The following is a 230686-nucleotide window of genomic DNA, read 5'->3' on the forward strand; positions in this document are numbered from 1 at the left end:
GAGTAGGTAGCCGCCTTCCTTGAAAGCCCTTCACTTTAGTGAGGGGCTTTTTTTGTTTTTATGCGCTATCTTTTATTATGAGATTTTCTTTAGAATCTAAATAAAAAACTCTCCACAGAAATGAATCCATGGAGAGTTCCCATAAGAATGGTTTGGTTGGGTATTTACTCTTTATACTCTTGGTAGATCTCCATCACCTTTAAGCGGCAAATCGGATTTTCCCATTAAATACGTGTCTACATGGTGTGCAGCCTGTCTCCCTTCAGAAATGGCCCATACAATCAGGGATTGACCTCTTCTTTGATCACCGGCTACAAAAACACCAGGTACATTTGTTTTATAATCTGCTGCTGATGCCTTGATATTGGTTCTTGGATCCATTTCCAATCCCAATTGGTCAGAAATTGAGGTTTCTGAACCTGTAAATCCAAGAGCCAACAGAGCCAAATCGCATTCCCATTCTTTCTCAGTCCCTTCAACTTCTTTTAAAACTGGACGTTGGCCAGGAGCTGTTTCCCAGAAAACTTCAGAAGTGATCAAACCTTTAAGGTTGCCCTTGTCATCACCCACAAATTTTTTGGTGGAAATGCTAAAAACACGCTCAGCACCTTCTTTGTGTGAAGAACTGGTACGCAATCGCATCGGCCAAAAAGGCCATGGCTGTCCTTCAGGACGTTCTGGTGTTCCTTTAGGCATAATCTCAAAATTGGTCACCGAAACTGCACCTTGTCTAATTGAGGTTCCAATACAGTCAGAACCGGTATCCCCACCACCAATAACAATCACTTTCTTTCCTTTAGCAGAGATGTCTTCGCCCTTAAAGGGAATACCATCTACCTTACGGTTGTTTTGCGGCAAGAAGTCCATGGCTTGTGTTACTCCTTTTAAATCTGCCCCTGGAATGGGCAAATTTCTTCTAACTGTAGCCCCTCCACATAGCACAAGGGCATCAAATTCATTTTGCAAATCTTTTGCACTGACATCAACTCCAATGTGAACTCCAGTTTTGAATTGAATGCCTTCTTTTTCCATCACCTCTATACGTCTATCGATGACGTTTTTTTCCATCTTAAAATCAGGAATGCCATACCGCAAAAGACCACCGACTTTTTCATCGCGCTCAAAAACGGTAACTTCATGTCCAGCTCTGTTAAGCTGCTGGGCAGCTGCCAAACCGGCGGGTCCTGAACCAATAACGGCAACTGTTTTTCCCGTTCTTTGTGTTGGAGGTTCTGGCTTGATCCATCCATTTTTGAAAGCAGTCTCGGCAATTTGCTTTTCAATGTTCTCTATGGTAACAGGGGGTTCGTTTATGCCCAATACGCAAGCTTCTTCGCAGGGAGCAGGGCACAATCGACCTGTAAACTCAGGGAAATTGTTGGTGGCGTGCAATATTTTGGCCGCCTTTTCCCATTTTCCTTGATATACGGCATCGTTAAAATCCGGAATTAAATTGCCCAATGGGCAACCACTGTGGCAAAAAGGAATACCACAGTCCATGCAGCGGGCTCCTTGGTTTTTTAATTCTGCCTCTTTAAGAGGTTTAGTAAACTCCTTATAGTTTTTGATACGTTCTTTGACAGGGGTGTAAGCTTCGTCCTTTCTGTCAAATTCCAAAAATCCTGTAATCTTTCCCATTTCTCAAATTATAAGGTTTCCATTTTTTCTTGTTCCAATCGGATGAGTGCTTGACGATATTCTTCTGGAAATACTTTGATGAATTTTGGAAGGTATTCTTCCCATTTTTCCAAAATTTCCTGCGCCAATGGACTTAATGTAGCGTTGTAATGGTTTTCGATGAGTTCTTTGAGTTGCTTTACATCATTATCTTCTTCAACAGGGAGCAAATTCAAATCCTCCCCGTTACAACGTTTCTCAAAAGAACCATCCTTGTTTAGCACATAGGCAATACCACCGCTCATTCCGGCACCAAAGTTTCTTCCTACACCGCCTAAAATAACGGCCACACCACCCGTCATATATTCACAACCGTGGTCTCCGATACCTTCAACAACAGCTTTAGCTCCTGAATTTCGAACGCAGAAACGCTCACCGGCTTTACCATTGATGTATGCTTCACCAGAAGTAGCTCCATAAAGTGCAACATTACCAATGATGATGTTTTCTTCGGGTTTAAAGGTTGATTTAAACGGTACTTTTATCACCAATTTTGCTCCAGATAGTCCTTTGCCCAAATAATCGTTGGTGTTTCCGTTCACGATCATGGTTAGTCCTTTAGTGGCAAATGCCCCAAAACTCTGTCCGGCCGAACCTGTAAAATTCAATTTAAGTGTATTGTCCGGAAGGCCTTCTGCACCATAAATCTTTGAAATCTCGTTACTGATGATGGCTCCCACAGATCTATCTGTATTGCGAATTGGGAAATCCAAGGAGGTCTTTTCTTTTCTGAACAACGCCGGGTGTGCCTTGGCTATGATTTCAAACTCGATGGATTTATCAACGTCGTGTTGTTGCTTTACCGTATTATAGAATTTGGTTCCTTCAGGGACATCTATTTGATATAAAATGGGGCTTAAATCAATACCAGCAGCCTTGTAGTGCTCAATGGCCTTGTTTCTATCCAGTTTTTGCACTTGACCCACCATTTCGTTGATGGTTCTAAAGCCAAGTTTTGCCATGATTTCACGAAGTTCTTGGGCTACAAAGTACATGTAGTTGACCACGTGTTCCGGTTTTCCCTGGAATTTTTTGCGCAACTCTGGGTTTTGTGTCGCAATACCCACAGGGCATGTGTTTAAGTGACAGACACGCATCATAATGCAGCCTGAAGCAACTAATGGTGCAGTGGCAAACCCAAATTCTTCGGCCCCTAGCAAGCAAGCTACGGCCACATCTCTTCCTGTTTTTAATTGTCCATCACATTCCAATACCACCCGGTTTCTCAAATCGTTGAGCACCAAAGTCTGTTGAGCCTCTGCGATTCCCAACTCCCATGGAAGTCCGGCGTGTTTCAAAGAGGTGAGAGGTGATGCTCCCGTTCCGCCATCAAAACCAGAGATTAGGATAACATCCGCTTTTGCTTTGGATACCCCGGCAGCAACGGTTCCTACCCCTACTTCTGAAACTAGTTTTACATTCACCCGCGCCTCTCTATTGGCTGACTTCAAGTCGTAGATCAACTGGGATAAATCCTCAATGGAGTAAATATCGTGGTGGGGCGGAGGGGAAATCAAACCTACATAAGGGGTTGAATTTCTGGTCTTTGCAATGGCTGGGTTCACTTTAGGTCCAGGCAATTGTCCACCTTCCCCGGGTTTGGCACCCTGAGCCATTTTTATTTGTATTTCTTGGGCATTGGTTAGGTAATTGGAAGTAACCCCAAATCTACCTGATGCCACCTGTTTGATGGCACTGTTTTTCCAATCACCTGTCTGGCTTCTATAAAAACGAACCGGATCCTCACCTCCTTCACCTGAATTGCTCTTTCCTCCAATTCGGTTCATGGCAATCGCTAGATTTTCATGTGCCTCCTTACTGATACTACCGTAGGACATGGCGCCCGTCTTGAACCGTTTTACGATTTCGGTCCAAGGCTCAACTTCTTCAAGTGGAATGGGGTCATAGTTCGAAAATTCGAACAATCCACGGATTGTCATTAAGTTTTTAGACTGCTCATTAACCAATTGGGAATACTCCTTATAAGTATCCGGCTCGTTATTGCGTACCGATTTTTGAAGTTTGGCAATACTTAATGGATTGAACATGTGCTTTTCGCCATTTCTTCTCCAACGATACTCACCACCAATCTCAATATCCAGATTGGCTGCTAATTCCTGGGTTGTGAATGCTTTTTTGTGACGCTTGGCTATTTCCTTCTCAATTTCGTACAAGCCAATTCCCTGAATACGTGTTGGTGTATTGGGGAAATATGTGTCCACTACTTTGGTGTTGATGCCAATGCATTCGAATAGTTGAGATCCCCGGTATGAGTTCAAAGTGGAAATCCCAATTTTGTTCATCACTTTTAGGATGCCCTTGCCAATGGCCTTGTTGTAATTTTTTATGGCTTCCTCAAAAGTGTATTCTGTAATGTTGTTCTCTTTTATCTGCTCCCCGATGATTTCATTCACCAAATAGGGATTGATGGCGCTTGCGCCAAATCCAAACAATAAGGCGAAATGGTGTACTTCGCGTGGTTCGGCAGATTCAATGATGATGCTCAATTTTGAACGTTTCCCCATCTTGCGCAAACCACTGTTCACATAGGAACAGGCCAACAAGGCGGGTATTGCGGCCATTTCGGTGCTCACCATTCTGTCTGAAAGGATAATAATATTGGCTCCCTCATCAATCGCATCAAACGCTTGTTGAAGAATGGAGTCTAAAGCCTCCTCCAGTCCATTGTGTCCTTTTCCTACTTCATATAACATGGAAATGGAGACTACTTTGTAATCGGGGCTGGAATCGTAATTCTTGATTTTATCCAAATCCTCTTTGGAAATTACCGGATTTTGAATCTTTAGCTTTCTACAATGAAGCTCATTGATATCAAAAATGTTTTGGTCGCTCCCAAGGGTTAGGCTAATATCGGTAATCAACTCTTCACGGATACCATCCAACGGTGGATTGGTTACCTGAGCGAACAGTTGTTTAAAGTAATTGTATATAAGTTGAGGACGTTCAGATAATACTGCAATTGGTGTGTCTGACCCCATGGAACCGATAGGTTCTTTACCTTTTTCGGCCATGGGCATGATAATGGTATTGATGTCTTCCAAGGTATACCCAAAAGCTGCCCTTCGGGTGTCTAGTGGAAATTCACCATAGAAAACAGGGCAATCATTATAAGGTATATCACGAAGGTGTACCAAGTTATCCTTCAACCATTTCTGATACGGATGTTTTTTGGCGATGGCCTCTTTGATTTCTTCATCATTAATGATTCGGCCTTCCTCCATGTTCACCAAGAACATTTTTCCGGGCTCCAATCGCCCGTGGAATTCAATATCTTCAGGATCAAGCTCCAAAACCCCGGTTTCAGAAGACATGATCACATACCCTTTTTTGGTCACTGAGTATCTTGATGGACGCAGTCCGTTTCGGTCTAATACGGCACCAATGTAATTTCCATCGGTAAACGGAATGGAAGCTGGACCATCCCAAGGTTCCATTAAACAAGAGTTATATTCGTAGAATGCCTTCTTGGATTCAGACATTTCTTCATTCTTTTCCCAAGCTTCAGGAACCAGCATCATCATTATCTCTGGTAGTGAACGGCCGGTCATCAACAACAATTCCACAACCATGTCCATACTGGCGGAATCGGATTTCCCTGGCAGTACTACGGGCAATATTTTTTTAATATCCTCCCCAAACCAGTCACTTTCCATAAGTTCTTCGCGAGAGCGCATACGGGAAACATTTCCCCGTAAGGTGTTAATTTCCCCATTGTGGCACATGTACCTGAACGGTTGGGCCAAATCCCAGGTAGGGAAGGTATTGGTGGAAAACCTTTGGTGCACCAAAGACAATCGGGTAACTACCCTAGGGTCCAAAAGGTCCTCGTAATATCTGCTGATATCCTTTGGCATCAACAGACCTTTAAAAATGATGATCTTGGTGGAAAGACTAGGTAAATAGAAAAATTTACTTTGGGACAGCTTACTATTTATGATGGTATGCTCTGTAATTTTTCTAGCGATGAAAAGTTTTAGGTTGAACTGGAAGTCGTCCAAAGACTCACCCTTGGCAATAAAAACCTGTTTTACGTAGGGTTCGGTTTGCGCTGCAATACTTCCCGGCACGGAACGATTTACAGGAACATCTCGCCAACCCAGAAGCTGAAGTCCTTGTTTGGCAATATTTTCTTCGAGAACGGAGATACAAAAATCCCTTTGGTTTTCTTTTTGGGGAAGAAATACATTTCCCACCGCATAGTCACCGGCTTCGGGCAAGGTAAATTTGCAGACTTCCACAAAAAAGTTATGGGGGATATCAATCAAAATACCGGCACCATCACCTGTTTTACCATCTGCACTTACGGCTCCACGATGTTCCAACTTATCCAAAATCTCGAGGGCTTTGTGGATAATATCATTGGATTTTTTTCCTTTTAGGCTGCAAATGAAGCCTGCACCACAGTTATCGTGCTCAAACTCGGGTAGATATAAACCTTGCTTTTCCAATTTCATCATTATGGTATTTCTTCAAAAATATCAAATCTGATGAATAAAATACAGGGTTTTTAGGCAATGTCCAATAAAAAATCAACGTAATGATTGAAGGGTTAAAAAATATGCAATATCAGAATTTCACCAATGTTAAATTATGATTATCTCAAAGTGAAGTTATAAATATGTTGTAACCCATCCCAAAAGAAGGGGTGCTGCTAAAATAGTTTTCTTTGAGATAAAAATAACATAGTATTTTGGGGATTAATCCGAAAAAAGTTTAATAAATGTAACTTAAACCCCCTTTTTTAGGGGGTTGTGTCGGAGTGTGAATTTTTAGTCTTTCAAAACACTTCTAGAAATAACAATTTTTTGAATCTCTGAAGTGCCTTCATAAATCTGTGTGATTTTGGCATCGCGCATTAACCGCTCTACATGATAGTCTTTTACAAATCCATTTCCACCATGTATTTGAACTGCTTCAACACTGGTCTCCATAGCCACTTCTGAGGCGTATAATTTAGCCATTGCACCAGAAAGCGTATAGTCCTTGCCTGAATCTTTATCGCACGCCGCTTGGTATACTAAATTTCGTGCAGCTTGTATTTTGGTATGCATATCGGCTAATTTAAAGGCAATGGCCTGGTGGTTGGCTATTTCGGTTCCAAATGTCTTTCGTTCTTTGGAATATTTTAAGGAGAGCTCATAGGCTCCGGCAGCAATTCCGAGGGCTTGTGCAGCAATCCCAATTCTACCTCCTGCCAAGGTTTTCATGGCGAATTTAAATCCAAAACCGTCTTCTCCGATGCGGTTTTCCTTTGGAACTTTTACATCATTGAAAATTAGAGAGTGGGTGTCGCTTCCACGAATGCCCAGCTTGTTTTCCTTGGGTCCCACCTCAAAACCATCCATCCCTTTTTCCACAATAAGGGCGTTTATGCCCTTATGTCCTTTTTCTATATCGGTTTGGGCAATGACCAAATAGACTTCCGCGCTACTGCCGTTGGTTATCCAATTCTTGGTTCCATTCAAGATGTAATGGTCGCCTTTGTCTAGGGCAGTTGTCTTTTGGGAGGTTGCGTCACTACCCGCTTCTGGTTCGGAGAGACAAAACGCCCCAATGATTTCACCGGTTGCCAAGCGAGTCAGGTATTTTTCTTTCTGGGCTTCTGTTCCAAAAGTTTGCAGTCCCCAACATACCAATGAGTTGTTCACAGAGACCATAACCGAAGCGGATGCATCGACTTTGGAGAGCTCTTCCATGGCCAATACATAAGAAAGGGTATCCAATCCACTGCCGTTATATTTTTCGCTTACCATCATGCCCATAAAGCCGAGCTCCCCCATTTTTTTGACCAATTCAAAGGGGAATTTTTGGGTTTCATCCCGTTCAATTACTCCGGGTAGTAGTTCGTTATTGGCAAAATCCCTTGCCGCCTGTTGAATCATTAATTGCTCTTCGGAAAGTGTGAAATCCATAAAACTGAAAAATAACCAAAAATATAGCGCAAATATAGTGTTATAATGCCAATTTTACATAAAAGTATACTGATGAATGAGAATGATTCAATATTTTTTGAAGGCCTTATGAGGCAACTTTACTTTTTCACAATAATTTATTAACTGAAGATTATGCGGAAAAACTCATTTTGAATATCTTTAGCGCAATTGAGAACTACTTCAAAATTTTTACAAAAATAAACCAAGCTTAACATGGAGACCCTTCTGATTGTCATTTTTGTCATTGGATATTTGGCAATAACACTCGAACATAATCTAAAAATAGATAAACTTATTCCCGCACTGGCCATGATGGCCATTATGTGGGCATTAATGGCCTTTGGAATTGATGGTTTCACCACATGGTTTGATTCGGGTGCACATGCGCTTTTAGATAATTTTGGTGCCTTAGGACATGAAGAGAAATCACACCTTCTAGAAGAGACCTTACTTCACCATCTGGGGAAGACCTCTGAGATTCTGGTTTTTCTTCTGGGAGCCATGACCATCGTAGAGATCATTGATTATTTTGATGGTTTTGCTACCATAAAGACCTTTATAAAGACGCGGAGCAAGAAGAAAATCCTTTGGATTTTTTCTTTTTTAGCTTTCATTCTTTCTGCAATCATAGATAACCTTACCGCAACAATCGTTTTGATTTCCATCCTTCAGAAAATTGTAAAGGACAGGGATACAAGACTTTGGTATGCAGGTTTGATCATTATTGCGGCAAACGCGGGGGGCGCTTGGTCACCTATTGGAGATGTGACCACTACCATGCTTTGGATTGGCAATAAAGTTTCCACGGCCATGCTTATAGAGCATCTATTGGTCCCATCTTTGGTATGTATGGTAATTCCATCCTTCATTGCATCTTTCCTTCCGGCCTTTAAGGGAGAGATAGATGTAGAGGATGAAGAGCAGCCAAAATCCAAATTTGGTCCCACCATGTTGTATTTAGGCCTTGGGGCCATCGTATTTGTTCCTGTTTTTAAAACAGTAACCCATTTGCCGCCTTATGTTGGAATGATGCTTTCTTTGGCAATAGTCGCCACCTTTGCCGAAATATACAGTAACTCCAAGATTGCTATATCCTCTGTTGATCAAGAAAGTGATGAGGCAGCTCATCACAGCCCTGTGCACAGTGCTTTGACCAAGATAGAATTACCAAGTATCCTTTTTTTCCTTGGAATTTTAATGGCTGTAGCGGCTTTGGAATCTTTGGGATTGCTTTTCAACTTCGCCGAAGGACTTAAGCAGGGAATGCCGTTAATGGGCACTGAAATGCCAGGCACGCAAATCTCAGACCTAGTGGTGCTTTTATTGGGTGTAGGATCCGCGGTTATTGATAATGTTCCTTTGGTTGCAGCCAGTTTGGGGATGTTCTCCGAACCTATGGATGATCAGCTATGGCACTTTATCGCATACTCGGCTGGTACTGGCGGAAGTATGCTGATTATTGGTTCTGCCGCTGGAGTTGTTGCCATGGGAATGGAGAAGATAGACTTTTTCTGGTACCTTAGAAAGATAGGTTGGTTGGCTTTCATCGGGTTCCTTTCTGGAGCTATTTGTTACATGATGATGCGATATTTGTTCTAAAAAATACTTTAGCTCAAAAATCTCCGTTATTATTGCATAATAAATTGGGGATTTTATATGAATATTTTTCAAGAAGTAGCTGAAGGTGTTGAGGCAGGAGCCTCTATTTCAGAAGAAAAGACACTTTCCGTAATAGACCTTATCGTTAATGGAGGTACAGGGAGCATCGTAATAATCTTGGTGCTTTTTGTCCTTTTGTTTGTAGCACTCTACATTTATTTTGAACGGATTTTTGCCATTAAGGCAGCTTCAAAAATCGACAAAAACTTCATGAACCAGATTCGTGATCACATCATGAACGGCAAGTTGGACGCGGCCAAAATCCTCTGTGCCCAAACAGATTCACCCGTAGCTCGATTGACCGAAAAAGGAGTGTCGAGAATTGGGAAACCTTTGGATGACATCACCACGGCCATTGAGAACGCAGGAACATTGGAAGTTTACAAACTGGAGAAAAATGTCAGTGTCCTGGCCACTGTGGCCGGCGCTGCTCCCATGATTGGTTTCTTGGGAACCGTAATTGGTATGATTTTGGCTTTCCATCAAATGGCAAGTAGTGGTGGGCAAGCTGAAATGGGGTTGTTGGCATCTGGTATTTATACTGCCATGACCACAACGGTAGCCGGTTTGGTGGTAGGTATTATTGCCTACATCGGATACAACCACTTAGTGAATAGAACCGATAAGGTGGTCCACAAAATGGAAGCCAACGCCGTTGAGTTTTTGGATTTGTTGAACGAACCTATATAGAGGTCCCAATATGAAATTGAAAGGAAGAAATAAGGTCAGTCCAGAATTCAGTATGTCGTCCATGACGGATATTGTATTTCTGTTGCTGGTGTTTTTCATGTTGACATCCAATGCGCCCAACGCCCTGGATTTGCTATTGCCAAAGGCAAAGGGCAAGTCTACCAATACGCAGAATGTTTCGGTTACCATCAACAAGGACCTTAACTATTTTGTGAACAACGAGCAGATTAACAAGGAATACATTGAAATTGAATTAAAAAAGGCACTTGAAGGTCAAGACAAGCCGACTATTATCCTACGTGCGGAAGAAAGCGTTGCCATAAAAGAAGCGGTCAACGTTATGGATATCGCCAATAGGAACAACTACAAGGTCATCTTGGCTGTGCGGCCAAAATAATGGCGTTTTTAGATACGAGACACAAGAAAAAATCATTCACGCTCACTACTCTTCTCTTGAGCGTATTGCTCCTATTGCTTTTTTATATAGGACTCACTTATATGGACCCACCCATAGAAAACGGTATTGCGGTTAACTTTGGCACCATGGACTTTGGTAGTGGCGAAGTTCAACCCAAGGAAAAGGTACGATCAGAGCCCCAAAAAGTGGAGTCAGAACCCGTTGAAGAAGTTCAACAAGTAGAGCCAGAGCCACAGGAAGAAACGGTTCAAGAAGAACCTGAACCTGTGGAAAAAGTACTGACCAGTGACAATGAGGAATCCATCCGAATAAAACAGCAACAAGAAGCCAAACGCAAAGCAGATGAAGCGGCCAAGAAAGCCAAAGAAGAAGCAGAGCGCATTGAGCGTGAAAAAAGAGAGGCTGAAGAGAAAAAACGTCAGGAACAAGAGGCGAAAAAGAAAAACTTGGACGCACTTATCGGTGGAATTGGTCAGTCTGATGGAACAACCACTGGTAGCGAAGGCGATGATAACAGGGCAGGAGATAAGGGGCAACCCGATGGTGATCCTTATGCCACAAGCTATTATGGAGCTCCTGGAAGTGGGAGTGGAGGAGGTGGTTATGGCCTCAATGGTAGGTCTTTGGTCAATAGTAATGCGGTGCGCCAAGAATGTAATGAAGAAGGTCGTGTTGTGGTCAGGATAACAGTAGATAGGTCTGGGAAAGTCATAAAAGCAGAACCCGGTGTCAAAGGAACGACGAATACAGCTCCATGTCTTTTGGACCCCGCACGGAAAACAGCACTTAGCCATCGATGGAATACAGATTCCAATGCACCCGCACAACAGATAGGTTTTGTGGTAGTCAACTTTAAACTGGGGCAATAGTGACCTACAAGGAGACCCTGGAGTGGATGTTCTCGCAACTTCCCATGTACCAGCAAAAGGGTATTGTGGCCCTGAACGCCAAGATGGATAATATCATCGAGTTCTGTAGTTTGCTGGAAAATCCCGAAAGGAAATTTAAAACTATTCATGTTGCAGGAACCAATGGAAAGGGTTCATGCAGTCATATGCTCGCTTCAATACTACAAGAAGCGGGGTACAAAGTGGGACTATACACCTCTCCTCATTTAAAGGATTTTCGGGAACGGATTAAAATCAATGGTCAAATGGCCAGTGAAAAGTTTGTGATTGATTTTATCTCCAAACACAAATCCTTTTTGGAATATAAGAAATTGTCATTTTTTGAAATGACTGTCGGGATGGCCTTTTCCTATTTTGCTGAAGAAAAGGTAGACATAGCTATCATAGAAGTGGGTCTGGGTGGACGACTCGATTCTACAAACATTATTATTCCTGAAGTTTCCCTTATTACTAATATTGGATTGGACCATACCCATATTTTGGGTGACACCATAGAGAAAATAGCCTTGGAAAAGGCGGGAATCATTAAACCAAGGGTTCCTGTGGTCATCAGTGAGCGCCAGCCGGAAACGGAAATGATCTTCACTTTGATTGCCCATCAACTTCAATCAGAGATAATTTTTGCAGACACACTGCAGGAGCGCAACTATAAAACTGATTTGCTTGGTGAATACCAAAAGCAGAATGTTAGAGGGGTTGTTGCCGCAATTCAACAGTTAGGGGCTTTTAATGTCACTGAAAAGGCAATTACAGAGGGATTGCAAAAAGTAATTTCAAATACAGGCTTGATGGGCAGATGGCAGGTTTTACAAGAAAAACCAATGGTGGTATGTGACACGGCCCACAATAAAGAGGGATTACACTATGTGTTGAAGCAAATCGCCAAGCAAAGGTATGAGCAGCTTCACATGGTGTTGGGTTTTGTAAATGACAAAGATGTAAAGGGTGTTTTGGAACTATTTCCAAAAGAAGCCAACTATTACTTTGTAAAGCCCAATATTCCCAGGGGAATGGATGTGGGGAAACTATCGGAATTAGCTAAATCACAGGGAATCGAGGGTGAAAATTTCACCTCGGTGGATGCGGGATTAAAAGCAGCTTTGGCCAATGCTAAGAACAATGATTTTGTCTATGTTGGGGGCAGCACATTTGTTGTGGCAGAAATAGTGTGATTTTTTTCGATTTTTTCTTTTTTGTATCAGAAAAAGGATGCTATATTTGCACTCCATTTGAGAAAATGGAATAGGGCGCGTAGCTCAGTTGGTTCAGAGCACCTGGTTTACACCCAGGGGGTCAGGGGTTCGAATCCCTTCGCGCCCACGACACTCACAACTAGTTTGTGATTTTAAGATTTAAAAACCCATCAAGTTTACTTGAATGGGTTTTGTTTTTTTAAAGCACCGTTTTATTGAACTTTCAATCTTAAACAAGTTCACTGATTCTAAAGAGTTTACTTTTTCCGTACACTTAAAAAGTTTACCATATATACCCTTTTTCACCCCCATTTTGAAGTTAAATTCATATGGCCCGATTGACTGTTTTACTCCCCTTTCACTGAAAACCCAATTTTTGAGAAATAGAAATTTACTACATTTAAAAAAGTTCAAATAAGCGATAGTAATGCACTAAAGGAAAAACAAAATTTATAATGTGGTTTAACATAGTAAACGTCTTTACAATTTCTATTGATTTAATTTTACTTTTCATACTTTTTTCACTTCCAGCAAAAAGAACAGAGAAAAATAAATCTTTAATACTTCTACTTAACGCCTTACTCATACATCTTTTGGCTGAGCAATTGCTAATCAAAAGTTTAATTTCAGTTTACACATTTTCAATAGTTACAGTTTCTATGGTCATAATATATGGTCCTTCTTTATATTCCTATACAATGAATCTTTACGGATTAAAAACAAAAGGCGTAGGTTACCATATTTTTTTATATGAACTGATATTGCTTTTTATATGGTATATGAATCTATATTCAGATTATATTTTTCCTCAATGGGCATATAGTCTTTATTACACCAGTATATTAATAGTATATTTTTTATTTAGTCTTTCAGTAATTGAAAACAATAAAAAAGAATTTGATAGGAATAATTCATGGTCTATATGTTTAGGTGTTGGTTTTGGAGTACTGGTGTTGTTACAAATTATGGAATCATTATGGATAAATTTCAATCGGGTTTCAGCAATTGAAACTGCTTATTTGTTTACCATGTTGCAAAACGTTTCTTGTTGTCTTTTTATGTTAATGACCATTAAGCAAATCGTTACAAATCCTCAATTATTCTCTGGAGTACAAATTCGGATTTTAAATTCATCTAAAGCGGGCATTAATATCCAAGAACTAAATCTAATCTTGGAATTTGTCAAAACAAAAAAGGCCTATAAGGACCCTAAACTTAATCGTCACATTATTTCTGATGCTACTGGACTAAACACTAACTTAATTTCAAAAATTATCAATTCAGCTTTCGGTAAAAATTTAAATGTGTGGATCAATGATTTTAGAATTGAGGAGGCAAAAATTTTTCTTAAAGAGACTTCATTAAGTATAAAGGAGATATATTTTGAGGTTGGTTTTAATTCTAAATCTGCTTTCAATAATTCTTTTAAAAAGAAAGAAGGCCAAACACCTTCTGAATATCGATTAAGGCACAGTTAACTATTTCGTGAATGCTTAATGCATTTTTTGGTTCTGAATTACACTTCAAAACCATTACTGCCATTTTATTGGTTTTTTTTGAACTTCAAAAATTAAGTTAGCTGCCATGAAATTCAAACTAAGCTAATTATTTACGTTAACACCATTAATTGATGCTTGCATACCAATTTAACCACCAAGTGTATAAGTTGTAACAATTGCCACTCTTAATGCTCTTGGAGGTTTAGCCTTAGATTAATCCGAAACCTTGCAACTAAGAAGTAGTAGAAAAACACTCCGAGGGGTGCAATTAATGAGGAAATAGGTTTAATGACATTGAGTGAAAAAAACAGTGTACTCCGTGGTTATGTGAAGAAATCGCGGCCGTTACAATTGAATAGAACTAATCCATGCATTGTAAAAAGAATATGAGTATTAAAGTCAGTGATTTTTTAAGAGTAACAAGCATATTAACCATGTTGGGTTTAATCTTGACTTCTATTGGATGCAATAAAGATGATAACCCACAATCGTCCATTGATGATCAACCATCTAATTCAGAAAATTCTTCTTATAACTATTCTATTCCTGAAGAAAAACAAGATGGTTGGTCAATTGCAAGTGTTGAAGATGTTGCAATCGATAAGATTTTGTTAGAGGAAGCTATCTCAAAAATCGTTGATGGCAACTTCGTGAAAATTTCTTCCGTTTTAGTATCTCGTGATGGTAAGTTAATCGTTGATGAACTATTTCGAACAACTTTGGATAATAATGATGCTGCAGTACGCAACACGAACTTGAACATCCATACAATGCAATCAGCTACAAAAAGTTTTACTTCAGCACTTATGGGCATTGCAATTGACAAGGGCTATATAAACTCAATTGAGACAGGTTTTTACACCTTATTCCCTGAATACGGTAGTTTTGAAAACTGGAGTGATAGTAAAAATGATATCACCTTAGAAAATGTCTTAACCATGCAACATGGTTGGCAATATAACGAGTGGGACTATCCGATAGAAAGTGATCAAAACACCCTATTTTTTATATACCGTAATTACTCAGATTTTGTAAAAGGCCTGTTAGACTTGCCCATGTCTTCAGAGCCTGGTAATACTTTTGTTTATTCTACCATGGCTTCTCATGCCCTGGGAGCCGCTATTAGTAGTAAATCCAGTAAAAGTATTCCAGACTTTGCACAAGAATACCTTTTTGGACCTATGCAATTTGGTACAACTTACTGGCTTTTTAGTCCAGCTAATAGGGCAATGACCGGATGTTGTTTATTTATTTCAGGAAGAGATATGACAAAACTTGGCCAGCTCTATTTAGATGAAGGTAGATGGAATGGAAAACAACTAATATCATCCGATTGGATTGAAAAATCTATAACCAGTGCTGTCCATTTAGATTTAGGGTTTACGGATGGATATGGTTATCAATGGTGGATGAAAGAATTTAAAGTAAACGGACAATCTATGGACAGCTTTTTTGCGGCGGGTAATGGTGGTCAATTCATTTATGTATTTCCAAGTTTAAATGCTGTAATTTCTTTTACCGGAGAAAATTACGGTTCTCAAACTATGTATCAAGTCACATCCTTACTCGAAGACTACCTTTTAAAGGCATTTAAGTAAACCTATCGGAAATAGATAAAAGTTAACAACAAGTAAAGATTTGAGATGAATAAAGTAAAAGATAATGTCTTGGTAAATATCTATGGGTATTTTGGACTTACAATTTTAATTTCATGGAGTCTTTGGAGCCCTTTGTATATCTCGGAAGAGATAAATGAATTTTGGGTCCTTCCCGGTGCTTGGGGACCAACCATTGCAGCAATCCTGTTAACATTGGTAAATTCAGGGAAGGTTGGGCTAAAGAAGCTGCTTAAAAAATTACTCATCTGGAGAGTGAATGTTAAATATTACCTATTCGCAATTTTTGGACTTCTAATCATAGGATTGGTTTCTGTCAATGTTTATGTTATTCTAGGAGGTAATTTACTTGATATTGCAGTGGTTTTAGAAGGAATGGGAATAGATAATGGGGATTTTGGTTTAGCACTGTTGTTACTTCCTGTTTTCTATTTGATCAATACCTTGCTAGGTGGTCCAATTGCTGAGGAACTGGGATGGAGAGGTTACGCTCAAGAATTACTACAGAATAAATACAGTCCCAATGTCTCTGGTCTCATAATTGGATTTATATGGAGCATATGGCATTTGCCCCTATTCATTTTTTTACCTAAAGCGGTAGGCTCAATGCCCATTTGGTTTTACATTCCTTTGATGACTTCAATGGGATTGGTATTCTCTTGGTTATACAATAAAACCAATGGAAGTGTTCTCTTGGCCATTTTACTTCATGGAGGAATGAATTTCACACATGGCTTTCTTGGGGCAGATGTTTTTAAAGATTTGAAACTGCTTTCAATTCAAGTTTTATTAATAATCATTTTGACTATTGTACTCTCAAGAAGAAATACCAAAATACATCAGTATAAGGCGGGTGAAAGTCTGTGAGCTTGTAAAATTCGAGTTAGCAAGTCCTATTATGCCAAATCAATGATTAAAACAATCGAAATGGTAAAATTATTAATGTTAATATGATTAAAAAACAACTACCCTTAACCATCTTAAATCTGATCTTCATATTATTTATTTTCAAGTATGATAAGGTTAATGCACAAGAAAATTACAGAACAATGCCATTTACGCATTCGCCTCTGCATGCTATGAAAGGTGCTTTGAAAATTTCTGATGCAAACGATTCTATTGCTATATATAGTTTTAAAACAGAAAATAAAAAGTTAAAAAGTATTATTTATCAATTAAACGGAGAACCAAAACCTTTTTACGAAAATTACACCTCGAGCGCTTTTGTTTTTGCATCAATAAATGAGTTCGAATACAGAGAAAATGAAATTATTGTTAGGCATTTTGACCACCTACTAAGACCTTATAAAGATAAACCAGCCATCTCTAAATACAAATTAGATGGTAAAGGGAGGGTTATTCATCTAGCTTACTTTGATAATGATGGAAATGCAACAGAATTAAATGGAATCCACAACTATAACTGGAAGTATTTAAAAGACAAAATAGGTGAGGTTAGATACAACAATGACGGGACAATTCAGCCTATTAATAGTTGGTTTCCTTATGAATGGGTTCTTCTGGAATTTGATAAGGATGCTAATCTCATCTCGATCATAGAAACAGATGAAAACTGGAACGCTAAAGACGATTCAGTTATGATTCAATTTAGCATCGAAAGCAATGAAATTACAAAGTGGGTAGCAATTAATACAAAAACTAATCAAAAAACAAGTAATACTGGCTCAGGTGCAAGTGAAACACGTCATGATTATGACTCCAATGGCTATTTAATTAGAACTAGATTCTTTGACACGAAAGGTAATAGAATTAGATCTAAATGGGGGCATATGGGGTTCGTTAGGAAGTATAACAATTATGGTAATCGACTGAGTTATAATTTTATTGGCATGAATGACAAAAAAATAGTATCGGCTAGAAAATACAGTGGGCAAAAGTTTGTTTGGGATTCAAAAGGTCGATATAGAATACTCACATATTATATAGATACAGAAGGAGAGCCAATGGTGAGACCAGCTGTTGGGTACTCCCAAATTGAATATATTTATGATACTGATGGTGTAGAAATAGGTAAAGTGTTTAAAGACATTGAAGGAAACATTTTTTGCAAAGAAAATATGAAATCATTTATACTTTTAAAAAATCACGACAAGAAATTCCAAAAAATAAACATCTGTAGTTAGTTGCGACAATATAATTATTTAAAAAACCAAGTAGATAAACAAGCGATGTTCTTGTGCTATTCTGCAAGCATAGCATCATATTTCTTAAACTCTTTTGTAACGGCAGATATTATTATCTTCCTAAATTGCATATTAAATGATTCTGGTAAAACAATAAGGTTGGAAGGCATCTATCATACTGAAATTCTATTTTTTTATCACAGTAATTCTATTTTTTCTGCAAAAGATATTAAGGAAGTTCAAATAAACCATTAATCAATGGGATCAACCGAGAGAGAATTAGGGATACTTATAGAGTCATTTGCTGATTTTCTTGAAAGACTATTTGAGGGCAACGGAAATATTGAACCCAGTGAGAAGGAATTGGAGAAATTATTGATATATCAAGGCAACCTTTCTCTTAATGAAACATTGGAACTCTCCTTCTCAAAATTGTTGATTAAACTAAAAAATATAAATACTAAGGAACTGGATAGACTTGCCGTATTTCTCTATGGCAAAATGATCAATGATAAAACCAATTCGGTTGAAAGATTAAAGAGGACCATTATACAGCTAATGAATTACCTTGATGATGAAAGGGATGAGTTTTCACTGGAAAGGAACAATATTAATAATTCATTACTTCATAACAAGTAAACAAAGTTCAAATAAACAATTCCCTGGCGGACACAAAGAAGCTAACACAATTTCGTTGGAAACCGTAATTGGTGTTTATGAAAATTTCATTTTATATCATTTTAATCTTATGTATTGCAATTAGTTGCATTGGTCAGACTTCAAAACTGGAAACAAACGATAAGTTGATCATGAACAAGTTAATTGATGCGCTTGCCTATCCAACTCTGCCACCACCATCCTTGGATTCTAATGATACGATAATGCCCCAGAGAATTGTAGATTCCCTTCTTAATGTAAAAATGGACGTCGGAATACATCCTAACATGTATGGTGATTTCGACTCATCAACCATAAATCTTCTCCCAGACACATATAAGGAGTTAATGAATTCCAATAAAACCGATGCTAAAATTATCACTGACCTTAAAGGGGTTGAAAGTCTAAGGGGTCATCATATCGAACTGGTAGACACGACCCAAACGGATGAGTTGACCGGTTTCTATAATGTTGACATACTTTTTCACTTTTCAGCCATTACATATAATTCTGATAAAACAAAAGCAGTTCTAGAATTGGGGACAAGTAAAGGAATATTAAATGGCAGTTCAGGGATTCTTTGCATGGAGAAACGGAATGATGAATGGACCATAGTAGAATCATTTGGTACAAGCATATGGTAAAGAATGAATTTTTTCAAGTCTAATCTTGTAATATTGATGCTCTCATAGATATAAATTCATATAGCGAACTACAATCCGTATAGCGATTTCCAATTGCATAATTATGCCCATCCCACAAAAACACCATAATCGTCTTTAAACAAAGGTGTTGGCTCTCTTATAAAAAAATATTGCATCAGTCATTTAAAATAAGTCTAAATTAATTTGCCAATCAAATGGCTGGAGAATATATTTGCCGCAACAAACTATTTACATTTAATCTAAATAAAATTAAAATGGTAAAGAGATTCTTTGTGTTGGGTATGACTGTAGGTCTTTTGGCTTCTTGTTCCAACGATGATTCTGACGATGTTGACCCAATAATCGCCATTGACAACCCTACTACTTATATTTTTGAAAGAAATGGTGAAAGTTCGGTGAGTTTTAGTGGACAGACCACCCGTATTTTAATGGCGGAGGAGATTATTTCCAAACTTCAGGATGAAACCACCACCGAGCAGATATTAAATGACATGTTCGCACACGTGGAAGGTGCCAGCGATTTTTCCGATGCTGATTTGAATGCATCCGATAAAAGTGTGCGAAGCAAAACAGCGGCTTCATTCGATTATTTTTCTGGGAATGCTACCAACCAGGCGCTAATCCGTGCCGATTTTGAGAATTGGATCAAGATACAAGTAGACGAGGTGTACCCAAATTGGAACACTGCTGCGGCAGCTGGCACCGCCGGTCAGATTGCGGACGGTTCCTCAACAAGATACGTTACCGCAGAAGGATTGGAAATGAACCAAGTTTTCAATAAGTCTTTAATTGGCGCCTTAATGGTAGACCAAATTCTGAACAACTATATCAGTTCAAATGTGCTGGATCCATTTGAGGAAGCCAATGACGCCGGAACTTTGGTCGAAGGCAAGAATTACACCGATATGGAGCATGATTGGGACGAAGCCTATGGCTATGCCTTTGGTACAGCTCAAAACTTAGCAGACCCAAGACCAACCATTGGTGAGGATGATAGTTTTTTAAACAAGTACATTGGTCGTGTTGAAGGTGATACGGATTTTGCAGGCATCACCGAAGACATTTACCAAGCCTTTAAATTGGGACGTGCTGCCATCGTTGCCAAAAATTATACGGTTCGCAACGAACAAGCAGAGATTTTACGGGAACTGATTTCCGAAATAATCGGAATAAGGGCCGTGTATTATTTGCAACAAGCCAAGAACGCGATTGACCAAGAGACACCCGATTATGGTGGGGCCTTTCATGATTTGTCTGAAGGGTATGGCTTTATCTACAGCTTACAGTTTACACGCAAACCCGGTACAAACGATCCTTATTTCACCAAAACCGAAGTGGATGCCTTCTTGGCCGACTTAATGGATGATGGCGCCAATGGACTTTGGGATGTAACACCGGCCACTCTTGATGCCATTTCCGAAGCCATTGCGGATGAGTTTGATTTTACGGTAGCACAAGCCGGAAGCTAGTACGCAACGAATTCCTTAAAAGTGACAAACAAAAAGAGGTGGTCTTGTTTCAATTCCACCTCTTTTGCTATCTTTGACTCCTGTTTAATTGGAATAAATAAAAATAAAAGCGATGAGGAAATATTGGTGGGCTTCAATTGTGGTTGCTTTGGTTGTTTGGGCCTGTTCATCGGATGGTTCTACTGACCCAGTAGGAGGGACAGACGATGATGATGTAACGGTGACCTTTGATAGAGGTGCTATGTTGGTCAACTGGGCAGATAACATTATACTTCCATCGTATAAAGCATTTGAAACCGAGCTTTCCAGTCTAAATTCAGCCTATGAAGCCTTTTCTCAAGATAGAACGGTTGACAATCTGGTCGCTTTTAGAAGTGCATGGGTCGATGCCTACACCGCATGGCAGACCGTATCCATGTTTGAAATCGGTCCTGCGGAATCCATTGGATATCGATTACAGATGAACACCTATCCTGCGGATACAGATTTGATAGATTCCCATATTTCTTCAGGCAACTACGACCTTGCCCTTCCAGCCAACCGAGATTCCAAAGGTTTTCCTGCCTTGGATTATCTTTTAAATGGATTGGAAGCTGATGATATTAGTTTGGTGGCGCGCTGGGAAAGCGGTGTTGAAGCCGACAATACGATGGAGTATATTGGGGATTTGTTGGAGGATATGACAGCGCTGACCACTGACGTAGTCTCAGGATGGGAAGGTTCCTATCGCAATACTTTTGTCAATAGTGATGGCTCCTCAGCAACGGCCTCCGTAGACCGGTATGTAAATGATTTTATCTTCTACTACGAAAAGTTTTTACGGGCCGGTAAAATGGGAATTCCATTGGGGGTCTTTTCTGGAACTCCTGCACCCAACACCATTGAGGTCTACCATAAACCGGATTTGAGCAAAGCCATGTTTCTGGCAGGCTTGAAGGCTGTACAGGATTTCTTTAACGGGAAGCACTTTGGTAGTGCCACAACAGGCGAAAGTTTGGCTTCCTACCTGGATGAATTGAATACAGTAAAGGAAGGGGATGATCTTGCCCAATTGATAAATGATCAATTCAACGAAGCACGTAACATGGTTACGGCATTGGGCACTTTTAAAGATGAAATTGAGAACAATTCTCCGCCCACCAATATGTTACTGGCCTATGATGAGGTACAACGAGTGGTTCCTATGTTAAAAGTGGACATGGTATCGGCTATGAGCATAAGTATTGATTTTGTGGATGCCGATGGCGACTAGATGGAGCTGACCCTTAATAAATACCTGCAAAAAAATGTTGAGGCCGCCCCTTTGGCGGTCTTTCGTATTTTTTTTGGGATTATGATGTTGGGGAGCATTATTCGGTTTTGGGCGTATGGATGGATTGAAAAACTTTATCTGGAGCCCCAATTTCATTTTTCATACTATGGTTTTGAATGGGTGAAGCCATTGGGAATGGCAACATACGTTCTTTTTGTGCTCTGTGGGCTATCCGCCCTTGGAATTGCTTTGGGGTATAAGTATCGGATTTCTGCGGTGGTCTTCTTTCTCTCTTTCACTTATATCGAATTAATGGACAAGACCACCTACCTGAACCATTACTACTTTATAAGTGCCGTTGCCTTTCTCCTTATTTTTTTACCAGCCAACACGTATTTTTCATGGGATGCAAAAAAAAATAAGGCACTTGCTTTTCAATATGTACCCAAATGGAGTATCGATTCCATAAAACTGATGTTGGGAATTGTGTACTGCTACGCAGGTTTGGCCAAATTGAATTCCGATTGGTTGCTCAGGGCCATGCCCTTGAAAATATGGTTGCCGTCCAAGTTCCATATCCCGCTTATCGGAGATTTAATGACCAAGGAATGGGTGCACTATGCATTCAGTTGGGGTGGAGCTGCCTATGATTTGGCAATTCCGTTTCTCCTTCTTTGGAGCAAGACCCGATATGTAGGTTTCTTTTTGGTGGTAATCTTTCATGTGTTAACCAGGGTGTTGTTTCCCATCGGTATGTTTCCGTACATCATGATCGTATCTGCCCTTATCTTTTTTGATGCCGGGTTTCACCATAAAATATTGGAATTTATTTCCAAAGCATTCAAATTCAACAAAAAACTGTTTGATAACGGAAAGGCCCTCATCATCAATAAAAAGCCGGTCAACCAACTAAGGTATGGCGTTCTTTTGCTGTTTTTCGCAGTACAACTCCTTTTTCCATGGCGTTATCTGTTGTATCCTGGAGAATTGTTTTGGACAGAGGAAGGGTATCGTTTTTCATGGCGTGTCATGCTTGTGGAAAAATCAGGCTATGCGCAATTTAAGATTGTGGACAAGGCCACTGGAAAATGGTTCTATGTGGACAATACCGATTTTTTAACTCCATTTCAGGAAAAACAGATGGCGTTTCAGCCTGACTTTATTTTGGAGTATGCCCACTATCTTGCACAGCATTTTGAAAAGGACGGCCACAAAAATATAGGGGTGTATGTGGAGTGTTATGTAGCCTTGAACGGCAGACTGAGCCAGCCCTACATTGACCCCAAGGTGGATTTGACCCAAGAACAGGATTCATTTAAACACAAAACGTGGATAGTACCATTTAAAGATGATATCAAAGGAATTTAAGAGTACATTTTTTCTTTTTTTATTGGTTTCCATAGCATGGGGACAACAAAGTATTACAGGTGTTGTAACCGATTTGGAAGGGAAACCGTTGGCCCAGGCCGAAGTCTATATCAAGGAGCTTCAACAATTGCAGACTACCTCGGAAACAGGTAGTTTTCAATTCATTGATGTTCCCTCCGGGCGATACAGCATCGTGGTTTTCACCTTTGGTTTTCAGGTGTATGAAAGGGCCTTGAACCTCAATGAAGAGGTGACGCTGAACATCGCGCTACAGCCTATAGGAGAACAACTATCCGAAGTGATTTTGACCAAAGAACGGGAAAAGGTCTTTGCCCTGCAACAACTAAAAAGGGTGGAGGGCACGGCCATTTACGCCGGAAAAAAGAGCGAAGTGGTCTTGGTGGATAATCTTACGGGAAACTTGGCGGCCAACAATGCACGGCAGATTTACGGGCAGGTTGTGGGATTGAACATTTATGAAAATGGCGATGCAGGACTACAGCTAAATATTGGGGGAAGGGGATTGGATCCAAACAGAACGGCAAATTTTAATGTGCGGCAAAATGGGTATGATATCAGTGCAGATGCTTTGGGATATCCAGAAAGCTATTATACCCCTCCGGCTGAGGCGTTGGGCGAGATTCAGGTGGTACGGGGAGCGGCCTCCTTGCAATATGGTCCCCAATTTGGTGGATTGGTGAATTTTAAGTTCAAAAAACCCAATCCCACCAAAGAATTGGAGTTGGTATCCCGTCAAACCGTGGGCTCTTACGATCTCTTTACCAGTTTTAATAGTTTGGGCGGTACCGTTGGCGAGTTCAGCTATTACACCTATTTTAACTACAAACAGGGCAATGGATTTCGACCCAATACCAATTTTAACAGCAGAAACTTTTTTGGTCATTTTGGATATCAATTATCCGATAAAACAAAGTTGACCGCTGAGGCGACCTTGTTCAATTACCTTACCAAGCAACCTGGAGGATTAACGGATGCGCAATTTTTGGAGGACCCTTCGTTCAGTAACCGAGACAGAAACTGGTTCAATGTGGATTGGAAGCTTTTTTCGCTCCGACTCGATCATCAATTTTCTTCAAAAACCGATTTTAGCTTAAACCTGTTTACGCTTGATGCTACCCGAAACGCTTTGGGATTCAGGACCAACCGGGTTTCGCAGCCCGATGACCCCAATGAACCCAGAGAGCTTTTGCAAGACAATTTTCGGAATTGGGGTGCAGAGGCTAGACTGTTGACGCGGTATAAAATCAAAGAAAAAGATGCTGTGCTTTTATTGGGTTCAAAATATTACCAATCCTACAACGAGCAAAGACAGGGGCCGGGGAGTACTTCCAGTGCTCCGGAATTTGTTTTTGAGGATGATGAATTCCCGAATTATGAAAGACAGTCGCAATTTGATTTTCCGAATTTGAACGTAGCGGTATTTGGAGAAAATATCTTCAATATTTCAGACCGATTCTCCTTAACCCCCGGCTTTCGTTTTGAATACATAAAAACCGAAAGTGAGGGCAGTTACAGGAATATTGTGTTGGACTTGGCCGGCAACCCATTGTTGAACGAAGAAATCCCGGACAATAGGACTTTTGAAAGAAGTTTTGTGCTTCTTGGCCTTGGGGCAGGGTATAAGATTTCACCACAAGCAGAGCTATACGGGAATTTTTCACAAAATTATCGTTCAGTGACCTTTAATGATATTCGGGTTGTAAACCCCTCATTCCAAGTTGATGAGAATATTTCGGATGAGGATGGATTCACCGCCGATTTGGGTGCGCGTGGCCGAGTGGGGGACTTGCTCAATTATGACGTAAGCGTATTTGGTCTGTTATATGATGATCGGTTGGGGGAGGTTTTGAAAATTGAAACGAGGACCAACGCCCAGGGGGAGCTTGTGGAAACAGGCAGAATAGTTCGTTTTAGGGGAAACATTGGAACGGCATTTATGTATGGTTTGGAGGGTTTTGCCGATTTAAATCTTAAAGAACTGTTCCCAATTGAAGATGATCGATTAAAATTGAACTACTTTGTGAATATGGCCCTGACAGAATCTGAATACCTGTCCTCAGAGGAAAATAATGTAGAGGGCAATCAGGTGGAATTTATTCCCAAGGTAAATGTAAAGACAGGACTGAATTTTGGATACGGCAATTTCTTGGGAAGTCTACAATATACCTACCTCTCCGAACAGTTTACGGATGCCACAAATGCTCCGCAGGATGTCAATGACAACCAAAGGGGCATCGAGGGTTCCATACCCGCCTATGACATTCTAGATTTTTCATTGTCCTATACCTACAAAAACTTTAAATTGGAGACCGGAATCAATAACCTTTTGAACAATTCATATTTTACCCGAAGGGCAACGGGATATCCGGGTCCGGGAATACTACCAGCAGAACCAAGAACCTTTTATACAACCTTGCAAATAAAGATTTAAACCATTTACAATTATGAAAATCATTAAAAAAATACTCGTCGCTTTATTGGTCTTATTGGTGATTATCCAATTTTTTCGGCCAGAAAAAAACATTTCTACCGAACCTGTAGCCACAAATTTTGAAAGTGAAACCCGACCCGATACGGAAATAGTTGCCATTTTGGAGAGCAAGTGCTATGATTGTCATAGTAATAATACAGAATATCCCTGGTATGCCGAAGTTGCTCCCGTTTCCTTCTGGATTGATGGTCATATTGAGGAAGGAAAAGAGCATTTCAATGTTTCGGATTGGGCCTCGTTCAATGCCAAAAAGAAAGCCCATAAAATGGAAGAATTGGCGGAAGAGGTTGAAGAAGGAAAAATGCCGGAAGACTCCTATACATGGATGCATGGGAATCTAACGGAGGAAGAAAAGGAGAAACTGATTGAATGGGCAAAAAAAGTCCAGAAAAATCTAGAAGAGACGGAATAAAAATATAAGCGGAACAACCATTTGTGTATCCCTCACAAGGGATTTCAGGCATCAATTGAACGTTAATTTAATATTTGTTAATTGTAAAATTAATGTAAAATGATTTATTTTTGCAGAAAGGAATACTGTGAAAATCGTTTGGAAATCCAACAAAGAGAATACTAAAATCACCCCGTTACGGCTGCTTAACTTGGAATATGCCGTACAATTGCAGGTTATCAAGATATTGATCAAAAAAGTTGAGCATTTAATGGATTACCAATCATTGATCGTAGTGGAGGTTGACCCGCAAAATGGCGCCGTTTGCATTAACAAAGAAACACCCGAACCGTTGTATTCCATTCTTCAAAGAAACTTTCATGGGTTTGACTCCAAAATGGAGAAAACTTTTTCAATCCGGGAAAAAGTCGAACATCCTTCTTTTATGTCCGTGTAATACTGTTTGCTCCATACCGTAGAATTTTTTCGCTTTTCAACAAAAATTCAATTGTTCCGTTCACCGCGTTTTATGCCAATTCAAGGCCATTTTTAAAGAGGAAAGTTTACAATATCATAATATCCATCCGTACGAATTTTTATGAAATTTGTGCTGATGAGAGAAGGCTATACCCATAAGGTTTCTCTGGAGAGGCTCGCCAGGCAAATACGCAAATCGGACAGGAATGCATTCAATACCCTGTTTGAATTGTTATGGGAACCCATGTATACCTATGCCGCGGCCCTTATTATGGATGATTCCATTGCCAAGGATTTGGTCCAAGAGGTTTGGATTGATTATTGGCAACGTCGCGAGCTGTTGGACATTCAAAAGATACGGCCTTACCTCTACAAGGCCATTCGCTATAAGTGTTACAACACCTTACGCGATACAAAATTCAATGAGACCCAAATAGAGGCGGCCAATTCCATTTATATCCCTTCGGAAGTTGAGATGGAAGAAGACTTGGATGAACTTTCAAGCCGAATACACCATATTATTGGAGGTCTTCCATCAAGATGCCAAGAAGTTTTTAAACTGAGTCGCATCAACAATGTCAATAATCGGGAGATTGCCGAAAAGTTGAACATTTCACAGCGTTCCGTGGAAAATCAAATATCCTTTGCCCTCAGAAAACTTAGAAAGGACCTTTCCATTGTTAAGTTTTTTACCTTCTAAACCCCATCAGCTTTATCTAAAGGTTAACTACATTAAGTAATCATCATCTTCACTTTTTTTGATGTGCGTGTGTGTGTGCTTTCGGTACTCTATGGTGAAACGAGAACACAATGACCGAACAGGACATTAAAAGATTGATGGAAAAATACCTCAACGGTACCCTTACCAAAAGAGAGGAGTCACTTTTGGAAAAGTTTGACAGCAATCTTTTGACAAAAAACGAGAATCACGTATTCCACAACAAAACCCAAAAAGAGTACATAAAGCGCAAGCTTTCCAAAGGAATACATCAAAAACCGAAAAGCCCAATGCCAAAATGGATGGCTACGGCAGCGTCATTGGCATTGTTGTTAGCCCTCGGGTATTTTGCGTATTCAAAATTTCATAAAAAACCAACTCCCCTGGCTATTGCGGAAGTGGTGAAAACCACGGAATGGGGCAAAAAAATGAACATTACCCTTCCCGATGGTACCGAAGTGCGGTTAAACTCAGGGAGTACCATCACATTTCCAGATAGGTTTGAGGAAAATATCCGTGAAGTGGAACTCAGCGGGGAAGCGTTTTTTGATGTGACCCGCAATCCAGATAAACCCTTCATCATAAAATCAGGAGAGGTAAGTACCGAGGTCTTGGGAACTTCGTTCAATGTAAACACTTACCCTGAAAACCAACAAATAGCCGTAACGGTAGCCACGGGTAAGGTGAAAGTGGCTTCAAAAGATGCGGAAGTCCTATTAGGACCCAATGAACAGGGTGTTTTCGATAGAAGCACTAAAACCATCTCAAAAGAACAAATCGATATAGCCACTTTTCTGCAGTGGAAAAATGGTGTGCTCCACTTTGAGGATGTCACTTTAGGCAAAGTCATGGAATCCTTGGAACGATGGTATGGTGTAACCTTTGTTTTTGAAAATGAAAATTTTGGGGATTGTCATCTTACCGCCAGTTATGATAACGAAATATTGTCCGCAGTGCTGGAGAGCATTATGTATACCAAAAAGGGGCTGGACTATGAATATGTGGCGGACAAAACAATAATGATCAAAGGAAAATGCACTGACTAATTCATAAACCAACTTAAAAGAAGTAAAGCGTATGAAATAAAAACCAAAAAAAGCAGTCTGCAACACTTTGGCGAGCGGAAACAGACTGCCGGCAGTTCAACAATTACAAATTCTTATAACCATTAAACATTATGTGAAATTATGAATTCACTGACTATTAAACAATTTATCAAATTGACTTTCCAAACTTTTTGCTTGCTGATTGTCCTAGCGCTGTTGAATCCAGTGCTTGCTGCTGATGCCAGAGGGCAAAAATTGGACAATTTTAAAGTAAACCTCTCCGTGGACGATGCCACGGTCATTGAGGTGTTGCGACAAATAGAGGAACAAACTGAGTTTAAGTTTGTGTATGACCGAAAAGTTCGAAGGTTGAACAAGACCTACGACATTGCTTACAATGGGGTGTCCCTTCGTTCCATTTTGGAATTAATGGCAAAAGATGCCAATCTTACGTTTAGAAGAATAAACCATACCATTTCCATTGATGTAAAGCCAGAGGCGCCCAAAAGAGTGGTTGAAGTGGCTTTTGTTACCGTTACAGGTACCGTTACCGATGAATATGGTGTGCCATTGGCAGGTGCTTCGGTGGCCGAAAAAGGAACCGCAAACGGTACTATCACGGATTTTGATGGCAATTTTTCCATTGATGTGGAGGAAGATGCCGTGCTGGAAGTATCCTATTTAGGATATCAACCGCAAGAAGTGGCAGTAAATGGCCGTACTACCATCAATATTCAATTGGTACAAGATGCGACACTTTTAGATGATGTGGTGGTGGTAGGTTATGGAACCCAAAGAAAATCGGATGTTACCGGAGCCATTGGATCTTTGAAGAGTGAAAGTTTTAACCAAGGGGTGGTTGCCAACCCTGGACAGCTTTTGCAGGGTAAGATAGCCGGTGTAAATGTTACCAGTGTGAGCGGTGAGCCCGGGGCCGCGCAAAATATAATCATTAGGGGTGTGGGAAGCCTTAGGTCAGGAACAACACCACTTTTTGTTGTGGATGGTTTTGTCATTGACAATAGTCCTACTGGGGTGGCTTCCAATCCACTAAATTTCATCAACCCACAGGATATAGCCTCAATCGATGTCCTAAAGGATGCTTCATCAGCAGCTATATATGGGGCTAGGGCCGCCAATGGGGTAATCGTGATTACCACCAAGAAGGGTAGGACTGGCAGAACGGAAATGAACCTGTCCATGTCCACTGCAATGTCCACACTTGCCAATGAAATGGACGTTTTCAGTGCTAGTGAATTCAGAGAACAAGTGCCCGCTGTTGGAGGTACTCTTTCTGATGCAGGAGCCAACACCGACTGGCAGGATGAATTGACAAGGACTGGAATTTCAAAGAATGTCAATTTTTCTTTAAGTGGTAGTTCCAGTGATTCCTTCTCCTATTATGTGTCCACTGGTCTGGATGATCAGGAAGGTATTTTTAATAATAGCTCCCTTAAGAGATACTCAGGTCGGGTAAATTTGACCCAGAAAGCCATCGATGGACGTTTTAATGTCGATTTAAACCTTACTGCTTCCAGAACGGTAAATGAGAGACCAGATACGGGAGCATTGGTTACAGACATGTTACAATTGAATCCCACTTTACCGGTTTATACTAATGGTGCACCAACATTGTTGGATGAACGGCTGAACCCAATTGTCCGCAATCGGATTTATCTCGATGAAGCGAACAACAATCGAATTTTAGCCAACATTGCACCTTCATTGGAAATTGTAAAAGGGTTGACATATAAATTGAACTTAGGTGTTGATTACTCCACAACCAACCGTGACGTACAATTTATCCCCTACGCTTTGCTGGAAGGTTTTGAGGATGGATCACTGAACACTTCCACAACCACCAATACAAATACATTGGTTGAGAATACACTTACCTACACCTATGCCGAAGGCGATCACAATTTTACTTTGTTGGCGGGTCATTCCTACCAAGAAACCAAGTTTGAGCAAAAGGTGTTTGAACTGGATGGTTTTGCCGACAATGGAATAGAGCCACGCTACCAGGATCAGATTAGTACCGAAGTGCTGCCCACCACCGTAAACTCAGTTGCCTTTGTCAATGAGCAACAGTCCTTTTTTGGTAGGGTGAACTATGCCTATATGGATAAGTATCTAGTTACGGCAACTATGCGGGCCGACGGTTCCTCGAAGTTTGGAGCCAATAACAAATACGGGTACTTTCCTTCTGTTGCCTTGGGATGGAACATCATCAGGGAAGATTTCATGGCAGATAATACTCTGTTCAGCAATTTAAAACTAAGGGCAAGTTGGGGCCAAACAGGAAACCAAGACGGTATTCCTAGTAAAGTGAGTTTGGCGAGTTATGTGGACTCCAAGGTTGAAAATGATACCTATCCTTTGAATGGCACTGAAGTCACTTTGGATGATTATCCTTTTGGCACTGTTCCGGTTCGTACAGCTTATCCCGATCTTAAATGGGAAGTTTCCACACAAACCAATATTGGTGTGGATTTTGGCCTGTTCAACGGAAGTTTTACAGGTACCTTGGATTATTTCAACAAGGTTGCCAGTGATGTGGTGTTGTTTTCCAACAGGATAGACCCCATTCAACCTACAGAAAAGGTATGGACCAATATCCCAGACTTGGAAATCAAAAACTCAGGGGTTGAACTCACTTTGGATTACAGAGGGAATTTCAGTGAGGATTTTACCTATAACGTAGGAGGTAATATTTCATTTACAGATAATAAAGTGGTCAATTCCCAATTTGAGGTCATTACCACAGGTGCTGCCCAAGGCGCAGGTCAAACAGGTGCCACAATCAATGGTTATATCAATGATGAACCCATTGGCACCTTCTATATGAAAGAATTCATCGGTATCGGTGATGATGGCCTAAACCAATTCACGGATGTTGTACCTGATGGGCAATCCTTGGATAATGACCGTACAGCGGTAGGCAGTGCATTGCCAGATATTCTGTACGCGTTCTATATGAACTTCAACTATAAGAATTTTGATCTTGGCTTGAATTTCAACGGTGTTGCCGGCAATAAAATTTACAACCACACGGCAATGTCTCTGTTTACAAAGGGCCAGCTCAGTAGAAATTTGAACACAACAGATTTTGCAGTTCAATTTCCCAATGAGGACAATAGCAACTCCAACGAAGTTTCTACCAGGTATTTGGAAGATGGAAGCTTTTTGAGATTGAACAATGCCACTTTGGGATACAACCTTAGTCCGCAAAGCATTGGATTGGGGGATTGGATGAACAATATTCGGTTTACCCTTACAGGCCAGAACCTGTTTGTGATCACAGATTATTCCGGCTTTGACCCCGAAGTGAATACGGGTAGCACCTTGGACGGAATTCAAACGTTCGGAATAGATCGTTTTACCTATCCAACACCAAGAACACTATTGGTTGGCTTGAATGTATCTTTTTAATAAAAAAATTGTTTCTAAAATGAAAAACAGAATAATAATCACAATAGTGGCGTTTTGTGCCATGTTAAATTGGAACTGTACCGATTTAGAAGAAGAAAGGCTGGACGAATCGGAATTTGGAGGGCAGGCAGAAACCATTAGTGGGGCCATTGCTCCAGCGTATGGCTATGTCTCTTGGACATGGAGACACACCAATTACTATGGACTTCAACTTATCCCATCGGATGAGGCGATGTTGCCCTACCGCGGCGGAACAGATTGGTTCGATGGGGGTAAATTTCTTGCGGCACATGCCCATACCATAACCCCTTCCAACGATTTGGTAGGTGATGCTTGGAACGAACTTACCACCAATATCTCCAGAACTCTGGCCGCAATTGAAGTGTTAACGCCCTTGGCAGATGAAGGAAATCAAGAAGCTCTTGGGGCCCTTTACGAAATGAAAGCATTGAGAGGATATTTAAATATGCTGATGTTGGATAGTTGGGGCGTTGTGCTTAGAAAGGAATCCTCGGATGAGCTTTCCGAAGTGCTCAGGGGCCAAGAAGCCATTGATTATATTGAGAGTGAATTGACTTCGGTAGTTGATGTCATCAATACCGATAGAGGCCCTGGGAGAATTACCCAAGCAGCGGTTTGGGGCTTTTTGGCCAGATTGCACCTGAACGCAGCTGTATATCGCGATCCGTATGGAACACCAAGTTTCACCAGAGAGGATATGGACAGCGTGATTGAGTACACGGACAACATTATTAACTCTGGTAATTTTTCATTATCTCCGGAATACTTTGCATTATTCAATGATGACAATAATTCCAATCCCGAGCTGATTTTTGCTTTGGATCAACGAGGAGTGCTCAATAGGGAACATAGTCGTTGGGCGTATTGGTCCATCGCAGGCTCCATGTTTCCAAGGCCAGAATTTACAAGTGCTGATGGAACTGACGGGCCTGCCATAACATCAGATTTTTACCAAACTTGGGTAGATGCCTACGGTGATGTGGATCCTGCTGAGGCCGATGCAAGGTTCTATCAACAGAATACCATAATTCCCGATGCGCAACTTCAAGATTTTGAGGGTCGCGCGCAAGAAGTTGCAACAGAGACCGAAGACAGTTATTATTGTATTGCACCTAACGAGTTTGAGATGGACCGAGGTATATTAAGGGGCGTCCAATGGGGACCTAGAAAAGGTGATGATGGCGCATTTTTGACCTGCGATGGTGGCGTTAGGATTTATCCCGTTCAACAAAGAAAAGGAAATGGCCCGGATAGGGATGTGGGATATGTGAACCATACCTTGGATGTTAATTTCACCAATGAGGGCTCATTGCACAATACCGGTTACAGGGTATCCAAATACCAGTTCAGTAGAACTTCACCCAACGGCAACAATTTTAGCAGTGTAGATCTTGTATTGATGCGTTTGGCCGAAATTTATTTGATGCGTGCAGAAGCTAAATTGAGAAACGGTGATACAGGTGGGGCATTGGCTGATGTGAACACAGTGAGGACCTCAAGAACGGCACGTCCGGAACAAACTCCCGAAGCATTGGAATCCATTGATTTGGATGTTATGTTACGTGAACGCGGTTTTGAATTATACTGGGAAGGTTTTAGACGTGGAGATCAAATCCGCTTTGGTACCTATGAGGACACTTGGACAGATAAAACTGATTCGGACATCTTTCACAGATTGTTTCCTATTCCACAAAGTGCTGTGGATGCCGCTTCCGGCATTGACGGTTTCCTCAATCAGAATGAAGGCTATTAATCAGGTGTATTTTGCAGAGAATGCGGCAAGACGGTTTTACCTCTTGCCGCTCTCGTTTTTAATTCATTCTTAAAAATTGAACAAATGAGATTTTCATTTCAAAAATTCATGGCATTAGGTATATTGATCGGTATGTCTGGTTGTTCCATCAAACAAAACAAAGAAAAATCAGCCCAAGAAGAACCCTTGAACATCATTTTAATGATTGGCGACGGCATGGGGGTTCCGCAGGTATCCACAGCCTATTACTTTGGGGAGGGTATCCCTAATTTTTCAAGGTTCAAACATATAGGATTTCATAAAACATCGGATAAAAGCCATAGAATTACAGACTCAGCTGCGGGAGCCACCGCCTTTTCAATAGGTGAAAAAACCTATAAACGAGCCATTGGCGTTTCTGTGGATACCATTCCTCAAGAGACCATTTTGGAACATCTTCAAAAGCAAGGCTACCAAACCGGACTGATAAGCCTTACCACAGTTACCCATGCCACTCCGGCCAGTTTTTATGCTCATGTTAAAAATCGGGATTTGCACGAAGATATTGCGGCACAACTGGCAACGGCCAAAGTGGATTTTATTGCCGGTGGGGGCAGGAACTATTTTAGGAATAGGACCGATGGTAAAAACATTTTTACTGATTTTATTCAGCAAGGATACCATCTGGATACCCTTCAACTGTCAGAACCTGTCTTGGACCAACCCAATGCGTATATTTTGGCTGATGAAGGGATTCCATCCAAAATTGACGGTCGTGGGGACTTTTTGAGCAAAGCCACTTCAAAAGCATTGAACTATTTCAATCAGAATGATAAGCCATTTTTTATGATGGTAGAGGGTTCGTACATTGATTGGGGCGGGCATGCCGAAGATGCCGAAATGATGATTTCCGAGGTGCTTGATTTTGATAAAACGTTAGGTGTGGTTTTGGATTTTGTGGAAGAACACCCCAATACACTGTTGGTAGTGACTGCAGACCATGAAACTGGCGGTGTCAGCATTGGAAAATATTATGATGTGGATGAAAGCACTGGCGATAAGAAAGAAGTTCCCGAAAAGGTTGCTGTATATTTTAATACAGACCAGCACAGTGGGGAACTCATTCCCGTTTTTGCCAAAGGAAAAGGTGCCGAAAATTTTCAGGGAATTTATGAAAATAATGAAATATACCACAAGATGCGCATTGCGTTGAATCCTAAACCTGTTGAAAATGAATAAAAGAATTCTACTTATCCTCGTTGCTTTATTGGTATTGCTGGGCGTTGGGGTACTGCGCGCCCAAGTGTATAAAGTGCACTCGCACAACGATTACGCACAAAAACTGCCCTTTTGGTATGCCTACAGCAATGGAGCAGCCTCCATTGAATCTGATATTTTTTTAAAGGACGATGTGTTGTATGTCACCCACAGCGAGAATGAGATCATTCGTGAACATACGCTTTCAAAGATGTATTTGGATAGGTTGTTAAGTTTACATCAATCTGGAGAACTTCGAGAATTGCAATTGCTCATCGATGTGAAATCTGGAGCGGAAAAGACACTTAGAAAACTTGTTGAGGTGTTAAAGGGCTATCCCGCGTTGGTGGAATCTGATAAAGTTAAATTTGTGATTTCAGGAAACCGACCTACGCCGGAGGAGTATAAAAACTACCCTGATTTCATTTGGTTCGACCATCAGAATTTGGACGAGTTGGATGCCATTTCGCTGGAAAAAGTGGCCTTGGTCAGTGTTAGTTATAAGGACTATTCCGGATGGAACGGCTACGGACGACTGACCGCTCCAGACATGGAAAAAGTGCAAACCGCAATTGAAAAAGCCAAAAAGGCGGGTAAGCCTTTCCGTTTTTGGGCCACACCCGATACCAAGACGGCTTGGGCGCGTTTGGCAAAACTGGGCGTGGATTACATCAACACGGATGAACCTGCCTTGGCCAAGCAATATTTGGACAATTTGGATAAAAACACCTTCAAAAAGGAAAGTCCAGTCCCCGTATACCGGCCCAAATATGGATACAAAGCCAATGCAGCCCCTAAAAATGTCATTTTAATGATTGGTGATGGCAATGGACTGGCCCAAATAGCTGCAGCGATGATTGCCAACCAAGGAGATTTGACCGTGGCGGGAATCAAAACTATTGGTTTGGTAAAAACCGCTTCTTCAGACGACTTAATTACGGATTCCGCTGCGGGTGCTACCGCCATGGCCACGGGATTCAAAACCAACAATAGGGCCATTGGGGTAGATTCTAATGGAAAAGCGTTGACCAACTTGGTGGATATAACCAGTGATTATGGATTCAATACAGCCATTGTGACCACCGATGCCATTTATGGGGCGACCCCTTCATCATTTTATGCACATAGAGTGGAACGCGATGACACCGAAGGTCTTGTGGAGGATTTAAAGCAGAGCAAGCTCGATTTTTTCATCTCGGGAGGACAAAATCAGGAGCGCTCGATTAAAACAGCCTTTACAACCCAAAGTATGGAGTCGTTTGATTCGTTTCAGCAACCAACCGCCATTTATCTGGGAGAGAACAAGGTGCCATCAGTCCAAAATGGACGAAAAGATGCTTTTCCAAATGCAGTAAAAAGGGCTCTTGAAGTCTTAAGTACCAATGAGAATCCCTTTTTCTTGATGGTGGAAGCTGCCCAAATTGACAATGGTGGACATTCAAACAGTACCAGTGGTATTGTAGAAGAAATGCTCTATTTTGACCAGGCCATTGCTGAAGCGTTGCAATTTGCCGATGCACATGGGAACACTTTGGTAGTGATTACGGCAGATCACGAAACCTCGGGTTTTGGAATAGTAGGGGGAAATAGTAGCGAAGGGGTTGTACAGGGCGATTTTTTAACCATGGATCACACAGGAATCCTTGTGCCTTTATTTGCATATGGACCCCAATCCCAAAATTTTGGTGGGGTGTACGAGAACACCGAGATTTTTCAAAAGATAATGAAGGCCATCCGTAAGTAAGGGTGGCCCTTCGCGTATGGCGGGGACAGAATATCTGTCGATTTTTTCGTGGGGTCATTTTGTAAAAAGTATCTTTGCAAAAAGTTTGCTTTAATGATTGCCACCATTTGTAGAAAAGCTCATTTTAATGCAGCGCATAGGCTTCATAACCCCAATTGGAGCCAAGAAAAGAATATTGCCGTTTTTGGAAAGTGCAACAGTCCCAATTATCATGGGCATAACTTTGACTTAGAAGTGCGGATAAGGGGCGAAGTAGACCCCAATACTGGTTTTGTGATGGATTTGGCAGTACTAGGCGATTTGATAAAGGATGAGGTTGAAGAACGCTTTGATCACAAAAACTTGAATGAGGATTGCCCTGAGTTCGCGGATATCCTCCCAACTACGGAATATTTTGTGAAAGTCATCTATGATATCCTAAAACCTAAGCTAAAAAAGGGCCAATTATTGCACATTACCCTGCACGAAACACAAAAGAATTCGGCAGAGTATGGAGATTGGTGACAAATCTCGAGCATTACAATTTCTTTTTTGATGTTAAACTAGTATATTGGATTGTTGGTTGGGTTGAAGTCGCCATACTTTTTTAATGCCTTACCCTTTGCGAAACCATGACCCTTAAGTTATGTGTCTTTTCTTGCTGAGATTTTGATTTCTGACCATAATCGGTGATTAGCAATACCCTTTCATTTTTTCATCCATCAATTCATCAGGGGCATTCATCAATTGGTATACCCTCTTTCTGTGCATAGCTATTAGTTTACCAACTATAGTTTTGAAAGGATAATGGCTGATTTACCATGAAGGATATATTTCAAATTTTTTTGCCAAATCGAAACATTCGGTTTTCTGAGGATGAGAATGGGTCTGCCCAGAAGTATGAAAAATCCGGCCTGACTATGGAGCAGGCACTAAGAATCAAAGAAAAGGTTGAAATGGCCCTTAGGGTTGATAAACTTTACAGGAACAATGCCTTGGGACTCAATGACCTTTCCTATCATATAGAAGAGGACAGGTATAAGGTCTCTCAGGTTTTGAACGAACACTTTGAGAAAAATTTTTATTCATTGTTGAACCATTACAGGATTCGTGAGGCAAAGGATCTGTTATTGGGACAATCCTCTTTAAGTGTAAAGGCTGTAATGTATGAAGTTGGGTTTAACAGTAAAACCAGTTTCTACAGCGCGTTCAAAAAAGAAACAGGAGTAACGCCAAACGACTTTAGGAGTATAAAGGAATTCGTTTCATAAACTATTTTGACTTACTATTTCAGCTTTCCCCCTCCATCTAACTTCTAATTAATTCATTGAAGACTTTCTTGTATAACTTTCCTAGGTCTATACATGCTTTTATTGGGGCAAGCCAAAAATGATAAATAAGCACAGATAAAATTCTGTTAAAAAAAGTTCCTGCTGTTGGGCAATTACTTTTTTAAGGTTTACCCCGTTTTAAAAGAACTGTTTCTAAAAAATCATACAGTTGTTTTGTCCCTGCAATTGTAAAGGTAAGGTGGTGAGATACCTTACTACTTTATTAAAAAACTTTCCATTAAGTTTTGTTTTCGTACTAAGGATATTATTTGAATTAGCTATCAAAACATTCTCCCACCTGCCTTTCTCAGTTGCACTAACTCAAAATTTACTAACAAAACTGTTAACTCTATGAAAGTAACAAAACTGTTTGGGACATTGGCATTTCTTATAGTGTTCATGACATCGGCATGGTCCCAAGAAAAAACAATTACAGGTACTATAGTTGATCAGGGTGGATTACCGCTTCCAGGGGTCAATATTGTAGTTGAAAACACTGCCAATGGTACCCAATCTGACTTTGATGGTAACTATACTATTAATGCCAGCGCAGGTCAGACACTCATATTCACGTATCTGGGACAAAGAACTGAAAGACGTAAAATTGGTGCACAAAATGTGATTAATGTCCAAATGGAAGAGGATACCCAAGCTCTTGAAGAGGTAGTTATTACTGCCCAAGGTATTCGAAAAGAAAAGAAGGCCCTCGGTTATGCAGTAACCAACTTAGGTTCTGAAAAGGTTGAAAACAGGCCTGAAGCGGACCTTGCAAGGGTATTAACTGGTAAAGCATCCGGGGTAAACGTTATTGGAACGGGTGGTTTGGCCGGTAGTGGGACAAACATTAGAATTAGGGGTAATGTTTCCATTACGGGTAACAACCAACCCTTATTTGTCGTAAATGGTGTCCCTTTTAATACTAGCACCAATGCAGAGAGCAATGTTACCACAGGAAATGGCTCGGTATCTGCTTCTAGTAGGTTTTTGGATCTTGACCCAAACAATATTGAGGATATCAGTATCCTTAAAGGACTGAGCGCAACGGTACTTTACGGTAACCTTGGTAGGAACGGGGTTATATTGATCACAACAAAAACAGGCGCTTCCGAAACTGTCAACAAAGGCTTCGAGGTTAGTGTAAACCAATCTGTATTTGTTAATGAAATTGCCAACTTACCTGATTATCAAAATATTTACGGTCAAGGAGGCGACAATACCACAAACTTTACATTCGTTGGTAACTGGGGAGGAAGATTTGATGCTGGAGAAACTGTAAATCACCATTATAATCAACCACAATTTGCAGAAGCCTTTCCGGAGTTTCAAGGGGTGACTGTGCCATACAAGGCATTTAAGAATAATGTTCAGGATTTCTTTAGGAAGGGCTTGGGAAGGACCACATCCATCAATGCATCAAAAAGTACGGAAAATATAACCTACAATGTTAATTTGGGGCATACAGATGAAGATGGGTTTGTTCCCGGAAACAATATCAACCGGACCAACTTTGGTTTGGGAGGCTCCATTAAGCTGAGCAATAAGTTCAGAATCAATGGGTCCTTTAACTTCTCTACCAGCAACTTTACAACACCTCCAGTATCTGCTGGTAATGGTACAGGGAATTTTTCAGTATTTTTTAGAACACTGTTTATTCCAAGAAATTTGGATTTGAACGGTCTTCCATTCCAGAATCCGTTGGATGGATCTAACATCTATTATAGGCCAGATCAAGAGAATCCAAGATGGTTGGTAGCCAACTCGCAAGAACAAATAAAGACCAATCGCTTTTATAATTCAATAAGCACAAGTTATGATTTTAGCGATCAGGTTGCACTTACCTATAGGATAGGATTAGATACGTACACTGAAAATCAACAGTTCTATGTTAACAGAGGTGGAGTTTCGAGTCTGTTGGCACAGCAAGGGTTCTTGAAAACTACTTCTGGAGTTAACACCATATGGGATCATAGCTTAATTCTGAATGTTAATAGTGTTCAGTTGGCGGAAAATTTAGGGTTTACCAGTTCACTGGGATTCAATGCCTATTCTGAATCGTATGAAAAATTTGGTCAAGTAAGTACCGATCAGGTTGTATTTGGTTTTATTGACCATACTAACTTTGCCACACAGAGCAATGCAGATCCTTTAGGCTCCAATCTTGACTTTAGGCAAACGGTAAATACGCTTGGACTCTATGGTTCCTTAGGTTTTGATTATTCCAACTTCCTGTATCTTACTTTGGCGGGAAGGAATGATTGGTCCTCAACGGTGGAACAAGCCAATAGATCCTTGTTTTATCCCAGTGCATCCATGTCTTTTGTGCCAACCTCAGCTATTCCCGAGCTCAAAGGCAATTTTTTGAATTTTTTAAAATTTAGGTTTGGATATGGAACGTCAGCAGGTTTCCCTGGACCATACAACACTAGGCCGACTTTAGCGTTGGGTACGGCACAATTCACTACGCGAAGTGGTTCTTTGATCAATGTGAATTCAAGTGGAGGTTTGGGAACAGGTTTGGATGTTTTTCCAAATCCTGACTTAAAGCCTGAACTCCACAGAGAATTTGAAGCGGGAGTAGAAGCCAACTTTTGGGATAGTAGAATTAATCTCGAAGTCAGTGTATATAAGAGAGATTCCAAAGACCAGATTCTTGGGAAGATTTTGGATCCTTCAACAGGTTTTGATAGAACAACTATCAACGCCGGTCAAATCAATACAGAAGGTATTGAGGTGGACTTTGGTATAGACGTATTTAGAAATGAGGATGGATTCCAATGGAATACCAACTTTAATTTTACTGCAGATCAAAATGAGGTGGTCGACCTTCCTGGTGGGGATGATGTGTTCATCTCAGGTTTTTCCAATTTGGGGAACTATGCCATAGAGGGACAACCTTTGGGTGTTATTCGAGGAAGTTATGCCGTTAGGGATGATCAAGGTAATTTTTTGATAAATCCGTTGGATGGCAACATTATAGATAGTGATGCCCTCGGTTTGGATAATGAGGTCATTGGAGACCCAAATCCAGATTGGAGGTTGGTTACTAGCAATACATTTGCATATAAAACCTTGAGCCTGTCTGCTCAGGTAGAATATACCCATGGTGGGGATTTTAGTTCTGCAACCATTGGAAACCTTCTGCGTAGAGGGGTTACAACCGATACCCAAGATAGGGAAGGGTCATTTATCATCCCGGGTGTACTTGCAAACCCGAATACCGGTCAAGTTTTGCTGGATCAATCGGGAAATCCAATTCCAAATACCATACAACAAGGTACAAATGAAATTTACTTCTTGAATTATCTTGATCCCAGTGGACAAGGTATTTATGATGGATCTGTAGTAAGATTAAGAGAGGTGTCGTTAACCTATGCTTTACCAAGAAAATTTTTGGACAAAACGCCGTTTGGCTCACTCTCTTTCTCAGTATTGGGCCAGAATATGTGGTATTGGGCTCCAAACGTCCCTTCAGGAACCAATTTTGATCCAGAAGTAATCAGTACGGGTGTTGGTAATGGCATGGGGCTTGATTTCCTCACAACCCCTACATCCAAGAAATATGGATTTAGTATCAAGGCAACATTCTAACAAGCGAAAAAGAAAAAATTAGGACAATGAAAAACTATAATAAAATAAATATCATTGGCGTACTACTGCTGATGTTCAGTATAGGTTGTGAAACTGTAGACTTGAATCATTTAAACGATCCAAGCGAGTTAACACCATCAAGTGCTGATCCGGAGCTGTTGTTGAACAACGTTCAGCTAAGATTTGTAAATGCTATCGCTTACAATGAAGATAATGAAGATGGCATCAACGTTAGAGCGGCCGAGTTTGTTAGAATGCAACATCTGTTCGGTGCATACGTGGGCCCCTTTTCCATGAGTGCTGGAAACTTAGACAACCTGTGGACAGATTTATATAGGGAGTCACTACAGGATATCAACGTTCTTATTCCACTAGCCGAGGAAAGGGAACTGGAAGGGTATATTGGTGTTGCTAAATTGATTCAAGCATACATCTATGTCACCTTGGTGGATATGTTTGGTGATGTCCCTTTTACCGAAGCACTCCAAGGGAATGATACCCCGAACCCAAATGTTGATGATGGTGAATCCATTTATAATACAATGTTCACAGTTATTGATGAAGGAATCGCAGCCATAAATGCTCCAGGATCTGTAATGCCGAACGATCTTTTTTATGGAGGAAATAAAGCGCAATGGATAAAGATGGCGAATACGCTAAAGTTTAAAATGTACTTGCAAATGCGTTTGGTAGGTGATTTTAGCAGTGAGATCAATAGTTTGATCAATCAAGGTCTCATAACTTCAGCCATTGATGATTTTGAGTTTAAATACTCAGCCACAGCTAGTACAACAGGTGAGAGTAGACACCCGTATTATGCACTCAATTATGATGCTGATGGTGCTGATGACTACTTAGTGAGCTATTATGTGAACCTGTTGAAAGACGATAAGGGCTTCGAGGATCCAAGATTACGTTATTATTTCTACAGGCAAATTGCGGAAACACCTACTGGGGATGATTTGCCCTGTGAGGATAATTCGGTGGTAAACTTCTGCCACTTGGGTGATTTCTATTGGACCCGTGATCACGGAGATGATGATGGGGTTCCTGCAGATGGATTGAAAAGATCAACCTATGGCTTGTATCCAATTGGGGGAGCATTTGATGCGGATAAATTTTTACCTGTCAATGAAAATCCTGGAGCTGGTGGAGTGGGGATATTTCCGTTTATGCTGTCTTCGTACGTCAATTTTATGCAGGCAGAGTCTGCATTGATGTCTGGAACTACTGGAAACCCGAGAACTTTACTGGAAGATGGTATAAGAGCTTCCATGAACAAGGTTTTAAATTTTAACCTTGGGCAAGTAGACGACGCATTTGCTGCTACTACGGCAGATGTAGATAATTATGTGGACTTTGTTTTGAGCGAATATGATGCAGCAGCAGATGATGTGGCTAGGCTTGACATCATTATGAAGGAGTACTACATCGCACTTTGGGGCAATGGAATAGAAGCTTATAATAATTATAGAAGAACTGGATTGCCAAGTGATTTTTCAAATCATGTTGGAACTCCAGGGGCGTTTCCCAGAACTTTCCTATACCCAGCAACTGTGATCAATACAAACTCCAATATAAGTCAAAAGGAGATTTCTGTAAAAACATTCTGGGATGCCAATACCGCAAACTTGGATTAATTCTAAAAGAGATAAAAATGAAAATTCTAAATAAGATATATTCAAATATGATGATGGCTCTTACATTGGCCATACTGATAGTTACAGCAACTTCTTTAACCTCTTGCGAGGATGAGGACAAAAATAACCTCGACGACTTTCTGGTTACAGGGGGTTTTGTAAGATTTGCAGACCAAAACCCACCAACGGAAATAGGTGTATCTGAGATTTCTGATTTAAGCTACTCTTTTGAAATTGAGGATGCCAATGGAACCGCAGCTTCATACGACTTAAAGATTTATGCGGATTTAAGCGGGGTTAGAACGGATACGTTGCCTGTCTCTGTCGTTACCACCTTTCCATCAACATTTTCATTTACCGCTGACGAGCTGGCAAGTCTGGTTGGTGTCACCGTTGATGAAATTAGTTTTGGTGATAGTTTTTTCTTTACGGCTGAAGTTACTACGGTTACTGGTGTAAAGTATGGAGGAGCCGATAGATTGGATTTCCTTGAGGTTTTCCCTCAACTTGACGGAACATACTTGGATGAAGATGAAGATTTAGTTACCGTTGGCCCAAATGATAACATATATACCACAGCCGAGGGAGATACTTTTTTGGTTGGTGGACAAAACATGTCAGATGATTTCCTTGATGAGGCAGGTTACCGACAAGCCTATGAATTTGGATTTATCATTTTATGTCCTAATGTGGATATGGCTTCTCTGCCAGGAGTGTATAATGTAGTTTATCATGAGTTTGATGCCTTTTTTGGCCCTCAAGGAGATACTAGAACGGTGGTGGCAGGACCGGAGGCAAATCAAATTACAATTCTAGGAGGAGCCGTACCACTTGATGGTGCCGATGATTTAATTTTGACCATAGACACTACAAACAGTATGGTTTCCTATGGAGGTGTAGATGATGAAGACAATCCGGCCAATATTCACTTTAATACCTTTGGACCTGGCACATATGATGGTGTAACCGGATTAGTGTTTACCTGTATAGGTAAGATTGATATACAAATTAATTCTGGCGGATTTATACCAAACTTCCTTACACTACAGAAATAGGAGTTGGTAAAGACGAAGTTCAGTCTTTGGAACCAAGACTGACTATTAAATAAACATACTAAAGCCATCCATAAAGGGTGGCTTTTTCATTTAGGAACAATAATTTGCATAGTTGCCCCTGTAAAGCGCAAAATAAAAAAAGAATATAATGTCACGCATAATTCTGCTTGAGGCTCAAAAAGAATTCGGCAGAGTATGGAGATTGGTGACAAATTTCCGATATTGCACCGCTTTTTAATGGGATATTAGCTCAGTTGGTTTAGAGCGCTGCCTTGACAGGGCAGAGGTCACTGGTTCGAATCCAGTATATCCCACTTCTTTTTTGGATTTTTATAAAATATCCAACACCCGTTCCAAGGCCATTCCGCGACTTCCCTTGATCAACACCATTCCCTTTTCCAATGGATTTTTTCGGATATGTTCTTTTAGAGCATCAAAGGAGTGAAACTTTTTGAGTCTAGTCTTTGTGCCAAAAAAGTTCTCGCCCACCAAAAAAACAGCATTGAAACTAAGTTCTTTCGCCAAATCGGCAATAGCTTGGTGTTCTTCGGCAGCGGTTGGCCCCAATTCAAACATATCACCAATAATGAGCGTTTTATTTTCAGCCTGCATGGCACTGAAATTTTCCAATGCGGCACGCATGCTGGTGGGGTTGGCATTATAGGCGTCGAGAATGATGTTTAGTCCGTTTTTCTCGATGAGTTGAGAACGGTTGTTCTGGGGTTGGTAGGATGCCAGAGCCGTTTTGATATCTTCCAAAGGCACATTAAAATATTTGCCCATTAAAATAGCCGCACAGCAATTGAAAAAATTGTACTTGCCAATAAGTTGGGTTTCCATGCGCATTCCTTCCACCTCTAGCACCACATACGGATTGGCTTCCAAAAATTTGATGTTGTAATATTGAGAGTCTTTTGTGCTGAATCCTATTTTTTTAATGTACGCACCCAATTTTTCCAACTGAATGGGGTCGTCGGCATTCATAAAGATATGCTTGTCATGGGCCATAAGGTGGTCGTACAATTCACTTTTCCCTTGAATGACGCCTTCCACGCCTCCAAAACCTTCCAAATGGGCCTTTCCAAAGTTGGTGATGTAACCAAAATCAGGCTGGGCAATATTGGACAAAAACTCGATTTCCTTTTTATGATTGGCTCCCATTTCAACAATGGCAATCTCGGTATCCTTTTCTATGGAAAGCAAGGTCAATGGCACCCCGATGTGATTGTTCAGGTTGCCTTTGGTGGCCATGGTCTTGTATTTTTTGGAGAGTACGGCATTGATCAACTCCTTGGTGGTGGTTTTTCCATTACTTCCGGTCAGCGAAATGACCTTTGCATTGGAATTTTTTCTGTGGTAGGTGGACAGTTGTTGCAGGGTTTGCAACACATCGTTACAAAGTATATGCCTCTCCGAGGTTTTATGTTCATCTTCATCAATTATGGCATAGGCCGCGCCTTTTTCCAGGGCATCATTTGCAAATTCGTTGCCATTGAAATTGGGGCCTTTTAAAGCAAAAAAGAGGCAGTTATCCGTTATTTTACGTGTATCCGTAGAGATGGTAGGGTGCTCTAAAAAGAGCGCATGAAGCTGTTCCATTGTCATAAATCGAAGATAAAAAAAAGCCCCGACCAAATGACGGGGCTTTTAAGAATTTATACGCTGAAATTATCTTGCTTTTTTATGTCGCACGGTCTTGTTCTTGGTTTTGGATTTTGATCCAACCCTAGACATGGCACATCTAAATCCAATGTCATCCGTAGCCATATATTGTGGTAGATATCTACGCTGTGCAGGATCTAACCAATAGGCTCTGTCTCTCCAAGATCCACCTTTGTACACACGAACTTCATCATTGATCAAAGAGGTTCTGTAATTAGAAGTGTCATACTTTCTCACAAGTTGTCCTGTGGAGTCACGCTCAGCTTCAAACTGGGGAGAATCGTACATTTTTCTGTTGTCCTCCTCATCACTGAATCTGCTAAAGAATCTTGAAGAACCTGGGTCTCCATCTCTATAGCCTCGGTTGTCACTCTTGTCAAAATTGGTTCTTAGATACGTTTCTTCTTCGCCTACGGGAACTTCTTTAATTTCACCAGGAAGGTTCATGGCAACAATTTTTCCGTTTGGCAATGTATCGTAGACAATTTTGTCTTCCAATATTTCAACTTTACCATCTTCGCCAATGGCTTTTTTCATGAAAACGTTTCCACGGTAGTAGTTGAAATCACTGATTTCATCATCTACAATAGGTCGGTATACATCCGCTACCCACTCGCTTACGTTTCCGGCCATGTCATATAGACCAAAATCGTTGGGCTTGTAAGATTTCACCTGAGCGGTGATATCGGCACCATCATCAGACCATCCAGCGATTCCGCCGTAATCTCCTTTACCTTGTTTAAAGTTGGCCAACTGGTCACCACGACCTACGCGTTGTCCGTTACGGGTGTAATCACCTTCCCAAGGATATTTTTTTCTACCTCTGTAGTTATTATATTCCCTAGATCCAACAAGTGCTTCTGCAGCATACTCCCATTCTGTTTCGGTGGGAAGTCTGTATTCTGGCATAATAACGCCACTGCTTCTTTTGGCAAAAGCATTGATGGAATCACGTTTTTGCTTTCCCTGTAGTGAATCAATTTCACCACCGTATACTGATTCTGGATTATTTAGGTAGGCCTCAGTACTAAAGGTACCGGCAACCTCACCATTCATGACTTTGTATTTGGTGTCGTCGGCTAGAAAGCCTTCTCTTTCCAACATCAATTCGTTTACCCTGTCAGTTCTCCATTCCGCATACTGCGTGGCCTGCACCCAATTAACACCGACTACGGGATATTCTGCATAGGCGGGGTGTCTTAGGTAGTTGTTGGTCATGGTCTCGTTAAAGCCCAATCGGTTTCTCCATACCAAGGTATCGGGCAATGCGCCTTTGTAAATATTGGCATAGTTTGGGTTTTCAGGTGGATAGACTTCTTTTAGGTAATCCAAGTACTCTAGGTACATAACATTGGTCACCTCGGTCTCATCCATGTAGAACGATTGTACGTGCTGCTGAGTAGGTGTGTTGTTCCAATCGTGCATTACATCGTCCTGAACCTTTCCTTTTGTAAAGGTTCCACCTTCAACAAATACGGTTCCTGGAGGTGTTTCTTGCTCTTTGAAATCTGAATTGTATTGAAATCCACCCTCTTTTGCATTAATTTTCCATCCCGTGGCTCTAGAGACGTTTTTTGAGGAGGATGAGGAGTTTTTACAACTTGAAAAACTTCCCACTACAATGGCGCAAGAAAGTACAACTTTGATAAAGTGCTTTTTCATAATTTGGGCTTGAGTACTTTAAAACTCAGGGCGTTATGCCCTCAGTAACTTCAATTTGTTTTGATTTTTTAAATCCTTCAATGGCATTAAAACGATGTTTTGGCCATTATATTTTGTGCTCATGAAATAATTGTAACATTGTATTTTCAACAATTGCCACACTTCTGTAACGCATCTGGTTTTAAATTAGTATGGACTGAGCTTGATTTAACGGTTTTAGGGATGCAAATAAGGAGTTGTCAAAAACTCGAACCCAATACATTATATTACATTCGTTAAAAAAAGTACACCTTATTACAAGAATTTGCACAAAAGTCCGTTAACATGTAAACGTCTAAGACTGTTTTTGGACCTAGAACTTTACTAAACGCTAAAAACTTAAAATGAAAAAGTTACTGATATTGGTAGTGCTTCTGGCCGTAGCCCCTCGGTTAAGCGCTCAGCAAGAAAGAGTAATTACTACAGCTGTTCCTTTTTTGACCATTGCGGCGGATGCTAGGGCGTCGGGTATGGGGGATATGGGTGTGGCTACTTCTTTTGACGCGTATTCGCAACAGTGGAACCCGGCAAAATATGCTTTTGCTACCCAAAAAATGGGTGTAGGCGCCAGTTATACGCCTTATTTGGAAACCATTGTCAACGATGTTTCTCTTTTGAACGCCAATTTTTATAACAAGCTTAATGATCGAAGTGCTTTTGCATTTGGTCTTCGCTATTTTGGTTTGGGTGAAATAGAATTACGCCAGACCATAGATGAGGATGCCACCTTGGTAAAGCCAAATGAATTTGCAATTGATGGGTCCTACTCCTTGAAATTGAGCCAGAGTTTTTCCATGGCCGTTGCAGGACGATTTATCAGTTCCAATTTAAGATTTCAGGATGGAACACAAGATTCCCAAGCTGCCAACGCTTTTGCCGTAGATATTGCTGGATTTTTCCGTTCCAGGGAGATTGCATACAATAATTATGATGGCCGCTGGAGAGCCGGTTTTAATATTTCCAATATTGGAGGCTCCCTTCAATATGATGAAGGAGGTCAAGAAAACTTTTTACCGACCAACTTGAAATTTGGTGGAGGATTTGATTTTATTTTCGACCAAGACAATATTTTGGCACTGAACACCGAGTTCAACAAGTTGTTGGTACCCACCCCAAGGGATTTTGATGGTGATGGGGTAATTGGCCCAGAAGATAATGACCAATACCAGAACATTAGCTTCTTTAAAGGTATTTTTGAATCTTTTGGAGATGCGCCCGACGGGTTCAGTGAAGAATTAAAGGAAATTACATGGGCGCTTGGGGCCGAGTATCGATTTAGGGAAGCCTTTATGCTTAGGAGCGGATACTTTAATGAAAACCAGGATAAAGGTTCCAGAAAATTCTTTACCCTAGGAGCAGGTTTTAAGTTTAAGTCCGCACAGATAGATCTTTCCTACCTGTTCTCAACTTCACAAGTAAAGAACCCATTGGAGAATACATTGCGTTTTTCACTTACCTTTAATTTTGGTGAGGAATTTTACAACGATTAGAACATCCACAAAATAGTATTGTGAAAAGCCTGTCCGCGGACAGGCTTTTCTTATTTTTGGTAAAGACCAAGCTGATATGGAAAAAAAGCAGATTAGTTTTGAGCTTTCCATTTTTGAAAATGCAGGAGAGCTTTCACAAAGTGAACAAAAATTGTTACAAGCTGCTGAGCAAGCCCGTGAAAATGCATATGCGCCCTATTCCCGCTTTAACGTTGGTGCCGCACTTTTGTTGGAAAATGGGGAGATTGTCATTGGGAGTAATCAAGAGAATGCTTCATACCCCTCAGGCCTTTGCGCAGAGCGTGTAGCCGTGTTTCAGGCAGGGGCTAGATTTCCGGGAGTGGCCATTAAAATCTTGGTTATAAGCGTGTTTTCCAGAGACCATGTGGTTGATGAACCTGCCGCACCTTGCGGTAATTGCAGACAGTCCATTATGGAGTATGAGCAAAATCAAAAATCGCCCATAAGCATCATACTCAAGGCTGAAAAAGGGCCCATATACAAATGCAATTCCATGGCAGACATTTTACCTCTGGCTTTCAACAGTTCATTTTTGGGGGATTCTTAAACCAATTCTTTTTCCAAAAGAGATATATATGTATTTTTGCTCTCCCCATCACAGGGGAATTTCACACTAATAGTATCGTTGATGAAAAAAATCACTAAAGAAGTTTACCTAAAATGGTATGAGGACATGTTGTTCTGGAGAAAGTTCGAGGACAAATTGGCCGCTGTATATATTCAACAAAAAGTGAGAGGCTTCCTCCATTTGTACAATGGACAGGAAGCTGTTCTGGCAGGTGCGTTGCATGCCATGGACCTTACCAAGGATCGTATGATAACCGCTTACCGAAACCATGTTCAGCCTATTGGTATGGGTGTTGACCCAAAACGTGTGATGGCCGAACTTTTTGGCAAGGTCACAGGTACTTCTAAAGGTATGGGGGGCTCCATGCACATTTTTTCCAAGGAACACCGCTTCTATGGTGGCCATGGAATTGTGGGGGGTCAAATTCCATTAGGTGCAGGATTGGCCTTTGCCGATAAATACTTCAAAAGAGATTCAGTAACGCTTTGTTATATGGGTGATGGTGCGGTGAGACAGGGATCACTGCACGAAACCTTCAATTTGGCCATGTTGTGGCAATTGCCTGTGGTGTTCATTTGTGAAAATAATGGCTACGCCATGGGGACTTCAGTGGCTCGTACGGCACACTCCACAGACATTTGGAAATTGGGATTGGGCTATGAAATGCCCTGTGGACCAGTTGATGGCATGGATCCAGCCATTGTGGCCAAAGAAATGGACAAGGCCATTGAACGTGCCAGAACAGGTGGAGGGCCAACCTTCTTGGAAATGAAGACCTATCGCTATAGAGGGCATTCCATGAGTGATGCGCAGCATTACCGAACCAAGGAAGAAGTTGAGGAATACAAAAAGATTGATCCCATAACCCAGGTAAAAGATATTATTCTTGAAAAGGGATATGCTTCTGAAGAAGACATTAAGAAAATTGATAAGAGGGTGAAAGATTTGGTAAGCGAATGCGAGAAATTTGCAGAAGAATCCGATTTTCCACCAATTGAACAATTGTACGATACCGTGTACGAACAAGAAGACTATCCATTTTTACAACATAAATTATAAGTAGATGGCAGAAGTAATCAACATGCCCAGATTGAGCGATACCATGGAAGAAGGTACCGTGGCAAAATGGCTCAAAAAAGTAGGCGATAAAGTGGAAGAGGGCGATATTTTGGCCGAAATCGAAACGGATAAGGCCACCATGGAGTTTGAATCATTTCATGAGGGAACCCTGCTTCATATCGGAATAGAAGAAGGTGATGGAGCTCCCGTTGATTCACTTTTGGCCATTATCGGTGAAGAAGGAGAAGATATCTCCGCTTTGCTTAATGGAAGCGGTACAACCGAGTCCAAAGAAGAAACTACCGAGGATGCTGAGACTAAAGCCGAAGAAAGTTCTGCTTCTGAATCAAGCAGTGAACCTGCTGATATTCCCGAAGGCGTTGAAATTATCACCATGCCCCGTTTGAGCGACACCATGGAAGAAGGAACCGTGGCCAGTTGGTTGAAAAAAGTTGGGGATACGGTTGAAGAAGGTGATATTTTGGCCGAGATCGAAACGGATAAGGCCACTATGGAATTTGAGTCCTTTTACTCAGGAACTTTATTGCATATTGGAATTCAAGAAGGCGAAGGTGCTCCGGTTGATTCACTTTTGGCTGTGATAGGTCCAGAAGGAACCGATGTTGATGCCGTTTTAAAAGCGCAAGCCGGTGGAGGCTCCTCTTCCAGTAAACCAAAAGAAGACGCTGAACCTGCCAAAGAATCCAAAAAGGAAGAAGCACCTAAAACAGAAACTACGGCAACCCAAGATGGAAGTCGCATTTTTGCTTCACCCTTGGCCAAAAAGATTGCAGAGGAAAAAGGCATCAACCTGTCAAATGTAAAAGGTTCAGGCGATAATGGAAGAATTGTAAAGCGTGATGTTGAAAATTATCAACCTTCACAAACTACTGCGCCTACTGCTGAAAAAACTGCAGATGTCTCAGCTCCTGTAGCTCCGATAAGCTTGCCGGTTGGTGAAGAGAGTGTGGAAGAAGTGAAAAACTCTACCATGCGTAAAGTCATTGCTAAGCGTTTGGGTGAGTCTAAATTCACAGCGCCGCACTACTACCTTACTATTGAGGTGGATATGAGCAATGCAATGGCTTCTAGATTACAAATCAATAATTTACCCGATACCAAAGTATCGTTCAATGATATGGTATTGAAGGCCTGTGCCATGGCCCTTAAAAAACATCCTCAGGTGAACACCTCTTGGAATGGTGACACTACGGTCTATAAGCACCATGTGCATATGGGTGTGGCCGTTGCAGTAGATGAGGGACTTGTAGTTCCCGTAATCAAGTTTGCCGATCAGCTTAGTCTAACACAAATTGGTTCAGCCGTTAAAGATTTGGCGGGCAGGGCGCGAGGCAAGAAAATAAAACCCGACGAAATGGAAGGTAGCACCTTTACCGTTTCCAATTTGGGAATGTTCGGAATCCAAGAGTTTACCTCAATTATCAACCAGCCCAACTCGGCTATTCTATCCGTTGGGGCCATTGTAGAAAAACCGGTGGTCAAGGATGGACAGATTGTGGTTGGAAATACCATGAAAGTAACCTTGGCATGTGATCACAGAACCGTGGATGGTGCCACTGGCGCACAATTTCTACAGACCTTAAGGGCCTATTTGGAAAACCCAGTGACCATGTTGGCATAGTATTGTCCCTTTCGACTCCGCTCAAGGGACGGTAGACACCTTATGAATTAGAAGCATCCTTTTAGGATGCTTTTTTTATCTTTAGAAAAGTCAAAAAACGAAAAACATGAAAATACTTGCATATACTTTTAGTTTGATGGTAATGATGAACTGTGGTTCGTCAAAAATGGTTCAAACTCCTTCGCAAAGTGGAGAGCAGAAGGTAACGAATAATACAGCAAAGAGTGATGAAGACTCCTTTACCAACTCGGAACGAATTGCTGAAATCATGAATTATCTAGCCTCAGATGAATTAAAAGGACGTGATTCTGGGAGTGAAGGCATTGAAATGGCCGCACAATACATCGAAAATCATTTTAAATCGTACGGGGTAAATCCCTATTTTGAATCGTATCGCGACACGCTTTCCAACTATAAAAAGACTTCCTATAACATCGTTGGAATTGTGGAAGGAAACGACCCTGCTTTAAAGGATGAGTATATTTTAATAGGAGCGCATTATGATCATATTGGCACCATTGCTCCTGAAAATGGGGACTACATTGCCAACGGAGCCAACGACAACGCCTCTGGAACTACCTCGGTCATGGAAATAGCACGGTATTTTGGCACGCAAAAGACCAATAAGCGTAGCTTGATTTTTGCCCTATTTAGCGCAGAGGAAAAAGGATTGTTGGGATCGGAACATTTGGCCAAAAAATTAAAAGAGCAAGATTTGAACCTGTATACCATGCTCAATTTTGAAATGACGGGCGTTCCATTGAATAAAAAGGATTATGTAGTGTACATTACTGGGTATGAACGTTCCAATTTAGCCGAAATCAGCAATAGATATGCTGGTGAAAATTTAGTGGGGTTTTTGCCTACAGCTAAAGAATTTAATCTTTTTCAACGTTCGGATAACTACCCTTTTCACAAGGAATTTGGAGTGCCATCGCACACCTTGTGCACATTTGATTTCACCAATTTTGCCTTCTACCATAAAGTAGGGGATGAGATAGATGTAATGGATTTTGAGCATATGGCTACCCTGGTGAATAAAGTATTGCCCGTTATAGAGGGCATAGCCAATGGCCCTGAGAATGAAATTCAACTTAAGTAAGTATTTCTGTCATTTCGAATCCCTTTGTTTAAAGGGTGAGAAATCTTTTTAGTGCAATATGGTATGAATAGTGAGATAGTAGAGCTCTTATTGTTAGCATTTTCATAGCTATTGGTGAAATTCGTATCACGTGAAATAAGATTGAAATACAAGAAAATATCCCTTTGAGTGGACTTTAGGGGTGTATGGATTCCCGCCTTCCTGCCTGCCGCAGGCGGGCGCGGGAATGACAAATTAAAATTTAAAATGGCAAACATTATTATTACTGGAACAAGCAGAGGAATAGGATTTGAGTTGGTACAACTTTTTGCTCAAGAAGGGCATAATGTGCTCGCCTTATCCAGAAATGCCCATCCAATTGCCAACTTAAAATTACCCAATGTGCATTCCCATTCGTTTGATTTGGCCAGCCCAACGGATTTTAAAAAGGTAACCGATTTTTTGGAGCAGGAGCAATGGCACATTGTGGATGTGCTCATCAACAATGCAGGAAGTCTGCTCAATAAACCTTTTTCGGAAACAACAGCAACCGAATTTGAAGCGGTTTACAAAGTAAATGTCTTTGGTGTGGCTGAATTGACCAAAACTGTGCTGCCCAAGATGGGCCAAGGAGGCCACGTGGTTACTATTAGCTCTATGGGTGGGGTGCAGGGCAGTATGAAGTTTCCGGGATTGTCCGCCTACAGTTCCAGTAAAGGGGCAGTAATCACGCTGACCGAACTTTTGGCCGAGGAACACAAGGAAACCGGACCCAGTTTTAATGTGTTGGCCTTGGGTGCCGTACAGACTGAAATGCTGGAAGAAGCTTTTCCGGGTTACCAAGCGCCAGTAACTGCTTTGGAAATGGCCACCTATATCAAAGATTTTGCTTTGACAGGGCAAAAACTCTATAATGGAAAATTGTTGCAAGTGAGCAATAGTACACCGTAGTTTTAATACGAAACTTCAACCTTCGCCCCATCAGATTCAATCCAAACTTCATTTTCTAAAGCAGATTGCGTTCCTTCCAAGATTTGCAATTGGTTCAACTGACTTTTTGGAATCTTCAATTTCATTTTCCACTCAGCATTGGTCTGCTCAATTCTGATGGTGGTCTTTCCATCTTTTTTGGAATAAAACATAGATATTTCATTGGCGCCATCGCCAAGGATTACATTTTCCAAAGAGCACTCATCCCACGTATCGGGCATTAATGGCGAAATCAATACTTGTTTTTGTGCAGCGCGGGGTTGTATGCCAAAAAATTGATGGATAATAGGGTAGGCGTAGCTATAAATGTTCCAAGCTTGGGTAATCATTCCATAATCTGGGGAAACCTCATACATACTACCCGGCAACGCGTAGCTAAAGGTGCGCGTCATCCGTTCTAAATAATTGAGGGCCTCATCCGGTCTACCATAATTGTTCTCAGCTCGTGCCTGGACCCCCGTGGGCAAGGTCATTACAGCTCCCGTATAGGAGAAAATTTTAGACCCTTTAAATGAACCATCATCGGAGCCTGCAGATTGGTCACGGTCAATTCCTGTAACAAAAACCCCGAAGGGGTTTACAAATTGTTCAGCCGTTTTCAAGGCTTTCAAGGCTTTTGTTGTATCGGCAATTCCCATTTCCATGGGAGTGTTCACCACCCAATTGTGGTGCATCACAAAGGGTCTTGGTTTGTTGGAAGGATGGGTTTTAATGTATTTTCTTGTGGCTTCCAGCTCTTCAATGGCCCAAGGTTTGTTCAAGGTGTCTGCCCGAACAATGGCATCCTCGATAAGATGCAGGGCCTGGGCATCTGTTCCAATAAAATCTGCGTAGGAATTGAAATTTTCTGACCAAAACTCAGTATTGATTTTTTGCTTGAGTTGGTCTGCAATCTCTTGATATTCTGCCGCTAGTGAATCTTTACCCAATTCCGTCGCCATTTTCGAAGCATCGGCAAAAGCTTTTTGGGAATAGGCGGCTACATCGATCATTTCACTGTCCAATCCATGAATTTCCATCATACCAAAACCTTCAGGGAACCCATTGCCGTCCAGATCATTTTCTTCCATCAACCATGAAAGGCCTTTTTCTATGGTAGGGAAGTATTTTTCCAGAAAAGACAGGTTGCCGTTCCATTGGTAAATGCTCCAAATCAATGAAGCAAATTGAGGCGTTTCATTGATATTTCCTTTATTGAAAACAGCCCCGTTCGTGGACATTTCATGGATGATTTTTCCATTGCCATTCACCCTGTTCGACACACTGTCCAGCAAGGCTATGGTGTTGTAGACGGCCTCAGTTTGTCCTATGGCCATATACCCTTGAAGCGCATACTCACTGTCCACCCCAAACCACCAAGGATAATCTGGAATGCCTGCGGTGATGCCTGAGCCGATTTCAGGAACGGTACGCACCAACCAATCGCAGTTGTATTTTAACCATTCAAAAGCCTGTTGCATTTTTTTGTCTGGGATGGTCAATTGGGTTTGATGGGCCAATTGTTGATACCGTTGCTTTTTGTCTTCCAACAGATTAGGCCAAGCCGACTTTATGTTGTTGAACGTAGAAATGGCATGCTCTTTTGAGGTATACGACCCTGAAATGATAAAATTGATGGTTTTGGTCTCATTGGGTTCAATCGCCATGGAATAGGTCAACTGATTGGAAGCTCCTAAGCCTTGGTAGGTGTTTTTTGCTTCAGATTTTTGATTGGGAGCAGTATCACCGGCATAACAAACAAACCAAGGATTACCCCGGTCTTTTGTAATCCATCCCTGAATAGCTTCCTCAAAAACAGCTTCATCTTGAGTGTCGTTCATATTGGTGCGCTCTCCCAACCACGTAGGCCGCAAATCCGAATGGCCGGTAAAGATTAAATCAAATGTGGTAGCTTTTGAAGCGTTGTTGGTCAACTCAACCTGAACCAAAAGTCCTTCCGTATCATCGGGAACGAATTGCCAGCGTTTCACCACAAGATTTTTTGAAGGAAGCGAAAACTGATGCCTATTGGCAAACGGATAGTTGGTGAACGTATCGGCTTTGTTCAGCATGAAGGATTCATCACCCCAATGAAGTTCAATTTCAAATCCATCCATCAATTTAATGGGATGATTCCAAATACCGCCCATTTCCCCTTTTATGTGCCATCCAATCTCAGGAAATGAGCCATCTTGATGCCCAACGATATATACCCTGTTTCCCGCGGATACAAATGGGGATGACAAATATTCGGTTTTTCCATTGATGTGGGTGCTGTTTTCCAGCAGGTTGGAAAACGTAGTGGGCTTTTCAATCTCTGCACAGTTCCAGAAAAGAACTCCCAACAGGGTTATTTTATAAATGGACCATTTCATAAAGACAAATTTTGATAAAAATACACAGATAAATTTTCTGGATTCCTATGAGATTGATTTCTACCATGTAACTTCGTATTCAGAAGAACAACTTTGAATTGAACAGCACCTTACAAAAATATCTACCAGAACGCGCCGTGACCCCATGCTTTGAGTTGATACAAGCTCATGGCGTTCATTTAAAGATTGTAAACCACAGGGTTACCAGGCATGGTGATTATCGGAGATTGCCCAACGGAATGCATCAAATTACTGTGAACGCTTCGCTCAACAAATACCGATTCTTGATTACACTCGTCCACGAAATAGCGCATCTGGTCGCATTTGAACGGTATGGTCGCCGAATAAAACCCCACGGTATGGAATGGAAGCGTACCTTTCAACACTTAATGGTTCCTTTTATAAGGCCGGAGGTTTTTCCATCGCAATTATTGCCCATTATTGCGAATCATTTTAAAAACCCCAAGGCCAGTAGTAGTACGGATGCTAGATTGTCGATAGCGCTGAAAACTTTTGATGTTGAAGAACGAACACAAAGTTATGTCTATGAGTTGCCTGAAGGAAGTACGTTTAGGTTATACAACGGCAAGCTGTTCAAAAAAGGGAAGAAAAAGGTAAAACGATACGAATGTGTGGAATTGTCAACGGGCAGATTATATTTGTTCCAACCAAATGCTGAAGTGGAACAGGTAAGCGACAAACTCATTGAACCACCGTTCTAAACGAAAACGAATGTCATGAACAAGAATTATTACGCAGTTTTGATGGCCGGAGGAGTCGGTTCCCGATTTTGGCCTGTGAGCACTACCGATAACCCCAAACAGTTTCACGATATGCTGGGGAGTGGTAAAACCCTTATTCAGAAAACTTTTGATCGGTTGAACAGGTTTATTCCAACAGAGAATATTCTTATTTTGACCAATGAGCGATATAACGATTTGGTACTGGAACAATTACCTAAAGTAAAGCCTGAACAGGTGGTTTTGGAGCCCGCTATGCGCAACACAGCCCCCTGTATTCTGTATGCATCATTGAAAATTCAAAAAATGAACCCAAACGCGGTAATGATTGTCGCGCCTAGCGACCATTGGATTGAGGATGAAGAGGCTTTTGAAAAAGACGTCGTTGCTTGTTTTGATAAATGTGAAAAAGAGGAGGCATTGTGCACCCTTGGAATTCAGCCCACTTTTCCCAACACAGGGTTTGGTTACATTGAATTTGAAAAAGGAAGTGATCATAAACTAAAAAAAGTGTCCCAGTTTAGGGAAAAACCAGATTATGAAACCGCAAAAGAGTTTTTGGCCCAAGGAAACTTTCTTTGGAATGCAGGGATATTTATGTGGAGTGTAAAGACGATAGTGGATGCCTTTAAAAAGTATCAACCGAGCCAGTATGATTTGTTTGGAAAAGGAATCTCTTGCTACAACACAAATGAGGAAAATGCATTTATTCAAGAAAATTACCCTAAGGCGGAAAACATATCCATAGATTATGCTATCTTGGAACAATCCAAATCCATTTATACTTTACCGGCCACATTTGATTGGAACGACCTTGGCACTTGGGGAGCGCTATATGATAAGTTGGACAAAGACGAATCAAACAATGCTGTAGTCAACAGTAAAGTGCTTTTGGAAAATGCCAGTGGCAATATGATCCGTTCCCCAAAGGGGAAAATTGTTGTAGTGGACGGATTGGAGGACTATATTATTGTGGACAAGGAAGAAGTATTGTTGATTTACCCCAAATCCAAGCAACAAGATATTAAAAAAGTATTGGGTCAGGTCAAGGAGAATTTTGGCGATCAGTTTGCATAACATATGAGTGAAAATCAATTAAGTGGGGGGAGTACATCTAACCATGATAGTGGAGACGATGTAAAAAAGGATTTCAAAGGTCTTTTGGGGAGTATGCGCAAGTTTTTGTCCGAATTGTTGGAAATTCGGACCAATACGGATGCCGCGGCCACCAAGGAATCCATTATAGCGGATATTCCTTTTAAAGGGCACACCTCTTGGATTTTGGTCTGTTCCATTTTTATTGCGTCCATTGGGCTCAATGCCAATTCAACCGCTGTTGTGATTGGAGCCATGTTAATTTCCCCGCTAATGGGCCCTATTTTGGGTATGGGGATGTCCTTGGCCATTAATGATATTGACACTTTACGCCGATCACTTAAAAACTTTACGGTAATGGTGGTCTTGAGCGTAATCACTGCTTTTTTGTTTTTCTATCTTTTCCCACTTCGTGATGAATCTTCTGAACTGTTGGCACGCACAAAACCGGATATTCGAGATGTATTGATTGCATTTTTTGGTGGACTCGCTTTAGTTATTGCTAGGGCTAAAAAAGGAACCATTGCCAGTGTTATTTTTGGTGTAGCCATTGCAACCGCGTTGATGCCACCTTTGTGTACCGTTGGTTTTGGGTTGGCCATTGGCAAGCCATGGTATGCAGCTGGAGCCATGTATTTGTTTACCATCAACACCATTTTTATTGGATTGGCGACATTCTTGGTCATCAAGTTCCTTCGATTTCCCATGGTGCGGTATGCCAACTCGCACCGAAGAAGACTTATTGCACGGTTGGCGTCAATTACTGGTATTTTGGTGATGATTCCAGCTGGATTTACGTTTTATCAGGTTTTTCAAGAATCATTGTTTAAAAAGCAGGCACAGGAATTTTTAAGGGATACCATTGAAGTTTATCAATTTGATGGAGCAGGGCGGTATGTGGACAATTTAACCAAGATTGAGTACACCGATGATGGAACTTCGCTTATTGAAATTGTCTGTATGGGCGATGAGCTTATTCCTGAAAACGTAATCAATACATGGAGAACCCAGAAGAATCAATATTCTAGGCTCAAGGATGCAGAACTCCACATTATCCAAGGAGGTAAGGATGATTCGGAAGAAAAATTTACCTATGTAAGTGAACTTTATGAGAAGAACAAGGCCGAACTTTTGAATAAGGATGAACAAATACGACTCTTAGAGGAAGAATTGGCGACTTTGACCAAGAATGCTGGAAGGCAAATTCCTTTCGGGGATATTAGTGCAGAGGCGAAGGCCAATTATGAAAATTTAGCAGCCCTGGGCTTTTCCTATCAAATACAAACTGATTTTAATAAATTGGATACCGTTCCGGTTTTTGAAATAAAATGGAAGAATGGTGTTGGCAACAATCAAAAACAGGCTGATGCCAAAAAGATGTTAAGTTGGTTGAAACTGAGGCTGCAGGATTCAACTTTGGTAATCAAAGAGGTGGAGTGATTTTGTAGTTTTAGACCCAAGACTGGAATTAGTTCCGTTCCTCAATATACATTTGCCTCACTTTTTTGAAAAGTTCTGAGGAGTAGACAAAATCGGTTACCGCTTGATTGTCCGTTTTAAAGATTTCCTTGTTGGTGCCTTCCCATTCTTTGTACCCATTTTTCAAGAAAATAATTTTTTCCCCAATTTCCATTACCGAGTTCATGTCATGGGTATTGATTATTGTGGTGATATCGTATTCTTGGGTAATCTCATGAATCAAATTGTCAATCAAAATGGCCGTTTTGGGATCAAGACCCGAATTGGGCTCATCGCAGAAGAGATATTTTGGGTGCATCACAATGGCACGGGCAATGGCGACCCGCTTTTGCATCCCACCAGAAATTTCCGCAGGGTATTTTTTGTGGGCATCAATAAGGTTTACACGCTCCAGCACAAAGTCGACTCGGTCTTGCATCTCACCTTTGGATTGTTTGGTAAACATATCCAATGGAAACATCACATTGCCTTCCACTGTCATGGAATCGAATAGGGCGCTTCCTTGGAAAACCATGCCCATTTCTTGCCGAAGATCTCGGCGTTCCTTTGTGGAAAGTTCGGAATAATACTGCCCGTTATAACAAATTTGACCCTCCTCAGGCTCAAAAAGCCCTAATAGGCATTTTAAGAAAACCGTCTTTCCTGAACCACTTTGTCCAATGATAAGATTGGTCTTTCCCTTTTCAAAGGTGGTTGATATGCCCTTGAGCACATGAGTATCCCCAAATGATTTGTGTATGTCTTCCACTTCAATCATTAGCCAAGCAGTAATTGGGTTAATATGTAGTTCACGATAATTATAACAACACTGGTCCATACGAACGCCGTGGTGCTGGCCTTTCCAACTTCCAAGGCGCCACCTTTCATATAAAAACCATGGAACGAGGGTACGGTGGCTATAACAAATGCAAAAACAACCGATTTTATAAAAGCATAGGTCACGTGGAATGAGTCAAAATCCATTTGAAGTCCTTTGATGAATTCCCCGCTGGGTGCATACCCTCCGAAAACAGCGGCAATCCATCCTCCCAAAATACCAACAAACATGGAAATGGCCACAGCAAAAGGGTAAATCATGGTGGCAACGATTTTTGGGAAAACCAAATAGTTCAAGGAATTTATGCCCATTACCTCTAAAGCATCAATCTGCTCTGTTACCCGCATGGTTCCGATACTCGATGTTATGTAAGACCCAACCTTTCCGGCCATGATAATCGAGGTAAAAGTTGGTGCAAACTCTAAAATCACCGATTGTCTTGTGGCGAACCCGATAAGGCTTTTCGGTAAAAGGGGGCTGTTTAAATTCAATGCAGTTTGAATGGTAACAACGCCACCAATGAAAAACGAGATAAATATGATAATGCCCATAGCTCCATAAATGAGATCATCGATTTCCTTTAAGATCAAGGATTTCATGATGGGCCATTTAGTAGGCTTTTTAAATACTTCCCATATCATGATGAAGTACTTTCCAATCGCTTCAAGATATTTCATGCGCTTAAATTGGACTTGCGGGCATAAAAATAAGAATATTGTTACGCTTTTAACCTTCATTTAAAATTTTAAACAACTTAAATGAATAGCTTTGCTTTCGTTTTTGTAAATCCAACCCATGAAAAAAAGCACCTTTGTTTTACTATCACTGGCTTTAAGTGTGGCTGTTTTCACCTATGGCCAGCGAAGAAAAAAGAACGTTGAAGAGAAGACCCCTGTAGAAATTGCCCAGTCTCCAAAATTGGTTGTGGGTATTGTAGTGGACCAGATGCGCTACGATTATCTTACCCGTTTTTGGAATCACTATGGGGAAGGTGGGTTCAAACGATTGGTTAATGATGGATTCAATTGCAAGAACAACCATTTTAACTATGCCCCTACGAGCACCGGGCCCGGACATGCATCAGTATATTCAGGAACCACACCAGCTACGCATGGAATTATCGGAAATAATTGGTACGACAAGGAATCTGGGGAAGAGGTGTACTGTGCTGGAGATGATGGTTATGAATCTGTAGGTACAACATCTGATGCCGGTAAAATGTCTCCCCACCGGATGCTTACCACTACCATTACCGATCAGTTGCGCTTGCATACACAACAAAGGGGAAAAGTTATCGCTATGTCTATAAAAGATAGGGGAGCTGTTTTACCAGGCGGGCATACAGCCAATGCTGCCTATTGGTTTGAAGGGGCGGAAACGGGTAACTGGATCACCAGTTCCTATTATATGGATGCTTTGCCCCAATGGGTGAATGATTTTAATGCTTCTGATGCTGCCGAGGGTTATAAAAAACCTTGGACAACCTTAAAGCCAATAAACACCTATGTGGAAAGTGGCTTGGATGCCAACGTTTACGAAGGCATATTTAATGGTGCAACCACAACCGCATTTCCGCATGACCTTCCAAGTATATGGGATGCCAACAATCAGTTTGAATTGCTTCGTAAAACACCCTTTGGTAACAGTATTTTAGCAGACTTTGCTTTGGCTGCCTTGGAAGGAGAAGATTTGGGGGCCGATACCATAACTGATTTCTTGGCGATCAGCTTTTCGAGCACGGATTATGTGGGTCACTTTTTTGGTGTGAATTCAAAAGAAATTCAGGATACCTATTTGCGGTTAGACCAAGACTTGGCCAGAATTTTTACCGCATTGGACGAAAAGGTGGGTAGGGGAGAATACACCGTATTTTTAACGGCGGACCATGCAGCTATTAACGTCCCTGCTTATTTGGCTGACCAAAAAATTCCAGCAGGCTATTTGGATATGGGAGGGATGCAACAAGAATTTAATGAATTTTTGCAGTACAAATATGGTACAACAGATGTAGTTAAAAATATATCCAATAACCAAGTATTCTTGGACCACAAAATTTTGACCAATTTAGATATTGATTTGGATGATGCTGAGGACGATATTGCCAAAGAGTTGCTTACGTATGAAGCCATAAACCAAGTATATACAGGGCATCAGATGTGGACGAATGAATATACCGAGGGAATGCCCTACATTTTGCAGAACGGTTATAACCAAAAACGCTCCGGGGACATTTTGTTTGTACAAAGACCGGGTTTTATCTTCTCTTCTGGAAGAACGGGTTCTACCCATGGCTCTCCCATGATCTATGATACGCACGCCCCGTTATTATTTTACGGCAAAGGTATAAGACAAGGTAGCACAGTTAACCGTACTGAGATTCCTGATATTGTACCGACCCTGGCAACCTTGCTGGGGATTGCCTTTCCAAATGGTGCCACAGGAAAGCCCATTGGGGAAGTATTTAAGTAGTCTTGATTGTTGTAGATGCTCAATTTCAGAATAATTTTTCAAACCTGATTGTGATATTTTACAATAAGCACGAAATTTTATCACTGTATTTAGAAAAATCGGGGTCGTTTAAAATGTGGTGTCCTATATTTAGTTGTTTTGGTGCTAAGGATATGGTTTTGGAAACTGCATCAAGCATTGCTTTCTCATTGTTAAGACCTGAGTAAATACAGGCTAAGTTATAATAGCCTTCAAAATCGTTGGGATTTAATTCTATTGCTTTTTCAATATAGGCTAACGCTTCTTCAAGGTTTCCCGAATGAATTAGGGTACATCCTTTTCCTTGATACCCTTTTGCTTCATTTGGATCTATTGAAATGGCCTTATCATAAAAGTCCAGCGCAGCATCATACCTTTTTTCCGTATCTGCTATGTAAGCAATATTATAACAAGCTTGATAATCATATTCATTCAGCTCGTAGGCTTTTATAAAATGTACTTTCGCCTTGGTAACATCGTTTGTTTGTAGGAATGATAAACCCAATTCACTGTGTATTTTAGAAAGTAAATCAATATTTATTTGTTCCGATTCCACCTTTTCCAATAATTCTATTAGAATTTCTTGGGATTTATGGGGAGAACCTATTCTGTTGTAAGCGTATGCGATTCCAAAAAGTGGATTGATTTCATTGGGCATAATAGAAATTGCAGCTTCAAATACTCGTACTGCCTCATGGTACTTGTGAATTTTGCAAAGCAAATTCCCCCAATTGAACCAAGCGATACCATAATCAGGCTTTATTGAGGTGGCTTTTTCATAACACTCAAGAGCCGCCCCTATTTTATTAATCTCTTTAAGGAGATTTCCTTTGTTGTAATACGCTTTGTGTAAATTTTCGCCATTCAGTTCAATTGCTTCGCTATATAGTTTTTCAGATTTAACATGATTTCCAGCGTTTTTTTGTGCGATGGCTTCGGTAATCAATTTAGCATCTTTAGTGCTCATTTTGAGTTAAATTTTGGAAGTAAAATACAAGCGTTTTTTAAGCAACAAACATGGGATTTGACAGATGTCCATTTTAAATTGATGGATTCTTCAAGAATTGATGACCTACTTATTTATGAGCTCAAACTTTTTTGTGGTCAGCATAGTTTTGACCAAATTCCCTGCCAACGAAGTTTTCGGATAAATTTCCCCTCTGTTTTGGTTACATATTGGGGTTGTTGTTGAAAAAAAGCCTTGCAATACCCAAAAACTGCCTGAAAGTATAGGCGGATACTCTTAGCCTGCCAAGCCATCTTAAGCGCAGCAATCTTGGTGAGCACAAGGCTATAACGCATTTTGTACATAGCTTCTCCTTTGGCTTTATAATTTTTTGAACTGTACCCATGCCCAGTTGGCCGGAGGTGTTTAACCTGTAGTTCGGGAAGGGTTTCGGTCTCAAAATGGTGGTATTGGGCCAAAAGTACATCGACAGTGTCCCACCCCACCCCAGGGCGTAATGCACCAATTTTATCAAAACAAGCTTTATGATATAGTTTTATGGGGCCACGGATATGGGCCTTGTCTGCAATGTTCTCATACACCCACTCATTATCCTCTTTGACGTAAAGTAATCCAGAGCACATGCCCAATTTCCAGTTGGACTGAAAACGGTTTAAAATTGCTTCAAAATAGTTGGGTGGTAGGATAATGTCCGCATCAAACTTGCCAATTAAATTATAGTCTGAGGTATGTTGAAGCCCAAAATTAAATGCATCCACCACTTTTTTTCCAGGGATATGGGCATCGGTGGATTTGCGTTTAAGCACTTTTATCCACCCGTGTTTTTTTGAAAAATCTGAGGCAATTTGAAAAGTATCATCGGTGGAATTATCGTCTACAATGATAACTTCATCCGGTCTGTGGGTTTGGGCCACAAAAGAATCCAAACAATCCTTGAGGTGGGTTGCTTCGTTATGGGCAGGAATGACGATGCTGATTCGCATGTGCTAAAATTCCAAAAAACAATTCATAAAACCCAAATTACTTTAATGGTTTCTGTCATTCTGAAGGAGCATAGCGACTGAAGAATATCCTTAGATATTAGTATTGAAAGGCCATCTTCAGATTTCTCGACTGCCTGCCTGACGCTGGCAGGAATGTGAGAAATCTAAAGAAACTAAGGCGAGATTTCTCAATCGTCCCGAAGGCTTTCGGGACTCATTTCGAAATGACGGTCAATTCTTTCGTTCTGCGTAAACAATATAGTATCGGTTCGTAAAAAGACGTAGTAGCGGCCTTAAACCAATTTTTTTGGTGGGATTGGTCCATTTGGCAGAGTCCTTTATTGTCCAGCCCGCCTTTTCCAACAACCAATCGAACTGCCAATCCTCAAACTCGTGATAATGGCGGTCCCATGGGTCCGTTTTGCTTCGGTAGGCTGATGAAAACCATAACCGCATGGGAATACTGGCCACCAATTTTTTGGCCTTCACTTCCTTAAGCACATTATATGGTGCCACCAAATGTTCAAAAATTTCAAAAGCGGTTACCACTTCCGCATGTGATTGGGTGACCACATCAAAATCCACATCCAAATCCTCACCTTTGGTGTTTTCCACGTGGTATCCTTGAGCTTTCATGATTTCAGAAAAAGGATTTTCTACGCCTAAATCCAAAATAGGTTCTGAGGTATCAATGTGTTTTTGAAGAAACGCCAGCGTATGTCGGTAGCGCTTATTGGGAAAATTGTTTTCGTACATGGGCTAAAATTCCAAAAAACAATTCACAAAACCCAAAGAAGTTTTCATCTTGTTGAGATAGGGCATAGGCCTTATTGTTTGTTCTTGATTCTTGAACTTGCTCCTTGAACTTGAAATTTAGTACCTGTAAACCATGGCATTGACGTTCATTCCAGCTCCAACGCTGGCAAAAATAACAACATCCCCCTTTTTCAATTGGTGCTCCGGCATTTCTCCCTTGGTGACCAAATCAAAAAGGGTGGGCACCGTGGCTACCGAACTGTTGCCCAATTTGTGGATGCTCATGGGCATGACGTTTTCGGGGACCTCTTTTTGATACAATCTGTAAAACCGTTTTACAATGGCTTCATCCATTTTTTCATTGGCTTGATGGATAAATATCTTTTTAACGGCATCTATTCCCACACCACTTTTATCCAAACATTCCTTCATGGCATGAGGTACGTGGGTACAGGCAAATTCATAGATTTTGCGCCCGTTCATTTTAATGTACCGGGTATCCGCACAAGCATCATCATCGTTTGATTTGTCAAAATAGAGGTAATAGGCCTCCTCATTGGCATAAGTGACAGAGGCATGGGCCAAAACCGCTCCCGATTTGGGGTTTGCTTCAAAAATGGCCGCTCCTGCACCATCTGAAAAAATCATACTGTCCCGGTCATGTTTGTCAACAACCCTTGAAAGGGTTTCTCCACCAATGACCAAGCACTTTTTTGCCATGCCACTTTTGATGAAAGCTATAGCTTGGATAGCACTTTCTATCCATCCGGGGCATCCAAAAATCATATCGTATGCCACACAATTTGGATTTTTAATACGTAAGAGATGTTTCACCCGTGTGGCAAGACTGGGCAGCGTGTCCCCTTGAATTTTACCTGGGATAAGGTCACCAAAATTATGGGCAAAGATGATATAGTCAAGCTCTTCCGGGTCTATGCCTGAGTCTTCAATAGCCTTTTGTGCTGCCAAAAACCCTAAATCTGATGTTTTTAGGTTGGGCGGCGCATATCTCCGTTCAGCAATTCCTGTTATGGACTTGAATTTTTCAATAATTATCGTGTTATCCTGCGGAAAGCTTGAACCATCATTCTCTAAAAAAGTATGATTCAAAAAATCTTCGTTTTTAGTGATAATGGGTGGAATATAGCTTCCAATACCTGTTATGCCGATTTCCATGGTGGAGGTTTTAACCGAGAAGATAGTGATCAAATATTTAAGTGCTATGCACGCATAATAGTTTTTACACTATTCAAGATGAAGTAAAATTTAATCTTACATAAAAAAAGCCTTGATTGTATTTTCAAATCAAGGCTTTTCCCCAGTACTGTCGTGGTTTTTCTATGCTTCCGCGTATGCTTCAATTGGGGCACAAGTACATATTAAATTACGATCCCCAAACGCTTCATCGGTTCTTCGGATGGAAGGCCAAAACTTATTTTCAGCTACATAGGGCAGTGGAAATGCTGCCTGCTGTCTGCTGTACGGGAACTGCCAATCGTCATTCGTGACCATTTCCAATGTATGTGGTGCATTTTTGAGTACATTATTGGGTTCTTCTGCACTCGCTTCATCAATTTCCTTTCGAATGGACAACAATGCGTCACAAAACCTATCCAACTCTGCAAGGCTTTCACTCTCTGTAGGCTCAATCATTAAAGTTCCAGCTACCGGAAAGGATACTGTGGGAGCGTGAAAACCGTAATCAATAAGTCGTTTGGCAATATCGGTCACCTCAATGCCATTTACTTTGAAGGGTCTACAGTCGATAATCATTTCGTGGGCGGCCCTGCCCCTTTCTCCAGCGTACAATACATCAAATTTTCCCTTTAATCGGTCTTTGATATAGTTGGCGTTAAGGATTGCAGCCTTTGTAGCGTTCGTAAGTCCTTCAGCCCCCAACATTTTTATGTATCCGTACGATATCAAACAAACCAAAGAACTACCCCACGGCGCAGCGGAAATGGCTGTAATGGCTTCTTTACCTCCTGTTTTTACTACGGGATTTGTGGGCAAAAAGGGTTTCAACTGTTCGGCAACACAAATTGGGCCTACACCGGGACCTCCACCGCCATGCGGAATGGAAAAAGTCTTGTGCAGGTTGAGGTGGCATACATCAGCACCAATGGTTGCCGGATTGGTAAGACCAACCTGGGCATTCATGTTGGCGCCATCCATGTAAACCTGACCTCCGTTATCATGAATTAATTTTGTGATTTGCTTAATGGAGGACTCAAATACCCCGTGTGTGGATGGGTACGTGACCATCAATGCGGCAAGATTCTCGGAATGTAATTTTGCTTTTTCCTCCAAATCGGCCATATCAATATTTCCTTTTTCATCGGTTTTGGTCACCACCACTTTCATTCCAGCCATTACCGCTGATGCAGGATTGGTTCCATGTGCCGAAGCGGGAATCAAACAGATATTTCTGTGGCCTTCGCCTCTGGATTCGTGATACGCACGAATAACCATAAGTCCTGCATATTCCCCTTGGGCACCCGAGTTGGGTTGCAGTGAGGTTGCAGCAAATCCTGTGATCACATTCAATTGCTGCTCCAAGGTTTTCAACATTTCTTGGTATCCTTCAGCCTGATTCAATGGTACAAAGGGATGGATGTTGCCCCAATGCGCCCAACTCAACGGAAGCATTTCTGAGGCAGCATTCAATTTCATGGTGCAACTTCCCAAGGAAATCATGGAATGGTTCAGCGCCAAATCTTTTCGCTCCAATTTTTTGATGTAACGCATCAACTCGGTCTCAGAGTGGTACGAATTAAACACTTCGTGTTCCAAATACGGAGCTTTTCGTTGTAAAGATTCAGGAATGGATTGTTCGGTAGAAGAATCAACGTCAATTTTGACACTTTCCTTAAAATCCACAAATGCTGAAAAGATCTTAATCAACTGTAAAATATCTTTATCTGAAGTTGCTTCATTTAATGATATTGAAATGATATTATTGTCAATATAGTTGAAGTTCACTTCAGAAAACTCTGCTATTTCTTTTAGTCTATCAACCTTGTCGACTTGAATTTTTAGCGTATCAAAGAAGGCTGTATTTAGTTGTTTTATACCCAATTTATCCAAAGTCAATGCAAGGGTTCTAGTCTTGTGATGAACTTTATCGGCGATATATTTTAATCCTTTTGGGCCATGGTACACGGCATACATTCCGGCCATGACCGCCAAAAGTACTTGTGCCGTACAAATGTTGGAGGTGGCTTTGTCCCTTTTTATGTGTTGTTCACGGGTCTGCAGGGCCATACGCAACGCACGATTACCATCAGTGTCTTTGGTAACACCGATAATTCTACCGGGAATACTTCTTTTGTACTCTTCTTTGGTGGCAAAAAAGGCGGCATGTGGGCCTCCGTACCCCAAGGGAATACCAAAACGCTGGGTGGTGCCCACCACGACATCCACGCCCCATTCGCCCGGAGGAGTGAGCAATACCAAACTTAAAATATCAGCAGCGACGGCTACTTTGATTTCATTTGCTTTTGCTTTTTCCACAAAATTGGCATAGTCATGTACTTGCCCAAATTTTCCGGGATATTGTAAAAGGGCTCCATAAAAATCTTCGGAAAAGTCAAAAGTTTCATGGTCGCCCACCACCAATTCTATTCCAAGCGGAACGGCTCTGGTTTTTAGCAGACTTAAGGTTTGTGGTAGGATTTCTTCAGACACAAAAAACTTTACGGTTTCGTCCTTCTTTTGCTGACGTGAACGAAGCTCGAACAACATGGTCATGGCTTCAGCAGCAGCAGTACTTTCATCCAAAAGAGAAGCATTGGCAATTTCCATTCCGGTAAGGTCGCTCACCATGGTCTGAAAATTCAACAACGCTTCCAAACGACCTTGGGCAATCTCAGCTTGGTACGGCGTATAGGCTGTATACCATCCGGGATTTTCCAAAATGTTCCGTTTTATGACGGAAGGAGTGAGGGATTCGTGATATCCCAAACCAATATAGGTTTTAAAAACCTTGTTTTTTTGGGCCAGTTCCTGAATATGGGTCAAGAACTCATGCTCACTTATCCCTTCGGGAAGGTCCAAGGCTTTTTTCAATTTTATATCATCTGGAATGGTCTCATAAATGAGTTGTTCCATATTTTCCACCCCAATGGTCTCAAACATTTGAGGTAGGTCTTTTTCTGCAATGCCAATATGTCTGGCGGCAAACACTTCTGTATTCATCTCAATCCAATAAAGTGCACAAAATTAGGGATTAATTCAATGAAAATAAGCAATTTTGGAGGTCTCTGGACCAAAGTTGTTAACCACAAATTAACCTTTGCGCCTTCCACATAGATTTTGTTTCATGCGCACTTTGAAATCCATTTTTAATTTTTACTTGGATGCCAGTATTCATGTGGCATTAGCGGTCATATCTCTAACTGGGGTAACATTTTATTTGTTGGATGCTTCGTTTGACACAGCCCTTTTGGGATTTATTTTTTTTGGGGTAATCGTATGCTACAATTTTGTTAAATATGGAGTAGAGGCCTATAAATATTTGGTGGTGTCAAATGACTATCACCGAATTATCCAAATGTTCAGTTTTTTATCCTTTGGCTTAGCCTTTTATTTTTTGATACAGTTGGATAGGGAAATTTGGATGGCGATTGGCATTATGACCCTGCTTTCTGCCCTCTATGCGGTTCCGTTGCTTCCCAAGGCCAAGAATCTGAGGAATTTGGGGGGATTCAAGATTTATATTGTAGCCTTGGTCTGGGCCGGATTCACGGTTTTTTTACCGGTATTGGATACCAAAAACCCCTTACAATGGGATATCTGGATTTTGTTCGTACAACGTTTCATTTTGGTAGTGGTGCTCATTCTTCCTTTTGAGATTAGGGATTTGCAGTGGGATGATGCACGATTGAGGACGTTGCCCCAAGTGCTTGGGGTGGAAAAAACTAAAAAGATTGGAGTGGCTTTGACCTTAATTTTCTTTTTCTTGACCTTTTTACGGGATGGTGTAAGTCAATCAGAGGTCCTATTACGATTCATCCTTTGCATGGCAATGATTTATGTGCTTATGGCAAGCAGAAAGATGCAATCCCGATATTTTGCATCATTTTGGGTAGAAGCAATTCCTATTTTGTGGTTGAGCTTATACTGGGCGGTGGAAAACTATTTTTAGAGTTGTTTTTTTAAGTCACGCTTCATGCATTCCTTGTCCTCTTCTGAAAGAGTCGATAGTCCAGCTTTGTCACATAGCGATGTCAACTGCGAATTCTTTTTGGAATATTTCGCACAAGTCTTACAATAAAATATGTGTAAACGAAGCTTTAGGATATCCCAAAAACTTGCTTCGTTATATTGAGATTTGTTGCAGATATGTGATGCCTCGTCGCATGTAATCTTCATAACTAAAACCAATTTTCATTTAAACAACCCATGAGAGCCGCCCTTGCCCGGTGTATCATAACCCAAAGATTGGACGGATTAATTTCAAGTTCATTACAAATATCTTCAGTACTCATGCCTTGGATGGTCTTCATTTTAAAGACCTGAGCCTGTTTTTTGGGTAACTTTTCAATACATTCTTGCAATGCGAACCCCAATTCTTCATTCTCAAGTACGCTATCACCATCTTGACTGAACGGGTCAGCCACCTGTTCTTCAAGCCAGTCTCCATCAGATTCGGTGTCAGTATTGTAATTGATGCGTACTTCGGCCTTGCCTTTTTTTGAATTGATCTTACGGTAATGATCAATCACTTTTCTTTTTAGAATGGCAATGAGCCAAGTTCGCTCTGCCGCATCACCTTTAAAGTTTTTGGCAGAGTTGAGCCCGGCAAAAAAGGTTTCCTGTACCAAATCCTTGGCAATTTCGGCATCACTTACGCGTGCTACTGCATAGTTGAACAGATAGTCGGCGTAAAGATCTACCCAAGTATCAGGATTTAGTTTGTGGTCTGCCATCAGTTAAAAACAAGTAGCAAAAATAATGGTTTTTATGAAATGATTTTCTCGTTATCAAGTCACAAACTACATGGAATGTATCACACAATTATAACCATTGGGTGCTTTTTCAAAAAATTAACATCCTATTTTATGTGTTTATCAACCAGTCGATTTAAGTAATCCTGCCCTTTCCAATAGTGCATCTATTTTGGGCTCCGCCCCTCTAAAACGTTTGTAGAGTTCCATAGGATTTTCGCTTCCTCCTTTGGAGAGCACATGCTCTTTGAACCTATCTGAAATCTCTCTGTTAAAAATACCTCGTTCCTTAAAATAGGCAAATGCATCAGCATCCAAAACTTCTGCCCATTTATAGCTGTAATAGCCAGAGGAATACCCACCTTGAAAAATATGGGAAAACGAAGTGCTCATACACGTTTCTGATGTTTCTGGAAATAACGATGTATTCTCAAAGGCCTGGGTTTCGTAGGCTTTTACATTTTTAATGCCCGATGGGTCGGTGCCATGCCAAGCCATATCCAAAAATCCAAAACTCAATTGGCGAACGGTGGCCATACCTTCTTGGAAAGTAGCTGAATCCTTGATTTTTTCAACATACTCCATGGGAATCAGCTCGCCGGTTTGGTAGTGGTGGGCAAATAGTTCCAAAGCTTCCTTTTCATAACACCAATTCTCCATGATTTGACTGGGTAATTCCACAAAATCCCAGTACACCGATGTCCCCGATAATGAAGGATACGTGGTATCGGCCAACATGCCATGTAAACCGTGCCCAAACTCGTGGAACAAGGTGGTTACTTCATTGAAAGTCAATAACGAAGGTTTTGTACTGGTAGGTTTGGTGAAATTACAAACGTTGGAAATGTGCGGCCTGCTGTTTTTGCCATTTCGGATATATTGAGGTTTGTAAGAAGTCATCCATGCACCGCCCCGTTTTCCGGGCCGGGGATGAAAATCCGCATAAAAAAGCGAAATAAAGTTGTTTGAATCATCGTAGACCTCAAAAGTCTTTACATCGGCGTGGTACTTATCAATCGTAGAGACTTCTTTAAATGTTAGCCCGAAAAGCATTTCAGCAACTTTAAAAACTCCATTAATGACATTTTCAAGCTTAAAATAGGGTTTTAACTTTTCATCATCCAGATTAAAGAGTTTCTGTTTCAATTTTTCTGAATAATAGGCGCTGTCCCATTTTTCCAATCGGTCAATTTGGTCCAGTTCCTTGGCAAAGTCCTCCAACTCTTGGAACTCCCTTTCGGCAGCGGGTTTGGCTTTTTCCAGCAGTTCGTTGAGAAAATCCATTACTTTTTCAGGAGTTTCGGCCATGCGTTCCTCCAAAACAAAATTAGCGTGGGTTGGATAGCCCAACAAGTTGGCCCTTTCATGTCTGAGCGAAACGATTTTTAGGACGTTTTCCTGATTGTCCAGTTTGTCGTTATGGAAACCTTTGCTGCCAAAGGCGATTGACAGTTTTTTACGCAAATCCCTGTTCTTGGCATATTTCATAAAAGGAATGTAGCTGGGATAATCCAGTGTAATCAACCAACCTTCCTTGCCTCTGGATTGCGCCAGTTGTTCGGCAGCTTCTTTTTCTCCTTCTGGAAGACCCTCTACATCTTGTTCATTGGTCAACAGAAGCTCGTATTTGTTGGTTTCTGCCAAGACGTTCTCACCGAAGGTCAATTTTAATTTAGCGAGTTCTGCGTCAATTTTGCGAAGCCGCTTCTTATCCTCCTCTTTTAAGTTCGCGCCATTACGACTAAACTTCTTATAGGTTTTTTCCAATAGGGTTGCCTGTTCAGGAGTAAGATTTAGTTCATCCTTTTGCTCATAAACCGATTTTACACGTTGAAAAAGTCCTTCGTTTAGGATGATATCATTGCCAAATTCAGATAACAAGGGGGAGACTTCTTGAGCTATTTTTTGAATCTCTTCATTGGTCTCCGCGGAATTCAGATTGAAAAAAACGCTGGAAATACGGTCCAATTGCTGTCCTGAAAAATCCAAGGCCTCCAAGGTGTTTTCAAATGTGGGTGCTTCTGGATTAGCAACGATGGCATCGATTTCCGCTCTTGCATCCTCAATGGCCTGAAGAAAGGCTGGTTTAAAATCTTCGTTCTTTATTTTTGAAAATGGAGCTTGGTCAAATGGCTCCAGTAATGGATTGTTCATAGTAGACTCTTGGATTTTTTGATTTTTAACCTTGTTATGATAAGATCGGCCAACAGATACGCGAAAGATATCATACAGGAAAATAAGGCAACTGTGATGACCGCATAATTTCTGGCGGTGTCTTGGGTAACCCTGTTCATGGCTTCTATTGCTTCATCGGAATACTCATTTAAATCGACAAAACCATTATTATTTAGATCAAAACTTTTAGCATGCTCTGTAATAAAATGCCATCTAACCTCAACAATTATAAGGATTACAGCATAAAGAGAGAAAACCAATAGGCCACTTTTCCATAGACTTCTTAGATAGGGGTTGTGGATTTTCTTCCAAGTTAGAAGAATAAAAAGGACAGTAAATATCCCCAATACAATTCCTATTTGGTTGTAGCTCATAAGGTTTTTCGTCTAGCCTTTTTTCTTGACTTCCTCAGCTCCCTTTATCACTTTCTCTTTCAATCCTTGTTTGTAGGTTTCTATCTTATTTAAAACTTCACTGTCTGAACTTCCGATGATCTGTGCAGCAAGAATCCCGGCATTTTTGGCGCCGTTCAGGGCAACAGTGGCCACCGGAACGCCGCCCGGCATTTGCAGAATGGAGAGAACCGAGTCCCAACCGTCAATGGAATTACTGCTTTTTACAGGAACACCAATCACGGGCAAAGGCGATAATGAAGCCACCATTCCTGGAAGATGTGCTGCACCGCCTGCTCCGGCAATAATGACGGAATAACCATTTTTATGGGCGTTTTTGCCAAAATCGAATAGCTTTTCAGGGGTTCGGTGCGCGGAAACGATATCCACATCCACTTCAACCCCAAACTCCTTTAATATGTCAATGGCATCTTGCATAACAGGCAGGTCGCTGGTGCTTCCCATGATCACGGCTACTTTTTTCATAAAATTCCAATCTTTACATGTCAAGAAACAAATTCAAACTTGAACTTGAACTTGGTCTTGAACTTGTACTTGTTATTTATTTGTCTCTACTTTGATGGTCTCTTTCACTTTTTGTGCCACTTCGCGAGCTCGTTTCATATCTTCATCCACAATGGTCACATGCCCCATTTTGCGAAAGGGTCGGGTCTGCTTTTTCCCATAAATGTGTGGAGTAACGCCACCCATATTCAAAATGGTTTCAATATTCCGGTACACCACATCTCCAGTATGGCCTTCGGCGCCTACCAAGTTGACCATTATCCCGGCCACTTTGCTCTCAGTTTTTCCCAAAGGTAAACCTAGAATAGCACGGATATGTTGCTCAAATTGATTGGTATAACTGGCTTCAATGCTGTAATGACCGCTATTATGTGGTCTAGGAGCCACTTCGTTAACTAAGACTTCATCATCTTTTGTTTGGAATAACTCTACGGCCAAAAGCCCTACGTGTTTCATGTGTTCCGAAACTTTCAAGGCCACTGCTTTGGCTTTTTCTGCCACAACATCATCAATCCGGGCAGGACAAATCACATATTCCACCTGGTTGGCCTCAGGATGAAATTCCATCTCAACCACTGGATATGTTTTCACTTCACCTTCGGAACTTCTAGCCACAATAACGGCTAATTCGTTCTTAAAATCCACCAATTTTTCCGCGATGCACTCCACATTGGGAAGCTCCTTGAGGTCATCCATTTTTCGTACCACTTTTACGCCTTGCCCGTCATACCCAAATTGGGCACTTTTCCAAACGAAAGGAAGTTGAAGTCCGCCGTTTGAAATGCTATCCTCAATTTCTGAGGTGTAAGCGAAGCGTGTAAATGGTGAGGTTGGAATCCCATGGTCGGTGTAAAATAATTTTTGGGTGGCCTTATTCTGAATAGTTCTCAGGGTTTTGGTCGGTGGGTACACCGTTATACCTTCGTCCTCCAGTTTTTCCAAGGCATCCACATTCACGTTTTCAATTTCAATGGTGAGGACATCCACGTCTTTTCCAAAATTGTAAACGGAATCAAAATCCATGAGACTTCCTTCCACAAATTCATTACAAGCTATTTTACAAGGTGCTTCGGGAGAGGCATCCATCACCTTGGTATAAATGTCCCATTTTCGGGTTTCGTAGAGCATCATTTTGCCCAGTTGACCACCTCCTAAAATTCCCAGTTTAAAGTCTGAAGAGAAAAATTGCATTTATCGCGAATTGGAATAACAGCAAAAATACGTGAATTCCTTGAAGGGATAAAAGACTAAGGGCAATACCGCCCCCAAAAAATGCTATCTTTGCCAACCTGACTAAAATAATGTTGCCTTGATCAAGCTTCACGACAAGTTTTTTAAACCCTATCTCAAGGAGGAGCAAATTCTTAAAGCCATAGAAAAAATGGCTGCGGAAATTGCCAAGGATTACAAGGATGAGACCCCGCTTTTTGTTGGGGTACTCAATGGGGCCTTTATGTTTGTTGCTGATTTTTTGAAGGCGTACCAGCATCCTTGTGAGGTTTCTTTTGTAAGGCTTAGCTCATACCAGGGCTTAACTTCTACAGGAATCGTGGAAACCCTGCTGGATGTTCCCGAAGAGATTGAGGGCAAGAGTGTCATTATTTTGGAGGATGTGGTGGATACGGGAAGAACACTAAAGCAATTGGTGCACTTGTTCTCCCAGACCAATGCAAAAGAATTTAAGATTGCCACGCTTTTTTATAAATCGGACATGTACAATGGGGAGTATGCCATTGATTACGTTGGTCTTGAAATCCCCAATAATTTTATTGTGGGTTACGGATTGGATTATAAGGAGCAGGGGCGAAATTTAAGAGAAGTATACCAATTAAACCAAGCAGATATGATCAACCTAGTGCTCTTTGGAAAACCAGGCGCAGGAAAAGGAACCCAAGCGGAGTTCCTAAAGGAAAAATACAATTTAAAGCATATTTCAACGGGAGATGTTTTCCGTTATAACATTAAAAATGGAACGGAACTGGGCAAGTTGGCCAAATCATACATTGATAAGGGTGATTTAGTGCCCGATGAGGTCACCATTGATATGTTAAAGGATGAAGTGGAGCAAAATCCAGATGCCGCCGGTTTTATTTTTGACGGATTCCCTAGAACCGATGCCCAAGCCGAAGCCCTAGATAATTTTCTGGAATCCAAAGATATGAAAATAAATGCCACCATTGCCCTAGAAGCTGATGATGATGTATTGGTAGCCAGATTGTTGGAGCGAGGTAAAAGCAGTGGTCGTTCAGATGATCAAGACGAAAGTAAAATCCGTAACCGTTTTGACGAATACAATCAAAAAACAGCCCCTCTGAAAGCCTACTACGAAAAACAGGGCAAGTTTCATTCAATAAATGGAATAGGGGAAATCAATGAGGTCACAGAACGGTTGTGTACCATAATTGACAAACTATAACTATGAAGCATGTTTTTTTCCTTGCCATCCTATTTTTAGGCCTTTCTTGTAACTCAAGATATGAATGGGTGGATGATTTGGATAGTAGGATAAAAGCCTATGACAAGGGCGCACAACTTCAGGAAGAAGAATATCAGGAAGAAGAATATAAGGTGAATTCAGGGACATCCACAGCCATTTATGTAGCGCCTTATAAAGAACAAAATGGAATTCGCAAGACCGTTTTTAGGCACACTCGCGAAGAAACAATGTATTTTGAGCGACATATTTATTTTGAAGGAGAGGATATTGTCTATGAGCATCACGTGGGCATTGCCCCAAGATTGGTGAAAGAGGAAGATAAAGTGTTGAAGACCTCAAAATATATGATTTTCGACAAAAAAAGTTTCTTTAAAAATGATGAAGTGGGAAAACGATTTGGTAGACAAAAGGTCATTGATGAATTTATACCCAAGGATTCTGTTTCATCAGTTTTACAAAACCTGACCATAGAAGAATCTTTCCTTTACAGGGAAAATTATCTTGAGATAAAGAATTATCTTAAGGATATTTTGGCTTTACAACGTGTAAAAGAATGACCGAGGGCAATTTCGTGGATTATGTAAAGGTTTATGTCTCTTCCGGAAACGGAGGGAAGGGCTCTACACATTTACATCGCGAAAAATATGTTGCCAAAGGGGGTCCAGATGGGGGTGATGGGGGTCGTGGTGGCCACGTGATCATCAAAGGGAACAAAAACCTTTGGACCTTATATCATTTTAAATTCCAGAAGCATTTTAAAGCAGGTCATGGGGAACATGGCAGTAAAAATCGCAGTACAGGTGCCGATGGAGCGGACGTTTACATGGAAGTGCCACTGGGAACAGTGGTAAGGGACACGGAGACCAATAAAGTACTGTTTGAGATTACCGAGGACCAAGAGGAAAAGGTTATTTTGGAAGGTGGAATGGGTGGCCGCGGCAACTGGCACTTTAAAAGTTCCACCAATCAGACCCCTAGATATGCCCAACCTGGAATTCCTGGTCAAGAAACCCAAATTACCCTTGAGTTAAAAGTATTGGCCGATGTAGGTCTTGTAGGCTTTCCCAACGCAGGGAAATCCACCCTTCTTTCCGTGATGACCTCGGCAAAACCTAAGATTGCCAATTACGAGTTTACCACGCTAAAACCAAACTTGGGTATTGTGGAATATCGGGATTTTAGGAGTTTTGTAATGGCCGACATTCCCGGTATCATTGAAGGTGCAGCAGAAGGCAAGGGCTTGGGCCACTATTTTTTACGACATATTGAACGAAATGCCATGTTGCTTTTTCTGATTCCAGCAGATAGCAAAGATATTAGTCAAGAATATGCCATTCTACTGGATGAACTTCGGCGTTATAACCCAGAATTGTTGGATAAGGACCGATTGGTGGCTATCTCCAAATGCGATATGCTGGACGAGGAACTCATTGCTGAGATGAGCGAGGAAGTACAAGAGGATTTTAAGGATGTGCCCTATATGTTCATATCTTCGGTGAGCCAGTTGGGTATTCAAGAACTCAAGGATAAGCTCTGGGCGCTGTTGAACGAATAACGGGGATTATTCAACCACAACAGCCAAATATTCATTATTTTTAATGGTAATCCAAATACCTGCCATGCGATATTTGTTATTCATAGCCTTATGCTTTTTGGCATCCTGTGCTTCCATCAGGGTCAACTATGACTACGATAAAGGAACGGATTTTTCTAACTACACCACGTACAACTATTTTTCTGATATGCAGACTGGCCTCAGTCAATTGGATGAGCGCAGACTGATACGTGCCTTGGATTCTACCCTGCAGTTCAAGGGGTATCGGCTTGCCGAAGAGCCTGAATTTTTCATCAATATCCTGAGCAGCGAATACCAAAGTGCTCCTAACAGTTCGGTTGGTATTGGTATGGGCGGAGGTGGACGAAATGTAGGCGGAGGGGTCTCCCTTGGCGTGCCCATTGGCAATACGGGAATTCAACGCCATATACAATTCGACCTTGTAGATGCCCAACGCGATGCTTTGTTCTGGCAAGCTTCCACGGAAAGCGGCTATAGAGACAATGCTTCGCCTAGTGAGAGGGAAAAACGGTTAAGAGCTTTGGTTAAAAAAGTATTTTCAAAGTTTCCTCCGGAGACCAAGTAACCCCATTGGTTAAACCTTCACACACCCAAAAAAATCCTTCTTTCTATGTAAAAGGCTTGATTACAAACCGTTTGCCGTTCGAGCCCTCATTTTTACCATTGCCCATAATTTCCTTTCAAATAGTGGTATATCCCAGTACTTTGGTCCCGTACAAAACCATTAAACCGAAAAATGATGATAGCACTGGCAAAAATTATAATATCCATACTCATGGATATTCTCATGTAAATCAATCATCAAAAATTTTAAAACTAATACAATGAGAAAACTTAGTACTACCCAGAAAGTAATTTTGGGAATGGGAATTGTGGGCACTATAATTGGATTCTATGGCAAGTGGAACGGATGGGCATACGATGACTATTTTGTATTCTTTTATACCGGGATAACCATGACTTGGATAGTGTTTTTACCCTCAAACAAGTCCTGCTGTTTCCCTTTTTGGAAAAAGAAAACCCAAAAACAGTAAGGAAGGTATTCTTAATGTTAATTGTCAAAGAGTATATTTGGATTATCGCTTCTAATATTTTATGGATTTAAGTCGTAAGAAAAACAGTGCTGTTTTTTGGGCACTTCAACTATTGGGTTGGGGGTTCATCAACTCTGTATCCATATTCATAGTAAAAGGATTAAGTCCCCAACTGCTCCTTTACTCGGTAGTGATGGGTACTTTTCTAGGTATTTTTACCACGGCCTTGCTTCGTTGGTACTTAAAACGAAATATACGATTTGAGTCTTTTGGCGGGAAGGATTTTGTCAAAATCATGATAGCTTTTCTGCTCACGGCCACTCTTTTTGGTCTTCTAAATACCCTTTTCGGTTATCTCTATGTAAAACTAGGTCCAACATTGACAGAAGCTGAGCACCAGATATTCAAGAATTATGACAATCTGGGAATTCAAATAATCAACTCTCTTTTCTTGATAGGAGCTTGGACGGTGACCTATTTGGTCATTAAATTATTGTTGAAACTAAATCGAGATCGAATTGAACGTCTGGAACTGAACACCCACTTAAAACAGGCACAATTAAATACTTTGAAAGGGCAGATAAATCCACATTTTATGTTTAACAGCCTTAACAATATTCGAGGGTTGATGTTAGAGGATGTGGAGAAATCCCGTGAAATGTTGACCAAACTTTCCGAGATTTTGCGCTATTCCCTCACCAAGAACAATAGTAATGCCATATCAGTTCGGGAAGAGATAGAAGTGGTGGACAATTACATCGACCTTTCAAAAATACAGTTTGAAGACCGATTAGAGTTCGTTAAAAATGTGGAGGCGAATACCTTGGATATGCAGATTCCGCCCATGATAATACAATTGCTCATTGAGAATGCCATAAAACATGGTATCTCCAATCTAAAGCATGGAGGAACCATTACATTGAATATTAGAAAGGAACATGAAGCTTTGTATATTGAGGTCAAAAATACCGGTAAGCTTCAAATTGCTAAGGATTCCACCCAATTGGGCTTGAAAAATATAGAGCAACGTTTAAAATTGCTCTACACAGATAAGGCCTCTTTTAACCTGAAAGAGATATCCGATGAGGTGGTGGCACACATTAAAATTCCATTGGCATGAAGATAAAAGCTGTTATTGTTGAAGATTCGCGCTTGGCACGCAATGAGCTGAAAGAACTCATCAAAAAGCATGAGGAAATTGAGCTTGTGGGCGAAGCAGAGAATGTGGACAGTGGTTTTGAGCTTATTCAAAATACACGGCCAGACCTCTTGTTTTTAGATATTAACATGCCGGAAAAAGATGGTTTTGAGCTTTTGGAACTATTGGATGAAGTGCCCATTACCGTATTTACCACTGCTTTTGATGAGTACGCCATTAAGTCATTTGAGTACAATGCGCTGGATTATCTCTTAAAACCCGTAAGCGATAAACGGTTTGCCATGGCTATGGACAAGGTAAATGTAAAGTTGGAGAATAAAGAAGGGGAAAAGGCAGGGTATGGCAAAAAGTTGACGGAAAACAGTCAGATTTTTATCAAGGATGGAGAAGCTTGCTGGTTGGTAAAGATTGGGGAAATCATACTGTTTGAAATTGTGGGCAATTATACACGGGTGTTTTTTGAAGATAAAAAACCGCTCCTATACAAATCCCTCAACCAAATAGAGGATAAACTTCCGGAGACTTCTTTTTTTAGGGCAAACCGACAGCAAATTGTCAACACCAACTATATTGAAAACGTAGTTCCATGGTTCAACGGAAAACTAAAACTTTCCCTTAAGAACGGCGAAGAGATTGAAGTTTCTCGGAGACAATCTTATATTTTCAAGGATAAAATGAGTCTTTGACCAAAAATAATAATGTCAGACCGAGTGCACTCGGTCTGACATTTAGGACTTTAAAGGTTTAGGGCCTAAGCAAATCCTTGTACCGATCTTTATATCCAATAAGCACCAATACATTCAATATTAACAAAGCAAGTGCTGGGCCAATACCTTCTGGCAACAATGTAGCATGGAACAGTACCGCGTTTATGGATACACTCATTAAGATTATGGCCATCAATGCACCATATTTATTGAAAATAAAGGATAGGCCCGCCAAGATTTCAACTATCGCCACCAATTTAAGGGTGTAAGAAGATGAAACGGCACCAAAAAATGCAATAACGGAATCTGGCATCTCGCCACCCATTGGAATAAAACTTAAAAACTTGTTCAAGCCAAAAACAAGAACAAAAATTCCCAATAGGATTCGGATTACCATAAAAACTTTTGAATTCATAGTTGTAATTTTTGCTGGTTACTTATTAAATGTATGCAAAAATTACGAATATGTTAATATTTGAGCAGCTTATTTCAGAAAGTAATGGACTAGCTATAAGGATTTTAACAGACCGCCATCAATGGGAATATTGGTTCCAGTGATGTAAGCTGCTTGATCTGATGCCAAAAACGTGGCCAGATAACCGTACTCTGCAGGCTTTCCTATCCGCTTCATAGGTACTTTCTCCTCCATGTCGGAAAGGACTTCTTCAGGGAGTATTCCCATTTTTTCAGCCTTTTTGGTATTAAGTTGGGCAATACGATCCGTATCAAAATAACCCGTCAATACACTGTTTACGGTTATGTTATCTTGGGCGACATCAAAAGACAAGCTTTTGGCCCAGGTTACCACTGCTGCCCTAATGGTGTTGGAAAGTGCCAAATAACTCAAAGGCTCTTTTACCGAAACAGAAGCCACATTGATGATTCGACCCCATTGGTTTCTCTGCATGTATTCCAACGCAAGTTCAGTTGTATATACCACCGATTTGAACAATAAATCGAACGCATTCTGATAATCATCCACATTCTTTTCCAAAGCTCCACCGCCTTCGGGGCCTTGGGTGTTGTTGACCAAAATGTCGATGGTATTATGTTCAAAAAAGGCTGATATAGTGTCTTTGAAGGCACTGAAATCTGAAAAATCAACCACCAAATAGTGATGGCTTTGGCCTTGCGAACTATCCATTTCTTGAACCAGTTTCCTCATTCGTTCCTCATTTCTTGCCATAAGGGTGACACTTGCACCACTTTTGGCCAATTGCCGGGCAATGGCCTCACCAATTCCTTTACTGCTTCCGCCCACAAGGGCTTTTTTTCCTTTTAGTGATATATTCATAGGTTATCGATATTCTTCTCGTACCGGACTAAAAATGTCCATTAATTTACATTTGGTAAGTGCTTTTCCACTATGAGGTGTGTTGGAAGGAATGATCACCACGTCTCCCGGATGGTAGGTATCCGTCTTTCCATCCAGGGTAAATTCAAAAGTACCCTCCACCACATGCATAATTTGCTCATGGACATGGGAATGTTCAGGAACCTCAGCATCTTGGTCCACATCCCAAAATACCCAACTCATGGTTTTGGCATGGACCATTTTGCCATGATAGCCGGGCATGATCTCCTTTGATTTGATTTGTGATAGGTTCATCGGTTTCAATTTTACCCGAAGATAAAGATTAATAAGATGGATTCTTTGTTTGGATTGATTTGGTCATTGGCTATTTTTGAAGGATAAACGCGTTTGATGAACATCCATTTTATTGCCATTGGAGGAAGTGCCATGCACAATCTTGCCCTCGCCTTGGAGCACAAGGGGTACAACATTACAGGAAGCGATGATGTGATTTTTGAACCTTCCAAAAGCAGATTGGAGGCCAAAGGCTTGCTGCCCGAAAGTTTTGGTTGGTTTCCTGAAAAAATCCATGACCAATTGGATGCAATTATTTTAGGGATGCATGCCAAATCTGATAATCCAGAGCTATTGAAGGCTCAGGAAATGGGTTTGAAGATTTATTCCTATCCCGAGTTTTTGTTTGAGCAGGCCAAATACAAGACGCGTGTGGTTATTGGGGGCAGCCACGGTAAGACTACGATCACTTCCATGATTTTGCACGTTTTGGATTACCATGATATTGAAGTTGATTACATGGTTGGTGCCCAATTGGAAGGTTTTGACCGCATGGTACATTTGACCGAAGAAAATGATTTCATTGTCTTGGAAGGTGACGAATATTTGTCTTCTCCCATTGACCGGAGACCCAAGTTCCACCTGTATCAACCTAATATTGCCCTTTTGAGTGGCATTGCGTGGGATCACATAAATGTATTTCCCACGTTTGAAAATTATGTGGAGCAGTTCCAAATTTTTGTGGATGGAATTGTAAGTGGGGGAAGTATCACCTATAATGAGGGGGACCCGGAACTTGTAAAAGTTATTGAAGCCACCGAAAATACCATCCGTAAATTTCCCTACAATACCCCAGAATATCGTGTGGAAGATGGTATTACCTTGCTGAATACGCCAGAAGGAGAAATGCCCATCGAAGTTTTTGGGAAACACAACCTTAACAATTTGGTAGGAGCCAAATGGATTTGTCAGCAAATGGGCGTGGACGAAGCTGATTTTTTTGAAGCCATCTCTACGTTCAAAGGAGCCTCAAAACGATTGGAGAAGATTGCGGAAGCTAATAACAAAGTTGCTTTCAAAGATTTTGCACACTCACCCAGTAAAGTAAAAGCTACCACACAAGCGGTAAAAGAACAGTACCCCGAACGAAAATTGCTTGCTTGTTTGGAACTTCATACCTACAGCAGTTTAAATGCGGGGTTTTTGGAAGAATATCAAGGAGCATTGGACGCAGCAGATGAAGCTGTCGTTTTTTATTCTCCCGATGCCGTAAAAATTAAGGGTCTGGATGAGGTCACGGCAGAACAGATTTTCCAATCATTTCAAAGACAGGATATTCAGATTTTTACCGATGCACGGAGTTTCCAGGACTATCTTTTCGCCCAAGATTTTGAAAATTCCACCTTGTTGTTGATGAGTTCAGGAAATTATGGGGGGCTTGATTTTGAACGGGTAAAATCGTTTTTTGAATAAGATCTATTAAACCCCAAACTGCCGCAGATGATGATCCAAGTGTTTGTATTCCAATTGGCCCCATTGATCGTAGGTTAAATACCCGAAGGCTGGGTGCGGGTCTCTGTCTTTTTTTGTCCTTTCCTCATAAAAGTCATTGATGAGCGCAACCAATTTGTCTTTTTCTTCATTGAAGTCCCTACTATCTTTAACCTTAAACCCAGGAGCGGTGGGTAGATTCTGTTTCCATGGTTTATCATTGTACATACTTTTCTTGAAACCTTTATACAACAATCGCATAAAAATATTGGGTTTTTTTATTGTATGTTTGTTCAAAGCGACCTTCAAAGGAAACTGACAGTGGCGCAGCATTTGTCCAACCTCCATTTTGCCCCACTCCCTTTGTGAGGTTTCAGAAAGATTATCAATCCGATTTAATATTTCAATGTGGGTTTCGGAGTCAAACAGGGATTTCATATACCTTGATTTCTTTACCTCGTAAATTACATAAATTTAATCTCCTATCTTTAAAGCATGCAAGAAAAAGCGGTTTCCTTTTCCATCAAAAACTGGGCAGATGATGACAAACCAAGGGAAAAATTGGTGCAAAAGGGAAGTTTTGTCCTTTCCGATGCAGAACTTATCGCTATTCTTATTGGTTCCGGCAACCGGGATGAAAGCGCAGTTGAACTTTCTAAACGAATTTTGGCCTCGGTAGGCCATAATTTGAATGAATTGGGAAAGCTTACCGTGAATCAATTAAAAAAATTCAAGGGTATTGGCGAGGCCAAAGCCGTTACCATCGCTGCAGCTTTGGAAATGGGTCGGCGGCGTAGAGGAGAGGAGGCCCAAAAAATAACCAAGGTTTCTTGTAGTAGGGATACGTTTGAATTGCTCTATCCTTTGATGGGCGAATTGCAACACGAAGAATTTTGGATTGTTTATTTGAACAATTCCAATAAAGTCATCCATAAATCGCAGTTGAGCAAAGGAGGCATTACAGGCACTTTGGTTGATGTAAGGTTGGTGCTTAAACAAGCTTTGGATTTGGGTGCAGTTGGTATTATACTGGCGCATAACCATCCATCTGGTGCGTTAAAACCAAGTGCTGCTGATAAACAGATTACCCAAAAGTTGAAAAAAGCCTCGGAGGCCTTGGATATTAAAATATTAGATCATATAATTTTGGCCCAACACCATTATTTTAGCTTTGCAGACCAAGGAATACTATAGTTGATTCAATTTTATGCTGTTACTCTTTACCCATAAGGTTACCAATAGACTTACCTATACGGCAAGGCATATTTTTGAGAAAATACTGGGTATTGAAATCGCCTTTACTACCAAGGTGGAAGACTTCATCAAGCATTCGGGGCCAAAAATGACCTACTCAAAGCAACCCTTGCAAAACGAATTTTTTGTTAGGAGTAATGATTTGTTGTTTGAGCAGGGAATTAATGACTTGGATATAAAGGTATCCGATTGGGAAGGTATTCCATGTTTTTTTGCAAGTGGAGAAAAAAGTACGGTTCCGTACGATATTTTTTCAGCTAGTTTCTTTCTTTTAAGTCGATACGAAGAATATTTACCCCATGTTAAGGATAGTGTCGGCCGGTTTCCAGTAAAGGAAAGTATCGCTTATCAAAACAAATTTTTGGAACTTCCCGTGGTTGATTTGTGGGCACATAAGTTGTTGGAGATGCTCAAAGAGCGTTTTCCAGATATAAAGAAAAAAGAACGGGCGTACAGTTTTACCTCCATCATCAACGTAACTACCTCCCATTGCTATGCAATGCGAGGTTTAACCAGGAGTATAGGAGGTTTTCTTTTGGATTTGGGGAATTTTAAATTTAGGAGTGTAGCCGATAGATTTTTGGTGCTTCTGGGTGTTAAACAAGATCCTTATGATAATTTCTATGAACTGGTGGACATCCATAAAAAATTTCCCATAAAGACCATGTTCTTTTTTCAGTTTGCCAAGCATTCTGCACACGATAAGAATATTTCCCCTAACAACAATAAGTTCAGGTATTTAATAAAGTCTGTTGCCGACTACAGCGTGGTTTCTCTGAGTACATCTTTTCTTTCGTCCACGGACAAATCGGTTCTGCAGGAAGAAAAGAAACGTTTGAGCAATCTTATCAACAGGCCCATTAGTTATTCCAGGCTTCGGTATAACCGGGTCAGTGTTCCCACCACATACCGTAATTTGGTGGAAACCGAGTTTACGGACGACTTTTCAATGGGATACACCCACGAGATTGGTTTTAGGGCCGGAACCTGTACACCATTTCATTTTTATGATATCAACATGGAGGTGAAACAACCCCTAAAAGTACATCCTTTTGCCATGCACGACTATGCCTTGGTGAACTATAAAAACAGGGATGAGATTTTTGAAAAAATGGATAGGATGTATCGACTCGTAAAACAGGTCAATGGTGATTTCATCATCATATTTTCCAATGAGCTTTTGGGAAGCAGGCATAGCTTGGACTGGATGGAACTATATCAATCCTTTTTAAAGCGTTACTATGTTTGAGCATCGTGTAACGGACATCTTTTTTGATTTGGACCACACCCTTTGGGATTTTGAAAAGAACTCAGCCCTTACCTTTGAAAAGATTCTTTTTGACCACTCGGTCAAGGTGACTCTGGATGATTTCTTGGGCGTTTATGCCCCCATCAATTTGGAGTATTGGAAATTGTATCGGGAAAACAGGGTAACAAAAGCTGAACTTCGATATCAACGATTACGCAAAACTTTCGATGCAATAGGAGCGGTAGTGTCGGATGACATCATCCATATTTTGGCTCATGAATATATTGAAAACCTTTCCTCGTTTACACACTTAGTGCCCAATGCTCTCGAAATCTTGAAATACCTATCGCCAAAATATCGCCTACATATCATTACCAATGGTTTCCAAGAAGTGCAAGAGAAAAAACTGATTGGGAGCAATATCCACCATTTCTTCGATCAAATTATCAACTCGGAAATGGCGGGCGTAAAGAAACCACACCCTTATATTTTTGAGTTGGCCCTCACCAAGGCCAATGTTGAGCCGAGGAACACCATTATGGTGGGCGACAGTCTAGAGGCCGATATACTTGGAGCAAAGGGTATGGGCATGCAAGTACTTCACTTCAATAGCAATAGGGAACCCGATCATGATCATAGTATTATGATTAACAATTTGATTGAAATAAAACGCATTTTATAGAGTTATAATAGGGTATGGTCCACTTCTACTGTTTGTAAAAAAATGCTTTTGATATATGAAACGGTCGTTCTTCCACGTGCTCGGTGGACTAATCCTTTTTTTTGTGCTACAATCCTGTTCGGAGGAGCAAGATTTTGATCAGTTTGATGATCTATCCATAACCCCCACGGTGGCCTCCAGTATTTTTTATTTGGAGTCTGATGAGGAATCCATCAATGCGGTTAACTCCGGCCCATTTTACTACCAAACCGTAAATTTTGATGCATTTAACGAACAGTTTGTTTCTGAACGGCTTTTGGAAGGAACCATAACTTATGAGATTGAAAATACCACCAGCAAAAACCTACAGGTTTCCATTGAGTTTTTAGATGATAACGATAACGTCTTGGACACCGAATTTTTCGACATAGACCCTAATCTTCCTGAAACCTTTACGAGAGAAGTGGCCTATGGTCCAACAGGGAAAAACTTGGCTATTTTGTCAGCCACAAGTGGTCTAAGGGTCACTGGAAGCAACCTCAGTGATGATACTACTGTTTCCAACAATCCCAATCCCAAAGTAATCTTGCGCTCGGCTGCTGAATTCATATTTCGTCTAAAATGAGAAGAATTCAGACGTTCTTTTATCTCGCATTTCTTGTAAGCGCATCCGTTTGTGCTCAAAACAAGCAATTGCTATACGATTTCTATGAGATTCCTCAATCTTTAATGGTAAACCCAGGGGTTAAGACCTCGGAAAAATGGCACACCGGCATCCCGCTTATTTCTGGATTGGCATTTCAAGCGGGGACCAGTGGCGTAACCGTCAACGATCTCTTTGCCAATGACGGTATAGATTTTACCACAAAGGTGCGGGAACGCGTCTTGGATGCCATGACCCGTAAGGACGATTTTAGCACTACAAGTCAAATAGAAGGATTTAATATAGGATTTAGAGGTCGAAATCGACCAGATGACTATTATACGTTTGGCATGTACGGTGAAACGGATATTATTGTGTACTGGCCCAGGGACTTAGCCATTTTAGCTTTTGAAGGCAATGGAGGAGCCAACATAGGTAGGAGTTTTGATTTAGGAGATCTTAGTCTAAGAGGTGAAATGGTAAACGTATTCCATTTTGGAATCAACCGTAAAATAAGCAATACTCTTACCGTTGGAGGAAGGGCAAAATTATACTCGAGCATCTTTCAGTTTCAATCCACAGGCAATGTAGGGTCGTTTAGAACAACGCAAGGACTGAACAACATTCATGTAACCACATTGTCAGCAGATATGCAATTGCGTACAGCGGGGATAAAGGAATTTTTCGACATTTTGGATGATGATTCTGTTAGTGCAAGAGACGAATTTCCTTCACTTTTTACCAAGCGTGTGCTTCTTGGAGGTAACCTTGGCCTGGGTTTCGATGCTGGTTTCAGTTATAACCTGAATCCGCAGACCACAATTACGGCAAGTATTCTGGACGTTGGGTTTATTTATCAGTCCAAAGACATTCAGAATTATACCCTTAAAGGCTCTGCCAGCACAGAAGGAATTACCGTGTTCATCCCAGAGGACATAGACAATGTTGACAATGACCTATGGCAAGAACTGGTAGATGATATTGAGGAGGCCCTGCCCTATGAAGAGAATGCAGAAGGCTATATTTCTTTCAGGCCTGTCAAAGTTTATGGTTCCATACGGTATGATTTTGGCGAAGGCGGAAACCGTTTTGAAAATTGCGGTTGTGGCATTAATGCAGGCGGTGGAACTAACAGGGATTATTATAGAAACAGTGTGGGTGGGCAACTCTTTATAATGAAACGCCCCCGCGGTATTCAAGCTGCTTTGACTGGATTTTATCAACGGAGATTTGGAAGGGTACTTTCCTTAAAAACTACCTATACGGTTGACAAATATTCTTTGGCAAATGTTGGGTTGGGACTTAATTTGCAAGCAGGACCCATCAATTTTTATGTAATGGGGGATAACCTTTTAAGTTATCGTAATGTGGCCGATAGCCATTACGCCTCTTTATTGTTCGGATTTAATATCATATCTTGGAACAGTAATTGAGGAATCACATTGTATGAAGAAAAGAGTATTGATTTTAGTATTGTTTGCTTTTATGGCAAGCATTACCATGCGAGGGCAGTTGAACGATTATAAATATATCATCGTTCCCAAAAAGTTTGAAACGTTTAAAAAAGAAAACCAATATATGACCAGCACCATGGTCAAATATTTGTTCACCCAAAAGGGTTTTACCCCTGTTTATGATGATGAATTGCCTGAAGATTTGGCCAATAACAGATGTTTGGGTCTTTTGGCAAGCTTATCGGATGATTCTTCCATGTTTTCAACAAAAGTTACCGTTATTTTAAAAAACTGTCAGTCCGTTGAAGTTTACAGGACTCAGGAGGGAAAAAGTAAGATTAAAGAGTTCACGGCTGCCTACAAGGATGCTTTGGAGAAGGCCTTTGTTTCTTTTGATGGGATAAACTATGCCTATTCTCCGAAAAAAGTGGAGGAAAAACAGACCGAGCCACAAACTGTCATCGTCAGTTATAGAAATGATGTGAAGAAACTGGAAGAAAAAACGGAAACCGAAGTCGTAAAACAGGAAGCCACATTGGAAAATCAAAGTTATGAAACCATTGAACCAGAAACTTCCAATTTTACAAAAGCAGTAGAAAAAACTGAGCAGCCAATGATTACTTCCAGTATGCTCTATGCCCAGCCCATAGAAAATGGATATCAATTGGTGGACAGCACCCCTAAGGTGGTGATGAAGCTTGTGTCAACTTCCATTGAGAATGTATTTTTGACCGATTACCAAGGAAACAGTGGTGTGGTATTGCAAAAAGATGGTAAGTGGTTTTTGGAATATACTGAAGATGGAGAAAAGAAATTGAAGGAACTCAACATTAAGTTCTAAAACCCATATTTGTCCTTCCAGCGTTTTTTTAGAAATTCCCGCATGGCGTTTTCCCTGGGATTATTCCCTGGGCGGTAGAAAGCTGTGCCTGAAATCTCTTCGGGCAGAAACTCAAAATCAGCAAAGTTATTTTCGTGGTCATGGGCATATTGATAGCCTTGACCATACCCAATGTCTTTCATCAATTTGGTTGGAGCATTCCTAATTGCCAATGGCACCGATAAATCTCCGGTCAATCGCACTTTTTGTTGCGCTTCGTTAATGGCGGCATAACTGGCATTGCTCTTAGGTGAACTGGCCAAATAGGTGGCACATTGACTTAAAATGATTCGTGCCTCAGGATATCCAACCGCCGTTACCGCCTGAAATGTGGTGTTGGCCAACACGAGTGCTGTTGGGTTGGCATTGCCAATGTCTTCAGAGGCTAAAATGACCATTCTTCGGGCTATGAATTTTACATCCTCACCCCCTTCAATCATTCGTGCCAACCAATATACAGCGGCATTTGGATCACTTCCTCGAACCGATTTTATAAACGCCGAGATAATGTCATAATGCTGCTCTCCTGTTTTGTCATAAAGCACTGTGTTTTTCTGCACCTTGCTCAGGACCAAATCGTTGGTAATGGCAACTTCTTGAGTACTTTCTGAATTTACAATAAGCTCAAAAATGTTCAATAATTTTCTGCCATCTCCACCAGAAAGCCTGAGCAGTGCTTCGGTTTCTTTCAGATTGATTTTTTTGTCTTTCAACAAAGCGTCTGTTTGCATGGCACGGTGCAATAGGGCTTCCAAGTCTTCCTTGTCAAACGGACTAAGAATATAGACCTGACATCTTGATAAAAGTGCTGGAATTACCTCAAAACTTGGGTTTTCTGTAGTGGCACCTATTAAAGTTACCCAGCCCTTTTCCACAGCGCCCAATAACGAATCTTGCTGAGATTTACTGAAGCGATGGATTTCATCAATGAACAAAATGGGATTTTTGGCGGTAAACAGTCCACCGCTCTGTTTGGCCTTTTCAATGACCTCGCGAACATCTTTTACGCCGCTACTAATGGCACTTAGGGTATAAAAAGGGCGTTGGCTTTCACTGGCAATAATATTGGCCAAGGTAGTTTTTCCGGTACCGGGTGGCCCCCAGAAAATCAAGGACGGAATAACACCATTTTTTATTTGGTTGGTCAACGCACCACTGGGTCCCACCAAATGCTGCTGACTGATATAATCCTCCAATGTTTTGGGGCGTATACGTTCTGCCAAGGGTTCATTCATACGTATAAAAATAAGACAATTTTAGAGGTATGAAGACCTTCTGTTCGCAGTCGTTTTCAACAAACCTGACAATTTGTGTAAATTCATGTTCGTGGTCAGATAATTGCTATATGAAGCACATGCAAGCCAATGAGCATTTTAAATTTTCCAATGGGGTTGTTTTAGCCCCCTTATTTGCCATGCTGGCCATTTGGACGGTATTTTGGGTTGAGGTAAAGTTGGGAATCAACTTTAATGACTATGGAATTTACCCAAGAAGGCTGTCTGGATTGAGAGGAGTGGCATTTAGCCCATTTATTCATGGTTCTGTTGAGCATTTATACAATAATACCATTCCTTTGGCCATACTGACAGCGTTTCTTGTCTATTTTTATCAAGCAGCTGCCTTTAGGGTGTATGTTTTCGGTATTCTGATTTCTGGTCTTTTGACCTGGTTGATTGCTCGTCCGTCCTACCATATTGGGGCTAGTGGGGTTATTTACGTTTTGGCAAGCTTTATTTTTTTTAAAGGTGTTTTTGCCAAACATTTTAGGTTGGTAGCGCTGTCCTTGGTGGTTGTGTTTATTTATGGAAGCATGTTATGGTATATTTTTCCTGTAAAAGAAAATATTTCGTGGGAAGGGCATCTGGCAGGTTTTATCACGGGGTTTTTGTTGGCTTTGGCGATAAAAGTGAAGGTCCCCGTTGAAAAAAAGTACGATTGGGAACAAGAAAATTACAATGAGGAGAACGACCCTTTCCTAAAACATTTTGATGAGGATGGCAATTTTATTGAATCCACTGAAGAGGAGCCTGAAAATCACATCCAAATAAAATACCATTTCAAAAAAGGCAGCGAAGCAGACACTTAGGCTTTTCGTTGCCGAACCACTTCATAAAGGAACACTCCACAAGCCACGGAAACATTAAGAGAACCAATACTTCCCAAAAGAGGGAGCTTGGCAGTGTGGTCCAAAATGGAAAGAATGGAAGGGGATATGCCCCGGTCTTCGGAACCCATTACTAAGGCGCAGGGCTGATTAAAATCCACTGTGTAGATTTCATCATCCGTCTTTTCGGTGGCACCTACTACTGTAATTCCCGAGGATTGTAAATAAAATATGGCATCCTTAAGGTGATCTACCTTTGCAATGGGCACATTGAATGCTGCTCCTGCCGATGTTTTTACCGTATCATCCGTAATGGGAGCTGCCCCACTTTTGGGAACAATGATGGCGTGGACTCCACAACATTCCGCAGTACGGATGATTGCGCCAAAATTACGGACATCCGAAACCTGGTCCAGTAACAGGAAAAAAGGTTTTTTTTGTTGCTCCATGATTTTTTCGACTAAAGGTTCAAAATCTTGGAACTGTACTGGTGAAATTTGTGCCACCACCCCTTGGTGGTTATTTCGGGTAAGACGGTTTAACTTTTCAATAGGTACGTAGGAAGCACTCACACCATTTTTACGGATGGTCGACTCCAACTCCTTAAAAAGCTCTCCTTTAAGTCCTCTTTGCAGAAAAATCTTGTTTATCGGCTGGTCGGCCTCTATGGCCTCCAATACCGCCCTAATTCCATAAATCTGGTCACTCATCTCCTTAAATTCAATTGCTTGGGTGCGGCAAAGATATTACGAAGTAACCTTGTGAACACCAACAGGGCCATTATTTGTGGAATTTAAAATGAGGGTTCCGTTATTGGAAGTGGATATCAGCTCCACGCTTTTCACATTTCCGTTCATATAAAGTCCAGAATCTGGGTGGGACACACTGATGTATCCGTCTTTACCGTTAGAAAGCAAAATTACGCCAGATAGAGCATCCAGCCTTGGGGTTTCCACTTCGGTTTCATAGATGTTGCCCACGGCGATGATGTCTTCATATCCATCATTGTTGATGTCCATAACAGTGCAATCCAGTAGGGGAATGGCTTGTGCTGCAACAGGAAGAATATGCCTTTCAAATACAAGATTGCCCTTGTTGATCAATACGATGGACCTTAGTTCGGTAACCGTGCTTTCATACGAAGTTTTCAGTTTTTCGCCATAAATGTCCACCAAACTGGCATTGGCAAATTCGGAGTAGGTTTGAAATTTCTCTTTGATAAAAGGCATTTGTTGCGATGAACATTCACGCCCACGAACGGGAACATAGGTTCCTTGGTACTTTTTGCTCAAAACAATGTCATTGGTACCATTTTCATCAAAATCGGTGGCATAGACCTTGAATGGTTTTTCTTCCGAAGCCTTGAACTTAATGTTGAGACCCACATTTCCAATAACATAATCTTTAAGGCCATCTTTGTTGATATCGGTCTCGGTCACGGAGAACCACCATCCATTTTCACTGAGCATGGAGTCTTCACTACCAATATTTTTGAAGCTGCCCTGCTCATTTACAAAAACACCAATTCCGGTCCATTCCCCCACAGCAATGAAATCGGGCCAACCATCATTGTTCACATCTGTGGTTTGAATGTCATTGACAATACCAAAATCTTTGAATTCTGGGGCAACCTGCTCAGTAACATCTACCAATTCACCGTCCCTGTTTTCCAATAAGGTTGAGGTCTGGGGTTTGGGATATTGTTTGGGAACCACACGGTTGCCTACCAAAATATCGTTGTCGCCATCTTTATCAAAATCTATGATGGCTACGGATTTCCCATTTTTGGGAAGTTTGGACAGTGCATTGCTTTGCAAACGTTCAAACTGCCCTTTGCCATTATTAATATAGATTCGGTCTGCATGGTAGGAAGAGTTTTCAGCAAACTCGTTTCCCCCACTTACCACATAAAGGTCCATATCGCTATCTCCATCAAAATCAAAAAACACGGATTCCATGTCCTCATATTGGGCATCATTGGAAAGGGCAGGGGAGTTCAACTTGGAAAACCCTCTGTTCGATTGTACATAGAATTGCCCAGATTGTCCAGAAGCGCCCCCTACGTGGATATCTTCCAATCCATCACCATTAATGTCACCTTTGGTGATAAATGGCCCTAGATTGGATTGTTTATAAGGGAGAAGTATCTCGGTTTCAAAATCGTCATACACATTTTCTGTATGAACAAAGTCCAACCCCACGGTGTTGACATCAACATCGACAAAATATTTTCCTTTTTCCGAGGTGGAAGGAATGGGTAGGGTAGCCTCGTTTTCGTTGAAAGTAAGTGTGGAGTTGGCCGGAACATTGAATTTTTGTTCCATTTTGCCTGATTTCCAATATACTGACACCGTATCTACGGTTTCTTGATGGGCCAACCCAAAAAAAGCTTTGGTCTCTTGGGCAGAACGGTAACCGCGCACTCGTTTTACCTCAATCATTTGGGAGTTACCACCAGAAGTGATTTTTACCTTGGCAAACTCTTCGGAGGAATCACCCTTGGTGACAACCTTCAGGTAGTTGCCTCGTTCTTCCTCTACCGAAAGGTTTTTGTACACAAATGCGGCTTCATCCATATTGTTGATGATGATGTCCAAATCCCCATCATTATCCAAGTCTCCAGAGGCGGCCCCGTTGCTAAATGAAAAATCACCCAAGCCCCAGTCTTTGGAAACATCATCGTAAATGAGCTCGGAGCTTCTTTTGTACATAATATTGGGGAGTTTTTCTGAGGGCATGGATTCATAGAGTTGTTGTTTTACCTCTAAAGGAACGTTCTGGCCGTATTTTTGTCGGGCTTCAAACACCTTCATTTGTAAATCGTTATCCAGTGCATAACGTCGATACCCGTTGGTAACATGGATTTCCTTATGCCCATCTAGGTCAAAGTCGTTCATAAGCACGGACCAGCTCCAATCGGTATTGGCCACACCGGATAGCTGTGAAATATTACTGAATGTATTCCTACCCATATTTTTTTGTAGGGAATTGTACATGTATTGATAATGGTACCCTGCCTTGTTCACTAAATAATCGAACCGTTTGGTGTTCATGGAAGCCATTAGCGTCTTTGAACGGACATGATCATTGGCCGCCATATCGAGCACAAAGATGTCCTGGAGATTATCGTTGTCCAAGTCGGCAATATCTATCCCCATCCCATAAAATGAGATTTGGTCTGTGGCCTCCTTAATTTGGTCGGTAAATGTTCCGTCTTGATTGTTGATGTACAGAGCATCGGGCAGATAATAATCACTGGCCATGTAGATATCCATCCACCCGTCTTCGTTGATGTCCGAAACGGCAAGACCCAATCCAAAAATGGGTTTATGAAGTCCTGCTGCTTTGGTAATGTCGGTAAAAACCCCACCGTCATTTCTATACAGGTGTGATGAGTTGAAATAAGCGGTCTCTTCATCAGAATTGACATAATGGTTGAAAGTTATGGGATCCATACCATATAGCTCATTTTCATTCATGACGAGACAGTCAAGGTCTCCATCTTTATCCAAATCAAAAAACACGGATTGTGTGCTGATACCCATGTCAGCTAAGCCATATTGCTCTGCTTTTTCGTCAAAAGTTCCATCTTGCTTATTGATGAACAAAAGATTTTTACGTTTATCCCGGGTATTGGGCCCACCTTGGGAGACATAAATGTCCATCCATCCGTCAGCATTCACATCCGCAAAAGTCACCCCGTTGGACCAGACCTTGCCTGTATTAATATTTGCAGTTTCGGAGACATCTTTGAAATAAAGGTCACCCTGGTTAAAGTACAAGGTGTTGTTGACCTGGTTTCCTGAGAAGAAAACATCCAAAAGTCCATCATTGTTCAGGTCTTCCACGCCAACTCCGGCACCATTATAGAAATAATCGTAGTCAAAAAGGTTGTTAAGAGTGGCTACATCGTGGGTAATGGTATTGGCAAACCGTATTCCACTCTGCTGTGGCTCCATCTTTTGGAAGATGGGCTCTGCTTTTGATTCCTCTGAATCCGATTTTGACAACTGCTTTTCTTTAGTTGAATCGGCACAACTTGAAAGTAATGCCAATACCAATATCGTTCGAAAAAAATTCTTCATGTTAAAATGGCATTATAATATAATCTGCTTCAATTTAAGCATGTTTAGCATAAATTGGTTTCTTCTAAAATAAGAAGAAATAAAAGGGGCATCAAAATGATGCCCCTTTGTAGTAAAAAATATTGTGATTTGTTTACTCACATACTAGGAGTTCCACTTCACCTGGTGTTGGGTTTGGACCATCAGATGCAGCAGGATTTCCGTTTGGATCGAATATGGTGTAGACGTGCTCTTCTTCAAAGGCACCAGCCACATAGACAACAGAAAGTGTTGTAGTACCTTCGGGTACTGTAAAAGTAGCGGTTCCTTCTCCACCGTTTTCAAGGGTGAACCCTTGAACATCACCACCATCAATTGACACGTCAAATCTTGCACCGTCCCATCCATCACCAAATGTATCGGTGAAAGATATGGTATATTCACCAGGGAAGGGGCCATCAGCATTCAACTGAACACACTCAAACACATCATACGTAGTATAGTATTCGGTGTCAGCCTCATTGGTTGTTATGATACGCCCATCCGTGGTCAACAGCTCATAACGCAAACGGAACTGGTCGTTTACCAACAGATCTGAAAACTCGATGTTTGGACCGTAGAGTTCATCTTGGGTGAACCCATAGGTTAGGGTCAATACACCATCTTCCTCAGTAAAATCGGTGGCCAGATCATACTCACGGAAAATAGACTCGCCTTCTGATAAATCGTCCTCTGGCTCCTCAATGTTCCTGTCAGAAAAGGAGCGGTAAACGGTCACAGACTCCAAGAAATCCGTTTCAACAAAGTCCTCATCACTCATATCAATGCTGATGGTAATGGAGAAGGGATCGTTGGTTGCACCTTCGGTTATATCCACCACATTTCTATTTTCGTTGATGATCTCAAATTCAACACCATCATCCAAGGTTTCGGTGTACTCAAAGGGAGCAGTGTAGAATGATCCACCTGCAACTGTACCGTTGGCATTGTTGGTGAAAACCCTTCCATCGGTCAACTCCCCTTCCAACCTGAAGAAAAATTGGTCACCTGGAAGGACATCGGCCACAGTGATCCCAGCAGTGGCCAAAGCCTCTGCATAGGTCAGGGAAACTGTTCCGGTCGGTAGTCCAAACTGTCCAGTTCCATCAAAGGAAGAGGCAGGATAGGTGTTTACCAATGTTTCCGTGGAAGAAACATCCTCGGGTTCTGGGTTATTGTCAACAAATGTGAAGTACAGCCTTGCCTCTGAAAGGAAGGCACCATTTTCTTGATCCTGGATTTCCAATTCCACGGACCAAGTACCAGAGGTGTCAAATATGTCAAAGGAGTTGCTATCCGTAAGGGTTCGTAGTACCAACCCTCGTTCCGTGTCTGCAGTGACCTGGTCTACTAGCGTTTCTTCGCTACACGAAAAGGCAATGCAAACGAAAAAAAGCAGTGTTATATGTTTTTTCAAATTTTTCATGATTTTAGTTTTTACGTTCATTGCCAATATTAATTAGAGAATGGAAATCCACTGGCTGGATTTGTATCCCAGAACACAGGCACCGCTTGATTTGGTTTCTGTGTAATGTTGGGGTTACTGGTCACAGCTTGGTTAGGATAGTACATGGAACGGGGAAATGCCCCTGGATCCAATTCCCTGTTGGGTTGCAACGTACTGGGATATCCTGTTCTTCTATAAAAATTATAGGCCTCAATACCATTACCGTAGTGGCTAACCAAATATTGCTCAGCAAGTATGTCCCATTGAGCATCGATGTCCCCGTCGGCATCATTGAAAGCAATGATGGTATTGGTAATAAAATTGTTTACATCAGATTCTGTTGGCTCGAATGATAGGTCGGCATTGAGGTCATTGGAAGCAAAGGATCGAGCTTTGGCAATTTGCTTTGTAAGCGCATTTTGAAAATGTGTTGCAGCTTGTCCTGTTTGGTTGGCTGCCATGGCCATTTCCGCTCTCCAGAAGTCAACCATAAAGGCATTCAGAATTGGCGTGATGCCTGTACCACCAGCTCCAAAAGATGCGGGATCGATATTCTGCGCAATTGCAGAAAAAGAGTCATCATCAAAACGTCCACCAGCAGGGTATACACCTACAGTGGTTCTCAACAATCCATCTGGTGGGATACCTTCATCATCTCCATGGTCTCTACCCCAATATCCATTAGGTAAGGCGCAGAAAGTGAATCCGCCGTTAACATAATGTGCAGGAGGAGTCTGTAAAGAACAAGTCAATAATTCCTCATTTGGCGGGAATCCTGATTGCCCTGGCACGTTGATGGTCTGACGATAGAAGTAGTACCGTAACCTAGGGTCATCTGAATTATCCATTAAGTTGGCCATCCAATTGGATACATACGCCCCAGCACCAGCAGAAGCATAATTAATACCGTAATTTGGGTGTCTTGTATCAGGCTGTGAAGCACTGGTACCTGGCCATCTCCAATCTAAATCATCAGCGGTATCCATAATGTAATTGCCACTTGTGATTATTGAGTTGAAACTTGCAGCAGCTGAAGGGTCCACTAATCGGGTCTGAACGTAGATCTTCAATTTCAGCGTATTTGCCGCTTTTACCCATTTTGTATAATCATTTCCATAGAAATAATCATTGGCAGGGTTTGAAGCCGTTTCATTCGTAAAGTTCACAATCGCCCGATCCAACAAGGATAGAGCGGCCTCATAAACGGAGGCTCCGCTATCCAAAGTTGGGTTCAGGATCTCTGGAGCCTGCAGTGCCTCTGTGTAGGGTACATCTCCAAAGAAATCCACCAAGGTAACAATGGTGTATGCTTCAATGAACTGGGCGATTCCCAAATGTCTGGTCAAACCAGCTTCTTCAGCCAAAGGCTGCATTGAGCGAATGTCAAAGAGAATACCCCTATAGGCATTGTCCCATTCATCATCCACATCGATGTCCTGAAAACCACTTTGGTAGTCACGAGAACTGTACGGAACCAAACGGGTAAGTTCGCCACCCAAAACAGAGAATCCGTCTTCGAAAACGTTACCACCTGAAACAAAGTTATCTTGTGGGTCGCCCGTGGCCTCCCCATCTATTTGTCTTGCAAAATCTTCCTGTATTGCGTTCAGGAAGAAATCCGGGCTAGCCTGTTCGGGCGTCAAAAAGTTGGGGTCCTGTGTAAGGTCCAATTCTGTGGACTCACAAGATACCATCAATGACCCTACGAGCAAGGCTGATGCTATATATGTGCTTATGTTTTTCATTTTTATAACTATTTTTTTCATCTTAGAATGTTGCTTTAACACTGAATCCATATCTTCTAGAGCTAGGTCCGTTCAAGAAATCAAATCCAAAACCGTTACCAACACCAGTACCATTTGTGTTAGGGTCAAAATTGGCACCGTCAGGCGTGTTTATGGCATCGTACCATAGGTTGAATCCTGAGACCGTGAAGGACAATGCACCGAAAGGTGTTTTGTCCAAGAACTTCTTGGGAACTGAATATCCCAAGGAAACTTCTTGAAGTCTAAGAACTGTGGCATCGTATACTTGAAGCTCACTTGGACCGAAAAGAATGTTGTTAAAGAAGTAATCCGAGTTGTTGATCTGAACATCATTTGGCTCACCATTACTTTGTTTTACACCAGGTAGGATATACGTGTTTTCCCTGTCAATGGTTTCAACAATCAAACCTCTACCCAGCAACGTACTGATGGTACTTGAGTAGATATCCCCTCCCTGGGTCCAGTTGAACTGGAAGCCCAAATTGAAGTTCTTGAAGCTCAAATTGTTGATGAAGTTCATCATAAAGTCCGCATTTGGGTCTCCGATAATACCATCTTGAGGATCCTGAACATAGTCACCAGATGAATTAGTGACCAAATTACCAGCGTCATCTCTTAAAACACGTGATCCGTAGAAAACACCAAGAGGTTCACCTTCAATAGCCGCGTTACCAAGGTTACCAAAACCAGAGTAAACGATAAGGTCTGTATCTTGACCCAAGTCTTCCACTGTGGTTTCAGTGGCACTGAAGTTCACGTTGGTTCTCCAGTTGAAACCATCGCTATCGCTTCTGATCAAATTCAATCCAAGATCTATCTCTACTCCTTCACCCTTGATCTCACCTACGTTTGTGGTGGTTCTAAAGTAACCTGAAGCTGGATCCAATGGTTGCGTAACGATCAAATCAGTTGTGGTTCTTTGGTAGACAGAAGCATCAAAAGTAATTCTACCATCCCACCATCTGGACTCAACCCCTAGTTCAATCTCTGATACTTGCTCAGGAAGAAGATTAGGGTTGCCCAATGTTAAAGGAGTAGTATTGGTCACGATATTTCTACCGGTGTTATCTTGAAAATCCTGAGTGTCCAAAGCAAGCCTTGAAGCAATAGGGTAAGAATCTGAGTTCTGGTCAGGGAAACCTGCAGAGGTTCCGTAACCTGCCCTAATCTTAAGATAGTTCAATGCATCACCTTTCAGGCCGTCAAACGCCGTTGTGGGCACAAAGGACAAACTCGCACTAGGATAGAACAAGGCTCTGTTCTCTTTATCCAAGTTTGATACCCAGTCGTTTCTTCCGGCAAGGGTAACGAACACAATGTTGTCATAATCAAATTCCACCTGTCCATACAGACCGATCACGTTACGTTCTGATGTTTGCTGAATCTCGTTCTGGTTCAAGAAGTTGAAGTGGCGGAGCACTCCAAAGACCTGTTGGCCATCACTGGAAACACCATTTTGACTGAAGACTTCCCTTCTTCCGTTGAAACCGATGTTAAATGTACTTCCAACGGTTTCGGTCAGATCAAAGTCACCGTTTAGGGCCAAGTTGTGGTCCCATATGGTATTGGTGTTGTTCCAAGTTTCATAGATACCACTCTGTAATCTGATATCGTTACTGTTACTGTTCACACCACCTTTGTTCTGGTAGTTGGTGTTGTTCTCACTATAGTTGTCAATACCTACCCTATACACCAAGTTAAGGTTTTCACTTAGATCGTATTGGATACCTAGGTTACCGAACACCCTATTGGTTTCTTGTTGTGTACCGGAGTTGTTCACGGTCCACAATGGGTGCTGGATGGAGTTATTCTGACGGTAGTATACGCTACCTCCAGTAATTGGGTCTTGGTATGGTAGACCAAGTACATCCACGGAACGGGGTGTAAAGTACAAATCCCCGAATACTGATGAACCACCACCTGTGGCACCGTTACCTTGAGACAGGGCAACTGGAGGGGAGATGAACTTGGTGCGGGCATAGTTAAGTGCACCGGAAACGGTGAACTTGTTGCTCAATACCGCTCTACCTCCAATACCAAAGTTGTTCCTGTTCAAACTGTTCCCGGGAGTAAATCCTTGATCTTTCAAATAACCATAGTTGGCGTTATAGGAAACCTTTCCATCAGATGATGCACCTGATATGTTAATGGAGGTATTGGCAACTGTACCAATTTTAAAGAAGTTTTCAAAACTCTTATAGGGCCTCCACTCGTAACGAGCTCCTTGAAATTCTGGGAAAGCGGCCTGAATGGCAGCTGTTGATGTAGAATAAGGGTGGGGCAGTGTTCCGTTTGAATCGAAAGCGGCACTATTCCCCCAACCGGCAAGTCCTTCTCTTCTAAAGGCAGGTCCCCAGTTACTGAAGAACCATCCGAAGGCCTGGTCGAAACCGTTACCATACTCATCCTGATATTCTGGTTGTGAAGCAATTTCATTGAAGAACATGGAAGAAGTGACCGTAATCTCGGTCTTCTTTGCTCCTTGTCCTCCTGCTCCCGCTTTGGTGGTGATCAAGATTACACCGTTTCTACCCAAAGATCCATATAATGTAGAGGCTGCAAGACCTTTCAGTACGTTCACGCTCTCAATACTGTTTGGGTCCAAATCCAAGAACCTACTGGAACCGTTGTTACCGTTGATGAAATCCTGACGGCTACCTTGTCTACCAGAAGGGTTGGTATCCCCGTTGAATGGAACACCATCCACAATGAACAAGGGTTGGTTACTCTGGCTAAAGGAGTTGAAACCACGAATGATGATGTTGGTACCTGATCCAGATAGACCACTCTGTTGGGTAATGTTCACCCCAGAGGCCTTACCCATTAGGACACGTCCCAAATCACCTTCGGCTTTTTCCTCAAGTTGTTCAGAGCTTACTTCGGCCACCGCATACCCCAAGGCTTGTTTCTCTCTCTTAATACCAAGGGCTGTAACAACAACCTCCTCAAGAGCTTGGGTGTCTTCTTCCATCTGAACATTGATCACACTTCCTGCACCAACAGGCCTACTAGTAGGTCTTTGCCCTATATACGTAAAAAGTAGTGTTTGACCTTGACTTGCACTGATCGAATAGTTACCATCAAAATCCGTTTGGGTACCGTTGGTGGTCCCTTCGACGACAATGTTGACCCCAGGCAACGGAAGGCCATCGGCATCCGTAACAGTACCTGTAATCGTCTTGTCTTGTGCAAAGGATACATGCACAACAAACGCCAATAACAGCGTTAACAATCCATTAAGTTTTGTTCTCATTTTTAAATTATTTGAATTAGCTAGCCGCTAAAATCATAATTTCATGTTAATAATCCAAACTAATTTTACTAAATTTTTAAGATGATGTTAGCAAATGCAAGAACCATAAAATCAACCTGACTATTTAAAGGACTTGTTAATTTTACCCTATAAAAATTAAGTGTTGTTAAAAAAAAGCTGTATTCCGCGGCGGAACGGGCGTTTTGTAACACGGTCTTTGTGCTTGAAAGAAATTAATTGTGTCGCTGCATGGATATACCTTAATATATAATCCATTCCTAAATTTATTTTTTTGGTGTTTGGTATATTATTTGATTTTAACAATCTTTTGAATATAATTTTTATTTAAAGGAGAATCTAAGATTGCGATTATTTTAGTTGAAAAATTTCAGGCGCTTGTTTGACTTTGTAGGAGAAAGAGACATTTGTGGGATTGATTTTACATTTAACTCCTTTATTTTTATATATTTAGAACTAGTTCTCCCATTTGTCAAATTCAAAAAACAATGTGTTATGAAATGCTTAGTAAAATCTACCTCTTTTTTCACCATATCTTTTGCGATATTGTTGATTACTGTAGCCAGTGCACAAGGTAATTTACATTCGCCTGGAGAGGGAGGGGCGTTTACGCAATCTAGGTTGGCCCAGATAAAAGGTTTTGACGCCGAGAATTCTGACCTTGGCAACAATCCATGGATGATGGACCTTTACAATGACATGCGTACCAAGTTTGGCCGTTTGGGCGAAGAAGTGAACCTTACTTTGGAGGATATCGATGGGACTATTTACCTCAACGAAGATTTTACACTTGGTGCCCTGTATGATGAAGGAGTGGTGTTTAAGAGAATTTATCTCCGCTACGATGCTTACAATGATGAGGTGGAGTTGAAAACTTCACTGGGAGACGATGTGGTGCGTTCTATGGTAAAACATCCAAAGTACTCTTGTTCCATTGATGGTGATAAATTTGTCTATATCGATTATGTAAGAGAAGACGGTGAATTGCAAAGCGGATATTTGCAACCATTGGGTTATGGAGGTGATTACATTCTGTATAAAAAGCAAATTAAGGTGTTTAAAGAGGGAAAACCTGCAAAGACTTCACTGGACAACTCATTCCCACACCGATTTTTAGACAAGACCGAGTATTATGTTTCCACAAATAGAGGAGCCCCTAAATATTTGAAAACCAAAAAATCAGATGTACTTTCCTTGTTTTCGGATGACGATTACAGCGAAATAAAGAAATATGTGAAAGGCAAGCACCTTGATTTTGGTGACAGTAGGGATTTAATGAACCTTTTTGCCTACGCCAATACCTTATAAAACGTAATTTTAATTCAAATAAAAGCTAACAGATGACAATGAAAAAGAAACAGATCTTAGGAGCACTTATCGCTCTTGGAACTTTTGTAACAGTAAGTGCCCAAGGAAGTATCCACGTGCAAGGAGAAGGGGGTGTTTTTACCGCTGATAGACTTGCCCTTTTGAAAAGCGGTGAAGGCGGAGGTTTGGGCAATAACCCTGCGATGATGGATCTTTACAACGATATGCGAATGAAGTTTGGTCGCCTGGGCGAAGAAGTCAAGCTTACCTTGGACGATATTGATGGAAGTATCTACCCAAATGAAAACTTCACTCTTGGTACACTGTATGAAGATGGAGAGGCCTTCAAGAAATTATACATGAGGTATGATGCGTACAACGATGAAGTGGAGCTCAAGGAAGCCAAAGATGATGATGTTGTTCGCGCTATGGTTCAACACCCAAAGTACTCTTGTTCAATGAATGGGGAAGTCTACCAGTTCATAGGGTATAAAAATGAAGACGGCGAATCAAAAAGAGGATATTTAATGCCATTGACGGCTGGTGAGAATTACGCTCTCTTTATGAAGCAAATCAAAGTTTTTAAAGAAGGGAAGCCAGCAAAAACCTCATTGGACAATTCTTTCCCTCATCGTTTTTTGGATAAAACGGAATTTTATGTGTCCAAATCGGGTGATGTGCCCGTTTTTGTAAAGACCCGAAAGTCAAGCATACTGTCCTTGTTTTCCGATGAGGATCAAAAGACTATGAAGAACTACATAAGGGATAAGCGCCCCAATTTAAATGATAAGGATGATTTGCAAAATCTTTTCGCTTATGCCAATGCCTTATAAGAATCAGTCAACAGAATCCAAAAATTACAAATGATGAGAAAGTTGGTTTTTACAGTTGCTCTAGTTGTTTTTATCGCTACAGATTTTTTAGCGCAGAACAAGATTATTCAACCATGGGGGGTGTCTCCCGGTGAGTATACAAAATTGGAGGAGTTTGGAAACAATCCAGCTTCAATGTTTTTCTATAGTGATATGCGAATCAAGTTTGGTCGTTTGGGAGAAGAAGTCAACCTTACCTTGGATGATATTGATGGGACCATATATCTCAATGAAAATTTCACTTTAGGAACCCTTTACGATGAAGGTGAAGCCTTCAAAAAATTGTATATGCGCTACGATGCCTATAATGATGAAGTGGAGCTCAAAGAAAGCTTGGACTCCGATGTGGTGCGTTCCATGCTAAAGCATCCCATATATTCCTGCTCCGTGAACGGAAATGAGTATTATTACAGTACATATATTGATGAGGACGGGAATTCCCAAAAGGGGTACCTGACACCGGTGGTGACCGGGGAGGACTATACCCTTCTTGTAAAACACAGGAAAGTGTTCAAAGAAGGAAAACCCGCTAAAACCTCGTTGGACAACTCTTTTCCACACCGCTTTTTGGATAAAACAGAATATTACGTTTCTCGAAACAGCGAGACGCCTGTTTTTATGAAGACTCGCAAATCTGATGTGCTTTCCATGTTTTCGGAGCAAGATCAGAAAGTGATAAAAGGCTACATGAAGGATAAACGCTCCAATGTGGGTGACCACCAAGATTTATTGAACCTATTTGCATATGGCAATTCGTTGCAATAAGATTGAATTCATGTCAAATTTTGAATGTACTTAAGATTTTTATTGTAACTTATAGGAGAGAGTTTCAATTGCACCGTAGGACGATGACAAAGGTGTAAACGTTTCGCACTGGGCGGACGTAGTTCTGTTAATACACTTAAAACTAAGCAAATGAAAAAGCAACTGATTTCTTGTTTTGTGCTCCTGCTGGGGGTGTCGGCTTTTGGTCAATACCAATTGATGAATCCTGCATTTGCCCCTGGAGGGGATAGGGATGGAAGGGCGGCGCTGGGCCTTTGTTGTACCTCCCAAGCGTCTTTGGGCAATAATCCCTCAGTAATGAACTTTTTCTCTGACCTGAGGAATAAGTTTGGGGATGTCACCTTCACCAAAACAGACGGGTATGCCAAAGTGCAGGGAAGTGCCTATTATGTAAAAGAATTTAAAAAGGCCGCCATCTATGACAAAGGAGAAGAAGTGGCTGAATTTTATGTGCGCTACGATGCATTTAACGATGACTTGGAGGTGAAGCGAAACAAGCATAGTCTCACAAAAGAGTCACTTATAAGGGATAGGGATGTTTCATGTGTGGTGGATGGCCGAGAATATAAATATATGTCGTTCATGGACGATAACGGTGATATGGTAGAGGGGTATGTGGTTACCATTTATTCGGGGAATACCTACACCGTATATGAAAGGTTGCGTAAGACCTATCGTGAGGGAAGATATGCAAAGACCTCCCATGGCACCGATTTTCCACCCCGATTTTCAGACAAAACGGAGTACTACGTGGCAGTAGCCAATGACGCACCGGTTTATGCTAAATTGAACAAGAAAAAAATATTGGACTTCTTCGAGGGCTCTTCAAAGAAAGAACTGGCAAAGTACATTAAGAAAAAAGGTATCGGTTTTAAGGATGCGCAAGATTTAGTATCCGTCTTTAGAAAAGCTGATGCTATGGGCAATACAATAGAAGTGGCCAGTAACTAAAAATGAACAAAAATTATGAGTCAAAGCACCTTCGCGGGTGCTTTTTTTGTTGCAACACATTCGTTTGTTTCTTTTTTCACAGAATCAAATACGGTGTTTGCAAAATAGGGGCCATGCTGGTTTTTCCTTTCCCGATTTAAAAGTACTCTTAAGTGTTTCAATAGTCGTAGATTGAAAATAAAAGATGGTCAAAACTAGCCGTTTCCTGTTTTTCTTGCTTCTTGTTTATGCACTTTTCCATTTGCATCAGGGTTTTGCACAAAGCGAAGGATATTCCAGCACATTGAGGTCTGTTGGCCCCGTTTGGAACAATGCCACGGCCGCGGCCCACATGAATGAGCTTACCAATAGATTTAGGAACTGGGATGGTAAGCCGATTAAGGTATCGGATATTCGCGGTTCAATGTATTTTGATGAAAATTTTGAGCAAGGCAAAGTGTTCTTGGGTGGTCAATATTACGGAAGTTACCTCATGAGGCATAATGCCTATGCGGATGAGATCGAGGCAAAAAGAAGTCGGCAACATGACCCCGAGGTCATTTCAAAGAGCACTCGATTGTCTTTTGTGATCGGTAATGAAAAGTATGTCTTGAAGCGTTTCTTGGATGCCGATAAAAATTTAGTTGAAGGCTATCTCTCTGAACTGGTTTTGGGAAACGCATACAGCCTGTACCATAGAAAAGTCAAATATTTTAAAGAGGGGAAAAAACCTGAAACCTCATTCCATCAACCAGTGCCTCCTCAATTTTTGGATTCCAATACATATTACATTGTGGTGGAGGGTAAAAATCCAAAAAGATTTAAAAAGACCAAAAAGTCCCTAATGAAACATATTCCAAAACAAGATCAAGCACTAGTAAGAAAATTTGTAAAAGACAATGCGATCAATTTTAAGGAAATAAATGACTTGATTAAGTTGGTAGCTTTCATGAACACGCTAAATTGATTCCCAAATCACGCAATACCTAATTATTAAGGAGTTGTCGGTTTCTTGTATTGGGTTTATTTTCGGCCATCATATTTGTGGTGAAAAGCGCCAATACCAAGCTTAACATTCATGTGTATTATCTTCAATTTTCAAAAGCATTCGAATATTATTAGAAAAAAAAGGTTGGGCGTTTGAATTATTCCGAAATATCACTACATTTGCAGCCCTCAAAATGAGGGTTATTTAGTTTTTAATAGAAATTTTAATGCCAACAATTTCACAATTAGTACGAAAAGGAAGGGCCACAATTACCAAGAAGAGTAAATCGGCTGCTTTGGATTCGTGTCCTCAAAGAAGAGGGGTTTGTACGCGGGTTTACACCACTACACCTAAAAAACCAAACTCTGCAATGCGTAAAGTTGCAAGGGTAAGGTTAACCAACGGTAAAGAGGTGAACGCATACATCCCTGGTGAAGGACACAACCTCCAAGAGCACTCGATAGTATTGGTTAGAGGTGGAAGAGTAAAGGATTTGCCTGGTGTGCGATATCATATCGTTCGTGGGGCGTTGGATACTGCCGGTGTGGCAGGAAGAACGCAGCGTCGATCTAAATATGGTGCAAAGCGTCCTAAAAAGTAATCAACTTTAAGAAGAAGCGATGAGAAAAAAGCAGGCAAAGAAAAGACCGCTATTACCAGACCCAAGATTTAACGATCAGCTTGTTACACGTTTTGTGAACATGATGATGTGGGATGGTAAAAAATCAGTTGCATTCAAGATTTTCTACGATGCAATTGATATTGTTGACGAAAAGAACACTGACGAAGAAAAAACAGGATTGGAACTTTGGAAAGACGCTCTTTCCAATGTAATGCCACATGTTGAGGTAAGAAGTAGAAGAGTGGGTGGTGCAACATTTCAGATTCCAATGCAGATTCGTCCAGATAGAAAGATATCTACTGCCATGAAATGGTTGATTCTTTACGCAAGAAAGCGTAATGAAAAATCCATGGCGCAAAAATTGGCTTCTGAGATTTTGGCCGCTGCCAAAGAAGAAGGTGCTGCAGTGAAGAAAAGAGTAGATACACACAAAATGGCTGAGGCCAATAAAGCATTCTCACACTTTAGATTCTAATCATTACAATGGGAAGAGATTTAAAATATACAAGGAATATAGGTATTGCAGCTCACATTGATGCTGGTAAAACAACTACTACAGAGCGTATTCTTTTTTATACCGGTGTGAGTCACAAAATTGGTGAGGTGCACGATGGTGCCGCTACCATGGACTGGATGGAGCAAGAGCAGGAGCGTGGGATTACCATTACCTCTGCTGCCACTACCTGTACGTGGAAGTTTCCTATGGAAAATGCACAGCCATTGCCTGATACAAAAGATTACCACTTTAATATTATCGATACTCCCGGACACGTGGACTTTACCGTAGAGGTGAACCGTTCCCTTCGTGTATTGGATGGATTGGTTTTCTTGTTCAGTGCTGTTGATGGTGTTGAACCACAATCAGAAACCAACTGGAGATTGGCCGATAACTATAAGGTGCCGCGTATCGGGTTCGTGAACAAAATGGACCGTCAAGGCTCCAACTTCTTGAACGTGTGCAAGCAAGTTCGTGAAATGTTGGGTTCCAATGCAGTGCCAATTGTACTGCCAATTGGTGATGAAGCTGATTTCAAGGGTATAGTTGACTTGGCCAAAAACAGAGCTGTTGTATGGCACGAAGATAACTTCGGTTCTACCTTTGATGTCGTTGACATTCCTGCAGAAATGCAAGACGAGGTAAAAGAATACAGAGCAGCCTTGATTGAAGCTGTTGCTGAATATGATGAAAACTTGATGGAAAAATTCTTCGAAGATGAAGATTCCATCACCGAGGATGAAGTACACGCTGCTTTGCGTGCCGCAGTTATGGACAGGGCAATCATTCCTATGATCTGTGGTTCATCCTTCAAAAATAAAGGGGTTCAATTCCTTTTGGATGCGGTTTGTCGTTACTTACCTTCTCCTTTGGATAAGGATGATATCATTGGTATCAATCCAGATACTGAAAAAGAAGAAAGAAGGAAGCCGGATCCAAAACAACCGTTTTCTGCGCTTGCCTTTAAGATTGCCACCGATCCTTTCGTAGGTCGTTTGGCTTTCTTTAGAGCTTATTCCGGTCGTTTGGACGCAGGATCTTATATCTTGAACAACCGATCTGGAAACAAAGAGCGTATTTCCCGTATTTACCAAATGCACTCCAATAAACAAAATGCCATTGATTTTATCGAGGCTGGTGATATTGGTGCAGCGGTTGGATTTAAGGATATCAAGACGGGTGACACGCTTTCTGATGAAAAGCATCCAATTGTTTTGGAAAGTATGCAATTCCCTGATCCCGTTATCGGTATCGCAGTTGAGCCTAAAACTAAGGCCGATGTCGATAAATTGGGTATGGCTTTGGCCAAATTGGCTGAAGAAGATCCAACTTTCCAGGTAAAAACCGATGAAGCTTCAGGTCAAACCATTATCTCTGGTATGGGTGAGCTTCACTTGGATATCATTGTTGACCGTTTGAGACGTGAGTTCAAGGTGGAAGTAAACCAAGGTCAACCTCAAGTTGAGTACAAAGAGGCGCTTACTGCAACTGCAAACCATAGAGAAACGTACAAGAAACAAACCGGTGGTCGAGGTAAATTTGCCGATATTGTATTTACTATGGAGCCTTCGGAAGAAGGTAAAGAAGGTCTTGAGTTTGTAAATGAGATCAAAGGAGGTAACATTCCTAAAGAATATATTCCATCTGTTGAAAAAGGATTCAAAGAGGCTATGAAAAATGGTCCTTTGGCAGGATTTGAGATGGATAGTATGAAAGTAACCCTTAAGGATGGATCTTTCCACCCTGTGGATTCTGATTCACTTTCTTTCGAATTGGCCGCCAAGCTTGGTTACAAGTCAGCAGCCAAAGCAGCAAGAGCAGTGTTGATGGAGCCTATCATGAAATTGGAGGTTCTTACACCAGAAGAAAACATGGGTGATATTGTTGGTGACTTGAACCGAAGAAGAGGTCAAGTAAACAGCATGGATGATAGAGCAGGGGCAAAAGTGGTAAAAGCTATTGTTCCCCTATCCGAAATGTTTGGGTATGTAACCGCATTGAGGACTTTGTCTTCTGGTCGAGCTACATCTACAATGGAATTTTCACACTATGCCGAAACTCCTTCCAATATTGCGGAAGAGGTTATTAAAGCAGCTAAAGGAGTAACCGCTTAATTTTCAGCAAGATGAGTCAAAAAATTAGAATAAAATTGAAATCTTACGATCACAATTTGGTGGACAAATCTGCTGAAAAGATCGTGAAAACAGTAAAAACAACAGGTGCTGTGGTAACTGGACCCATTCCATTGCCAACGCACAAAAAGATATTTACGGTTTTGCGTTCACCTCACGTGAACAAGAAATCTAGAGAGCAGTTCCAATTGAGTTCTTACAAGAGATTGTTGGATATTTACAGCTCTTCATCAAAAACCATCGATGCCCTTATGAAGCTTGAGCTTCCCAGTGGTGTTGAGGTGGAGATTAAAGTCTGATAAGTTTCTGCCCTAGAGTAGGGACGAACATGTCCTGAACGATGGTTCAGGAAAAACGGTGAAAGAAAAAAATCTGGGTCAGAGCAGAGTCTTTTCTTGACCCAATTTTTTTGCCAAGAAATTGGCTGGAATATTGAAAGTTTAGATTGTCCCCTTCAGGGGACTTTAGGGGTGTCCAAAAGGATTTCCTTAAGTGAAATGGAATTTAATTTTAATTGTAAATAAATATGTCTGGGTTAATAGGAAAAAAAATCGGCATGACCAGCATCTTTGACGAGAATGGAAAAAATGTTCCATGTACCGTTCTTGAAGCTGGACCATGTGTGGTTACCCAAGTCAGAACCGAAGAGGTTGACGGGTACAAAGGCCTTCAACTTGGTTTCGATGACAAGGCAGAAAAACGTGCAAACAAGGCCGAAACGGGTCACTTTAAAAAAGCAGGTGCTTCTCCAAAGAAAAAAGTCGTTGAGTTCCAAGGATTTGAGGGTGAATACAAGTTGGGAGATACCGTAGGTGTTGACATTTTCATGGAAGGTGAGTTTGTTGACGTTGTTGGAACATCCAAAGGAAAAGGTTTCCAGGGGGTTGTAAAACGTCATGGTTTTGGTGGTGTTGGTCAAGCAACCCACGGTCAGCATAACCGATTGAGAGCCCCTGGTTCCATCGGTGCTGCTTCATACCCTGCCCGAGTTTTCAAAGGAATGAAAATGGCCGGTAGAATGGGTGGAGAAAGAGTGACCGTGCAAAACTTAAGAGTATTGAAAGTGGTTCCAGAGAAAAACCTTTTGGTTGTAAAAGGTTGTGTGCCTGGTCACAAAAATTCATATGTAACTATTCAAAGGTGGCAATAATGAAGGTAGCAGTTTTAGATATCAAAGGAAAAGAGACCGGAAGAAAAGTAGACCTTTCTGACGATGTTTTTGCCATAGAGCCCAATGAGCATGCCATCTATTTGGATGTTAAGCAATATTTGGCCCATCAAAGACAAGGTACGCATAAGGCAAAGGAAAGAGCTGAGATTGCCGGAAGTACCCGTAAAATCAAAAAACAAAAGGGAACTGGTACCGCAAGAGCAGGTAGCATTAAGTCCCCTGTGTTTAGAGGAGGTGGTAGAATCTTTGGTCCAAGACCAAAGGATTATACCCAAAAATTAAACAAAAACGTAAAGCGATTGGCCCGTAAATCGGCCTTGAGCCTTAAATCCAAAGACAAAGCTTTAGTGGTTGTTGAGGACTTCAATTTTGAAGCACCAAAGACCAAGGATTTTGTTGCTTTTTTGACCTCTTTGGGCCTTGAAAACAAAAAGTCTCTTATTGTGTTGGGTGATACAAATAATAACGTATATTTGTCGTCGCGTAATTTGGAACGCTCCGAAGTCGTAACTGGTTCACAATTAAATACTTACAAAATAGTTAACGCTAACAGTTTAGTATTGACCGAAAGCGCTTTGGAAGGAATTGAATCGAATCTAAAGAAATAAGAATATCATGAGTGTGTTGATAAGACCGATAATTACGGAAAAGATGACCGCTGATAGCGAGCTTTTCAATCGTTATGGTTTCTATGTTGACCCAAAGGCCAACAAATTGGAGATCAAAGACGCTGTTGAAGCCACTTATGGTGTTTCTGTTGAAAAGGTAAGAACCATGAATTATGGTCCAAGCCGTAAGAGTCGTTATACAAAAACCGGAATCCAGCACGGTAAGACAAATGCCATGAAGAAAGCAATTGTTGATGTGGCTGAAGGTGATATTATTGATTTTTACAGTAATCTATAAAGACGAGAAATGTCAGTTAGAAAATTAAAACCGATAACCCCTGGGCAGCGTTTTAGAGTAGTAAACGGATTTGACGCGATTACTACTGATAAGCCGGAGAAAAGCTTGCTTGCTCCGTTAAAAAAGTCAGGTGGTAGGAACAGTCAAGGAAAAATGACCATGCGCCATAGAGGTGGGGGTCATAAAAGAAGATATCGAATCATCGATTTCAAAAGGGATAAACAAGGTGTGGAGGCCACTGTGCAATCCATTCAGTATGATCCCAATAGAACTGCATTTATCGCTTTGGTGGAATACACCGATGGAGAAAAAAGATATGTAGTTGCCCAAAATGGGATGCAAGTAGGTCAGGCTATCCAATCTGGAACTGGTTCTGCTCCTGAGATTGGAAATGCACTTCCTTTGAGTGAAATTCCTTTGGGTACTATTATCTCTTGCATAGAATTGAGACCTGGTCAGGGAGCAATCATGGCACGTAGTGCTGGTACTTTTGCCCAGTTGATGGCCAAGGACGGTAAGTTTGTTACCATTAAGCTTCCTTCTGGAGAAACGCGTATGATTTTGGCCACGTGTTTGGCTACGATTGGAGCAGTTTCCAACTCAGACCACCAATTGTTGGTATCTGGTAAAGCAGGTAGAAGCAGATGGTTGGGTAGAAGACCAAGAACAAGACCAGTAGCCATGAACCCAGTAGATCACCCAATGGGTGGTGGTGAAGGAAGGGCTTCCGGAGGTCATCCAAGATCTAGAAACGGTATTCCTGCAAAAGGATTCAGAACCCGTTCCAAGACCAAGGACACCAATAGATATATCATTGAACGTAGAAAGAAATAAAAGAAAAAGTAAATGGCACGTTCGTTAAAAAAAGGACCATACGTTCATTTTAGTTTGGAGAAAAAAGTCCAAGCCAATATAGAATCAGGAAAGAAAACGGTTATCAAAACATGGTCTAGAGCCTCAATGATAACCCCGGATTTTGTGGGACAGACCATCGCAGTGCACAACGGGAGACAATTTGTTCCTGTATATGTAACCGAGAACATGGTAGGTCACAAACTTGGAGAATTTTCACCTACACGATCTTTTAGAGGTCATGCAGGGGCTAAAAACAAAGGTAAAAAGTAAGTAAGCTATGGGAGTTCGTAAAAGACAAATGGCCGAAAGGTTAAAGGAAGAGAAAAAGCAACTTGCTATTGCAAAGCTTAACAATTGCCCAACGTCTCCAAGAAAGATGCGTTTGGTAGCTGATTTGGTTCGAGGAAAACAAGTAGAAATGGCTTTGGCTATTTTGAAGTTCAACCAAAAGGAAGCCTCAAGAAAGTTGGAGAAGCTTTTGCTATCTGCTATCGCCAATTGGGAAGCCAAGAATGAGGAGGCCAATATTGAGGAAGCTGATCTTTACATCAAGGAAATCCGTGTAGACGGAGGAACCATGTTGAAGCGTTTGAGACCAGCTCCCCAAGGAAGGGCTCACAGAATCAGAAAGCGTTCCAATCATGTTACCATGATCTTGGAAGCCAATAACAACGTTCAAAGCTAGAAAATAGAATATGGGACAAAAGACCAATCCAATAGGAAATCGCTTGGGAATTATCAGAGGATGGGAATCCAACTGGTACGGAGGAAACGATTACGGCGATAAGCTGGCTGAGGATGATAAAATAAGAAAGTACGTGCATGCACGTTTGGCCAAGGCCAGTGTATCACGAGTGATTATAGAACGCACCTTGAAATTGATCACCATTACCATTACCACGGCTCGTCCAGGTATCATTATTGGTAAGGGAGGTCAAGAGGTTGATAAACTTAAGGAAGAGCTTAAGAAAATTACCAACAAGGAAGTTCAGATCAATATTCATGAGATCAAGAGACCTGAATTGGATGCCAATTTGGTAGCTGCGAGTGTTGCGAGACAGATTGAGAGCAGGATTTCATACCGTAGAGCAATTAAAATGGCCATTGCAGCTGCAATGCGTATGAATGCAGAAGGTATCAAGATTCAGATTTCCGGACGTTTGAACGGCGCTGAAATGGCACGTTCGGAGTCCTACAAAGAAGGTAGAATTCCATTGTCCACTTTCCGAGCCGATGTGGATTATGCCTTACACGAAGCTCACACTACCTACGGTAGATTGGGCATTAAGGTGTGGATCATGAAGGGTGAGGTTTATGGAAAAAGAGAACTTTCCCCATTGGTAGGATTGAGCAAGAGTCAAGGAGGAAAAGGCGGTAAACAAGATGGTGGTAAAAAACCACGCCGTAGAAAGTAATAAGATAAAGTAAGGTAAGATGTTACAGCCAAAAAGAACGAAATTTCGTAAAGCCCAGAAGGGGCGTATGAAAGGAATCTCACAAAGAGGACACCAGCTTTCCAATGGAATGTTTGGTATAAAGTCCATGGATTCACACTTCATTACTTCCCGTCAAATAGAGGCTGCGCGTATCGCTGCGACAAGATACATGAAGAGACAGGGTCAATTGTGGATCAAGATTTTTCCAGACAAGCCCATCACCAAAAAACCTCTTGAGGTTCGTATGGGTAAGGGTAAAGGTGCTCCAGAATACTGGGTGGCCGTTGTAAAACCAGGAAGAATCATGTTCGAGATTGCCGGGGTTCCCATGGATGTTGCCAAGGAAGCTTTGAGACTAGCGGCTCAAAAATTACCGGTAAAGACCAAGTTTGTCGTAGCAAGGGATTATTCCGCTTAATTTTTAATTGAGAAGAAAGATGAGACAATCAGAAATAAAAGAACTTTCAATTGAAGAGCTAAAGGAGCGTTTGGCTGAGTTCAAAAAACAACATGCAGACCTTAAAATGGCACATGCTGTTACTCCTTTGGAAAATCCTTTACAGATTAGAAAGACGAGAAGGACGGTGGCAAGACTTGCAACAGAATTAACTAAAAGGGAATTACAATAATTGGTTCTGCCTTATGGAAAACAGAAATTTAAGAAAAGAAAGAATAGGCGTTGTTACCAGCAACAAAATGGAGAAATCAATTGTGGTTTCTGAGGTAAAACGAGTAAAGCACCCCATGTACGGGAAATTCGTTTTGAAGACCAAGAAATATGTTGCCCATGACGAAAAGAACGATTGCAACGAAGGTGATACCGTCAAAATAATGGAAACCCGTCCCTTGAGCAAAACAAAATGCTGGAGGTTGGTTGAAATCCTTGAAAGAGCTAAATAATTATGGTACAGCAAGAATCAAGATTAAAGGTTGCGGACAATACTGGTGCAAAAGAAGTTTTGACCATCCGCGTTTTGGGAGGAACAAAAAGAAGATATGCTTCCTTGGGTGACAAAATTGTGGTTACCGTAAAAGAAGCTACTCCAAACGGTACTGTAAAAAAAGGTTCTGTATCAACAGCAGTGGTTGTTCGTACCAAAAAGGAAGTAAGAAGACCAGATGGTTCTTACATCCGTTTTGATGACAATGCCTGTGTATTGTTGAACCCAACCGGCGAAATGAGAGGAACCCGTGTCTTTGGACCGGTTGCAAGAGAGCTTAGGGACAGACAGTTCATGAAGATTGTTTCATTGGCACCTGAAGTGCTGTAATAGAAATATCAGAGAGATGAAGTTGAAAATAAAAACAGGGGATACGGTAAGAGTCATTGCGGGAGACCACAAAGGCAGCGAAGGAAAAGTACTTCGTGTAGACCGTGAAAAGAACAAGGCCATAGTGGAAGGCATCAATGAGGTGTCCAAACACGAAAAGCCAAGTGCTCAGAACCCTCAAGGAGGCATAACAAAGAAGGAAGCTCCCATCCATATTTCTAACCTATCGTTGATCGATCCAAAATCTGGAGACGCAACACGTGTTGGTTACGAAGTGCGCGATGGAAAGAAAGTTAGGGTTTCCAAAAAATCCAATGAAGTAATTTAGTCATGAGCTACATTCCAAGATTAAAGCAAGAATATAAAGAGCGCGTGATCAAGGCGCTTACCGATGAGTTCGGTTATAAAAACGTAATGCAGGTTCCAAAGTTGCAGAAGATTGTTGTAAGCCGTGGAGTTGGAGCTGCAGTATCTGATAAGAAACTTATTGATCATGCTGTGGACGAGTTGACCAATATTACAGGTCAAAAAGCAGTGGCCACTCTTTCCAAGAAGGACGTTGCAACCTTCAAATTGAGAAAAGGAATGCCTATTGGGGCCAAAGTGACCTTGAGAGGTGAGCGCATGTACGAATTTTTGGATCGTTTGATCACAACTGCCCTTCCAAGGGTACGTGATTTCCAAGGGGTAAGAGCTACCGGATTTGACGGTAGAGGAAACTACAACTTAGGAGTTCAAGAGCAGATCATCTTTCCAGAAATCAATATAGACAGAATCAACAGGATCAACGGAATGGATATCACATTTGTGACTTCCGCTGAAACTGATAAAGAAGCAAAATCATTGTTAACCGAATTGGGAGTACCCTTTAAAAAGAACTAGTATGGCCAAGGAATCAATGAAAGCCCGTGAAAGAAAAAGGGCAAAAATGGTTGAGAAATACGCCGAAAAGAGAAAAGCTTTAAAAGAGGCCGGAGATTATGAGGCCTTACAAAAGCTGCCTAAGAATGCATCTCCCGTGCGTATGCGCAACCGTTGCAAATTGACCGGAAGACCAAGAGGGTACATGAGAACCTTCGGTATCTCTAGGGTGATGTTCAGGGAAATGGCCAACAAAGGCTTGATTCCAGGAGTTAAAAAGGCAAGTTGGTAATTTAGATATAGAAAAGAAATGCTTACAGATCCAATTTCAGATTATTTGACCAGAATCAGGAATGCCAGCAAGGCAGGCCATAGGGTAGTGGATATCCCTGGTTCAAACCTTAAGAGACAGATTACCAAAATATTGTTCGATCAAGGCTATATTTTGAGTTATAAGTTCGAGGACGATAAAGTTCAAGGGAACATTAAAATAGCCCTTAAGTACGATAAAGCTACCAAGGAGCCCATTATTAAAAGGCTAGAGCGGGTAAGTAAGCCTGGTCTTCGTAAGTATTCCGGTTCAGGTGACTTACCAAGAGTCTTGAACGGTTTGGGTATTGCCATTGTGTCCACTTCGCACGGAGTGATGACCAGCAAGCAAGCCCAGCAAGAGAATGTAGGTGGTGAAGTATTGTGCTACGTATATTAATTGAGAAAAGAGAAGAAAAATGTCAAGAATAGGTAACAGTCCAGTCGCAATTCCAGAGGGGGTAACCGTAGAGGTCAAAGATGCCTTGGTTACCGTAAAAGGTAAATTGGGAGAACTTACCCAAGATTTCTCAGGAGTTGATGTAAAGGTTGAAGAAGGTAAGGTTTTGGTAGAAAGAGCCTCAGACTCCAAAGAACATAAATCAAAACACGGTTTGTACCGTGCGCTTTTTGCCAATATGGTAAAAGGTGTATCACAAGGTTGGACCAAGGAATTGGAGTTGGTTGGAGTTGGATACAGAGCCAGCAACCAAGGACAGAAGTTGGATTTGGCCCTAGGATTTTCTCATAATATCATTATGGATATTGCACCGGAGGTGAAAATTGAGACCATCTCAGAGAAAGGGAAAAACCCTATTGTAAAATTAACATCTCACGACAAACAATTGGTAGGTCAAGTAGCTGCCAAGATCAGAGGTTTTCGTAAGCCAGAGCCTTACAAAGGAAAAGGTATCAAGTTTGTTGGTGAGCAATTAAGAAGAAAAGCAGGTAAATCAGCTTAATAATTAAGACTATGGGATTATCTAAGACTGAACGAAAATTACGCATCCGAAGAAGAATACGCAAAGTAGCCTCCGGAACTGAAGCAAGACCAAGATTGGCTGTGTTCAGAAGCAATAAAGAAATTTATGCCCAGTTGATTGACGACGTTAAGGGTGTTACCTTGGCCGCTGCCTCATCACGCGATAAAGGTGTGGACGCCAAAGGAACCAAATCTGAAGTCGCCACTGCAGTGGGCAAGGCCATAGCAGAAAAGGCCCTTAAGCTTGGTGTAGAAGCCGTGGCTTTTGACAGAGGTGGAAACCTTTATCACGGAAGAGTAAAATCATTGGCTGAAGGAGCTAGGGAAGCAGGACTAAAATTCTAATAAGACTATGTACCAGAAATACAAAAACGTAGAAATAGTTAAGCCAGGGGGACTGGAGTTGAAAGACCGTTTGGTTGGAGTGCAAAGGGTTACCAAGGTAACAAAAGGTGGTAGAGCCTTTGGTTTTTCAGCAATAGTTGTTGTTGGTGATGAGAACGGAGTTGTTGGACATGGTTTGGGAAAATCCAAAGAAGTAGCCACTGCAATCGCAAAAGCTATTGAGGATGCCAAAAAGAACTTGGTCCGCATTCCATTGACCAAAGCAACACTTCCCCATGAGCAAAAGGGAAAGTATGGAGGTGCCAGGGTTTACATTAAGCCAGCATCTCACGGTACCGGGGTAATTGCCGGTGGTGCTGTTAGAGCGGTATTGGAAGCTGTGGGTGTACAGGATGTATTGTCCAAGTCCCAAGGTTCTTCCAACCCCCACAACGTAGTAAAAGCAACTTTTGATGCTCTTTTGCAATTGAGAAGTGCGGAAACTGTAGCTCAGCAGAGAGGTATTTCTTTGGAAAAAGTCTTTAAAGGATAAAAAGAGGATAATATGTCAAAGATAAAAGTTACACAGGTAAAGAGCGCCATCAAAAAGCCACAGAACCAAAAAAGAACTTTGGAAGCTTTAGGATTGCGCAAGATCGGGCAGGTTGTTGAGCATGATGCAACTCCCAATATCCTTGGAATGGTAAATAAGGTAAAACACTTGGTTTCCACAGAGGAAGCTTAAAATATAAAGGCACATGGATTTACATAATCTTAAACCAGCGAAAGGCGCTGTGCACAAAGAAGGAAAACGTGTAGGTAGAGGAGAAGGCTCTGGAAAAGGAGGCACCGCCACCCGTGGACACAAAGGAGCCAAGTCTAGATCTGGATATTCCAAAAAGATTGGTTTTGAAGGAGGTCAAATGCCTTTGCAAAGACGTGTTCCCAAGTTTGGTTTCACTAACATCAACAGAAAGGAATACAAAGGTATCAACTTGGGTAAATTACAAGAGTTGGTAGACAACGGTGTTATCAAGAAAGAAGTTACTTTTGACATCCTTGTTGAAAACGGTTTGACCCATAAAAACGATTTGGTAAAGATTTTAGGCGATGGCGAGTTAAAAGCCGGTCTAAAGGTATCTGTGCATAAATTTAGTGCTTCCGCAAAAGCTGCTATCGAGAAAGCTGGAGGTGAAGCAATAAGTTTATAAGGAATATTTATAGCATGAAGAAATTTATAGAGACCATATCAAATATCTGGAAAATCGATGAGCTGAGACAGCGTATCATCCTAACCCTTGGGTTGTTGTTGGTATATCGTTTTGGTACCCGTATTGTACTTCCAGGTATAGATACTACCCAATTGTCCCAGTTGGCTTCAAGTACTGATTCGGGTATTTTGGGAATTCTTAATGCTTTCACAGGAGGCGCTTTTGCCAATGCATCTGTATTTGCATTGGGAATTATGCCCTATATCTCCGCCTCCATTGTGGTTCAGTTGATGGGAATAGCCATTCCGTATCTACAGAAACTACAAAAAGAAGGAGAAAGTGGCAGAAAGACCATTAACCAAATTACGCGATGGTTGACCATTGGAATCTGTATCGTTCAAGCTCCTGCATATTTGTACGGTTTGGGTGCACTTGGTGTTCCAGATAGTGCATTTGTTTTGGGTAAGGGACTGGATTTCATTGTTCCATCGGTCATTATTTTGGTGACAGGATGTGTGTTTGCCATGTGGTTGGGTGAAAAGATTACGGATAAAGGAATCGGAAACGGTATTTCACTGTTGATCATGATCGGGATTATTGCCACTATGCCACAGTCCTTTGTTCAGGAATTCGTGTCAAGGACCACCAACAATACCGGAGGTATCATGTTTATGTTGATTGAGGTAATTATATGGTTCTTGGTGATTTTGGCCAGTGTACTTTTGGTGATGGCAGTACGTCAGATTCCAGTACAGTATGCAAGAAGAACTGCCTCTGGTGGATATGAAAAGAACATTATGGGTGCACGCCAGTACATTCCATTAAAATTAAATGCTTCTGGAGTTATGCCCATCATCTTTGCGCAAGCAATCATGTTTGCCCCAAGTTTGTTGGGAAGAACTTTTAACGATACAGCAGTAGGACAATGGATGGAAGTGCAGTTTGCTGATATTTTTGGACTGGCCTACAATATTTTGTTTGCCATTCTGATTATCATTTTCACCTATTTCTATACAGCGATTACTGTACCTACCAACAAAATGGCTGATGATCTAAAACGAAGTGGAGGTTTTATTCCCGGTATTCGTCCTGGAAAGGAGACTGGGGATTATTTGGATAAGATCATGTCATTGATCACATTACCTGGATCGATATTCTTAGCGCTGTTGGCCGTTTTGCCAGCAGTTGTGGTAAAGTTGATGGATGTACAGGCAGGTTGGGCCTTGTTTTATGGAGGAACCTCTCTGTTGATTATGGTAGGTGTGGCAATAGATACGGTACAACAGGTAAATTCCTATTTGTTGAACAGGCATTATGATGGCCTAATGAAGACCGGAAAAAACAGAAAAGTAGCATAATACATGGCAAAGCAACCAGCAATAGAACAAGACGGGACTATTATTGAAGCATTGTCCAATGCAATGTTTAGAGTAGAATTGGAAAATGGACACGTTGTTACGGCGCATATATCTGGGAAAATGAGAATGCACTACATTAAGTTGCTTCCCGGAGATAAAGTAAAGTTGGAGATGAGTCCATACGATTTAACAAAAGCAAGAATTACGTATAGATACTAGTTACATGAAAGTAAGAGCATCAATAAAGAAGAGAAGTGCCGACTGCAAGATTGTTCGCAGAAAGGGCAGATTGTACGTTATCAACAAAAAGAATCCTAGATTTAAACAAAGACAAGGGTAATTATGGCAAGAATTGCAGGGGTAGACATACCTAAACAAAAGCGTGGTGTTATTTCGCTTACCTATATCTTCGGAATAGGTAAAAGTAGAGCGCAAGAAATTTTGGCCAAGGCCGATGTAAGTGAGGATACCAAGGTTTCTGATTGGAACGATGATGAAATCGGACGTATCAGGGAAGCTGTTTCCGAATACACTATCGAAGGAGAGCTTCGCTCGGAGACCCAATTGAACATCAAACGTTTGATGGATATTGGTTGCTACCGTGGAATTCGCCACAGAGCCGGATTGCCATTGAGAGGTCAACGTACCAAGAACAACTCTAGGACCAGAAAAGGAAAAAGAAAAACAGTTGCCAACAAGAAAAAAGCAACGAAATAATAAAAACATAGTCATTAGTCTTTAGACGTTAGAAGAATCTGTTTGAAATGTAAAAGTCTAGGATTCCAATAACTAAGAGCTAACACTAGAAACTAAGAAATATGGCAAAGGCAAGTACCAAAACAACAAAAAAACGCAAGGTAATCGTTGAGTCTACCGGCGAGGCGCACGTTGTTGCATCTTTCAACAACATCATTATATCCCTTACCAACAAAAAAGGCGATGTAATCTCTTGGTCCTCCGCAGGAAAAATGGGATTCCGTGGTTCTAAAAAGAACACTCCTTATGCTGCCCAAATAGCCGCTGAGGATTGCGCAAAAGTTGCCCACGAAGCAGGATTAAGAAAAGTAAAGGTTTACGTGAAAGGACCAGGTAACGGTAGAGAATCGGCCATCCGTTCCATTCACAATGCTGGTATTGAGGTTACAGAGATTATCGATGTTACCCCACTTCCACATAACGGTTGTAGACCACCCAAAAGAAGAAGAGTTTAATCAAGTATAGTTTTAATGGCCCCAAAAGGGTCTTCACCCGAAGGTGCAGTTTAGATTATCGAAGGATAAGCCTTAATTCATAATCGCACTTTCAAATTAATAGAAGATGGCAAGATACACAGGACCAAAAACAAAGATCGCTAGAAAATTTGGAGAAGCGATTTTCGGAGACGACAAGTCTTTTGAAAAGAAAAATTACCCTCCAGGACAGCACGGTAACAACAGACGCCGTGGCAAAAAATCAGAATACGCTATCCAGTTGATGGAAAAGCAAAAGGCCAAATATACCTACGGTATTTTGGAGCGTCAGTTTAGAAACTTGTTCGCCGAGGCCAAAAGAAAAGAAGGAGTAACCGGTGAGATTCTTCTTCAATTGTGTGAATCCCGTTTAGACAATGTGGTCTATAGAATGGGTATTTCCCCTTCACGAAGAGGAGCACGTCAATTGGTATCGCACCGCCACATTACCGTAAACGGCAATGTGGTGAACATTCCATCGTACAGCCTTAAGGCCGGTGATGTTGTAGGTGTGCGCGAAAAATCAAAATCTGTACAATCCATTGAGGATTCTTTGTCTGCCAACAGCAGCGTATACGAATGGATCACTTGGAATTCCGAAAAGAAAGAAGGTACGTATGTATCTGTTCCAGAAAGAATTCAAATCCCTGAAAATATCAAGGAACAGCTGATCGTCGAATTGTACTCTAAATAAAATTCAACATTAATCCAATTATGGCATTACTTAATTTTCAGAAGCCCGATAAAGTTATAATGATAGATTCAACAGATTTCGAAGGGAAATTTGAATTCCGCCCTTTGGAACCTGGCTATGGATTAACAGTTGGGAATGCGCTGAGAAGGGTTCTACTTTCCTCTTTGGAAGGTTTTGCCATCACTTCTGTGCGCATAGATGGAGTTGAACATGAGTTTTCTGTTATCCCAGGCGTTGTTGAAGACGTAACTGAAATCATTTTGAACCTAAAACAGGTTCGTTTTAAAAGACAGATTGATGATGTTGAGAGCGAGACCGTTTCCATTTCCGTTAGTGGAAAGGAACAGTTGACCGCTGGAGATTTCCAAAAATTCATTTCAGGGTACCAAGTGCTCAATCCAGATTTGGTGATCTGCAACATGGATCCCAAAGTGAGCATCAACCTTGAGATTATCATAGAAAAAGGACGTGGATATGTTCCTGCTGAGGAAAACAAAAAATCCAATGCCCCATTGGGAAGCATTGCGGTTGATTCTGTTTACACTCCGGTGAAGAACGTAAAATACAGCATTGAAAACTTCAGGGTAGAGCAAAAGACCGATTATGAAAAATTGGTTTTTGAAATCCTTACCGATGGTTCCATCCATCCTAAGGATGCTTTGACCGAAGCTGCCAAAGTATTGATCCACCACTTTATGCTGTTCTCTGATGAGCGCATCACCCTTGAGGCCGATGAAATCGCTCAGACTGAGACTTATGATGAGGAATCATTGCACATGCGTCAGTTGTTGAAGACCAAATTGGTAGATATGGACTTGTCCGTTAGGGCATTGAACTGTCTTAAAGCCGCCGAAGTAGATACTTTGGGTGATTTGGTTTCCTTCAACAAAAATGATTTGATGAAGTTTAGAAACTTTGGTAAAAAATCATTGACCGAGTTGGAAGAGTTGGTCATCAACAAAGGCCTACAATTTGGTATGGACCTTTCCAAATACAAATTAGATAAAGATTAATAATCATATTTTGCTCCCCAAGTTCAATTGGGTCTGGTAGCAAGATGATAAACTAGAAAGATGAGACACGGAAAGAAATTCAATCACTTAGGCAGAACAGCCGCCCATAGAAAGGCGATGTTGGCCAATATGGCTTGCTCCCTTATTGAGCACAAGCGAATCAATACCACTGTGGCCAAAGCAAAAGCTTTGAAGCAGTTTGTTGAACCCTTGATTACTAAAGCTAAGATAGAGAACAACCAAACTACCGAAAAAGGTACGCACAACAGAAGGGTTGTTTTCAGTAACTTGAGAAGCAAGGAAGCTATTACCGAACTTTTTAGCACAGTAGCTGAGAAAGTAGCGGACAGACCAGGAGGATATACCCGAATCATTAAGTTGGGTAACCGATTGGGTGACAACGCCGATATGGCCATGATAGAACTAGTGGATTTCAACGAGGTATACAACGCTGGTAAACCCAAAAAGAAATCAACCAGAAGAAGTAGAAGAGGAGGAAGCAAGAAAGCGGAGCCTGTGGCACCGGCGGCTGAAACTAAAACTGACGATTCTGAAGAATAAGAAAGATGTTATTAACTATTGTATTAGTGGAAAAAGGATAAGTGAGAACTTATCCTTTTTTTATGTTTTTTTGTAAACTGAAAAATTGGAACACCTCATGAAGTATCACGAAAAGAAAAAAGCACTGTTGTTATTGGCGGATGGGACCATTTTCTACGGAAAAGCTGTAGGAGGCAAAGAAGGTACAGCCGTTGGAGAAGTATGTTTTAATACCGGTATGACCGGGTATCAGGAAATCTTTACCGACCCTTCCTATTTTGGTCAGTTGATGGTCACCACCAATGCCCATATTGGGAACTATGGAGCCCATTTGGACGAAGTGGAATCCGACTCCGTAAAAATAGCGGGACTTATTTGTAAAAACTTCAGCTACGAATACTCCAGACCCGACGCCAGAATGAGTTTGTTGGAATTTTTGAACAACAACAACCTTTTTGCCATCTCAGATGTGGATACCCGTGCCTTGGTAAGTTACATTCGCGATAACGGTGCCATGAACGCCTTGATTTCAACAAGGGTCGATGAGATTGATGCGCTAAAAGAGGAATTAAAGCAAGTCCCAAGTATGGAAGGTTTGGAACTTTCCTCTAAAGTTTCCACCAAGGAGCCCTATTACTACGGGGATGAAAATTCTGCCTACAGGATTTCCGCTTTGGATATCGGTATTAAAAAGAATATTCTACGAAACTTGGCCAAGAGGGGAGCTTACATCAAGGTATTTCCTTACAATACTTCTTTTGAGGAAATGGAAAAATGGAACCCAGATGGCTATTTCATTTCCAATGGACCTGGAGATCCAGAACCATTGACGGATGCCATCACCGCGGCCAAAAAGATGATTACTTCAGATAAACCCTTATTTGGAATCTGTTTGGGGCACCAAGTATTGGCTCTCGCCAATGGAGTTTCCACATACAAAATGCACAATGGGCACCGGGGAATCAATCACCCTATTCTCAACTTGGTGACTGGAAAAGGGGAAATTACATCTCAAAATCATGGGTTTGCCATTAATAGGGAAGAAACTGAGGCCCATCCCGAATTGGAGATTACCCATACCCACTTGAACGATCAGACAGTGGCCGGAATCAAAATGAAAGGGAAAGATGTGTTTTCGGTGCAATATCATCCTGAAGCAAGTCCGGGGCCACACGATGCCGACTATCTTTTCGACCAATTTTTTGATGCAATCAAAACAGGAAAGAACTAAAACGTTATAGTTTTATTTTTAGGTTATTAAGACCGTTTTATAGCTGCTGACATACTGTTAAAAGGCTCGCCTTTTCGTATCTTAGTCGAATTAAATTACAATCATAAACTTTGAATAAAATGAGCATTATTATCAATATTCATGCAAGACAGATATTGGATTCAAGAGGTAATCCTACCGTAGAAGTAGATGTAGTTACCGAAAATGGAATTTTGGGAAGGGCAGCTGTTCCTTCCGGAGCCTCAACAGGAGAACATGAGGCCGTTGAATTACGGGACGGAGGAGATTCCTTTATGGGGAAAGGCGTTGGAAAGGCCGTAAACAACGTTAACACTGTTATTGCTGAAGAATTGGTGGGTACTTCGGTTTTTGATCAAAATGCCATCGACCAGACCATGATTGAACTGGACGGCACACCGAACAAATCCAAACTGGGTGCCAATGCCATCTTGGGTGTTTCCTTGGCAGTGGCCAAAGCGGCTGCCAATGAATTGGGTATGCCATTGTATCGCTATGTGGGCGGTGTTAGTGCCAACACGCTTCCTGTACCCATGATGAACATTATCAACGGTGGATCTCACTCCGATGCTCCCATTGCATTCCAAGAGTTTATGGTGATGCCTGTTAAAGCCAAAGATTTTAGTCACTCCATGCAAATGGGTACTGAAATCTTCCACAACCTTAAAAAAGTACTGCACGACCGTGGTTTGAGTACCGCTGTAGGTGATGAAGGTGGTTTTGCCCCAACGTTGGAAGGTGGTACCGAAGATGCTTTGGATACCATTGCCAAAGCGGTTGCCAAGGCAGGGTATAAATTAGGCGACGATGTAATGATCGCTTTGGATTGCGCATCAGCAGAATTTTATGTGGATGGTGCTTACGACTATACAAAGTTCGAAGGAAGCAAGGGAGTCGTTAGGACTTCTGAAGAACAAGCACAATATTTGGCTGACCTTTGTGAAAAATACCCTATCATCTCCATTGAGGATGGAATGGATGAAAACGATTGGGAAGGTTGGAAGCTGTTAACTGAAAAAATCGGAGATAAAGTACAGTTGGTTGGTGACGATTTGTTCGTGACCAATGTAGAGCGTTTGTCAAGAGGAATTGAAAACGGTATCGCCAACTCCATTTTAATCAAGGTAAACCAAATTGGAACATTGACTGAAACCATCGCAGCGGTAAACATGGCCAAAAATGCTGGGTATACCTCTGTAATGTCACACCGTTCCGGAGAGACTGAAGATAATACCATCGCTGATTTGGCTGTGGCGTTGAACACAGGTCAAATTAAGACGGGTTCCGCTTCACGAAGTGACCGTATGGCAAAATATAACCAGTTGTTGCGCATTGAGGAGGAATTGGGAAGTGTTGCCTATTATCCTCAAGAAAAAGCCTTTAAGGTAAAATAAGCATAAAGATTATTTAGCATAACAAAAGCCTTTCTCAAATGGGAAAGGCTTTTTTTTGTTTCAATAACAAAGATTAGCTAAATTATAGCATCGAACCAACAGTGCTAACTATCTTACCTATATGAATAATTTTCTTTTTGTTGCAGCGGAAAACGATGCCCTAGCCAATTGTAAAGCTGGCGGAATGGGCGATGTGGTGCGGGATGTGCCACGTCAAATTTCTGAAAGGGGGGATAAAGTGCATGTCATTGTTCCGTCTTACTCACGGCTTCACAAAGATGGATTGTTCAAAACCAACCTCAATTTTTATTTGCGGGGATTGCGATATACGGCAGAGTTGTATGAAGTAAAGCCCAAAAAGGATTTTCCAAACATTGTGCACTACGTGCTACATCACCCGGAGATTGAAGCTGGGGATATTGCCCATATCTATCACAATGACCCTGAGGAGCCATTTTACACAGATGCTATTAAGTATTTTATATTCTGTACCGCGGTGGCAGAGGCCGTAAAGCAAGGTGCGTTTGGAGATTTGGATGTGGTGCATTTGCACGATTGGCATTCCAGCTTATTGTTGTTTCTGAGGGAATATCATCCAGACTATGTCAACCTTCAGGATATACGGTTTGTGTACAGTATTCACAATTTAGCCATTCAGGGAATACGGCCTTTTGATGGGAACTATTCTTCTGTGAAAAATTGGTTTCCAACCGTACCTCTGGATTATCAAAAGTTGATGGATTATCGGTATAAGGATTGCATCAATTTAATGGCTGTTGGAATTCGTTTTGCTGATGCCGTACACACAGTTTCCCCTTCCTATAAAGATGATGTGTTATTGCCGAGTTCTCCCCCAGAGTTCATTGGCGGGGAAGGTTTGGAAAAAGACCTTCAAAAAGCTGATGATGAAGGAAGACTGTTTGGTATTTTGAACGGATGCAATTACAAGAACATCAACTCTGAAGCAAAAGGTCAGATTTATCGCAATACCGTAAAAGCACTTTTTGGTTGGCTACAGCAGGAAGATAAGAAATACAAGGCCGATTTTTTGGCCCATACTGGTGAGAAAATAATGGAATATGTCGGTAACCGACCCAAGTTCATCGCATCCAGCGTGGCCCGATTGACCGAGCAAAAATTCTACTTCTTTATGCGTTCCCCGGAGGCATTTGTGGAGATTTTAAAAAAATTAGAGAAGGTGGATGGTATTTTTATGCTTTTAGGTACGGGTGCACCAGAGTATGAGGAGCTATTCAGAAAGCTCAGTTATGAGCACAAAAACTTCATTTTCACTAACGGGCAGTCCGAAAAACTTATAGATTCCATGTATTTGGAATCTGACCTTTATTTCATGCCCAGTCTTTTTGAACCCTGCGGTATTAGCCAAATGTTGGCTATGCGCAACGGACATCCCTGTTTGGTACATCATACGGGAGGATTAAAAGATACTGTTGAACACCTGAAAACGGGCTTCAGTTTTGATGGGGAAAGCTACGATGAAAAAATCAAGAATATGCTCGACGTTTTGGATGTGGCCTTGGATATTTTTCAAAACGATAAGACAACTTGGAAGAAAATACAAGCAGCCGCCAAAAGAAAGCGTTTTACCTGGAAAAAGTCGGTTGATGCGTACTACACCCTACTGTACAATATGGCTTGAGTGCTTTTTTTCGCAGCATTGATATTTTATTGTTAATAACTGCACAAATAAGAGTCGGAAATTGTTAATGGTTGCGCTTTTTCGTAATTTCCGCATTCTATTTTTACTAATCTATTAAAACATAAAATGTCGGATAAAGCGATACTCGAATATGGTGGAAAGCAGTATGAATTCCCCGTAATCAAAGGTACTGAAGATGAATTGGCAATTGATATTAAAACACTAAGGGCAGATACCGGAATGGTTACTATAGATCCTGGATATAAAAACACGGGTTCTTGTGAAAGCTCTATTACGTTTCTGGATGGTGAAAAAGGAATTCTAAGGTATAGAGGGTACTCCATAGAGGATTTAGCAGAAAAAGCTGATTTTTTGGAGGTGGCTTATTTGCTCATATTTGGAGAGTTGCCGAATAAGGAACAACTTGAGAAATTTCATAACGACATTAAAGAAGAGTCTCATGTTGATGAGGAAATGAAGAAGATTTTGGACGCCTTTCCAAAAGCAGCGCATCCTATGGGCGTACTTTCTTCGTTAACCAGTGCTTTGGTAGCTTTTAACCCTATTTCCGTGGATGTTTCCTCAGAAAAAGCAATGTACGCCTCCATCGTACGCATTTTGGCCAAATTTCCGGTATTGGTGGCTTGGACCCAACGTAAGAAAAAAGGACTTCCTTTGGACTACGGAGACGATAGTCTAGGTTATGTGGAGAACATACACAAGATGATGTTCAAAAAACCTAACCAAGAGTATAAAAAAGACCCCATTGCCATTGAAGCTCTAGACAAGTTATTAATCCTTCACGCCGACCACGAGCAGAACTGTTCAACGTCAACGGTACGTATAGTGGGCTCTTCACATGCAGGTCTGTTTGCGTCCCTTTCTGCTGGTATTTCGGCACTTTGGGGACCTTTGCATGGTGGTGCCAACCAAGCCGTTTTGGAAATGTTGGAAGCCATTGAAGCCGATGGTGGCGACACAAAAAAGTACATGGCCAAGGCCAAGGACAAGAACGACCCATTCAGATTGATGGGCTTTGGACATCGTGTCTATAAAAACTTTGACCCAAGGGCCAAAATCATAAAAAAATCAGCTGACGATGTACTGGGTAATCTCGGAATTGAAGATCCTATCTTGGATATCGCCAAAGGTTTGGAAAAAGAAGCATTGGAAGACAAGTACTTTGTGGATAGAAAGTTATATCCCAATGTGGACTTCTATTCGGGAATAATTTATAGAGCGTTGGGCATTCCAACAGATATGTTCACCGTAATGTTCGCTTTGGGAAGACTACCGGGTTGGATAGCCCAATGGAGAGAGATGCGACTACGAAAAGAGCCCATAGGAAGACCCCGACAAGTGTATATCGGGGAAAACCTAAGGTCCTTTGTTCCATTGGAAAAAAGATAAGACTTGGGGAGACAGTCAAAAAAACTAGGGCGATTTAAACAAATCGCCCTTTTTCTATTAAAGGCTACTGGGATTGATCCCAGAATCAAGGTTCAATGACCTATCGGTGTCATAGCATATATGCATAATCTCTCTGTGGTAGTGGGCTCGTACCCACGAAAGATCATTGTTGTTTATTAAGGTGTTTTTTGATCGTTCAAATTCATGATGCAAAAAATCATGGGCATCAATGGTGCTCAAGTTTTTAATATTGGAGTCCAAAGACTGTGCATATCTGTTAATAGAGCTATTTACCTTTATTAGGTCCCATTCATTCTCAACAGTCAGTTTATCATCCGTAGACCAACCCTCGGGAAAATCACTTCGCATAATACAATCTTGATATTTTGCAGAATATAGAGAATCCGCATGTTGATCAAAAGAGGAATACTTGTGGTGGGTTACCTTTCTCTTTTGAAATGCATTGATTGGCCCCCAAAGCGCAAGGGCAATCAAAACCAATGAGGCTGTTATTAACAGTTTTTTCATTTGTAGGAAAAATCTTAATACAAATGTAATAATAAAAAATGTACACACAACATTTATGATATAAAAATTTACATGAAGTGGTTAATTTTAATACGTTAAAATACAAGGAGTTAAAATTTAAATGTTTCCCATTTTTTTATTGTGAAAACCATGTAAATAAAAAAGAGTATTTTACCATTTTGTAAGAGGAAAATATGGGGCAAAACACTAGATTTGCCTTAAATTTTTTAGGGGAAATCCCTAATTTGAATTCAAAAGTTTCAATAATTACCGTATGATGCAGCTGAACATTGTAGACGAGACAAGCCCTTTAAAAGCGGTGATTTTGGGAACCGCAGAAAGTTGTGGGCCAGTGCCAAGTCCAGAGGAGGCCTATGACCCAAAATCCTTGGAACACATATTGGCGGGGACTTATCCCAAGGAAGTGGATATGGTGGAAGAAATGGAAGCTTTTGCCCAAGTGTTTCATAAATATGGGGTGAAGGTTTATCGTCCCTCGGTTCTTAAAGACTGCAACCAGATTTTTTCTAGGGACATTGCCTTTGTGATTGAAGACAAATTATTCCATGCCAACATTCTGCCCGATCGCGAGCGGGAGTTTGTGGCCATTCACGAGGTACTGGATGAAATCGACCCGAATAAAATCATTCGACCACCCGCGGAGGTACATATTGAAGGTGGGGACATAATGCCTTGGAACGATTATATTTTTATGGGCACCTATACGGGACCAGACTATGCTGATTTTATCACCGCACGAACCAATAAAGAAGCGGTGGAGTACATTAGAGAAATGTTTCCGCATAAAACTGTAAAATCCTTTGAGCTTCGAAAATCGAATACCGACCCAAAGGAAAATGCCCTGCACCTGGATTGTTGTTTTCAGCCCGTAGGAAAGGACAAGGCTATTTTGCACAAAAATGGTTTTTTGGTGGAAGAAGAATACCAATGGTTGGTGGATTATTTCGGAAAGGAAAATGTTTTTGAGATCACCAAAGATGAGATGTACCAAATGTTCAGTAATGTATTTTCCATTTCACCAGAAGTAGTGGTTTCAGAAAAGAACTTCACCCGACTGAACAATTGGCTTCGAGATCAAGGTTTTACGGTAGAAGAGATTCCGTATGCCGAGATTGCCAAGCAAGAGGGGTTGCTTCGCTGTAGTACCATGCCCCTAATCCGAGCATAACGATTACGCACGAAAAACAACTAAACACAAACAACTTGAGAGCACAAATTTCAAATACCATACTAATGATTCGTCCGGTGAACTTTCGGATGAATGAGCAGACTGCCGTTAACAATTATTTTCAGGAAGACCTACACCTAAAAAATGTAGAGATCAATCGTAAAGCGCAAGAGGAGTTCGATGCTTTTGTAAACGTCCTTCGAGAAAATGGAGTCAATGTTATTGTGGTGGATGATACCAAGGAACGCGATACCCCGGATTCCATTTTTCCAAACAATTGGGTCTCTTTTCATGAAAATGGAACCATCTGCGTCTATCCCATGTTTGCCAAAAACCGAAGAAAGGAACGCCGAGAGGATATTTTTGAGGTACTGGAAAAAGAAGGCTTTTCAATCAATAATATCATGGATTATACCTCTGCTGAAGGAGAAGGGGTGTTCTTGGAAGGTACAGGAAGTATTCTCATAGATCGTGCCAATCAAAAGGCATATTGTGCCTTGTCCGAACGTGCCCATGAAGAACTTTTTATTGAATTCTGTGAAGATTTTGATTGTTTCCCCGTCATTTTTACAGCGTATCAGTCCGTGGAAGGGGAACGTTTACCCATTTATCATACCAATGTAATGATGGCCATGGCAGAGACCTTTGTGATCATATGTTTAAAATCCATCGATGATAAAAAGGAACGAAAGAGTGTTGTAGAGCACATTAAAATGGACGGTAGGGAAATTATCGAGATTACTGAGGAACAATTGTATCATTTTGCAGGGAACATGCTCCAAGTTATCGGTGCTAATAACCAACGTTTTATGGTGATGAGTACCCAAGCCTATAAAAGCCTTCGGGAAGATCAAATCAAGGCCATTGAAAAGCATTGCGGTATTATACACAGTACCTTGGATACAATTGAGTCTTGCGGAGGTGGTAGTGCCCGCTGCATGATGGCAGAGGTGTTTTTGCCAAAAAAGTAATGTCCCCTTGAGAGCTTGCACTGAGTGCCCGCCTGCCGGACGGGCAGGAAGTCGAAGTGGGAGCTTAGGGGTGTTTTTTCATGTGGACACGAATGCCACAAATTATCTCGAAAGATTTATGTCATTTCGAACTGTCAGATTGAGCGCAGTCGAAATCAAAGTGAGAAATCTATAGGTTGGCCGAGATTTCTCAATCGATGCTTTGCATTTCATTTCGAAATGACAGCATGTACATTGAGATGACACCGTCACCCTGAATATATTTCATGGTCTTTTGCTGTGGGATGGGATGCAGAAACAGATTCGGCATGACGTTAGTTTTTACTTGTCATTCTGAGTGAAACGAAGAATCTCTTCTAGGTCGAGATTTCTCAATCGATGCTTTGCATCTCATCTCGAAATGACTATCGTTTATTTTCTTGATGTCTTCAGCAATTTCTTCAATTGGGGTCGCCAGCTTAAAAAGAACTCAGTAATCATCAAGGGATAAACCCAGCAAATCCACTCATACACCGTATAGCGCATGGTATCGTCCTCAATAAAACTAAAGATTCCTGTAAAGTAGTCCACTTCGGGAAGTAAACGGATAAATACAAATGCCAACCCGCATATATAACTACGGATCATAAACTCTTTGTGCACTTTTACATTGCGTTTTCGAATGCTGACATAGGCCATAATAGTGGTAAAAATCCAGATGGTGGCCAATAAGGCCAAAGACGGAATGGCACCCGGAAGTGAATAGGTGGTCACCAAAAGAACATAGACCGTTAAAGCCGAGATCAACGAACCGATAATATAGATTTTCCCAGAAATCCGGTGAAATTTTAAAAAACGGTTTCTGATATAGGGAATAAATTGGAGTGGGCCCAAAAACAACGTGGTCGCCGCTGGAACAAAATGTGCAACGAGCCACCATTTGTACTTTAGTTTTACTTCACTTACTTCGGATGGGTTATAGAAAATATAACTTTCAACGTTGATGAGGTAATAATAGGTCGATACAAGGAGCACAATGCCCCAGAAAAATAAGTTCCCCAATAGTGTTTTACGCTTTCTAGTCAACATATTTAAAAGATTAGGTTAACCAAGCGGGGAACTTCTTTAAATATAATCAATAATTACCGTCTCAGCTTATCCTTTCTTTCCAAATGAAGTCAAAAAAACCACAGCCACAAACACTATAAAAAAAGCAAAGGGCAAGGAGGTGATAATAAGCAGTTTTTGAACAGCGGTAAGCACGTCAATATTCGGTTTGGCATTCCCGAGAAGAATAAGGGCCAAGGTGGCCAATAGAATAAAGACGGACCAAATGAGGCGATGTTTTTTCTGCGGATTGGGATTGCCTTTGTCCGTGAACATGCTCAACACAAATACAGCAGAATCTACGGAAGTGACCAAAAAACTCACCAAAAGCAAAATAGTGATGCCATTCAGCAGCCCAGAAAGCGGATATTCCCCAAAAAAGACAAAAATGGAAGAGAACACGCTCCCAAATTCATTGTTGTAACTTCCCCAACTTTCAATAATCTCAAAAGCTGAAACGCCAAAGACCGAAAACCAAAAGAAAGTGCCCAGCGAAGGTATGATCAATACCCCCAATAGCATTTGCCGCAAGGTGCGACCTCGGGAAATCCGGGCTATGAAAATACCCGTAAAGGGTGCCCAGGCCAACCAGAAGGCCCAATAGTAAAACGTCCAATCGGTAAGGAACTCAATGCCGGGATTGAAGCGTCCCACGGCGATGCTCATCGGAACAAAATCCTTGAGGTAGTGCAACGAAGCCTTTCCAAAGGAAAGCAGGATATCTCCCATATTGCTATTGATGAACACAAAGGCCAATAGCAACAGCGTTACCAGAATATTGAACTTGGAAATCCGTTTGATGCCCTTATCCACCCCCAGCCATACCGAGACAAATGCAATGGTGGAAATCAACAGGGCCAGCAGCAGGGTGACCGTTGCCCCAAACTCGGACTGAAAAACATGGTTGAGCCCTCCCGTAATTTGGGCGGTGCCCAATCCCACAGCGGCAATCAATCCAAAGACAGTGGTGATAATGGCCAGAATATCCACCGCATTGGCCCGTTTGGTCCCTTTAAACTTTTGTGGAATGGAACTGCTCACCAACACTTTTCGATTTTTGGTAAAAAGTGCATGGCCTATAATCAAGGCAAACAGTCCGTAAAAGGCCCAAGCGGTAAAGCCCCATTGGTAAAAGGTGAACTCCAGCGCCAAGATTTCTGGAGTGGAATTGGTGGCAATGGGCGGGTTTTGCTGCATAAAAACGGGTTCCTGCACGGCCCGGAGCAGAATGCCGGCCCCCATGCCTGTGCTGTAGAGCATACTGGCCCACGCCCAAGTGGAATGTTCCGGTTTTTCGTTGGACTTGCCCAATTTAAGATTGCCCCAGGGCGATGCGGCAATGCCCAAGAGGAGCAGCACACAACCAAGGCCCAGATACAGATAAAAATAGCCAAAGTGGCCCCGCACCCAGAGCGAGAGCAGCTCAATGGATTGGTAACTCCACTCCGTAAACAGGAACACTATTGCGGAGAACAGGAACAATAGCCCTGCAGAGACCGCTAAAAGTGGATTTTCTTTGAGAAAATTATAGATGGCTTTGGTTTTATTGTATCCCGAAAATAGGCAGAAATCTTTAACTAACTTTAAGCTCGTCGTGCGGATGGTACCCAAACGGATAATCGCTATTTTTATAGGAATGGGAACAATAAGATGGTTCAAGGGAATTTTGGTGATTATGACCTTCATTTGGATGGGGTGCCGCGAGCAGAACACGATTGCCCAATTTCAACCGGGCCTCATTTCAACTGAGGTGGTGGAATATGCCTGTACTTTTTCTACTTCTGGGGATGAACTTTACTTCGCCCGAAGCGAGCAAGAATGGGGCAGTGGAACCATGAAAAGCGCGATTTACCATGCGGTGAAAACCAGTGGGCAATGGTCCATACCCCAATTGGCTCCATTTTCAGGTGAATTTGATGATAGCGATCCACACCTTTCCAAAGATGGGAACACACTATACTTTGTTTCTGACCGGCCAGGTGGCAACAGACCCGCTTCAGCAGATATTTGGAAGGTGAAAAAAGACCAAAACGGAGCTTGGGGTACTCCCATTGTTTTACCGTATCCTATAAATTCGGAACAGCGGGAGTATAGCCCGCGCACCGATGATGCGGGCAATCTGTACTTTGCTTCGGATAGGAGTGGCGGGTATGGGCAGGGCGATTTGTATGTAGCGCAATGGAGAGATGGGGACTTTAGTGAACCTGAGAACTTGGGGAATGTTCTTAATTCAGAAATGGGAGAGTGGAACTTGGAAGTCAACGGGTCGGGTGACCTTATTATTTTTGAGGCCTCGGGGCGAGAGGAAAACGTGTCTTCGTATGGTGACCTCTACATCAGTTTTAAGGAAGGAGGCCAATGGACGGTACCGCAGAACTTGGTGGAGTTGAACACCTCGGGGAGTGATTTGTACCCCTACCTTACCCCAGATGAAAAACAGTTGTTTTATGCCAGCAGTGATAGCCTGCAAGGCAAGCACACCCATATTTACGTGACCGATTTTGAGAAATTGTACCGTAGGTACAAACGCCAATCCAAGATGCCTTGACGCTTTGGGCACGCCTGCCTGCCGCAGGCAGGAATTCTACGAATTATCTCGAATGCCTTGTTTGTCATTCTGAACCTTTCGACTATGCTCAAGACAGGCTTTGTGAAGAATCTCTTTTTGGTTGGGATTTCTCAATCGATGCTTTGCATCTCATGCCGAAATGAATGAACGGGCAGGCTCATTTCAGGGTCTTCTGTTTTGGGATGGGATGCCGAAATAAATTCGGCATGACGCAATATGGGCATTACACTGTCCCCTTGAGAGCTTGCACTGAGCGCCCGCCTGCCGGACGGGCAGGAAGTCGAAGTGGGACTTTAGGGGTGTTACTGTTTGACACAAATCTCACGGATCATCTCGAATGCCTTATGTCATTTCGAACGGACGTGAGAAATCTATGGGTGGGTTGGGATTTCTCAATCGATGCGTTGCATCTCATATCAAAATGACTGCTTGTTGGCCTTGTCATCTTGAGCGCAGTCGAAAGGTAGACAAGGCATCTCGACTGCCCGTCCGAATGGCACGGGCGGACGCTCGATGTGACAGGATGGGCACTATATTGTCCCCTTGAGGGTACTTTAGGGGTGTTATTGCTACTAGTACATTTTTTATTGCCCATTGCAATAAGTTTTCTCGCGCAAGCGTGTAAGATAATTTGGCAAAAAAGTTTATATTGGATTGATTTTTAGAAGTTTCCCTCCATAAATTTCATTTCTTATAAGTTCACTTCATTTAAGTATTGGTTAAAAAATTGATTATGGCTATAGATTTATCAGTTTATAAAAAAATCATTAATGTTCTTTTTGGTAGTTTTATTGTATGCTTGGGTGGTCTGATAATAATACAAACAAATAATATTGAATGCTGGCTTAAAATTGAATTTGGGCAAATAGGTTTTCAGTTACTGAATCAATTTTTATATGGTGCTTTAGGTGGAACAATTGCTGGTTCATTGTTCTTAAAAAAGGATAAGGAAATAAATGAAATTGAGAGCTTAAAACCTAAACCCAATCCCACAATTTTAAGATTGCCAGATGAAGTTGATAAGAGTCTTTATATTCATCGGATAATCACAAGTGGGGTATTGGCCGTTTTGGGAACCTTACTAATTATTACAGGTTTTGGTTACCTCGAAGTTGAATACAAGGATGGATTTGTCCTTAGGCAAGAGATTTTTTTTATCATCACAAGCGTTTTAATAGGGTTGTATCAAATCAAGTTTTTAGGAAGAATTGAAAAATTATTTGAAAGTTTTTTCAGATCTGGCTCATGAAGAAAAGATGATTTTGGTTTAAAACTTTTTTAACCCCTCAACCCCACAACAATCCCCCTTAGCGCTGCCACCACATTTTGTACTTCCTTTTGTTCAAACGAACCTTCTTCCAAATAAAATAGCATTTCAATCCCATAATCCAGAATTTTAGCCAGTTCTTCAGGGGAACCGTAGGTATCTTCAATCCATCCTATAATAGTTTCCGTTTGTCTATTTTCCATTTTCCATTAATCTATAGGTAAAGAAAAGGGTTATATTCACAATTCTTAATGCCATAATTGACAAGTTTAATTTTAATGTCTTCTTAAAAATGACCGAAGAAATCGTTTATGGAAAGTTTTGGGATAGAGTGGGAGCATACCTCTTAGACACCTTAATTGTGGGACTCACAACTTTTGCACTCAACTATGCCAATGTCCTTCATTTTAAAAGTTTCTGGTTTTATTTGCCCATAGCCGCTATTGGCATTTTATATAAACCATACATGGAGAGTTATTATGGGGCTACTTTGGGGAAAATGGCGCTTAACCTAAAGGTTACGGATTTGGAATTCAACCAAATAAGCTTTGAAAAGTCACTCTTGCGGAGTTTGATTATAATCGTTCCAGCACTAATTTACATTCCAGTATACTATGTGGCTTTTGGTAACCCCGCTGTAACCGAAACAGAAGGGTTTATGGATTTTTCAATAGCAATGACAAATGCGTATCCAGCCACAAGAATCAGTACAAACCTCTTCTCATTGGTGTACCTAACAGACGTGATAGTGTTATTGACCGAAAATGGCAAAAAGCAAAGATCCTTAAAGGATTTTATAGCCAAAACCTATGTGATAAAGGTTCAAAAATAAGGTAGATCGCATTTCTAATATTACTCCTCAACCGTAAACTCCCGTATCGCTTGGTTGGGCTCCATAATGGTATGGCCTTGCCAAAACTCGGGGTCATAGGTGGGCATATAGGTAGCGCGTGCGGTCTTGTCCTCCGTAAAATTGGTGAACTGGTCTTCGGGCACCACTGTTTGGTCAAACACCACTAGTTCCCATTTTTGGGTGGGGCTCATCCTAAAATCGATGTTCAGCGAGAGTTCGTTCTGCTTGCGGCGACCCTTTACATGCTTGTTCTTTTCAATCACTTTTAGGGGGCGGTCCACGGCAAAGTAGCGGCCAAAGGTAAAGTCCATAAAGCGAAGGTCATACTTGCCATTGGGCAGTTGGGCAAAGCGCATGGTGCCCTTGTAGAGTACTTCGCGGTAAGTAATGCCCAGCAGTCTAAAATTGCGCAGGCGCTCTGTGTTCTGCACATCCAACCTCATAACGGCAAAGTCCTCGATATTTATATAAAGACGACCCTTGAACTCGGCACTGCTGCGTTTGGGTTCAAAGTCGATGACGTACACCCCCGCATCTTCAATTTCGGCATAGCCGACGAGGGCAAACTCGTACTTTCGGGTCTTGGAGATGAGGTCCAGTTTGCTGTCCTCTTGGTAGTAGAGTTCGTTGAGCAGTTCCTTGAATGCTTGTCTTTGGGCATCCACCAAACCAGAAATGGTGTCTTTTTCCACTTCATCCTTAATTTTCTGGGTCTCTTCCTCTTCCATATCACTAAGAATGGAATCCACCTGTACCTTTTGGCTAAAGATGCCCGATTTAATCTTAAGGTAGGAATCTGGCTTAATGTTTTCGGTGAAAATGGTTTGCATACGCTCTCCCAGTTCCTCAAAAGAACCCACTTGGTTCTTGTCATACAGGTCGGCGGCCTTAATGATGTCCAGTTTGTATTGACCGTTGTTTTTATAGAGGTCGCCCAGACTTTCGGTATAGTGGTGGCCATTTTTTGGGATGGAAAGGGCAAGGCTGTCGATAAGTTCTTTGTTGAGCTCGGCGATGGTGGATTTCTCAAAACCAAAGTCTACCTTGTTGATGGTGGCAAATTCGGACTGCCGCAAAAAGAAGCGTTGTTTTACCGGTGCTTTGTTGACGTTCTGGGGAACGCGCTCCACCATTTTTTCAATGATATCGTCCACGGAAAGCTCCTTGTCGAAGACATACACCCCACTGAGTTCAATGGCCTTGGGTTGAAGGAGCACAACACTGTCCTGTATTTGGGCAAGAGTGAACCCCTTTTTGGAGTACCCCATGGAAGAAATGTAGATGGAGTCAGGGGGACTGGTTTCGTCCAACGAAAAACTGAAACGGCCTTCATCGTTGGTGATGACACCTTTGTGCTCGCCATATTGGATGGTGGCATATGGAATCCCTTTTTGGGTCTTGGCATCCACCAATTTGGAGCTGATGGTCTGAGCAGTCATGGGCAATGCCATGAGTAAAAGTAATACGGGGAAGATCTTGGTGTTGGACAAGGTCATCTGTTCGTTTTTGATGTGTTTTTTATAAAGACAATGCAAACTGTAAAAGGTTGCACACGGGTTAGACGAATTGGTTTGGATTTTGTAACAGGGAGATAAGGTTTTGACACGCCTGCCTGCCGCAGGCAGGAATGGCACGAATTCTCTCGAAAGCAAATGTACGTCACCCTGAATTTATTTCAGGGTCTCATGTGTAGGGATGGGATGCCGAAACTAGTTCGGCATGACGTTCAGAATTGAATTGTCCCTTTGAGAGCTTGTGCTGAGCATCCACCTACCGGACGGGCAGGAAGTCGAATTGGGACTTTAGGGGTTAGGGGTTTGACACTAATTTCACTAATTCTCTCGAATGCAAATGTACGTCACCCTGAATTTATTTCAGGGTCTCATGTGTAGGGATGGGATGCCGAAACTAGTTCGGCATGACGTTAATCATTGAATTGTCTCTTTGAGGCCTTGCACTGAGCACACGCCTGCCGGACGGGCAGGAAGTCGAATTGGGACTTTAGGGGTTAGGGGTTTGACACTAATTTCGCTAATTCTCTCGAATGCCTTATGTCATTCCTGCGAAAGCAGGAATCTTTTTCTTTTGGGCTGATGGATTTCGGCGTGCGCGGGAATGACGGGGCAGGTTCGGCATGACGTTAAACATTGAACTTCTTCCTTGAGAGCTTGTGCTGAGCACGTCGAGATGTTTTGTCTACCTTTCGAATGCGCCCAAGATGACAAAACATTTGTGGATGTAGACACACCTGCCTACCGTAGGTCGGAATTGCCCCTTTCACCTTTTTCCTTCGTCCCTTTGTTTCATTCCCGCACCACCACAACCATCTTGTATACAAAATAGAGGGGTATCAAACCATTGAGAATCCATAGCCCTACAAGAAGCTGGATGTCGCTAGCATCTATCCATCCCTTAATTTTTAAGAGGATGATGCCCGTGGTGATCAAAAAGGCCATCACAAAACAGAAATTCATTACGGCTAACATGCGCAAGGCCAGTGAGTACAACTTGGGGGCATTTTCTTCGGTCACTTTTACCGGGTAGTTCATGAGCCAAGGTTTTAGTTTGGTGGCGATGAGTCCCATGGCTAGATATAGCCCTGCACTGAGCATGGGAATGGCCCAAAGCGCTGATTTGTGCCCATAGCCATCTACCCTTCCTTGAAAGTTGAAATGGGTAGGAATGGTTTCTGGAAGATCGGCATAGACCCCAAGAACCAGAAAAACATTTACGGCCACGACCATCCATCCGGCGCGGTAGAGCAGTAAGTCGGTTTGTGAAGGTTTTACTTTAACTCTTGGATGTTTTTTGAACCAACTCATAGATCTTCAATGGATGTTGGCGTATTGTCCGCCTTATGGTCCAACAATTTTTTAAAGAACTTTTGTATGGCTTTAGTATCCGATTTCACTTTTATGAAATAATGGTCCATATAAACAGAATGGACGGCGCTCTCGCCCTTATACAGTTTTAGTTTGTAGTATGGAATGATAAGCCCGTAAGTTTCCAATAACGAGCGGAACCGAACAATAATGCCCTTGGGCCGGATTTCTATATTGCAGGTGTTAAGGTTATTGTCCAAGATGAGGAGGTTTTGAATTTCCAAACTGGTCTCCGTAATGTGCAATTTTGGCGAACCTATTCCACCCATAACAATACGTTCCTTCAACGGAAGGGGCTTACCTACCGCCTCGTCAATTTTTCGGGTAATGTTCTTGTCGGAATAGGATACATTTAGAAGCATGCCTAAAAATACTCAAAATACTAACTATCTATAGGTCAATGCTTCGGGAAATATGTTACAAAAGGGCAAAAAATATGTAGTTTTGCGGCCTGAAACGCTTTTTAGATGAGTTTGCAAAACGATTTGGGCCAAAAGGTCAAGGATGCTGTAAAGGAATTGTACCAAGTTGAACTTCCCACAGTTGAATTTCAACCCACCCGCAAGGATTTTGAGGGAGATGTTACCGTGGTGGTTTTTCCCATGCTTCGTTTTGTAAAGGGCAATCCGGTACAGATTGGTGCTCAAATTGGGGAGTATTTGCAGGAACATTTAGCTGAAGTGTCCAAGTGCAATGTGGTTCAAGGTTTTTTGAACATTGTAATCGAGGACAGCTATTATCTCAACTTTTTCAACAGCATCAAAGATAAAACCGATTACGGTTATGTGAAGACTTCCTCCCAAGGTGCCATAATGGTGGAATATTCATCTCCCAATACCAACAAACCCTTGCATTTGGGGCATATCCGAAACAACCTTTTGGGCTATTCCGTGGCGGAAATCTTGAAGGCCTCGGGAAAGAAAGTGTATAAAACCCAAATCATCAACGATCGGGGCATTCATATTTGCAAAAGTATGTTGGCCTGGCAAAAGTTTGGCGATGGAGAGACTCCAGAATCATCGGGTCTGAAAGGCGACCATTTGGTGGGGAAATATTATGTAGCTTTTGACCAAGCCTATAAAGAACAGATAGCCCAGTTGGTTGATGATGGTATGGACAAGGAGAAGGCAGAAAAGGAAGCACCCATTCTTTTGGAAGCTCAAGAAATGCTTCGGAAATGGGAAGCGGGTGATACCGAGGTCGTATCCCTTTGGAAAAAAATGAACAGCTGGGTCTATGCCGGTTTTGATACCACCTATAAAAATATGGGGGTTGATTTTGATAAACTCTATTACGAAAGTGATACCTATCTTCTAGGGCGGGATGTGGTAAAGGACGGCCTTGAAAAAGGCGTCTTCTTTAAAAAAGAAGATGGCAGTGTTTGGATAGACCTTACCGATGAGGGTTTAGATGAGAAAATCGTACTTCGTTCGGATGGTACTGCTGTTTATATGACCCAAGATATTGGTACAGCCATTCAACGGGTAACGGATTTCCCGGATATCAATGGGATGGTGTACACGGTGGGTAACGAGCAGGACTACCATTTTAAGGTGCTGTTCCTTATCCTGAAAAAATTGGGGTATTCGTGGGCGGAACAATTGTACCATTTGAGCTATGGGATGGTGGATTTGCCCAGTGGAAAAATGAAAAGTAGGGAAGGTACTGTGGTGGATGCGGATGACCTTATCCAAAATATGGAAGAAACTGCGGAGACCATTTCTGCCGAACTGGGCAAGCTGGAAGGCTATTCCGAAGAAGAAAAGAAAAGCTTGTACCGAACGATTGGTTTGGGTGCTTTAAAATACTACATCCTAAAAGTGGACCCCAAAAAACGGATTTTATTCAATCCAGAGGAGTCCGTGGATTTTCAAGGGAACACGGGGCCGTTTATCCAGTACACGTATGCGCGGATTCAGTCCATTCTTCGCAAGGCGGAAGATGGGAGGTCGAGCGAAGTCGAGACCTCATTGGAACTCCACGAGAAAGAGAAGGAACTGTTGAAAGGCATTCAACTGTTTCCGGAAACCGTGCAATTGGCGGCTGAAAACTTTAGTCCCGCTTTGATAGCCAACTACACCTACGATTTGGTGAAGGAGTTTAATTCATTCTATCAACAAGTATCCATTTTAGGGGAACCGGATGAGCAGAAAAGGCAGTTCAGGGTGCAGTTGTCCCAGAAAGTGGGCGAGGTGATTCAGTCTGCTTTTCGACTATTGGGTATTGAGGTTCCGGAGCGGATGTAACTTTTAAACCCTCCGCGCTTTGATTTATCAAAGCTCACCTCCCTTATTGAGGGAGGAGCCTTCTGGGTTTTGTTGAAAATGTTCAGAGATTTCTAGGAGTACTGAGTCTAGGTTTTCAAAAACCATTTTGTTCTCAAACCGGATAACGGTAAAGCCAAGCTCATTCAATACTTCTGTTCTTTTACGGTCATATTCTTGTGCTTGTGGGGTAAAATGAACCGCTCCGTCCAATTCTATGACCAATTTTTCTGCGGCACAGTAGAAATCAACAATGTAGTTTTTGATACTGTGCTGTCTGTTGAAACGTCTTCCGCATAATTTTTTGGCTTTCAAGTGTCGCCATAAAAATGCTTCGGCAGGGGTTAAATTTTTTCTGAGTTGTTTGCGGTAGGCTTGTAATTCCTTTCGGCTGTGAATTCTTTTTTTCATCAATCCCATTTAAAAGTTCCCCTCTTTGCCCAAGAGGGGTGATTCGGTCTAACCGAATCGGGGAGATTGAGAATTACAATATAAACATTTAAAAACTCACCCTAAAACTTACATTGGGGGTAATGCCCAGCGAAACACTTTCCACCGTTTCAATCTGATTCTCATCATTGACCCGATAGTAGCGGTTAAGGCTGTTTTTGCGGTTGGTCATGTTAAGTAACGAGACTCCCGCATTGGCTTTGATGCCTCGAGTAAGGTTAAAACTATAAATGGCCGAAGCATCGGCTCTGAAGTATTCTGGCAGTCGGCGGCTATTAGGTGCTTCATAGTTGATTCGAGCTGGGAAAAAATTGGTGTCCAAGGCTTCATCCCCTTCCAAAGGTTGGGTATATGGTTTTCCGGTGCGGTAGTTGACACCCACACTCAATTTTAGGTTCTTGTATGAATAGGTGCCCGCAAAAGTGATGGTGTGTCTAATATCCAAATTGTTGGGAAAACGGTTTGGAATAATGGAGTCAAATGTATAATCATTTTTATTGTAGGCATAGCTCAGCCAAGTGCTGTATCGGTTCCCTCTTTTATTGATGAGAAATTCAATTCCCTTTACATCATAACTGCCGATTTCGCCATTGAACTGATCTTGATTTTGGAAGCCTTGGGTACTGGTACTGATACCGTCCACATTTTTATAAAATCCTTCCAAACCCACATAGAAATTGTTCCGCTCATAGTTGATACCCACCGAACCTTGTTTACTTTGGGTCACGGGCAGGGTGTCGTCATCGGAAAGAATCCATCTTCGTTTTTCAATACCCAAAAAATTTTGCTCCAAATCTATGACCTGATTGGTGGTCTGACTCTTAAATTCTCCCAAAACTTCAGCACGTAGATAATTGGCCAATCTAAAGTTTAGGTTGATTCTGGGCTCCACTAAAAATGTATTAAAAGTGTTCAAATTTTCAATGAAATTAAACCGTGCCCCGAATTTCCCAATGAATTTGTTCTCAAAGGAAGTATACCCAATTTCGGAATAGGGTGCATGAATGCGTATTACTCCTTTAATATCACTGTTGAAAGGGGGTTGGGTAACATTGGTCGTGTTTGTAATGCCGGTTTCAATATATTGAAAGCCGTTCCTCCACCGCAATCGGTCTGACACCGCATATTCTGTATTGAGCTTAGCCGCCCGCTCGTCTACACTATTTTTTTGGTCCACTTGGCGCACTTGGTTAAACACACTCTTGCCATCTAAATTATAGTTGGAATAATAGATGTTCAAATGGGATGAAAACCTGTCATTCCACTGACTTTGTAATTGTGCACCAACGGATAAATTGGCCTGTTTTAATAGACTGACGGAGGTTTCATTGTCCGTTGTATTGTTTTCCACATAGCGAAGATTGTTATTTAGGCTGATAGCACTCAACCTAAATTTGTGTGCATCATTGATATCAAACAGTAGTTTTCCTGAAAAATCGTAGAAATAGAAGTCTTCATTCCGGATGATTTCGTCTTCTACGGCCATGTTATCCTCATCGGTCACTTCACTGTCTTGAAAGGCACGGTCAAAAAACTTGTTGTAGGTGGGGGTGTTCAAAAAATCTGTTGTGGACCTGCGTGCCGAGAATTGGAGCCCTAGTTTATCACTCAATGGAAGCTGCCCAAAAACATCACCACTGATAAAATTAAATCCGGCGCCACCTTCAAAATATTCAGTTATGCTATTACCGGTTTCCATTTGGATAACACTGCTCACCCCGTCACCAAAGTTGGCAGGTGTACCGTTTTTAATCACCGAAATTTTGTCCGTTAAATAGGGGTTGAAGGCCGATATCAACCCAAAAAAGTGTCCGGATTGATACATTTTAATACCGTTCCAAAGGATGAGATTTTGGTCGTTTGTGCCACCGCGAACATTGATGTCAGATACGGTCTCGTCTATACTTTTAATTCCGGGTAGGGCTTGAACCGTTTGCAGGATGTCTGGTTCAATAAGCCCGGGAAGAATTCCAAACTCAGCAGTGTTCATGGTGATACTTGCATCGGTCTCTTTAATAAGTCCGGTGGTCAGGAATTTGTATACAATTACTTCATCCAGTTGCTCGTAATGCTGGGCCATCAATATTTTGGGGCACCCACCTTGTTTCAACAGATTTTCAACAGAAATGTATTTGGTGAGATAGCCTAAGTAGCGGACTTTCAACGAAGCATCTCTTGGGACATCTGTTAGCGTAAAATTGCCGCTGGCATCCGTGGTTTGAGCATTTGTGGTGCCCAAAACTTCCACGGTGGCTCCAGGAATGGTGTTTTCGGCAAAATTATCGAGCACCGCTCCGCAGAGGGTTACTGAGCGCAGTTTTGTCAGCGTATAATAACGTTCGCTTAGCTTGTTGGCTTCAATCTGATATTGGTTTTCAATGTATTGAAGAATGTCTTCCAGAGAGACCAGATTTTTTGGAATGGTCATGGGAATATCATCCAAATCTTCGTTGAGGTATGAAAATTTGACATTAAAGCGCTCTTCCAAGGTTTTTATATATGGAACAAGACCGATGGGTTCCTGCTGTTTTTCTTGAGCATAATTGAAAAAGAAGAACAGTAAAAAAACCAAAAAATGGCCAACTTGGCTATTGCGACGTATTTCCAGCATAGAAAAGTACGTTATCACCCTCAACTGTATAGTTAATGTGAGATGGGGCACTTATACTTTTTAACGCCATATCGAGGTCTGTGTTGCTAAAGGTACCGGTAAAAAGTAAATTGGTGTCTACATTTTCGGTTTTTACCTTGATGTTGTACTGTCTTTCCAGTTCATTGAAGACATATTGAAGAGGGATGCGCTCGAAATTACTTTCATTGTTCATCCAAGTGGGTTGACTGCCATTGGGTTTGGAGGTATCGATAACCTTTCCATTGATTACCATGAAAGAAGTACCTGCAGGCAATTTGGTTTCTGTATTGTTGTGGGTTACGCTCACCAATCCTTCGTAACAAGTAACCTCAAAGAAATTTTTTCTGTTTTCTACATTGAACTGGGTGCCCAAAACGGCTACCGTACCGTGTTCGGTCTCTACCGTGAATTTTTTTCCTTTGGCCACTTTAAAGAAAGCTTCACCTTTAAGGCTTACGTTTCGTTTTTTGTCCCAGTTCTTTTTACTGAAAGTTACTTCGGAATCGGCATTAAGGAAAATTTCGGAATCATCGGGAAGAGTACCTTCGGAACGTTCTGCAAACTGGGTGGTTATGTTCTCGTTTAATGTGTTCAGGTAAAAATAGGAACCAACAATAAGTACGGCAATAGCAGCGGCAACACGAAGGAACTTTTTGAAAGGATTCAATGTAATTACTTTTGGAGATTGCCCCATGTGTATCTCTTTAAACCGCTCCAAACTTTGGTCCACATTGAACTCAGGGGCCTCCAAAGTATTGGAAACCTTTTTGAGTTTTTCATAGGAAGCATACTCTTCGGACTTTTTAAATTCCGCAAGTTCCTCCTCAGAAAGCTCTCCACTGAGCCATTTTGCCAAGTAATTTTCTTGCATGATTTCTATGCTTTACTTTCTTATAACAACTATGGTATAAAATACCCTACTTTTTTCAGTTAACAATTTTCAATGAACAGTTATCAATAGGTTTGCAGTCTTATAATTGGTTATTGCTAATTGTCAATTGTTTATTGTCCATTGTACTATATTCCATCAATCTGCTCCCGTAAGCTTTTTAGGGCCAAATGCATCCGTTTTTCAATAGCCTTTACACTAACACCTTCCATCTCTGCGATTTCAGCATATTTTTTTCCGTCAATCCTGTTGAGCAAGAATGTGGTCCGTTGGTTTTCTGGTAATGCATTTAGGGCGTTGTCCAACTTTTCCTTGTATTCCTGTTCTTCCATCAAAAACTCTGGGGAAAGATTTGAAGAATGGTCATCAACACTATTGGCATATTTTAAGCGTACTTTTTCCGCTTTGATTACATTAAGATATAGATTGTTGGCCACAGTGTACACAAACGACTTCGCTTTTTCGGGGCTTACCTTGGCACAATTTTCCCAAAGCTTCACAAAAGCTTCCTGTACGGCATCATTGGCTTTCTCCTCATTGCCAAATTTGTAATATATGTAGTTAAAAACCGTTTTGGAATGGGCCTTGAATATGGAACTGAAGACCTGATCTTCACATACGTTGCTCATGGGAAAGAATTTGTTTCCTCATCAAAGATATTTGAAAAAAATTAAGATTTGGTAGGGTTTTTTTTAACACGGTTGTTTTAGAATTGAATTGTAACCCCAAAATTCAAATTGTTATGAAAAAGTTGATCAACAACTTATTGTATGTAGGGCTATCGCTTTTAGCCCTCAATTTCACCTCTTGCCAAGACGAGTTCGAAGAAGTGGGAGGTACTGATGAACAAGAAACTATTCAAGCTAACTCTTCTGTAGCTACATTAATTAAGGAAACCTCTTCCAAAGATGGTTCTTATGACAACATTGTAGATGGTGCCAGCTGTTTTGCAGTGCGATTTCCCTACACTGTTGAGGTTAATGGTATCGAGATTACATTGGATTCCAAAGAAGATTTGCACGCCATCGAAGAAATTTTTGATGAAGTGGATGACGATGAGGACATCTTAGATATTTTCTTTCCCATTACCATTACCTTGCCCGATTTTTCCGAAATCGTAATTGAAAACAAAGAACAACTGCTTGAAAAAGCTGAGGAATGTTTTGAAGGTGGCGGTGATGATGATATTGAATGTATAGACTTTGTCTACCCCATCACACTTTTCACTTTTGATATCAACGCCCAGCAGTCTGGAGAGGTAAAGATTGAGAGTGATGAGCAAATGAGAAGGTTCTTTGCGGAATTGGATGAAAACGATCTAATCAGCATAGAATTTCCACTGACTCTTAAAAAATATGATGGTACTGAAATTGTTGTTCAGAACAACTCTTCATTGGCTACAGCCTTAAGTAACGCCAAGGATATGTGCGATGAAGATGATGATGACGACTATAATGATGATGATTTCACCAAAGAACGCTTGGATGCCCTTTTGGTTGAGTGTCCATGGGAAGTTCGCGAGATGTATCGTGAAAATGTAAATCAGACCGATCAGTACTTGGAGTATCTTATGACATTCAAAGAAGATGGAAGTGTAACGGTGAATGACCGTATCGGTAATACCATTAATGGAACCTGGAGCACAAATGCAACAAACGAGGGTGTTCTGGTTGAGTTGGACTTTGAATTCTTGGTCGACTTTAACTTAGAATGGGTCGTTTACGAGTTGGATGACGACAAAATCAAATTCTATAACGACAATGGCAATAAGATTATCCTAAAACAACGGTGCGATACCACTCCTGGCGAAGAACCAAACCCCAATATCTTGAGGGAACTCCTTGGAGAATGCGAGTGGATCATAAAAAAAGTTACCAATCAAGGTGAGGAGATCGAAAGGCTTTTGGGCTATGAGTTCAAGTTTATGGCCGAAGGCATGGTAACTTTGAGCAACGGTGTTAATACTTCCGAAGGAACATGGGAGATTGGACTAAACAGCCAAATGGTATTGTCCCTAATGATTAATATTGGCGATGAAGAAGGCGTAAGTTTTGAGTGGCCTGTGCGTGATCTGACCAACTCAAGATTGAAATTTGAGATTGACGAAACCGATTACGAATTGGTACTTCTAAAAGTGTGTGATGACAGTGCCGATGACGGAGACATTACCGAAATTAGAAACATAATGATGGGTGGGCCTTGGAACGTAGCCCTTTACTCTGAAGGTGAAGTGGATTTGACCACCGAATTTGTCGGTTTGGAATTTAACTTCGCTACCATGCACCAAGTTGAAGTTTCCCTATTGGGTAATGTAACGGCAGAAGGTCTATGGAGAATTCTAAGGGATTCTGAAGAAGGACTAAAGTGCTACCTCAACTTTGATAGCGCAGATATTTTAGGTGAATTAACCGAGGATTGGAAAATAATGTCAGTAACCGCTACTCGAATAGAATTGAAGAACGAGAGTGGAGATGGAGTTCTAGAAACCTTGGTCTTCGAGAAATAATAAAAATTTTCCCCAATCTTTTTGATTTGAGAAGGACGGCTCTCCCCAAAGCCGTCCTTTTCTTTGTTATTATTCTTAACTTTGTCCTCCTTTTAAAATAAAGAGCACCTATGTTCGATAATTTAAGCGAAAAACTGGATAAGGCACTCCACTCCCTCAAAGGGCATGGACAGATAACAGAAATCAATGTTGCGGAAACCCTTAAAGAAGTTCGAAGAGCGTTACTGGATGCCGATGTCAATTTTAAGATTGCCAAGGAATTCACCAATAAAGTAAAGGAAAAGGCGCTTGGTCAGAACGTATTGACCACTTTGCAACCGGGCCAGCTTATGGTCAAAATTGTAAAGGATGAGTTGACGGAACTCATGGGCGGTGAAACTGAAGGTATTGACCTTTCTGGAAATCCATCGGTAATTCTCATGTCCGGTCTACAAGGTTCAGGTAAAACCACTTTTTCTGGAAAACTGGCCAATTTCCTTCAAAATAAAAAGAGCAAAAAACCACTTTTGGTGGCTTGTGATGTCTACCGCCCCGCTGCGATTGACCAGCTGCATGTGGTCGGAGAACAAATTGGGGTCGAGGTGTATTCCGATAGAGATAACAATGACCCAGTTGCCATAGCCAAAGCAGGGATAAAGCATGCCAAAAGTTTAGGTTGCAACGTAGTGATCATTGATACCGCTGGTCGTTTGGCCGTGGATGAGCAGATGATGACCGAGATTGCCAATATCCACAAGGCTATTGAACCGCAAGAAACCCTATTTGTGGTGGATGCCATGACCGGTCAGGATGCGGTAAATACGGCAAAGGCCTTTAATGATGTCCTTAATTTTGATGGGGTCATCCTTACCAAATTGGATGGTGATACCCGTGGTGGTGCAGCCATTTCCATTAAATCGGTGGTGGACAAACCCATTAAGTTCATCGGTACCGGTGAAAAAATGGAAGCCATTGATGTGTTCCACCCTTCCCGTATGGCCGACCGTATTTTGGGGATGGGGGATGTGGTTTCCTTGGTTGAACGTGCCCAAGAGCAGTTTGATGAAGAACAGGCCCGGAAAATCCAAAAGAAAATTGCCAAAAACAAGTTTGGATTTGATGATTTCTTGAGCCAAATCCAACAGATCAAAAAAATGGGGAACATGAAGGACCTCATGGGCATGATTCCCGGTGCTGGAAAAGCGTTGAAAGGCTTGGATATTGATGATGATGCCTTTAAGCATATCGAGGCCATCATCCATTCCATGACGCCCGATGAACGTTCTACTCCCTCCAAATTAAATGCAAGCCGTAAAAAACGAATCGCCGCTGGTAGCGGAACTTCCATCCAAGAAGTGAACCAACTCTTAAAGCAGTTCGATCAAATGAGCAAAATGATGAAGATGATGCAAGGCGGTGGTGGCAAAAAGATGATGCAGATGATGCAGAATATGAGATAATTTTAGTCAGTAGTCAGTAGTCAGTAGTCAGTAGTCAGTAGTCAGTAGTCAGTAGTCAGTAGTCAGTAGTCAGTAGTCGGAGAGCTATAACCAAAACCAAATACAAGACCATGGAAATCCTTGACGGGAAAAAAATATCGAACCAAATCAAAGAAGAAATCACCGTTGAGGTGACCCAAATGAAGGAACGGGGTGAAAAAGTTCCCCATTTGGCCGCAGTTCTGGTGGGCAATGACGGTGCCAGTCTCACCTATGTGGGCAGCAAGGTGCGTTCCTGCAAAAAAATTGGTTTTGAATCTACCCTGATTCATCTTCCCGAAGAAACCACGGAAGAAGAATTGTTGCAACATGTGGCCGACCTCAATGCCAATCAAGATATTGATGGGTATATTGTGCAATTGCCGTTGCCCAAACATATCAATGAAGAAAAAGTGCTCATGGCCGTAGACCCCGATAAGGATGTGGATGGTTTTCACCCCACCAATTTTGGAAAAATGGCCTTGGAAATGGAATCCTTTATTTCAGCAACTCCCTTTGGCATTATGGAGCTATTACGTCGCTATAATGTAGAAACCGAAGGAAAACACACCGTTGTCATTGGTAGAAGTCATATTGTGGGAAGACCCATCAGCATTTTAATGAGCCAAAAGGGAAAGGCGGCCAATTCCACCGTAACCCTAACCCACAGCCGAACCAAAGATATTGCTTCCATCACCCGCCAGGCCGATATTGTTGTTTCTGCATTGGGCGTTCCCAATTTCTTGAAGGCCGACATGGTCAAAGAGGGCGTGGTTATTATAGACGTGGGCATTACCCGAGTACCCGATGCATCACGGGAAAGAGGCTATTACATCACCGGTGATGTGGACTTTGAAACTGTGAGCAAAAAGGCCTCCTACATCACGCCGGTGCCGGGAGGTGTAGGCCCAATGACCATTGCCATGTTGTTGAAAAATACCCTGCTGGCAAGAGAAAGGCACCAAGCTAAAAAAGCTTAATCCTTGTTTTCATCCGCTTGGGTTCCCATCAGAAGAACCTCTTCCTCATCATTGGGAGCTAGGTAATCTAAATCATTATCACCTTCGTCATTGGTGCAGCTGGTTACGGCCAAGGATGAGACCAGTACCGTGATCAATAGTAGAATAATTTTCATAATAGTACGATTTGGGGGGCACTATTGCCTGTTCAACTTCTTATAGAACGTTTTAGCGTATGTATTCTTGTTTTTCACCCCAAATATTCGATGACTTGCTTTACTGTGAGTTCGGGATGGGCCTATACTTAAGTCTTGGTTTTTAGAAGTTTGAATAATCTGTCAGGTCGAGCGCAGTAGAGACTTAAATGAAAAGTGCAAGTTTTAAGGCTTCTCAACTTGCGTGGGGAGTAACATATCCTTTCTCCGGGCACATAGTAAAGGGTTGGCCATAGACTGAGCTACTTTGCAAATAATTGTCCCATATCTTTGAATGCTTTGAATTCAAGCGCGTTTCCGGCTGGGTCTAAAAAGAACATGGTGGCTTGTTCACCCGGCTCACCCTTAAATCGGATGTAGGGTGCAATCACAAAATCAATCCCTTTTTCTTCCATTTTTTTGGAAAACGATTGAAAGGTATCCCACTCCAAAACAACACCATAGTGGGGGACGGGCACATTTTTTCCGTCGACTGGATTGGTGTGTAAATCTTCTTCAGATTTAGGTTTGTAATGAATCACCAATTGATGTCCAAAGAAATTAAAATCTACCCAATGGTCACTGCTTCGCCCTTCCTTGCATTCCAAAACATCACGATAGAAAACTCGACATTCATCCAAATTATGAACGGGAATGGCAACATGAAAGGGAGTAATATTTGACATAATGGAGTTTTTAGGAAAGTTAGGGCAATTTTTTAAGCTTCCAAAAAAGTGATGATTTGATTGTTCACATCTTCCTGATGCATGGAATGGCCCAACCCTTCCGTAGTGACCAGCTGGCTCCCTTTCCATTTTTTATGCACTGCTACCGAAGCATGATAGGGTGTGATGGCATCAAAACGATCGTGGAACAACAATCCCATTTTGGTGTTGGATTCCGCAAACTTAGAAGTCGAAAACTCACGGATTTTAAACCCAAATCGGTTTTGAATATCATCATCCAGAACCTTCATCACCCTATTATTAAAACGTAATAACTCTTGGTAGTGGTCCATAATCTCATGAAACTCTGACGGTGATCCGATAAGAATCATTTTTTCCACATCAGGATTTGGGTTGGTGAATTCGTTGTACATCAAAGTCATACCCCCAACCGAATGTCCAATAAGATGCCTGGGATTAAACTTCTCTATCATATGGCGCAAGGTTTTTTCGTATAAAGGAACATGTAAATATTTCCCAGAGGAATATCCATGGGCGGGTGCATCGAAGGCAAAAATGTTAAAATTAGCCTCTCGTAACTTTTTTATAAGGTTGCGCCACCTGAATGTGTTGCTTTCCCAACCATGTACCAATAACACGGTATCCTTGCCACCTTTCCAGTGGTAGGTCTGAATCTTCAGGTTGCCAACGTGTTCTTGGGAATGTTTGGCTTCCTCTAAATAATCCACTTGTTGGGGTTGTACACGACCTTTCCGAACCGTACAAAACAAATGAAATGCCTTATTGGCTGTTTTTTTTGGGGAGATGAGCGTATAGAGATTAAAATATTGGCCGTAGGCCAAAGGAATTATTTTTGCTAGGAGTTTTTTCATTTGGTTACTTTTTGTAACTTACTCTTTAATAGTTACTAAAAGTACATATTCATTTTAGAACAAAAAAGAAGTCACCTCAACAAAACTAAGTAAGCGTATGGAAACTGTTGCTGAAAATCAAGAAGTTGGAACCGTCAAAAAATTGGAAAAAATGTTTGGGCATATCGATTTTAGGAACCCGCCCGAACTTTGCCCTGTGCGTGATGTCATGTCTGTGGCCTCGGACCAATGGAGTATCCTTATTATTCTTTGGTTGGCCTACTTCCCAGTACTTCGGTTCAACAAGCTTAAAAAGTATGTTTACGGAATCTCAAATAAAGTATTGAGCCAACGGTTAAAAGTATTGGAAGCGGATGGCTATATTTCCAGAACAGCATACCCTGAAGTCCCCATTCGGGTGGAATACAGTCTTACCGAGTTTGGCCAATCCTACGTGGAAAAATTATTGGAGCTGACCGAATGGATGCAGGCCAATAGCCCAAAAGTACTAGCAAATCGGGAAAAATATGGACTGTTTTAATCTCGAATCTGATTCCAGATATCCAGATACATTTTCCAATTACCGTTCTCTTTTTTCCAAACCACCACGTATTTTCCTTTCCAGTTGTCAATGGAACCCTCCTTATTTTCCGATTTTCCCTCAAAGTATCCATAATCGTGGGCATAGTCTCCAAGAAAGGTGATCTCTTCAGGGATTATTTTATGATGTACTATTTTGGTACCAGCCCCCATCATCCATCGTTCTTTAATAGCTTCTCGGCCGGATATGATATCCGCATTATTAGGAAAAATTTTGGCATCCACAGTGTAGCTGTTGGCCATGGTTTCAAAATCACCATTTATATAGGCTTTTGAAAATGTTTTTGTCGCTGTTATGATTTTAGCTTTTTCCACCTCATTGCCATGGTTGACTTTTCCGTTGGTACAATCTATTTTCCAAGTTGGAAAAACAACGGATTCCGTTTTATCCACCCATTCCCCAATCCATTTAAACCCTGAATCGGCAATGTCGTAAAAAGTGAGTCTATAAAACCCGTCTGTTCCATTGGGAGCTTTTTGTTCCCTGTAAAGCACAATTTTTCCATCTTTTGTCTTATTGCCTTCCCACGAGGGTAAGGTGGTTGAAACTCTTGGAAAACTATAGTAGTGCACATACCATCTTGTGCTGTCTGGAATAAATTGACGGATGCTACCGGAATACGTGCCATCTTCTTTCAGTGTCTCATCCTGAATGCCCATTCCGTTCATAATATACTTGAAACGCCAAATCATATTCACGGGCTCGGCCCAAGTTTGGTCCGCTTTTCTAGATTGGGATGTACAATTGCATTCTCCAATCAAGGGAGCAAAGTCTAAAAGTTCAGCAGGGGCCTTTGGGTTGGGCAGACCATACGGGTGTTCCAAAGAAGGCTCAAAATCATATTGCGACCAGAGTGCAGCGGGAAGCAGGCAAAAAATAAACAACATGTTTTTCATTGGTTTGGCTTTGGGCCATAAATTAACCAATTGGTAGAGTCTTATGCTCCTGTTTAGCAATAAATTAACAAGTTATTCCCACCCCAACATCAGGTACTTTATTTTGGCTTCATCAGGGATTTGCACTGCTTCAATATTGGATGAAGAAAAACGAAGATTGGACGGCAATTCTTCCTTGTCAATAGTAAAATAGAGATTGCTTTCCTTTGGAAAAACCACAATACTGCTAATGGTCGTCACTATTTTCTTAATGGCATATTGCTTTTGAATGTCCTTAAAGGTGCTTTGTAGTCCTATGCCTTTATCCGTTTTATAACGTTTGTCCAGAACCCTAACATTTTCAATAGTGGGGATGCTGTCTGTACTGGGTGTCAAAGTCAATAGATGTTTACCTCCTTTCTCAAAAACTTCAATCTTTTTGGACGAATTTCCAATGCTAAGTTCTGATGTGTCCTTTACAACAGAATCATTGGCAAAGAGTGTTTCCAGTTCTGAAATGGGCGATGATTTAAAAAGGGGACCCACACTATCTTCAGTGATGCGATAGGGTGTGTCTTTTTCACAGGATTGTACAAAAGCCAATGTGCAGGCTAACAGTAGTAGGGCAGTTTTATTTCTCATTAAATTATCGAATCACTTTTTTTAATACCCCAAGCACACCTCTAATAAAGGTTGCGCTGGTGAGCACCTTGACCACGGGGTTCATTCGGGTGCTTCTTCTTGTGGATGTTGATCTTCGGGAGGAGGTATGTTCTTTCTCCTTTTCAGCTTCTTTCTCAGCCTTTTCAATTTTTTCATTAAGGATTTCGTAGGCACTTTCCCGGTCGATATCTTCATTGTATTTTTTGATCAACTTCGATTTTCCCAGGGTTTCTTTAAGCTCTGCTTCGGAAAGGATGTCCATTCGGCTCATAGGTGCTCGCATCATGGTGGCGGCCAGCGGAGTGGGCCGTCCTTTTTCATCCAATGCAGAAATCAGCGCCTCTCCGGTTCCCAAGGATGTGAGAATTTCAGCCGTATCGTAAAATTCTGTAATGGGATAGTTTTGCGCGGTTAGTTTGATGGCTTTTCGGTCTTTGGCCGTAAATGCTCTAAGGGCATGTTGCACCTTCAATCCCAATTGGGCCAACACGTCATCGGGAACATCGGTTGGGTTTTGAGTCACAAAATAGAGACCGATTCCCTTGGAACGAATAAGTTTTACAATACTTTCAATCTGGTCCAGCAAGGCTTTGGATGCATTGTCAAAAATTAAATGGGCCTCATCAATAAAAAGGACCAATTCAGGTCGCTCACTATCGCCTTGCTCTGGAAAAGTGGCATAAATTTCGGCCAATAAACTCAACATAAAGGTTGAAAAAAGTTTGGGCCGGTCTTGTATGTCCGTCAACCGGATGATGTTCACATACCCTCTTCCATTTTCATCAATCCGAACCAAATCCTCTACATCAAAAGATTTTTCGCCAAAGAAAAGTTCGGCGCCCTGTTGCTCCAGTTCAATGATTTTTCGCAGAATAGTACCCGTTGAGCTGGTGGAAATACGCCCGTAGGCCTTTTGGAACTCTTCTTTGCCCTCTCCAGTGGCATATTGGAGCACTTTTTTGAAATCTTTTAGGTCAAGCAACGGAAGTTTGTTGTCATCGCAATATTTAAAGACAACGGCAACAATGCCTTCTTGCGTAACAGAAAGGTCTAGGATTCGCGATAACAATACAGGGCCAAATTCAGAGACGGTGGCCCTTAGGCGTACCCCATCTTGTTCTGAAAGTGACAAAATCTCCACCGGAAAACCTTTGGCTTCAAAAGGGAGTCCTATTTTTTCATGCCGTTCATCAATTTTTGGGTGGCCTGGACTGGGTTGGGCAATCCCGCTAAGGTCGCCTTTAAGGTCCATCAACAGTACCGGAATTCCCTTTTCCGATAGATTTTCGGCCAAAACCTGAAGGGTCTTGGTCTTTCCGGTTCCCGTGGCACCCGCAATCAAGCCATGCCGATTTAGGGTTTTTAGGGGAACCTTCACGTAGGCATTGGTTATGGTCTCACCATCCAACATACCGGCACCCATAACAATAAAGTCACCTTTGGTGGTGTAGCCTTGTTCTATGTGTTCAAAGAATTTTTCTTTGTTGCCCATCCCATTCAATTTCCGATAAAAATAGGGTAATTTTAAGCAAATCTAAAAAACCCTGTCATGAAACCTTTTCAATTTATTTTACTAGTTGCTTTCATTTTGGGAACAACAGTGTCCATCCATGCCCAAGACGAAACCGAGCTTATTTTTCATAAATCGCACGAGGCCAAAAAGCAGGGCGCTCCCTTTAGTGATGCCGTTCAAGCTGGGAATTTGTTTTTTTTGGCTGGGCAAATAGGAATGGACCACACCACCCGGACTTTGGTTGAAGGCGGTATTGAAGCAGAAACTGAACAGGCGATAAAAAACATTCAAGAAGTGCTGAAACAGCACGATATGGATTTGGGGAATGTGGTAAAGTGCACGGTAATTTTAAGTACTATGGACGATTTTGCCAGCTTCAATAAAATCTACACCCAATATTTTACCCAAAAACCCGCCCGAACCACTTTTGCCGCCAGTGGGTTGGCAAGGAATGCGAAAGTTGAGATTGAGGCTTTGGCCGTAAAGTAATTGGCTATGCCTATCGAGTATTATAACACATTTGACTGGTATAGTTGGAACCTTTGGCTTACTTTGTCATCTTAGGCAGAGAACCAAGGAAAGAATGGGGAAAACAAAACAAATTCATGATTTGATCCACAGGGCAATACGGCCCAAACTATGTGGTTTTTTGTTTTTCTTATGGTTGATGGGTACTTCTGCCCAAAATAATAGTGCTCCGGAGGTCATGGCAAACGGTGATCAAATCTACTGCCCGCAGACTACTGTGCCAGTGGCCACATCATTCAACATCATAGATGTGGATGACACGGAAGTTGAATCTTTTCACATTCAAATTTCTACGGGTTACGAAAGAGGAGAGGACGTACTCCGATTGGAAAACAATCATCCAATGGTAACCACAACATGGAACAGTTTAGAGGGTAAAATGACCTTTAAAGGTCCATTGGGAGGTCCGGTTGCTTATACCGATTTAATAGTGGCGGTCAATGATGTAGTTTTTGAAAGTACATCAGAATCACCGGCTGAGGAAAAGTTTTTCTCTTTTACCATTGGAAGTGCCAATTACTTACCGGAAACGCAACATTATTACGAGTATGTCCCCAATCTTGGAATTCGTTGGGATGATGCAAGAATAGCCGCCGAGAACAGAACCTTTTTTGGACTACAAGGGTATTTGGCCACCATTACCTCTGAGGCTGAGGCTCAGCTTACAGGTGAACAAGCTGCTGGAACGGGATGGATAGGTGGGTCGGACGAGCAGGCTGAAGGAACATGGAAATGGGTCACGGGTCCTGAAGCAGGACTTATATTTTGGAATGGAAATGTTACGGGTAGTAGCCCAAACTTTGCCTTTTGGAACAACCAAGAACCGAACAACTTGAACGGTGAAACGGGTTCGGGGGAAGATTATGCCCATATAACCGCTCCGGGGGTGGGCATTGCAGGGTCTTGGAATGATTTGCCCATGGAGGGTAATTCAACAGGCGACTATCAGCCCAAAGGGTACATTGTGGAATATGGTGGACTGCCTGGAGATCCTATTTTGACATTATCTGCCAGTACCAAATTAACCACACCCAAAATTTCGCAAGTTTCTTCTGGTAGCATTTGCGGCCCCGGAATGGTTACTTTGGAAGCCCAATCAACGCTTGGAGATGTGGTTTGGTTTGATGTGGCAACGGGAGGAACCCCTTTATTCACTGGAAGTACTTTTCAAACACCTTCGCTGACCAATACCACTACTTTTTATGCCATGGCATCCTATAATGGTTGCCTTACAGGTGAGCGAATTGAGGTTGAGGCCGAGGTAAAGCTTCAGCCGCTGATCAATGACGGATTTACCATTTCCAACTGTGACGAAGATGGTGTAATGGATGGATTCACTGATTTTGATTTGACCCAATATCTGTACCTCATCAATTTGGATAATGCCGACTTGGACATCACTTTTTACTTGACTGAAAGTGATGCTGAGAACCAAGTGAATGAACAATCTGCAACTTTGTTCAATAACAGCGTTGCCAACGAACTTTATTTTAGAGCGGAGGGCAGTGGCGTGTATTGCCATTCCATTGGTAGACTCTTCTTGAATGTGACCACAACATCCTTTCCGCAAGATTACCTCTACGAGCTTTCAACATGTGATCAAGATACCGCTGATGGAGTTTCTGTCTTTGATCTGAATGAAGCGGAAACCGATCTATTGGCCCAATTTCCAAGTGGACAAAATCTATCCGTTTCTTTTTATCAAAATGAAGATGATGCGTTTTTGAAACGGAACAGTATTGAAAATGCCACGGCTTACAATAATAGGCAAGCGTATTCTGAACTGCTTTATGTGCGGATTGAGGATGAACCATCGGGGACTTGCTATGGTGTTGGCCCACATTTGTTGCTTACAGTATATCCCATTCCGTCTTTTGAGGTGGAAGAGAAATATGTTTTTTGTAGTGGTGATGAAGTTCAGGTTACGCCCATCAACACTGATGGAAACTACCAGTACATTTGGTACAATGCCCAGAACGAAGTAATTGGGAATGATATGCAGATTAACATTTCGGAAGTAGGTACTTTCGGTGTGGAAGCAGTTTCGATAAATGGCTGCCGTTCGGAAAAAATAGGGTTTGAAGTGGGGGAGTCCGGACCTCCGATGCTATCCCCAGAATTTGTAAAGGTTGATAATGTTGGTGAAACGGGAACAATAACCATAATGCATGCGAATGGCGAACTTGGTCTTGGAGATTATGAATTTTCTTTGGATGATCCTTTTGGACCCAAACAAGATGAAGGTTTTTTCAGGGATGTGGAACCAGGAACCCATACCCTTTACGCTCGGGATAAAAATGGTTGTGGAATAGACCAAATGAAGGTTGGCGTAATAGGGGTTTCCAAGTTTTTTACACCTAACAATGATGGCATAAACGATGAAGTAAAGGTATTGGGGATTACAGGTGAATTTTATCGGGAAGGCAACTTTTTGGTCTACGACCGTTATGGGAAACTGCTGGCACAAAGAAATCCCATGCTGGCAGGTTGGAATGGTCTTTACAATGGCAGCCCCTTACCGCCTTCAGATTATTGGTATGTCCTTGAGTTGGTCGATTTTGATGGAACTTTTTATTACAAAAAAGGACACTTCACACTAAAGCAATAATAAAAACATAAGAAGGCTAAAATATCTAAGTCTTTTCTTTCGCACCCATGATAACCAACCATAGGCAGGTTCCAATTTCACCAATGCTGGCAGGAATGGTCATGTAATCTGAAATTATATAGGTGGAATAATCGGGCAACGCCACTCTTCCCAAAAAATCCAAATAGTAGCCCACACTACCAACCATTAAAAACAGCCCCAATATTTTGGGCAGAAAACCGGATTTAAAAACCAAATATCCGAAAGGGAAAAGCCATAAGGCCCAAAAGTTTTGGCCAATAAGGTTGCCCTTGTTGAATTGTCTTAAGTAGAACATCACCTGTTCCGCAATGGGCCAAGTTCCTTCTCCAACCCCATCGATCAGCGATAAAACCGCAAACTTGTTCAAGAGTATGCTAAAAAAGATAGGAACCGTGGGTAATGCTAGGGTTACCATGGCTACGGCAAAAGATCTATTTACGGTGTGCAGTAATTTGTATAACACCGGGAGCAATAATAGAAAAGCCGTAAAACTGATGGATTCTGATACTATGCCCAATCGGAAAAGTCTTTCGGAGGCTACGATGTTATCAAGCGTTTGTTGGGGGTTGTCCCATACAAAAAGTTGGGACGGAACGTAAAGTAGGGAGAAAATTCCGCAAAGAACCACGGTGAGGTATAGGAATCCGGCTAGACGGGCTGTAGATTTATTGGTATTCATGTGGAAGTTTTTTGTAAGACGATAGAAGAAAAGGTTTGTTACAGCCAATGATTATTTTATAGGAAATAAGTACACTAAGGAATCTTATCTTTGCACCATGGTAAAAGACAATGTTATGGATTTGGTGGACAAGGGCTTGATGCTTCCTTTAATGGAGGAGTTCTACACCATTCAAGGAGAAGGATATCATAAGGGAACCGCAGCTTATTTTATTAGAGTGGGCGGTTGTGATGTGGGGTGCCATTGGTGTGATGTAAAGGAAAGTTGGAACGCAGAGACACATCCACCCACTGCGATTGAAAGTATTGTTGAAAATGCCGCGAAATACTCCGATACCATTGTAATAACCGGGGGAGAACCACTTACTTGGGATATGGCCCCGTTGACTTCTGGCCTAAAGGCCAAAGATTTGCAGATTCATATTGAAACCTCAGGAGCGTATCCGTTGACGGGAACTTGGGATTGGATTTGTCTTTCCCCCAAAAAGAACAAACTCCCCGTAGGAGACATTTATCAAAAAGCACATGAACTGAAGGTAATCGTCTTTAACAAACACGACTTTATTTTTGCCGAGGAGCAAGCAGCCAAAGTGGGTAAGGACTGTATTCTATATTTACAGCCTGAATGGAGTGTCCGTGATAAAATGGTTCCTCTGATAGTAGATTACGTAATGAAACACCCCAAGTGGAAAGTTTCCTTGCAGACGCATAAATACTTGAATATCCCGTAGCACTTTGCTAACGACCACCATTGCTCTGAAGGTCCAGCAAACATTCCTCGTCTAAATCAGGGATTGCTGCCAACCCTTTTGAAGCATTGCTTTGCATCATTTTCAGCATGGACCGCCCAAACTGTAGTTCGGCCCGCATAAGGCAGCCTTCGGTTGTGCAATGACTTTCCGCCTCTTGATCTTCATGGTCATTGATTGCCGGGGTACCCAAGTCCACAAGACCCATCAAATGGCCCAATTCGTGGTTCAGGGTGGCTGCTTCAACATCGGAAACGGTTACAAAAGAGCTATTTCCCACCAAATCCCTTATCGTTGATTCATAGATGATCATGGATGTATTTTGATATACAGCTCCTAATGTAACCGCCTCTGCGCCTTCGTCATCAGACTCGGTAGGGGCATCGGCAAAATAAATGTACAGGGCCAATGTGGACCCATTGTTATAAACAGTTCGGTTTTCATCTTCCAATTCTACCACTTCATTTAGGGTCAAGGATTCTTCATTTGGAGAGGGAAGCTGCTTATAGGTGAACGTAATATCTTCCTTAAAGGTTCTTGCCAATAAAAACTCCTCAAAAATTGTAATGGCTTCAGTAGCAGGGCGGAACCCTTCCACGTAGGCTATTTCTATCAACAAATTATCATAGTTGGAATTGGCCAGTAAGTCTGCTGCCGATGCCCCGGTACCTAAAAGGTTCGCAGACTTATCTATTTGGACATTCTCATTGGGAAGAAGGTCTGAATCTTTGGAACAGCCAATAAAAATTGCAATGACTATCAGGGTGTAAAGGACAATTTTCTTTTTCATAATAATTGATATTACTTCAAACGTTCCATAACTGGAACTAGTATTGTCTTTTTGTCAATTTGGCCAAGTAATCAAAATGTTCACCGGAATGAACCAATTCACAATTTAGATTATTGGCTTCACAGGCATTTTGTAACGTATGGAAGTCCACATAAAGCCAATCAAATGGCTCTCCTTTCTCATTTTTATATTCCATGGTGAAAGTGACCTCACCATAATAGGTGCCCGTATCCGGAATCCAATATCCGCCATCTTCATCTTGTTCAAACATGTAGATGATGTCACTGGAATCCATCACAATCTGTCCGTTGGGCCTCAATAATGAGGCCAAATGCTGTAAAAAATGGTCCAAATTGGTCAGTGACCCTGCCAAGCCTATACCATTCATCAAGAGCAACAAGGTATCAAATCTTTCTTTATCATAACTCAGAATGGAGCTGTTTACCAAAGATTTAACTCCTCTTTCCCTACATACGGAAATAGCTCCGGATGAGCTGTCCAATCCCGTAACATCAAATCCTTTGTCTTGAAGATAAAGCGAATGATTGCCTGCCCCACAGCCAATATCAAGCACTTTTCCCCGGGCCAGTTTTAACGCTTTCTGCTCCAATTTGGGCATTTCGGAAAAATTGCGAAACAAATAGGGAAGTGGGATTACATCTTCCTCATCCAAGGATGAGTAGGTTTTAATGTCTTCCGAATAGTTACCATGCTGATAATCCAGCAGAGCCCTACCAAAAATGTCTCCCATAATTCTGATAATAAACAACGACAAAGGTGTGACTTTAATCGCAGACTAAGGTTTAATTGGAATCTCTTTTTTATGTTTGTCCAGTATGGATTTAGAATTGGAACAATTGCCCCAAAAGGCGAGAGAGAAACATGCGGAGAACAAAAAGTTCTTTTCGAAGCTTAAAAAGCGACCGCCCAAGGATTTGGATTACACCATGCAGGAACTACACCATGCCGAGTTTCAACGAACCGATTGCCTTACCTGCGCCAATTGTTGCAAAACCACTGGACCATTGTTCACCAATGCTGATATTGAGCGAATAGCCAAATATTTTAAGGTGAAACCCTCCGAATTTGTAGACCGTTACCTGAGGGTTGACGAAGAGAACGACTATGTGTTGCAGGAGGTGCCCTGTACGTTTTTGGGAGCAGATAACTATTGTTCCATTTATGAAGTGCGGCCCAAAGCTTGCCGTGAATTTCCACATACGGACCGAAAAAAATTTCAACAGATCAGTAATCTTACCCTTAAAAATGTCGCTATATGCCCAGCGGCCTTCAACATTGTAGAAGAGATGAAAAAGCGCATAAAGATGTGATGATTTCTTATATTTGATGCTATGGAACAGGTCATTGCCTACTTTGAAACCATTCCCTCCTGGCACCGAAGTCTTATCTTGGTGGGTGGAATCACCTTCTTTTGGATTTTGGAAGGAATAATGCCACTTTTTAGCGTTCCGTACAAAAAATGGAGGCATTCCGTCCCCAATTTTTTCTTTACACTGACCACGATCATTGTCAATTTTCCGTTGGCTTTTTTACTGTTGAAAACCTCTGATTGGGCCATGGAAAATCAATTTGGAATTATCAATTGGCTGCCCGAAATGCCCTTGTGGCTTTATGTACTGCTTGGGGTAATGTTTTTGGATTTAATCGGGGCTTATACAGCGCATTGGGTGGAACATAAAGTAAAGCCACTGTGGATGGTACATTTGGTGCATCATTCCGATCATAATGTAGATACAACTACCGCCAATAGGCACCATCCCTTGGAAAGTCTGATTCGGTATACGTTTACGCTGGTAGGCGTTTTTATTGTGGGCGCGCCCATTGGGGTCATTATGTTGTACCAAAGTTTGTCCGTGGTGCTTTCCCAGTTCAACCACGCCAACATACGGTTGCCCAAAAAAGTGGATAATGCCATTAGTTGGGTTATTGTTAGCCCAGATATGCACAAAGTGCACCATCATTATAAACTGCCCTATACTGATTCCAACTATGGGAATATTTTTGCCATTTGGGACCGACTTTTCGGTACGTATATGACTTTAGATGTAGACAAGATTGTTTATGGGGTGGATACCTTTCCCGATGAAAAGGAGAACAGTAGCATAAAAGGATTGCTAAAACAGCCTTTTCATAAGTACCGCAGGCCGACTACCGAAGGCTAGCCGTCATTCAGAGATGCGATGCTTTCCTTTGGTTGAGAAATCTTTGCTTTCCAAGACATCTCGACTGCGCTCGATGTGACAACTAGAAAATTCGAGTGTATTCGCGCAATTCGTGTCAAACTTAAGATTAGCTCTCACATATGACTGAGATGCTGAAACACCATGCCTGTCGGCAGGCAGGAGTTCAGCATGACGTTATTAATTATAGATTAAATACTTCTCCCGAATTTTTTTAAAAGCTTCCAAGTCCTCTTGCCAGGTGGCTTTTATTTCTTCTTCGGAAAATCCATCTTCAATCTGTTGCTGTAAAAGAGCTGTGCCGGCATGCTTGGTAAATCCACTTGTAAGGAAGAATTTGGATTTGTCCAAAGTGTTTTCATACGCATCCATCACCCATTGCAGGGAGACCTCATGCATCGTTGAAGATTTTGATAAGTCTTTTCCAAAACACGTTTTTCCCTCTTCTTTGGGGCTTTTCGACCCAAAATTGGGTTCGGGAACGTAGCTGAAATCATATTCGGTACTGTCCATAAATGAGGCTCCATACCGCTGAAATTGGTATTCTGTTCCTCTACCGGCATTTACGTTGGTGCCTTCAAACAGACCCAGACTAGGATAAAGCGTTATGGAAACATCGTTGGGTAGATTGGGTGAGGGACGAATGGGTAAATGATATTCAGAATCGTGGGTGTAGTTTTCCAATTGAACCACGGTCAAATCCACTTTTTGTCCATTTTCTAGCCACCCTTCACCATTAAGTAGTTGTGCATATTCCCCAATCGTCATGCCATACACCAGAGGAATTGTGGTCAACCCCAAAAAACTGGTATGCTCCTTTTCCATGGTTGGGCCATCCACATAATGACCGTTGGGATTGGGTCGGTCCAGTACAATTACAGGTGTGTTGTGCGCTGCACAAGCTTCCATTACCAATTGCAGTGTGGCAATATAGGTGTAAAAACGAACCCCTACATCCTGGATGTCAAAAACAACCACATCCAGTCCATCCAATTGTTCTTGGGAAGGTTTCCGGTTTTTACCATAGAGCGAAATGATGGGGAGTCCGGTTTGCGAATCCACCCCATCCTTCACATGCTCGCCTGCATCCGCCTGACCACGGAATCCGTGTTCGGGGGCAAAGACTTTTTTCACATCAACCTTTAGGGAAACCAAAGAATCCACTAAATGGGTGTAACCTCCATCATGAAAAATCACGCTTGTTGGGTTGGCTACGATGCCCACCTTCTTTCCTTTTAGAAGTGGGAGATAACTTTCAGTTCTATTGGCGGCTACTTTAATTTCTACGATAGAATCCTTAGAAACTTCCGCTGATGAAGATTCAGTTTCTTTTTGTTGTCCCATGCACGAAGAAAACACCAAAACCAACAATAAAACTGTACTTTTGAAAAGAGATAAAATGGGCATCCGTTGAATTTAGAATTGTTTATTGCCAAACGCCTGATTACAGGGAAGGAGCATAAAATTAGTATTTCTGCCCCTATAATAAAAATTGCCATTGCCGCAATCGCCATTGGTGTGGTCATGATGCTGATTGCCATAGCCACTGGGGTGGGACTTAAGCGTAAAATTCGTGAAAAAGTGTCAGCGTTCAACGGGCACATCCAAATTTCCAATTACGATAACAACACATCCGATGTCTCCATATCTCCGATTGACCTCAATCAAGAGTTTTATCCGGAGTTCACCAATGTAGATGGGGTAAAGCACGTTCAGGCGGTGGCCACAAAAGGTGGAATCATCCGAACGGAAGACACTTTTGAAGGCATTTTGGCCAAAGGGGTGGGCAAGGATTATGACTGGTCAGCTTTTGCTGAGTATCTTGTTGAGGGACGGCTACCGGATTACTCAGGCAAGCTTAATGAAGAAGTATTGCTATCCCAAATGATGGCCAATCGGCTACAATTGAGTGTGGGGGACACTTTTTTTTCCTTTTTTCTGAAGGATGGGGATGCTAACAGACCACCCAACACCCGAAGATTTACCATTGTAGGCATTTACGATAGTGGTTTCGAGGAGTTGGATGCCACTTACGTTTTTGTGGATATCCGCCACATTCAACGGATGAACCAATGGGATGAGGATGAAGTGGGTAGTTTTGAAGTCTTTTTGAATGATTTTGATCAGCTGGAAGAAAAAAGTAACGAAATCTACGGGAAAACGGTCTCCAGTTTGGATGCGCAGAACATCAAAACCAAATACTATCGCATTTTTGAATGGATCGGATTGTTCGACTTCAACATAGCATTGATCATTGGGATAATGATTATTGTTGGTGGTATTAACATGATCACAGCACTCTTGGTGCTGATTTTGGAACGAACCCAAATGATCGGCATCCTAAAAGCATTGGGCTCGGCCAATTGGAGCATTCGAAAGGTGTTTTTGTACAATGCGACCTATTTGATTGCTATTGGTTTGTTGTGGGGGAATGCCTTGGGATTGGGGCTTCTATTTGTACAGGACAGGTATCGCTTGTTCAAGTTTCCCAATCCGGAGGAATACTATATTGATTACATTCCGGTCTATTTGGATGTACCTACCGTGGTTATTCTAAATTTAGGTGTAATGCTGTTATGCTTGTTGATGCTTTTGGTTCCCTCGTACATCATTACCAAAATCACCCCTGTAAAAGCCATCAAGTTCGAGTAAGGATTTTAAAAGCCAGTGCACTAAACAAAGAGTTTTAACCTCTATTGAACTCAATTTAACATCCATAAAAGGTATATTTATGGCAATGGAATATGCAGAAAACATTTTAGGGACCATTGGGAATACTCCTTTGGTAAAACTGAATAAACTAACGTCAGAACTACCTTGTTTGGTCTTAGCCAAATACGAGACGTTTAACCCAGGTAACTCGGTGAAGGACCGCATGGCCCTCCAGATGGTGGAAGACGCAGAGGCAGAAGGAATCTTACAACCCGGGGGGACCATTATAGAGGGAACTTCGGGTAATACGGGAATGGGTCTGGCCTTGGCCGCTGTCATTAAAGGCTATAAAATGATTTGTGTGATCAGTGACAAACAATCCAAGGAGAAAATGGACATTCTCAAAGCCATGGGGAGCGAAGTTCATATTTGTCCAACCGATGTTGCTCCAGATGACCCACGAAGTTATTATTCAACTGCAAAGCGATTGTCCACTGAAATTCCCAATTCGTGGTACGTGAACCAATATGACAACCCGGGGAACGCAAAAGCCCACTATTTGAGTACTGGCCCAGAAATTTGGAATCAAACGGATGGAAAGATCACTCATTTTGTAGTGGGAGTAGGCACGGGAGGAACTATATCTGGAGTAGGTAAATATCTCAAAGAGAAGAATCCCAGCATTAAGGTTTGGGGCGTTGATACCTATGGTTCTGTTTTCAAAAAATACCATGAAACTGGAATTTTTGATGAAAATGAGATTTATCCATACATCACCGAAGGTATTGGAGAGGACATTTTACCCAAAAATGTAGATTTTGACATCATCGATGGCTTCACTAAAGTTACCGACAAGGATGCTGCTGTCTATACCCGCCGTTTGGCCCGCGAAGAAGGTATGTTTTTAGGGAATTCTGCAGGGGCGGCCATAAAAGGAGTGCAGCAATTAAAGGAGCATTTCACAAAAGACGATGTGGTGGTGGTACTGTTCCATGATCACGGAAGTCGATATGTCGGTAAAATATTCAATGATGATTGGATGCGGGAGAAAGGGTTTATCGAATAAAATTTGATAAATTGATTCCGAAAACATTGAATGTTTTAAATAGTCAATTCGAGTGAAATTCTGGAAGAATTTTGTATCGAGAATTGACACCTACTACTTTAAATCCATCTAAAAGCAAGATAACTATGCCAGTCAAGTACCTTATTACCGTTCTATCCCTTTTGCTAACCGTTTCAATTACAGCACAGAAACTTTCCAGAACTGAGAAAAATATTGTTGCTTCCATTGAAAAGAACAATGCGGAGGCCATCGATTTTTTGAAGAAAGTAGTAAATATTAATAGTGGAACGTTGAACGCCAAAGGGGTTAAGGAAGTTGGAATGGTTTTCAAGGATGCTTTCGATGCTATTGGTTTCGAGACCAAATGGATAGAAATGCCACCAGAGATGGGCCGAGCGGGTCATCTTTTTGCAGAAACTTCAGGCACCAAAGGAAAAAAACTATTGCTCATCGGGCATTTGGACACGGTTTTTGAGGAAGACAGTCCTTTCCAAACTTTTGAAATGATCAACGACAGTATCGCGCATGCTCCGGGGGGCAACGATATGAAGGGTGGCGATGTCATTGTTTTGTATGCATTAAAGGCTTTGCAGGAGAATGGATTGTTAAAGGATGCCCAGATTATTGCTGCATTTACAGGGGATGAAGAGAGTACGGGAAAACCTTTATCCATTAGCAGAAAGGATTTGATAGATGCGGCAAAGCGAAGTGATATTGCATTGGGTTTTGAAACATCAACAGGCTTTAATTACGCTACGGTGGCCCGAAGAGGCGCTTCTGGTTGGGAATTGGAAGTTGAGGGCAAACGTGCCCATTCCTCTGGAGTTTTTAGTGAAAATGTGGGAGCAGGTGCCATTTTTGAAATCTCACGTATTCTCCACCAGTTTTATACCGATGTCAAAGGGGAGGACCTTTTAACCTTTAATCCTGGAACCCTATTGGGTGGTACATTTGTGAATTTTGATGCTTCCACGAGCAAAGGCGACGTATTTGGAAAAACCAATGTGGTTGCCCAAAAAGCAATGGTTCGGGGAGGACTCCGATTTATTTCCGAAGAGCAAAAAGAACGTGCACGGGCAAAAATGCGTGAAATTGTGGCTCAAAACTTGCCCATGACCTCCGCGACCATAAGTTTCACCGATAGCTACCCGGCCATGCAACCCACTGAGGGCAACATGAAATTACTGGAAACCCTGAACCAAGTAAGCTTGGATTTAAAGCAAGGCGAAGTATTGGCATATGACCCAGGAAAAAGAGGAGCTGCCGATGTGTCCTTTGTGGCGCAATATGTGGATGGTTTGGACGGATTGGGAACCATGGGCTCCAACGCCCACACTCCAGAAGAAACCGTTAATCTAAACACCATTGAAGCCTTGACCAAACGTACTGCTATCTTGATCTATAGATTGATAAATACCAAATCATGATAGAACTAAAAAGTAAACATGCCACAGTTGGTATTGATGCCGGGGAGTTAGTGAGTTTTGTGGTCGATGGTCACGAGTTTATCCACCAAAAAGGGAGTCCCGGTTGGCGTAGTTCCGATACGGAAATGTTTCCCATAATTGGCCCTACCAATGAAGCGGATTTCCGAGTTGAGGTTCCCAAAGGTGAAGCCATTCAAGATCAGCACGGATTGTTGCGTGAAATGGAATATGAATTACAATCCCAAACCGGGGATTCCGCGGCATTTGTAAAACAATATCAGGCGGAAACCCCCATTAAGAATTCAAAATTCCCAGATAAATCTTCAGAGTCAGATTTAATTTGGCCCTATAATTTCAGGTTTGAAAAGTCATTTTCGCTACAAGATAAAACCCTGGAAATAACATTTACCATTTCTGGCGAAAAGGGTATGCCTTTTATGTTGGGTTACCATCCTGCCTTTAAACTTCATTCTAATGACCCGACCATAACTGCAAATCAAAAGGAAATTTCGTTAGATGAGGTATTGGCTGTGGGGAGCCGCGCGTTGCAGGTTCAAAACTGTACTTCCATCACACTAAAAGATGCCAAGGAGATTACCATAAAAACCGAAGGTTTTAGTCATTTTATGTGCTGGACCGAGGTGAGGAACATGGTTTGCATCGAGCCCATTTCGTTTTATCCCTATACAGTGAATCAGGAAGATTTGCACCTTGGTTTTCAGAAATTAGGGGGTGAAAAAGCTATTTACAAAGTATTGTTTATCGTTTTTTGAAAAAAAATAAACAAAAAAACCATTTTTTATAGCTTTGGTAAACTTTTTCTTACTAAATTAGAAATAGGAAAGCAGTATCGTTCAGTCGGTTTTGTTTTTCAACGCACGTTTCAAAGGAAACAATACGAATTCTCAACCAAGGATTCCGGTGTCGGGGCTACATAACCAAAACCATTCCTATTATGGAAATCATACTCCTTTATAGTATAGTAGTTGGCTTGATTGTGGTCTTTTGGATAGCCTTTGTGGTGCGGATGTACCGAAAAATGAAAGGGCTATAGCACAAAAGACTCCAATTTGGGCAATAGGGATTCCACAATGCGTTGGGCTTCCAAGGTATTTTTTTGCGGAATGATGAAAGATTCAATGTCCTCCAAAGAGGAAACTTCCATTTCTTGGTCGATGAAACCATACCCCTTGTAAACCCCTTCAGAAATGAGCACAACGGCCTGTTCATTGGAGTTTCTTCCTTTTTCGCGAATGATTCGCACTTCAGATTCCAAGGATTTCATGGCGGAGATGGCCGTTTTTACCTTTTCATTGTAACTTTCTGCAGATTCCTCTGATTTGCAAATTCCTTCACAGGTTGTAATTCTGTGGTGGGAACAGGCTGCATTGGTCTGCTGCAGATGGCAATATTTGGGGCATAGTGCAAAATTTTTGCATATTTCTTCCAGATATGCCCTGCAATCCGTTTGGTTATAAAACACCTTTAGTGGATTGGGAATTCCTTTTAGGGTATTGAACGCCAAATGCCGAATTCCGTTTCTGTCCTCATACTCAAAAATGGCGTATTGTTTCAATGTTCGTTTTTGGGCACGATTGTAAGGAGGAAATAGTCTTTTAATTTCAGCGGATTCCATCAAAAGGGCTACCAACTCACTACCCGAAAGCTTAAAATCAATATCAGCGGTTTCGCTGCATAGTTGTGTTTCTTTGACGCTCTTGTCATAAAAATGACCCAACACCCTTTTTTTCAGATTGATGGCCTTGCCCACATAAATGATATCCCCCCGTTGATTTTTAAAATAATAGATACCGGGTTTAGGCGGAATTTTATCAAAAACCGATTTGGGCAAATGTGGAGGTAAAGTGGCCTCTTGACTTCGGGCATTCAAAAACTTTTGAAAAATGGGCTCTCCATTCGGCGTGTTCAACAATTTTTGAAAAAGCAGGGTTGTGGCATGGGCATCTCCATGGGCGCGGTGTCTATCCGTCAACGGAATTTGTACTGCTGAGCAGAGTTTGCCCAGACTGTAAGAGTGCAATCCAGGAATCAACTTTCGGGAGAGACGAACGGTACACAGCTTTTTTCGGGTATAATCGATACCGATTTGGCGAAACTCCTCCTTGATGACGCCATAATCAAAATTCACGGCATGGGCCACAAAGACACATCCCTCAGTAATGTCTTGGATGGATTGCGAAATCTCCTGGAAAGTTGGAGCGTCCTTCACCATATTGTCATCAATGCCGGTAAGTCCGGTGATAAAATAAGGAATGGGGCATTGTGGATTCACCAAAGAGGTGAACTCGTCGACAATTTGGTCACCATCATACTTAAAAATGGCAATTTCGGTGATTTTGTTCCCCTTAATCCCATTTCCAGTGGTCTCTATGTCGATAATAGTGTACAAGCTTCCAAAAAAGTTCAGGGCATTAAAGTTAGAACTTTTTCGAAGCACATCATAGTGTAAGGCCAGGTTACCCTTGGTTATTGTTTTCTTGTCGGGCCCGGTTCATTTCTTCTTGGATTTCAGATTGTCTTCTACGAACGGGCTGTACAGATTGTTTGCCAAATCGCCATGAAACGGAAAGGGTGGCATAGCGTGTATCGCGATAGCTAGTGAACGTATCATCCAAGTTCCCAAACCGTGTTCTACCCGTAGGGTACTGGTTCCAGAAGATATCGTTGACATTGAACCTCAGTGTCATGGAATCGTTGAACAGATTTTTTTGAAGTCCCAATGAAAAGGACGATATAGTTTGCGCTTTGGTAATGGTAGCATAGTGCGGGAACAGATAAAATGCTCCGGCCTGGAGTCGGTATCCCTTGCCCAAACCAAAGCTGTGGTTGGTATTGAGGCTGACCACAGGATTGTTGCGGTCAAAATCAAACCCATTGATTTCTCCATCAAAATCGTTGAGTGAGGCGTTCAGGTTCCAGTTGCTCTGCCACCAATTACTGAATTTGATGGGAAGGCTCGCTACAAAGGAATAGCTCTTTAAGTTGGCAATATTGATGGGTCTTACAATAACAACCTCTTCATCCCCGTCACGTACAATGGCCATGGTAAGAACGTCTTCTGTATACCCTACATTAAATGCAAAATAATAGCGCTGTTTGAAGGTGTAATTAATTTCGCTCACCCATGTGAACTGGGGTTGCAGGTAAGGATTCCCTTCGCGATAGGTATTGGTGTTCACAAAAGTCCGGAAAGGGTTCAGCTGTGCGTAACCAGGTCTATCGATTCGTCTTCCCGCTGATATGCCCAAGGTATGGTTTTCATTCCATGTATAATTGTATGAAGCCGTTGGAAATAGGTTCAAATAATCCTGTTCATTGATGGTGTTGGTAGTTACTTGGTTTCCTGTCACAGAGGTATTTTCAGCCCGTAGCCCAAATTGCGCATTCCATTTTTTACGGTTGAGGTTGTAACTCACATAAGCTGCATAAATATCTTCATCATAGATGAAATGATTGCTCAAATTCGTGTTGGGGGTGGTAACTCCATTATTTTCATTGACATAAACCAAATCGTTATCTGAAGTGACCCAAGTGTTCTTCCAGCCAGCTTCAAATCGATCCCCATTTTTTAGAGTGAGTTCATAATCCAAGGTAAGTCCAGTGAGGTTCAAATAGCCATCGATATCCCCTAAAAGAATATCTTGGGCCGTGGTATTGCTATCAAAAAACTCAAAATTAGAGGTAAACCGTTGGTTGGACCAGTTGCTGTACCTAGCATGGTCAAAATTGAAGTTTAGGATGCTTTTCTCTGTAAAGGTGTGCCTTGCATTAAAATTGGCGGTAAGTTGGTTCCATTCTGAATTGATATTGGTGTCCGTGTTTTCCTCTGAAATGAGTACACGGTCTGTATTGTAACCCAATATATTACTGGTGGATATGTTCTTGTTGCCATTATTGAGTCCGGTGAAGAGCACCCCAAGAGTGGTTTTTTCGCTAGCGGTAAAATCCAAGCCCAGCCTACCTGTATGGGTTTTTAAAGGAAGTTCAAAATCATTTTGAAGGTCGTAATAGCCCATGGGTTGTTCTCCGTCCAAAAACGTTCGATCAATAACAATTTCTTGGTATTGGTTCCGGTCTGTGTAGGAATATTGGCCATACAGGTTGAATTTCTCGGTCCGGTGATTAAAATCGATGGAACTGTTCCACCGAAAATACCGTCCGTACCCAGGACTCAGGGTTAAACTACCATTGGTACCGTACAACTTTCCTTTTTTGGTAACAATGTTGATGATTCCTGCATTGCCCTGTGCTTCATAACGCACGGATGGATTGGTGATGATTTCCACTTTTTCAATGTTGGATGAAGGCAGACTTCGTAATAGATTGGCTAATTGTTCTCCTTGCAGGCGCGTATCCTTTCCGTCTATGTATATACGAACCCCGGTCCGGCCACTAAGGGATATCACATCATCTTGATCAACAATCACCCCAGGTGCTTTCTCCAGAATTTCCATAGTGGAGTTACCGGTATTTACGATGCTATTTTCAATGTTTAGGACAAGTTTATCTTGTTCTTTCTGAATAAAGGGCTTCTGCGCCACCACGGCAACCTCTTGCAGTTCTTGGGTTTGGTCCTCCAAAGGAATGTCTCCCAAATTGGTTGTGGATAAATCCGAAATTACCTTGGTCTTGTATCCCACATACGAAATGGACAAAAAGGATTTGTCAGGTTGTCGTATATCTATGGAGAACAAACCATCAATATCCGTGATGGCACCTTTCACAAGGGTTGAGTCGGATTGACGCATGGCCACGACATTGGCAAATGCAATTGCTTCACCATTGGAATCCACTATTTTACCGTTAAATGTTGTTTGGCTATGGGCTTGGATGACTATTAGAATAAAAAGTAGCCCTAAGAATTTTTTAATCATAAGTTGGTATCAATAAGAACTAAAGCCAACTTAAAAAGTTGGCTTAAGCATAAATCATCAAACAAAACCATCGTTTTGAAAACAATGCTAAAATCAGATTTTATGCCTGAGTTTGTTCAGAATTGATTTAATTCCACATGTATTTGATGTGAAGCCCTTGAAAATTGCATCGGAATTTCTCTGATTCAATTATATGGAATGGTGATAACGGTTCTGACTCCATTGGACATGTTCTCAAAGTGGAAGTCGGACTTCCCATGATACAATGCCTGCAATCGCTCCTTTATGTTGATAATGCCAATGCCGCTGTTGGAATAAATGGGGTATTTGGGTAGTTTTTTACCGTTATTTTCCACAGAAAGCTCAATGGAATCTTCATTTTTGGCAATGGACAGATGAATGCGGAGCTTTTTGTTTTTCTGTGAGAATCCATGTTTTATGGAATTTTCAATGATAGGTTGAATCAACAATCTCGGGATTTGTTTGTTCAGCAAGGATTCCTCTATTTTTTTGGTAATGACCAAATCTTCCTGAAACCGTTGTTTTAGAATATTGGTGTAATAATCCAAAATTTCCAATTCCTCCCGAACGGTAATGAAGTTTTTGTCGTCTATGCTCAAGAACTTTCGCAACAGAAAACTGATATCAGCTACCATGTCTTGTGCAGCATCAGGATTGTTTGGGATGAGACTGGAGATACTATTAAGGGTATTGAACAGAAAGTGGGGGTTCAGTTGACTCTCCAAGGTCTTTAACTTGAACTTGATTAAGCTGTTCTCCAATACTTTGTTACGAATTTCCTGGTCCTTGATTTGCTGTAGATAGAAATAGGCATAAATGATCAACGTCATGGAGCTGTACAACAATATATTGGTGGTGACATTGAAGAAAAAGGTATGGGTCACCTTTTCAAAGAAAGCGAAATTGGCATTGATCATGGAATAATCCATGATCATAGGAGGGATAAACCCCACCATATAGCTTTGAATAATGCTCAGTACAATATGTAGGGGAATAATTTTAGTCCACGCAACACGTTTCAGCAAAAGATATTTAGTAAGCAAAGAAACGGAGCACATGAACAGGAGCACAAATGCCCAATCTATAAAGCATACCAATGCGAGACCCACAAGGTCGTCCGTTACTCTTTGAGGGCCACTGTACAGAAAATAAGACCCCCGTAAAAATTCAACTAGGGCAATGAAACTGTAAAAGACCACAAGGTAAATGATCAATCGTTTTTCACTATATTTTTTGAAAAGATTCCGCATTAACCCAATCCCAATTTTTGAAGAAATTCTTTTTTATATGATTTGCTGATTCGGAACAGTTCCTGATCTTGCATACGCACATCCATTTCGTTGTAATCTGAATGCACCAGTTCTTGCATATAGTCCGTGTTAATAATAGTGGACCTGTGAATCCGTATAAACTTATGGGCATTCAATTGGGGCATTAAATTTTTCAGCGACTCCCGAACGGTGTATTTTTTTTCTATACTATAAATGTCCGAATAATAGCTGGATGCACAGATATATTTAATACGATCCTTGTTTACGAAAACCGTTCTGTTGTTTTCACGGATGGGCAGTCGAGATGCTAAAGGATTTGGGGAGCCTCCCTGTACCTCCAATAAAAACTTTCTGATATCCGTTTCGTTCGTGTTGAGTCTAATACGCTCTTCAATGCGGTCCAAAGTTTCAAAAAACCGGTTGTTTTTGAAGGGTTTCAGGAGAAAATCCAGCGCATAGTTATTGAAGGCCTGGATAGCATAGTTATCGTATGCGGTAATAAATACGATCAACGGCAATTTTTGTAGGGTCAATTGTTGCAGCACATCAAAACCTGTGAGATCCTTTAGCTCCACATCAAGAAAAAGTACATCTGGGGCAAGTTGGTTAATTTGCACTACGGCTTCTTCACCATTGGCGCATTCCGCTTCAATTTGAAACTCCGACCGTGTGCGCAGCAATTCGGCAATGCGTTTCCGGGCCAGCAATTCGTCATCTACTATGATTACCCTATGAGCCATCGTCGCAATTTAAGCGAAAATACTAAACAATTGGTTTTTTAAAGATGCGAGTTGAACCTCATATTTCAAGATGAAAGGGTTTCAAATCAGGTACTTGGTTATTCGCATCAAAATGAGGGTCATTCAATTCATTCCTGGCGAGCTGTTCCGGGCATCACCTAAATTTAGCTTGAAAAACAATAAGTTTTCCATCAATCAAAAAACGCAATCAATCACCATAATGACAGTCAAACTGTCCTATAGGTTTCCTGTTATCCAGAAGTTGGATTTTGGGAAACCTGTGGTGTTGATTTGTAGCTGAATTGGACTAAAAACCTCCAGAAATTACCTTTTAAAACCAATTACCAATGAGCACGTCAAAAATCACCTGCATCCTATTCTTTTTAATTCTGTTTTCGGCATGTACCAAAGAAGAAAAAGAACCCTCAAATGAGATTATGACCGCTTGGAAACAGGAGGTTTTGGATGCCGAAGCTGCCTTTGCCCAAATGGCTAAAGAAGAAGGGATGAATAAGGCATTTTTGGCTTTTGCGGCAGACGATGCAGTCCTCATGCGGGGTAATCAACTCATTATTAAGAAAACCGGGATAGCCGAATATATGAAAGACCAAAAGTCGAAAGGGTTGGCATGGTCGCCTGAGTTCGTGGATGTGGCCAAGTCGGGAGATTTGGGCTACACATACGGCTATTACACCTTTAGCTACGAGGACCAGGAGGGCAACCCAGCAGAAGCCAATGGCGTGTTCCATACTGTTTGGAAACGTCAAGAAGACGGGTCTTGGAAATTCGTATGGGATTGATTTTGGAATGAAGAAGTCAAAAGACTAACTCAAAATAACAAATATGAAAAACAAAATTGTATTGATTCTGGTCCTTGCAGCAATGTTTGTGGTGCAGGGGCAAGACAAACAACGGCTCTACAATGATTTTTATTCCTACGTAAACCATCAATGGATGGATAGCATTGAAATTCCGGCAGCGTATGGTTCATGGGGAAGTTTCCATGAAGTGTACTTTGAAAACCAAGACCGGATTAAGGGAATTTTCCAAGAGCTTGTAGACTCCGGTAAATCCTATCCCAAAGGGTCAACCGAACAATTGGTAGCAGATTTTTATATCAGCTGCATGGATACAGTTACGTTGGAGGAAAAGGGTTTGAACCCTCTAAAATCCATTTTGGAGGAAGTGGACCAAATTAAGTCTGTGGAAGAGTACCTATCCCTGACTGCCAAGTTGTATGCCAAAGGTATTCCAGCCCCCATTAGCGTTTATGAAAGTGTTGATGCCAAAAACAGTACGGTTTATGCCTTGCACTTAAATCAATCTGGATTGAGTTTGGGAAATAGGGCCTATTATTTGGAGGATAACCCTCAATACCAAGAGTTTAGGGATAAATACCAAGACTTGATCACAGACCTTTTTACAATAGTTGGACTTCAACAGTCCAAAGAACGGGAAGCAGCTGAAAAAGTTTTTGAAATGGAGACTGTTATGGCTCGCATTCATAGGACCCCTGTTCAGCTTCGGGATTCTGAAAGGAATTATAATAAGAAGACCATCGCAGAACTGAACCAGCTTACATTTACCGTTGATTGGGCCAAATATTTTAAGGATTTAGGATTGAAAAAGGATGTGGAGTACGCCATTGTAAATCAACCTGAGTTTTTGGCAATGTTTGATCGGATGCTCGAAGATTTCTCAATAGATGATTGGAAAACCTATATGCAATGGAAAGTGATTGTAGGTACCACATCTTTGCTCAACAAAGAAGTTAGGAATCGCAGTTTTGAGTTTTATGGAACCACATTGCAAGGCACAGAAGAGCAATTGCCCAGATGGCGAACAGCCCAGAATACTGTCAATTCCAATATGGGTCAGCCTTTGGGCAAATTGTACGTTGAAAAGTATTTTCCGAAGCGGAACAAGGACAAGATGATTGGCTTAATTGATAATCTAAAGCAAGCATTTCATAAAAGGATTGATGGCTACACTTGGATGTCTGAAGAAACCAAGAAGCAGGCCCATCATAAATTGAACAAAATGGGGGTGAAAATGGGATACCCTGATGAGTGGTTGGATTATACCTCTGTAAACATTGCTGCTGATGATTATTTTGGAAACGTAATTCGAGTAACAGAATTTGATTATTTGCGTGATTTAAACCGAGTGGGCGAGCCCATAGATCCCAATGATTGGGGTATGACTCCTCCAACGGTGAATGCATACTATTCAGCTACACGAAATGAAATAGTTTTCCCGGCAGGAATTTTAAACCCTCCATTTTTTGACTATGACGCAGATGATGCCACCAATTATGGTTCTGCAGGTGTTATTATTGGTCATGAAATCACCCATGGTTTTGATGACAATGGAAGTCTGTATGATGCCGATGGAAATTTAAAATCCTGGTGGACTCCAGAAGATCGGGGAAAGTTTGAAGCTAGAGCCAAAAAGATAGAGGAGCAATATGACGAATATATTGTATTGGATTCCATTCATCTAAACGGGAAACTCACCTTAGGTGAAAATATTGGAGATTTGGGAGGTATGGCCATTGCTTTTGAGGCCATGAAAATAAATCAGGAGGAAAAAGGAAATAAAACTGTTGATGGGTTGACCGATGAACAACGTTTCTTCTTGGCATATGCCAAAATGTGGCGGATCAAGTTTAGGGATAAAACGTTGGAGAACCAAGTTAAGACAGATCCACACTCGCCAGGATATTATAGAGCCAATGGAGCTCTATCCAACTTTGAAGAATTTCACAAAGCATTTAATATTCCAAAAGGGAGTAAAATGCGGCGTAACGAGATCATAACAATTTGGTAAGGTAGGGTTGTGTATATTAAGTATGTGCAAGGCGATAACATTTCGTAATACTTAAGGATGTAGATACATTTTTTCAGACGTTGTCTTGCATTGTAAAGGGCCGCTCATTTGAGCTGCCCTTTTTTTGTGCTGATTGGTTTTATTTTAGTTCCTAAAAACACTTCTATTCTGATTTGTCAGTGGTGTAGAATTGAGATCGGTACTTGGATGGAGTGCAACCCTTCAACTCCTTAAACTTCCGGTTAAAATTGGCAATATTGGTAAAACCACATTGTTCAGAAATCATTGAAATGGAGAGTTCGGGCTGGCTTACAATAAGCTTACAGACATTCTCTATTCGTATCTCTATCAAAAATTGGAAAAAAGTCTTGTTTGTCCTTTTTTTAAAGTACCTACAAAAAGCATTCTTGCTCATATTGGCCTTTTCCGAAATTTGTTCCAAGGTAATTTGTTCATGATAATGCTCCATGGCAAACTTAAAAACACTGCTCATGCGTTTCCCTTCATCATCAGAATAAATTTTCCGATACACGAAAGAAGCCAAGGGCTGCGTTTCAGACTTTGCAATTTCATTGATGACCAATAAGAGCGACGCAATCCTCTCCACTTTGTTCTGATCCGGCAATTGATTGAAAAGCGCAATGATTTTCTCCTTGTTCGAGAGCACTTTCATCCCGTGTTCCGACTTTTTGAAAAAATCATGGGTAAGGGCAAGATCAGTTAAATGAAAAAACTCCTTCCCAAAAGAATTATAATCAAAAAAAAGAGTGTACATAACGGACTCATCAGATGCATTGGCATCACTTCGGAAAACGTGGGGAATGTAACCTCCAACCACCAAAATATCACCATGCTTATATTCATTGATGGAATCGCCCACAATCAGGGACCCTGAACCTTTTTCAATATAACTTATTTGAATTTCTCCATGTTGGTGGAGTTGACTATAAAAAACCTTCTCCCTGTCTATTTGGTAAACCAGGGCCTCATCCTTGGGTTTTGGGATTTTAAACGGGAGAACTCTCAAGGTTTTATGCAAAAATTATTAATAAATATACGCTAAATCGATTTATGGGTCAACATAGTATTATAAGAGGCTAATAATCAAACAAATTGTTGGAGCCATGTCATTTACTTTTGTAGTAAAATATTTTAGTATTATGATAAATTGGGAAGGCGTAATGCCAGCTGTAACCACAAAGTTTACCAGCGAGGATAAATTGGACCTTGCAATGTTTGAGAAAAATATTAAAGCACAAATTGATGCTGGGGTCCATGGGATCATTTTAGGAGGAACATTGGGTGAGGCCAGTACACTCGAGCAGGAGGAAAAAGAAATCCTTATTAAAACCTCTTTGTCTCTAGTGGAAGGAAAAATACCTGTTATCATCAATATTGCTGAGCAAAGTACCAAGGAAGCTATCGCCGTGGCACAACATGCTGAAAAAGTAGGAGCGCAGGGCTTGATGATTCTTCCCCCAATGCGATACAAAGCAACGGATTATGAGACGGTTACCTACTTTAAAAGTATAGCCAACAGTACCTCTTTGCCCATTATGATCTATAACAATCCAATTGATTATAAGATTGAAGTGACCTTGGACATGTTGGAGGATTTATTGGAATGTGAGAATATTGAAGCAGTTAAGGAATCCACAAGAGATATTACCAATGTCCTTCGTATTAAAAGTAGATTTGGCGACCGCGTAAAAGTATTTACTGGGGTAGACACCCTTGGTTTGGAAAGCTTGGTCATTGGAGCCGATGGATGGGTGGCCGGTTTGGTGTGTGCTTTTCCTGCGGAAACAGTTGCTATCTACGAATTGGTGAAAGCTGGAAAAATCAACGATGCGCTCGAAATTTACAAATGGTTCATGCCCTTGTTGGAGTTGGATATCAGCCCCCAATTGGTCCAGAACATAAAATTGGCAGAAGTTGCCACTGGAATCGGTACAGAAAACGTACGTGCTCCCAGATTGCCTTTGCAAGGTGCTGAAAGAGCACGTGTATTGGAAGTAATAAATAAAGCAATGGAATGCAGACCTGCACTTCCAGAGTATAAAAATCTCAGCAGCGTAGCCTAAATGATTACTGGGAAAAACTATATAGGAAATATAATTAGCGGAAATGGGGGTAATGGGTTCAAAACCATAAACCCCCATTTGAATATTGAAAACCCAACAACTTTTGTAGAAGCCACAATCGGGGAGGTTGAAAAGGCAGTAGAATTGGCGTGGAAGGCGTTTCGTGTGTACCGAAAAGTTTCTGGTACGCAAAGAGCAGCTTTTTTAAATGCCATTGCCGATGAAATCCTTGCCTTGGACCAAGAATTGGTGGACACTTACACTATGGAATCCGGTCTTCCTGAAGGTAGGGCGGTAGGTGAAAGGGGCAGGACCGTTTTTCAACTGCGCTCATTCGCTGAATTGGTAAGCAATGAAGATTGGAGGGAAAATACATTTGACAAGGCAGAACCAGACCGAAAGCCGCTTCCAAAGGAAGATTTAAGAAAAACCTTGATTCCCCTTGGACCTGTGGCCGTATTTGGCGCCAGTAACTTTCCGTTGGCATTCTCAACCGCAGGAGGCGATACGGCCAGTGCACTTGCAGCGGGATGCCCGGTAATTGTTAAAGCGCACCCCATGCATGCCGGAACCTCAGAACTTGTAGCCTCGGCCGTTATCAAAGCCGCTGAGAAAACAGGTATGCCCAATGGGGTGTTTTCTTGTGTTAATGGTGGAATCGATGTAGGTGTGGCCCTTGTGGAGCACCCAAAAACAAAAGCGGTTGGTTTCACAGGAAGTATCAATGGCGGTAGAGCATTGTTCAATTTGGCCGCGAAGCGCGAAGAACCAATCCCTGTTTTTGCAGAGATGGGAAGCATCAACCCTGTGGTCATTACGCCAAGCGCAATTGCCCAAAGGTCTGATGAGATTGCCAAGACCTACGCAGGTTCAATCACTTTGGGAACTGGACAATTTTGCACAAACCCTGGTTTATTGTTGACCATCAAGGACGAAAATACCAAAGCATTTGTAGAGGAGTTGGGTAAACAAGTTGTCGCTATTGAGCCGCAATGTATGTTGCATCCCAATATTAAAAGTGGATTCGATAAAAATGGGGCCGGTATTTTGGCACAGCCTGGAGTGGAAGTTGTGGCTCAGATAGAAGGTGATTTGAAAGATAATTGTGCTGCATCTGTCATAGCAACAGTTTCGGGAACCGAGTTTTTGGCCAACCCTAAACTACACCATGAGGTTTTCGGACCTTTTTCTTTGGTGGTGCAATGCCAAGATGAGAACGAATTGCTTGCGGTGATTGAAGGTTTGGAAGGTCAGCTTACAGGAACGTTGATTGCTGAAAAGAATGATAGTTTGGACTTACCAGAAATCGTGGAAGCCTTACAGCACAGAGTAGGTCGAATTTTGTACAACGGAGTGCCTACGGGAGTTGAAGTTTGTCCTTCCATGCATCATGGAGGCCCGTATCCAGCTTCTTCGGACTCAAGGTTCACCGCTGTGGGCACCCATGCCATCAAAAGGTGGGTGCGTCCTATAAGTTATCAATCGTTTCCCAATGAACTATTACCAGATTCTTTAAAAGGATAGGCATTTTAACTTACTTTGCGTATATAATCATAATACGGTTTTAACAAACAACACGTGGCAAGAAAGACTTTTTTTTGTGTTGATGCCCACACCTGCGGTAATCCCGTTCGTGTTGTGGCAGGTGGTGGTCCCAACCTTTTGGGCAAGAACATGAGTGAGAAAAGACAACACTTTCTCAAAGAATATGATTGGATTCGTAAGGGCTTGATGTTTGAGCCTAGGGGTCATGATATGATGAGCGGAAGCATCCTATTTCCACCCCATCAGCCCGAAAACGATTTTGCCATTCTGTTCATTGAAACTTCTGGTTGTTTGCCCATGTGTGGGCATGGGACCATCGGCACAATTACCATTGCCATTGAAGAAGGATTGATCGTACCCAAGACACCGGGGAAAATTAGAATGGAAGCCCCAGCAGGATTGGTAGAAATAGAGTATCAACAATCTGGCAAGAAGGTGGATTGGGTGCGGTTGGTCAATGTAAAATCGTACCTCGCAGCAGAAAACCTAACTGTGGATTGCCCAGAGTTGGGAGAGCTTACTTTCGATGTCTCCTACGGAGGCAACTACTATGCCATTGTAGATCCGCAAAAGAATTTTAGTGGTGTCCACAATTTTACAGCGGCCAAAATTGTCCAATATTCTAAGGTGGTAAGAGAACGTATCAATGAAAAATATCCTGATATATTCATTCACCCAGAGGACCCCACAATTAGAGATGTAAGCCATATGTTATGGACGGGAGACCCTTTGGATCCAACATCATCTGGAAGAAATGCGGTTTTTTATGGCGATAAGGCCATAGACCGTTCCCCATGTGGAACGGGTACATCGGCCCGAATGGCGCAACTGAATGCCAAAGGAAAACTGAAAATGGGTGAGGATTTCATCCACGAGAGCTTTATCGGAAGTAAATTCATTGGTAGAGTGGTGGAAGAAACTACCTTGGGTGAGAAAAAGGCGATTATTCCCAGTATTCAAGGTTGGGCACAGGTCACAGGCTACAATAACATCATTATTGACGACGATGACCCTTACGCCCACGGGTTTCAAGTGTTGTAAAATCAGTTGTTTTAAATGAAAAGAGTAGTAATAGTTGGTGGAGGTATTTCAGGACTCTGCAGTGCCTTTTATTTGGTGCAAGAAGGATATCAGGTTACCATTTTGGATAAATCTGATGTATCCACCGGGGCTTCGTTTATAAATGCAGGATACATTACCCCGAGCCATTTTATCCCACTGGCGGCTCCCGGCATTATTACACAAGGAATCAAGTGGATGATGGATAGTTCCAGTCCATTCTACATAAAACCCAGATGGGACGTTGATTTTTTTAAATGGACGTTGTTGTTCAAAAAATCAGCCAAAAAATCACATGTAAAAAGTGCTATTCCTATCATCAAGGAGCTCAATTTAAAGAGTAGCGATTTGTATGAAGAAATGCTTTCTGAAGTTGATTTTCCGTTTCAATACGAGAAAAAAGGACTCTTGATGGCCTACAGAACCGCAAAAAGTGAAGAGGAAGAACTGGAAGTAGCTGAAATGGCGGTCAAGGAGGGGTTGGATGCTGTGGCACTATCCAAAGATGAAGTCCGTAAAATACAACCCGCTTTTTCTGATGAGGTTATTGGTGCGATCCACTATAAATGTGATGCCCACATGACTCCCAATTACTTTATGGAACAGATGAAAACCTGGTTAAAATCCCAAGGTGTCGTCTTTGAATTCAATCAAGCTGTGGAGGAATTTATGGTAAAGGATAAAAAGATAACTGCACTAAAAACCAAGGATGCCGTCTTTGGCGCCGACGATTTTGTGTTGGCGAGTGGTACATGGACTTACGCATTGGCTAAATCCCTCAATCTGTACGTTCCAGTGCAGGGAGGAAAAGGATATAGTATGGATGTCCGAAGAAATACCGGAATAACCATGCCTGCAATTCTAGTGGATGCTAAAGTAGCTGTAACACCAATGGAGGATTTTACCCGTTTTGCTGGGACCATGGAATTTTCCGGAAACAACTATATTGTGCGAAAAGAACGGGTTGAAGCACTAGCTGATGCCGTCAAAAACTATTATTCAGATTTTGAAATCAATCAGGAGGAAAAAGATAGCGCTACATCTGGATTAAGGCCGGTTTCGCCGGATGGACTTCCATACATTGGTAAGACCTCAAAATATAATAATCTCACCATTGCAGCGGGTCATGCCATGATGGGTTGGAGTTTAGGTCCAATTACAGGAAAATTAGTGACGGAGTGCATCTCCAAAATCCGTCCATCATTGGATTTAAAACCACTGTCCCCAGAACGGTTTTCATAGATTTTACACCAAGTTAATTTTAGTGCAATAGATAAATCGTTTTGGCGCCAACTTTCAGGCCAATTCCTAATTTACACACTCTTTTTTGACTTGAGCGAGGTGTTAAGGGCAATATAGTATCAGGATTAGTTAATAATGACTGAGAGGGGATAAAAGATTATCTATAGTTTTAAGCAAAAATTAAATCATGGGATTTTTTTTTCAAAAAATAAGTGTATTTTTTATACTTATAACTTCAGGAGCCTTGTTCGCGCAAGGCACTTTAAAGGAGTATAAAAAGGCCATAATAATCGATTCCCTTTTTAGGAATAAAGTGCACAACTCCCCATCTTCTTTTCATTGGTTGGATACCAATTTGATGTGGTATGTGAACAATTCCACTGATGGAAAAAAATATCTACTGGTTGACCCCGTACAAAAAACCCAAAAAGAATGTTTTGATCATGATACCTTGGCCTCTTTACTTTCCAAAGAATTCAATGAAGAGGTTGACTCAAAGGATATCGATATCAGTAGACTGGAGTTCAATCAAGACCTTTCTGAACTTACTTTTATATATGGTGAAGCCAAGGTTTCCCATAACCTACAAGCCAATACCTTAACATTAATTGACCCCGAAGGAGGTAAAAGAGATTCAGATAGAAGGTATTGGGGCAATAGATTTGATGAGAAAAGTAACCCGCCGGTAGTTTCTCCCGATTCCACCATGACGGCCTTTATTAAAAATGACAATCTTTATATTAAAGATAAAGCCACAGAGGAGGAAACTAGATTGAGCTACGATGGTGCTCCCGGTTTTTTCTATTCAACCTATATAAAATGGTCACCCGATAGTAAAAAGATCATGGCGTATAAAGTGCGTCCAGGGGATGATCGCAAGATATATTTCGTGGAGTCCAGCCCCGAAGATCAGTTTCAGCCCAAATTACAATCAAGGGACTATTTAAAGCCAGGTGATGAGTTACCCTTCAAAAGTCCACAATTGTTTTTGGTTGATTCCAAAAAGCATATTCAAGTACCCACAGGTGAGTTTAGCCATCAATTTGGCCTAAACCGCATCGATTGGCGGGAAGATAGTCGTGCTTTTACGTTTGAATACAATCAAAGGGGACATCAAGCCTATAAAATTATTGAGGTGAATGCTTCAACAGGGAAGGTGAAGGTCTTGGTGAACGAAACCAGCGACACCTTTATCGACTATAGCAGCAAAAAATACCGTTACGATGTAGAAGATGGTAAAGAAATAATCTGGACCTCTGAACGCGATGGTTGGAACCACATCTATTTGTATGATGGAAATGGTCAGGTAAAAAAGCAATTGACCAAAGGCGATTGGGTCGTTCGAGAGGTTATTCATGTGGATGAGGGCAACCGTGAAGTGTATTTTACCGCGAGTGGCATGGACAAGGACCAAGACCCCTATTTCCTACATTATTGCAAGGTAGATTTTGAGGGAAAAAACTTTACCCGTTTCACCAAAGAGGATGGAAACCACAGTGTAACCTTTTCAGAGGACTATACCTATTATGTGGACCAATACTCTAAGGTGGATACGCCTCCTGTTACGGTATTGAAATCGGCTAAGAACAGTAAAAAAGTTATGGACTTGCAACAGGCGGACCACTCTGAGCTTTTAAAAGAAGGTTGGATTGCCCCTGAAGTTTTTACGGCCAAAGGTCGAGATGGTGTTACCGATATTTGGGGAGTCATTGTTCGGCCAACGTCTTTCGACCCCACTAAAACATATCCGGTCATTGAGTACATTTATGCAGGCCCCCACAGTTCTTTTGTTCCCAAAGATTTTAGATCGTACTATTGGTCCATGTCTTCCATAGCCGAGTTGGGCTTTATTGTGGTTCAAATTGATGGAATGGGAACGTCCAATAGGTCAAAAGCCTTTCATGATGTATGTTGGCAGAACCTGAAAGATGGCGGATTTCCGGATAGAAAACTTTGGATCAAGACTGCTGCTAAGAAATATCCATACATGAATGCTGATAAAGTTGGCATCTATGGTACATCAGCTGGAGGTCAGAACTCCGCTGCTGCACTGGTGTTCAATTCAGATTTTTATGACGTAGCGGTTTCTTCCTGCGGATGTCACGATAACCGAATGGATAAAATTTGGTGGAATGAACAATTTATGGGCTACCCCATTGGTCCTCACTATGCTGCCTCCTCCAATATTGAGAATGCTGCCAAAATGCAGGGTAACTTAATGCTTATCTTAGGTGAAGTTGATGACAATGTGGATCCCTCCACAACCATGCAATTTGCCAATGCCCTTATAAAAGCCAATAAGAACTTTGAACTGGTTACCATCCCTGGCATGGGGCATTCATCTGGTGGCGATTTTGGAGAACGTAAACGTAAAGACTTTTTTGTAAAGCACTTAATGGGTGTTGAACCACCTGCTTGGGAAGAGGTTTACGAATAGAGTGATTAACTAAACTAAATATAAATATAAGTGACTGGTTGTCAGTTATTGTAAGCATTTTAGAAAAAGGAAATGAGTATGAGATTAAATAAGGTGTGCGTTGGTGTTGTAATGGCGTTTTGTACTTTGGGTACAACCAACGTGTTGGCACAGGAAGGTGATCAGATATTGGACGGTATTGGTGAAACAGGATTGATTGCCAGATATGTTTTTGATGGTGACACAAAGGATTGGTCAAGAAATAATTTGCACGCTACCCTGGAAGGTTCAGAACCCATTTTTGTGGATGACGAATACTTTAGAAAAGTACTTTCCCTGCCGAAGGGTAAAGAAGCGTTCATTACAATTCCCGGTGAAGCGGTGACCAATGAAGAATCCATAAGTATTACAGGATGGGTGCATATTGAATCGGCTCAACCTGGTGCACGACTTTTTGATTTTGGAACAACTGCCAACTCCCACTTTACCATTGCCCCTACTGGAACCCAAGACAAGAAAGGTGTTCAAGTTGAGCTTTCTTCAGCCAGAGGAGATGCATATAACACAAGTTCTTCGGCTTTGGAGACCGGTAGGTGGAACCATTTGGCGGTGGTTATTAATATTCCTTCAAAGATGGTAAGTACCTATGTCAATGGAAGGTTGGCAGGTGAAGTCAAAGATGTGGAACTGATTTTGGAACAGGTTTTTGATTTTGAAAAAGGAGAAAACAATAAACTCTACATTGGAAAATCGTTGGTTGCCAATGATCCCTACCTTTCAGCCAAACTGCATGATTTTAGAATTTATAGAATCCCATTGAGTGAAGGACAGGTCACCCGAATTCTTAGGGGGTCGTTTAGAGGGAACGGTGGTGACGATGAAAGCAAGGAAGAAGTCAATCTTCCTCAATTTGATGCCAATACTCCTCAGCTTTATGCCGATTATCTTACTGGAGTTTCGGATGTTCAAGTGGAAACCGTGGTTGGATTTTTACCAAGATTGCCCCGTTTTGTGAAGGGAACTTATGGCAGTGGTGTAAAAGGTCCAAAGGATGTACGTGTACTTTGGCCAGCCCCAACTGACAACTCCCAAGTACTTCGGCCGGGCAAATACACCGTTGTTGGCAGTATATCTGGATCAGACCTAAAACCGAAAGCAACGGTGATCGTTAAAGCTGCTTCAACAGTTTCAACCCCAAGCCGAACTTTGGAAGGTTTTGAACTTAATCAAGTTTCCCTGAACACTGACGGTCATGGACATCAAACAAAATTTATTGAAAACAGGGATAAGTTCATCAATACCCTAGCAAAAACTGACCCAGATTCGTTTTTGTATATGTTCCGCAATGCATTTGGGCAAGAACAACCAGCCGGTGCAGAACCACTTCGTGGTTGGGACAGTCAAGAAACCAAATTGCGTGGCCATGCAACGGGACATTATCTGACAGCTATAGCCCAAGCTTATGCTAGTACAGATTATGACAGAAATTTGCAGTCCAATTTTGCGGAGAAAATGGATTATATGGTAGATGTGCTATATGATTTATCCCAAATGGCCGGAAAGCCAAGAGAAGTTGGTGGACCCTATGTGTCCGACCCAACCGCTGTTCCTCCCGGGCCTGGTAAAGAGGGATATGATTCTAATCTGAGTGAGGATGGTATTCGAACCGATTACTGGAACTGGGGTGAAGGGTTTATAAGTGCTTATCCTCCCGATCAATTCATCATGTTGGAAAACGGTGCCTCCTACGGAGGACAACCTACACAAGTATGGGCACCCTACTACACCTTGCACAAAATTTTGGCCGGGTTAATGGATATTTATGACGTAAGCGGTAACGAAAAAGCTCTGGATATTGCCAAAGGAATGGGAACTTGGGTGCATGCCCGATTGAGCCAAGTACCTACTGATACCCTGATTAGCATGTGGAATACATACATTGCCGGCGAATTTGGCGGAATGAATGAGGCAATGGCCCGTTTGTACAGAATGACGAACGACCGCCAATATCTTGAAGTGGCCCAATTGTTTGATAATATTAAAATGTTCTTTGGAGATGCTGGGCATTCCCATGGATTGGCAAAAAACGTGGATACTTTCCGCGGTCTTCATGCCAACCAGCATATTCCGCAAATCATGGGGGCTTTAGAGATTTATCGTGATTCCAACGCACCTGAATACTATCATGTGGCTGATAACTTTTGGTACAAGGCCAAGAACGATTACATGTATAGCATTGGAGGAGTTGCAGGGGCCCGTAACCCTACAAACGCAGAATGTTTCATCGGTCAGCCTGCCACTTTGTACGAAAACGGATTCTCAGCAGGTGGACAGAATGAGACCTGTGCTACCTATAACATGCTGAAATTGACCAGAAACCTTTTCATGTTCGATCAGCGCACGGAGTTGATGGATTATTATGAGCGTGGATTGTACAACCACATTCTGGCATCTGTTGCTGAGGATAGTCCGGCGAACACCTATCACGTTCCATTGCGTCCCGGCTCTGTGAAACGTTTCGGCAATTCAAATATGACGGGATTTACCTGCTGTAACGGAACTGCTTTGGAAAGTAGCACCAAGCTTCAGAATTCAATCTATTTTAAAAGTAACGATGAAAAGGCTTTGTATGTAAACCTTTTTATTCCTTCTACATTGAAATGGACCGAAAAAGATATTACTGTCGAGCAAAAAACGGCATTTCCAAAAGAAGACAATACCCAATTGATTATTAGGGGCAAAGGAAAGTTTGACCTGAATGTGCGTGTACCACAATGGGCAACCAAAGGCTTCTTTGTAAAAATCAATGGAAAAGCCCAAAAAGTAAATGCTACTCCGGGAACCTACCTTACGTTGTCTCGCAAATGGAAAGATGGTGACACGGTAGACATCCAAATGCCATTTGAATTTCATTTAGACCCTGTAATGGATCAGCAAAATATTGCCAGCCTCTTCTACGGACCTGTGTTGTTGGTGGCTCAAGAGCCGGAGCCAAGAGATGATTGGAGAAAAGTCACATTCGATGCTGAGGACATCGGGAAAAACATTCAAGGAGATCCAAAAAAATTGGAATTCACCATAAACGGTGTTGAGTTTAAGCCTTTTTATGAAACCTACGGGCGTCATTCTGTATACTTGGATGTAACCTTAGAGTAGGGGAATGTATATGAACCATGTATTATTTAATTAACCAATCTAATCGAAGCCAATGCGGTATTTAGCTCCCATTTTAGTAGTACTGATTTCTATAACACTGAGTTGTAAAGATAAAGACAATTTACGCCTCTTATCTGCAGAAAAGGGAGCTTCCGTATTGGACAATGGTTGGGAAAAGGAACACTGGAGCAGACAAGAAAATTATGCAACTGTTCCATCCGAAAATAACAACACTGAAGTCTTGGTATTGGAAGCCGATACGCTTTCAAGAAGTAGATGGTACAAAAAAGTCAACATAAAACCCTACACCACCTATAAGGTTACAGGTTATGTTAAAACGGAGGGTGTGGAGGGCGACCGTGATGGAGCCGGTGCTGGCATTGGGTTGGAGCGAATGGAAGTTGGACAGGACACTATTTTTGTTGGAGATAATGACTGGACATTGGTAGAGTTGGTTTTCAATTCTAAAGGTGAAGACAGTTTTATGCTGGAAGGTCTCTTAGGAAAGCGTGGACTGGCCAAGGGAAAAGTCTATTTTGACAATTTTCAACTCGAGGAATTGGATTCTAAGGAACTAAACCCCATGGTTACTATTGACCTTTCTAAGAAAAAGGAACCTATGTCGCCTTATATCTACGGGCAGTTCATTGAACACATGGGCAAAGGAATTTATGGTGGTATTTGGGCCGAAATGCTCCAAGACCGTAAATTTTACTATCATCCGGGAACAAAAAAATCACCATGGAAAGCCAATGTTGATACGTTGGACATTCAGAAAGATACCAGCCATTCGTTTGCCGAATTGGATTTACCGAGATTTTCCTTGAATTCTGATGGTATTCTTCTTTTCCAAGACAGCCTGGCCACCATTAAAGGGAAAAAATATGAAGGTAGAGTGGTGTTGAGCCATTCAGGAAGCATTTCGAGCGCTTCCGTTGGACTGATTACCGAAAATGGGTCATCAGAGCAATCACTTGATATTTCCGGAAGTGGATATCAAAAAATACCATTTGTGTTGGATTCCGAAGAAAACTCATCCAACGCCCGTTTAGAAATTAAAATAGTGGGAAGCGGAACAGTTACAATTGCCGCAGTTTCCTTAATGCCAGAAGACAACGTGGAAGGATTCCGTCCTGATGTGCTGGCACTTCTAAAAGAACTGAACTCTCCCATATATCGTTGGCCTGGCGGAAACTTTGTTTCGGGATACGATTGGAAAGATGGGATTGGTGACCCAGACCGTCGTCCCACAAAATATGAAAGGGCCTGGAACGGATTGGAATATAACGATGTTGGCGTTCATGAATTTATGGATTTGTGCCGATTGTTGGGTGCCGAGGCCAATGTAGCCGTAAACACCGGATTGGGTACCGCAGAGTTGGCGGCGGATGAAGTGGAATATTTTAATGGTGATAGATCCACCAAAATGGGCAAGTGGAGAGCAGAAAACGGACACCCCGAACCCTATGGTGTAAAGCTGTGGGCCGTAGGTAATGAAATGTTCGGCGATTGGCAATTGGGCCACATGCCTGTTGAAGATTATGTGGTAAAGCACAACAAAGTGGCCGAGGCCATGTGGGCCGTAGACCCGAGCATTGATTTGATTGCGGTTGGTTTTCCGGGTGAATGGAATGATATGATGTATGAGCATACCTTGGATAACATGACCTATATCAGCGAGCACTTTTACCGACAGGACTGGCATGCAGGGGGATTGCTTACACACGTAAAACAGATTCCAGGTGCCATTCGTGAAATAGCCGATGAGCACAGAAGATGTCGTGAAGAAATGCCAAAAGTGGGTGAAAAGAAAGTGAAAATCGCTTTGGATGAATGGAACTACTGGTATGGGCCACATGTATATGGCCTACTGGGAACACGCTATTTTTTGCGTGATGCGTTGGGCATTGCGGCAGGAATCAATGAGTTTTCCAGACAATCGGATATGTTCTACATGGCCAACTACGCCCAAACAGTGAATGTAATTGGGGCTATTAAAACCACCAAAACGGATTCATGGTTGGAAGGAACCGGACTTGTTCTAAAGCTCTACCGAAAGGAGTTTGGAACACAACCAGTAGCCATTGAAGGTGCGCCAGAGCCTTTGGATGTTGCTGTAACCACTGATGAGGAAGGCGCTTTAGTGACGGTTTCTGTAATTAATGCTACGCATCAAGAATATCCATTGGTATTGAATTTTGAGGACATTGAGCTCCCAGAAAGCGGTAGGCGATATTTTATTTCCGGGGCTGACGATATGGTTTTCAATGACGAGTCTGATAAAAATCGAATTACAATTCAAGAAGAAAACATAGCATGGGATGGACATTCCCTTATAGTTCCTAAGGAAAGTGCCAACATCTACACATTTAAACTAAAATAAAAACAACTTGAGATGAAGAATAGAATAGTATGGATAGGATTGGTATTGTTTTTCGGTACCATCTTAAGAATGGAAGCCCAAGGGTATTGGGGAAGGATAGAGCAGCGAGAACCAACGTTGGGCATTGCCGAGGTCTATCAAAAATATGAGACCCCCGACTTTAAATTAAAATTGGTAAAGGCTTCGCAGACCGTTGCAGCACTTAGCCCCAGTAGTGGCAGGGCAACCAACTTTGACTTTACCCCTGGGGACCGATTGGAGCTTAGGGACAAGGATAGTTTATACCATTTAGGTGATATCAACCTCAGAATAAAGGATACCAACGGTAATTGGATGGATTTTTCCACCGCGACCACTAGGGCAGAAGTAACCCCATTGGAAGTCGGTGGAAATGTTTTGGCCGCTGCTGATTTGGCCAATACCCTACCTAAGGATATTCCGGTATCCATTAAGCGGTATTACGAATTGGACAATAATCAACTGGTCATGCGTTTTGAAATAAAAAATACTCAGACAACGCCGGTTGAAATTGGAGCTTTGGGGATTCCTATGATTTTCAACAATATTTTGGAAGGGAAATCCTTGACAGAAACCCATGCCCAAAATGTATTTTTTGACCCATATATTGGAAAGGATGCGGGCTATTTAGAAGTGAAGCGTCTCAGTGGAAGAGGACCAGCTTTATTGGTGCTTCCAAAGGAAAATATGTCATTTGAAGCCTACAGACCTTTATTGGACGACCCCACACCACGAAGCATTGTTTTTGAAGGATTCCACGAATGGATGGTGCACAGCAAGGCCTATGCGGAGAACGAATGGAAAGGTGTGGAGCAATGGAACACACCAACGTCTCTGACGCTACAACCCAACGAAACCAAGAATTTTGCGTTGAAGTTTGTTCTAACGGAAGGGATAAAAAATGTTCAAGAGACCTTGATCAAGGAAGAACATCCAGTTGCAGTCGGTGTTCCCGGGTATGTGTTGCCAATAGGAGACAAGGCACAACTATTTTTAAGTTATTCCAAGGAAGTCGAATCAATTCAAGTGGAGCCTCAAGGAGCTTTAGAGTTTAAATTGGTGGGTAATACTGCATCAAACTATAAAGAATATTATGTAGAAGGAAAGAAATGGGGCAGGGCTAGAGCCGTCATTACATACTCCAATGGATTGAAACAGAGTATAAACTATAAAGTTATTGAGGCAAGGCAAGAGGTTATTGCTAATTTGGGCGAATTCCTGTTCAATGAACAATGGTTTGATGATAAGAACGATCCATTTAACAGAACGTATTCAGTTATTTCTTATGATTACGGGAACAAGAGGCAAGTTACTCAAGATGGCAGGGTATGGATTGCAGGATTGAGCGATGAAGGGGGAGCGGGTAGTTGGCTTACCGCAATTATGAAACAATACCTTCAACCTAAAAAATCTGAAATTGAAAAGTTTGAAATGTTTATTGATAGTACTCTTTGGGGAGGATTGCAGTATAGCACAGGCGACGAAAAATATGGTGTTAAGAAAAGCATGTTTTACTATGAACCCGATAAAATGCCCAAAGGAACCTACTCTGATACTTTAAACTATAATACTTGGGCGGCTTGGGACAACAAACACGCCAACGATACCGGAAGGTCTTTCAATTACCCACATGTCGCTGCTGCGTATTGGGTAATGTACCGATTGGCAAGGTACCGTAAAGGTCTGGTAGAAAACCATGATTGGAAATGGTACTTGGAACGTGCATACCATACATCAATGGCCATGGTAGATTTGGCACCTTACTATGCCCAATTTGGGAACATGGAAGGCTCTGTGTTTTTGGAAATCTTGAAAGACCTTAAACGTGAGGAACTTACAGAAATGGCTGACAAGTTGGAAGGTACCATGAAGCAACGGGCTAACCAGTGGAAAGCCTTGGATTACCCATTTGGTAGTGAAATGCCTTGGGATTCAACAGGTCAAGAGGAAGTTTACACGTGGTGCTCTTACTTTGGATTTGAACATAAAGCCCAAGTTACTCTAAATGCTATTTTAGCCTATATGCCAACAATGCCCCACTGGGCTTACAATGGCAATGCAAGAAGGTACTGGGACTTTTTATACGGAGGCAAAGCAGGTGAAACATCTCGTGTGGAGCGTCAAATTCATCATTATGGTAGTGGTATGAATGCCATTCCAGTTTTGGAGGCTTACCGAAAAAATCCCGACTTTCATTTGTTGAAAGTAGGTTATGGTGGTGCATTAGGGGCAATTTCAAATATTACTCAGGACGGATTTATGCCAGCTGCATTCCATTCTTATCCATCTACATTGCGCATAGATCATTTATCTGGTGACAATGGCCCTGGTTTTTATGGTTATGCAATGAACGAGGCTGCATACATTATCCAAGAGGAAGACTTAGGATGGTTGGCCTTTGGTGGAAACCTGACCCAAAATGGAGATATCGTCGAAGTGGATATTACCACTGCTGCAAAATCAAGAATTTATATTGCCCCCAAGAAAATGTGGTTGACGTTGGATGCTGGAACTTTTGATAAGGTGAGCTACAACACCAAAACCAATAAGGTTGAAATTACTTTGGGTGGCAAAGACGACTATACGCCCAATGCTTTTTTACGAGTTGAAGCTGAAAATGTCAGTCTCCCTTATGAGAAAGTTCGTGGTGCCTATCAAATTGAGTTGCCCAAAAAAGGATTGACTATAACACTTTAATTTGTAGTCAGTCAAGTACTTGGATTCATGAAAAACCATCAGAACCTACTTCAACTTTTTGTACTGCTGTTTTTGGTAGTTACCACATCTTGCAATACCAAGAAAAGGAATGGAGAAAGTGAGAGGGAGCCAAGTAGTCCTAAAGAACTTTATATTCCAAAGGAAGTGCATAGAGTTCCCAAGGGCAACGATTATGATGACCCCAATAGCGATTTCAGTTTTGCCCGAATGGTTGAAGGGGACAACATTGCCATTTTTTGGCACAAGGATTATGGCGAGGATCCCATGGCCAACCAAGATTCCACAATGCGTTTCAACCCTGAACGAATGTTGTTGGAGTCGGAGCGAACCTATGAGGTTTTTGTAAACGAGTTGGGCTTGGTAAAAAAAGACAGTTCATATACTGATACCTACAAAGTCTTGGTATATGTTATCAAAGCTGAAACGCAAACTGCTTTTGGAGGAGGGGACGAAGATAAAATCGGGATTTTCTGGACACCTGCGGTTAGGGTGAACAAAGAACCTTACGGCGTTTTGGCACATGAACTGGGCCACAGTTTTCAATATTTAAGTAGAGCCGACTCTGGTACTGGCCCCCGAGGCCCTATTATGGAAATGTCTGCCCAATACATGCTTTGGCAAGTTTATCCAGAATGGATGACATTTGAAAACTATCACTTGGTGGATTATCTTAAAGGAACCCATTACGGATTCATGCACCCTACCAACATGTACCATTCACCCTATGTGATTGAATATTGGTCCCAGAAACACGGAAAGAAATTTTTTGGGGAACTTATGAGAAATACACAAGAAGGTGAGGACCCCGTGATGACGTATAAGCGATTGAACAATCTATCCCAAAAAGAGTTCAATGATGAGATTTTTGATGCTTCGCGAAGATTCATGACCTGGGATTTGGACCGTGTGGAATCCGTAGCAAACCAATATGCCAACATGCACTATACCAAGGTGAACCAGTTGCAAAATGACTGGTATCAAATTGATACTTTAAATGTTCCGCAAAATTATGGTTACAATGGAATAAAATTGGAAGTGCCTTTAGCCGGAACTAAGGTGGAATTGGATTTTAAAGGCATAGCTGGAGATGATGCCTACGAAAAAGTACAGGTTGACAAAGCAGGATGGCGCTACGGTTTTGTGGCCTATTTGAAAAATGGTGAACGTGTGTACAGTGACATGTTCAGTGACAGTATTGGAAAGGCAAGTTTTGAGGTGCCAGCCAATACCGAATATTTGTGGTTGGTAGTAAGCGGGGCGCCGACCGAGCACTGGTCTAGGCCTATGCGACGAAGAAACAGTGAGAATACCGAACAAACTCCAGATGAGGAATGGCCTTATGAATTTAAGCTCACTGGTACAGAAGTGGCCAAACAATAAATAAGCTAAAGGGGAAGATGCAGTTCTAAATCTTGAAGATGAACCCATCTTCCTCTACTTTCTTTTGGTATTTATCCTTATCAAAAACGTAGAGGTAAGCACCTTTTCTTGAAACGGTCATATCCTTTTCATCCAATTTAATCAATACATCCAAGGAATTGATTTTGTTGATAAAATTTCTCTTATCGAGCTTTTTATCCAAAATGGATTCGTAAAGATTCTGGAGCTGACGCATAGTGAATTTTTCGGGCAGCAGCTCAAAACCGATTGGATTGGTCAATGCCCTTCTGCGAAGCCGGGCAATGGCCCTCTGGATCATTTCGTTGTGGTCAAAAATTAAGTTGGGTGCTTCATTAAGTTCAAACCAGCGGGCGGAATCAATTTGGATACCATCAAATTTATGGGATTCAACATCGATGAGCGCATAATACGAAACGGAAATGGTGCGTTGGCCAGGGTCCCGGTCTATTTTACTGTGCGTATACAGTTGCTCCATGTAAATGTCGGTAAGTCCGGTTAGGGCATTGAGCACTCGAACCGCTGCTTGGTCCAAATTTTCATTCTTTTTCAAGAAACCACCAATTAAGGACCATCTACCCTTTTCGGGTTCAAAATTCCGCTTGATCAGCAGTATTTTCAGATTTTCCTTGTCAAAACCAAAAATGATGCAGTCAACGGCCAAAAGCACCTGATCTTCTTTGTCATAATAATTGAGTTGCATGTTTAAGTCTTCGGCTTTTTCTAGGTCGTTGATTACTTTCATGAGGACTAAAATCCTAAATATTTAGGTGTTTAACAAATGTTTGTAAGGTAAAGACAAAAAATAATCTTGGTGCCATAATAACACTTTTTTAACGCTAATGCTTGCAAATTCGAAGATTCTTTACGTTCTTTACTAGTGTGTAAGATACACTTTAAATTCAATAGATGGATATTTCGCGTTGCGAAACCCATTTAGAATTAGTTTTTAGCTTAACAATATTAGCAAGGCCAATGTTCTTATCATGCCTTTTTAAACCTTCCGTTATGAGAATTAGTACGTATGTTTTAAAATATGCAAAGGTCGTTTTGGCCATTGTATTACCTTCAGTGCTTTTGGCACAGCAACCAGTCACCATCCAGATCGGCAAAAGCACCGATTCGGTCCAAATCAGCAAACACATTTATGGTCATTTTGCAGAACACCTGGGTCGATGTATTTATGATGGTCTTTATGTGGGTGAAGACAATAAAACCATTCCCAATACCGAAGGTGTTCGGAATGATATCATAGCAGCCTTGAAAGAGCTCAATATTCCCAATTTGCGTTGGCCCGGAGGGTGTTTTGCAGATACGTATCACTGGAAAGATGGAGTCGGACCACAAGAAGACCGTCCTACCATTGTAAACCGTTGGTGGGGAGGAACTACCGAAGACAATAGCTTTGGCACCCATAACTTTTTAAATCTCTGCGAAGAATTGGGAGCAGAACCCTATCTATCTGCCAATGTGGGGAGTGGAACCGTACAGGAATTGATTGACTGGATGCAATATACCAACCATGACGGGGTAAGCCCAATGGCCGATTGGAGACGTGAAAATGGAAGGGAAGAACCTTGGGATGTAAAATACTGGGGCGTAGGTAATGAAACTTGGGGTTGTGGTGGAAACATGACCGCGGAGTATTATGTTGACATCTACAGAAAATATGCAACCTTCATGTCAGATTGGAACAATACTGGTGGAGTGTACAGGATTGCTTCCGGTGCTTCCGAAGATGATTACCATTGGACCGAAACTTTAATGAAAAATGTTCCCCACAGCTTAATGGACGCTGTTGCGTTACACGATTACGCGGTTTTTGACTGGAATGCCAAAGGCCCATCCGTCAATTTTGATGAGGAAATCTACTTTAAAAGCATGGAGCAGGCCCTTAGAATGGAAGAATATGTAACTAAGCATGTTGCCATCATGGATAAGTACGACCCTGAAGGAAGGGTAGATCTCTTTGTAGACGAGTGGGGTGGCTGGTACGATGCTGAGCCAGAAGTCCAGAACGGTGTGCTTTACCAGCAAAATACCATCCGCGATGTTATGATTGCAGGTACGGTTCTGAACACCTTTAACAACCATGCGAAACGTGTAAAAATGGCCAATTTGGCCCAGATGGTAAATGTGCTTCAGGCGGTGATCCTAACCGACGAGGAAAAAATGATAAAGACGCCTACCTATCATGTAATGAATATGTACAAAGTGCACCAAGATGCGATGTTGCTTCCATCAAAAATTGAGAACAATTCCCAATTCCGTGGGCTTCCAGCCATATCGGTATCAGCTTCAAAAGGTGTGGATGATACAGTTCATATTTCTTTGGTCAATATAGATTCCAAAGAACAAAGAACAGTGGAAGTGAATGTGGCTGATTTGGATATCAAGAATCTTACGGCGCAGATACTTACATCAGAAAAACTTCAGGACCACAATTCATTCAACGACCCAGAAAAAGTGGTGCCCGGTGAATTCAAAGATTTTAAGTTAAGAAAAGGAGTGCTCTCCATCGATATACCAGCGCACTCACTGATTGTATTGGAAGGAAAATAGTAGAAAGATGAAAAGAGGATTAATTCTAGGAGCAGGCCTTTTGGCCCTTTTGGTATCGTGCAAGACGGATACTCAAAAACAAGAGGATACACCCGAAGCAGAGGTTAAGGAAGGCTACCCCATTGAAGCTATAAACATTAGAAATGTAAAACTGAAGGACGAATTTTGGTTGCCCATTATTGAAAGGGTTCAGGAAAAAACCATTGAATTTGCCATTGAGAAATGTAATGAAGAGGGCCGATTCGATAATTTTTTGATTGCTGGAGGCCAAATGGAAGGAACTGTAAAAGGAGCCATGCCTTTTGATGATACCGATGTATACAAAATCATTGAGGGAGCATCCAATTCCCTGATCAGTGCGCCAAACCCACAATTGGAGACTCTGTTGGATTCCTTGGTGTCCATCATAAAAATAGGACAAGAAGAGGATGGTTATCTAACGACCTGGAGAACCATCAATCCTGCCAAACCACCAGCAGAATGGGTTAAGGTAGAAGAAGGAAAACGATGGGAATATCTTGCTATGAGCCACGAACTTTACAATGCAGGCCATTTGTTTGAGGCGGCAGCAGTACACTACAAAGCCACTGGAAAGAAAAATTTCTTGGATATCGCACTTAAGAATGCCGATCTTATGGTGGAAACCTTTGGTGATGGAGAGGGAAAAATAGCCGCCGTTCCAGGACACCAGATCATTGAAACCGGCCTCATCAAATTATATGAGGTAACCGGCAAGAAAGAATACTTTGATTTGGCCAAATACTTTTTGGATCACAGAGGTGATCCAGAAAATCACGAGCTTTTTGGACCTTATTCACAAGATCATTTGCCTGTTATTGAACAGGACGAGGTGGTGGGCCATGCTGTGCGTGCGGTATATATGTATGCCGGTATGACGGATATCGCTGCCATTGAAAAGGATACAGCCTATCTGAAAGCTGTAAATGCTCTTTGGGACAATATGGTGACCAAGAAAATGTACATTACCGGAGGTATCGGTGCTTTGCACGAAGGAGAGGCTTTTGGTGAAAACTATGAGCTCCCCAATTTAACCGCGTATAATGAGACCTGTGCTTCCATCGGAGATGTATATTGGAACCACAGATTACATAACCTTACCGGTGATGTTAAGTATTTTGATGTCATCGAAAGAACGCTTTATAATGGACTTATTTCTGGACTTTCCTTGGATGGGGAGAAATTTTTCTATCCCAACGCATTGGAATCTGACGGGGTTTATAAGTTCAACCAAGGGGCGTGTACCCGTAAGGATTGGTTCGATTGTTCTTGCTGCCCAACCAATGTAATTCGTTTTATTCCCGCCATGCCCGGTTTAATCTATTCCAAAACCGATGATACCATATTCGTAAATCTATACGCTGCCAATGACGCTACGGTCGACCTAAAGGACCAAACCGTTCAAGTGTCACAAGAGACTTCTTATCCATGGGATGGAAAAGTGAAACTAACTGTTGACCCTGCTGAGGCCGGTGAGTTTACCATGAAGTTTAGGGTTCCCGGATGGGCAAGAAATGAAGTTTTACCCAGTGACTTGTACCATTATGAGAGCCAAGTGGATAAAAGCAGCACCATTACAGTAAATGGAGAAACCATTGATGCTGTTGCAGAGAACGGTTATTATACCCTTTCCCGAGAGTGGAAGGCTGGTGATGTTGTGAATTTGGAATTCCCAATGGAAGTGCGAAAAGTTATCGCCAACCCAATGGTGGAAGAAAATCAAGGCAAAATGTCCTTGGAATATGGACCCATTGTCTACGCTGTTGAAGAAATTGATAACAAGGGAGGTTTTGATAATATCAAATTAACCTCAAACGATCAATTCAATGTGGAGATACAGCCCAATTTATTAGGGGGTGTAAGTACCATTACCAATGATAATTTAACCGCTATACCATATTACGCTTGGTCCAACAGAGGAGTTGGAAAAATGAAGGTATGGCTGCCCATTGGTGAAGAATAAAGGCAATCAATTCTTATCACATATAAAACCAAAAAGATAAAGTGGTGTTTTTAGGTGTAATGCATATCAAATTCACCAAAATAATAAAATGAAAAAGTACGTAATAGGATTGGATTATGGTTCCGACTCGGTTAGAGCGGTTTTGATTGATACGGAAAATGGAGCGGAGCTGGCCTCAGAGGTCTTTTGGTATCCCCGTTGGAAAGAACAAAAATATTGCAAGCCTGGAATCAACCAGTTTAGGCAGCATCCTTTAGATCATATCGAAGGTTTGGAACATACCATTAAAGCTGTGGTGTCGCAAAGTGGTGTAAACCCAGAAACCGTTTTGGGGATTTGCATTGATACCACTGGTTCATCGCCCATGCCTTTGACAAAAGATGGAACTCCTTTGGCCTTGGTCGAAGGATTTGAGGAAAATCCCAATGCCATGATGGTATTGTGGAAAGACCACACGGCAGTAAAAGAAGCCAATGAAATCAATGAACTGGCCAGAAGCTGGGGCGGTGAGGATTACACCAAATACGAAGGAGGTATTTATTCATCCGAATGGTTTTGGGCCAAGATTCTTCATGTGGCCCGGGAAGATAAAAGTGTCGTTGAGGCGACCCACACGTGGATGGAACATTGTGATTTCATAACGTATCTATTGGCTGACCATAAGGATTTGGAAACATTCAAGCGAAGCAGATGTGCTGCCGGCCACAAAGCTATGTGGCACGAAAGCTGGGGTGGATTGCCATCCCAAGAGTTTCTCTCTAAGTTGGACCCTTACTTGGCATCGCTTCGGGATAAATTGTATGATGAAACCTATACCTCCAACGAGATAGCAGGCCATTTAAATGAGGAATGGGCCAGCAAATTGGGACTGACCACCAATACCATTTTGGCCGTAGGAACCTTTGATGCCCATGCCGGTGCAGTTGGAGCTAAAGTCGACCACCATGCCCTTGTTCGGGTGATGGGAACCTCCACTTGTGACATCATGGTATCTAACCACGAAGCCGTGGGCGATAAGACTGTAAAAGGGATCTGCGGTCAAGTTGATGGCTCCGTAATCCCCGGTTTAATGGGATTGGAAGCAGGTCAGTCTGCTTTTGGAGATGTGTTGGCATGGTTCAAGAATGTGTTGGCTTGGCCATTGGATAATTTGGTGATGAAATCATCCGTTTTGTCCGATGAACAAAAGAAACAGTTACAAGAAGAAGTGGAAGCCAAGTTTATCAGAACCCTGGCGGAACAGGCGGAAGCCATTCCACTTTCAGAAGTGGTGCCCATGGCTCTGGATTGGGTAAATGGAAGAAGAACTCCAGATGCCAACCAAGAACTGAAAAGTGCCATTACTGGAATTTCATTGGGAACCAAAGCACCCCATATCTTCAAAGCGCTGGTCAATGCCATTTGTTTTGGTTCCAAAATGATTGTAGACCGGTTTGAAGAAGAAGGTGTTAAGATTGAATCTGTAATCGGTATTGGCGGGGTGGCCCGGAAGTCACCATTCATTATGCAAACCTTGGCCAACGTTTTGAATATGCCCATTAAAGTGGCCGAATCTGACCAAGCACCTGCCTTGGGGGCTGCGATTTATGCTGCCACTGCTGCCGGTATCTATGAATCCGTAATTGAAGCAAGCAAGGTTATGGGCAGTGAATTTGAAGCGGAATATTTCCCGCAGTCTTCCCAAGTGGAAACCTATGCCAAATTGATGGAATCCTACAAAGAGCTCGGTCAATTTGTAGAAGAACAAACAAACAAAAAAGCTTAAAATGTCAAAATATAAATCGCTTAAAGAAGAATGTTACGAGGCCAATATGGAGCTCAATGCCCTAGGTCTGGTCATTTACACGTTTGGCAATGTAAGCGCAGTCGACCGGGACAATGGTGTTTTTGCCATTAAGCCCAGCGGTGTGCCCTACGAGAAATTGAAACCATCGGACATGGTGATTTTGGACTATGACAACACTATTGTTGAGGGTGATTTGCGCCCCTCGTCCGATACCAAAACTCATAGTTACCTCTATAAAAATTGGGAGAAAATAGGCGGAGTTGCCCATACCCATGCCATGTATTCGGTTTCTTGGGCCCAGGCCCAAAGGGATATTCCGATTTTTGGAACCACACATGCGGATCACCTCACTCAAGATATCCCATGTGCGGCACCTATGGCTGATGATTTAATAGAAGGGAATTACGAGCACAATACCGGAATCCAGATTTTGGATTGTTTTTCATCCCGAAACTTGGATTACAATGAAGTGGAGATGGTTCTCATTGGCAACCACGGTCCTTTTGCCTGGGGCAAAAACGCGGCCAAGGCCGTGTACAACACTAAAGTGTTGGAGACCGTGGCCCAGATGGCCTATTTAACACTTCAGATAAATCCCAATGCCCCAAGATTAAAAGACTCTTTAATAAAAAAACATTACGAACGTAAGCATGGCAAAAATGCCTATTACGGTCAATGACCAATCAATACCTAGATAAATGAAAATAACTGAAAAGGAGATTTGGTTTGTAACAGGAAGCCAACATTTATATGGCCCTGAAACACTGAAACAAGTGGCCGCCAACTCAAAGAATATTGTAGATGGATTAAATGGATCGGGTAATTTGCCCATTTCGCTAGTCTTTAAACCTGTGGTGACCACTCCAGACGAAATTACCGCTGTGTGTAGGGAAGCCAGTAATGATGTCAATTGTATTGGCGTTGTGGCTTGGATGCACACCTTCTCCCCATCTAAAATGTGGATAGCCGGACTTACGGTATTGAGCAAGCCATTGTGCCATCTTCATACCCAATTCAATGCAGAAATTCCATGGGATACCATTGATATGGATTTCATGAACTTGAATCAATCTGCCCACGGAGATAGGGAATTTGGTTTTATGATGACCCGTATGCGTAAAAAACGCAAGGTTGTGGTAGGACATTGGAAAGATGTACGCGTGCAGCAAAAATTGGCCGTGTGGTTCAGAGTGGCTTTGGGCAGTCATGAGCTTCAGAATATGAAAGTGGCGCGTATTGGGGACAACATGCGTGAAGTGGCCGTTACCGAAGGTGACAAGGTAGCTGCACAAATGCGTTTTGGAGTTGCCGTAAATGCATACGACTCTTCCGATATCACTAAAATCGTAGATACATTAGATCAGAAGTCTATTGGCCAGCTGCTTGAAGAATATGAATCAAGCTATACATTGACCGATGCCCTTAAAAAAGGAGGAGCCCAACGGGAATCTTTGGTAGAGTCTGCCAAGATTGAACTGGCACTACGTACATTTTTGGAAGATGGAGGTTTCATGGCTTTTACCGATACTTTTGAAAACCTTGGGGCTTTACGCCAATTACCTGGCCTGGCCGTTCAGCGTTTAATGGCTGATGGTTATGGCTTTGGCGGAGAAGGTGATTGGAAGACTGCCGCAATGGTCAGTGCCATGAAAGTAATGGCCAAAGGATTGGAAGGTGGTACATCATTCATGGAAGATTATACCTACCACTTCACCCCAGAAAAAGATTATGTGTTGGGATCCCACATGTTGGAGATTTGCCCATCCATCGCCAGTGGAAAACCATCATGTGAAGTACATCCATTGGGTATTGGAGGCAAAGAAGATCCTGTGCGATTGGTGTTCAATTCACCTGCTGGTGATGCACTCAATGCATCTCTAGTGGATATGGGGAATCGTTTCCGTTTGATTGTAAATGAGGTTGAAGCTGTGGAACCTATGGCAGATTTACCTAAATTGCCGGTTGCCAGGGTGCTTTGGGATGCCAAACCTAATTTGGATATCGCGGCTACAGCTTGGATATTGGCAGGAGGAGCGCATCATACGGTCTATACACAAGCGTTGACCACAGAGTACATGGAGGATTTTGCCGATATTTTTGGCATAGAACTTTTGGTAATTGATGCTGAAACGCGAATTAGAAGTTTCAAAGATCAAATTCATGCCAATGAAGCCTATTACCATTTGTTTCAACATAATATGTAGCACAAAAATTAAAAATTAACTGAACTAACTAAAAAGGATGAAGACAATTAAAGCTTCTTTGCTATTTTTTGTTTTTTTTGCAGCCCTCTTTAATTCGGGATGTAAGGAAAATAAAAAGGAAAACCAATCTGAACAGGAAACAGTGAATACAGAATCAGTAAAAAACCATATCGAGAAAAGCGCCTTTGGTGAAATGCCCGATGGTCAACAAGTAGATAAGTATACATTGACCAATGATAATGGAATGGAAATAGATGTCATCACCTACGGTGGTATCATTACCCGATGGACTGCACCCGATAAAGATGGAAATTATGAAGATGTAGTGCTCGGCTTTAACGATTTGGACTCTTATTTTGGTGATGTTCCCTATTTCGGAGCATTAATTGGACGTTACGGCAACCGAATTGCCAATGGGCAGTTCTCTTTGGATGGTGAAACTTACACCTTGGCCAAAAACAATGGACCAAACCATTTGCATGGAGGAATCACGGGGTTTGATAAAAAGGTCTGGAAAGCTGAACCGGAAAGCACAGGTGATGGCGCTATTCTTGTGCTCACTTATACCAGTGCGGATGGTGAAGAAGGGTATCCCGGTAAGCTTGATGTAAAAGTAACCTATACCTTGACTGGCGATAACGAACTGGACATCCAGTATGAAGCGGTAACGGACAAACCAACCGTGGTGAATCTTACCCAGCATACTTATTTTAATCTTTCAGGAGATTTTTCCAATGATATTTTGGATCATGAGGTTACCTTAAATGCTTCGGCCTATCTGCCTGTGGATGCAGGGTTGATTCCCACTGGGGAACTTCGTCCTGTGGAAGGCACACCGTTCGACTTCACCCAACCAAAAGCTGTAGGAAAGGAAATTGAAGCCGATAATCAGCAGATTCAAAGAGGTGGGGGTTACGACCACTGCTGGGTATTGAATGAAACCGAGGATGATTTTGGTTTTGCAGCCTCGGCTTATCATCCAGAAACAGGTAGAGTATTGGAAGTTTATACCGATGAACCCGGAATACAATTCTATACTGGAAACTTTTTAAATGGTGCTTTGGCTTCCAAGACGGGAGGAACCTATGGCAAACGTTCAGGACTTTGTCTGGAAACGCAACATTATCCAGATTCTCCGAATCAGGAAGCATTTCCAACCACACGGTTGAACCCTGGAGAAACGTATAGCTCCCATACCAGTTTTAAATTCTCAACCAAATAGGTCACCATTATGCAGACATTGGATTCTATTGATTGGATTACCATATCCATTTATTTTGTAGTGCTTTTGGGGATAGCGGTTTGGGTTATCGGAAAAAAGAAAGAGAACACCGAAGACTATTTCCTCGCAGGAAGAAATGTAGGATGGTTCGTAGTGGGAGCCTCTATTTTTGCATCAAACATTGGCTCGGAACACGTTGTTGGATTGGCTGGTGCAGGTGCCGGCGACCGTTTGCCCATGTTGATATATGAAATTCAAGCCTGGGTTGTATTGATTTTGGGCTGGGTGTTTTTACCCTTCTATGCCAGGGCAGGTGTGTTTACCATGCCTGAATTCCTCGAAAAACGTTTTGATGCCCGTTCCCGATGGATTCTTTCTGTGTTTTCAATTGTAGCTTATGTGCTCACCAAAATTTCTGTGACCATTTATGCAGGAGGTGTTGTGGTTTCTGCTTTGTTGGGAATCGATTTTTGGACCGGTGCCATTGCTACAGTTGTGTTGACAGGTGTCTATACCATTTTGGGCGGAATGCGTGCCGTGGTGTATACCGAAACGCTGCAAGCTATTATTTTGATTATTGGAGCTGCCGCACTTACCATCATTGGACTGGATGAAGTAGGAGGCTGGGAAAGTATGAAACAAACGGTTACACCCGAATATCTGAACATGTGGCGTTCCGCTTCGGACCCTGATTTTCCATGGCCGCCGCTCTTGATAGCAAGTACCATTACAGGAATTTGGTATTGGTGTACGGACCAATATATTGTGCAACGTGCACTTACAGCGAAAAATATTAAGGAAGGAAGACGTGGGACCATTTTTGGGGCTTTGTTGAAATTAATGCCAGTTTTCTTGTTTTTGATTCCGGGGGTTATTGCCTTGACCTTGAAGATGAGGGGTCAGTTGGAATGGGATACTCCAGACCAAGCCTTCCCAGTTTTGATGAGTAATTTATTGCCATCGGGATTACGGGGATTAGTAGCTGCGGGTCTTTTGGCAGCTTTGATGAGTTCCTTGGCCTCAGTATTCAACTCGTGTTCCACCTTGTTCACGGTTGATATTTATAAAAAATTACGTCCCAATACTCCAGAGAAGAAATTGGTACGGACGGGTCAAATAGCAACCGTGATTGTTGTGATTATTGGTATTATCTGGATTCCCATTATGGCCAATATTTCCGGTGTGCTCTATGAGTACCTCCAAAGTGTGCAATCGTACATTGCGCCACCGATTACGGCGGTATTCTTGTTGGGTATTTTTCACAAGCGAATCAATGCACAAGGAGCATTTGTAACCTTGGTTGTTGGTTTCATTGTAGGTGCCCTTAGAATTGTATTGGAATTGGTAAAAGGCTCCCTTGACCCTGACAGCTTCTGGTTTATGTTGGGAGATATGAACTTTTTGAGCTTTGCCTCATGGTTCTTCCTTTTCTGTATTATTTTGATCCTGGTGGTGAGCTACGCAACTGCACCTCCTTCAGCGGAAAAAGTGAAGAATTTAACCTATGCCACTATTTCCGAAGAAGAAAAGAAAGAAAACAAAAACAGTTACAACTGGAAAGATATAGCCATTTCTATTGTAATCGTGGCCATTGTGATCTATGTGATGGTCTGGTTCAACGGAAAGTAAGGTTCTCTTTAGAAAAAGTAAAGAGGGTGACTAAAAAGTGAGTTTTCGTCAACCTGAACTTGTTTCAGGTTCACATAATGATTTGTTTATCCGTATGATGAGATTCTGAAATAAATTCAGAATGACGTGTTTAAAACTTTTTAAACACCCTCTTTTTGTTTAGGGATTTACCCGAGTATCTAGGATTTGATCTTCTTGTCCAAGAGGATTTGAAGCTCACTTTTCTTAAGCTGGTCATTAAACGTCTTGATTTCCACATTCATGAACCTCTTGAATTTGGCGTCAACATCCTTCAATCGCTTATTGAAGATGGAGTACACCTCTTCTTGTTGGTCCGTTGGTTTAAAATCTACACCAAATGCAGTAATGTCACTGGCAAGGGCGCTCAATCGGCCATAAAGTTTCATGGGTGACCTAAAAGCATCTTCCCGGGCACCTGTCAAATGAATGTCATACAATGAGCCCGCAATCGACTCAGCTAAAACTCGGAGTTCTTCTGCTTTTTTTGTATCATTCTTATTTTTAAGTTGGGGAATGACCTCATTCAACTCAGCACGTATCATTTCAATATCATTGATCATGGTCACGGCCAGATTCATAGCATCGCGCAGTTCCAACGAAAAGGCCACTTGTTTTTCAATATCCTCTAAACTACCTTCGGTAGAAGGATCTTTTAAGACCTCCACTTCTCGAACATATTCCTTGTCATCTACAATCAATTTAACCTTGTAAACACCAGGCACTGTTTTTGGTCCATATTGACCGCGCATCAAATCCAAATCCCAGGTTACTAAAGGTCTCCAGCCTTCTCCGTTGAGTTGTACCCATGGTCTTCCTGGAGGTGTTGACCGCAGTTTTGGTTTATAAGTAGGCTCATATCGAAGATTCCACATGACCCGATTAATTCCTTTTTCTTTTTTCCCTTCAAGGGTTCTTATAAGCTCGTCATCTTCTGATAGAATTTGAATTTGAACCTTTTCATAATCGCCATTGGCTAAATAGTAGTTGATATCAGCACCATACGCTGGGTTTTCTCCAGCATTTAAACTTGGCCCATCAGTTTTTATACTTTGCCTATCTTGAAATCGATACGCTTGGCGTAGGCTGAACAAATGGGCATTTGTACCTGCGGCATCCATATCGTATTCCCGCAGAGGCGCAATATTGTCCAAAATGTAATACCCTCTTCCGTAAGTGCCCACTACCAAATCATCAAAACGTTCTTGAATTTCCAACCAATATACGGGGGCGGGGGGGAGGTTGTTTCGCAAACGCATCCAACTTTCACCATCATTGGTACTGATATAGATTCCGTTGTCAACCCCTAGGTACAACATACCTTCCCTTTTTGGATCTTCTTTAATCACATGGGCAAAACTGTGCACTGATTTTGGAACACTTTTACTGACTAATTTCCAGCTCTGGCCATAATCCGAAGTTTTGTAAACATAAGGGTCAAAATCGCCCATTTGGTGAAGGTCTACAGTAATGTAAACGGTCCCCTTTTTAAAACGGGATACTTCAATATTGGCAATGGTTCCCCATTTGGGTAGACCAGTGATGTTTTTGGTAATATTGGTCCAAGTTTCACCACCATCCCTTGTCAAATTAACTTGACCGTCATTGCTTCCGGTCCAGATAAGCCCGGGCTCCAACTTAGATTCCACAATACTGAACAGCGTAGCGCCATCAAAGGTCATAAGATTATCAATGGCGATACCTCCTGAATTCTGTTGATGCGTTTTGTCGTTTAAGGTTAAATCTAGACTGATTACCTGCCAGCTTTGCCCATTGTCATCACTTTTGTGCACAAACTGGCTCCCTACATACACTCGATGCTGGGTATGGGGCGAGAAAGCCAAAGGAAAATTCCAGTGCCAGCGATATTTCAATTTTCCAGGTTCCCAACCATATCCTGCTTCGGGCCACACGCGAACATCTTGGGCATGACCGGTACGGGCATTGTACCGTTGCAATCCACCATCGTAACAGCCAGACCAGACAATGTCATTATCGAAAGGGTCAGGTTGGGCGAATCCGCTCTCGCAACCGCCCACGCCTTCCCATAAACCTAGAGGGATATACCCTTGTAAACTATTACTGGGCCCTTTGTAGGAGTACCCGTCTTGGCGGTTTCCATACACATTGTACGGAATTTGGTCGTCCACTGCCGCATGGTACATTTGGGCTATGGGAAGAACCACTCGTTGAAAACTTTCTCCATGGTTCAAGGTTATACTGGCACCCCCATCATGCGCTACCATCATTCGGTCTGCATTGGTGGGGTCCAACCAAATATCATGATTGTCACCACCAGCGGCATACCCTCCGGATATGGTTTTTCCACCATCCTTGGACGTGCTGAATTTTACACTGGCAAAATAAAGTTCGTCGGGATTGGTTGGAGAAACAGCCATTCGTGTATAATAAGGTGCCCGTTCTGCAATATCATGATTGCGGGTCTTGAGCGTCCATGTATTTCCAAAATCTTCGGAACGGTATAGGGCAGGACTATCAATTTCAAAAAGGGCATACACAACGTTGGGTTGGGAAGGGGCAATTGCCACCGCCGTTTTTCCAACTGGGTTGTTCTTGCCTCCGGGCAAGCCGTATTTAGAAAGGGGTTCCCATGTTTTACCAGCATCTGTGGTACGATACACTCCCCCTCCGGGGCCACCGCTGTTCAATCCCCACGTATTGATGTTTATAGACCACATCCCTACCAAAAGGCGGTCTGGGTTTTTTGGGTCGATAGCCAACTCGGCAGCACCGGTGTTTTCGTCGACAAAGAAGATTTTTTTCCATGTTTTGCCACCATCGGCGGTTTTGTAAACTCCACGGTCTTGCTGAGGTCCATACGTATGGCCCAATGCAGCTGCATATACAATATTAGGGTTGGATGGGTGCACAATTATTCGGCCGATACGGCCTGTTTTTTCCAATCCCATTTTTTTCCAGGTTTTCCCAGCATCTTCAGATTTGTAGATGCCATCTCCCATGGCATGTGCAGGTCTTATGAGGAAAGTTTCTCCTGTTCCCACCCAGACAATATCTGGATTTGAGGGGGCAATGGCCAATGACCCGATGGAAGAAACCTCTTGGTTATCAAAAATAGGTTTCCAGTTGATGCCACCGTCAGTGGTTTTCCAAAGACCTCCAGAAGCAGCACCAATATAATTGACCATGGGGTCTCCAGGCACACCGGCGATAGCAATGGCCCGGTTGCCTTCTGGACCGATAAATCGGAACTCCAAGTCATCAAAGATAGTGGGATCGGTTTGGGCAAAAGCAGTTAAAAATAGCAATTGGAAAAGGGAAATCAAGGGAAATTTAGACTTCATAGTGCTTGTTTCTAGCTTAAAACTACATAAGATAGTCAATAAGCCTTTATAAAGTATCGATAGATTTTAATTTTAAAACTTTTGGAAAACGCTTCAAAACTGTTCAGGATTCTTGAAAAGGTATTGATAAAATCACTAGCATCCCATTTTCCTTAGGAATCGTATTGACCCAATGTTCAATTTCATTTTTTGCAGATGAATCTAGCTTGGATTTTAAGAAATGCAATGATGTGGCGAAAGCTACCTGATGGTATTAGGTATTATGTCAATTCATACTATCGTCTTGTATATTTATAGCTGCACCCTTCAATGCAAATGGGACCACTTGTGGGAGTGACGATGAAATAATTGGTTTCAAGTTCCAAATCAAATGTTATGAACCCGTCTATATTTTCCGATTTAGGGTCAAAACCATCACAATCATATTGAAGAGACAAGCCATTTTGATCCGTTGAAAATATTCCAGTGGTACATTCAGAAAATTTATTGGAACTGAATGTGCCGTTTTCAAAGAATGTAAATTCTTCTCCATTTTCAACATCCACCCAATATTGAGGCCCACCAGCACTAATAAAGGCTTCGGTTAATTTCCATTGACCTACCAAGCCCGAAGTTTCCATAGTCCTATCGTCTGACCCACAAGAGAGGAGGCCCAAAATCAGAATAGAGAGAAAAACTGTTTTTTTCATGGCTGTCCATTTTTTTAGGATAGATGAAGATATATGGTTTTTGTTGCGTAGAACAATCAGTGTTATTCTACAACTAATAAGTTCAGTACTGCTTTAAGAATTAGAGTTGAAAATTAGTGCTCCTTTAGTTGATATCACCGAAAAAGTAGAATGGAATCTATGGAAGTCAATCAAAAAGCGGTCTCTCTACAAATAGTTATCCAAGCCACAACTGTTCATTTTCTTGGCGAAAAGTTTGATATATGTTTGGGGTACCTTGCGACTTTTGAACGATATATCTGATTATCGTATTCCAGTAGCATTCGGTTAATTTCAATGAATCAAGGGTTCAACTTTTTGATTTTTGCCAAAAACTTTTCTTTGTAGCTTTTACCAATAGTAAATTCCTTTTCACCAACTTCCACAGAATCGACACCATATTTTATTATCTTTTCCAACGAAACGATATAGGACTTATGAATTCGGGCAAACTTCTCGTAAGGCAATACCTTTTGCAGATGCGAAAGTCTTTCATACACCACTAAAATTCTATTATCATTTAAGTGAATCTTCACATAATTGCTTAGCCCTTCTATCATTACAATCTCATTGTAATTCACCTTCACATTCTTTCTGCCAGATTTAAAATAGGTGTAAGATGGTCTGTCCGCACCGCTGCCTTTATCCATTCTATTTTCTGCTTCAATCCTTTTTTTGACCTTATTGACGGCTTTTAAGAATCTTTCAAATGAATAAGGCTTCAACAAATAATCTGCAACACTCAATTCAAAACCCTCTACCGCAAATTCCCGATAGGCAGTTGTAATAATTGTCTCGGGGGCCTTCTCCAATGTTTTCAAAAAACTCAGCCCAGAAAGTTTGGGCATTTCAATATCCAGAAAAATAATATCCAAATCATGGTTCTCCAAAACCTCGATGGCTTCTATGGCATTATCGCAAACGCCAAATAGAACAAGCCCAGGTGTATCCTCCAAGTACCCTTTAATAATTTTCTGCGCAATGGGCTCATCATCAATGATCAAACACTTAAGCATCTGTTTTAGAGTTAAAGTTAATCTCCATATGCACGGAAAATGTATCTTGGTTTTCCTCTATTTTAAGCAGATGTCTGTTTTCAAACAACAGTTCTAACCGCCTACTAATGTTTTTAAGGCCTAACCCGTCCATGTTCTTCTTCTTTTCCATACCAGATGGCACACTATTGGAAATGGAAAACCTTAGTTTATCCACGTGGGAGAATAATTTAATGTTTATCCATCCTTTTTTTACTTCGTTTTGTATACCATGTTTAAAGGCGTTTTCTACTAGGGGAATCAAGAGTAAAGGTGGGATTTGTATGTTCTTGGTATCCCCTTCAACATTGAAGGAAATATCCAATCGTTTCCCAAAACGCTCCTTTTCCAAAGAAATGATGTCTTTTATAAGTTGTATCTCTTTGTCAAGGGGAACCTTGCCCATTCCAGACTCATATAGCGTATAGCTCAGAATATCTGACAGCTTCAAAATTAAACCCGGTGTTTTTTTTGAACTCTCAAGGGCCAAGCCATAAATACTGTTCAAGGTATTGAACAAAAAATGGGGATTTATCTGAGACTTTAAAAACTTAAGCTCCGCATCCCTTTTTTCCTCCCTGAGCATTTCTGTCTCCTTACGTTGTTTGAACCAATCTGCAAATAGTTTAAAACCAGTGGTAAATGCAACAGGAGATATAATTATCAGTGCACTTTGAGCCAATCTGGGCAAATCATAGACCCGATCTCGTGAGACATCCACCCACTGGGGAAAATAGTTTGGATACCCCCAATACAATACAAAGTAGCGATGGGCAATGGCCAAAATGGTTATAACCAATATCAAAACTCCAAAATAGGCCAAGATTTTATTGTTATAAAGAATCCTTGGAATTAGAACAAACCAGTTTACATAGACGGCGACTAATCTTGAGGGTAGGAACAGCAATTCAAAAATAATGGCATCCTGCATGGATTGTCGGTACCCCCACTCGGAAACCGCAAAAGCCAACATGATGACCACCCAAAATAGGATATGGTATAAAATATGTTTAAAGCTCACTCCCAACGTATAAGAATTTAAACTTAAGCCTTTTTGGAACCACCCTTATTACTTTTTATGTGAATGCCAATGTAAATTATCCAAATTTCTTTGCATAAGAAAGTGTGCCCTATGCATAAAATACCAATCCACATATATAATTCACAAAACTGGCCTCCTTGATACAAGTACATTTATGAAAATCAATAAGATCGTTTTATCCCATGAAAAAGTATGCATTTGTATTTGGTATTTCCATATTGGCAATGGCACCTAGCTTTGCCCAAGATACTATTGAGCCGTACAATAATAGCAACATAGCATTTACCATTCCAGAAAAGGATTTGATTCCTGAAAGTATTGCGTACGACCCCGCAACTGGAAGTTTTTTTATGGGCAGTACCCGAAAGGGTAAAATTATAAGGCGGGACCGTAATGGAAACATCATGGATTTTGGGGCTGCTAAGCAGCATGGCATGTGGATGGTCATTGGGTTAAAGATTGATATAGACCGACGAATTTTGTGGGCATGCAGCTCCGGAGGTGATAACTTGGAAGATTACAGCTTAAAAGATGATCAAGAAGGCCGCCCCGCCGGAATTTTTAAATATGATTTGGATAGCGGAAAGCTTCTTGGAAAATTTATCTACAATGCCCCAGGAGAAGTCCATTTTTTCAATGATATTGCCATTGCCCCCAACGGTGATGTCTTTGTGACCCATATGTTTCAGGATCATGCCATATATAGAATCAAAAATGGCAGTGAAACGTTGGAGAAAGTGTACACATCGGATGTGATACAATACCCAAATGGCATTGCTTTTTCAGAAAATGGTGAAAAACTGTACGTGGCCCATTCAGATGGTATTGCTTTGATCAATATAAGCTCTGGTGAAATAAGTCCACTGGAAATTCCAGATGGTTTAAAAATATCGAGAAGAGAAAGCATTGATGGCCTATATTTTTATAAAAACTCGCTTGTTGGAATACAATCTGACATCAATACGGTGAATCGGTTGTTCCTCGACGAGAACGGAAGCAAAATCATAAGGTCACAGCCGCTGGAAATAAAACACCCCATGATGGATACCCCAACAACAGGTGAAATCGTAAAGGATGAATTTTATTATATCGCAAATGCCCAATTCGGAAAATTCGATGAAAATGGATTGCTCCCCATGCATAAATTATACGAACCAGTCATTTTAAAAGTACGGTTGGACTATGAGTATTAGATATTCAATTGTGGGAATGGTTTTGATCCTAATATTGTCATGTGCAAGGCCGATGAAGAACGAACCCATGGAAAACGCCCGTCAGTTTTTTAAAAAGCTTGAAAAAAATGGGGGCTCATGGGTACATTTTCCAAATGATACAACTGTAGCATTTGATGCATTCATCATGAAGTTTGAATTAATGGAAGGCGACACTTTAAGTGGAGAAATTTTAGGTTCTTCAAAAAGCGGGGACACCATTCTCTTTTGGACTGTAAGAGAATATCATGATGCAAAAAAAGACTCTATCTTTTTTGAACAGAAGGGGGGATATGGTAGTGCAAGTGGATTTTCCTTTTTCCCCGATGCACTAAAGCGGGAATCACATTTTAAAATGACCTACTCCAATGGAGCAACGAGAATGCATAAGGATACCCATATTTTCTTGAATGATTCCACTCTCCTTACCAAGAGCCAGATTTTTGATGACAAGTCCCAGAAATGGATCAAGCAGCCTGATGCTACCTGGACATTTAATCACACTATAAAAAAATAACAATTATGAAAGCTTCAGAACGCATGTCAAAAGGTAGGAGGGCAGCCTTAAAAACCTCGGCAATGGGTTTGGTAGCGTTATCGCTGCCCTCGTTGGCCATGACGAATGAGAAAGTGCATAATAAGCCTTTAGGCACTGCATATAACACCATTCCCGATCACTTTCCTAACATAGACCCTGAAATTGTATTGGAGGTAGTGGGGAAATCACATTCCAATCTGGAACGTGTAAAGGAACTTGTGGATAAAAGACCTGAACTTGCCCGATCGGTTTGGGAATGGCGTTTTGGAGATTTTGAGTCGGCCATCGGCGCGGCTTCCCATGTAGGACGAAGGGATATTGTGCAATACCTCATGGGTAAAGGGGCCAGGCCTACCATTTTCACCTTCGCCATGATGGGTGCACATGATGTGGTAAAATCTATGATAGAATACTCACCTGGTTTGCAAAAGACCATGGGCCCACATGGCATAAGCTTGCTAGATCATGCCTACTATGGGGAGCGTATGAAAGATAAGATGACGCATACCGAAATTGATAATCTCAAAAAAACCATAGACTATTTGGAATCTTTGGGTGATGCCGGTGGAGAAACTTATATGGAAGAAACCGCAGAGGAACAAGAAAGGTATTTAGGGGACTACAAATATGGTGAAGGTGAAAAAGAGGGTTTTACCATTGCGCTGAACATGGCCCAAAAAATGGCTTTGGGGCCAATTGGGGGCTTTGGTGGTGCCTTGTTCAAAGTAGAGGACAATTTATATATTTATAATGGTGCTCCCTCTGTTACCGTAAGTTTTGAAACTCAAAACAACACTATTACTTCTTTGACACTTCGCTCCCCGGACGCAACGATTACGGCTACAAAAATTTAGAAAATATGGACTCAAAGAAAATTTTTCGGATTGTATCGGCAATCATTGGGGGTGAAATTGCCCTGATCATTTTCGCCACCATAGCTCAAGAGGTGCTTTTTAATGGAATAAGCTATACCACCTCATCCTTTAGCGAGATTGTATTTGGTGGATTGGCCACATTCATTGCAGCGATTTTGGCTGGCGTTGTTGCTAGATTGATCATTCATGGTAAGATTAATTTGGTACCATTGGGCATTTCAGTGCTTATTACCTTAGAAATGACCTATCTTATTATAACGGACAAAACCGGAGATCCCATCTGGTTCGATATTTTGGCTGGGGGTTCATTGATAGCAGGGGTTTGGTTAGGCTTCAATTATCCAAGATTTCTGTCTAAAAACAAGACCACATCCGTAGAAAGTTCTTCCTCTTAAAGCCAATAGGTCAATTTCACTAAAATTCCCCGGTTTTTGATGGCCAAGTTTTCGGGGTAATAGTTTTCGGTATAGACAACAAAAAAATCGGACATGGGCAAAAAGCGCCACTGAAACCGACTGTTGATATTAATGTTGTCCTGTTGGGTGTTATATTGTAAGAATGTGGTCCAAAACATGGTATTTGAAAACGATATTTCGGAGGTAAATCCAAAAAGATGCAATTGATCACTGTCCAAATTTGAAGGCAACTGTACATCATTAAAATTATAGCGTAGCATAAAATTGCCCCACGGCTGAAAACGAATATTGGTTTCCGCTTCAATGTACAATCTGTTACCACTGTAAAAACTGCCATACTCTGCGCCCAAGCTTCCCGAGAATAGTTTTCTTGGATCAAGGCGATACCAAAACCCGACGCGATCGTATGAATAGTACCCCTTTGGAAAGGGAACGTTTCCCACTATAAAAGAATCAAAAGGCAAATCGTTTTTTTCGTTGACATAGCTCAACTCCAGCGCATTCTGATTCTTAAAATCAAAAAAGTAAAAAAGGCCCGCAAATGAAGAGTTCAATGATCCATCCATGTTCAAAAAGACCCGTGTGGAAACCCGTGGGCCATGGAGGTTGTATTTTGAGGTCTCATTATCAGGAAGGAAATTATACACAAAAAGATGGGACAATTGATAGTATCCCAGCTTCACAAAAACTTCATTCTCAGCATCAAAATTGTCCAACCTTGGCACAAAACCTACATCGGTGATGTAATTTTCACCTACTCTGTCGCCAGACAATCGGGTCAATATGTTTTTATTATTGAACCGAACAGTAGCGGTATAATAGGATTCTTCATCAAGCTCACCGGGATTAATAGATTTGTGCATGCCCAAATTTGCGCTCCATTTGCCCGTTACATCCAAAAAATTGTATTCCAATGCCATAACTCTGTTGTAGGCAGCTTGGGTAGAATCTGAGGTTTGGGTGGTACGCTGCCGATTGACGAACAGCGCATCCATGGTAGATCTTTTGCCAAAACGCTGTGAGAAGGAAGAAACAAAATAATTTTGCGCGTTTACATTGTCGGTTTTTGCTGTTTGTACATCCATTACTCCAACCCGTAATTTATTGGACAAATTCCCTGATATTCGGGCTCCATATTGAATGGGAATAGGCTGCCCATTGGCAAGCCCGATTCGTCTGGAAAAGAAAGGGTTGATGTCTTCCTTTCCAAATGAGGTGAACAGGTCGCTGTTTTCTAGAAAAAAGCCTCTTCTTTCTGGAAAAAAAAGCGCAAATCGAGTAAGGTTGGTAATCTGTTGGTCTACATCCACGGTAGAAAAATCAGGATTAAGGGTCAAGTCTAAATTCAAGGATGAAGAAACGGCCAATTTGGCGTCCAGGCCCACATCAAAGCTGTAGTCCTCTGCGCTTTGCAACTCATGGTCTTTGGAAACTCCCCCAGCTAAATAGGGCAAAAGATTAATGTTTCCCTTTTTAGCCTTTGGAGGATTGGAATCCCATAAAAGTTCTCCCGTATATCCCAGATTAATGGTGTTTAAGTTGAGGGGTACCCGGTTCCATGAGGAGAAATAGTTGTTCTTCATGTCATTTCTCACAAAGTTTAACCCCCAAACTGTGATGGAAGAATCATACCGCAATGTTCTGAAGGGTATTGCCATTTCAACATACCAAACATTATCGCCCAAAGAAATCTCAGAAAACCATTTATTGTCCCAATTCTCATTGATATATGATTCATTGCCTTCCACACTGATCAATCCTTCAAATTGAGCCCCACCAGCATTTACACCAAAGAAAAAACCGTTGGTCTTTTGGTTGAAGGGGTCTAAAACAAGGGCGATGCCGTCACTGCCAAAATGTTCATCATCTTGGTCCCGTTTCAGCGTACGAATTACATGTTGGTTGTTCTTTTCATGACAGCTTATGGCTACATATAAAAATGCATCATCATAGGCCATGCGAACCTCGGTTTGGGAGTCAGCTTCACCGGTGTCCTTTGGCCATTGATTTAGAAAGGGCGCGGTTTTTTCCGAGCGTAGCCAAACAGCTTCATCCAAAATGCCATCGATTGTAATCTTAGAGTCGATTTTCTTTAGGTTTAACTGACGTTGCGCATTTAAGTGCAGTGATAAAAGCAACAACACAATGGGCACTAACTTGAAGTTCATGAAAAGACGTTTCTATTGAACCTTCAAGATGAAAACATTTGGAACGAGAAATTTGGTTTTTACGCGAACCAATTTGTTTTTTATGTATTCGTAAACTTTTGGAACATATTGAATTGTAAATTTTTAGATAGAAAGGTTTTATGAGACGGAAAGTATGTTTATAGGGCCAACAACTTAAAAACCAGGGCCGAGCCCTTTGATTCAGTAAAAAATACTATTGGGAATATAGGTGGCCCTAAATCAATTCAGGCCACCATATCTTACGCATCATCCAATGCGACATGAAGTAGGTCCTAACTTAGGACTTGCATTGGGATAATACTTGTTTGGCCCTATCTTCTCCCCAATTGGGATAGAAAGGGACTTTATTGGTATCGGTGGAGGCAAAAAGTTCTATTGCCCTTGCAACGTCCTCGCAATACGGTGTGGTATCCTTCCCAAAGTAGCGAGCCGAGCCCATGTCCCATTCCGCTTTTGAGAATATTACCCTTGGATTATTGGGTGCCAGCGCCATGGCCTCATTGTACAGTTTGGTGTTCTTGCCCGATAGTTCCATTCCATAGGTGGCACCATCAAAAGCAATCCACGCAGTGTTTATCATGGCCTCCATAATCAATAGTTCGGGATTCTCTGGGGAAATGTTTTTGGCGACATCAACAAATTCCTTGGCTTTTTCCAATTGTTGGGACAATTTTGTTTCGTCCCTCTCACCAAATGAAGCAGTGGTATTCACAAGGGCCACATAGTAATAAGGCAACCAATTGTCTGTTTCGGCCATGGCAATGCGTTCAAAAAGATGGGAAGCTTCCATTGTCTTTTGTTCCCCCCAGAGTTGCATGGCTTTTGACATTCCTTCCGTGTAACGGTCTTGGGCAGAACTTGTAAATGATACAACGATGCAAATAATAGCTACTAGTTTTTTCATTTTTTAAGATTTTTAGTTATCGTTTTATGAGTGATTATTGATGATTCAAAGATGCAGTACTAAACCCTGTTTAAAAATGTTAGCTTACCGAGTTGTACAGTTTTGTGGATGAACTGTTAAAGATTGTCCAATTGGTTGCTTTTTTGGTTTTTGCTGATGGTCCAGAAAAAGCCCACAAAGAAGAAACTGTCAGCAGGAGGTGTAATCGCCCTTCGGTTATAAAACCCATTGTTGTCTGGGGCATTGGCGTACTGGTAATTGCTTATGTTGTTAAAGCTCAGCACATTGTTAACTGAAAAGTAGAGTATTTTCTGCTGGTCAATCAAATACGCCATATTAAAACTCAAATTGTTATAGGGTTTGGTTTTCTCTCCCATAAATTCAGGAGTATTTGGATTGTGATAAGGCCTACCAGAACTAAACGAATATGAGATACCCACTTGACTACGCCATTTTTCTACCCAGTATTTTGTGACAAGTGAAAAATTATGTTCGGGCGCAAAATTTGGGGTAGCAGCTTCTGCAAAGTTTCTATAATCGCGCTCGGTGTTCAAGTAACTGTAAGATGCCCAGTAGTCCAGATTATCTATACTCTTGTTGTCTCTCCAAAATAGGTCGATACCGGTGGCGTAGCCTTCTCCTAAGTTGGAGTAAATGGAGTTGAATTCCGGTACCTGCGTATTGAACTTTACCAAATCATCATAATCCTTGTAGTACGCTTCGGCCCTAAAGGTTTTTCCATTGTTGAGGTATTGGTAATTTAGAATATAGTGTGAGGTTTTTTCCAGATCAAGACTTTGGTCAAATTTTATGGATTCGGTCAATGGTTTTTGATAGAAATCACCATAGGCCAAAGAAAATTGACCATTTTCTCCAGACTTATATGCCAAGGAAAGCCTAGGTGAAATGGTAAATTGGTCCAATATATTGGAATGTTCTGCCCTGGCACCCAATTTTAGGGCCAAATTTTTACTGAAAAATATATCTCCTTCCAAAAAACCTGCAACCAATAGGTCATCGAATCCGCCATCAAATGTAAATCCATCACTATCTTGATAGGTGTCATCATAGTTTGTGCTGAACAGTTCGCCCCCCATGTTCAACTCAAACTGGTTGGAAAACCCTTTTTTGAGCTTTATTTTTAGATGTGAATTGATTTCTTTGGTAGTTATGGCATCTTCAACCACTGTAATATCATTTACATCACTGGCCATACTGGCCCCTGAAAAGATGCTCCAATTGTTTTCAAAAAAGTGTTTGTATGATGAATTGAAGTAGAGATTTTGATTCTTCAACCGGAATCGGACCAAATCCTGAAAATTTATATCCTCCTGGGAAATATCTAGGGTCGCTCGGTTGAATCCAGTGTAAAACTTAAACATACTTCGGTCCCCCTTCACTCGAAATACACCCTCCCCCGAAATGGATTCATAGGGGTCGTTCCACTGCATTCCCTGAGTGGATGGAAGCAAAGCTTCATAGGGCGAAAGGTTGATATAGCTGGTATTTACACTCAGTGAAGTATTGCCCCAAATCTCGGTATGTCCTATCCCACCTCCAACAGACATTACTTGGATATCCGTTTTTTCCTCCTCTGGCACATCTGTGGTGTTCAATAGGAGGACGCTGGAGAGCGCCTGGCCGTACTCTGCGGAATAACCCCCGGTGCTAAAGGTGATCCCCTTGAACAAAAAAGGAGAGAAACGCCCCCGTGTGGGAACACTGTTTGTTGTGGCGTTGAATGGTTGGAAGACCCGGAGCCCGTCAATAAACACTTGGGTCTCTTCCGCACTACCGCCCCGAACAAACAAACGGCCATCCTCATTTACGGTTGTGGTACCCGGCAAGGTCTGTAAGGCGGCCACAAAGTCCCCTGCTGCCCCGGCTGTTGTGACAATATCCAAAGGTTTTAGCACGGACACCTTGGAATTGTCACCAGCTTCAAATGTTCCTGCTGAAAGAGTGACCCCGTTTAGTTGGTTGATGGCTTCTGCTAATTGAATCTTTAGATTTTTGAAATAGGATACCTCGCCCATTTCATAATGGGGCTCGTAGGCCATTATGGAAATGACCAAGGTCTGGGTTCCAGTTTCAGTGGTTTCAAAACGGAAATGACCCTCCACATCGGTTGAAGTGCCATCATAAGTACCTTCTAAATAGACATTGGCACCCATTATGGGATTGCCCTTGGTGTCAGTGACAGTCCCATTTATAATTTCTTGGGCTAAAGATGTCCATGTAAGGGCTAAAAATAGGAGAAAGGATAAAAATTTCATGACTGTTCGTTATTGGTTGATGCCCCAAAAGTCCTTTAACCCTTCGACAAGCCATAAAAAGAATGACCGAACTGTTGGATTTTGAACCTGAATCCCAAAAAGTTCAAGACGGAATTTGCATGCCTCTATCCAATCACTTGCACTTTCATATGTAAGAATCGAGGTTTTTTAAGCGTTTTTACAACCTTGTGTTCTAGCGAAAACACTTCAATGCTTCTGTGGTTATAGGAAAATCCAGGACGGAAAGGCATTGATCAATCGTGGTACATGACGCCAGAAGCACACGCATATTGAGGGGAATATTTTTTAAACAGGTCAATAAGAAACCCTTGTCTGCTTTTTGAGTATCGAAAGATGAAGTTTATATCATAAACTGATAAGGCACTTTTTAGAGTGGAGCCGGAGGAATTTGCTTCTCCACATCCCCCAACCTCCCATGTTGCAAATACAACAGCCAATTTTTTGAAAATTGATGTCAAAAAACAACAAAACCCATCCAAGAAAACTTGATGGGTTTTTATGTTTCTGCCATGTGGCAGTTGTAAGTGATTGTGGAGCCGGAGGGTATTGTAACTTTTACATGTTGATAACACATTGACAAATAATAAGCATTATAATGCCCTTAAAAACAGTGGCTTTAGTATATTTAATATGGTTGACTTTTTATTTAAACCTTGTAAAATAAGTCAACTAAAAAGTCAACTGGTATGTCTACGCTTAGATCAACATTTGTTTTAAAGGAACCTCAGGGTAAGGGCAAGGAATCAAACAAAGAAACACTCATTCTCTTCCGGTGTAATTTTAAAAATGAAGGAAAGCGTTTCATCTATTCCACTGGAGAAAGGATTGCCCCAAAAAGCTGGGACTTTAAGAACCGCCAACCTATGTTGCATGGTCCCAACCGCTCCAATCTTGCATCTTCCATAAGAATGCAAATAAACCGCTACAAGGATAAATTTGAGGAGCTACAGGCCATTTGTAAATCGATGGACAGGGATTTTACATCCAAGGTATTGAAGGATGAATTTGATAAGGAGTTTAAACGCCTACCGAATGCCAAAAACCTATTCTTTGAGGCTTATGATGAGTTTATGGACTTCAAAAAAAAGATAGGTGATTGGTCCCCCAGCACCGTAAAAAGGTATGACAATATCAAGAACATTCTTGAGGATTTTGAGGGGGATAGAAAGTACAAGCTTTCTTTCAATACTATAGATAACAGATTTCATGCTGAGTTCACGGACTATTGTATGAACTATAAAGGACATGTCAACAATACTTTTTCCCGTAATGTAGGCCTGTTCAAGACCTTTATGGGTTGGGCCTTGGAAAACGGGTACACATACAGGGATGATTTTAGAAAATTCAAGAAGAAGAAGGTGGTGGTAACAAATCAAATCGCTCTGGACCTAAAAGATTTGGATGTTCTAATGAAACATGAGTTTAAGAACAAAAGCCTTGAAAGAATAAGGGATGTTTTTGTATTTGCTTGCGTTACCGGCATGCGATTTGGTGAACTAAAGCTTATATCACCTGAAAATGTCATTGATGGTGAACTTCATCTAAAAGAAGAAAAGAACTCGGAAAAGGAGGTCAGAAGGATTCCTTTGAACGATCTGGCGATGTTCATTTTAAGGAAATATGATTTTGACCTTCCACTGATTGCGAACCAAAAGCACAATGAATATATTAAGGATGTTTTTGAAGCAGCCGGGTACACCCATGACGTAGAAAAGGTTGTCACAAAAGGTAAGGAAAGTATAAGGGAAGTAATGCCATTTTATAAGCGTATTTCAAGCCATACAGCACGGAGGACGTTTATAACCATGATGAAGAAAAAGGGCTTTAGCGATAAGCTTATAGCCTCTATAAGTGGCCACAGCGACATGAAGACACTAAACCAGTACTACCAAGTTGACGATGTAGCCAAATCAGAAGCGGTAAAGGATGTTTTTAAAGTGGATTTCGAACCTTTAAAGAAAGTTGATTGATGAAAGTGCTTACTGAAAATGAAGAACTGTTGATTTCAGATTATTTAAAGAAGACCAATGGTTTGACCGCCGAAAAATATAGTGAATATTTTGAAGAAAATCAGATTACCCCAGAAGTTCAATTTGCCTTGATGAAGAAGGAGGCTTATGAAGTTCATTTATCGATCCTTAAGGATGACGAGCCAAATCATAGCATTTTGGACTCTGAGCTTAATAAGGCATTCATTAACAATGAACTTGAATCATTGAAAAACTTTATTGAGAAGGCGAAAGGTATGGTTGGTTCGTTTTCGAATAAAGACCACAATTTCCCAGATAGTCATAAAAACAGAGATGAGATTATATATATAAACCTTTTAACAGGTTATTACCTAAAAGAAGGAGCCTGGTATACCCCAAAGGAGGTATCTAAGATATATGCCAAATATATTTTGTGGAAGGATTATTTAGAAAATTTAGATGCTGCTCCTGATGAAAAATACAAGGAAGGTAAAATTTATCTCGAAGGTCTTTCTGCTAAGGAAATTGCAATGTTGCTTAGGTATTTATATGAGGAAGATAAAAAACTAAACAAGGTCCAAATTGAAAATTTGTTGAGAAATGTTGACGGTCAAAATTCATACGGTAATATAGCAACCTATTTCAACAATACGTTTAAGGATGAATTTAATAGGGTTCACCACCCAAAGGATGATTCTCCAAAAGCTATTTCAGATCACGAAGGGAGATACGTTAATGTGATTAATAAACTTAAATTGATTGGCAATACAAAGGGCCTTGAAAAAGCAGAAAAAGAATTTTGTCTTTTTCAAGAAAGATATTTGTAACTAATTATAACCGATTACACCACACTCCTCATTATACCTTAGACCTCGAATAGGAATTAAAAATTCGAGGAAATGGAATATAATCCACATTTAGAACTACTTCAAGAAATCCGGGGACTAAAATCTTCCATCCAGATGATAGTGGATAGGTTGCCCCAAGTACAGGAAATCAAACATTATTCACCGCAGGATTTGGCCGACAATACACCAATGGGTGTACAAACCATTCGGAAGAAAATTAAAGACGGTGTGATCAACGCTAAACAATTCGGAAGGAAATACTTTATCACAGCCGAAGAGTTCAATAGAGTTTGCAAAGAAGCCAAATCCCTAAAGTATAAACGTAGCGCATAAAAAAAGACTGCCGTAACAGTCTTTTTGTGCCTATAAAGTCTATACGAGAGGTCCCGTAAAGAAATTAATAAATTCAATAATAATCATGTCAAATATAACAAATAAAAACCGAAAACAAGAAATAAGATTGCAATATGTAATCAAAAAATCTCTTGTTTCGGCTAGAAAAGGTGCCAGGTCGGTCAAAGCAATGATGGAATTGCTCAGGAACAACCCGAACAAAAATATCATTTGGAATGATTAGCGGACATGAGGCAAAGAAGGTTTTAGAGCAAAGGATTCCAATGCTAATGAATAATGTTAAGGTGCTTTCGTCATCTTCATCTTTACTAATTACCAAATCGGCCAATGAATGGATCAATGAAGCCAAAAGCAAACCGATACCGAATATGCTATTTGGACAGCTATGGTTTGAAGGTGAAGTATGTATTCTTTACGCCAGCAGCAACGTAGGGAAGTCAATATTGGCCGTTCAAATTGCAGATAGCATAAGCAGTGGCCGGAGTGTTTTTCCGTTGAAGATGGAATCACAGCCCCAATCAGTTCTGTATTTCGATTTTGAACTTTCTGCGAAGCAGTTTGAAAATAGGTACTCTAACAATTATACAGACCATCACTTTTTTGATGAAAGGTTCTACAGGGTAGAGATTGACCATGAGGCCGAAATGCCGCAAAGTTCTGACTTCAATAAAGTAATCAATGATTCAATTGAAGCGGAGATAAGAAGAACAGGCAGCAAGGTCTTGATTGTGGACAATATTACCTACCTGAAGAACGAAACCGAAAAGAGCAAGGACGCTATCCCTTTGATGAAGCACCTTAAAAAATTGAAATCAAAATATGGGCTTTCTATTCTAGCATTGGCTCATAGCCCAAAACGTGACCAGAGTAGGCCCATCAACAGGAATGACCTTGGAGGTAGCGCAATGCTGATGAATTTTTGTGACAGTTCTTTTGCCATTGGTGAGAGCAACAGGGATAAGTCGTATAGGTATGTCAAGCAAATAAAATCAAGAAACTGTGACCATATATATGGAAGTGATAACGTGCTTGTGTACGAGGTCCAAAAGCCCTCAAACTTTGTCCATTTCCATTTTGTGGATAACTCCGATGAGTATAATCATTTGGTCACCCAGACATACCAAGAAAAAGAGGAGCGGAACCAAAGAATATTTGATTTGAAAAAAGAGGAGTGGACAAACGTGAAGATTGCCAAAGAGGTAGGTCTTTCAGAAGGGGCGGTTAGGAAGATATTGAAGAAGTCAAATGACTGATTCGTACTCCTGTAGAAAGTACGAATTGATATAATAAATAAATATAAGTAGTTGAAATACATTAAGTTAAATAATAAAAATCCTCGTA

202 protein-coding genes and 2 tRNA genes are annotated in these 230686 nt (G+C 41.5%); 142 read left to right on the forward strand and 62 right to left on the reverse strand.

The window, feature by feature from the left end; genetic code table 11:
- Nucleotides 1–171: 171 nt before the first annotated feature.
- From ACFOWS_RS03530 to ACFOWS_RS03540, 3 genes are all read right to left on the reverse strand, one after another.
- On the reverse strand, nucleotides 172–1638 hold the full coding sequence (locus tag ACFOWS_RS03530) for a glutamate synthase subunit beta (protein ID WP_379762604.1): 1467 nt from the start codon (nucleotides 1636–1638) through the stop codon (nucleotides 172–174).
- Between the two features lie 8 nt (nucleotides 1639–1646).
- Entirely contained in the window at nucleotides 1647–6152 is a 4506-nt protein-coding gene (gltB, locus tag ACFOWS_RS03535) for a glutamate synthase large subunit (RefSeq protein ID WP_379764467.1), read from the reverse strand.
- A gap of 315 nt (nucleotides 6153–6467) precedes the next feature.
- On the reverse strand, nucleotides 6468–7610 hold the full coding sequence (locus ACFOWS_RS03540) for an acyl-CoA dehydrogenase (RefSeq protein ID WP_379762605.1): 1143 nt from the start codon (nucleotides 7608–7610) through the stop codon (nucleotides 6468–6470).
- 234 nt (nucleotides 7611–7844) lie between these two features.
- On the opposite strand from ACFOWS_RS03540, the gene nhaD reads away from it, so the two are divergent.
- From nhaD to ACFOWS_RS03690, 30 genes are all read left to right on the forward strand, one after another.
- Nucleotides 7845–9230 (forward strand): sodium:proton antiporter NhaD, encoded by a 1386-nt coding sequence (gene nhaD / locus ACFOWS_RS03545; RefSeq protein ID WP_379762606.1) that lies wholly within the window; start codon nucleotides 7845–7847, stop codon nucleotides 9228–9230.
- A gap of 57 nt (nucleotides 9231–9287) precedes the next feature.
- On the forward strand, nucleotides 9288–9980 hold the full coding sequence (locus ACFOWS_RS03550; protein ID WP_366590910.1) for a MotA/TolQ/ExbB proton channel family protein: 693 nt from the start codon (nucleotides 9288–9290) through the stop codon (nucleotides 9978–9980).
- Nucleotides 9981–9990: 10 nt separating this feature from the next.
- Nucleotides 9991–10377, forward strand: coding sequence for an ExbD/TolR family protein (locus ACFOWS_RS03555; protein ID WP_366590909.1), 387 nt, complete (start codon nucleotides 9991–9993; stop codon nucleotides 10375–10377).
- Nucleotides 10377–11267 carry an energy transducer TonB gene (locus ACFOWS_RS03560; protein WP_379762607.1) on the forward strand — a complete coding sequence of 297 codons (891 nt, stop codon included), beginning with the start codon at nucleotides 10377–10379 and terminating at the stop codon, nucleotides 11265–11267. The genes ACFOWS_RS03555 and ACFOWS_RS03560 overlap by 1 nt, the downstream gene beginning before the upstream one ends.
- Nucleotides 11267–12478, forward strand: coding sequence for a bifunctional folylpolyglutamate synthase/dihydrofolate synthase (locus ACFOWS_RS03565; protein ID WP_379762608.1), 1212 nt, complete (start codon nucleotides 11267–11269; stop codon nucleotides 12476–12478). The genes ACFOWS_RS03560 and ACFOWS_RS03565 overlap by 1 nt, the downstream gene beginning before the upstream one ends.
- A 73-nt stretch (nucleotides 12479–12551) precedes the next feature.
- Nucleotides 12552–12626, forward strand: a tRNA-Val gene (locus tag ACFOWS_RS03570).
- Nucleotides 12627–12954: 328 nt separating this feature from the next.
- Nucleotides 12955–13977: a helix-turn-helix domain-containing protein gene (locus tag ACFOWS_RS03575; RefSeq protein ID WP_379762609.1), complete on the forward strand. Its 1023-nt coding sequence runs from the start codon at nucleotides 12955–12957 to the stop codon at nucleotides 13975–13977.
- A gap of 407 nt (nucleotides 13978–14384) precedes the next feature.
- A complete protein-coding gene (locus tag ACFOWS_RS03580; protein ID WP_379762610.1) occupies nucleotides 14385–15596 on the forward strand; it encodes a serine hydrolase domain-containing protein in 1212 nt (403 codons plus the stop codon).
- A gap of 45 nt (nucleotides 15597–15641) precedes the next feature.
- Nucleotides 15642–16481, forward strand: a complete 840-nt coding sequence (locus ACFOWS_RS03585) for a CPBP family intramembrane glutamic endopeptidase (RefSeq protein ID WP_379762611.1) — start codon at nucleotides 15642–15644, stop codon at nucleotides 16479–16481.
- 83 nt (nucleotides 16482–16564) lie between these two features.
- The gene (locus tag ACFOWS_RS03590) at nucleotides 16565–17758 is read left to right on the forward strand and encodes a hypothetical protein (RefSeq protein ID WP_379762613.1); all 1194 of its coding nucleotides are present in this window, start codon (nucleotides 16565–16567) and stop codon (nucleotides 17756–17758) included.
- A 258-nt stretch (nucleotides 17759–18016) separates the two neighbouring features.
- Nucleotides 18017–18397 carry a hypothetical protein gene (locus tag ACFOWS_RS03595; RefSeq protein ID WP_379762614.1) on the forward strand — a complete coding sequence of 127 codons (381 nt, stop codon included), beginning with the start codon at nucleotides 18017–18019 and terminating at the stop codon, nucleotides 18395–18397.
- Between the two features lie 170 nt (nucleotides 18398–18567).
- Entirely contained in the window at nucleotides 18568–19059 is a 492-nt protein-coding gene (locus tag ACFOWS_RS03600) for a hypothetical protein (RefSeq protein WP_379762615.1), read from the forward strand.
- Nucleotides 19060–19334: 275 nt separating this feature from the next.
- Nucleotides 19335–20549 carry a DUF4856 domain-containing protein gene (locus ACFOWS_RS03605; protein ID WP_379762617.1) on the forward strand — a complete coding sequence of 405 codons (1215 nt, stop codon included), beginning with the start codon at nucleotides 19335–19337 and terminating at the stop codon, nucleotides 20547–20549.
- A gap of 112 nt (nucleotides 20550–20661) precedes the next feature.
- On the forward strand, nucleotides 20662–21801 hold the full coding sequence (locus ACFOWS_RS03610) for an imelysin family protein (protein ID WP_379762618.1): 1140 nt from the start codon (nucleotides 20662–20664) through the stop codon (nucleotides 21799–21801).
- A complete protein-coding gene (locus tag ACFOWS_RS03615; RefSeq protein WP_379762619.1) occupies nucleotides 21802–23169 on the forward strand; it encodes an HTTM domain-containing protein in 1368 nt (455 codons plus the stop codon).
- Nucleotides 23150–25621, forward strand: coding sequence for a TonB-dependent receptor domain-containing protein (locus ACFOWS_RS03620; protein ID WP_379762620.1), 2472 nt, complete (start codon nucleotides 23150–23152; stop codon nucleotides 25619–25621). The genes ACFOWS_RS03615 and ACFOWS_RS03620 overlap by 20 nt, the downstream gene beginning before the upstream one ends.
- Nucleotides 25622–25634: 13 nt before the next feature.
- A complete protein-coding gene (locus tag ACFOWS_RS03625) occupies nucleotides 25635–26093 on the forward strand; it encodes a heme-binding domain-containing protein (protein WP_379762621.1) in 459 nt (152 codons plus the stop codon).
- Nucleotides 26094–26220: 127 nt separating this feature from the next.
- Nucleotides 26221–26529, forward strand: coding sequence for a hypothetical protein (locus ACFOWS_RS03630; RefSeq protein ID WP_379762622.1), 309 nt, complete (start codon nucleotides 26221–26223; stop codon nucleotides 26527–26529).
- A gap of 156 nt (nucleotides 26530–26685) precedes the next feature.
- Complete coding sequence (locus ACFOWS_RS03635; RefSeq protein ID WP_379762623.1) at nucleotides 26686–27249, forward strand: RNA polymerase sigma-70 factor; 564 nt, start codon at nucleotides 26686–26688, stop codon at nucleotides 27247–27249.
- Nucleotides 27250–27359: 110 nt separating this feature from the next.
- Nucleotides 27360–28313 carry a FecR family protein gene (locus ACFOWS_RS03640; RefSeq protein ID WP_379762624.1) on the forward strand — a complete coding sequence of 318 codons (954 nt, stop codon included), beginning with the start codon at nucleotides 27360–27362 and terminating at the stop codon, nucleotides 28311–28313.
- 195 nt (nucleotides 28314–28508) lie between these two features.
- On the forward strand, nucleotides 28509–31745 hold the full coding sequence (locus ACFOWS_RS03645) for a SusC/RagA family TonB-linked outer membrane protein (protein WP_379762625.1): 3237 nt from the start codon (nucleotides 28509–28511) through the stop codon (nucleotides 31743–31745).
- Nucleotides 31746–31764: 19 nt separating this feature from the next.
- Nucleotides 31765–33519, forward strand: coding sequence for a RagB/SusD family nutrient uptake outer membrane protein (locus ACFOWS_RS03650; protein WP_379762626.1), 1755 nt, complete (start codon nucleotides 31765–31767; stop codon nucleotides 33517–33519).
- An 84-nt stretch (nucleotides 33520–33603) separates the two neighbouring features.
- Nucleotides 33604–34737, forward strand: a complete 1134-nt coding sequence (locus tag ACFOWS_RS03655; protein WP_379762627.1) for an alkaline phosphatase — start codon at nucleotides 33604–33606, stop codon at nucleotides 34735–34737.
- Nucleotides 34730–36499, forward strand: coding sequence for an alkaline phosphatase (locus ACFOWS_RS03660; protein WP_379762628.1), 1770 nt, complete (start codon nucleotides 34730–34732; stop codon nucleotides 36497–36499). The genes ACFOWS_RS03655 and ACFOWS_RS03660 overlap by 8 nt, the downstream gene beginning before the upstream one ends.
- A gap of 93 nt (nucleotides 36500–36592) precedes the next feature.
- Nucleotides 36593–37003, forward strand: coding sequence for a 6-pyruvoyl trahydropterin synthase family protein (locus ACFOWS_RS03665; RefSeq protein WP_379762629.1), 411 nt, complete (start codon nucleotides 36593–36595; stop codon nucleotides 37001–37003).
- 296 nt (nucleotides 37004–37299) lie between these two features.
- Entirely contained in the window at nucleotides 37300–37749 is a 450-nt protein-coding gene (locus tag ACFOWS_RS03670) for a helix-turn-helix domain-containing protein (RefSeq protein WP_379762630.1), read from the forward strand.
- 411 nt (nucleotides 37750–38160) lie between these two features.
- A complete protein-coding gene (locus ACFOWS_RS03675; RefSeq protein ID WP_379762631.1) occupies nucleotides 38161–41397 on the forward strand; it encodes a SusC/RagA family TonB-linked outer membrane protein in 3237 nt (1078 codons plus the stop codon).
- Between the two features lie 26 nt (nucleotides 41398–41423).
- Nucleotides 41424–43037 carry a SusD/RagB family nutrient-binding outer membrane lipoprotein gene (locus tag ACFOWS_RS03680; RefSeq protein WP_379762632.1) on the forward strand — a complete coding sequence of 538 codons (1614 nt, stop codon included), beginning with the start codon at nucleotides 41424–41426 and terminating at the stop codon, nucleotides 43035–43037.
- Nucleotides 43038–43054: 17 nt separating this feature from the next.
- Nucleotides 43055–44092 (forward strand): hypothetical protein, encoded by a 1038-nt coding sequence (locus tag ACFOWS_RS03685; RefSeq protein ID WP_379762633.1) that lies wholly within the window; start codon nucleotides 43055–43057, stop codon nucleotides 44090–44092.
- A gap of 239 nt (nucleotides 44093–44331) precedes the next feature.
- A tRNA-Val gene (locus ACFOWS_RS03690) sits at nucleotides 44332–44406 on the forward strand.
- A 16-nt stretch (nucleotides 44407–44422) separates the two neighbouring features.
- Here ACFOWS_RS03690 and ACFOWS_RS03695 read toward each other — a convergent pair.
- Both ACFOWS_RS03695 and gldJ read right to left on the reverse strand, forming a co-directional pair.
- On the reverse strand, nucleotides 44423–45697 hold the full coding sequence (locus tag ACFOWS_RS03695) for a UDP-N-acetylmuramoyl-tripeptide--D-alanyl-D-alanine ligase (RefSeq protein WP_379762634.1): 1275 nt from the start codon (nucleotides 45695–45697) through the stop codon (nucleotides 44423–44425).
- A gap of 63 nt (nucleotides 45698–45760) precedes the next feature.
- Nucleotides 45761–47416 (reverse strand): gliding motility lipoprotein GldJ, encoded by a 1656-nt coding sequence (gene gldJ, locus ACFOWS_RS03700; RefSeq protein ID WP_366590888.1) that lies wholly within the window; start codon nucleotides 47414–47416, stop codon nucleotides 45761–45763.
- Nucleotides 47417–47799: 383 nt separating this feature from the next.
- Between gldJ and porV the strand changes: the two genes are divergently transcribed.
- From porV to ACFOWS_RS03730, 6 genes are all read left to right on the forward strand, one after another.
- Nucleotides 47800–48945 (forward strand): type IX secretion system outer membrane channel protein PorV, encoded by a 1146-nt coding sequence (gene porV / locus ACFOWS_RS03705; protein WP_379762635.1) that lies wholly within the window; start codon nucleotides 47800–47802, stop codon nucleotides 48943–48945.
- Nucleotides 48946–49021: 76 nt separating this feature from the next.
- A complete protein-coding gene (cdd, locus tag ACFOWS_RS03710) occupies nucleotides 49022–49513 on the forward strand; it encodes a cytidine deaminase (protein ID WP_379762636.1) in 492 nt (163 codons plus the stop codon).
- 81 nt (nucleotides 49514–49594) lie between these two features.
- Nucleotides 49595–50593 (forward strand): pyruvate dehydrogenase (acetyl-transferring) E1 component subunit alpha, encoded by a 999-nt coding sequence (gene pdhA / locus ACFOWS_RS03715; protein WP_379762637.1) that lies wholly within the window; start codon nucleotides 49595–49597, stop codon nucleotides 50591–50593.
- A 4-nt stretch (nucleotides 50594–50597) separates the two neighbouring features.
- A complete protein-coding gene (locus tag ACFOWS_RS03720) occupies nucleotides 50598–52235 on the forward strand; it encodes a pyruvate dehydrogenase complex dihydrolipoamide acetyltransferase (RefSeq protein ID WP_379762638.1) in 1638 nt (545 codons plus the stop codon).
- 106 nt (nucleotides 52236–52341) lie between these two features.
- Entirely contained in the window at nucleotides 52342–53337 is a 996-nt protein-coding gene (locus tag ACFOWS_RS03725; protein WP_379762639.1) for a M28 family metallopeptidase, read from the forward strand.
- Nucleotides 53338–53583: 246 nt separating this feature from the next.
- A complete protein-coding gene (locus ACFOWS_RS03730; protein ID WP_379762640.1) occupies nucleotides 53584–54267 on the forward strand; it encodes an SDR family NAD(P)-dependent oxidoreductase in 684 nt (227 codons plus the stop codon).
- Between the two features lie 2 nt (nucleotides 54268–54269).
- On the opposite strand, the gene ACFOWS_RS03735 is transcribed toward ACFOWS_RS03730, so the two are convergent.
- On the reverse strand, nucleotides 54270–56660 hold the full coding sequence (locus ACFOWS_RS03735) for an alpha-L-rhamnosidase-related protein (protein WP_379762641.1): 2391 nt from the start codon (nucleotides 56658–56660) through the stop codon (nucleotides 54270–54272).
- A gap of 98 nt (nucleotides 56661–56758) precedes the next feature.
- Here ACFOWS_RS03735 and ACFOWS_RS03740 point away from each other — a divergent pair, with 98 nt between their 5' ends.
- The 3 genes from ACFOWS_RS03740 to ACFOWS_RS03750 are packed head-to-tail and all read left to right on the forward strand — an operon-like array spanning nucleotide 56759 to nucleotide 59935.
- The gene (locus ACFOWS_RS03740) at nucleotides 56759–57382 is read left to right on the forward strand and encodes a SprT-like domain-containing protein (RefSeq protein WP_379762642.1); all 624 of its coding nucleotides are present in this window, start codon (nucleotides 56759–56761) and stop codon (nucleotides 57380–57382) included.
- Nucleotides 57383–57397: 15 nt separating this feature from the next.
- On the forward strand, nucleotides 57398–58477 hold the full coding sequence (locus tag ACFOWS_RS03745) for a mannose-1-phosphate guanylyltransferase (protein WP_379762644.1): 1080 nt from the start codon (nucleotides 57398–57400) through the stop codon (nucleotides 58475–58477).
- Nucleotides 58478–58480: 3 nt separating this feature from the next.
- Nucleotides 58481–59935 carry a DUF389 domain-containing protein gene (locus tag ACFOWS_RS03750; RefSeq protein WP_366590878.1) on the forward strand — a complete coding sequence of 485 codons (1455 nt, stop codon included), beginning with the start codon at nucleotides 58481–58483 and terminating at the stop codon, nucleotides 59933–59935.
- Nucleotides 59936–59963: 28 nt separating this feature from the next.
- Here ACFOWS_RS03750 and ACFOWS_RS03755 read toward each other — a convergent pair whose 3' ends face one another.
- A complete protein-coding gene (locus ACFOWS_RS03755; protein ID WP_366590877.1) occupies nucleotides 59964–60731 on the reverse strand; it encodes an ABC transporter ATP-binding protein in 768 nt (255 codons plus the stop codon).
- Entirely contained in the window at nucleotides 60731–61468 is a 738-nt protein-coding gene (locus tag ACFOWS_RS03760; RefSeq protein ID WP_379762645.1) for an MlaE family ABC transporter permease, read from the reverse strand. Before ACFOWS_RS03760 ends, ACFOWS_RS03755 begins: the two co-directional genes overlap by 1 nt.
- Before the next feature lie 118 nt (nucleotides 61469–61586).
- Between ACFOWS_RS03760 and pafA the strand changes: the two genes are divergently transcribed.
- Nucleotides 61587–63260, forward strand: a complete 1674-nt coding sequence (gene pafA, locus ACFOWS_RS03765) for an alkaline phosphatase PafA (RefSeq protein WP_379762646.1) — start codon at nucleotides 61587–61589, stop codon at nucleotides 63258–63260.
- Nucleotides 63261–63318: 58 nt separating this feature from the next.
- On the opposite strand, the gene ACFOWS_RS03770 is transcribed toward pafA, so the two are convergent.
- The 5 genes from ACFOWS_RS03770 to gcvP all read right to left on the reverse strand — a co-directional run bounded on the left by ACFOWS_RS03770 (nucleotide 63319) and on the right by gcvP (nucleotide 70181).
- Nucleotides 63319–64245, reverse strand: coding sequence for a tetratricopeptide repeat protein (locus tag ACFOWS_RS03770; RefSeq protein WP_379762647.1), 927 nt, complete (start codon nucleotides 64243–64245; stop codon nucleotides 63319–63321).
- Nucleotides 64246–64382: 137 nt separating this feature from the next.
- Entirely contained in the window at nucleotides 64383–65228 is an 846-nt protein-coding gene (locus ACFOWS_RS03775) for a glycosyltransferase family 2 protein (RefSeq protein WP_379762648.1), read from the reverse strand.
- A 231-nt stretch (nucleotides 65229–65459) separates the two neighbouring features.
- Nucleotides 65460–65984, reverse strand: a complete 525-nt coding sequence (locus ACFOWS_RS03780) for a methyltransferase (RefSeq protein ID WP_379762649.1) — start codon at nucleotides 65982–65984, stop codon at nucleotides 65460–65462.
- A gap of 117 nt (nucleotides 65985–66101) precedes the next feature.
- Entirely contained in the window at nucleotides 66102–67160 is a 1059-nt protein-coding gene (locus ACFOWS_RS03785; RefSeq protein ID WP_379762650.1) for a 3-oxoacyl-ACP synthase III family protein, read from the reverse strand.
- 162 nt (nucleotides 67161–67322) lie between these two features.
- Nucleotides 67323–70181: an aminomethyl-transferring glycine dehydrogenase gene (gene gcvP, locus ACFOWS_RS03790; RefSeq protein ID WP_379762651.1), complete on the reverse strand. Its 2859-nt coding sequence runs from the start codon at nucleotides 70179–70181 to the stop codon at nucleotides 67323–67325.
- Between the two features lie 124 nt (nucleotides 70182–70305).
- On the opposite strand from gcvP, the gene ACFOWS_RS03795 reads away from it, so the two are divergent.
- On the forward strand, nucleotides 70306–71130 hold the full coding sequence (locus ACFOWS_RS03795; protein ID WP_379762652.1) for a hypothetical protein: 825 nt from the start codon (nucleotides 70306–70308) through the stop codon (nucleotides 71128–71130).
- Between the two features lie 229 nt (nucleotides 71131–71359).
- Here the strand turns inward: ACFOWS_RS03795 and ACFOWS_RS03800 are convergent, their stop codons facing one another.
- The 5 genes from ACFOWS_RS03800 to ACFOWS_RS03820 form a co-directional block, all read right to left on the reverse strand.
- Complete coding sequence (locus ACFOWS_RS03800) at nucleotides 71360–71914, reverse strand: sigma-70 family RNA polymerase sigma factor (RefSeq protein ID WP_366590869.1); 555 nt, start codon at nucleotides 71912–71914, stop codon at nucleotides 71360–71362.
- Nucleotides 71915–72055: 141 nt separating this feature from the next.
- On the reverse strand, nucleotides 72056–74086 hold the full coding sequence (locus ACFOWS_RS03805) for a M3 family metallopeptidase (RefSeq protein ID WP_379762653.1): 2031 nt from the start codon (nucleotides 74084–74086) through the stop codon (nucleotides 72056–72058).
- The gene (locus ACFOWS_RS03810) at nucleotides 74083–74481 is read right to left on the reverse strand and encodes a hypothetical protein (RefSeq protein ID WP_379762654.1); all 399 of its coding nucleotides are present in this window, start codon (nucleotides 74479–74481) and stop codon (nucleotides 74083–74085) included. Before ACFOWS_RS03810 ends, ACFOWS_RS03805 begins: the two co-directional genes overlap by 4 nt.
- Nucleotides 74482–74493: 12 nt before the next feature.
- A complete protein-coding gene (gene purE, locus ACFOWS_RS03815; protein ID WP_379762655.1) occupies nucleotides 74494–74985 on the reverse strand; it encodes a 5-(carboxyamino)imidazole ribonucleotide mutase in 492 nt (163 codons plus the stop codon).
- Between the two features lie 72 nt (nucleotides 74986–75057).
- On the reverse strand, nucleotides 75058–76215 hold the full coding sequence (locus ACFOWS_RS03820; protein WP_379762656.1) for a 5-(carboxyamino)imidazole ribonucleotide synthase: 1158 nt from the start codon (nucleotides 76213–76215) through the stop codon (nucleotides 75058–75060).
- Between the two features lie 118 nt (nucleotides 76216–76333).
- Here ACFOWS_RS03820 and ACFOWS_RS03825 point away from each other — a divergent pair, with 118 nt between their 5' ends.
- The 7 genes from ACFOWS_RS03825 (at nucleotide 76334) to ACFOWS_RS03855 (ending at nucleotide 81916) form a co-directional block, all read left to right on the forward strand.
- Nucleotides 76334–77440, forward strand: a complete 1107-nt coding sequence (locus tag ACFOWS_RS03825) for an adenylate kinase (protein WP_379762657.1) — start codon at nucleotides 76334–76336, stop codon at nucleotides 77438–77440.
- Nucleotides 77441–77442: 2 nt separating this feature from the next.
- Nucleotides 77443–78018 (forward strand): hypothetical protein, encoded by a 576-nt coding sequence (locus ACFOWS_RS03830; protein WP_379762658.1) that lies wholly within the window; start codon nucleotides 77443–77445, stop codon nucleotides 78016–78018.
- Nucleotides 78015–79016, forward strand: a complete 1002-nt coding sequence (obgE, locus tag ACFOWS_RS03835; protein ID WP_379762659.1) for a GTPase ObgE — start codon at nucleotides 78015–78017, stop codon at nucleotides 79014–79016. The genes ACFOWS_RS03830 and obgE overlap by 4 nt, the downstream gene beginning before the upstream one ends.
- A gap of 64 nt (nucleotides 79017–79080) precedes the next feature.
- Nucleotides 79081–79602 carry a DUF4136 domain-containing protein gene (locus ACFOWS_RS03840; protein WP_379762660.1) on the forward strand — a complete coding sequence of 174 codons (522 nt, stop codon included), beginning with the start codon at nucleotides 79081–79083 and terminating at the stop codon, nucleotides 79600–79602.
- A gap of 259 nt (nucleotides 79603–79861) precedes the next feature.
- Nucleotides 79862–80071, forward strand: a complete 210-nt coding sequence (locus ACFOWS_RS03845; protein WP_379762661.1) for a hypothetical protein — start codon at nucleotides 79862–79864, stop codon at nucleotides 80069–80071.
- A gap of 61 nt (nucleotides 80072–80132) precedes the next feature.
- Entirely contained in the window at nucleotides 80133–81191 is a 1059-nt protein-coding gene (locus ACFOWS_RS03850) for a sensor histidine kinase (RefSeq protein ID WP_379762662.1), read from the forward strand.
- Complete coding sequence (locus ACFOWS_RS03855; protein ID WP_379762663.1) at nucleotides 81188–81916, forward strand: LytR/AlgR family response regulator transcription factor; 729 nt, start codon at nucleotides 81188–81190, stop codon at nucleotides 81914–81916. Before ACFOWS_RS03850 ends, ACFOWS_RS03855 begins: the two co-directional genes overlap by 4 nt.
- 58 nt (nucleotides 81917–81974) lie before the next feature.
- On the opposite strand, the gene ACFOWS_RS03860 is transcribed toward ACFOWS_RS03855, so the two are convergent.
- From ACFOWS_RS03860 to ACFOWS_RS03870, 3 genes are all read right to left on the reverse strand, one after another.
- On the reverse strand, nucleotides 81975–82352 hold the full coding sequence (locus tag ACFOWS_RS03860) for a DoxX family membrane protein (RefSeq protein WP_379762664.1): 378 nt from the start codon (nucleotides 82350–82352) through the stop codon (nucleotides 81975–81977).
- 93 nt (nucleotides 82353–82445) lie between these two features.
- A complete protein-coding gene (locus ACFOWS_RS03865; protein WP_379762665.1) occupies nucleotides 82446–83231 on the reverse strand; it encodes an SDR family oxidoreductase in 786 nt (261 codons plus the stop codon).
- Nucleotides 83232–83234: 3 nt separating this feature from the next.
- Entirely contained in the window at nucleotides 83235–83546 is a 312-nt protein-coding gene (locus ACFOWS_RS03870; protein WP_379762666.1) for a cupin domain-containing protein, read from the reverse strand.
- 96 nt (nucleotides 83547–83642) lie between these two features.
- On the opposite strand from ACFOWS_RS03870, the gene ACFOWS_RS03875 reads away from it, so the two are divergent.
- On the forward strand, nucleotides 83643–84998 hold the full coding sequence (locus ACFOWS_RS03875) for a UDP-N-acetylmuramate--L-alanine ligase (RefSeq protein ID WP_379762667.1): 1356 nt from the start codon (nucleotides 83643–83645) through the stop codon (nucleotides 84996–84998).
- A gap of 6 nt (nucleotides 84999–85004) precedes the next feature.
- On the opposite strand, the gene ACFOWS_RS03880 is transcribed toward ACFOWS_RS03875, so the two are convergent.
- Nucleotides 85005–85454 carry a DUF1569 domain-containing protein gene (locus tag ACFOWS_RS03880; RefSeq protein WP_379762668.1) on the reverse strand — a complete coding sequence of 150 codons (450 nt, stop codon included), beginning with the start codon at nucleotides 85452–85454 and terminating at the stop codon, nucleotides 85005–85007.
- A gap of 57 nt (nucleotides 85455–85511) precedes the next feature.
- Here ACFOWS_RS03880 and radC point away from each other — a divergent pair, with 57 nt between their 5' ends.
- The 6 genes from radC to ACFOWS_RS03910 are packed head-to-tail and all read left to right on the forward strand — an operon-like array spanning nucleotide 85512 to nucleotide 91118.
- Nucleotides 85512–86210, forward strand: coding sequence for a RadC family protein (radC, locus tag ACFOWS_RS03885; protein ID WP_366590852.1), 699 nt, complete (start codon nucleotides 85512–85514; stop codon nucleotides 86208–86210).
- Between the two features lie 13 nt (nucleotides 86211–86223).
- Nucleotides 86224–87519, forward strand: a complete 1296-nt coding sequence (locus ACFOWS_RS03890) for a polysaccharide deacetylase family protein (protein WP_379762669.1) — start codon at nucleotides 86224–86226, stop codon at nucleotides 87517–87519.
- Nucleotides 87512–88201: a YjjG family noncanonical pyrimidine nucleotidase gene (locus tag ACFOWS_RS03895; RefSeq protein ID WP_379762670.1), complete on the forward strand. Its 690-nt coding sequence runs from the start codon at nucleotides 87512–87514 to the stop codon at nucleotides 88199–88201. The genes ACFOWS_RS03890 and ACFOWS_RS03895 overlap by 8 nt, the downstream gene beginning before the upstream one ends.
- 55 nt (nucleotides 88202–88256) lie before the next feature.
- The gene (locus tag ACFOWS_RS03900; protein ID WP_379762672.1) at nucleotides 88257–88805 is read left to right on the forward strand and encodes a hypothetical protein; all 549 of its coding nucleotides are present in this window, start codon (nucleotides 88257–88259) and stop codon (nucleotides 88803–88805) included.
- Nucleotides 88802–90256, forward strand: a complete 1455-nt coding sequence (locus tag ACFOWS_RS03905; RefSeq protein WP_379762673.1) for a DUF5723 family protein — start codon at nucleotides 88802–88804, stop codon at nucleotides 90254–90256. Before ACFOWS_RS03900 ends, ACFOWS_RS03905 begins: the two co-directional genes overlap by 4 nt.
- A gap of 13 nt (nucleotides 90257–90269) precedes the next feature.
- Nucleotides 90270–91118: a hypothetical protein gene (locus ACFOWS_RS03910; protein WP_379762674.1), complete on the forward strand. Its 849-nt coding sequence runs from the start codon at nucleotides 90270–90272 to the stop codon at nucleotides 91116–91118.
- Here the strand turns inward: ACFOWS_RS03910 and ACFOWS_RS03915 are convergent.
- A complete protein-coding gene (locus tag ACFOWS_RS03915; RefSeq protein WP_379762676.1) occupies nucleotides 91115–92392 on the reverse strand; it encodes a replication-associated recombination protein A in 1278 nt (425 codons plus the stop codon). The genes ACFOWS_RS03910 and ACFOWS_RS03915 overlap by 4 nt on opposite strands.
- A 119-nt stretch (nucleotides 92393–92511) precedes the next feature.
- Between ACFOWS_RS03915 and ACFOWS_RS03920 the strand changes: the two genes are divergently transcribed.
- Nucleotides 92512–93243 carry a rhomboid family intramembrane serine protease gene (locus tag ACFOWS_RS03920; RefSeq protein ID WP_379764469.1) on the forward strand — a complete coding sequence of 244 codons (732 nt, stop codon included), beginning with the start codon at nucleotides 92512–92514 and terminating at the stop codon, nucleotides 93241–93243.
- Here the strand turns inward: ACFOWS_RS03920 and rlmB are convergent.
- The 5 genes from rlmB to ACFOWS_RS03945 form a co-directional block, all read right to left on the reverse strand.
- Nucleotides 93240–93971: a 23S rRNA (guanosine(2251)-2'-O)-methyltransferase RlmB gene (gene rlmB, locus ACFOWS_RS03925; protein WP_379762677.1), complete on the reverse strand. Its 732-nt coding sequence runs from the start codon at nucleotides 93969–93971 to the stop codon at nucleotides 93240–93242. The genes ACFOWS_RS03920 and rlmB overlap by 4 nt on opposite strands.
- A gap of 36 nt (nucleotides 93972–94007) precedes the next feature.
- A complete protein-coding gene (locus tag ACFOWS_RS03930) occupies nucleotides 94008–97346 on the reverse strand; it encodes a VCBS repeat-containing protein (RefSeq protein ID WP_379762678.1) in 3339 nt (1112 codons plus the stop codon).
- Between the two features lie 133 nt (nucleotides 97347–97479).
- Nucleotides 97480–98790 carry a hypothetical protein gene (locus ACFOWS_RS03935; protein ID WP_379762679.1) on the reverse strand — a complete coding sequence of 437 codons (1311 nt, stop codon included), beginning with the start codon at nucleotides 98788–98790 and terminating at the stop codon, nucleotides 97480–97482.
- Between the two features lie 29 nt (nucleotides 98791–98819).
- Entirely contained in the window at nucleotides 98820–100556 is a 1737-nt protein-coding gene (locus ACFOWS_RS03940) for a SusD/RagB family nutrient-binding outer membrane lipoprotein (RefSeq protein WP_379762681.1), read from the reverse strand.
- A gap of 22 nt (nucleotides 100557–100578) precedes the next feature.
- Nucleotides 100579–103830: a SusC/RagA family TonB-linked outer membrane protein gene (locus tag ACFOWS_RS03945; protein WP_379762682.1), complete on the reverse strand. Its 3252-nt coding sequence runs from the start codon at nucleotides 103828–103830 to the stop codon at nucleotides 100579–100581.
- Between the two features lie 513 nt (nucleotides 103831–104343).
- Between ACFOWS_RS03945 and ACFOWS_RS03950 the strand changes: the two genes are divergently transcribed.
- The 41 genes from ACFOWS_RS03950 (at nucleotide 104344) to ACFOWS_RS04150 (ending at nucleotide 131855) form a co-directional block, all read left to right on the forward strand.
- The gene (locus tag ACFOWS_RS03950; RefSeq protein ID WP_379762683.1) at nucleotides 104344–105156 is read left to right on the forward strand and encodes a hypothetical protein; all 813 of its coding nucleotides are present in this window, start codon (nucleotides 104344–104346) and stop codon (nucleotides 105154–105156) included.
- 38 nt (nucleotides 105157–105194) lie between these two features.
- Entirely contained in the window at nucleotides 105195–105989 is a 795-nt protein-coding gene (locus ACFOWS_RS03955; protein WP_379762684.1) for a hypothetical protein, read from the forward strand.
- Between the two features lie 30 nt (nucleotides 105990–106019).
- Nucleotides 106020–106793, forward strand: a complete 774-nt coding sequence (locus ACFOWS_RS03960; RefSeq protein WP_379762685.1) for a hypothetical protein — start codon at nucleotides 106020–106022, stop codon at nucleotides 106791–106793.
- Nucleotides 106794–106943: 150 nt separating this feature from the next.
- A complete protein-coding gene (locus tag ACFOWS_RS03965; protein ID WP_379762686.1) occupies nucleotides 106944–107765 on the forward strand; it encodes a hypothetical protein in 822 nt (273 codons plus the stop codon).
- Between the two features lie 184 nt (nucleotides 107766–107949).
- On the forward strand, nucleotides 107950–108711 hold the full coding sequence (locus ACFOWS_RS03970; RefSeq protein ID WP_379762687.1) for a hypothetical protein: 762 nt from the start codon (nucleotides 107950–107952) through the stop codon (nucleotides 108709–108711).
- A 247-nt stretch (nucleotides 108712–108958) separates the two neighbouring features.
- Nucleotides 108959–109333, forward strand: a complete 375-nt coding sequence (gene rpsL, locus ACFOWS_RS03975) for a 30S ribosomal protein S12 (protein WP_013305196.1) — start codon at nucleotides 108959–108961, stop codon at nucleotides 109331–109333.
- A 19-nt stretch (nucleotides 109334–109352) separates the two neighbouring features.
- Nucleotides 109353–109829: a 30S ribosomal protein S7 gene (gene rpsG / locus ACFOWS_RS03980; RefSeq protein WP_036379861.1), complete on the forward strand. Its 477-nt coding sequence runs from the start codon at nucleotides 109353–109355 to the stop codon at nucleotides 109827–109829.
- 8 nt (nucleotides 109830–109837) lie between these two features.
- Nucleotides 109838–111964 carry an elongation factor G gene (gene fusA / locus ACFOWS_RS03985; protein ID WP_366590836.1) on the forward strand — a complete coding sequence of 709 codons (2127 nt, stop codon included), beginning with the start codon at nucleotides 109838–109840 and terminating at the stop codon, nucleotides 111962–111964.
- Nucleotides 111965–111975: 11 nt separating this feature from the next.
- Nucleotides 111976–112281 carry a 30S ribosomal protein S10 gene (gene rpsJ / locus ACFOWS_RS03990; RefSeq protein ID WP_007094989.1) on the forward strand — a complete coding sequence of 102 codons (306 nt, stop codon included), beginning with the start codon at nucleotides 111976–111978 and terminating at the stop codon, nucleotides 112279–112281.
- 227 nt (nucleotides 112282–112508) lie between these two features.
- Nucleotides 112509–113132 (forward strand): 50S ribosomal protein L3, encoded by a 624-nt coding sequence (gene rplC, locus ACFOWS_RS03995; RefSeq protein WP_366590835.1) that lies wholly within the window; start codon nucleotides 112509–112511, stop codon nucleotides 113130–113132.
- Nucleotides 113132–113761, forward strand: coding sequence for a 50S ribosomal protein L4 (gene rplD / locus ACFOWS_RS04000; RefSeq protein ID WP_366590834.1), 630 nt, complete (start codon nucleotides 113132–113134; stop codon nucleotides 113759–113761). Before rplC ends, rplD begins: the two co-directional genes overlap by 1 nt.
- A gap of 7 nt (nucleotides 113762–113768) precedes the next feature.
- Entirely contained in the window at nucleotides 113769–114059 is a 291-nt protein-coding gene (gene rplW / locus ACFOWS_RS04005; protein WP_366590833.1) for a 50S ribosomal protein L23, read from the forward strand.
- Nucleotides 114060–114068: 9 nt separating this feature from the next.
- Complete coding sequence (rplB, locus tag ACFOWS_RS04010) at nucleotides 114069–114893, forward strand: 50S ribosomal protein L2 (protein WP_366590832.1); 825 nt, start codon at nucleotides 114069–114071, stop codon at nucleotides 114891–114893.
- A 12-nt stretch (nucleotides 114894–114905) separates the two neighbouring features.
- On the forward strand, nucleotides 114906–115184 hold the full coding sequence (rpsS, locus tag ACFOWS_RS04015) for a 30S ribosomal protein S19 (protein WP_036379848.1): 279 nt from the start codon (nucleotides 114906–114908) through the stop codon (nucleotides 115182–115184).
- A gap of 7 nt (nucleotides 115185–115191) precedes the next feature.
- Nucleotides 115192–115599: a 50S ribosomal protein L22 gene (rplV, locus tag ACFOWS_RS04020; protein ID WP_207096766.1), complete on the forward strand. Its 408-nt coding sequence runs from the start codon at nucleotides 115192–115194 to the stop codon at nucleotides 115597–115599.
- A gap of 10 nt (nucleotides 115600–115609) precedes the next feature.
- Nucleotides 115610–116329, forward strand: a complete 720-nt coding sequence (gene rpsC, locus ACFOWS_RS04025) for a 30S ribosomal protein S3 (protein ID WP_136565619.1) — start codon at nucleotides 115610–115612, stop codon at nucleotides 116327–116329.
- A gap of 19 nt (nucleotides 116330–116348) precedes the next feature.
- The gene (gene rplP / locus ACFOWS_RS04030) at nucleotides 116349–116768 is read left to right on the forward strand and encodes a 50S ribosomal protein L16 (protein ID WP_275650722.1); all 420 of its coding nucleotides are present in this window, start codon (nucleotides 116349–116351) and stop codon (nucleotides 116766–116768) included.
- 19 nt (nucleotides 116769–116787) lie between these two features.
- Nucleotides 116788–116979, forward strand: a complete 192-nt coding sequence (gene rpmC, locus ACFOWS_RS04035) for a 50S ribosomal protein L29 (RefSeq protein ID WP_014032004.1) — start codon at nucleotides 116788–116790, stop codon at nucleotides 116977–116979.
- A 13-nt stretch (nucleotides 116980–116992) separates the two neighbouring features.
- A complete protein-coding gene (gene rpsQ, locus ACFOWS_RS04040) occupies nucleotides 116993–117250 on the forward strand; it encodes a 30S ribosomal protein S17 (protein WP_014032003.1) in 258 nt (85 codons plus the stop codon).
- Between the two features lie 2 nt (nucleotides 117251–117252).
- Nucleotides 117253–117621: a 50S ribosomal protein L14 gene (gene rplN, locus ACFOWS_RS04045; protein ID WP_036379836.1), complete on the forward strand. Its 369-nt coding sequence runs from the start codon at nucleotides 117253–117255 to the stop codon at nucleotides 117619–117621.
- A 16-nt stretch (nucleotides 117622–117637) separates the two neighbouring features.
- Nucleotides 117638–117949, forward strand: coding sequence for a 50S ribosomal protein L24 (rplX, locus tag ACFOWS_RS04050; RefSeq protein WP_036379834.1), 312 nt, complete (start codon nucleotides 117638–117640; stop codon nucleotides 117947–117949).
- A gap of 2 nt (nucleotides 117950–117951) precedes the next feature.
- Nucleotides 117952–118503 (forward strand): 50S ribosomal protein L5, encoded by a 552-nt coding sequence (gene rplE, locus ACFOWS_RS04055; protein ID WP_366590829.1) that lies wholly within the window; start codon nucleotides 117952–117954, stop codon nucleotides 118501–118503.
- A gap of 1 nt (nucleotide 118504) precedes the next feature.
- Nucleotides 118505–118774, forward strand: coding sequence for a 30S ribosomal protein S14 (rpsN, locus tag ACFOWS_RS04060; protein ID WP_036379829.1), 270 nt, complete (start codon nucleotides 118505–118507; stop codon nucleotides 118772–118774).
- 18 nt (nucleotides 118775–118792) lie between these two features.
- Nucleotides 118793–119191 (forward strand): 30S ribosomal protein S8, encoded by a 399-nt coding sequence (gene rpsH, locus ACFOWS_RS04065; RefSeq protein WP_366590828.1) that lies wholly within the window; start codon nucleotides 118793–118795, stop codon nucleotides 119189–119191.
- A gap of 19 nt (nucleotides 119192–119210) precedes the next feature.
- Nucleotides 119211–119753 (forward strand): 50S ribosomal protein L6, encoded by a 543-nt coding sequence (gene rplF, locus ACFOWS_RS04070; RefSeq protein WP_366590827.1) that lies wholly within the window; start codon nucleotides 119211–119213, stop codon nucleotides 119751–119753.
- An 11-nt stretch (nucleotides 119754–119764) separates the two neighbouring features.
- Entirely contained in the window at nucleotides 119765–120118 is a 354-nt protein-coding gene (gene rplR / locus ACFOWS_RS04075) for a 50S ribosomal protein L18 (protein WP_366590826.1), read from the forward strand.
- Between the two features lie 7 nt (nucleotides 120119–120125).
- Nucleotides 120126–120650: a 30S ribosomal protein S5 gene (gene rpsE / locus ACFOWS_RS04080; protein WP_036379820.1), complete on the forward strand. Its 525-nt coding sequence runs from the start codon at nucleotides 120126–120128 to the stop codon at nucleotides 120648–120650.
- A gap of 12 nt (nucleotides 120651–120662) precedes the next feature.
- Nucleotides 120663–120842 (forward strand): 50S ribosomal protein L30, encoded by a 180-nt coding sequence (gene rpmD, locus ACFOWS_RS04085; RefSeq protein ID WP_067029297.1) that lies wholly within the window; start codon nucleotides 120663–120665, stop codon nucleotides 120840–120842.
- Nucleotides 120843–120855: 13 nt separating this feature from the next.
- Entirely contained in the window at nucleotides 120856–121308 is a 453-nt protein-coding gene (rplO, locus tag ACFOWS_RS04090; RefSeq protein WP_379762688.1) for a 50S ribosomal protein L15, read from the forward strand.
- Nucleotides 121309–121322: 14 nt separating this feature from the next.
- A complete protein-coding gene (secY, locus tag ACFOWS_RS04095) occupies nucleotides 121323–122666 on the forward strand; it encodes a preprotein translocase subunit SecY (RefSeq protein ID WP_379762689.1) in 1344 nt (447 codons plus the stop codon).
- Nucleotides 122667–122669: 3 nt separating this feature from the next.
- The gene (gene infA, locus ACFOWS_RS04100; RefSeq protein WP_014031991.1) at nucleotides 122670–122885 is read left to right on the forward strand and encodes a translation initiation factor IF-1; all 216 of its coding nucleotides are present in this window, start codon (nucleotides 122670–122672) and stop codon (nucleotides 122883–122885) included.
- 4 nt (nucleotides 122886–122889) lie between these two features.
- Nucleotides 122890–123006 (forward strand): type B 50S ribosomal protein L36, encoded by a 117-nt coding sequence (ykgO, locus tag ACFOWS_RS04105; protein WP_010519235.1) that lies wholly within the window; start codon nucleotides 122890–122892, stop codon nucleotides 123004–123006.
- 2 nt (nucleotides 123007–123008) lie between these two features.
- Nucleotides 123009–123383, forward strand: a complete 375-nt coding sequence (rpsM, locus tag ACFOWS_RS04110; RefSeq protein WP_366590822.1) for a 30S ribosomal protein S13 — start codon at nucleotides 123009–123011, stop codon at nucleotides 123381–123383.
- A 101-nt stretch (nucleotides 123384–123484) separates the two neighbouring features.
- Complete coding sequence (gene rpsK, locus ACFOWS_RS04115) at nucleotides 123485–123877, forward strand: 30S ribosomal protein S11 (protein WP_366590821.1); 393 nt, start codon at nucleotides 123485–123487, stop codon at nucleotides 123875–123877.
- Between the two features lie 106 nt (nucleotides 123878–123983).
- Complete coding sequence (rpsD, locus tag ACFOWS_RS04120) at nucleotides 123984–124589, forward strand: 30S ribosomal protein S4 (RefSeq protein WP_366590819.1); 606 nt, start codon at nucleotides 123984–123986, stop codon at nucleotides 124587–124589.
- A gap of 20 nt (nucleotides 124590–124609) precedes the next feature.
- On the forward strand, nucleotides 124610–125602 hold the full coding sequence (locus ACFOWS_RS04125) for a DNA-directed RNA polymerase subunit alpha (RefSeq protein ID WP_067029307.1): 993 nt from the start codon (nucleotides 124610–124612) through the stop codon (nucleotides 125600–125602).
- Between the two features lie 60 nt (nucleotides 125603–125662).
- Nucleotides 125663–126163, forward strand: coding sequence for a 50S ribosomal protein L17 (gene rplQ / locus ACFOWS_RS04130; RefSeq protein ID WP_366590815.1), 501 nt, complete (start codon nucleotides 125663–125665; stop codon nucleotides 126161–126163).
- Nucleotides 126164–126260: 97 nt separating this feature from the next.
- The gene (gene carA / locus ACFOWS_RS04135) at nucleotides 126261–127373 is read left to right on the forward strand and encodes a glutamine-hydrolyzing carbamoyl-phosphate synthase small subunit (protein WP_379762690.1); all 1113 of its coding nucleotides are present in this window, start codon (nucleotides 126261–126263) and stop codon (nucleotides 127371–127373) included.
- Between the two features lie 119 nt (nucleotides 127374–127492).
- Nucleotides 127493–128785, forward strand: a complete 1293-nt coding sequence (gene eno, locus ACFOWS_RS04140; protein WP_366590812.1) for a phosphopyruvate hydratase — start codon at nucleotides 127493–127495, stop codon at nucleotides 128783–128785.
- Nucleotides 128786–128906: 121 nt separating this feature from the next.
- Nucleotides 128907–130445 carry a glycogen synthase gene (locus ACFOWS_RS04145; protein WP_379762692.1) on the forward strand — a complete coding sequence of 513 codons (1539 nt, stop codon included), beginning with the start codon at nucleotides 128907–128909 and terminating at the stop codon, nucleotides 130443–130445.
- Nucleotides 130446–130571: 126 nt separating this feature from the next.
- Entirely contained in the window at nucleotides 130572–131855 is a 1284-nt protein-coding gene (locus ACFOWS_RS04150; protein WP_366590810.1) for a citrate synthase, read from the forward strand.
- 57 nt (nucleotides 131856–131912) lie between these two features.
- On the opposite strand, the gene ACFOWS_RS04155 is transcribed toward ACFOWS_RS04150, so the two are convergent.
- Nucleotides 131913–132383, reverse strand: coding sequence for a hypothetical protein (locus tag ACFOWS_RS04155; protein WP_379762693.1), 471 nt, complete (start codon nucleotides 132381–132383; stop codon nucleotides 131913–131915).
- A gap of 274 nt (nucleotides 132384–132657) precedes the next feature.
- On the opposite strand from ACFOWS_RS04155, the gene ACFOWS_RS04160 reads away from it, so the two are divergent.
- Nucleotides 132658–133572 (forward strand): dimethylarginine dimethylaminohydrolase family protein, encoded by a 915-nt coding sequence (locus ACFOWS_RS04160; protein ID WP_379762694.1) that lies wholly within the window; start codon nucleotides 132658–132660, stop codon nucleotides 133570–133572.
- Nucleotides 133573–133637: 65 nt separating this feature from the next.
- Nucleotides 133638–134543: a citrulline utilization hydrolase CtlX gene (gene ctlX / locus ACFOWS_RS04165; RefSeq protein ID WP_379762695.1), complete on the forward strand. Its 906-nt coding sequence runs from the start codon at nucleotides 133638–133640 to the stop codon at nucleotides 134541–134543.
- 411 nt (nucleotides 134544–134954) lie between these two features.
- Here ctlX and ACFOWS_RS04170 read toward each other — a convergent pair whose 3' ends face one another.
- Nucleotides 134955–135611: a DUF2306 domain-containing protein gene (locus tag ACFOWS_RS04170; RefSeq protein WP_379762696.1), complete on the reverse strand. Its 657-nt coding sequence runs from the start codon at nucleotides 135609–135611 to the stop codon at nucleotides 134955–134957.
- 66 nt (nucleotides 135612–135677) lie between these two features.
- Entirely contained in the window at nucleotides 135678–137315 is a 1638-nt protein-coding gene (locus ACFOWS_RS04175; protein ID WP_379762697.1) for a BCCT family transporter, read from the reverse strand.
- On the opposite strand from ACFOWS_RS04175, the gene ACFOWS_RS04180 reads away from it, so the two are divergent.
- Together ACFOWS_RS04180 and ACFOWS_RS04185 are read left to right on the forward strand one after the other, a co-directional pair.
- Nucleotides 137266–138177, forward strand: coding sequence for a TolB family protein (locus ACFOWS_RS04180; RefSeq protein ID WP_379762698.1), 912 nt, complete (start codon nucleotides 137266–137268; stop codon nucleotides 138175–138177). The genes ACFOWS_RS04175 and ACFOWS_RS04180 overlap by 50 nt on opposite strands.
- A 754-nt stretch (nucleotides 138178–138931) precedes the next feature.
- Complete coding sequence (locus ACFOWS_RS04185) at nucleotides 138932–139447, forward strand: hypothetical protein (RefSeq protein WP_379762699.1); 516 nt, start codon at nucleotides 138932–138934, stop codon at nucleotides 139445–139447.
- A gap of 29 nt (nucleotides 139448–139476) precedes the next feature.
- On the opposite strand, the gene ACFOWS_RS04190 is transcribed toward ACFOWS_RS04185, so the two are convergent.
- The gene (locus ACFOWS_RS04190; protein WP_379762700.1) at nucleotides 139477–139668 is read right to left on the reverse strand and encodes a hypothetical protein; all 192 of its coding nucleotides are present in this window, start codon (nucleotides 139666–139668) and stop codon (nucleotides 139477–139479) included.
- An 89-nt stretch (nucleotides 139669–139757) separates the two neighbouring features.
- On the opposite strand from ACFOWS_RS04190, the gene ACFOWS_RS04195 reads away from it, so the two are divergent.
- Nucleotides 139758–140297, forward strand: coding sequence for an RDD family protein (locus ACFOWS_RS04195; RefSeq protein WP_379762701.1), 540 nt, complete (start codon nucleotides 139758–139760; stop codon nucleotides 140295–140297).
- Between the two features lie 20 nt (nucleotides 140298–140317).
- On the opposite strand, the gene ACFOWS_RS04200 is transcribed toward ACFOWS_RS04195, so the two are convergent.
- From ACFOWS_RS04200 to ACFOWS_RS04210, 3 genes are all read right to left on the reverse strand, one after another.
- The gene (locus ACFOWS_RS04200) at nucleotides 140318–141814 is read right to left on the reverse strand and encodes a carboxypeptidase-like regulatory domain-containing protein (protein ID WP_379762702.1); all 1497 of its coding nucleotides are present in this window, start codon (nucleotides 141812–141814) and stop codon (nucleotides 140318–140320) included.
- A gap of 807 nt (nucleotides 141815–142621) precedes the next feature.
- A complete protein-coding gene (locus ACFOWS_RS04205) occupies nucleotides 142622–143140 on the reverse strand; it encodes a DUF1648 domain-containing protein (protein WP_379762704.1) in 519 nt (172 codons plus the stop codon).
- Nucleotides 143137–143562, reverse strand: coding sequence for a hypothetical protein (locus ACFOWS_RS04210; protein WP_379762706.1), 426 nt, complete (start codon nucleotides 143560–143562; stop codon nucleotides 143137–143139). Before ACFOWS_RS04210 ends, ACFOWS_RS04205 begins: the two co-directional genes overlap by 4 nt.
- A gap of 105 nt (nucleotides 143563–143667) precedes the next feature.
- On the opposite strand from ACFOWS_RS04210, the gene argS reads away from it, so the two are divergent.
- Nucleotides 143668–145446 (forward strand): arginine--tRNA ligase, encoded by a 1779-nt coding sequence (gene argS, locus ACFOWS_RS04215; protein ID WP_379762708.1) that lies wholly within the window; start codon nucleotides 143668–143670, stop codon nucleotides 145444–145446.
- Between the two features lie 27 nt (nucleotides 145447–145473).
- On the opposite strand, the gene ACFOWS_RS04220 is transcribed toward argS, so the two are convergent.
- The 4 genes from ACFOWS_RS04220 to ACFOWS_RS04235 form a co-directional block, all read right to left on the reverse strand.
- Nucleotides 145474–145875, reverse strand: coding sequence for an endonuclease domain-containing protein (locus tag ACFOWS_RS04220; RefSeq protein WP_207096795.1), 402 nt, complete (start codon nucleotides 145873–145875; stop codon nucleotides 145474–145476).
- Between the two features lie 88 nt (nucleotides 145876–145963).
- Nucleotides 145964–148525 carry a carboxypeptidase-like regulatory domain-containing protein gene (locus ACFOWS_RS04225; RefSeq protein WP_379762710.1) on the reverse strand — a complete coding sequence of 854 codons (2562 nt, stop codon included), beginning with the start codon at nucleotides 148523–148525 and terminating at the stop codon, nucleotides 145964–145966.
- A complete protein-coding gene (locus ACFOWS_RS04230; protein WP_379762712.1) occupies nucleotides 148503–149417 on the reverse strand; it encodes a FecR family protein in 915 nt (304 codons plus the stop codon). The genes ACFOWS_RS04225 and ACFOWS_RS04230 overlap by 23 nt, the downstream gene beginning before the upstream one ends.
- A 146-nt stretch (nucleotides 149418–149563) precedes the next feature.
- Complete coding sequence (locus ACFOWS_RS04235) at nucleotides 149564–150064, reverse strand: RNA polymerase sigma factor (protein WP_366590793.1); 501 nt, start codon at nucleotides 150062–150064, stop codon at nucleotides 149564–149566.
- Between the two features lie 113 nt (nucleotides 150065–150177).
- On the opposite strand from ACFOWS_RS04235, the gene ACFOWS_RS04240 reads away from it, so the two are divergent.
- From ACFOWS_RS04240 to folD, 3 genes are all read left to right on the forward strand, one after another.
- Nucleotides 150178–151941 (forward strand): hypothetical protein, encoded by a 1764-nt coding sequence (locus ACFOWS_RS04240; protein WP_379762714.1) that lies wholly within the window; start codon nucleotides 150178–150180, stop codon nucleotides 151939–151941.
- Nucleotides 151942–152051: 110 nt separating this feature from the next.
- Nucleotides 152052–153380, forward strand: a complete 1329-nt coding sequence (ffh, locus tag ACFOWS_RS04245; RefSeq protein ID WP_379762716.1) for a signal recognition particle protein — start codon at nucleotides 152052–152054, stop codon at nucleotides 153378–153380.
- A 110-nt stretch (nucleotides 153381–153490) separates the two neighbouring features.
- Nucleotides 153491–154378, forward strand: a complete 888-nt coding sequence (gene folD / locus ACFOWS_RS04250) for a bifunctional methylenetetrahydrofolate dehydrogenase/methenyltetrahydrofolate cyclohydrolase FolD (RefSeq protein WP_379762718.1) — start codon at nucleotides 153491–153493, stop codon at nucleotides 154376–154378.
- Here the strand turns inward: folD and ACFOWS_RS04255 are convergent.
- The 3 genes from ACFOWS_RS04255 to ACFOWS_RS04265 all read right to left on the reverse strand — a co-directional run bounded on the left by ACFOWS_RS04255 (nucleotide 154375) and on the right by ACFOWS_RS04265 (nucleotide 156109).
- Entirely contained in the window at nucleotides 154375–154533 is a 159-nt protein-coding gene (locus tag ACFOWS_RS04255) for a hypothetical protein (protein WP_379762719.1), read from the reverse strand. The two genes, folD and ACFOWS_RS04255, sit on opposite strands and share 4 nt — an antisense overlap.
- 281 nt (nucleotides 154534–154814) lie before the next feature.
- Nucleotides 154815–155237, reverse strand: coding sequence for a VOC family protein (locus ACFOWS_RS04260; RefSeq protein ID WP_379762721.1), 423 nt, complete (start codon nucleotides 155235–155237; stop codon nucleotides 154815–154817).
- A gap of 32 nt (nucleotides 155238–155269) precedes the next feature.
- Nucleotides 155270–156109, reverse strand: coding sequence for an alpha/beta fold hydrolase (locus tag ACFOWS_RS04265; RefSeq protein ID WP_379762723.1), 840 nt, complete (start codon nucleotides 156107–156109; stop codon nucleotides 155270–155272).
- A 97-nt stretch (nucleotides 156110–156206) separates the two neighbouring features.
- On the opposite strand from ACFOWS_RS04265, the gene ACFOWS_RS04270 reads away from it, so the two are divergent.
- Nucleotides 156207–156629 (forward strand): winged helix-turn-helix transcriptional regulator, encoded by a 423-nt coding sequence (locus ACFOWS_RS04270; RefSeq protein WP_366590784.1) that lies wholly within the window; start codon nucleotides 156207–156209, stop codon nucleotides 156627–156629.
- On the opposite strand, the gene ACFOWS_RS04275 is transcribed toward ACFOWS_RS04270, so the two are convergent.
- From ACFOWS_RS04275 to ACFOWS_RS04285, 3 genes are all read right to left on the reverse strand, one after another.
- Entirely contained in the window at nucleotides 156626–157585 is a 960-nt protein-coding gene (locus tag ACFOWS_RS04275; protein ID WP_379762724.1) for a YybH family protein, read from the reverse strand. The genes ACFOWS_RS04270 and ACFOWS_RS04275 overlap by 4 nt on opposite strands.
- 72 nt (nucleotides 157586–157657) lie before the next feature.
- Nucleotides 157658–158206 (reverse strand): hypothetical protein, encoded by a 549-nt coding sequence (locus ACFOWS_RS04280; RefSeq protein ID WP_379762725.1) that lies wholly within the window; start codon nucleotides 158204–158206, stop codon nucleotides 157658–157660.
- 4 nt (nucleotides 158207–158210) lie between these two features.
- Nucleotides 158211–159719, reverse strand: coding sequence for a helicase HerA-like domain-containing protein (locus ACFOWS_RS04285; RefSeq protein ID WP_379762726.1), 1509 nt, complete (start codon nucleotides 159717–159719; stop codon nucleotides 158211–158213).
- Nucleotides 159720–159776: 57 nt separating this feature from the next.
- Here ACFOWS_RS04285 and ACFOWS_RS04290 point away from each other — a divergent pair, with 57 nt between their 5' ends.
- On the forward strand, nucleotides 159777–160229 hold the full coding sequence (locus tag ACFOWS_RS04290; RefSeq protein ID WP_379762727.1) for a Rid family detoxifying hydrolase: 453 nt from the start codon (nucleotides 159777–159779) through the stop codon (nucleotides 160227–160229).
- A gap of 94 nt (nucleotides 160230–160323) precedes the next feature.
- Nucleotides 160324–162876 (forward strand): T9SS type B sorting domain-containing protein, encoded by a 2553-nt coding sequence (locus ACFOWS_RS04295; RefSeq protein ID WP_379762728.1) that lies wholly within the window; start codon nucleotides 160324–160326, stop codon nucleotides 162874–162876.
- Between the two features lie 25 nt (nucleotides 162877–162901).
- Here the strand turns inward: ACFOWS_RS04295 and ACFOWS_RS04300 are convergent, their stop codons facing one another.
- Entirely contained in the window at nucleotides 162902–163576 is a 675-nt protein-coding gene (locus ACFOWS_RS04300) for a DUF4386 domain-containing protein (RefSeq protein ID WP_379762729.1), read from the reverse strand.
- A gap of 97 nt (nucleotides 163577–163673) precedes the next feature.
- Between ACFOWS_RS04300 and ACFOWS_RS04305 the strand changes: the two genes are divergently transcribed.
- Nucleotides 163674–164306 carry a 7-carboxy-7-deazaguanine synthase QueE gene (locus ACFOWS_RS04305; RefSeq protein WP_379762730.1) on the forward strand — a complete coding sequence of 211 codons (633 nt, stop codon included), beginning with the start codon at nucleotides 163674–163676 and terminating at the stop codon, nucleotides 164304–164306.
- A 7-nt stretch (nucleotides 164307–164313) separates the two neighbouring features.
- Here the strand turns inward: ACFOWS_RS04305 and ACFOWS_RS04310 are convergent, their stop codons facing one another.
- Together ACFOWS_RS04310 and ACFOWS_RS04315 are read right to left on the reverse strand one after the other, a co-directional pair.
- The gene (locus tag ACFOWS_RS04310) at nucleotides 164314–165114 is read right to left on the reverse strand and encodes a hypothetical protein (protein ID WP_379762731.1); all 801 of its coding nucleotides are present in this window, start codon (nucleotides 165112–165114) and stop codon (nucleotides 164314–164316) included.
- Between the two features lie 37 nt (nucleotides 165115–165151).
- A complete protein-coding gene (locus ACFOWS_RS04315) occupies nucleotides 165152–165865 on the reverse strand; it encodes a class I SAM-dependent methyltransferase (protein ID WP_379762732.1) in 714 nt (237 codons plus the stop codon).
- Nucleotides 165866–165950: 85 nt separating this feature from the next.
- Here ACFOWS_RS04315 and ACFOWS_RS04320 point away from each other — a divergent pair, with 85 nt between their 5' ends.
- Together ACFOWS_RS04320 and ACFOWS_RS04325 are read left to right on the forward strand one after the other, a co-directional pair.
- A complete protein-coding gene (locus ACFOWS_RS04320; protein WP_379762733.1) occupies nucleotides 165951–166445 on the forward strand; it encodes a YkgJ family cysteine cluster protein in 495 nt (164 codons plus the stop codon).
- Nucleotides 166446–166466: 21 nt separating this feature from the next.
- Nucleotides 166467–167297: a sterol desaturase family protein gene (locus ACFOWS_RS04325; protein ID WP_379762734.1), complete on the forward strand. Its 831-nt coding sequence runs from the start codon at nucleotides 166467–166469 to the stop codon at nucleotides 167295–167297.
- A 198-nt stretch (nucleotides 167298–167495) separates the two neighbouring features.
- On the opposite strand, the gene ACFOWS_RS04330 is transcribed toward ACFOWS_RS04325, so the two are convergent.
- Nucleotides 167496–168722 (reverse strand): exo-beta-N-acetylmuramidase NamZ family protein, encoded by a 1227-nt coding sequence (locus ACFOWS_RS04330; RefSeq protein WP_379762735.1) that lies wholly within the window; start codon nucleotides 168720–168722, stop codon nucleotides 167496–167498.
- Between the two features lie 3 nt (nucleotides 168723–168725).
- On the opposite strand from ACFOWS_RS04330, the gene ACFOWS_RS04335 reads away from it, so the two are divergent.
- The 4 genes from ACFOWS_RS04335 to ACFOWS_RS04350 all read left to right on the forward strand — a co-directional run bounded on the left by ACFOWS_RS04335 (nucleotide 168726) and on the right by ACFOWS_RS04350 (nucleotide 173233).
- On the forward strand, nucleotides 168726–169967 hold the full coding sequence (locus ACFOWS_RS04335; RefSeq protein WP_379762736.1) for an ABC transporter permease: 1242 nt from the start codon (nucleotides 168726–168728) through the stop codon (nucleotides 169965–169967).
- An 85-nt stretch (nucleotides 169968–170052) separates the two neighbouring features.
- Nucleotides 170053–171033, forward strand: coding sequence for a PLP-dependent cysteine synthase family protein (locus ACFOWS_RS04340; protein ID WP_366590916.1), 981 nt, complete (start codon nucleotides 170053–170055; stop codon nucleotides 171031–171033).
- Between the two features lie 125 nt (nucleotides 171034–171158).
- Nucleotides 171159–172460: a M20/M25/M40 family metallo-hydrolase gene (locus tag ACFOWS_RS04345; protein WP_379762738.1), complete on the forward strand. Its 1302-nt coding sequence runs from the start codon at nucleotides 171159–171161 to the stop codon at nucleotides 172458–172460.
- Nucleotides 172457–173233, forward strand: a complete 777-nt coding sequence (locus tag ACFOWS_RS04350) for an aldose 1-epimerase (RefSeq protein ID WP_379762739.1) — start codon at nucleotides 172457–172459, stop codon at nucleotides 173231–173233. The genes ACFOWS_RS04345 and ACFOWS_RS04350 overlap by 4 nt, the downstream gene beginning before the upstream one ends.
- A 275-nt stretch (nucleotides 173234–173508) precedes the next feature.
- Here ACFOWS_RS04350 and ACFOWS_RS04355 read toward each other — a convergent pair whose 3' ends face one another.
- The 4 genes from ACFOWS_RS04355 to ACFOWS_RS04370 all read right to left on the reverse strand — a co-directional run bounded on the left by ACFOWS_RS04355 (nucleotide 173509) and on the right by ACFOWS_RS04370 (nucleotide 179387).
- Complete coding sequence (locus ACFOWS_RS04355) at nucleotides 173509–174870, reverse strand: exonuclease domain-containing protein (RefSeq protein ID WP_379764472.1); 1362 nt, start codon at nucleotides 174868–174870, stop codon at nucleotides 173509–173511.
- A gap of 67 nt (nucleotides 174871–174937) precedes the next feature.
- Complete coding sequence (locus ACFOWS_RS04360; protein ID WP_379762740.1) at nucleotides 174938–177355, reverse strand: TonB-dependent receptor domain-containing protein; 2418 nt, start codon at nucleotides 177353–177355, stop codon at nucleotides 174938–174940.
- A gap of 185 nt (nucleotides 177356–177540) precedes the next feature.
- Nucleotides 177541–178626, reverse strand: coding sequence for a sensor histidine kinase (locus ACFOWS_RS04365; protein WP_379762741.1), 1086 nt, complete (start codon nucleotides 178624–178626; stop codon nucleotides 177541–177543).
- Nucleotides 178626–179387: a LytR/AlgR family response regulator transcription factor gene (locus tag ACFOWS_RS04370; protein WP_379762742.1), complete on the reverse strand. Its 762-nt coding sequence runs from the start codon at nucleotides 179385–179387 to the stop codon at nucleotides 178626–178628. The genes ACFOWS_RS04365 and ACFOWS_RS04370 overlap by 1 nt, the downstream gene beginning before the upstream one ends.
- A gap of 347 nt (nucleotides 179388–179734) precedes the next feature.
- Between ACFOWS_RS04370 and ACFOWS_RS04375 the strand changes: the two genes are divergently transcribed.
- Nucleotides 179735–180187 (forward strand): YybH family protein, encoded by a 453-nt coding sequence (locus ACFOWS_RS04375; RefSeq protein ID WP_379762743.1) that lies wholly within the window; start codon nucleotides 179735–179737, stop codon nucleotides 180185–180187.
- A 43-nt stretch (nucleotides 180188–180230) separates the two neighbouring features.
- The gene (locus tag ACFOWS_RS04380) at nucleotides 180231–182216 is read left to right on the forward strand and encodes a M13 family metallopeptidase (protein WP_379762744.1); all 1986 of its coding nucleotides are present in this window, start codon (nucleotides 180231–180233) and stop codon (nucleotides 182214–182216) included.
- Nucleotides 182217–182379: 163 nt separating this feature from the next.
- Here the strand turns inward: ACFOWS_RS04380 and ACFOWS_RS04385 are convergent, their stop codons facing one another.
- Entirely contained in the window at nucleotides 182380–183243 is an 864-nt protein-coding gene (locus ACFOWS_RS04385) for an AraC family transcriptional regulator (RefSeq protein ID WP_379762745.1), read from the reverse strand.
- Between the two features lie 133 nt (nucleotides 183244–183376).
- Here ACFOWS_RS04385 and ACFOWS_RS04390 point away from each other — a divergent pair, with 133 nt between their 5' ends.
- The 9 genes from ACFOWS_RS04390 to ACFOWS_RS04430 all read left to right on the forward strand — a co-directional run bounded on the left by ACFOWS_RS04390 (nucleotide 183377) and on the right by ACFOWS_RS04430 (nucleotide 200217).
- Nucleotides 183377–184300: a dihydrodipicolinate synthase family protein gene (locus tag ACFOWS_RS04390; protein WP_379762746.1), complete on the forward strand. Its 924-nt coding sequence runs from the start codon at nucleotides 183377–183379 to the stop codon at nucleotides 184298–184300.
- Complete coding sequence (locus ACFOWS_RS04395; RefSeq protein WP_379762747.1) at nucleotides 184301–185824, forward strand: aldehyde dehydrogenase (NADP(+)); 1524 nt, start codon at nucleotides 184301–184303, stop codon at nucleotides 185822–185824.
- A 54-nt stretch (nucleotides 185825–185878) separates the two neighbouring features.
- A complete protein-coding gene (locus ACFOWS_RS04400) occupies nucleotides 185879–186886 on the forward strand; it encodes a 4-hydroxyproline epimerase (protein WP_379762748.1) in 1008 nt (335 codons plus the stop codon).
- A gap of 15 nt (nucleotides 186887–186901) precedes the next feature.
- Complete coding sequence (locus ACFOWS_RS04405) at nucleotides 186902–188146, forward strand: NAD(P)/FAD-dependent oxidoreductase (protein WP_379762749.1); 1245 nt, start codon at nucleotides 186902–186904, stop codon at nucleotides 188144–188146.
- A 187-nt stretch (nucleotides 188147–188333) separates the two neighbouring features.
- Nucleotides 188334–190583, forward strand: coding sequence for a S9 family peptidase (locus tag ACFOWS_RS04410; RefSeq protein WP_379762750.1), 2250 nt, complete (start codon nucleotides 188334–188336; stop codon nucleotides 190581–190583).
- Between the two features lie 78 nt (nucleotides 190584–190661).
- The gene (locus tag ACFOWS_RS04415) at nucleotides 190662–193718 is read left to right on the forward strand and encodes a beta-L-arabinofuranosidase domain-containing protein (protein WP_379762752.1); all 3057 of its coding nucleotides are present in this window, start codon (nucleotides 190662–190664) and stop codon (nucleotides 193716–193718) included.
- Nucleotides 193719–193770: 52 nt separating this feature from the next.
- A complete protein-coding gene (locus ACFOWS_RS04420; protein ID WP_379762753.1) occupies nucleotides 193771–196101 on the forward strand; it encodes an alpha-L-arabinofuranosidase C-terminal domain-containing protein in 2331 nt (776 codons plus the stop codon).
- Between the two features lie 12 nt (nucleotides 196102–196113).
- Nucleotides 196114–198816, forward strand: coding sequence for a DUF5695 domain-containing protein (locus tag ACFOWS_RS04425; RefSeq protein WP_379762754.1), 2703 nt, complete (start codon nucleotides 196114–196116; stop codon nucleotides 198814–198816).
- A gap of 27 nt (nucleotides 198817–198843) precedes the next feature.
- On the forward strand, nucleotides 198844–200217 hold the full coding sequence (locus ACFOWS_RS04430; protein WP_379762755.1) for a DUF6055 domain-containing protein: 1374 nt from the start codon (nucleotides 198844–198846) through the stop codon (nucleotides 200215–200217).
- 25 nt (nucleotides 200218–200242) lie between these two features.
- On the opposite strand, the gene ACFOWS_RS04435 is transcribed toward ACFOWS_RS04430, so the two are convergent.
- Nucleotides 200243–200980 carry an NUDIX hydrolase gene (locus ACFOWS_RS04435; RefSeq protein WP_366590737.1) on the reverse strand — a complete coding sequence of 246 codons (738 nt, stop codon included), beginning with the start codon at nucleotides 200978–200980 and terminating at the stop codon, nucleotides 200243–200245.
- Nucleotides 200981–201243: 263 nt separating this feature from the next.
- Between ACFOWS_RS04435 and ACFOWS_RS04440 the strand changes: the two genes are divergently transcribed.
- The 7 genes from ACFOWS_RS04440 to ACFOWS_RS04470 all read left to right on the forward strand — a co-directional run bounded on the left by ACFOWS_RS04440 (nucleotide 201244) and on the right by ACFOWS_RS04470 (nucleotide 211619).
- Nucleotides 201244–202797 (forward strand): alpha-N-arabinofuranosidase, encoded by a 1554-nt coding sequence (locus ACFOWS_RS04440; RefSeq protein ID WP_379762756.1) that lies wholly within the window; start codon nucleotides 201244–201246, stop codon nucleotides 202795–202797.
- A 7-nt stretch (nucleotides 202798–202804) separates the two neighbouring features.
- A complete protein-coding gene (locus ACFOWS_RS04445) occupies nucleotides 202805–204778 on the forward strand; it encodes a glycoside hydrolase family 127 protein (protein ID WP_379762757.1) in 1974 nt (657 codons plus the stop codon).
- An 88-nt stretch (nucleotides 204779–204866) separates the two neighbouring features.
- Nucleotides 204867–206543, forward strand: a complete 1677-nt coding sequence (locus ACFOWS_RS04450; RefSeq protein WP_379762758.1) for a ribulokinase — start codon at nucleotides 204867–204869, stop codon at nucleotides 206541–206543.
- Nucleotide 206544: 1 nt separating this feature from the next.
- On the forward strand, nucleotides 206545–207243 hold the full coding sequence (locus ACFOWS_RS04455; protein ID WP_379762759.1) for an L-ribulose-5-phosphate 4-epimerase: 699 nt from the start codon (nucleotides 206545–206547) through the stop codon (nucleotides 207241–207243).
- Between the two features lie 19 nt (nucleotides 207244–207262).
- The gene (gene araA / locus ACFOWS_RS04460) at nucleotides 207263–208768 is read left to right on the forward strand and encodes an L-arabinose isomerase (RefSeq protein ID WP_379762760.1); all 1506 of its coding nucleotides are present in this window, start codon (nucleotides 207263–207265) and stop codon (nucleotides 208766–208768) included.
- 37 nt (nucleotides 208769–208805) lie between these two features.
- Complete coding sequence (locus tag ACFOWS_RS04465; RefSeq protein ID WP_379762761.1) at nucleotides 208806–209990, forward strand: aldose epimerase family protein; 1185 nt, start codon at nucleotides 208806–208808, stop codon at nucleotides 209988–209990.
- A 9-nt stretch (nucleotides 209991–209999) separates the two neighbouring features.
- Nucleotides 210000–211619, forward strand: coding sequence for a sodium:solute symporter (locus ACFOWS_RS04470; protein WP_379762762.1), 1620 nt, complete (start codon nucleotides 210000–210002; stop codon nucleotides 211617–211619).
- Between the two features lie 179 nt (nucleotides 211620–211798).
- Here the strand turns inward: ACFOWS_RS04470 and ACFOWS_RS04475 are convergent, their stop codons facing one another.
- From ACFOWS_RS04475 to ACFOWS_RS04490, 4 genes are all read right to left on the reverse strand, one after another.
- Entirely contained in the window at nucleotides 211799–214960 is a 3162-nt protein-coding gene (locus tag ACFOWS_RS04475; protein ID WP_379762763.1) for a WD40/YVTN/BNR-like repeat-containing protein, read from the reverse strand.
- A gap of 275 nt (nucleotides 214961–215235) precedes the next feature.
- The gene (locus ACFOWS_RS04480; protein WP_379762764.1) at nucleotides 215236–215649 is read right to left on the reverse strand and encodes a hypothetical protein; all 414 of its coding nucleotides are present in this window, start codon (nucleotides 215647–215649) and stop codon (nucleotides 215236–215238) included.
- A gap of 320 nt (nucleotides 215650–215969) precedes the next feature.
- Nucleotides 215970–216683 carry a LytR/AlgR family response regulator transcription factor gene (locus ACFOWS_RS04485; protein WP_379762765.1) on the reverse strand — a complete coding sequence of 238 codons (714 nt, stop codon included), beginning with the start codon at nucleotides 216681–216683 and terminating at the stop codon, nucleotides 215970–215972.
- On the reverse strand, nucleotides 216676–217722 hold the full coding sequence (locus ACFOWS_RS04490) for a sensor histidine kinase (protein ID WP_379762766.1): 1047 nt from the start codon (nucleotides 217720–217722) through the stop codon (nucleotides 216676–216678). Before ACFOWS_RS04490 ends, ACFOWS_RS04485 begins: the two co-directional genes overlap by 8 nt.
- A gap of 203 nt (nucleotides 217723–217925) precedes the next feature.
- Here ACFOWS_RS04490 and ACFOWS_RS04495 point away from each other — a divergent pair, with 203 nt between their 5' ends.
- Genes ACFOWS_RS04495 through ACFOWS_RS04510 form a run of 4 tightly spaced genes read left to right on the forward strand, consistent with a single transcriptional unit; the run spans nucleotide 217926 to nucleotide 220762 of the window.
- The gene (locus tag ACFOWS_RS04495; RefSeq protein ID WP_379762767.1) at nucleotides 217926–218936 is read left to right on the forward strand and encodes an SMP-30/gluconolactonase/LRE family protein; all 1011 of its coding nucleotides are present in this window, start codon (nucleotides 217926–217928) and stop codon (nucleotides 218934–218936) included.
- Entirely contained in the window at nucleotides 218926–219471 is a 546-nt protein-coding gene (locus ACFOWS_RS04500; RefSeq protein WP_379762768.1) for a hypothetical protein, read from the forward strand. The genes ACFOWS_RS04495 and ACFOWS_RS04500 overlap by 11 nt, the downstream gene beginning before the upstream one ends.
- Before the next feature lie 5 nt (nucleotides 219472–219476).
- Nucleotides 219477–220346 (forward strand): hypothetical protein, encoded by an 870-nt coding sequence (locus ACFOWS_RS04505; RefSeq protein ID WP_379762769.1) that lies wholly within the window; start codon nucleotides 219477–219479, stop codon nucleotides 220344–220346.
- Between the two features lie 5 nt (nucleotides 220347–220351).
- The gene (locus ACFOWS_RS04510) at nucleotides 220352–220762 is read left to right on the forward strand and encodes a hypothetical protein (protein WP_379762770.1); all 411 of its coding nucleotides are present in this window, start codon (nucleotides 220352–220354) and stop codon (nucleotides 220760–220762) included.
- On the opposite strand, the gene ACFOWS_RS04515 is transcribed toward ACFOWS_RS04510, so the two are convergent.
- The 3 genes from ACFOWS_RS04515 to ACFOWS_RS04525 all read right to left on the reverse strand — a co-directional run bounded on the left by ACFOWS_RS04515 (nucleotide 220759) and on the right by ACFOWS_RS04525 (nucleotide 226152).
- Complete coding sequence (locus ACFOWS_RS04515) at nucleotides 220759–222951, reverse strand: DUF5916 domain-containing protein (protein WP_379762771.1); 2193 nt, start codon at nucleotides 222949–222951, stop codon at nucleotides 220759–220761. The two genes, ACFOWS_RS04510 and ACFOWS_RS04515, sit on opposite strands and share 4 nt — an antisense overlap.
- 298 nt (nucleotides 222952–223249) lie before the next feature.
- On the reverse strand, nucleotides 223250–223876 hold the full coding sequence (locus ACFOWS_RS04520; protein ID WP_379762773.1) for a hypothetical protein: 627 nt from the start codon (nucleotides 223874–223876) through the stop codon (nucleotides 223250–223252).
- A 116-nt stretch (nucleotides 223877–223992) separates the two neighbouring features.
- The gene (locus ACFOWS_RS04525) at nucleotides 223993–226152 is read right to left on the reverse strand and encodes a TonB-dependent receptor (protein ID WP_379762774.1); all 2160 of its coding nucleotides are present in this window, start codon (nucleotides 226150–226152) and stop codon (nucleotides 223993–223995) included.
- A gap of 707 nt (nucleotides 226153–226859) precedes the next feature.
- On the opposite strand from ACFOWS_RS04525, the gene ACFOWS_RS04530 reads away from it, so the two are divergent.
- The 4 genes from ACFOWS_RS04530 (at nucleotide 226860) to ACFOWS_RS04545 (ending at nucleotide 230598) form a co-directional block, all read left to right on the forward strand.
- A complete protein-coding gene (locus tag ACFOWS_RS04530) occupies nucleotides 226860–228143 on the forward strand; it encodes a tyrosine-type recombinase/integrase (protein ID WP_379762775.1) in 1284 nt (427 codons plus the stop codon).
- Nucleotides 228143–228970 carry a hypothetical protein gene (locus ACFOWS_RS04535; protein ID WP_379762776.1) on the forward strand — a complete coding sequence of 276 codons (828 nt, stop codon included), beginning with the start codon at nucleotides 228143–228145 and terminating at the stop codon, nucleotides 228968–228970. The genes ACFOWS_RS04530 and ACFOWS_RS04535 overlap by 1 nt, the downstream gene beginning before the upstream one ends.
- A gap of 72 nt (nucleotides 228971–229042) precedes the next feature.
- Entirely contained in the window at nucleotides 229043–229324 is a 282-nt protein-coding gene (locus ACFOWS_RS04540) for a hypothetical protein (RefSeq protein ID WP_379762777.1), read from the forward strand.
- Nucleotides 229325–229614: 290 nt separating this feature from the next.
- Nucleotides 229615–230598, forward strand: coding sequence for an AAA family ATPase (locus ACFOWS_RS04545; protein WP_379762778.1), 984 nt, complete (start codon nucleotides 229615–229617; stop codon nucleotides 230596–230598).
- The last annotated feature ends 88 nt before the right edge of the window (nucleotides 230599–230686 follow it).

It is taken from the genome of Flagellimonas marina, assembly GCF_042651185.1.
Classification (GTDB): Bacteria; Bacteroidota; Bacteroidia; order Flavobacteriales; family Flavobacteriaceae; genus Flagellimonas; species Flagellimonas marina.

What these genes read in the sequence shown, in the direction of transcription:
- ACFOWS_RS03530 (WP_379762604.1), bottom strand. Translation starts at nt 1,638, where the DNA reads ATGGGAAAGATTACAGGATTTTTGGAATTTGACAGAAAGGACGAAGCT.
- gltB (WP_379764467.1), bottom strand. Translation starts at nt 6,152, where the DNA reads ATGAAATTGGAAAAGCAAGGTTTATATCTACCCGAGTTTGAGCACGAT.
- ACFOWS_RS03540 (WP_379762605.1), bottom strand. Translation starts at nt 7,610, where the DNA reads ATGGATTTCACACTTTCCGAAGAGCAATTAATGATTCAACAGGCGGCA.
- nhaD (WP_379762606.1), top strand. Translation starts at nt 7,845, where the DNA reads ATGGAGACCCTTCTGATTGTCATTTTTGTCATTGGATATTTGGCAATA.
- ACFOWS_RS03550 (WP_366590910.1), top strand. Translation starts at nt 9,288, where the DNA reads ATGAATATTTTTCAAGAAGTAGCTGAAGGTGTTGAGGCAGGAGCCTCT.
- ACFOWS_RS03555 (WP_366590909.1), top strand. Translation starts at nt 9,991, where the DNA reads ATGAAATTGAAAGGAAGAAATAAGGTCAGTCCAGAATTCAGTATGTCG.
- ACFOWS_RS03560 (WP_379762607.1), top strand. Translation starts at nt 10,377, where the DNA reads ATGGCGTTTTTAGATACGAGACACAAGAAAAAATCATTCACGCTCACT.
- ACFOWS_RS03575 (WP_379762609.1), top strand. Translation starts at nt 12,955, where the DNA reads ATGTGGTTTAACATAGTAAACGTCTTTACAATTTCTATTGATTTAATT.
- ACFOWS_RS03580 (WP_379762610.1), top strand. Translation starts at nt 14,385, where the DNA reads ATGAGTATTAAAGTCAGTGATTTTTTAAGAGTAACAAGCATATTAACC.
- ACFOWS_RS03585 (WP_379762611.1), top strand. Translation starts at nt 15,642, where the DNA reads ATGAATAAAGTAAAAGATAATGTCTTGGTAAATATCTATGGGTATTTT.
- ACFOWS_RS03590 (WP_379762613.1), top strand. Translation starts at nt 16,565, where the DNA reads ATGATTAAAAAACAACTACCCTTAACCATCTTAAATCTGATCTTCATA.
- ACFOWS_RS03595 (WP_379762614.1), top strand. Translation starts at nt 18,017, where the DNA reads ATGGGATCAACCGAGAGAGAATTAGGGATACTTATAGAGTCATTTGCT.
- ACFOWS_RS03600 (WP_379762615.1), top strand. Translation starts at nt 18,568, where the DNA reads ATGAACAAGTTAATTGATGCGCTTGCCTATCCAACTCTGCCACCACCA.
- ACFOWS_RS03605 (WP_379762617.1), top strand. Translation starts at nt 19,335, where the DNA reads ATGGTAAAGAGATTCTTTGTGTTGGGTATGACTGTAGGTCTTTTGGCT.
- ACFOWS_RS03610 (WP_379762618.1), top strand. Translation starts at nt 20,662, where the DNA reads ATGAGGAAATATTGGTGGGCTTCAATTGTGGTTGCTTTGGTTGTTTGG.
- ACFOWS_RS03615 (WP_379762619.1), top strand. Translation starts at nt 21,802, where the DNA reads ATGGAGCTGACCCTTAATAAATACCTGCAAAAAAATGTTGAGGCCGCC.
- ACFOWS_RS03620 (WP_379762620.1), top strand. Translation starts at nt 23,150, where the DNA reads ATGATATCAAAGGAATTTAAGAGTACATTTTTTCTTTTTTTATTGGTT.
- ACFOWS_RS03625 (WP_379762621.1), top strand. Translation starts at nt 25,635, where the DNA reads ATGAAAATCATTAAAAAAATACTCGTCGCTTTATTGGTCTTATTGGTG.
- ACFOWS_RS03635 (WP_379762623.1), top strand. Translation starts at nt 26,686, where the DNA reads ATGAGAGAAGGCTATACCCATAAGGTTTCTCTGGAGAGGCTCGCCAGG.
- ACFOWS_RS03640 (WP_379762624.1), top strand. Translation starts at nt 27,360, where the DNA reads ATGACCGAACAGGACATTAAAAGATTGATGGAAAAATACCTCAACGGT.
- ACFOWS_RS03650 (WP_379762626.1), top strand. Translation starts at nt 31,765, where the DNA reads ATGAAAAACAGAATAATAATCACAATAGTGGCGTTTTGTGCCATGTTA.
- ACFOWS_RS03655 (WP_379762627.1), top strand. Translation starts at nt 33,604, where the DNA reads ATGAGATTTTCATTTCAAAAATTCATGGCATTAGGTATATTGATCGGT.
- ACFOWS_RS03660 (WP_379762628.1), top strand. Translation starts at nt 34,730, where the DNA reads ATGAATAAAAGAATTCTACTTATCCTCGTTGCTTTATTGGTATTGCTG.
- ACFOWS_RS03665 (WP_379762629.1), top strand. Translation starts at nt 36,593, where the DNA reads ATGATTGCCACCATTTGTAGAAAAGCTCATTTTAATGCAGCGCATAGG.
- ACFOWS_RS03670 (WP_379762630.1), top strand. Translation starts at nt 37,300, where the DNA reads ATGAAGGATATATTTCAAATTTTTTTGCCAAATCGAAACATTCGGTTT.
- ACFOWS_RS03675 (WP_379762631.1), top strand. Translation starts at nt 38,161, where the DNA reads ATGAAAGTAACAAAACTGTTTGGGACATTGGCATTTCTTATAGTGTTC.
- ACFOWS_RS03680 (WP_379762632.1), top strand. Translation starts at nt 41,424, where the DNA reads ATGAAAAACTATAATAAAATAAATATCATTGGCGTACTACTGCTGATG.
- ACFOWS_RS03685 (WP_379762633.1), top strand. Translation starts at nt 43,055, where the DNA reads ATGAAAATTCTAAATAAGATATATTCAAATATGATGATGGCTCTTACA.
- ACFOWS_RS03695 (WP_379762634.1), bottom strand. Translation starts at nt 45,697, where the DNA reads ATGACAATGGAACAGCTTCATGCGCTCTTTTTAGAGCACCCTACCATC.
- gldJ (WP_366590888.1), bottom strand. Translation starts at nt 47,416, where the DNA reads ATGAAAAAGCACTTTATCAAAGTTGTACTTTCTTGCGCCATTGTAGTG.
- porV (WP_379762635.1), top strand. Translation starts at nt 47,800, where the DNA reads ATGAAAAAGTTACTGATATTGGTAGTGCTTCTGGCCGTAGCCCCTCGG.
- cdd (WP_379762636.1), top strand. Translation starts at nt 49,022, where the DNA reads ATGGAAAAAAAGCAGATTAGTTTTGAGCTTTCCATTTTTGAAAATGCA.
- pdhA (WP_379762637.1), top strand. Translation starts at nt 49,595, where the DNA reads ATGAAAAAAATCACTAAAGAAGTTTACCTAAAATGGTATGAGGACATG.
- ACFOWS_RS03720 (WP_379762638.1), top strand. Translation starts at nt 50,598, where the DNA reads ATGGCAGAAGTAATCAACATGCCCAGATTGAGCGATACCATGGAAGAA.
- ACFOWS_RS03725 (WP_379762639.1), top strand. Translation starts at nt 52,342, where the DNA reads ATGAAAATACTTGCATATACTTTTAGTTTGATGGTAATGATGAACTGT.
- ACFOWS_RS03730 (WP_379762640.1), top strand. Translation starts at nt 53,584, where the DNA reads ATGGCAAACATTATTATTACTGGAACAAGCAGAGGAATAGGATTTGAG.
- ACFOWS_RS03735 (WP_379762641.1), bottom strand. Translation starts at nt 56,660, where the DNA reads ATGAAATGGTCCATTTATAAAATAACCCTGTTGGGAGTTCTTTTCTGG.
- ACFOWS_RS03745 (WP_379762644.1), top strand. Translation starts at nt 57,398, where the DNA reads ATGAACAAGAATTATTACGCAGTTTTGATGGCCGGAGGAGTCGGTTCC.
- ACFOWS_RS03750 (WP_366590878.1), top strand. Translation starts at nt 58,481, where the DNA reads ATGAGTGAAAATCAATTAAGTGGGGGGAGTACATCTAACCATGATAGT.
- ACFOWS_RS03755 (WP_366590877.1), bottom strand. Translation starts at nt 60,731, where the DNA reads ATGATTGAAGTGGAAGACATACACAAATCATTTGGGGATACTCATGTG.
- ACFOWS_RS03760 (WP_379762645.1), bottom strand. Translation starts at nt 61,468, where the DNA reads ATGAAATATCTTGAAGCGATTGGAAAGTACTTCATCATGATATGGGAA.
- pafA (WP_379762646.1), top strand. Translation starts at nt 61,587, where the DNA reads ATGAAAAAAAGCACCTTTGTTTTACTATCACTGGCTTTAAGTGTGGCT.
- ACFOWS_RS03770 (WP_379762647.1), bottom strand. Translation starts at nt 64,245, where the DNA reads ATGAGCACTAAAGATGCTAAATTGATTACCGAAGCCATCGCACAAAAA.
- ACFOWS_RS03775 (WP_379762648.1), bottom strand. Translation starts at nt 65,228, where the DNA reads ATGCGAATCAGCATCGTCATTCCTGCCCATAACGAAGCAACCCACCTC.
- ACFOWS_RS03780 (WP_379762649.1), bottom strand. Translation starts at nt 65,984, where the DNA reads ATGTACGAAAACAATTTTCCCAATAAGCGCTACCGACATACGCTGGCG.
- ACFOWS_RS03785 (WP_379762650.1), bottom strand. Translation starts at nt 67,160, where the DNA reads ATGGAAATCGGCATAACAGGTATTGGAAGCTATATTCCACCCATTATC.
- gcvP (WP_379762651.1), bottom strand. Translation starts at nt 70,181, where the DNA reads ATGAATACAGAAGTGTTTGCCGCCAGACATATTGGCATTGCAGAAAAA.
- ACFOWS_RS03795 (WP_379762652.1), top strand. Translation starts at nt 70,306, where the DNA reads ATGCGCACTTTGAAATCCATTTTTAATTTTTACTTGGATGCCAGTATT.
- ACFOWS_RS03800 (WP_366590869.1), bottom strand. Translation starts at nt 71,914, where the DNA reads ATGGCAGACCACAAACTAAATCCTGATACTTGGGTAGATCTTTACGCC.
- ACFOWS_RS03805 (WP_379762653.1), bottom strand. Translation starts at nt 74,086, where the DNA reads ATGAACAATCCATTACTGGAGCCATTTGACCAAGCTCCATTTTCAAAA.
- ACFOWS_RS03810 (WP_379762654.1), bottom strand. Translation starts at nt 74,481, where the DNA reads ATGAGCTACAACCAAATAGGAATTGTATTGGGGATATTTACTGTCCTT.
- purE (WP_379762655.1), bottom strand. Translation starts at nt 74,985, where the DNA reads ATGAAAAAAGTAGCCGTGATCATGGGAAGCACCAGCGACCTGCCTGTT.
- ACFOWS_RS03820 (WP_379762656.1), bottom strand. Translation starts at nt 76,215, where the DNA reads ATGCAATTTTTCTCTTCAGACTTTAAACTGGGAATTTTAGGAGGTGGT.
- ACFOWS_RS03830 (WP_379762658.1), top strand. Translation starts at nt 77,443, where the DNA reads ATGAAGCATGTTTTTTTCCTTGCCATCCTATTTTTAGGCCTTTCTTGT.
- obgE (WP_379762659.1), top strand. Translation starts at nt 78,015, where the DNA reads ATGACCGAGGGCAATTTCGTGGATTATGTAAAGGTTTATGTCTCTTCC.
- ACFOWS_RS03840 (WP_379762660.1), top strand. Translation starts at nt 79,081, where the DNA reads ATGCGATATTTGTTATTCATAGCCTTATGCTTTTTGGCATCCTGTGCT.
- ACFOWS_RS03845 (WP_379762661.1), top strand. Translation starts at nt 79,862, where the DNA reads ATGAGAAAACTTAGTACTACCCAGAAAGTAATTTTGGGAATGGGAATT.
- ACFOWS_RS03850 (WP_379762662.1), top strand. Translation starts at nt 80,133, where the DNA reads ATGGATTTAAGTCGTAAGAAAAACAGTGCTGTTTTTTGGGCACTTCAA.
- ACFOWS_RS03855 (WP_379762663.1), top strand. Translation starts at nt 81,188, where the DNA reads ATGAAGATAAAAGCTGTTATTGTTGAAGATTCGCGCTTGGCACGCAAT.
- ACFOWS_RS03860 (WP_379762664.1), bottom strand. Translation starts at nt 82,352, where the DNA reads ATGAATTCAAAAGTTTTTATGGTAATCCGAATCCTATTGGGAATTTTT.
- ACFOWS_RS03865 (WP_379762665.1), bottom strand. Translation starts at nt 83,231, where the DNA reads ATGAATATATCACTAAAAGGAAAAAAAGCCCTTGTGGGCGGAAGCAGT.
- ACFOWS_RS03870 (WP_379762666.1), bottom strand. Translation starts at nt 83,546, where the DNA reads ATGAACCTATCACAAATCAAATCAAAGGAGATCATGCCCGGCTATCAT.
- ACFOWS_RS03875 (WP_379762667.1), top strand. Translation starts at nt 83,643, where the DNA reads ATGAACATCCATTTTATTGCCATTGGAGGAAGTGCCATGCACAATCTT.
- ACFOWS_RS03880 (WP_379762668.1), bottom strand. Translation starts at nt 85,454, where the DNA reads ATGAAATCCCTGTTTGACTCCGAAACCCACATTGAAATATTAAATCGG.
- radC (WP_366590852.1), top strand. Translation starts at nt 85,512, where the DNA reads ATGCAAGAAAAAGCGGTTTCCTTTTCCATCAAAAACTGGGCAGATGAT.
- ACFOWS_RS03890 (WP_379762669.1), top strand. Translation starts at nt 86,224, where the DNA reads ATGCTGTTACTCTTTACCCATAAGGTTACCAATAGACTTACCTATACG.
- ACFOWS_RS03895 (WP_379762670.1), top strand. Translation starts at nt 87,512, where the DNA reads ATGTTTGAGCATCGTGTAACGGACATCTTTTTTGATTTGGACCACACC.
- ACFOWS_RS03900 (WP_379762672.1), top strand. Translation starts at nt 88,257, where the DNA reads ATGAAACGGTCGTTCTTCCACGTGCTCGGTGGACTAATCCTTTTTTTT.
- ACFOWS_RS03905 (WP_379762673.1), top strand. Translation starts at nt 88,802, where the DNA reads ATGAGAAGAATTCAGACGTTCTTTTATCTCGCATTTCTTGTAAGCGCA.
- ACFOWS_RS03910 (WP_379762674.1), top strand. Translation starts at nt 90,270, where the DNA reads ATGAAGAAAAGAGTATTGATTTTAGTATTGTTTGCTTTTATGGCAAGC.
- ACFOWS_RS03915 (WP_379762676.1), bottom strand. Translation starts at nt 92,392, where the DNA reads ATGAATGAACCCTTGGCAGAACGTATACGCCCCAAAACATTGGAGGAT.
- ACFOWS_RS03920 (WP_379764469.1), top strand. Translation starts at nt 92,512, where the DNA reads ATGCAAGCCAATGAGCATTTTAAATTTTCCAATGGGGTTGTTTTAGCC.
- rlmB (WP_379762677.1), bottom strand. Translation starts at nt 93,971, where the DNA reads ATGAGTGACCAGATTTATGGAATTAGGGCGGTATTGGAGGCCATAGAG.
- ACFOWS_RS03930 (WP_379762678.1), bottom strand. Translation starts at nt 97,346, where the DNA reads ATGAAGAATTTTTTTCGAACGATATTGGTATTGGCATTACTTTCAAGT.
- ACFOWS_RS03935 (WP_379762679.1), bottom strand. Translation starts at nt 98,790, where the DNA reads ATGAAAAATTTGAAAAAACATATAACACTGCTTTTTTTCGTTTGCATT.
- ACFOWS_RS03940 (WP_379762681.1), bottom strand. Translation starts at nt 100,556, where the DNA reads ATGAAAAACATAAGCACATATATAGCATCAGCCTTGCTCGTAGGGTCA.
- ACFOWS_RS03945 (WP_379762682.1), bottom strand. Translation starts at nt 103,830, where the DNA reads ATGAGAACAAAACTTAATGGATTGTTAACGCTGTTATTGGCGTTTGTT.
- ACFOWS_RS03950 (WP_379762683.1), top strand. Translation starts at nt 104,344, where the DNA reads ATGAAATGCTTAGTAAAATCTACCTCTTTTTTCACCATATCTTTTGCG.
- ACFOWS_RS03955 (WP_379762684.1), top strand. Translation starts at nt 105,195, where the DNA reads ATGAAAAAGAAACAGATCTTAGGAGCACTTATCGCTCTTGGAACTTTT.
- ACFOWS_RS03960 (WP_379762685.1), top strand. Translation starts at nt 106,020, where the DNA reads ATGATGAGAAAGTTGGTTTTTACAGTTGCTCTAGTTGTTTTTATCGCT.
- ACFOWS_RS03965 (WP_379762686.1), top strand. Translation starts at nt 106,944, where the DNA reads ATGAAAAAGCAACTGATTTCTTGTTTTGTGCTCCTGCTGGGGGTGTCG.
- ACFOWS_RS03970 (WP_379762687.1), top strand. Translation starts at nt 107,950, where the DNA reads ATGGTCAAAACTAGCCGTTTCCTGTTTTTCTTGCTTCTTGTTTATGCA.
- rpsL (WP_013305196.1), top strand. Translation starts at nt 108,959, where the DNA reads ATGCCAACAATTTCACAATTAGTACGAAAAGGAAGGGCCACAATTACC.
- rpsG (WP_036379861.1), top strand. Translation starts at nt 109,353, where the DNA reads ATGAGAAAAAAGCAGGCAAAGAAAAGACCGCTATTACCAGACCCAAGA.
- fusA (WP_366590836.1), top strand. Translation starts at nt 109,838, where the DNA reads ATGGGAAGAGATTTAAAATATACAAGGAATATAGGTATTGCAGCTCAC.
- rpsJ (WP_007094989.1), top strand. Translation starts at nt 111,976, where the DNA reads ATGAGTCAAAAAATTAGAATAAAATTGAAATCTTACGATCACAATTTG.
- rplC (WP_366590835.1), top strand. Translation starts at nt 112,509, where the DNA reads ATGTCTGGGTTAATAGGAAAAAAAATCGGCATGACCAGCATCTTTGAC.
- rplD (WP_366590834.1), top strand. Translation starts at nt 113,132, where the DNA reads ATGAAGGTAGCAGTTTTAGATATCAAAGGAAAAGAGACCGGAAGAAAA.
- rplW (WP_366590833.1), top strand. Translation starts at nt 113,769, where the DNA reads ATGAGTGTGTTGATAAGACCGATAATTACGGAAAAGATGACCGCTGAT.
- rplB (WP_366590832.1), top strand. Translation starts at nt 114,069, where the DNA reads ATGTCAGTTAGAAAATTAAAACCGATAACCCCTGGGCAGCGTTTTAGA.
- rpsS (WP_036379848.1), top strand. Translation starts at nt 114,906, where the DNA reads ATGGCACGTTCGTTAAAAAAAGGACCATACGTTCATTTTAGTTTGGAG.
- rplV (WP_207096766.1), top strand. Translation starts at nt 115,192, where the DNA reads ATGGGAGTTCGTAAAAGACAAATGGCCGAAAGGTTAAAGGAAGAGAAA.
- rpsC (WP_136565619.1), top strand. Translation starts at nt 115,610, where the DNA reads ATGGGACAAAAGACCAATCCAATAGGAAATCGCTTGGGAATTATCAGA.
- rplP (WP_275650722.1), top strand. Translation starts at nt 116,349, where the DNA reads ATGTTACAGCCAAAAAGAACGAAATTTCGTAAAGCCCAGAAGGGGCGT.
- rpmC (WP_014032004.1), top strand. Translation starts at nt 116,788, where the DNA reads ATGAGACAATCAGAAATAAAAGAACTTTCAATTGAAGAGCTAAAGGAG.
- rpsQ (WP_014032003.1), top strand. Translation starts at nt 116,993, where the DNA reads ATGGAAAACAGAAATTTAAGAAAAGAAAGAATAGGCGTTGTTACCAGC.
- rplN (WP_036379836.1), top strand. Translation starts at nt 117,253, where the DNA reads ATGGTACAGCAAGAATCAAGATTAAAGGTTGCGGACAATACTGGTGCA.
- rplX (WP_036379834.1), top strand. Translation starts at nt 117,638, where the DNA reads ATGAAGTTGAAAATAAAAACAGGGGATACGGTAAGAGTCATTGCGGGA.
- rplE (WP_366590829.1), top strand. Translation starts at nt 117,952, where the DNA reads ATGAGCTACATTCCAAGATTAAAGCAAGAATATAAAGAGCGCGTGATC.
- rpsN (WP_036379829.1), top strand. Translation starts at nt 118,505, where the DNA reads ATGGCCAAGGAATCAATGAAAGCCCGTGAAAGAAAAAGGGCAAAAATG.
- rpsH (WP_366590828.1), top strand. Translation starts at nt 118,793, where the DNA reads ATGCTTACAGATCCAATTTCAGATTATTTGACCAGAATCAGGAATGCC.
- rplF (WP_366590827.1), top strand. Translation starts at nt 119,211, where the DNA reads ATGTCAAGAATAGGTAACAGTCCAGTCGCAATTCCAGAGGGGGTAACC.
- rplR (WP_366590826.1), top strand. Translation starts at nt 119,765, where the DNA reads ATGGGATTATCTAAGACTGAACGAAAATTACGCATCCGAAGAAGAATA.
- rpsE (WP_036379820.1), top strand. Translation starts at nt 120,126, where the DNA reads ATGTACCAGAAATACAAAAACGTAGAAATAGTTAAGCCAGGGGGACTG.
- rpmD (WP_067029297.1), top strand. Translation starts at nt 120,663, where the DNA reads ATGTCAAAGATAAAAGTTACACAGGTAAAGAGCGCCATCAAAAAGCCA.
- rplO (WP_379762688.1), top strand. Translation starts at nt 120,856, where the DNA reads ATGGATTTACATAATCTTAAACCAGCGAAAGGCGCTGTGCACAAAGAA.
- secY (WP_379762689.1), top strand. Translation starts at nt 121,323, where the DNA reads ATGAAGAAATTTATAGAGACCATATCAAATATCTGGAAAATCGATGAG.
- infA (WP_014031991.1), top strand. Translation starts at nt 122,670, where the DNA reads ATGGCAAAGCAACCAGCAATAGAACAAGACGGGACTATTATTGAAGCA.
- ykgO (WP_010519235.1), top strand. Translation starts at nt 122,890, where the DNA reads ATGAAAGTAAGAGCATCAATAAAGAAGAGAAGTGCCGACTGCAAGATT.
- rpsM (WP_366590822.1), top strand. Translation starts at nt 123,009, where the DNA reads ATGGCAAGAATTGCAGGGGTAGACATACCTAAACAAAAGCGTGGTGTT.
- rpsK (WP_366590821.1), top strand. Translation starts at nt 123,485, where the DNA reads ATGGCAAAGGCAAGTACCAAAACAACAAAAAAACGCAAGGTAATCGTT.
- rpsD (WP_366590819.1), top strand. Translation starts at nt 123,984, where the DNA reads ATGGCAAGATACACAGGACCAAAAACAAAGATCGCTAGAAAATTTGGA.
- ACFOWS_RS04125 (WP_067029307.1), top strand. Translation starts at nt 124,610, where the DNA reads ATGGCATTACTTAATTTTCAGAAGCCCGATAAAGTTATAATGATAGAT.
- rplQ (WP_366590815.1), top strand. Translation starts at nt 125,663, where the DNA reads ATGAGACACGGAAAGAAATTCAATCACTTAGGCAGAACAGCCGCCCAT.
- carA (WP_379762690.1), top strand. Translation starts at nt 126,261, where the DNA reads ATGAAGTATCACGAAAAGAAAAAAGCACTGTTGTTATTGGCGGATGGG.
- eno (WP_366590812.1), top strand. Translation starts at nt 127,493, where the DNA reads ATGAGCATTATTATCAATATTCATGCAAGACAGATATTGGATTCAAGA.
- ACFOWS_RS04145 (WP_379762692.1), top strand. Translation starts at nt 128,907, where the DNA reads ATGAATAATTTTCTTTTTGTTGCAGCGGAAAACGATGCCCTAGCCAAT.
- ACFOWS_RS04150 (WP_366590810.1), top strand. Translation starts at nt 130,572, where the DNA reads ATGTCGGATAAAGCGATACTCGAATATGGTGGAAAGCAGTATGAATTC.
- ACFOWS_RS04155 (WP_379762693.1), bottom strand. Translation starts at nt 132,383, where the DNA reads ATGAAAAAACTGTTAATAACAGCCTCATTGGTTTTGATTGCCCTTGCG.
- ACFOWS_RS04160 (WP_379762694.1), top strand. Translation starts at nt 132,658, where the DNA reads ATGATGCAGCTGAACATTGTAGACGAGACAAGCCCTTTAAAAGCGGTG.
- ctlX (WP_379762695.1), top strand. Translation starts at nt 133,638, where the DNA reads ATGATTCGTCCGGTGAACTTTCGGATGAATGAGCAGACTGCCGTTAAC.
- ACFOWS_RS04170 (WP_379762696.1), bottom strand. Translation starts at nt 135,611, where the DNA reads ATGTTGACTAGAAAGCGTAAAACACTATTGGGGAACTTATTTTTCTGG.
- ACFOWS_RS04180 (WP_379762698.1), top strand. Translation starts at nt 137,266, where the DNA reads ATGGGAACAATAAGATGGTTCAAGGGAATTTTGGTGATTATGACCTTC.
- ACFOWS_RS04175 (WP_379762697.1), bottom strand. Translation starts at nt 137,315, where the DNA reads ATGAAGGTCATAATCACCAAAATTCCCTTGAACCATCTTATTGTTCCC.
- ACFOWS_RS04185 (WP_379762699.1), top strand. Translation starts at nt 138,932, where the DNA reads ATGGCTATAGATTTATCAGTTTATAAAAAAATCATTAATGTTCTTTTT.
- ACFOWS_RS04190 (WP_379762700.1), bottom strand. Translation starts at nt 139,668, where the DNA reads ATGGAAAATAGACAAACGGAAACTATTATAGGATGGATTGAAGATACC.
- ACFOWS_RS04195 (WP_379762701.1), top strand. Translation starts at nt 139,758, where the DNA reads ATGACCGAAGAAATCGTTTATGGAAAGTTTTGGGATAGAGTGGGAGCA.
- ACFOWS_RS04200 (WP_379762702.1), bottom strand. Translation starts at nt 141,814, where the DNA reads ATGACCTTGTCCAACACCAAGATCTTCCCCGTATTACTTTTACTCATG.
- ACFOWS_RS04205 (WP_379762704.1), bottom strand. Translation starts at nt 143,140, where the DNA reads ATGAGTTGGTTCAAAAAACATCCAAGAGTTAAAGTAAAACCTTCACAA.
- ACFOWS_RS04210 (WP_379762706.1), bottom strand. Translation starts at nt 143,562, where the DNA reads ATGCTTCTAAATGTATCCTATTCCGACAAGAACATTACCCGAAAAATT.
- argS (WP_379762708.1), top strand. Translation starts at nt 143,668, where the DNA reads ATGAGTTTGCAAAACGATTTGGGCCAAAAGGTCAAGGATGCTGTAAAG.
- ACFOWS_RS04220 (WP_207096795.1), bottom strand. Translation starts at nt 145,875, where the DNA reads ATGAAAAAAAGAATTCACAGCCGAAAGGAATTACAAGCCTACCGCAAA.
- ACFOWS_RS04225 (WP_379762710.1), bottom strand. Translation starts at nt 148,525, where the DNA reads ATGCTGGAAATACGTCGCAATAGCCAAGTTGGCCATTTTTTGGTTTTT.
- ACFOWS_RS04230 (WP_379762712.1), bottom strand. Translation starts at nt 149,417, where the DNA reads ATGCAAGAAAATTACTTGGCAAAATGGCTCAGTGGAGAGCTTTCTGAG.
- ACFOWS_RS04235 (WP_366590793.1), bottom strand. Translation starts at nt 150,064, where the DNA reads ATGAGCAACGTATGTGAAGATCAGGTCTTCAGTTCCATATTCAAGGCC.
- ACFOWS_RS04240 (WP_379762714.1), top strand. Translation starts at nt 150,178, where the DNA reads ATGAAAAAGTTGATCAACAACTTATTGTATGTAGGGCTATCGCTTTTA.
- ffh (WP_379762716.1), top strand. Translation starts at nt 152,052, where the DNA reads ATGTTCGATAATTTAAGCGAAAAACTGGATAAGGCACTCCACTCCCTC.
- folD (WP_379762718.1), top strand. Translation starts at nt 153,491, where the DNA reads ATGGAAATCCTTGACGGGAAAAAAATATCGAACCAAATCAAAGAAGAA.
- ACFOWS_RS04255 (WP_379762719.1), bottom strand. Translation starts at nt 154,533, where the DNA reads ATGAAAATTATTCTACTATTGATCACGGTACTGGTCTCATCCTTGGCC.
- ACFOWS_RS04260 (WP_379762721.1), bottom strand. Translation starts at nt 155,237, where the DNA reads ATGTCAAATATTACTCCCTTTCATGTTGCCATTCCCGTTCATAATTTG.
- ACFOWS_RS04265 (WP_379762723.1), bottom strand. Translation starts at nt 156,109, where the DNA reads ATGAAAAAACTCCTAGCAAAAATAATTCCTTTGGCCTACGGCCAATAT.
- ACFOWS_RS04270 (WP_366590784.1), top strand. Translation starts at nt 156,207, where the DNA reads ATGGAAACTGTTGCTGAAAATCAAGAAGTTGGAACCGTCAAAAAATTG.
- ACFOWS_RS04275 (WP_379762724.1), bottom strand. Translation starts at nt 157,585, where the DNA reads ATGAAAAACATGTTGTTTATTTTTTGCCTGCTTCCCGCTGCACTCTGG.
- ACFOWS_RS04280 (WP_379762725.1), bottom strand. Translation starts at nt 158,206, where the DNA reads ATGAGAAATAAAACTGCCCTACTACTGTTAGCCTGCACATTGGCTTTT.
- ACFOWS_RS04285 (WP_379762726.1), bottom strand. Translation starts at nt 159,719, where the DNA reads ATGGGCAACAAAGAAAAATTCTTTGAACACATAGAACAAGGCTACACC.
- ACFOWS_RS04290 (WP_379762727.1), top strand. Translation starts at nt 159,777, where the DNA reads ATGAAACCTTTTCAATTTATTTTACTAGTTGCTTTCATTTTGGGAACA.
- ACFOWS_RS04295 (WP_379762728.1), top strand. Translation starts at nt 160,324, where the DNA reads ATGGGGAAAACAAAACAAATTCATGATTTGATCCACAGGGCAATACGG.
- ACFOWS_RS04300 (WP_379762729.1), bottom strand. Translation starts at nt 163,576, where the DNA reads ATGAATACCAATAAATCTACAGCCCGTCTAGCCGGATTCCTATACCTC.
- ACFOWS_RS04305 (WP_379762730.1), top strand. Translation starts at nt 163,674, where the DNA reads ATGGTAAAAGACAATGTTATGGATTTGGTGGACAAGGGCTTGATGCTT.
- ACFOWS_RS04310 (WP_379762731.1), bottom strand. Translation starts at nt 165,114, where the DNA reads ATGAAAAAGAAAATTGTCCTTTACACCCTGATAGTCATTGCAATTTTT.
- ACFOWS_RS04315 (WP_379762732.1), bottom strand. Translation starts at nt 165,865, where the DNA reads ATGGGAGACATTTTTGGTAGGGCTCTGCTGGATTATCAGCATGGTAAC.
- ACFOWS_RS04320 (WP_379762733.1), top strand. Translation starts at nt 165,951, where the DNA reads ATGGATTTAGAATTGGAACAATTGCCCCAAAAGGCGAGAGAGAAACAT.
- ACFOWS_RS04325 (WP_379762734.1), top strand. Translation starts at nt 166,467, where the DNA reads ATGGAACAGGTCATTGCCTACTTTGAAACCATTCCCTCCTGGCACCGA.
- ACFOWS_RS04330 (WP_379762735.1), bottom strand. Translation starts at nt 168,722, where the DNA reads ATGCCCATTTTATCTCTTTTCAAAAGTACAGTTTTATTGTTGGTTTTG.
- ACFOWS_RS04340 (WP_366590916.1), top strand. Translation starts at nt 170,053, where the DNA reads ATGGAATATGCAGAAAACATTTTAGGGACCATTGGGAATACTCCTTTG.
- ACFOWS_RS04345 (WP_379762738.1), top strand. Translation starts at nt 171,159, where the DNA reads ATGCCAGTCAAGTACCTTATTACCGTTCTATCCCTTTTGCTAACCGTT.
- ACFOWS_RS04350 (WP_379762739.1), top strand. Translation starts at nt 172,457, where the DNA reads ATGATAGAACTAAAAAGTAAACATGCCACAGTTGGTATTGATGCCGGG.
- ACFOWS_RS04360 (WP_379762740.1), bottom strand. Translation starts at nt 177,355, where the DNA reads ATGATTAAAAAATTCTTAGGGCTACTTTTTATTCTAATAGTCATCCAA.
- ACFOWS_RS04365 (WP_379762741.1), bottom strand. Translation starts at nt 178,626, where the DNA reads ATGCGGAATCTTTTCAAAAAATATAGTGAAAAACGATTGATCATTTAC.
- ACFOWS_RS04370 (WP_379762742.1), bottom strand. Translation starts at nt 179,387, where the DNA reads ATGGCTCATAGGGTAATCATAGTAGATGACGAATTGCTGGCCCGGAAA.
- ACFOWS_RS04375 (WP_379762743.1), top strand. Translation starts at nt 179,735, where the DNA reads ATGAGCACGTCAAAAATCACCTGCATCCTATTCTTTTTAATTCTGTTT.
- ACFOWS_RS04380 (WP_379762744.1), top strand. Translation starts at nt 180,231, where the DNA reads ATGAAAAACAAAATTGTATTGATTCTGGTCCTTGCAGCAATGTTTGTG.
- ACFOWS_RS04390 (WP_379762746.1), top strand. Translation starts at nt 183,377, where the DNA reads ATGATAAATTGGGAAGGCGTAATGCCAGCTGTAACCACAAAGTTTACC.
- ACFOWS_RS04395 (WP_379762747.1), top strand. Translation starts at nt 184,301, where the DNA reads ATGATTACTGGGAAAAACTATATAGGAAATATAATTAGCGGAAATGGG.
- ACFOWS_RS04405 (WP_379762749.1), top strand. Translation starts at nt 186,902, where the DNA reads ATGAAAAGAGTAGTAATAGTTGGTGGAGGTATTTCAGGACTCTGCAGT.
- ACFOWS_RS04410 (WP_379762750.1), top strand. Translation starts at nt 188,334, where the DNA reads ATGGGATTTTTTTTTCAAAAAATAAGTGTATTTTTTATACTTATAACT.
- ACFOWS_RS04415 (WP_379762752.1), top strand. Translation starts at nt 190,662, where the DNA reads ATGAGATTAAATAAGGTGTGCGTTGGTGTTGTAATGGCGTTTTGTACT.
- ACFOWS_RS04420 (WP_379762753.1), top strand. Translation starts at nt 193,771, where the DNA reads ATGCGGTATTTAGCTCCCATTTTAGTAGTACTGATTTCTATAACACTG.
- ACFOWS_RS04425 (WP_379762754.1), top strand. Translation starts at nt 196,114, where the DNA reads ATGAAGAATAGAATAGTATGGATAGGATTGGTATTGTTTTTCGGTACC.
- ACFOWS_RS04430 (WP_379762755.1), top strand. Translation starts at nt 198,844, where the DNA reads ATGAAAAACCATCAGAACCTACTTCAACTTTTTGTACTGCTGTTTTTG.
- ACFOWS_RS04435 (WP_366590737.1), bottom strand. Translation starts at nt 200,980, where the DNA reads ATGAAAGTAATCAACGACCTAGAAAAAGCCGAAGACTTAAACATGCAA.
- ACFOWS_RS04440 (WP_379762756.1), top strand. Translation starts at nt 201,244, where the DNA reads ATGAGAATTAGTACGTATGTTTTAAAATATGCAAAGGTCGTTTTGGCC.
- ACFOWS_RS04445 (WP_379762757.1), top strand. Translation starts at nt 202,805, where the DNA reads ATGAAAAGAGGATTAATTCTAGGAGCAGGCCTTTTGGCCCTTTTGGTA.
- ACFOWS_RS04450 (WP_379762758.1), top strand. Translation starts at nt 204,867, where the DNA reads ATGAAAAAGTACGTAATAGGATTGGATTATGGTTCCGACTCGGTTAGA.
- ACFOWS_RS04455 (WP_379762759.1), top strand. Translation starts at nt 206,545, where the DNA reads ATGTCAAAATATAAATCGCTTAAAGAAGAATGTTACGAGGCCAATATG.
- araA (WP_379762760.1), top strand. Translation starts at nt 207,263, where the DNA reads ATGAAAATAACTGAAAAGGAGATTTGGTTTGTAACAGGAAGCCAACAT.
- ACFOWS_RS04465 (WP_379762761.1), top strand. Translation starts at nt 208,806, where the DNA reads ATGAAGACAATTAAAGCTTCTTTGCTATTTTTTGTTTTTTTTGCAGCC.
- ACFOWS_RS04470 (WP_379762762.1), top strand. Translation starts at nt 210,000, where the DNA reads ATGCAGACATTGGATTCTATTGATTGGATTACCATATCCATTTATTTT.
- ACFOWS_RS04475 (WP_379762763.1), bottom strand. Translation starts at nt 214,960, where the DNA reads ATGAAGTCTAAATTTCCCTTGATTTCCCTTTTCCAATTGCTATTTTTA.
- ACFOWS_RS04480 (WP_379762764.1), bottom strand. Translation starts at nt 215,649, where the DNA reads ATGAAAAAAACAGTTTTTCTCTCTATTCTGATTTTGGGCCTCCTCTCT.
- ACFOWS_RS04485 (WP_379762765.1), bottom strand. Translation starts at nt 216,683, where the DNA reads ATGCTTAAGTGTTTGATCATTGATGATGAGCCCATTGCGCAGAAAATT.
- ACFOWS_RS04495 (WP_379762767.1), top strand. Translation starts at nt 217,926, where the DNA reads ATGAAAAAGTATGCATTTGTATTTGGTATTTCCATATTGGCAATGGCA.
- ACFOWS_RS04500 (WP_379762768.1), top strand. Translation starts at nt 218,926, where the DNA reads ATGAGTATTAGATATTCAATTGTGGGAATGGTTTTGATCCTAATATTG.
- ACFOWS_RS04505 (WP_379762769.1), top strand. Translation starts at nt 219,477, where the DNA reads ATGAAAGCTTCAGAACGCATGTCAAAAGGTAGGAGGGCAGCCTTAAAA.
- ACFOWS_RS04510 (WP_379762770.1), top strand. Translation starts at nt 220,352, where the DNA reads ATGGACTCAAAGAAAATTTTTCGGATTGTATCGGCAATCATTGGGGGT.
- ACFOWS_RS04515 (WP_379762771.1), bottom strand. Translation starts at nt 222,951, where the DNA reads ATGAACTTCAAGTTAGTGCCCATTGTGTTGTTGCTTTTATCACTGCAC.
- ACFOWS_RS04520 (WP_379762773.1), bottom strand. Translation starts at nt 223,876, where the DNA reads ATGAAAAAACTAGTAGCTATTATTTGCATCGTTGTATCATTTACAAGT.
- ACFOWS_RS04525 (WP_379762774.1), bottom strand. Translation starts at nt 226,152, where the DNA reads ATGAAATTTTTATCCTTTCTCCTATTTTTAGCCCTTACATGGACATCT.
- ACFOWS_RS04530 (WP_379762775.1), top strand. Translation starts at nt 226,860, where the DNA reads ATGTCTACGCTTAGATCAACATTTGTTTTAAAGGAACCTCAGGGTAAG.
- ACFOWS_RS04535 (WP_379762776.1), top strand. Translation starts at nt 228,143, where the DNA reads ATGAAAGTGCTTACTGAAAATGAAGAACTGTTGATTTCAGATTATTTA.
- ACFOWS_RS04540 (WP_379762777.1), top strand. Translation starts at nt 229,043, where the DNA reads ATGGAATATAATCCACATTTAGAACTACTTCAAGAAATCCGGGGACTA.
- ACFOWS_RS04545 (WP_379762778.1), top strand. Translation starts at nt 229,615, where the DNA reads ATGAATAATGTTAAGGTGCTTTCGTCATCTTCATCTTTACTAATTACC.